Source organism: Methylobacillus glycogenes JCM 2850 (assembly GCF_000617925.1).
Lineage (GTDB): Bacteria > Pseudomonadota > Gammaproteobacteria > Burkholderiales > Methylophilaceae > Methylobacillus > Methylobacillus glycogenes.
The window spans coordinates 57,004-228,479 of sequence record NZ_BAMT01000003.1 but is presented as its reverse complement, the minus strand read 5'-3'; the positions used below and the strand labels follow the sequence as shown (position 1 = coordinate 228,479).

The following is a 171,476-nucleotide window of genomic DNA, read 5'->3' as shown; positions in this document are numbered from 1 at the left end:
GTAACCTGAATGCGCTTATCGTCATCTTCAGCTAATGACCTTAATACCTTCGCAAACGTTTGAGCTTGGATCGGATGCTGAAAGAGCTCTGGCTCTTCGATTGCCAAGCAGATAACTCCATCTGACGATGCTGCTCCAGATTGAGCTAGAAGCTGAAGCGCTGATATAAGAATTGTCCTTTGAAAACCATGTCCCTGTCGCTCTACTGCAGTTGCAGTTGTCCCATCAAGCACAGTAACTTCGAATGTGGTCTTCGGTGCTTTGAGTTCAACCTCTGCAGGAGAAACTACAACTGCCCTACCAGGAGAGTAGGATGCAACAACTGAATTAAGTTGAGTAGTCATTGCCTCCAGCTGAGTCTTGAATTTTTCCTCATACACTTTTTGTTGCTGCGATCGTGAATCCTCGACGATTTTCGCAATTTCTTCATCAGCTGCTGCCCGATCTACGGAACGCTCAAGGATGCGACCTATGATGCTTGCTTTGCCATCAATAGACTCCTCGCTTGCTCGAAGATCAGCAGTTACTAGGACAAAGTCAAAGAGGCCACTCATTTTCCCGCCACTGTTAAAGCCAAAAAAATTGGTCTGCAAAGACTCTAGCGCATCCTCAAGCAAATCTGTATGTGATGCTTCCCAAGCTGTAATTGCCTCATCAACGGCAGAGCCAGTTTTCGCGTCCGGCAACTTCAGTTCTGGATGGTCAGAAATGAGAATTCTATATAACTCCTTCTTAGCGGTTGCATTACTTGCAGCTTTAATTTCGTTAAAAGCCGGATACCCTTTAGCGTTAGCGGAAAGAAAATCTCCCCCTTCGGGTGATCTGCGTCTCCATGCAGTAAAAGTTGGTACACCATCCGGTACATACTTGCCTAGCGCTTCTCGATCTTTCTCAGTCAACTCGTCAAATGTAACTTGAACTTCGATATTTTCCTCAGCCACCCCAAAAGAACAGTCTTTCTCAGTAAGCGAGCCAGGTTTCCCGTTGAAGAACCAGTCTAGTGCCCGAAGCACGGTTGATTTCCCAGCTCCGTTAGGCCCGATGAATGTTGTAACAGAATCAAAAGGAATCTCTACGTTTTTTAACGCTCTAAAATTCTTGATATGTACAGTTTTAATTTTCATGTAAAAACTTCTCAACACATTGCTATTACTGAAATTTAAAAATTCAATCGTATCGCTCACTACCTTAGCGAAAGGATTTGTATACAGAAAACAAGGTATGGAAAAACAGACTACAAGCAATTTTATTTATCTGGGTCAAATACCTAAAACAATGAATAATTCGCAATAATAACTTGATCCAATGAATTTTAATCTAGATATGATAATAATGAACTAATTCAAAATATTATTTCTTGGAGTATGGCACACGGTTTTTAATTATATAAGCATTAAGACCATTTCCAGCACGTGCAAGAATTTTCATTCTTTCTATATGAGCAGACCCTGCGGAACCGTACGTGTAAATATAAGTAGCTCCACTTGTGAACCGAACTAATATTCCCTCATCACCGATTTGATAAGCTGAAATTCCTGAATCTCCATTTACATCTCTGTAAGCTTCCATGTTAAGTTTCCTTGCAATATTAGAAATTTAGTTAATGCATTGATTAGTGCCCTGCATGAGTTCAACTATATCAACATCCAGGACTAAAATTGAAGAAATATTAGATTAACTTAAACAGATAAAAAATTCGCTTTATCGCAGAATTATTAATTTATAACAAAACCACACTAAGTTAAATATCAATACTACTGAATTAAGAGAAAATAATCCTGATGTATTATTAGTTTTTTGGATTTACTGAACAACTTTCATTAGGTCTTTTAAGATATTAAAGCAGACCATATAACGACTGTTTGCTCTTTCGAAGTTGCAGATAGAGTCTAAGGTAGCACTGCCACAAATAATGTTTCTATTCCGTGAAATATAAGTATTAAGAAGAAAATACTGTGCCATCATAAAAGATTGCAACTTGGTGAGCTAAAGGCCGATGCCACCATGTTTCAATCAACAAGTCGTCGATGGTGTCTTCAGATTAGTGCACACAATGTGCAGGCAAACCCTGCTTGAAAGCACGTACGCGGGCAGCGGTATCGGGGTGGGAGGATAACAACTCCGCCACCATGCTAGCCTTGGACTGATTTTTGGTTTTTTCGTCGGCCTGACGTTGCAGCGCCTGCAAGATATCCACAAACGATTGCGTAGGCACGCAAGCATGTTGCAGGCTGTTGAGCGCGTAGGTATCTGCCTCGGTTTCCATGGCGCGCGAATACTGCATCTGTAACAGGATAGCGGGCAGGCCTGAGGCCAGGGTGTCAAAATCCCCGGTCAATGCCACGATCACCAGCCCGGAAAAGGTGGCTTGCAGGGTATGGCGCAGTGAGTGACGCTTGGCAACATGGCCAAGCTCATGCGCCAGCACTGCAATTACCTGATCATTATTGTGCTTGCTGAGTGCCACCAGCTCATCGGTGAGGACAATAATGCCGCCCGGCAAGGCCATGGCATTGGCCCCCACTACACCACCGTGGCGGAATTCCAATCTATAGGCTGGACACTGTGGCTGAGGTTGCCGTGCGCAGAACTGTTGCAGGCCAGTGCTGAGGGCCTGTTGCTGCTGCGCACTCAACGTGCTGGGCTTGAAGTAGCCATAGTCGTGATCCATGGCCTTGAGCACTTGTTCACCCAGTTTGATCTCGGTATCCGCAGGCACTACGTTTGCCACTTGCTCCGCCAGCACGGGCACGCCAAAACGGATCAGGCCCCAACTCATTGCCACAGTCAGCACCAGGGCAAAGATCACCCAGCCAGATGATTTTCGAGGAAATACAGCAGCCGCCAAAAACCAGACACCGCAGGCAGGCGCAGGCTGTCAAACGCCGCATGGTCATCGGTTTCTAGCCTGCCACCATCGGGCAGCTCTATGATGCGGCGCGCACTGCCCAGTGGTGCCTGTGGCCGCAGGGCCGCGAGCAGAAAAGTTTCATGCTGCTCGCCCAGGCTAAAACTCAGCCGCCCTTCATGCAGGCTGACCCTGACTGGCTGGGCCTTGGCGGTAATGCCATCGAAATAATCAGCCTCGAATGCCTGCATGCCCTGCTAGTCCTTTTGTTTGAGTGTGGTTAACCGAGTAGTTAACCCCGAAGTTAAGCGTGTGCTTAGCCGAACGCAACGTCGATATCGAACATCTCACCGATTTCTTCACCAGCCGCTTTTACCTCAGCTTTTTTCTCGCCAACAAACTGCTCAAAATCAGTAGCGCCTACCAGCGCCAGGCGCTCAGCATGGTAACGTGCGGTGCGCACATGAGCCCAGGGTGCCAACAGGCCCAGGCTGAATATCAGGGCAAGCAGATTGGTGACATATAGCCAGATCAAACCGCGGGCGCTGAGATTGGAATCAAAGCTGATCTGATCTATACGGCTACCCTTCCACACCAGGTTCAGCACGCGCGAACGCAGAAAAGCGGCAGCCATCGTGATGCTCAGCGTATAGCCGAGAATCAACGGCCATATGAAGGACGGATTATTGAAATCAATGTGCATGCCTGCCGCTGTCAACAATACGCTGCCCAGGCCCACCACGGTCAGCCCCACCAAAATCAAGATGGCCAATGCTTGCAGATACACTTTGTAGAAACTGCCTAGGCTGAAATCACTTTGCACCTGGCTAAGACCAAAACGGTGGCCTTGCATGATGAAGCGATTGCGACCATGGGCAATAAAGGGATAAAGCAAACCCAGGGTAAACACCAGCAATAAGGGAAGCAAGATGTAATAACGCCATGCATCCTTGATGCTGCCATTGAAATCAAAACGCAAGCCACGGTAGCTGGAGTTACGCGCATTGAAGGTGAGCGAGCGCACGATGATCCAGGGCAGGAAAATCGTCAGCAGCAGCGGGAACACCACGGAGAGGACAGGAGCAATCTGGCCACTGAGTGAATACAGGATAAACAAGGCCAGCGCCAGCATGCGGCCCTTGAGTATGGCGATGGGAGAAGCATGGTAATCAAACGCCACGCCATCAATAAAGGTGTGTTGATAGAAATACTTTTTGCGTCTTACCTTGGCCCAGGCGGAATAAACCCCCAGTGTGATGATGCTTAACAGCAGATTGACGATCCAGACGCCGAAATACTCGCTGGCTTTACCCGTGAAAACAACAGGCGTGACTTTGACTTCTTGCATGGTGCTCCTCCCTTAATAAAATCGCGCAATCATTTATTTTTTGAATTTTTTAACTTTTTGAGTTTTTAACCATGCCATGCATGGCGTCGTGAGCTTAGCGCAAAGCCTCAATGCTAGCCACAGGATTTTCTCCCACTCCAATCAGGTATGACGCAATGAGATAGTACGATTGGCCGCATCCAGCTTATTGCAGAGATGATGCTGCCAGAACCTTACGGCGGCAGACCTAGACCAGGCCCTGAATAATGCAACTTAGACCTTCTCAAGCTGCGCACACATCTGCGCCACAATGATGTGTTCTATGACTCCCAACAACAGTCCGTCCTGAGCCAAGCCCCAGGCAATGTCTTCACTGCACTGGGCATTTTCTTGCCTTATTTCCTCCCGCAGCTTGCTGACGGCAGCGGGGATTCTGGCAAGAAAATAATCCAGCCTTCGTACAGCAGTTGCCCTGGCCAGACCCAGCACACGGCCAGCAGCTATCATGACCTCGCGGGTGATTTGAGAAAAATTCTGCGTTGCCCCATCCAGCCTCAGCGCCACCTTGGTGTTAGGCCATTCTGCCAAATCTCCTGCTATCGGCTCTGTATCGTAAGCGGCGGTGCACAGCAGGTCGTAGCATGGGGCAATCACAATACGGTCAGGCGAGACCATGAAAGAGAGGTTTTTAAGGTGGTTATCGCCGTTGCCTATCAGCACATTGAACACTATCCAGTCATAAAGCCATTGACGCCCTGCTGCGGGCACCTGCAGATAATTGATCACCTCGGCCAAAGCTTCTACGCTAGCCGCGCTGTATTTGAATGCACGATCTTTGTTGAGCAACTGGCAGGCATCAATCACATGCAAGCGTTCAGTGACGCCATCATGGCTGGTGACGCGGTCAAACCTTGCGGTGAGAAATACTGGCTCTGGACAAAACAGCCGCTGCACCTGCGGCACATCCAAACCCAGGGCATGCGCCAGGCGCATGGTGAAATATTCATTGACTACACTTGCGGGGAATGAGGCTTTATCTGGGTGCTGCGGTTTGAGTATATGCGTGGATGCGGTCGGGCCATCGGGTTCAAACAGGGCATGATCTTGGTATATCAACGCTAGTTTATGCTGCGCCCCCGCCAGCGACATATGCTTGGGCGAAGCCGCACCTAGTGGAATTCTGGGCATGGCGCGGATGCGTGCAGACAGTTGCTCTAGCGGTAGTGGCCGCATCCCTGCCGCCACGGCTGCCTCGCCTTCTGGCAGCAAGACCAAGGAGCCAGCAGATTCGCGACCATAGTATGCCAACAAGCCAAAGGCATCACTTTCATCCACATCAGCCTGTTTGGCCAGCACGCTACGCAAGGCTTCTTCCGGCAGCAAGTTATCGAAGTACCATTGCACGGGTCTATCCGTGCTGCCATCGATATGCTGACTGGGCATCACTTTTCTTGCCCCCTCGCTCATGCCATCACGGCGTGGCAACGCTGGTGACAGGTCATAGCCATGTTCAGCTTCAGCCCAGGCCTTGGTGTAGTCAAAGCGCCAGATATTGTCTAGCGCGCTCAGGGTGCCAACGTGGAATTCGTTGATATAAGCCTGGAGCACGCGCTTCATTCATTGCTCCCAAGCTTGCGCTTGCTGGGGCGAACCAGCCCGCCTTGCTCACGAATCTTGTGCAGGTATGGCGTTGTTGCCTCAGGCACTTCTACTGTCAGCGTCAGGCCAAGCTCACGCAGCAGCTGCAATACAAGCCCCATTTGCACGGTTTCTTTGCCGTACTCGACGTCGCCGACAAACACCGGGCCAACGCCCGCCATCCCGGCAAAATCATCCAGCCTTAGATGATGGGCCTTGCGGGTAGCACGCAGTACTTCGCCCAGCTCTGCCATAGAAGTAATTTTTACCTGCATGAACTTCACCCCATAATATATTTGATCGAATATATTTTACCTATCCAGCCAAGTCAATAACTGAAATATATGCAATCAAAATATATTCAACCCAACCAACAACAAAATATCAATAAAATATATCCGAACAAATATATTTTATTTAAAGCATGTGCCTGTGCCAGTACTTTTTCCGCCTCAGGCCAGATGTGTGAACTAGCTCTATGTAATAGAAGCGTAAAGCTAGCCGCTAAAAGCGTTTTAGACTTTCGACCTTGACAGTCCGAGCGCCTGTGCCTACCGTGCCGCCTATGGCTGACCAGAAAAATTACATTACCCCCGAGGGCTATGCCCGCCTCAAGGACGAATTCGAGCAACTCTATAAAGTAGAGCGGCCCAAAGTGGTCAGCGATGTTTCCTGGGCGGCCAGCAATGGCGACCGCAGTGAAAATGGCGACTATATTTATGGCAAGAAACGTCTGCGCCAGATTGATTCACGCCTGCGCTTTTTGATGAAGCGCATGGATATTGCGGTGGTGGTAGACCCCAACACCCAGCAGGATCTGGAAAAAATCTACTTTGGTGCCTGGGTGGAGCTGTATGCGCTGGATAAAGATGAAAGCCTGCATTACCGCATTGTCGGCCAAGATGAACTGGAGCCGAGCAAAGGCTATATCAGCTGGATTTCGCCCCTGGCGCGCGCCATGCTCGGCAAACAGCCCGGCGACGTGGTGCGTGTGATCACCCCCGCAGGTGAAGAAAGCTTTGAGGTGGTAGACGTCAGCTACCATGCGCCAGATGCTTGATGAGCTAGGCGCATCATGAGCCAGGCGCAAGCCCCTGCGGCACAGGCGACAACTCCGCGCTGGGATATTTTCTGCAGTATTGTCGATAACTTTGGCGACATAGGCGTTTGCTGGCGCCTGGCCAGACAATTGGCGCATGAGCATGGCTTGCAAGTCCGGCTCTGGCTGGATAAACCCGAGGTGGCGCGTCAGCTTATCCCTAGCCTCAACCCGGCATTAACAAGACAAATCCCTGGGCAATATATAGCTCAGGTGGAGATTTGCCACTGGCAGCTTGCAGCAGATGCTGAAATCGCTGATGCTGAAATCGCTGATGCTGAAGTCGCTGATGCTGAAGTCGCTAATGTGGTGATAGAAGCCTTTGCCTGCGAATTACCCGCAGCCTATCTACAACATATGCAGGGCCGCCGCCCGGTGTGGATTAATCTCGAATACCTCAGCGCTGAAAGCTGGGTGGATGAATTTCATGCAGGCCGCTCCGTGCACCCCAGCACGGGCCTAAGCAAGCATTTCTTCTTCCCCGGCTTTAGTCATCACACGGGTGGCTTGTTACGTGAAAGCCGCTTGCTTGCTGAGCGCATGGCTTTTCAGCAAGACGCCCAGCTACAAGCCGAGTTCTGGCAGCAGCTAGGCGTGGCACCCAGCCTGTCAGAAAACGCAGTTAAAGTGTCTTTATTCTGTTACCCGCATGCGCCCCTGCATAGCATTTTGCAGGCCATGGCCGAGGGTGAGCAGGAAGTGGATCTTTTCATCCCCGCTGGCCATATTGCCGAACAAACTCAGGCCTGGGTAGCGCAGCAAGCAGCAGCTGGATTTACAGCTCACAAGCTCAAAACCCATATCATCCCCTTCCTCAGTCAGCCTCTATACGACAGGCTGCTGTGGGCGTGTGAGCTCAATTTTGTGCGGGGAGAAGATAGCTGGATACGCGCCATCTGGGCGGGCCGCCCCCTGATCTGGCAACCTTATTTCCAGCAAGAAGACACCCATCTGGAAAAACTGCAGGCATTTCTGCAGCGTTACCATGAAAAAAGCAGTGCAAGTCTGACTGCGGAAATCATGGCTGCACATCAGGCCTGGAACGCTGATGGCTTCAAGCTGATGGCATCAACGCCCAGCAATGGCAAGCCCTGTGCGCCATACTGCCGCAATGGCAGGCCCATGCGCAGGCTTATGCCAGCGAGCTGGCCGAGCAAGAAGATCTGGCCGCTAAGCTGGTGATTTACTGTAAGAATCTTTTCTGAAATTCGGGTATAATGCGCCCCTTTTTACCCCTTAACTTTTTCTCGAAATCATATTATGAAGACAGCTCAGGAACTTCGCGTAGGCAACGTAGTGATGATCGGCACTGACCCCATGGTTGTGCAAAAGACTGAATACAACAAATCCGGCCGTAACGCTGCCGTGGTCAAAATGAAGTTCAAGAACCTGCTGACCGAGGCCCCCAGCGAGTCCGTATACAAGGCTGACGACAAGTTTGATGTTGTAGTGCTGGAACGCAAGGATGTGACTTACTCCTACTTTGCAGACCCTATGTATGTATTCATGGACGCTGAATACAACCAGTACGAAGTTGAAGCCGACAACATGACAGACGCGCTCAACTTCCTTGAAGACGGCATGGAGTGTGAAGTGGTGTTCTACAACGGCAAGGCAATTTCTGTTGACCTGCCTAACTCTGTAGTCCGTGAAATCACTTACACAGAACCCGCAGTCAAGGGTGATACCTCCGGCAAGGTGATGAAGCCTGCCCGTATCTCCACTGGTTTTGAACTGCCAGTACCTTTGTTCTGTGGCACCGGTGACAAGATTGAAATTGACACCCGCACACTGGAATACAAGAACCGCGTCAAGTAAACCTGACACTGTTCAGCAAAAATGGGAACCCGAGGGTTCCCTTTTTTATTGCCATTAATTTGTTTGCGTGAACTTATTAGCGTGAGCCTATTGTTGCGCACTTACTGTTGTGAACTTTATTGTTGTGAACTGGGCATGCCTAGTCACAAGAGATCATGCACACTAAAGCTGCTGCCCTGCATTCTTGCCTGGGTAATATTAACCGCGCTGGCCAGGTGATGATCGGCCTTGACTGGCCCCAGCTGCTCGCACATGACCACATAAGCCTGATTGATCAAAGCCTGCAAAGGTTTAAGGGCATAGGCCTGACCCAGTGAGCTGGCTTGCGCAGAGGCACCTGCCTGAGCCTCGCTCATACCAGACAACCAGGCCCACATGGCTTGTTTTTGCAGCCTGGGCAAACCCAAAGACTCCAGGCCAGCCTGCAAGCGCTGACGTATCAGCTGTTGCAGCGCAGGCTCGCTCACCGCCAGCAAGGCCGTAATTAGCTGCATAAAGGCACGCGTCATTTCATCTGGCCCTGTGGCCTGGGATTTTGGCTGCTGCTTGATGTGCGATGTCATGCTGTGCGCCGTCATGGTTTGAACATCTGCGGAGCTGACAGCGATATCAGGCAGCAACTGATCGCTGGGCAAAGCCAGCGCTGCTATCAGTGCACGCAGCATGCTGCCACGTTGGGGTTTGAGTTCGGCTCGGGTGCAGCATTGTGCCACCAGTCCGCTCAAGGCAAACACGGGCTGGCTGGCATAATCCTGCTGCCACAACGCCAGCGCCGCCTGCAATTCGTCATCGCGCAGAAACGGCCTCAAACCTGTCAGTATCGCCCGGCGGCGTAGTTGAATATCCATGCTAGAGCCGCTTGAGCTTGTCTGTAGATTTGGCCTCGGCTATGGGTTTTAGCTGGGCAATATGCTCGCTCTGATAAGCGGCATCACGGTTGAATTCGGGGTAGCCCACTTCGCCATGCTCGGTGATATCCAGGCCGCGTTGCTCGTGCAGGGGGCTGACCCGCAGCCCCACCGTGCGCGCCAACAGCGCATACATCAATAAGGCGCTGAGGAAAACCCAGACAAACGCCACGCCCACGCCTATCAGTTGCACCAGCAACTGGGCGGGATCAAACAGATGCCCCTTGAGGAACAAGCCAGCAGCCAACGTGCCCCAGACACCGCTGAAGCCATGCACGGCAACCGCACCTACCACATCATCCAGCCTGAGCCATTCCAGCAGCTTGCTGCCAAAGATGGTGACCACGCCGCCTATCAGGCCCGTGAGTATGGCAAACGGCACCTCCATGGTGGCACAGCCTGCCGTCACCGCGACCAATCCGCCCAGGCTGCCATTGACCACGCTGGTCATCAGCACGGGCTGGCGCAGCATAAGACAACTGAGCAAGGCCCCCACGGCACCTGCTGCACCAGCCATGTGCGTGTTAAGCAGAATAGGCCCGATATCGGTGCCTGCCGCCAGCGTGCTGCCCCCATTGAAACCAAACCAGCCGAACCAGAGCAGAAAGCCACCCATGGCCACCAGGCTCAGGTTATGACCGGGTATCAGGTGCACGACCTGCCCTTGCTCAGACTGCGCACTTTCTCGCCCACGCTTGCCTGGCTGAGTGCGCGGCCCAAACCTGCCCAGGCGCGGCCCCAGCACGATAATGCCCGCCCAGTGCGCACCAGCCACCCACGGAATGCACGACTGTTGAACCGGCAAAATCAATAAAGCCCATTTGTTTGAGCCAGCCATGCGGGTTCCAGGCCCAGCTACCAAACACAGGGTAAATCACGGCCATGATGCCGCAAGCCCCTAAGAGATAAGGCAAAAACCGGGTACGCTCAGCCATGGCTCCGCTGACGATGGTGGCTGCGGTTGAGGCAAACATGACCTGGAAAAACAGCATGCTGGCGCTCCAATCACCCATTTCTGCAAGGGCAAAATGATCGGTGCCCAACCAGCCACTGGGGTTGTTGCCAAACATCAGGCCATAGCCCAGCAGCCAGAACAGCAGCGTGCCCACGGCCAGATCCATATAGTTTTTCATCATGACGTTAACCGCGTTCTTGGCCCTGGCCATGCCGCTTTCCAGCATGGCAAACCCGGCTTGCATCATGAATACCAGGGCACCGCAGATGGCCACCCATGCGGTATCAACCGCCTGAACACTCGCTATCTGGCCATCTGCCAGCTCAGCCGCCCACACATCCAGCGGCAGTGCCAGCAAGGCTAGCAGCCAGTACAGGGGAATAGATTTCAATGCAGCAAGGGATGAATTCAGCGTTCGGGTCATAGGATTTTTCTTATTGAACAAGCGTGTATTGGTGGAACAAGGCTGTGTGCATATGCACGGTTGGCAGATGAGGCAAAGCACAAAAAATGCCAGACAGACTTACTCATGCTCCTTTTGGAGTATGGACAAATGACCAAGACCAAGCTTAGGCACAATCCTTGCTCGTTTAACTATATCCCCCCTTAAGCATCAACACCGTTTTAGCATTTACCCTGTAAGGAATACCTGGCATGAGCGTCACTCCCGTCAAAACAGCCGTCAACTCAGCCTTGCGCAGTCACGATACCCCCGCCATGACCAAGCATATGAGCAGCCTTAACCGTTACCGCGAAGTCTTGCAGCAACTGCAAGGCACCTGGGACAATCTCTCACTGCTGAGCCAGCTTTCCGGCACTGGCACCGATATGAGCGAAACCCGCCACGCCTTTGGCCAGGTCACTACCGACGTGCTGGACAGCCTGGCAGCCGAAACCTTGAACAAGACCGTGACCGCCATCAGTGCCAAAGCCCAGGTGGCGGTGGATATTGTGGTGCGCAATCTGTTTGAGCGCACCGCCGATATCGGCTTTCTCGCCACGGATAACAAGCTCAGTGATTTTCTCGACAAGCATCTGGCGGGGCTGGCGGACGATGAAGACTGTTTGCTGCTGCAACAACGCTTTGCCGAATATGTGAAGAAATACTCGGTGTATTTCAATGTGATATTGCTGGATAGCAATGGCCATGTGCTGGTGCAACTGGATGACCATAACCCGGTGCAGGCTTCAGCCGACCCGCTGATCAAAGAAGCCCTGCACAGCAACGCGCCTTATATTGAAGTGTTCCGCCATAGCATCTGGTGCCCGATGCCGCCAGCAGCCTGATCTACGCCAGCAAGGTACATCATGACGATGCGGAAACTGCGCTGGGCGTACTCTGCCTGTGCTTCCGTTTTGAGAACGAGATGCAAGGCATATTTGAGCATTTGATCCGCAAGGAAGACTGGTGTGTGGGCCTGCTGCTGGATAGCGACAAGCGCGTCATCGCCAGCAGCGATCACTACCAGATTCCGCTCGGGGTTCAGCTAGAAACTGCGCAAATGCAAACCGCCACAGCGGACTCCGGCATGCAAGATCAAGACTGGATCATCACGCGTTTTGCCGGCAGGCTTTATCTGGCGGTGACACGCGCCACCAAAGGCTATCAGGCTATATGGGCCCAGGCTGGTGCGGCCATGTCATGGTGCCGCTGGACCATGCGTTTGACGATAATGTGGCCAGCATTATCGCTGGCATAGACGTCAAGCTGCTGGGCAAGGTGATGCGCAGCCCGCTGCTGTTCTCCCCCACCCTGCTTGGCATTCCCAGACAGGCCGCCACCATACAAAGCAAACTCAACCAATCGGTATGGAACGGCAATATTTGGCAAAAGCGCGACAGCAGCCATAACCCGCAGCAAAACAGCTTCTCCAAAATGCTGCTGTGGGAGATCAGCAATACCGGCTTCAAAACCCAGAATGTGATTGAGAAAACCGTGGCTGATCTTTACCAGACCGTGGTCAGCGTCATGCTGGAAAACTCGCGCTTCTTCGCCTCGCTGGCGGTGGATATCATGGATAGAAACCTTTACGAGCGCGCCAATGATTGCCGTTGGTGGGCCTTGACCGCCACCTTCCAGCAACTGCTGGCCAAACCTGTGCTGACCAGCCAGGATCAGGCGGCAATTACCAAGGTGCTGAGCTATATCAACCGCGCGTATACCGTCTATGACAATCTAGTGGTGTTTGACCGCAACGGCAGCATAGTGGCCACATCAAACCCGGCCTACCATGGGCTGATAGGCGAAACCATAGCCGCGGACTGGGCACGCGCTGCGCTCAACCTGCGTGATACCCAGGAGTATGTGGTATCCGCGTTTGAGCCTAGCCCGCTCTACCGCAACAAATCCACCTATATCTACGCGGCAGCCATACGCAATGATGAGCAAACCGTAGGCGGCATAGGCATAGTCTTTGACAGCACACCGCAATTCAGCGCCATGCTGGCCGATGCCCTGCCGCGCAATGCCGATAGCACAGCGGTGGCAGGCAGCTTTACGCTCTATGTAGACGACAAACTGCGCGTGATTTCCTCCACTTCGAGCGAGTTCAGCATAGGCAGCGAATTCACCCTGCAGCCTGAGCTATGCCAGCTACCCAAGGGCGGTGCCGCGTTTGATATCGTGCTTTACAACGGCAACTACTACGCAGTGGGTGCACGCGCCTCATCAGGCTATCGCGAATACAAGGATGCGCAGGACAGCTACCAGAACCATGTCACAGCGCTGATCTTTATTCCGCTAGGCAAAGCCGCCGAGATCAACGCCATGATGGAAACCGAGCGCCAGCTGCAACACAACCAGTTCAAGCCTGCCACTGCCCAGGCCCAGGCTCAAAACCCCGATGCCGAGGAATACGCCACTTTCTATATAGGTCAGCATTGGCTGGGCTTGCCTGCCGCGCAGATCATAGAGGCGATACAGGTGAACGACATCAAGTCCCTGCCCGATACCTCCTCCGTGCTGGAGGGCATGCTCAAGCATCAGGACAATGTGGTGCCCGTGCTCAACCTGGCCAAACTGACTGGGGTGGAGATACAGATACCGGAACGCGATAAGCAGGTGATCATCGTGCAAGCTGGCCCCAAACTGCCCAAGTTTGGCTTGCTGGTGAGTACCTTGGGGGAAATTCCGGCGATAGCGCCGGATGCGATAGAGTCCTTGTCTTCGCTGTTTGCTACGGTGAACATCCCGGCGGAAGGTATCGCCAAGGTCATGACCGAGCGGGGTGAAAACCTGTTGATATTGCTATCGGCTAATAACCTGATCACCCGTATCAGCGAGGCGGCGCAGCAACTTAATGCACAGCCAGTGAATACGGCTGTGAAAACCAGCGCGGCTTACCCTGGCAGCGAGATGCTGGAGCAGGCGGCTTGAAGTGAGAATGAGGAAGCAGCAATGTTAAGGCGCTGCTGGCAGGCTGGGAAACAAACTATTAGTGAAAGAGAGAACCTGTCAGTGAAACAGTGATAGAGGCGATCAATGCTCCATCGTAGAATTTGTTTATTTGAATGATGGATTATTGATCAACGAAAATCATCTTCACGCTGATGTCGGACTGCCAGTATCGTGACGATATTGTTTTCCTCAATCTCAAAAAGGGCAACGTAGCCACCAGCACCAAAGCTAATGACCAACTCTCTTAGAAATGGGGAGTTAGCCTGCGATTTCCTGCAAGTAAAAGGAAAGGTCTCAAGTAACTCGATGGCCTTGTTGATCACAGCAAGTGCATGCTCTGCCGCCTGAACATCTTGTGCAACTAGAATGCTATAAAGTCTTGTTAAATCTTCTTTTGCAGCCTTTGTGAAGCGTATTTGATAACTCAAGGCTTAGCCTACTTAGCTTTATTGAGTATTTCTGTTAATTCATTCATTACGCTGTTCGCTGAGTAGTACTCTTGTTTAGCTCTGGCTTCGTCACGTGAAGCCAGACCACGTGCTATGAAAGCTTGTTGATGTAAGCGACGCTCAATATTGTTTCTCAATGACTCTTCGAGAAAACTCGATAAAGTTTCACCTTCTAATAAGACATTTTCTGCTGCTTCGCGCAGTTTAGGCTCAACACGCAAGGCTGGAAGTGTTGCTGTTTTCATGACGAAACCCCATGTAATGCATTTGCATTACAAAAGAATAATTAAATAGCATGCTTAACTCAAGGATATTAACTAATGAAGTGGGCTTAGCTAACCTGCCTTCAGCGTACGCAGCTTGCTGGTTGCCAGCGCTGCCGCTGCGGTGCGGGTTTCCACGCCCAGTTTGGCAAACACATGCTCCATATGCTTGTTGACCGTGCGTGGGCTGGTGCCGAGGATATCGCCTATATCCTTATTGGTCTTGCCCTTGATCGCCCAATACAACACCTCAGACTCCCGCTGGGTCAGACCAAAGGTCTGCATCAGCGCCTCTATCTGCGCCGCATCGGATTCCTCCCGCAGGATGATGATCCATTGCTCTTCAGCGTTGAGATCCGCCGGAGAGAAGATCAAGCGCCCACTGCCTTGCACCACGGTCAGTGGTGGGCTGTCTATGCCGCCAGCGGCCAGGCTGCCCAGCCACTTCAGCAGCGGTAAAGGCGTCAAGGTATCGGCATGCAGTTCGCTCTCGGCAAAATAGCGCTGCATCCAGCCGCGTGCCAGCGGGGTTTGCCAGACAATGCGCCCGCTGCTGGGTAGCACGGCAATGGCTGCCTGACCAAAGGCATCCAGCGCGCCTCTGGCCTGGTGCATCTGGCGCGAGGCCTGCAAATGGGTGCTGATGCGTGCCAGCACCTCGGCCGTGCGTATCGGTTTGGTGACGTAATCGGTGCCGCCAACCGAGAAGCCAGCCACCACATGCTCGGATTCGGTCAGGCCTGTCATGAACACCACGGGAATATGGCGGGTGTTGAGATTGGCCTTGAGTCTGGCACAGACCTCAAAACCATCTATGCCAGGCATGATGGCATCCAGCAGAATAATATCCGGGCGTGCCTCCTCAGCGCGCGCCAGTGCGGCTTCACCGTTGTTGGCCACCAGCACCATATAGCCAGATTCATCCAGTGCATCGTGCAGTACGGCCAGGTTCTCCGGCACGTCATCAACGATGAGGACCACGGCGGTATCCTTGTTGCTCTCGGGCGCTAGCGGTTTTTTAGACACCATCATTCACTTCTTCCAGCATTTTCTGCATTGCATCCAGTTCAAACTGCTGCGATAGCTTGCGCATCGCAGCGACAAAGATTTCATACTGGCCATCCTCGCCTATCTCATCCAGCTTACGCGTAATGCCACGCACATAACCCACTTTGATCAAGGCCATTAATTCATCGCGCTCGGCCTTGGCGGGCAAGGTCAGGCTGGCGGCAGGTAATGCAGGTGCCTCTGTCGGTAACACGCCGCTAATCCACTCCAGCGACAGTTGCTCGCCTATCCAGGTCAGCAGCTCCATCACATTAACGGGTTTGACGATGAAATCACTGGCCGGAATGCCTGCGGTATTTTCCAGGCCTTTGTCGAAGGCATTGGCAGAGACGATGGCGATAGGCACATCGGACTGATGCACCTTGCGTATCATATAGCTCGCCTCCCAGCCATCCATCACCGGCATGGCCAAGTCCATCAAGATAATATCCGGCTTGAATTCGTTATAAACCTGCAGACACTCCTGGCCATTGGCCGCCTCAGCCATTTCAAAACCCAGCGGCTGCAAAATGTTCAGCAGTAGTTCGCGGTCAACCTGCTCATTATCGACCACCAGTATACGGCGGCGCTGCCCCTGATAAGCCACAGGCATGGGCATGGAGGCGGTTTCTATATCCTCGGCCACGCGCACCTGTGACAGGAACAGTCGTATACCAAACTTGCTGCCCTGCCCTGGCGTGCTGCTGACACTGAGCTGGCCGCCCATGAGTTCGGTGAGCATCTTGCTGATGGTCAGCCCCAGGCCAGTACCACCTATGCTGCTATTGGCGGCAGCCGAGCCACGCGCAAATGGCTCAAATATCTGCTCTATTTCAGCCTGCTCTATGCCGGGGCCAGTATCTTCTATGCTGATATTGAGCATCTCGCGCGCGTAGTGCACCTTGAAGCTCACCCCACCCTGGCGTGTGAATTTCACCGCATTGCCGAGAATATTGATCAGAATCTGGCTCAAGCGTTTTTGATCTATGCGCACTACCTTGGGCAGTTCGCCACGCAGTTCATAGCTAAAGCTGATGCCTTTGTTACGCGCTTGCAGCTCAAACATGCTCACCAATTGCTGGATAAATTCCGGGAAGCGCACCAGCTTGAGATCAAAAGTCAGCTTGCCACCCTCAATCCGCGCGATATCCAGCGTGCCTTCTATCAACGACAGCAAATGTTCGCCGCTGCGGCGTATCACGCGTATGGACTGATGACGGTTTTCCGGAATCGCCGGGTCGTTGTCCAGCAACTGGGCATAACCCAAGATACTGTTTAATGGCGTACGCAATTCATGGCTGATGCCAGTGATGTAGCGGCTCTTGGCCTGATTGGCCTGCTCCGCCACCTGGCGCGCACGTTGCAACTCGGCATCGGTCTGCCTGTGCAGCACAATTTCACGCTGCAATAGATTGGTCTGGCGGTTGGATTCCTCCTGCGCTACACGGCGGCTTTCCGAGGTCAGCACTATCCACCAGGCGATAATGCCGCTGGCAAAGGCCAGGGCGGCAAAAATCTTCAAATAGCCTAAGCGCAATTCCGGCAGCAAGGCCTCTTTGGCACCTGTCATGGTCAAGGACTCATGGAAGTAAATCAGCCAAACAAGGCACTAAGGAAAGCCAGGGTCACCGCCATCAGCAGCAGATAATGCCCCAGACCGCTCTGCATCACCTCTACCCAGGTTTCCGGCAATACCCGGCGCATGATGCGCTGCCATTGATCTTCAATACGCCCATGCGGCTTGCAGGCATCGTTGCAGCGCGCATCCAGCGAACAGCACAAGGAGCAGATGGCCCCCTGATAGGCCGGGCAATGCGCCATGTCATCCACTTCATATTCACGCTCGCAGATGCTGCAACGCTGCATGCCCGAGGGCGGGCTGTAGATAATGGCCGGACGCGCAATGTAATAACGCCCACGGGTGGCCCAGGCGATCAATGGTGAAGTCACCAAAGCCGTGCCCAGCGCAATAAAGGCCGAGAAAGCCTCACCCTCTATGCCAAATACACCTAAGAAAGCTGCCACCGACAAAATGGAGGCGATGACCATCGCACCCACCCCTACCGGTTGATATCGTAAAGATACGCGCGGCGGAACTCTATGCCCTTGGGGCTTAGCCCCAGTGGCTTGTTGATGACCAGATCGGCCACCACGGCGGTAATCCAGGAAATGGCGATATTGGAATACAGGCCCAGCACTTGTTCCAGCGCCTGAAACACATCAAGCTCCATCAGCATGATGGCGATCATGGCGTTGAAAATCACCCACACCACGCGGCCAGGGTGGCTATGCGTCAAGCGCGCAAAGAAGTTGGACCAGGCCAGTGAACCCGCATAGGCATTGGTCATATTGACCTTGAGCTGGGAAATGACGACAAAGAACACCGTCACCGCCAGTATGACTTCAGGGTGGGAAAACACCTGGCTAAAGCCAGCAAAATACATTTGCACCGGGTTGACCGCCTGCTCAAAAGACATGCTGGCCTCTATGGCCAGATAAGCCAGCAAGGCCCCGCCCAGCATTTTGAGCATGCCCAGTGATATCCAACCCGGCCCGGCCATCAACACCCCCAGATGCCAGCGGAAGCGGTTTTGCCTGGTTTTCTCCGGCATAAAGCGCAAAAAATCCACCTGCTCGCCTATCTGCGGAATCAGCGCCATGCCTATGGCCATGGCCGAGCCAAACATCAACAGATTAAAATCGGCGTCATAGCCAGAGCGGCCTGCAAACAGCATCAGCCTATCCACCACACCAGGGTCTTTGGCAATGATGAAGATGAAAGGCAAGGCCAGCAGCAATAGCCAGATAGGCTGGGTAATCATCTGTATGCGGCTGATCAGCGTTACCCCATGCGTTACCAGCGGCACTATCACCAGCGCGCTGACCAGATAACCCGCGTACAGCGGCAAATGGAAATACAGCTCCAGCGCGTAGGCCATGATGGCGGCCTCCAGCGCAAACAGAATGAAGGTGAAAGAGGCGTAGACGAATGACGAAATGGTGGAGCCTATATAGCCAAAACCCGCGCCACGCGTGAGCAAGTCCATATCCAGCCCGTATTTGGCCGCGTAATAGCTGATGGGCAAACCCGTGAGGAAAATCACCAGGCCAATGGCAAAGATAGCCCAGAAGGCATTGGTAAAACCGTAATTGACCGCCAGCGTGCCGCCTATGGCTCTAGCACCAGAAAGGAAATTGCGCCAAAAGCGGTGTTGGCGACGCGGAAGATAGACCACTTGCGGAAAGAGCGCGGCGTGAAACGCAGCGCGTAATCTTCCAGCGTCTCGTTGACTACCCAGGTGTTGTAGTCACGCCTGACCTTGACGATGCGCTGGGTAGGCTCTGGCGGTGGCAGCCCTGGCTCTGCGCCTGCGCCCAGTGTGGCTGCCTTGTATTGCAAGCCTTTGTGCTCTAACCCTGCCATGCGGCGCTACTCACAATATGTTTCATAGGGCGAAGGTTTTTCATCAGGCTGGGTGGCATACGACTGGGTTTCATAAGGGTTATAGGTAGCAAGTTTCAAGCCAGTGCGCACCGAAACAAGGCGGTGCGCATGGCTGGAAAAAACCCTGTGATATCAGGCTTAAACCTGCTGCCAGGCTCAAGCCGATTTCAAACTCAGGCCGCCATAATCCAGGCACCAAGCACCAGCATGGTGCAACCAAACAGCCTATGCACCAGCACAGGCAAAGCCAGCCTGCTTGATGCCAGCAGCAAACCCAGGCCATGCAGCAAGGCAGTCGCGAGCAACATGCCCGCCATCAGCTCAGCACCGCCTGTCAATTCACTGCCGTGGGCCAAGCCATGCAGCAAGGCAAACACCCCTACCAGGGCCAGCCTGGAGGCAGTGGACAAGCGCAAACTCAGCGCCAGCAATAGGCCTAGCGCCATTACGGTGGCAGCCACCAGCGTCTCCAGACCAGGCAGGCTAAAGCCTGCCATGCCCAATACCGCGCCCAGGCCCATGAGCAGCACAAAGGTCAGCGGCAATTGCCAGCGCGCGGCACCTCCTAATTTACCTGCCCACAAGCCCACTGCCAGCATCACCAGCAAGTGATCCAGCCCGGTAAGCGGGTGCATAAAGCCACTGGAAAAACTTAAGCCTTCATGGCCGGGATGCGCCAGGGCCAGCGGGGCCGCCAGCGATAAAGCCGTGGCAGTCATTAATCTAAGCATGCGTGTCATTAAAATAATCCTGTTCTGTAGTCACAAATCTGGGAAAGCAATTGCCGGGCCGCAGTGGAGGCAGGCTCTTATTGCATCAAGCCCTGCTTCTCAATAAAGCTCACTATTTCTTCCAGCCCCTGATTGGTCTTGAGGTTGGTGAAGATAAATGGACGTTCGCCACGCATCCTGCGCGCATCCCTGTCCATCACCTCTAGCGAAGCGCCTACCATGGGGGCCAGGTCTATCTTATTGATAATCAGCAGATCAGACTTGGTGATGCCAGGGCCACCCTTGCGTGGAATCTTCTCCCCTGCAGAAACATCAATCACGTAAAGCGTGAGATCAGAAAGCTCAGGCTAAATGTCGCCGCCAGGTTATCGCCGCCACTCTCAACAAAGACAATATCCAGCGGATTGAAACGCTCACTCAGCTGCGCCACCGCCTCCAGATTCATGGAAGCATCCTCGCGTATGGCGGTATGTGGGCAACCGCCAGTTTCCACCCCTATGATGCGCTCAGGCGCCAGCGCCTCATTACGCGTGAGAAACTCCGCATCTTCCGCGTATAGATATCGTTGGTCACCACCGCGATGTTATACACCTCGCGCAGGCGCTGACACAAAGCCAGCGTCAATGCCGTCTTGCCCGAGCCTACCGGGCCACCTATACCTACACGTAAGGGTTCTTCGATTTTCATAGCGCTTTCCATTTCAACAAATTCATACAAAATTCTTAGCGTTAACGCTTTCTTGATTACCTGCCAAGCATTAAATGCCTCAGGAACGGAACAACCTAGAATATTGGGTTTCGTGCCTACACCCTGCAATACTCAGGCCAGGATTGAAATTACTGATCTCCTCATCCTGCATCTGCAAGGCACGCGCCACCAGCGCAGGAATACCCTTGCCCACCTGCAGCAATATCTTCTGCCCAGCCACCTGCCCCAGCGGCACCGTTTTCATCGCCGCGCTGGCTGATTCTCCAGCCAAGACCAGACATAAGCCTGCAAGGCAGCCCCTGCCTCTATACCCCAGGCCAGACTCACTCCTGCATAAAGCAAAGGGAATGCCGGGGTTTCTATCTGCGCCAGCGTCTGCTGAACGGCCTGCGGCACTTCGTCCTGTAAATCCAGCAGCAGGCGCTTGAGCGAATAGCCCATCTGCCGACTTTCAAGCAAGGCCTCAGCGCTATCCCGCCCGGCCAGGTAAAACGCATTCCAATGCTGCAAGGCATCAACATCTGCGCTGTGCCAGGCCTGATAAAAACGCGTCAGCAAGGGCAGCTCATAGCCCCCTTGATAAATCTCCAGCACATCGCCTATCCAGGCTTGCGCGCTGGCCAGATCATGCACATCGCCAGACTCTATGGCCCACTCCAGCCCCTGGGAATAGCTATAGGCCCCCACTGGCAGCATGGGGCTAGCCAGTTGCAGCAGGCGAATCAGGGCATCAGCCATGCGATCTCAAACGGCCAGGCATACGGATAGACGGTGCATCATCGTCATCATGACCATGACGGTGACCACCACCATAAGCCCCCGCCTCAGGCTCAAACGGTGCCAGCTCACCCGTCACCGTCATGCCCAAGCCCAGCAACATATCCTGCAGCACATGATCTTGCTCCAACCTTAACCACCCATCACCCACCTGCAAAGGCACGTGGCGATTACCCAAGTGATAAGCCGCGCGCATCAAATTACGCGGCGTATCCGCCGTCACCAGCAGCACTGGCTGATCAGCCGCCACCACCTGGATCACGCGACCATCTTCAGCCTCCAGCAAATCACCACCACGCAGGATAGTGCCACGCTCCAGCAACAGCGCTGCCTCAGTCCCCGACGCCAACTCCACGCGCAGCCGACTCTTTTGCCTGCGGTCAAAGGGCAGCACCAGCTGGTCATCCACCTGGCTGGCGCTTTCAATTTTCTTGCTGATTCCTAACATGCGGTTTCCGGTTTTTTATTCAATTGAACGATAAATAATCTAAGCATCGGGCTTTATACAGCGGCCTCTCACTCCCCCACGCCCTCACTTGAGCGTGCAGCTAAGCGTTCCTGGCAAGACGCTTTACCGCAGCATCCCACATTCAGCCGCGCGATGCACAATGCTCAGCGTAGCGGTCCTGGCTAGGCGCCCTGCCGCAGACAGTACATATTGAGTACGGCAAGGCAGGGCAACAACGCCAGGAGAGCATTGTGCATCGCGTATCAGAATAGGAAGTAGCGTTGGGCCATGGGTAGTACTTCTGCCGGTTCGCAGCTTAGTACCATGCCATCGGCCCTAACTTCATACGTCTCCGGATCCACATCAATCTCCGGCATCCAGCGTTATGCACCATGTCAGATTTCTTCACGCTGCGCGTGGCTTTCACCGCCTCCAGCGGTTTCTGCAAGCCCAGCGCCGCCACTGCTGGATTGCTCAAGGCCGCTTGCGAAACAAAAGTCAGCGAGGTCTTGAGGCCACCGCCATATGAGCCAAACATGGGGCGGTAATGCACAGGCTGTGGCGTGGGGATGGAGGCATTGGGGTCGCCCATCACCGCCGCGGCGATCATGCCGCCCTTGAGTATGGTAGAAGGCTTGACGCCAAAGAATGCCGGACGCCACAGCACCAGATCAGCCAGCTTGCCGACTTCGATAGAGCCCACCACATGACTGATGCCATGCGACAAGGCCGGTTGATGGTGTATTTGGCGATATAGCGCTTGATACGGAAATTATCATTGCGCGCGCTATCCTCAGCCAGTGGCCCGCGCTGCACCTTCATCTTGTGCGCGGTTTGCCAGGTGCGGATGATCACCTCACCCACGCGGCCCATGGCCTGTGAATCTGAAGACATCATGGCAAAAGCGCCGAGATCATGCAGGATATCTTCCGCCGCGATAGTTTCACGACGAATACGGCTCTCGGCAAACGCCACATCCTCGGCAATGGCCGGGTCCAGATGGTGGCAGACCATGAGCATATCCAGATGCTCGTCTATGGTGTTGATGGTGTAAGGCCGCGTCGGGTTGGTGGAAGACGGCAACACATTGGGGTGGCCCGCCGCCTTGATAATGTCAGGCGCGTGACCGCCGCCCGCACCCTCGGTGTGGAAAGTGTGTATGGTACGGCCCTTGAACGCGCCCAGCGTGGTTTCAACAAAGCCAGATTCATTGAGCGTATCGGAGTGTATCGCCACCTGCACATCCATCTCCTCCGCCACGCTGAGGCAGGCATCAATTGCCGCTGGCGTAGTACCCCAGTCTTCATGCAACTTGAGACCGACCACACCCGCCTCTACCTGCTCGCGCAAAGGCCCAGGCAGGCTGGCATTACCCTTGCCAAGAAAACCCAGATTCATGGGGAAAGCATCCGCCGCCTGCAACATGCGGTGTATATGCCAGGGGCCAGGCGTACAAGTGGTAGCAAACGTCCCCGTGGCTGGCCCAGTACCGCCACCTATCATGGTGGTGACGCCAGACATCAGCGCTTCTTCTATCTGCTGTGGGCAGATAAAGTGAATATGCGTATCTATGCCCCCCGCAGTGACTATCATGCCCTCACCCGCAATCACCTCGGTGCCCGCACCTATGGCGATGCTCACCCCAGGTTGGATATCGGGATTACCCGCCTTGCCTATGGCGGCGATGCGCCCACCCTTGATGCCTATGTCAGCTTTGACTATGCCCCAGTGATCGACAATCAGCGCATTGGTGATGACGGTATCCACTACTTCATGGGAAAGCCCCTGGCCTTGGCCCATGCCATCGCGTATCACCTTGCCACCGCCGAACTTCACCTCCTCGCCATAGAGGGTGTAATCCTGCTCGACCTCAAGCCACAACTCGGTATCCGCCAACCGCACGCGGTCGCCCACCGTAGGGCCAAACATTTCGGCATAAGCCCGCTTATCTATTTTGACGCTCACAATGCCCCCATCACCTTGCCCGTGAATCCATACACCTTGCGCGCACCCGCCAAGGCCACCAGTTGCACCGTCCGCGTCTGCCCCGGCTCAAAGCGCACCGCCGTACCCGCCGCAATATCCAGACGGAAGCCATAAGCCTGCTGCCGCTCAAACACCAGCGCATCATTGGTCTCAAAAAAATGATAGTGCGAGCCCACCTGTATAGGCCTATCGCCACTATTCGCCACCTGCAGCGTCACCGTCTCTCGCCCAACGTTAAGCTCGATTTCGCCTGCTTCTATGTTCATTTCACCTGGGATCATCTGTTTTGCTCCAGTAAGACTTGGCCATTACTTTTATGAATTCGGTGTTTCCACATGAGTGATTCTTGCATCCGTCACTTGGCTCCAACACTCAGCATGGTGCTGTAAACGTGGAGGGCAAGGCACACCGACGAAGACAGTACATTTTGTACGGCGAGGAGGTGTAACGCCGCCATCCGCGTTTACAGCGCCATGCCTAAGGGATTGGTTGGTGGACGGTGACCAGCTTTGTTCCATCGGGGAACGTAGCTTCAATCTGTATCTCCGGTATCATCTCCGCCACCCCCTCCATCACATCATCGCGCGAAAGCAGCGTGGCGCCATACCCCATCAGATCAGCCACTGTCCTGCCATCACGTGCGCCCTCCATAATCGCCGCTGAAATAAAGGCGATGGATTCCGGGTAATTGAGCTTGAGGCCACGCGCCTTGCGTCTTTCGGCCAATAACGCTGCTGTAAAGATCAGCAGCTTGTCTTTTTCTCTAGGACTGAGTTCCATATGTGTTTTCCATGCTTGATGCTGAGGAGATTGGGCTATCGCATCAGGTGTTCCAGATACGCGGCCTGCTGGCAGCACGACCCGCATACCAGGGTCTGAGTAATTGCCACAGGCGCTCGAAATAATGCTTTGCGGCTTCTGAGGAGCGGCCAATATAACGTGCAGTGAAGATATCGGGCAAGGCGCTGACACCGACATGGGCACCCGCTTCGGCTTCTACCGCACGGCAGGCTTGCAGCACTTCGGCTGGCACCGCCCCGGCGGCCAGTACCAGACTGCCACTGATAGGCAAACCACGCAGCCCCGCCATGGATTGCATCACCCGGCTCTCTGGCTGCAAGTGTATGCGCTCATTCCACAGCAAGCGGCCTTCACGTCTGATTTCCAGCGCCTGCTGCGCACTGCCTGCAGTCCAGCTTTCACCGCGCGCCTGACGCCCCAGGCAAAGAATTTCCCAGCCACAGAACACCGCATCCGCAGCCAGATTAACCTCAGCAGCAAATCGCACCTGACTGCCGTCAAACAGTATGTTTTCCTGCGGCAACCACTCCAGGCAAGCGCCCTGCTCCAGGGTAAAGTTGAGCGCCTGGCTGGCTTGCAGTTGATTAGCCTTATACCACTTGCCCGCACCGGGAGTAGTTAACAGCACATGCGTACCAGTGGCGAGACTGGCCGTGATACTTAACTGATCACCCCCCGCCACCCCGCCCGGTGGGTGCACGATAATGCCATGGCACACCGCATCGCCTTCCGGGTAAAGCATTTTCTGCACCACCAGCGGCCCCTGATGCTGCCGCCGCAGCAAGGTGGTTCTAGACTGCCGTGCTCCAAACTCCAGCACCAGCGATGCACGCCAATGCTTGTCTGACCAGCCCTGCGCCACAGCCGCAATATTACTGGGGATAGTTCTATCGTCCATGGGCCCTATCCTGCCACAAAAGAGGCCGCATCATACTGGAATGCTGTTGTTGCCTGGGATATCCGATAAAACATTGTGAAAAGAAAGTCGCGCCATTGCAGATATCGCTACCCAGCATCTTTTTTTTTATTTTTGCTGTTAAAGCCATCCCGCCGAAAACAAACAAGAAAGCCAGTGAAACGGTGCTGGCAAGGCGCTGCGACGAAGACAATACATGGGGGCTGTTAACCTGAAATTGGCGGACTGCGTTGCAGCACCTAATGGTGTAAGGCAAGACGCGGAACGCTGGTAATGGTATTCCATTGCCGAGTCCCGCAACGCCGCATGGCGCCATTAGATGCTGCAACCCGTAGGGCCAGCATCATTTTTCGCATGTTGCTGCGTCATTCGTCGTTCATTTGGAATAACCAAACTTCTCTCCTCATTTCTTGCCCCACACGAAAAATGATACTGGCGCAGCCACCAATTTCAGGTTAACAGCCCCCCCGTATGGCGAGGAGCAGCAACGCCGCCAGCAGGCTTTGTTGTTTGTTTATTAGACCGACAAATAGCCCTTAATCTTCGCGGCGTCTACTTCGCTACGCTTATTTTCATGGATGAAGTTGCCCTTATCGATAACGATAATGCGATCCGCAATTTCCATGGTGAAGCTCAGCACCTGCTCGGAAACAATGATGGTGATTTCGCGCATTTTGCGGATTTCATTCAGCACCTTGGCAATGTCCTTGATAATGGAAGGCTGGATACCTTCGGTAGGCTCATCCAGCAGCAGCACCTTGGGGTTGGTGACCAGCGCGCGGGCGATGGCCAGCTGTTGCTGTTGACCTCCAGAGAGGTTGCCACCCTTGCGGCCGCGCATGTCATACAGCACGGGGAACAAGGCATAGATATCTTCGGGAATCTTGTTCGACGCCGATTTTTCCAGGCCAGTCTCTATATTCTCTTGCACCGTCATGGTGGGGAAGATCATACGGCCTTGTGGCACATAGGCCAGGCCGGAATTCACGCGCTGGTAGGTTTCACGGCCAGCAATGTCCTGGCCATCGACCAGGGCTTTTTTGCTCTTGCTGGGCAAGATGCCCATCAGGGATTTGAACAAGGTGGTTTTACCCATGCCGTTACGGCCCATGATGGCTAATGTTTCGTTTTTGGCGGCGCTGAAGCTGATGCGTGGATGACTTCACTTTGGCCGTAGCTGACTGTCAGGTCTTCAATTTCAATCATGTTGTTTCCTTTAATCGCAATATGGTCTGGGTGCGCGGCGGCTTGCCGCCGCGCCATGCTGGGCGTGGACTAGCCACGCCTGTGCTTAATGCCCCAGATAGACCTCAATCACTTTTTCATTGGCTTGCACTTTGTCCATCGCGCCTTCGGCCAATATCTTGCCCTGGTGCAGCACGGTGACCTTGTGTGCGATTTTCTTGACGAATTCCATGTCGTGTTCAATCACAATCACCGAGCGGTTCTGGCAAATGCGGTTGAGCAGTTCTGCGGTCTGATCGCGCTCCTTTGCGCTCATGCCCGCCACTGGCTCATCCAGCATCAAGAGCTCAGGGTCTTGCATCAGCAGCATGCCTATCTCCAACCATTGCTTCTGGCCGTGACTGAGCAAGGCGGCTTCCATGCCGAGAAAATCTTGCAGCATGATTTCACGTGCAATTTTGTGCACCTGTGCCACCACCGCATCGTTGCGCTTGAAGAACAAGCTGCCAAACACGCCCCTGCCCTTGGGGTAGGAGACTTCCAGGTTTTGGTAAACGCTGAGGTTCTCGTAGATGGAAGGGGTCTGGAACTTGCGCCCCACCCCGGCACGCACAATTTCGTGCTCGGAAAGCTTGGTCAATTCACGGTTTTTGAACTTGATGGAGCCTGCGGTGGATTTGGTCTTGCCGCAGATCAGGTCCAGCACCGTCGTCTTGCCCGCGCCATTGGGGCCTATCACCACACGTAGCTCGTTTTTGTCTATGTACATATTGAGCTTGTCGACTGCCTTGAATCCGTCAAAGGAAACGGTCAGGTCTTCGATAGCCAGTACGAAATCGGTATTACTCATGCTTGCACCCCTGCTTCCTTGGTATCAACTGGCGTGGCGGTCACTGGTGTGACTGGCACAGCGTCTGCCTGCTTTTCTTTCGGTGTTTCTGCAGCCAATTTGCGCAGGAAAGGCACGCGTTGGGCATATTTCTCGTAGAGACCAGCCAAACCGTTGGGGAAGAACATCACTACGGCGATAAACAGGCCACCCATGAGGAACAACCACAGTTCTGGGTAGGTTTCGGAGAACATGGTCTTGCCGAAGTTAACCAGCAAGGTGCCATACACCGCGCCTATCAGGGACATGCGGCCACCCACTGCAGCAAAGATCACCATTTCAATCGAAGGCACGATGCCGATGAAGGATGGCGACATAAAGCCGACCTGCAAGGTGAACATCGCACCACCTATGGCCGAGATCATGGCTGCCAGGCAGAAGATGAAGATCTTGAAGTTGGAGACGTCATAACCGGAGAAGCGCACGCGCTCTTCCTTGTCGCGCATCGCCAGCAGCAGCATGCCGAACTTGCTGGAGAGCACATAGCGCGACAGCAAGATGCAGCCTATCAGCAGCGCCGCATTGAGGTAGTACAGCACATACTTGGCGTTCTCGGTGCGGATATCCCAGCCCAGCACAGTCTTCAAGTCAGTGATGCCGTTGACGCCACCTGTGTAACCTTGTTGACCGATGATGAGGATGGAAAGAATCAGCGCAATTGCCTGGGTGATGATCGCAAAGTACACCCCACCCACTCTACGCTTGAACATGGCGTAACCGATGATGAAGGCAAACAGCGACGGAATCACGAGGATGGCGATGATGGTCAACGGCAAGCTCTTGAACGGCTCCCAGAACCATGGCAAGGCCGTGAGCTGGTTCCAGTCCATAAAGTCAGGAATACCAGGTGTGGACTGAATTGCGGTACTGACCGGGTCTGAAGCTTCGAGCTTGAGGAACATGGCCATGGCGTAGCCCCCCAGACCGAAGAAGATGCCCTGCCCCAGACTCAGGATGCCGCCATTACCCCACAGCAGCACCAGGCTGACTGCGACGAAGGCGTAGGTGAGATATTTGCCTATCAGGCCCAGACGGAAGGGATCCAGCCCTAGTGGCAGCACCACCAGGATAAAGGCGGCCAGGATGGCAAGGCCGATTGCGCCTTGTTTCCCGCCTAGTATTTTGTTGAGTGTATCGCTCATTGTGGTTCCCCTTACTTACGTACTTTGGATGCAAACAGGCCTTCAGGACGCATCATCAAGATGCCTACAATCACCATCAGGGTCGCGACCTTGCCCATGGAGCTGGTCATGAAGAACTGCAGGATGGATTGCGCCTGAGCAATGCCGAAGGCGGAGGCGATAGTACCGAGGATGCTGGCTGCACCACCGAACACGACCACCATAAAGCTATCGACGATATACAGCGAACCTGTGGTGGGGCCAGTGGAGGCAATGGTGGTGAAGGCAGCACCTGCCACACCGGCAATACCGCAGCCCAGCGCGAAGGTCACCCTATCCACTTTCTTGGTATTAATGCCCACTGCACCCGCCATTACGCGGTTTTGCACCGTGGCACGCACACGCAGACCCCAGCGTGAGCGGAACATAAAGATGAACACACCCAGCGTGACCACAGCGGCCAGCACCAGCACGAAGACGCCGTTGACCGGGATATCGATATCCGGTGTAGCTGGAAGGAACCCATGAGCCATTCTGGCAACACGGCGCTGACTTCCTTGGCGCCAAAGGTGGAACGGAAGATCTGCTGCATCACCAGGCTTAACCCCCAGGTGGCCAGCAGTGTATCGAGTGGCCGCTTGTACAAGTGCCGTATCAGCGCAAACTCGACCAGGTAGCCTATGATGAAGGCGATAATAAAGGCCGCGACAATCGCGAACAGGAAATAGTAATTAACAATGCCGTAAGTTTCGGCCACCTTGGAAAGAAACACCGTGGTGTAGGCACCAATCGCCATGAACTCACCATGGGCCATATTGATCACGCCCATCTGCCCAAAGATGATCGCGAGGCCAAGAGCCATCAGCAGAAGAACACTGAACAGGCTTAACCCCGAGAAAGCCTGCATGACAACGATATTGCCTATCTCTGCCATTGAATAATCAAACATAATCGGCCTCCAGCCTTTTACTTACAGATTTGAATGCTGTTGTTGCAACTACGCTGCTGCACACCACAACAACCCCAAGTGGGGCTGTCGTGGCGCTTGCATCTCACATCAAGCGCTTATGCTAACGCGCTGATTTGTAACGCTCTTATTGATAACCTTTTGGGAACGGATCTGGTTTGATCAGCTCAGACTCGTAAACCACTTCAGCCTGACCATCAGCACGCCACTTACCAACGCGCAGCTTGCTTTCCAAGTGGTGGTTAGGATCAACCTTGACGTAGCCTTCTGGTGCTTCCTTCAACTCGTAGCCTGGCAGTGCAGCAGCAGCCTTATCTACATCGAAGCTACCAGCACGCTCAACCGCAGCCTTCCACAGCCATGGGCCAAGGTAAGCAGCTTGAGTCACATCGCCAATCACAGACTTGGGGCACATCTTCTTGAACTCAGCAACGAACTTCTCGTTGTTGGCGTTCTTCAGGCTTTGGAAGTACTTCATTGCAGAGTAGAAGCCTTCCAGGTTCTCACCACCAATGCCCAGAACTTCGTCCTCAGTCACGGAGATGGTCAGCATGTTTTGCTTCTTGGAGTTGAGGCCAGCGGCGTTCAACTGCTTGAACCAGGCCACGTTACTACCACCCACCACAGCGGCGTAAATCACATCAGGCTTCTTCAGCTTGATCTTGTTGATCACAGAACCGAACTGGGTATCACCCAGGGCGATGTACTCTTCACCCACCACCTTGCCACCCAGATGCTGCTCAATGTGCTTACGAGCGATCTTCATGGATGTACGTGGCCAGATGTAGTCAGAGCCAATCAGGTAGAAAGTCTTGGCCTTCTTTTCCTTGGCAATCCAGTCCAGACCAGCAAGAATCTGTTGGGTAGCTTCTTGACCTGTGTAGAACACGTTCTTGGATTGCTCCAGACCTTCATAGAAAGTTGGGTAGAACAGCAGGCCATTGTCCTTCTCAAACACTGGCAGCACCGCCTTACGGGAAGCAGAAGTCCAGCAGCCGAATACGGTGGCTACCTTGTCTTTTTCCAGCAGCTTCTTGGATTTTTCAGCGAAAGTCGGCCAGTCACTGGCGCCGTCTTCTTGAATGATTTCAATCTTGCGACCCAGCACACCACCCATGGCATTGATCTGCGCAATCGCCAGCTTTTCAGCCTGGATAGAGCCAGTTTCACTGATGGCCATGGTGCCTGTGGATGAGTGCAGAATACCGACCTTAACCACTTTGTCTGTCACAGCCAGGCCAGTAGTGTTGACCTTGGCAGTTGAAGTGTCAGCAGCAAAGGCGCTACCAGAAATAATACCTGCTGCCAGCATGGCACCCATGAGGGCACCGGTCTTGGTAATGAACTGGCGTCTAGTCTTGTTACTCATCAGATTTCTCCTGAAAAAATCACTGCAAAAGATAAAAATTTGAAACGGTTTCCTAGCCAATCCTGGGATGCTCAGCATTGCCCTGGGATGTTCAGCATTACGTGAGGACAAGGCGCGCCGACGCAGACAGTACAAGTGGGTACGGCAAGGAGGCGCAACGCAGTCATCGCGTGATGCTGAATACCCCTAATGTCCAAGCATCCAGGGGCGGGCTGTTTTCTTGGTTTGCATCTGCAATAGGCTTCCTCCTCTTTGGCCTTACTTCCCTGAGCAGCTTTCTTTGAAGTGGCGGAAGAACCGCAGGTATGTCCCCCAGTGCAACCGCAGCTGGAGCGGCGGGCAGCACGGTTCATGGGCAGATTTCTCGTTGCGTTCATGCGCACTTCGTTGCGCCGTGCCCAGAATGGCCAGGCGTGGTGCGGAAAGAATGCGTTCGCTCAGTTCATTGCAATCCGGACATGCTGTCGGCTCGCTGGAGGTACTCATTTTTCCCATTGCGGCAAACACACCGCAGGCATCACATCTGTATTCATACATAGGCATGGCTATTCCCCTTTAAGCTTTTAAATCAAACACTCAGGAAGTCTTGGCAACATCAACATCGCCGGTGATGATCTTGACCGGGCCATTGGCATTCGGCTTGAGGTCGAAATCGAAGATCTCGGTTGGCAGCCAAAGAGTGGCGCAGGCGTTAGGAATATCGACCACACCGCTGATATGCGCTTCAACTGGCGCAGTACCGAGGATGGAAACTGCTTGTTCGCCGCTGTAACCAAACTTCTTCAGGTATTCAATGGCGTTGAGGCAGGCCTGACGGTAAGCCACTTGCACATCGAGGTAGTGCTGCTTGCCCTGCTCATCCACCGAGATACCTTCAAACACCAGGAAGTCACGGTAGTTAGGGGTCAATGGGCTAGGCTGGAACAAGGGGTTCTTGATGCCGTATTTCTTGACGCCGTCCTTGATCAGGGAAACCTTGATATCGAGGTAACCCGCCATTTCAATCGCACCGCAGAAGGTGATTTCGCCATCACCCTGGGAGAAGTGCAGGTCACCCATAGAGAGGCCACCGTCCTTGACGTAGACCGGGAAGAAAATCTTCGAACCCTTGGTGAGGTTCTTGATATCGCAGTTGCCACCGTGATCACGTGGCGGCACGGTACGTGCGCCTTCCTTGGCAGCAGCCACTGCTGCTTCACCCTGCAGGCGGCCCATGACGGCGGCTTTTTCATTAGGTGGCAAGGCCAGCGCTGGCACACGCTCAGGTCGGTGGCAATCAGGTCAGCTTCACGCTTGTTCCACTTATCTAGCAGTTCACGTGATGGCAGGCAGCCGATCAAACCGGGGTGCATGATGCCGGCGAACTTGACGTTAGGAACGTGGCGTGAAGAAGTGTAAATACCGTGGAAATCCCAGATGGTCTTGGAGGCTTCCGGATAGTGATCGGTAAGGAAACCGCCGCCATTGTTCTTGTCGAACAGGCCGTTGAAGCCCCATTGCTGATCTTGCAGGGTGCCAACATCCAGAATGTCCACCACCATCAGGTCACCTGGCTCGGCACCTTCTACGCCAATCGGGCCGCTCAGGTAATGCACCTGCAGCAGGTCTACGTCACGGATGTCATTGGCGCTGTCGTTGTTGCCAATCTGACCACCAGTCCAATCCATACACTCGACGCGGAACTCGTCACCGGGCTTGACCATGGCCACCATGGCAGATCAGGGTGCCAGCGGTTATGGATTTGACCGTCCTGTTCCCAGGCTGGCTTATCGAAATCCAGCTTAATCAATGTTTTCATCTATGCTTCTCCTATCACTAAATAACTTGCGATGGCCACCATGCAGAGATGGCGGCCATCCCCCTACTAGAACTGCAACTGCAAACCGACGGTGAACTTGTCGATATCGCTGATGCCTTCAGTCTTGGTCTTGGTGTAGACGGTGCTGATACGCGCGTTATGACCGTCGATGATGTAGTTCAGGCCCAGGTCGTACTCTTTAACATCAGGGTTGAACAAGGTGCCGCTATCCGCGCTGAACTTCTGGTAGCGTGCATACGGCTGGAACTTGCCCCAACCCACAACATCAGGGAACAGCCAGGAAACCAGGCCGAGGTAAGCCTTGCCGGACTTGGCGCCTGCGGCATCGGAGTTAACTGCGGTCTTGCTGAAGTCGTACTTGTAAGCAGCGCCTTCAACGTTGAGCACGCCAGCGGTGAATTTCTTCTCCAGCAGGGCATCAATGTTGTAAGCGAGGTAGTCATCGCTAGCACCAACCTGGCCTACAGCATCCTTCTGGTACATTCCGACCAGGGCGATAGAGAGCACATCCTTACCGTAGTAAGTGCTGCTGGTGTAGTAAGCGGGGTCGTTACCTGCATCCCAGAAGTCATACTGCACACGACCGCTGTACATCAGGTTGTCGGAACGATTGGGGTTGAGTGCGCTATTGCCATTGAAGGAAGAAGCACGGTTACCTTCGTAAGCACCGAAGGAGTAAACTAGGTGCTTGTCCAGCAACTTACCCCAGAGCGTCACGCCGATATCACGACCGACGAACTTGTTCTGGTAACGCGATACCACGCCAGGGTAAGACCAGGCATTCAGGTAGAACGGACCATCCAGATTGGCACGGTCGGTTGGAGGCAGCAATTGACCCATCCAGATATTGAATTCATCCATGAATTCAAATTGCAGATAGGCGTCCAGCGTGCGGATGCTGTCCTGGCCGTCAGCCGAGTTGGTGGTGGTAAAGGTATTGAACGTACCCTTGATGTATTTGTTGAATGAAGCGTTGATGTAGATACGCGCATCATCCACATCAAAATCCTTGGAGCGGGAGTTGCCATTTGGCGCTGCATCCTCGACACTGGTGAATGCAGTGCGTATGCCCAAGCCTATGCTCAGGGACTTATCTTCACCGAAGGTGATAGTGCCTGCGGCCTGTGTGCTCATGGATGGCAGCGCAGCAGAAGCTGCCAGCGCCACCAACACAGCACACTTCTTCATCTTGAATTTCATTTCCTTACCCCTTTATTTAAGTTTCACCAAAAACCGTGTAGTACCGACTGCAATCACTGGAACGCTGGAAACACCCTCGCTCTTTCGTGTTGCTAGATTAGCCACGGCAGGGCTAGGCTTAAATACGTCATATTGCGTACATGACATCTGGAGTTGGCGTGGTACTTTCGCCCTGTCCTCTGTATAGGCAGGCAAAGCCTGAAAGCTCAAAACCATGAAGAAAACCGCCGAAAAAACCCTATCTATAGTGCTGACCAGCAGCTTGTTACTGGCAGGCTGTGGTGGGGAATTTGCCTATAAACGTGGTGCCAGCGCGCGCGATCTGGAGCAAGCCAAACAGCAATGCCAGCACACATCTTCAGAAACGGCGCTGGGGCAATGCATGGAACAAAATGGCTGGATTTATCACAACCCGCAGGAGGCGCTGGATGATGAAGACCCGGTGATACAGGCCTCTTTCCAGCACGACTACAGAAGCGCAGGCAAGGCAGTGAGCGAAGACACGCCCGCCCCTGCCAGCAGCGTAAAGAACAGCTCAAATAGCAGCACTGTGAGTGTGACGGAGACTGGCAACCCTGGGACTGGCAACACTACCCCAGACAGTGCAGCACAGGCGAGAAAACCTGGAGAAAATTCAGCTAAAAATAAAGCAGAAAAGAAAGTGACAGACCCCATGGACATCTTCCTGGTGAGCTCCTGGTGGAAGATAGGCAAGGGAGCCGATGGTCTGAAAGCGGATATGGATCAATGCGTGGCCAAGCTAGGCCCAGCGCACGCACCAGATATGACAGGCAAGACCGCCAAGGCGACGCGCGGCCTGCTGCTGTGCATGAAGGATTTGGGCTGGAAGGCCTTACAGGCACGGGAATAACTGCGGAGCAGCAGGTCATCATGCCCTGGGGCGCTGGGCATGATGAAGTCTGCTTCAGACTATCATCCCGGGCCTGGCAGTGCCGGGATGATCTGAGGCAAAAGATGCCAGCTGCTTACACGCCAGGCTGGCTCATGCTTGATCAGTCTGCTTGCGCCGCGGCTTTATTGCAGATGCAGCGCACGGGCAATATCTTCCCAGGCCACCAGTTTGAAGTTCTGTGCCCCATCCGGCAGGCGCTTGTAGCCATCCTGCACGACCAGCATGCCCTGACGGTAAACTCCACCGAAATTGACCTGGCTGACTTCCAGGCCATCGGTGTCTGATACCCCATCTATGCCGGCCTCGGCATTGATGCCTATGCGGAATGCACCACGAAATGCATACGGCGCGTTGGCGTCCAGTACCACAAAGCTGCTATTGCCCTGACTGGAGGCAATCAGGTAACTGCCATTCTGACCGTGATACAGCCCCATGCCTTCCACATCTGCGACCAGGTGCTCGCCCACAGGCATGATCAATTGTGGTTCACTGGGCTGATCGGCACTGGCTGACATAGTCCAGATGCCCTGCTTTTCCTCACCATAGAACAGGCGTTGCTGCTGGTCATCTGCCACGCAGCCTTCAGGTTGCCCGGCGGTGCGGAAGGTACGCAACAGCTTGCCCATATAAGCCTGGCCACCCTGGGCCTGAGGCTCTACGCGGTAATGCTCAAAACGACCATCCTTGTCATTGGCAAATACTTCCAGGCCACCTGCGGGCGGCTGGTAGAGACAAGTGCCATAAATATCGCGCAAGCCAGTCTTGATCCGGCCCACATCGCGCAACTGCCCCTGCCCGTCCAGCGCAAACAGCGCCAGGGCAGCTTCATCACGTTGGGTGGCAATGGCCAGATCGCTGGGTTTGTGACCAGGCCAGCGGATATTTTGCCGCAGGTCTACATTGTTTAGCCGACCTGCGGCGACAAGTTGCACCTGTTTGCCCTGCAGATTGTAATTCAACAGGCCTTGTTTCTTGTTGGTGGCAATAATCCGCGAGCGCGCTGGCTGCGTGGGATGCACCCAGATAGCCGGGTCATCGGCCGCATCCCCGGCGCGGGCCACCGACTCGGTCTGGCCACGGGGCATGATCAGCGGCAATTGCCTAGAGACCGTTGCCGGATGCAGGCTGGCCTGGCCCAAACCTAGTGGCTGCAAGTCGTAAGCCTGCCAGCCCACATTATTCAGTACCAACAACGCATCCCCGGCCAGCGCCAAAGCCTGGGCATTGGGCACGCGCAAGTCATGCAGCGTGACCTGCGCTTGTGCATCCAGCAGATGAATACGGCCATCATCGGCATCAATCACTGCCAGACCTTGCGGCAGCACGGCCAAAGCCCCGACTTCCCCGGTGATTTCACCACGCGGCTGGCGGCCAGCGACCAGGGTGCGTTCGGGAATGCCCTCGCCATTGGCGGCATAGCGCCAGACGCCAAAACTGGCCTCGCTGACGTAGAGCGCCTGCTGCCTGTCATCGACACGGCAGGATTCCACCTCGGGTGGCAAGGCCAGATTGCGCAGTTTCACTGGTGTTTTTCCCGAGAGCAGCCACTGTTCGGCCTGCCCATCTTTGGCAATCATGAATAAATGACTGAGTTGCTGGGCATCGCGATACAGGCACTGGCTTTGCAGGGCAAAACTCACAGGGGTCAGCTTGCGGCTGATGCGTATCTGCTGCGGTTCTACTTGCAATATCCAGTTTTGCTGCTGGTCAGCGTCAAACACCACGGCTTGCACTTCCGCGCCAGCTTGGCTGTTGATCACACGGGTATCCAGATGCTCGGCGCGTACATCCAGGCTATGCAATGTCTTGCCCTCGGCATCCAGCAGTCGTAGCGCGTGCTTGTCCAGCACCAGCCAGCGGCCATCCGGCAAACTGGCTACTTCCTTGTACTGCTTGCCTAAAAAACCAATCCCGCGTGCGCTGGCAGGATGCGCCAGCATGGGTGCAAGCAGCAGCAAGAAAACCATTATTTGTTTGAATCGTGTATGCAACATCATGGGTAAAGCCCTATCAATTTGGGCGGCGGCCTATCAGTCCTGATCATCATGCACTGATCTACCGTCGCAAATAAAAATACCTGCCTGACACCTTCTCACGCAGTTTCCGGCCTTGAGCGGGCTAGAAAGTGGCAATCTTCATGCTGAGCCTGAACGTACGGCCATAGGATTCGTATTGCGAATTGAAGCTGCGGTTGCCGGTATAGACATAGTATTTTTCATTGGTGATATTCATCACCTCAAACGCCAGCTGGGTCTGCTTGCTCAGATTGTAGCGTGCGGAAAAATCATACTGGGTCTGGGCATCGACGTATTGATCGCCGCGCTCATCGGCAATATCGGTGACTTCCAGCAGATATTTCGATTTGTAGTTGGCCGCCAGACGCATATTCAGGGGGCCTTTTTCGTAACCTATGATCAGGTTCATGGTGCGATCCGACTGACTGGGCAGTACAATATTGCGACTGTTGAGCACACCATCACGGTAACCCTCAACCTTGGCTTTTGAGCTGACAAAGCTGGCATTGGCCGAAAGCAGCAAGCCATCCCAGGGTGCGGGCAGAATATTGCTGAAATTTTGCGAATAAGCCAATTCCAGACCCTTGACGCTGGCAGCATCGCCATTGGCAAAGGTATCGGCCTGGGCAAAATTCGTCCACATGCCCGTGCCTGCCATATCAGTACGATAGACAAAATGCTTGATGTCCTTGTGGAACAGATAGGCAGACAGCACCCCGGCATAGCCTATGCGTTGCTCTATACCCAGATCAAGGTTGCGTGCTTCCATGGGGTCAAGTTCAGGATTACCAAATGCGGCTTCATCACCATTGATGACCACACCAGGTGCCAACTGGCCGAAAGTGGGCCTGACCACGGCATGGGTCAGCGCAGCACGAATCGTGGTGTTGTCATCAAGGTCACGGCGGATGTGCAAGGCAGGCAGCCAGTGGTGATATTGATTCTTGGCGCTGACTGCACTGAAATCGCCATCGGTGGCCGAAGTGCCATTGGCGCTGAATTTGGTCTGTTCCAGACGCACGCCTGCCAAAATAAGCCACATGCCACTATTGAACGTGTTCTGGGCATACGCGGCATTGATATTTTCGCGCATGGTGAAATCGTTGATATTGGATTCTTCCTCATTGATGTAATCAGCAAGATTAACGCCGGAGAGGAAGTTCTTGACCGCCGAGCGACTGATGCCGGGGCCGAAGTTGCCAAACTGGTAATCCACATTGCTGCCGACAAAACCACTCAGGGCTGGATTACCAAAATCACCGCCATCCACTTCCCAGGCGGTTAGCTCATTGGTTTTCTTGCGTCGGCTGGCCTTGGCACCAAACTTGAGTTCGGAATCGAGGCCGAATATCGTCCACTTGTGGTCTATGTCCACCTTGAGATTACGCTCCTTATCCACGGCCTTTTGCATGCTAAGTTCTATGGAATCCAGCTCGTAATCGGCGGCATTATTGATGCTGGAATCACCTATCAGCCTGGGCACGCGGCCACTGGAGTAGCCAGAGTTATAGCTCTGACCAGACTCGAACTTGGCTGCGTCTATGGCATCTGGTGTGTCTTGGGTGGCACGGCTGGCCCCCAATGCCATTGCTACTTTCCAGTTCTTGCCTATCCAGCGCTCGCCCCCTAGCACCACCGAGGCAATATCCTGGGTTTCCTCGCGCGATTTCAACTCGCGTGAGGATTCAGAAACGCCAATTTCGCCTGCGCGTTGCGGGCTGTCAAAGGCTATGTCGTGGCGCTGGCGTACCTCGTTATCAGTAAAGCGGCTATAAAGCGTGCGCAGGTAATAGGACTCTTGGGCATTAGGACGGTAATCAAGGTTGAAAATACCGCCCTGGCGTTCGCGCGTGATGCTGTAATCACGGCGCTGAAACTCTTCCAATGCGGGTTGTGGGCCCGAGAAATCCCAGGCACCGCCAGTTTCGGCATTATCAGAACCGAATTTGCGTTTGGAGGCATTCACCCCTACCGCAATCCCCAGCTTGCCATCAAGAAAGCGATCACTCCAGGCGGCAGCAAAGTTGGGGCTTTCCTGATCCGTATTGCTGTCATGTGAAGCACCCGCTTCTAGCGAATAAAATTGCCCAGGGTGATCAAAAGCCGAGATGGTTTTGACCTCCACCGTACCCCCTATGGAGTTGGCATCCTGACTGGGCATCAAGGTCTTGGAAACCTCCAGTGAGCGAATCAGCCCTGCAGGCAGTACATCGAGAGACACCGCGCGTCTGTCGCTCTCAGGCGCAGGCACCAGGCTGCCGTTGATTGTCACCGTATTCAGGTCTGGGCCCAAACCACGGATACGCACATAGCGGCCTTCACCCTGGTCACGCTCTACCGAGATGCCGGGAATGCGTTGCAAGGCTTCGGCCGCGTTGTTGTCCGGCAACTGACCTATATCATCGGCGTGTACCACGCTGACAATATTGTCTGACATCTGCTGTACATCCAGTGCGCTATCCAGGCTGGCCGCCTGACCGACGACAGATACCACAGGCAGAGTCATTTCGGCGACCTGTGCGACTTGTGTTGCTTCTGCCACTTGCACCGGCCCGGCCTTGTCTGCTTTTCCCTGGCCCTGATTAAGCGTCCCGACTTCGGCAAGTGTGGTGCTGGCAGCCATGACACTCATAGGTGCCAGACCGCCCATGAGCGCAATGGCAGCGGCTATGCGCTTGAGAGGAAGGCCACAACGGGCCTTGCCAGGATTTACTTGATGTTTGTGCTGCACGACATTCCCCTTTGATGAATCTGTATCGAATGCCGCACACGCTAACCAGGCTTGATGTCAGTTGCGTGACACCTATTGCCACATCGCTATCAAAATCAGTGATTTACCCTGGATTGTACTGACTGCTGAGCTTTTAGGACTGTGAGCTAGCCATGCCATCCCCTTGATGAAAAAGGCAAATCGTGTCGCCATCCTGCTGAGTGTGCGTAGCAGCCCCAGCATCAGTGAGCCAATCGCACCCCCCCTGGCATTCAGGGCAGAAATCATCATCGTTCTGTCACAGCTGCGCCCTAGCATGGTCACAACTCGACACCGGACTCCCTCTTACCATGCATTTGCGCTCACGCAGCCTGCTGTTTATCTTCACCCTGCTCGTATCGACGGGCGCTTGTTACGCCAGCCTGGGCCAGGCACTCGCCTTCAGTGACTGGAACTGGATGGACATTATTAGCGAGGGCGGCACCGCCATCCTTGCTGCCCTCTGGGCGCTGCTCATCATCAACAGCCGTCCTGGGGGCAGAGTCACGCGTATGCTGGCAGGAGGCCTGCTTACACTAATGCTGGGGGCCTGGGCCGATTGCATGGATGAGTTCTATCACATCCCCGCCAGTCAATACTGGGATAACGCGCTTGAAGCCTTAATGCCGCTGGGCATGCTGATCGTCACCATAGGTCTTTACTACTGGCGCCAGGAGCAGGCCGTGCTGAACGAGCATATGCAGAAACGCGAACGCCTGTTCCGCGATCACCGCTCATTTGACCGTATCACCCAACTGGCCGATGCCAGCTATCTGCATGAACAGATCAGACTGGAACAGCAAGCAGGCGATGCCGGCATGCTGGTATTACTGGATATCAATAACTTCCAGCAGATCAACCGCGATCACGGACAGCAGGAAGGCGACCGCTTGCTGCAGGCGATCAGCCATCTGTTACTGCTTAACCTCAGGCCACAAGACCTGCTGTGTCGCTATGCAGGCGACAGGTTTGCCATTTTGTTGCCCGCCATGAATGCAAGCCAGGCCCATGCCACGGCAAGGCAATTGCAAACCGCCATTGCCTCGCTGGCGCATCATGTACGCGATGGTTCACAAGTCATTGCGCTGTCTGCGAGAAGCGTATGCGCCAGAGCCGATCAGAACCCGACACAACTGTTAGCGAGCATGAATGCTTCATTGGAAATTCCTGTGAGAACAGAGGCCCATGCGGGCGGTCACACTAGAGCTGATGGTGCAGAGCAGGCGGCCAGGCTGCCAGAACAAAACTCGCCTGACTTTTCAGCCATGCTGGCAAGCAAATTGCAGGCGTAATCACCCCCCATGTGTTACAGCGACAAATCCGGTGTCAATTACTATCTGCCTGGCAGCGCATTTATCCCGGCACGGCACCAGGCTGCCCTGTTGCTTGAATATGGCCGCAGTCGTGACATGGCGGCGCAGGACCTGTTGCATAAAACCTCGCTGACAGAGCTGAGCATACTGGCTCCCACCACCCTGATCAGCCTGTGGAATACTTGCAATTACTCAACAATCTGCAAAACAGCCTGGCGGCCAACGACACCAGCTTTATGCTGGGTCAGCAACTGCTGCCTGGCCATTATGGCGATCTCAGTCATGGCTTGCTGCATGCCTGCAACCTGCGCCAGGCCTTGCAAATACTGATAGATAGCCAGGCCAGGCTCAGCCCGCTGCTTGCGCCGCATCTGCTGGAGCACAAAGGCCAGGTGACCCTGCACTGGACCGAAAGCTATGTCACTCCGCGCTTGCGTGGATTTGTGGTGGAAATGATGATGACGGCAGTCACCAGCATGTGCCGCTGGCTGAGCGGTCAGAAGCTGCCCTGGCGCTATAGCTTCAACCGCACCCCGCCCGCCTATCAGGAGCAATATTTCGTGCACCTTGGGCAAGAGCTGCACTTCAATCAACAGATGGATGCCATGAGCCTGCCTGTGGAATATCTGACACAACCCTGGCCTAGAGGCAGTGATATCGCCGTATCGGCTGCGGTGGCGCACCAACAACAGCCCTTCATGAGCCTGTTGGCCAGGCTTTATGACTATCTGCTCAGGCATATCCGCAGCAGCCCGACCCTGGAGCAAACCAGCGCCGATTTTGGCGTGAGTCCCGCCACCTTCAAGCGTTACCTGGCATCACATCACACCAACTTCCAGGCCGAGCTGGATCAGGTACGCGTACATGTCACCCTGCAACTCATGCAGGGCCATGATTACAACAATGATCAGGTTGCGGCTTACCTGGGTTTCCACGATGCCAACAACTTCCGCCGCTCCTTCAAGCGCTGGACCGGGCTGACTCCTTCCATGCTGCGCATGCAGGTCAGCGGACAGGAGTCATGAGCTTGACATTGGCTCCAGTACTGAATCAGCGCTGTGTCTGACGTACACAAAATCTGTGCATAACCATGTGGGCAGACTGGGGAGCGCTGCTTTAAGTGGCTGATGGCAGAAAGAGAAATGACCCTGCCTTATTTTTAGGCAAACCATACTGGCGCTGCTCATCTTACGGTCTAATTTTAAGATAAAGGCTAGCCGTGACATGTACACGACCATGGGCGTGATGACCATAACCCTGCTTTCCCTACTGCAAGCTGAAAACAAACGCATAATATTAATATGGGGATAAATTGGTGCGTTTAGTATGGGAAAAACACAATAGCCACTCATGCACTGATTGATTTGCTTTTGTATGTGTAAGAAAATCAATTTTCATAAAAATAAATCATTATTAATTCTGATCATGCATGTAAAACACCATAACCCCCATGGTCTTAGCGCCAAAATAATCAGCACATTATTTGTATTATTTTCTTGCATTACTCCCTCGCGAGCCGCTGAAAATCCATTAAATCAGCAGACTCAATGGCATCTTATGTTGAAGTCTGCTATTGCTGGTGATTCGGGTGCGCAACTCCAAGTCGGTAAATCCTATCTATTTGGCAATGGTGTTTCAAAAGATGAAGATGCAGGCGTGGAATGGCTTACAAAATCTGCGACTAAAGGAAATATTCATGCACAGGAACTGCTGGGGGAACACTATCTTCTTGATGACTACAACCCTGATTATTTACTGGCCAGAGATTGGATTTATAACGCCATAGAACGTGGGTCTGCTTATGCAAAAGCTGACCTTGGTTATATGTATGAATATGGTTTGGGGGTTGAAATCAATACCCAACTGGCTTTCGCTCTCTACCAGGCTGCTGCCGAGAAAGGTGCTATCAACGGTCAACTAAGATTGGCAAGAATGCTGGTCGCAAAGAAGGAATATCAACAAGCCGCAAAGTTGTTACAAGTCCTTGCCGGTGCTGGCTACACATCAGCACAAAATGGTCTTGGGGTTTTATACCTCAATGGCTGGGGTATTAAGGAAAATGTGCATGAGGCCAATGAGCTGTTCAAACTAGCAGCTGAGCAAGGAATGGCGGCTGCCCAGACTAATCTAGCCGAGTCTTATTATTTTGGTAGAGGCATCACAACAGATACCAAAGAAGCCTATCGCCTTTATCAATTGGGTGCTGAAGGAGGCGATCCGCATGCACAGCAAATTTTGGGCTGGATGTACAGTTCTGGCAGAGGCGTTAAAACTGATTTACAGCTCGCCTTCAAATGGTATGCCATGGCGGCAGCACAAAATGATCTCAAGGCACAGGCCAGCATTGGCGAAGCGTATTTCTATGGACATGGCGTTCCCGTTAATCCTGAACTGGCGCTGAAGTGGCTTAAAAAAGCCGGAGTAAAGGGACAGCCTGATGCGCAAGAATTTCTCGGTGTTGCTTACCGGGATGGCTATGCATCGATCAAAACTAATAAGATCATTGCCTACGCATGGTTTGATCTAGCCTTTAGAAAAGGCCAGCAATCAGCAGCGAGATCCCGCGCGGATCTGGCTCATAGTATGACGATGGCTGAACAGGACACGGCTTACCAATTGGCGTCACAATGGAAAGCCGGAATGGATCTAGCCGACATTTACTCCGAATAAGCACGCAAGTACTGGGAGACAAAGCTCATTGAGAGAAAAATTAGAACAATATTCCAAGCATCAACCTGGTGAATATTGTGCCTATGAGCTTTTGCCCTATCATTCCCAGCGCTTTGAAAAGCTAGCCTTTTAGAAACTAGCTTTTCAACATGTCAGGCCGTTCAGTTGTATTTGCGGAACTGCCCTACCACCACGCCAAAAATCTCAAAATCGCCATTAGGGCGTATTACCGGGAAATCCTTATTGGCAGGGATCAGCACAAACTTGCCGTCTTCCTTGCCCAGGGTTTTGAGCGTGAACTCATTATTGAGAATGGCAACAACGATATCACCCAGATTAGCGAATGAGCGCTTTTCCACAATCACCGTATCCCCATTGAAAATGCCAGCATCTTTCATGGAATCACCACGCACGGTGATCAACACCGTTTGCGAGGGCTTCTCAATGAGAAAATCATCAATACCCATGCTATCGAGGCTGTCACCATAAGCCGGGGTAGCAAAACCAGCCTGTACGGTGCTTTCAGCAATGATGCGCTCAAAAAAACGCCTGCCGGGTTTGAGGCGCTTGTCAGGGGCATAATCGATATAACCCTGTAGCTTGAGCCGGGCAACAAAAGAAGTCACCGCGTTCTTGGATTTAAACCCAAGCAACTGCGCCACATGACTAAAAGTCGGCAGCGTCTTGTGCTCGGCGAAATAGTCCTGGATCTTGCCCAGGTACTCAAAGTCTCTGTCTTGTCCCATGTCTTGACTTTACTGTACGAACGTACATGGCGTCAATAGGGGGAATACAATTCATCAAAATACATCTCAACTAGTCGGTCAAAGGATGTGGAAGCTGGCGCTAAATCCCACATGCACTCAGGTTGAAATTGGCGTTTAGTTTGCAGGCACTAAATGTTGGGACTAGCTACGACAATGCGAACCGCCTGTAGGCTGGGTTGGTCTCGGTGCCATGGCTCACCGCCACGCTCAATCGCATATACGGTCATCATGCAAGAAAATCGCGTCTTGATATGCTCGAAATGCACGCACATGCAAGCAGATGACCCGCAATGTGTATCACCCCATGAGGGTGTAGATAAGCTGAATGTTGGCGTAAGGGTGCTAAGCGCATTTCACTCTCCTACAAGATGGTAGGAGAATGTTAGCGCAATTTAATTGACTATTTAATATTAAATAGTCAATTAAATCATTATAGTAAAATAGAAGCTAAGGTTATTTGCCTTTAAGCTGCTGATTTATCAGCAGTTTGCCCCGCAATCTGCGTCAGAAATTGCCCCACCTGCCCTGCACACTCCAGCGGAATCACTAGTTCTTGCTGGCGGATCTGCTCCATGGCGGCATCCATGCCCACTACAGTGATTTTCACTTCATGATATTCCGTGGTTTCCACAGAGATCATGGGTCTGTCGAGAATGACCATATTGTCTGGTTTGCGCTTTTCTGCCATGTGAACCCCCTTTTTTATTGAGGGCGGCATCTTATCAAAACTTGTCGCTGGCAGGGAATGCTTGCAGCTCAGACAATTCGGGATATAGCGGCATCGCTCGATTACTTTGAGGATGCAGCTTTACTAAGGCAGCGAGAACATCACACTTCATGGTAGTGAGGCATACACCAGGCCAACAAAGCTTAGGTCAGGAGCTGCACGAAAGCATGGAGCAACCCGCCTTGTGTCTGGCCCAATCCGGGCGCAGCCCAGCCAGATGCTCCTTGCCTGCTTGAACCTCATAAGGCTTGCGCAGTACCTGCAGTAACTCTTCCACCAGGCTGGTATCACCCTGATTGGCCAGGTCTATGGCCTGTTGCGCCAAATAATTACGCAGCACATAACGTGGGTTCACACGGTTCATGGCTAGCTTTCTTGCGGCATCGGTCTGCCCGCCTTGCTTGAGCCAGCCCGCATATTGCTGCAACCAAAGCTCAAACCTGGGCTTGAAGGTCTGCCACAAGGCCTCGCTGTAGAACGCGCTACGCAGGGTTTCCAGGTTGGGATTATCCTGCTCTATCTCAGCTAACTGACGGAAGAATTCTGTCATGTCCACCTCGGCGTGGAACATCAGGTCAAACACCTCGTTGACCAAAGCCTCATGTTCATCGCGCCACTGGCCCAGGCCAAACTTGGCCGCGAGTATGCCCGCCCATTGCCGATTATAGGTTTGGTCAAACAGCATCAGGCCTTCGTCGTAAATCTCGCGCTCGGGCTGCAAGGTATAAAGTGCCTGCGCCAGACGTTCCAGGTTCCAGCGCGCGATATCGGGCTGACGGCCAAAGCAGTAGCGGCGGCCAGCCGCGTCGGTGGTGTTGGGAGTCCAGGACGGATCAAAATTATCTACCCAGCCATAAGGGCCGTAGTCTATGGTCAGGCCGAGTATGGACATATTGTCGGTATTCATCACGCCATGCACAAAGCCCACGCGCATCCATTGCGCCACCAGATGCGCAGTACGGCTGCAAACAATCGCAAACCATTCGGCCAGGCGTTCTTGTTCAGGGTAATCGGCCAGTTCGGGGAAGTCGCGCCTGATAGTGAAATCCACCAATTGCTGCAAGGTGGCTTTGTCTTCGCGCATGGCAAAAATCTCAAAGTTGCCAAAACGCGTAAACGAAGGCGAAACCCGGCAGACTATCGCGCCTTTTTCTGCCTGCGGATTACCGTTGTAAAACATATCGCGGATAACAAAATCCCCGGTCTGCACCAGGCTCAGTGCGCGCGTGGTGGGAATGCCCAGATGATGCATGGCCTCGCTGCAGAGAAACTCACGCAGTGATGAGCGCAGCACCGCACGTCCATCAGCCATGCGCGAATAAGGCGTTACCCCCGCACCTTTGAGTTGCAATTCCCAACGCTGGCCCTGACGGTTAACCACTTCCCCCAGGCTGATGGCACGGCCATCGCCCAATTGCCCGGCCCAATGGCCAAACTGGTGTCCGCCATAACACATGGCATAAGGCTCCATGCCCGGCAACAGGCCATTACCTGACAAGGCATTCACCCACTCGGGCGACTGCAAGTCTGCTTCGCTTAAATCCAGCGCCTGGCGCATTTCATCCGACCAGGCTAATAGTTTGGGCGCAGAAACTGGCGTGGGCTTTACGCGTGACCAGCAGGCATGAAACACCTGACGCAGCTGGTTGCTGCTGTCCGGGTCTCCGGGGAGTTCCTTGAGGAATCGATTATCAAAGGTTAGCATGGCTTTTAAATGGTGACGTGTATGGAAAACACAAGCCTAAAATTCACAGACAATATTGCACAGCAGATGTTCGGTTGTGGCTGAAATTCTAAAGCTAGAACAGCCAACTTCCTGCCGCCAGGGCGGCTGGGCTGGCATCAACATCATTGCAACAGGAGAATAACATGCAGTTTCACAGAGGCAGATTGCTGGATCATGTGCATTTGCGGGTGGCTGATCTTGCGGCCAGCAAACGCTTTTATCAGGCAGTGCTGAGTGCGCTGGGGCATGCTGAGGTTTTGCAGGAAGGCCCAGGCTTTTTCTATGCCGATGAGTTGTTTGTGAATCAGGCCGATGACTACATTACCCGTATCCATCTGGCCCTACAGGCTGCGGACCAGGCCAGCGTGCAGGCATTTCACCGTGCGGCACTGGCAGCGGGAGGGCGCGATAACGGCGCGCCTGGAGAGCGGCCTTATCACCCGGGCTACTATGCTGCTTTTGTGCTGGACCCTGATGGCAATAATATTGAAGCGGTGTTTCATGGGCCTGCTAGCCGTAGCGCTGCTTCTGTGGTCATTAGCCCGGCCGCATCCTGAACGCAATATCACGGCAAGGCTCAAGCGGCAGTGGCTAGGGCGTTCTTCATTCCTGAGAACAATCCTGAGAACGACCTGACACTTTGATGGTCAGTGCTGCATCCCTTTATCTTTACTTGAAGTCCTCATCATGATTCCGTTTTCCGTGCTCGATCTATGCCCCATCGTCCAGGGCAGCACACCTGCCCAGGCTTTCAGCAACTCTGTCAGCCTGGCGCAGCAGGCCGAAAGCCTGGGTTACCAGCGTTACTGGCTAGCCGAGCATCACAATATGCCAGGCATTGCCAGTGCCGCTACCTCGGTGGTGATAGGCCATGTGGCCGCACAGACGCAGAAAATCCGCCTGGGCGCTGGCGGCATCATGCTGCCCAACCATGCGCCCTTGGCAATTGCAGAACAATTTGGCACCCTGGCCTCACTCTACCCCGGCCGTATAGACCTGGGCCTGGGCCGTGCGCCTGGCAGCGATATGGCGACCGCACGTGCTTTACGCCGCAACCTGGCAACCCATGGCGAGGATTTCCCCGAACTGGTGGCAGAGTTGCAGCACTTCCTGGCTGAAGCTGAGCCTGGGCAAGCCGTGCGCGCAGTGCCGGGTGCAGGTCTGGATATTCCCTTGTGGATACTGGCTCTAGCCTCTACGGTGCCCAGTTTGCTGCCGCCAATGGCCTGCCTTTTGCCTTTGCCTCGCACTTTGCGCCTACCTTTTTGCTGCAGGCACTGGATACTTACCGCAATCAGTTCCGGCCTTCGGCCCAGCTGCAAACACCTTATTTCATGGTGACGGTGAATATCCTGGTGGCTGATAGCGATGAGGAGGCCAGATACTGGTTTACCTCACAGCAGCAAGGCTTTACCAATCTGCACCGTGGCCACCCCGGGCAATTGCCGCCGCCTATCAAGGATATAGAGCAATATTGGGCACCCGCAGAAAAAATAGGAGTGGAGCGCATGCTGGCCTGTTCACTTGTAGGCTCCAGCGCGACTGTGGAAGCCGGGCTGCGCAAGCTGCTGGCAGAACTCGCGCCGGATGAGCTGATGGTGACCGGACATGTATTTGATCATGAGGTGAGGCTGCGCTCTTATCGTGAGGTGGCGGCGATACGCGCACGTCTTGCTCCCGACTTTTCTGCCTAACCTTGACCCCACACCAACGCTATTTTTGTAGCGATGTCATTACAACTCCAGCAATAGAAAGGCCAGGCATACTGCCTGGCCTTGATGAGGCTTGCTTTTCCCCCTGTTCAGCAAATCAGCACAAATTGTGCTGGCGCTGACGTCTGCCTAAATAGGCCATCACAGCTATCCCCAGGCCCAACATACCAAAGGTGCTAGGCTCTGGTACGGCAGTGACCACAACACCATCCAGGAATGAGCCATAGGATGGCGCATTCTGTGGCTCTATGGAGGTGAATTTGAGTGTGGTGGAATTGCTGGTGGCTAGCAGATTTGTGAAGTGGTATTCCACCCAGTCACTATGATAAGTCACTGAAGTTGACAGCAACTGCGTGCCACCCCAGTAAATCTCTAATGCACTATTGAGCTGGCCTGGAGTATCTGAACGGCCAGAATAGGCAAAGCTGAGATTGTAAAGCTGCCCTGTAGTAGTGCCCAGATCCTGCCAGATCGAGGTCAGGTTGGTGGAATTCAATTCCAGATATTGCTGCCCTTCATAGGCGGTATTGAATTGTGGCCAGCCACCAAAATCGCTGCCGCGCTGAATTTCAAACACCCCATCTGAGGTCCAACCAGTCACCGCCGCCAGTTGTTCATATGCGCCGGATATGGTGTCCGCTTCAAAGCCCCCATTCACCACCAGATTTGCAGCATTAACGCCACTGCTTGCAGCGAGCAGTGCCCCACACAAAATTACTTTAACGTTATTCATCATCGTTTCCTTTTACGTGTATACCTTCAGAAACATCTCCTCTCCCGACTATGAGCGCCGGGTGAAATGAGAATGCGCTTGGGCCTAAGCCCATACTGTGCGATAACCAACATAAGGTTCTGATTGATAGGAAAATATTGCGAAATTAGGCCGATCGGACTAATTTAAAGTCAGGTCTGGTTCACAGTTCAATAATGCGCATATACTGAGCTCTAGAACAAAGACATGACATCAGGTTAGCAGCGCGTATGGACATTCCATTCAGTCCGCAGAAAAACAGTTTGATCGGTGCTTTGAAGCCTGAGGATGCCTTTGATTTGATTCCCTGTTTAGAACCCGTGCTGATGCAGCTTGGCGATGTACTGTACGAGCCTGAGCAAACCCTCAAGTATGCTTATTTCCCGCTGAATGCCATTGTTTCCCTGCTCTATGTCATGACGAATGGAGCCAGTACCGAAATTGCCGTGATCGGCAACGAAGGTATGGTGGGTACCCCTATCATCCTCGGCAGTGCCTCTTCTACCTGTAGGGCCGTGGTGCAAAGCGCGGGCTATGGCTTTAGGCTCAAGGCTAGCACGCTACGTCAGTTATTCCATGCCAGCCCTACCCTGGCCACCAGGCTACTGCGCTATACCCATGCCTTGATTACGCAGATTACCCAGACGGCAGTATGCAACCGCCACTGCATGCTGGAGCAGCAGCTATGCCGCTGGCTGCTGCTAAGCCTGGACAGGCTGGAAACCGCCGAGGTGTTGATGACACAGGAACTGATTGCCAACATGCTGGGGGTGAGACGCGAGGGGGTGACGGAAGCCGCAGGCAGGCTGCAGCGCGAAGGCCTGATTCGCTACAGCCGTGGGCATATTGCCATCCTCGACCGTGACGGGCTGGAACTCAAGGCTTGCGAGTGTTATCAAGTGGTGCGGCGCGAATACGCCGCGCTGGCCAAGGCACATTAATCTAGTTCTTAGTCCAGTACTTAGCCAAGCATTCATACAAGTACTAAGCCGAGTACTAGACCAAAACCCTGCTTAAAAAATCGCTTCTGCCTGATTGTTGCGCTCTATGATTTCACGCATGGTGGTGCCCTGCTCTTGCTGGCAGGCAAAGCGGCATTCCTCATCGCGCATTTCCTGGCTGGTGCCACCCAGCAATGGGCAGTTACCAAACAGCTCGGCTATCCAGTCCACAAAAGCCCGTACCTTGGGTGAAAGATGGCGATTGTGCAGATAAACCACTGAGATAGGCTCGCTGGAAGGCTGCCATTGCGGCAGGACTTCACGCAGTTCGCCTGACTCCAGTTGCTTCAGCACCATGAAACGCGCGGTCTGAATCAGGCCAAAACCTTGCAGCGCCAATGCTACATAAGCCTCCGCATCATTCACTGCCACCGTGCCGGTCACTTCAACTTCACGCACCTCGCCATCCACCACAAAATCCCAGTCCATATTGCGCCCGGTGCGGCTGGAGAAGTAATGCACGGCATGATGTTGTTCCAGGTCTTCTATGCTTTGCGGCTCGCCATGCAGTTCCAGATAGCGCGGCGCGGCGCAGGTGACGATATCAAACGCGCCTATGCGTCTCGCCACCATGCTGGAATCCTGCAGGTCACCAACACGCACTACACAATCCACCGCCTCCTGCACCATGTCCACCGGGCGGTCACTCATGCCTATCACCAGCTCTACATCCGGATAGCGGCTATAGAAATCGCAGAGCTTGGGAATAATGATCAAACGGCCTATGGAGGGCGGCACATCGATGCGTAACTTGCCCTTGGGGCCACGCGTGACGTTGCTGAACAAGGCTTCGGTTTCTTCCACCTCTGCCAATATCCGCATACAGCGCTCGTAATAGGCCGCGCCATCAGGCGTGACACTAAGTCTGCGCGTGGTGCGGTTGAGCAGGCGTACCTGCAGCAGGCTCTCCAGCCCCTGTATGGTGGTGGTCACTGTGGTGCGCGGTAGCCCCAGGTTATCGGCGGCGCGCGTAAAGCTATTGGCATCAACTACGCCTGTGAATACCTTCATTGCCTGAAATCTGTCCATTGCACCATCCCCGCTGCTTGATTGTTTACAAAATAGCCAACAGTGCTGCAAAAGGCAATGGATTATTTACGAAGTACCAACTATTTAATAAAAATCTCGAGCTAAAACCTGGTGATTTCACATAGTGCACGTCAAATCCCCAAGGATTATTCATTCATAAAAATCAATGCTTTAAAAACAATCCCAAGTATTCACATAGCCATTGTTCATAGATACGGAATAGTGTTATCGATATCACGGGGATTATCTTTTATTTCAAACAGACCAGAATGCAGCCCATCGTCACTACCAATTAAGGGCTTGTCATCACTATGGTGAATCCCGCCACATCTGAATTCAAACGTGCATTCACCAGCGAAGAATTCATTATCCCCGGCCCCAGCGCCGCACTACCCGTGCGCCTGTACCGACCCGGCACCAGCAGCCACAAGCTGCCCTTGGTGCTGTATTTCCATGGCGGTGGCTTTAGTGGTGGCAGTCTGGATGATGCGGAATTTCCCGCACACTTTATTGCCAGCCATTGCCCGGCCCTGGTGTTATCTGTGGGTTACTCACTTGCCCCCATGCACCCTTTCCCGGCAGCGCCAGAAGAAGCCTATGCCGCAGCAATTTGGGCCAAACGCAATGCCAAAAAGCTGGGCGCAGCGCCTGAGCTTTTGATCGTGGCGGGCGATGATGCTGGCGGCAATATTGCCGCATGCCTGACGCTGATGGCGCGTGACCGTGGTGAAGTGGCATTGGGCGCACAAGTGCTGATAGGCCCCATGCTGGACCCAAGCATGACCAGGCTGGGCGATGCGCGCAAGTTGAACTCTGACCTCACCGAGCAGCAATGCGCGCAACGCTACAAGCAATATCTGCCGCAAAGCATGCAACGCATGCACCCTTACGCCGCGCCGCTGGAATGCATGCGCCTGGCGGGCCTGCCACCCGCCTTTATTGCCACCGCCGAGTGCGATGTTTTGCATATAGAGGCAGAGAAATACGCCGCGGCACTGATAGATGCCGGGGTTTCCACCCAAGTGGCCCGCTATTCCGGGGTGAAGCATGGCGAACTGCATACCCATGCGCCCTTGCTGCGTGAGGTCAATGACTTCCTGCGCCGCCAGGCCAAGCAATCCATCGCCGATTTTATAGAACCTCAAGACTCTTATTCTCAAATTTAAGGACCATCATGACTGAACCATTACGCAAGAAAAAAATTGTCGCCATGATCGCTGCCGCGTTGCTCATAGGGAGCGGCAGCATACTGGTGAGCCAGACCGGGCAACAACAGGCTCATGCCGAAGCTCCGGCCAGCGCCCCAGCTGCCAGTGTGGATGTGGCTGCGGTTGAAAGCCGTTTGGTGACGGATTGGCAGGATTATTCCGGCCGTCTTGAGGCCGTCAACCGCGTGGAGATACGCCCGCTGGTTTCTGGCACGCTGACGCGCATTCATTTCAAGGATGGCGATACCGTCAACAAGGGTGACACCTTGTTCACCATAGACCCACGTCCATTTGAAGCGGAAGTAGCCCGCAGCAAGGCGCTGGTCAGCAGCGCCGAAGCCAGGGTGGATTACACCAGCCATGATCTGGAACGTGCACAGCGCCTGATCGGTGACAACGCCATTGCACGCCGTGACTTTGAAGAAAAACGCAATGCCGCGCTGGAAGCCAAGGCCGCCCTGCTCGCCGCCCAGGCGCAGCTGCAAACCGCCAACCTCAATCTGGAATATAGCCGCATCACCGCCCCGGTCAGCGGCCGTATCTCGCGCGCAGAAGTTACGCTGGGCAATATTGTTTCTGCTGGTGCCAGCTCAGTACCACTGACTACATTGGTCTCCACCGCCAATATCTACGCCGCCATCGAAGTCGATGAACAAAGTTATCTCAAATTCATCAGCCCAACCCAGGGCAACAAGCAGCAAGGGCTCAAGGTCTTGCTGGGCCTGGCCAATGAAGAAGCTATAGCCGCCAGGGCCATATAGGCTCGGTGGATAACCGCCTGGATACTGCCTCCGGCACTATCCGTGTGCGTGCAGTATTTGATAACACCGATGGCAGCCTGTTGCCCGGTCTGTTTGCACGTGTACGCCTGGGCAGTGGCAGCCAGCATGAAGCCTTGCTGATAGACGAAAAAGCCGTGGGTACCGATCAAGACAAGCGCTATGTATTGGTGGTGGATGAAAAAGGCCAGGCCAATTACCGCGAGGTGAAGATAGGGGCGCAGCAAAGTGGCTTGCGCGTGGTGGAGTCCGGCCTCAAGGCAGGTGAGCGCATTGTGGTGAATGGCTTGCAACGCGTACGCCCCGGTCAGCAGGTCAACCCGCACCAGATCGCCATGCCAGGTAGCGAAGCGCTGGAGCAGGATAGCCAGTCCCAGCCGCATGCCAATGCCGAGTCCAACACTGAGACCAGCCCCAGCAAGCGTCAGGCGTCATTCCGCACCCAGCCTGGCAAGGTCAAGGGCATTCAGGCTTGAGTTTAGAAAGAAAGCCCACCAGGGAGTAAACACACAATGAATATCTCGAAATTTTTCATAGACCGCCCGATTTTTGCGGGCGTGCTATCCATGCTGATACTGCTGGGCGGCGCCTTGGCCATGTTCCAGCTGCCTATCTCCGAATACCCGGAAGTGGTGCCGCCTTCTGTGGTGGTGCGCGCGCAATATCCTGGCGCCAACCCCAAGGTGATTGCAGAAACCGTGGCCTCGCCGCTGGAGGAATCCATCAACGGCGTTGAGGACATGATTTACATGCAGTCGCAGGCCAATAGCGACGGCAACCTCACCATCACCGTTAACTTCAAGCTGGGTGTAGACCCAGACAAGGCGCAGCAACTGGTGCAGAACCGCGTTAATCAGGCTTTGCCGCGCTTACCGCCTGATGTACAACGCCTGGGCCTGACCACGCTCAAGAGCTCGCCCACGCTGACCATGGTGGTGCACTTATCCTCGCCGGATAACCGCTATGACATGACTTATCTGCGTAATTACGCCGTGATTAATGTCAAGGACAGGCTGGCGCGCATACAGGGCGTGGGTGAAGTCGGCCTGTTTGGCTCCGGCAACTACGCCATGCGTATCTGGCTGGACCCGCAAAAGGTCGCGCAGCGCAATATGACCGCCTCTGATGTGGTGCAGGCCATACGTGAGCAAAACGTGCAGGTGGCCGCCGGTATCATAGGCGCCTCGCCCAATGCCAAGAGCGTGCCGCTGCAACTTTCGGTCAATGCCCAGGGCAGACTCAAGACCGAGGAAGAGTTTGGCGCCATCATACTCAAGACCTCTAGCGATGGGGGTATTACCCGTTTATCCGATGTAGCACGCATAGAAATGGCGGCCTCGGAATATGGCTTGCGCTCGCTGCTGGACAACAAAGCTGCGGTTGCTATTCCTATCTTCCAGGCACCGGGTGCCAATGCGCTGGCGATTTCTGACGCCGTGCGCGAAGCCATGCAGGAACTCAAGGCTGATTTCCCGGAATCCGTCACCTACGACATCGTCTATGACCCTACGCAATTTGTGCGTTCCAGTATCCATGCGGTAGTCACCACGCTGCTGGAGGCCATAGGCCTGGTGGTGCTGGTGGTGATTCTGTTCCTGCAAACCTGGCGCGCTTCGATTATTCCACTGCTGGCAGTGCCAGTTTCCATTATCGGCACCTTTGCGCTGATGCTGGGCTTTGGCTACTCCATCAATGCACTGTCGCTGTTTGGCATGGTGCTGGCGATTGGTATCGTGGTCGATGACGCCATCGTTGTGGTCGAGAACGTGGAACGTAACATCAGTGCCGGCTTGACCCCACGTGATGCCACTTATCAGGCCATGCGTGAAGTGTCTGGCCCCATCATCGCCATTGCTTTAACCCTGATTGCGGTGTTTGTGCCACTGGCCTTTATGACTGGCCTCACCGGGCAGTTCTACAAGCAGTTCGCGATGACCATCGCGATTTCCACCGTCATCTCGGCCTTTAACTCCCTGACCCTGTCGCCAGCATTGTCCGCATTGCTGCTAAAAGGCCATCATGAGCCCAAGGACTGGCTGACACGCTTTATGGATAGATGGCTGGGCGGTTTCTTTGCCAGGTTCAACCGTTTATTCAGCCGTGCGTCTGATCAGTATGGCAAGGGGGTCAAAGGCATCATCAACCGCAAGGCTTCGGCCATGGGTGTCTATGCCGTGTTGCTGGGCCTGACGGTTGCTGTGTCGCTGGCAGTGCCGGGTGGCTTTGTGCCCGCGCAGGACAAGCAGTATCTGGTGGGCTTTGCCCAACTACCTGCGGGTGCATCGCTGGAACGCACCGAGGAAGTGATACGCCGCATGAGCGAGATTGCACTGCAACAACCGGGTGTGGAACATGCAGTGGCCTTCCCTGGGCTTTCCATCAATGGTTTTACCAACAGCTCCAGCGCTGGCATTGTCTTCACCCCGCTCAAGCCCTTTAACGAGCGCAAGACTGCCGAGCTTTCTGCGGGTGCGATAGCGGCTGAACTCAACAAGAAATTTGCCGAGATTCAGGATGCCTATATTGCCGTGTTCCCGCCACCCCCTGTGATGGGCCTGGGCACCATAGGCGGCTTTAAATTGCAGATTGAGGATAGAGGTGCGCTGGGTTATGCCGAGCTGAACACTGCCGCCAATGCCTTTATGCAAGAAGCGCAAAAATCGCCAGAGCTTGGCCCTATGTTCTCCAACTATCAGATCAACGTGCCGCAATTGAATGTGGATCTGGATAGAGCCAAGGCCAAGCAACTGGGTGTGCCAGTGACGGAAGTATTCGACACCATGCAGATTTATCTCGGCTCACTCTATATCAATGACTTTAACCGCTTTGGTCGTGTGTTCCAGGTACGTGCCCAGGCTGATGCGCCTTATCGCGCCAAGGCCGAGGACATTCTGCAACTGAAGACCCGTAACAATGCGGGTGACATGGTGCCGCTGTCCTCGCTGGTCAAGGTCAGCCCGACCTATGGCCCGGAAATGGTGGTGCGCTACAACGGCTATACCGCGGCTGATATCAACGGCGGCCCTGCCCCTGGCTATTCTTCTGGTCAGGCGCAGGCAGCCGTAGAAAAAGTGGCAGCCAAGACTTTGCCACCCGGCATCAAGTTCGAGTGGACCGACCTCACTTATCAGCAAATCATCGCGGGTAATGCAGGCATCTGGGTGTTCCCCATCAGCGTGCTGCTGGTGTTCCTGGTACTGGCGGCCCTTTATGAGAGCCTGACCTTGCCTCTGGCGGTGATTCTGATTGTGCCCATGAGCATATTGGCGGCATTGACCGGGGTCTGGCTGACCAAGGGTGATAACAATATCTTCACCCAGATTGGCCTCATGGTACTGGTGGGTCTGGCCTCCAAGAACGCCATTCTGATTGTGGAGTTTGCGCGTGAACTGGAACTACAGGGCACCAGCATCGTCAAGGCGGCGATTGAAGCCAGCCGCCTGCGTCTACGCCCCATCCTCATGACCTCGATCGCCTTTGTCATGGGTGTAGTGCACTGGTGACCTCCAGCGGTGCGGGGGCAGAAATGCGCCATGCCATGGGCATTGCGGTGTTCTTCGGCATGCTGGGTGTGACCTTGTTTGGCCTGTTCTTGACCCCGGTGTTCTATGTGCTGTTGCGCAAGCTCAGTGGTGGCCATCCGCTGCACTCGGCCACCGAGCACAAGCCCCATATCGAAGGCCCCACGGCCAGCCACTTGCTATAGGAATCATCATGAGAAAATATCAATTATTACCCTTACTCACGGCGACCCTGATTCTGGCGGCTTGCTCAGTAGCGCCACCATATGAAAAGCCACAGGTGTCTACACCGCAGCTGTTCAAGGAAGCCCGCGTAACCCTGACCGGGGAGCAAGGCAGCCAGTGGCAGACCGCCCAGCCTTCCGAGGCAGTGCAGCGCGGCCTCTGGTGGCAGGTGTTCAATGACGCCACTTTGAATGAACTGGAAGACCAGGCGCTGCTAGCCAACCAAAACCTGCAAGCCGCCGTGGCCCGTCTGGCGCAATCGCGTGCCCTGTTCAAGGATGAGCGGGCCAACCGCACACCGCAGATCAGTGCTGGCATCAGCCCCGGCCATCAGCGCGTTTCTCCGGATTCGCAGCGCACGGAAAATGGCAGCGAGCAAACCTTGTGGCGTGCCCAGGCCCAGGTCTCCTATGAGGCCGACTTATTTGGCCGTGTATCTTCACTGATCAATGCCGCCCAGGCTGATGCCGAACAAAGCGCTGCCCTGCTGCGCTCGGTACAGCTGTCGCTACAGGCGGATGTGGCGCAGCAGTACTTCAGCATCCGTGAATTGGATGCCGAGCAACGCATCATTCACCAGACCGTGGATTTGCGCGCACAGACCGTAAAGCTGACCCAGCACCGATTTGACGCTGGAGACATCAGCGAGCTGGAACTGTCCCGCGCCCAGACCGAGCTGGCAGCAGCAGAGTCAGAAGCGCTGGCGGTGACACGCAGACGTGCGGTGGCAGAACATGCCCTGGCCATTTTGCTGGGAAAAACCCCAGCAGAATTCAACCTGGCAGCCAGCCCTTTGCAGCGCATCAGCCTTAACGTCCCCGCAGGCCTACCCTCCAACCTGCTGGAGCGCAGGCCGGATATTGCCGCGGCTGAACGCGCCATGGCCGCCGCCAATGCACGTATAGGTGTGGCCAAGGCGGCTTACTTCCCCAGATTGAACATCACTGGGGCGCTGGGTTATGAATCCAACGAACTCGGCAGCCTGTTTGACTGGTCTAGTCGTACTTTCCTGCTAGGCCCGCTGATAGGCACCATGCTCTCCATGCCTATTCTGGATGGTGGCCGCAGAGACGCCGGGCTGGAACGCGCACGTGCGGTGTATGAAGAAGATGTAGCGCGCTATCGCCAGACCGTGCTCAGCGCTTTTGGTGAAGTTGAAGACAACCTCGCCAGCCTGCGCATACTGGACCAGCAAGCCGGGGTGCAGGACAAGGCCGTGACCTATTCCGAGCGTGCCAGCCATCTGGCGCAAAGCCGCTACCGTGAAGGCCTGGTGAGCTATCTGGAAGTCATAGATGCAGACCGCAGCCTGCTCACCCAGCGCCGCACCACCCTGCAACTGGACGCCGAACGCGCCCGCGCCACCGTACAACTGATACGAGCGCTGGGCGGTAGCTGGCAAGCTCCAGCGCAACTGGCAGAGGCTGCGCAATAAAGCGCTAGGCAAAATTTCAGGCTAGCGCACAAAAAAGTGACCATCTGGGAGGATGGTCACTTTTTTATTGCCTGTAATCTGCGATGCCAGGAGGCTAGCAAAGCCAGATGCTTAAGGATTTTAGTGAGAAGAATAGAAAAGTTAGTGCGCCCAATCTATAGCGGCAGAGTCACACTGGGTCAATGACGGCTCATCGGCCTGCAAGCAGGCTTACTACCTTATTCACTGCACTAACGCAGGCATTATACCCGTCCATTTACTTAGCTGATTTCTCATTGAATACATCTATTTGCTTGGAGGCTATAACAACTGTTTACCAAGCAGTTCAGCTGATTGCTGCTAGCAGGCATGAGCAGTAGGTGCTCCTAATTTGGTGCCAGCGCCAACAGGCAATAAAAAACCCGCCGGAGCGGGTTGTAGTTACGCTATCTTCTGAAGTTCGGTTTCTTTATCTACAGTATTGGTGGCCTCAATCATCTCTAATTCAATGCGCTTCTGCTCTAGGATATCGCGCATGATTAATTTTTTCTCACTCACGACAAATCTGTGAAGGATGTCTCTTACTAAAGGTTGATAACCAATCCCATGGGCTTTAGCAATGAACTTCAGATCCTCTATGAGGCCTTTTTGCAAACGGATTGATATGAGTTGCAGGTCGAGCGCATCCAAAACAGCTTGCGACTGTTCTTCTGAGGCTACTTGCGTATGGTCCACACTAGCGCCAAGCTCGCGAGAATCCCACTTTTCTGATTCTTCAATAAAGCGCTTATCTTCTGACATTTTGATCACCTTCGTTACGGTAACTTACTGATATATATGTTGAGCTCATCAATATTTGGCTCATAGGCCGTGCGAATGTAAATATCCTCACCCTTTTGGATAAAACAGACTTTTAGTAAGCGATCTTTGTTGGTTGGTGCAATAAACCACAGCGTTGGCGGGTCAGACCTATGAACTTCTCTGGTGTCTATCAAGAATGATCCAAAAACATTGTCGAAGCATTGTGCTACCTCTCTCACTGAGACACCATGTTTCTCAGTCAGTTTTTCTTGAATCTTCCTTGAAATTATTATCGGCATGATTCCGTTGAATTCAAGTGCGCGAAGGGATATTGTATATACAACATATATATAAGTAAATCCAAAATGGAATTAACCCATATGATTTGTTGTTACAAGTTTTGTGAACAACGCTATAGGCTATTCGGGGCTTCGCAGCCCCCTGACCATCTGCGAAATATACTCACCCTATACATATTTCGCACTTATCTCCTACACCCCGCTTACTTGCTTAATGTTTGGCTCTAGTGTTTGTCAGGCAGACCATACCCAGTTCAATTTGGCATACCCCGCTGGGTAACGGCCACCTGCATTGTGATGGTATCGCCGTCTACAACTTTGACAACGCTAACACTGATAGTCGCTAGATCAGCTTAACAGTGCCGGGAGTAGAACGTAGGCAAAAATCCTATTCAGTCTCTAACTCGCTCAAATACTTATCATATTTTCGCGAGGCCGATTCGCAGCCTTTAAGAAACTGTGCCCTATGAATGCCTAATCTTGCAGCTTCTGAATCAACGAATTTGTCTATGAACTCCTGACCACTCTTGAGCTGGGCAGTGCTTTGAAATCTTGCCATTTGTTGCACTGCACCACATAAACCAGTCATTTTTGCTACAGCCAGCTTTTCCAGCAACTCCTGATTCCCCTCTGCGAAGGATGGTAGGGCAATGAAGAGGCTCAAGCAGACAAACATTTTTTTGTGCATATGAATCGCAATTTTAGTTAAAGGAAATACATTGTAGCTGGCTCAGGGCAAGAGCTTAAGTTTCAGGTATCAGAGCGACATGCCTCACCCTTTGCTACAAACCATTTACTCTAGCTTGTTGCTGCTACTCTTGCGCTCGCTGGCATTCGCCTTGCTCTCTACCACAATGTCATTCTGCACCGACACCACGCCACTAACGCCGCGCGCCACCGTGGTGGCATGGCTGACTTCTGCGGGGCTGCTTGCCGTACCACTCAGGTGTACTGCCCCCAGATCATCGGACTGCACTTTGATATCCAGCGCACTGAGCATCTGGTCGCCTACCAAAGCAGACTTCACCTTGCTGGTGGTGGCAGCATCATCGGCGTACTGGCTCAAAGGGTCATTATCCTGCGCCATGCTGGCACCCGACATCAGCAAGGCCAGCCCCAGCAATGCTGAGCTTAGCCAGTGATTGCCTGCTTGAACAAACGCGGAATTATTACCAAGCTTGCTGCGCTGATTTGACGGCGCAGACTGCTGCTTGGCGTGAATAGACTGCACGGGTTTGAGTTGCATCATGGCTCCCGGGAAGATTTAGAGTAATGATTACCCTACCGTGCCGAATTGCACGAGACCAGACCAAGCATTCCTACGCAACTGTCAGAAAATGTTACTGATGAACCTAGTCTTTTCCCTGCGTTCTGATGCTTGAATTTTGCTGATGCAGACTACATTTTTATATGAGTTATCTGGGTTTTCATTCAGCGGAAAATTCACAGCAAGAGATTGTGTGACGAGTAATGACTTGGGATGTAAGATAAAGCTGTGAATCAGTCACCGTTTTGTCATCTGTGTGCAAAAAGGAAAAGCAATGCCTTCGCTCTACCCCAGCCGTGAAGAACGGGTTAAGGATGTGGTCAAAGCCTATATGAACGAGCAAGCCTCAGTGCGGCACTCGTTGACCTTTGGCGGCCAGTTTTTGCCCTATACCGAGAGTGAAAAAGCCTTGATGCGCGAAGAGCGCGCCTGGGCCCTGGCACGGCTGGCGATAGACAAGATCATGCGTTTGCCCCATATCAAGATTGTGCCTTTTTACGATGTTGACCTCGACAACACCTGATTCCGCGGTTTCATCTTTCTGTTGCCGCTTTCCTGGCGATTTCGCTTAGTTACAGGCCTTTACTACTGACTCACAGCCTTCAGGCAAGGCTAGGTCCTGCCGCAAATCTCCCCTGATTCATTGCTAAGTTTCAGCCTGATCAAACCGATCTCAGAGAACTAAGGCTTCAAAACCAGCAAACAGACTATAAGTTTACTATTGCTTATGTTTGCGAAATAATGCCTCTTATCTTTTGGCATGGCCGCTAGCCTGCCAACCAGCTCAGAGAGGTTGTCATGCCACGCTATTCTCCCTTCATGCTGTTTCGCACCCAGCCTAAAGCCCTGCCCACAGCAGCTGAAAATGAGGAATCCGGGTTTCAGCTCATGGTGCAATATCAGGCTTTCAACAAGCAACTGCCGTTGATGTATTGCATATTGCTGTGCAATACCTGGATATTGAGCTGTAATCACCTAGAGTCAGCCCCGCACTGGCTAACCCTGTATATCCCGCTCTTGTTAAGTCTGGTTTGCCTGAGTCGACTGGGCTTCTGGTTCAAGACGCGCCATCAGGCGCTGACGCCTGCCCTGGTGCAGCGCCGCATGCGTCAGACCAATCTGCTGGCGGCCCCGGTGACGCTGGCCTTTGCTGGCTGGGCCATCATGTTGTTCAACTATGGTGACACTTCCACCCGTTATCACATTGCGGGGTATCTTGCTCTCACCATGCTGTGCTCCCTGCTCTGCCTTATGCATATCCGCGTGGCGGCCATCATCGTCACCGTGATTGCCAACCTCAGTTTTGTCATTCTGATCTTTACCAGCGAGCAAGGACAAAGCTCGGTGCTGTTGATCACCATCAATATCGTGATTGTGCTCAGCGGCATGATGCTGATGTTGTATTTTTATTACCGGGATTTTGTGCAACTGATTCAGTCCCATATCCAGGCAGAAACCTTGAGCCGGGAAAACTTTGCACTCGCCAATCTCGACAGTCTCACGCAACTGCCCAATCGACGTAAATTCTTCCATGATCTTGAGCGTCACTGCGCCGATAACAGCAGCCAGCAGCAGCGCTTTGCCCTGGGCATACTCGATCTGGATGGCTTCAAGCCCGTGAATGATCTTTACGGCCATGGCACTGGCGATAAACTGCTGTATGCCGTCAGCCGCAGGCTGGAAAACATCTGTGCAGAACAAGCCAGTGTGGCGCGTATGGGTGGTGACGAGTTTGCCATCATCATCACCGCCAATATGGACGAAGCCGCTCTAATGGACTTTTGTACGCAGATAGGCAAAACCCTGCGCAACCCCTATGCCATCAACAATCACATGGTGCATATCTCAGCTTCTATCGGCCTGGCGATTTATCCCGATATGGCGCAGAACGCGCATGATCTCTACGAGTTTGCCGATTACGCGCTATACCACGGCAAACGCAATACCCGCTGCGATGTCACGCTATTTTCCAGTGATCACCGCAAGCTGATTGTGCGAGATGCCAATATTGAGCAAGCCTTGCGCCGTGCCGTGCTGGAGCAGGAGCTCAGCGTATTCTTCCAGCCAATTATTGCTTTATCCAGCGAGCGTACCGTGGCCTTTGAGGCGCTGGCACGCTGGCATAGCAGTGAATTGGGCATAGTCTCCCCTGCCGTGTTTATCCCGATTGCCGAGCAGGCAGGTCTGATCAGTGATATCACGCTGGCGCTGCTGGCCAAGGCTTTGCAGGTGGCACGTTCCTGGCCTGAGGATATCCGCCTGGCATTTAATCTATCTGCGCACGATATCAGCACGCGCCGTGTGGTGGAGCGCATTATGCTCATGCTGCAACAAAGTGGAGTGGACCCGCAGCGCGTGGAATTTGAGATTACTGAAACGGCGGGCCTGCAGGATTTGGCGCAGATCAAATGGTGTAGTGAGCAATTGCGGCAAATGGGCTGCGGCATCACGCTGGATGATTTTGGCACTGGTTTTTCCAGCTTTCGCCAGTTGCATGAATTACCGCTGACCAAGATCAAGATAGATCGCTGCTTTATACGCGATATTCACAGCAACCCGCTCAGCCGCAAGATTGTGCAATCGCTGATGACGTTAAGCTGCGATATGCAGATTCAATGCGTGCTGGAAGGGGTGGAAAATGCCGATGAACTGCAGTGCATACAGTCCATGGGGGCGGAACTGGCACAAGGGTATTATTTTTCCCAACCTGTGCCTGAAGTTATGAGCCACTCCCTGCTGGCCAAACAGGCTGACGCCAGCAGCAGCGAGAATACAATTCAAACGCCCGAAAACCACCTGGGCACCGTAGATATCACCTTCAAGCAGCGAGGTTAAGCGACGCTAGGTCAACCGACGCTAGGTCAAGGATGGCGAATGCTGCAACAGCATGCGGGTATACGCCGCTGCTGGCTGATCCAGCACCTGATCGACCTCACCCGCTTCCACCACCCGGCCATGCTGTAACACCACCACCTGATCCGCAATCGCCCTCACCACACCCAGGTCATGCGTCACAAACAGCATGGTCAGCCCCTCGTCCTGTAGTTGACGCAACAAGGCCAGGATGGAGGCCTGTACCGAGACATCCAGCGCCGAGGTAATTTCATCGCAAATCAACAAGCGCGGTTCGCACACCAAGGCTCTGGCAATGGCCACCCGCTGGCGCTCACCGCCAGAAAGGCTGCCAGGATAAAGATCCGCCAACGCCGCCGAGAGCGAGACGCGTTGTAAAGCCTGTTCTATGCGCTGGCGCAAGGCATCTCCCTTGAGGCCGAAGAAATGCACCAGCGGTGCAGCCAGGCTTTGCGCCACCGTCTGCCGGGGATTAAGCGCACGGTAAGGGTTCTGGAAGATGTACTGAATTTCATGGCGCAAAGCCGGGGCGCGCTGCTCTGTCTGCAAACTGAGTGCCTGCCCGGCATACAGCACCTGACCCTGGGCATTGCCGCCAAGCCCGGCCAAGGCACGAGCCAGGCTGGTCTTGCCGGAGCCGGATTCACCCACCAACGCCAAGCACTCCCCACGCTTGATCTGCAAGGAGACGTCAAACAGCACCTGTCTGTCATAGGCGATATTGAGTTGCTGTATATCCAGCAAGATTTCACGCTGGTCGGCATGCAAGGACTCGGCATGGCCAGGGGTAGATATTGCTGCCAATTGCAAGGCGTGATCTTCTGCTCGGAGTGGTGCGAGGCAAGCTACTTCATGCTCGTGATTAAGCGCACTCAGGTCTGGAATTGCCTCTCCACATGCCGCCTGCCGTTGGCTGCAACGAGGCGCAAAAGCGCAACCTTGTGGCCTGTGGCCTGGGGATGGCGCTTGGCCCATGATGGGCGACAAAGTACGCCGCTGCGCCACATCAGGAATTGCCGCCAACAAGCCGCTGGTATAAGGATGTGCCGCCTGCGAGAACAAACGCTCACGCTTGCGGTTTCCACAATACGGCCTGCATACATGACCATCACTCTATCTGCCAAGTCCTTGACCACCGCCAGGTCATGCGAGACATAAATGGCGGCCACACCCTGGCTTTTGCATAGTTGGCGCAGGGTTTGCAGAATATGCGCCTGAGTGGCCACATCCAGCGCAGTGGTCGGCTCATCCAGTACGATTAATTTAGGCCGCAGAATAAACGCCAGGGCTAGTAACACACGCTGCTGCTGACCACCGGATAATTGGTGGGCAAAGCGTTGCAAAAACTCAGGCTCTGCGGGCAGCCCGACATCACGCATGGTCTGCTGCAGGCGCTCTTGTTGTTGCGCTGGCGTCAGGCCAGCTTCATGCACCTGCAGGGTTTCGCGCAGCTGCATGCCTATGCGCAGCGCGGGGTTCAGGGCCATGGCCGGGTCTTGCGGCACATAGCCCACCACGCTGCCACGGGCACGGCGCAATGCCTCACCCGAGATACTGAGCAGGGAAATACCATCTACCAGCACCTGCCCGCCGCTGATCACCGCCCCTTTTCTGGCATGTGCCAGCAGCGCGGTGGCCAGGGTGGTTTTGCCAGAGCCGGACTCCCCTACCAGGCCCAGAATCTCGCCTTGCCTGAGATGAAAATTGATGCCGGAAATCACCTCATGCGTATTGCGTAACTCAACCCGCAGGTCTTGCACTTTCAACACCTGCGGCGCTGGCGCTATCTGCGTCAGCTGTGGTGCTTGTGTGTCTTGGCTGATCAGGGATATCACAGGTGCTGACTGCTCACTTCCCTGTTCCTGTTCCGTCTGTTGTGCCAATGCCTTACTCATGGGCGGCCCCTCCTACCCTGGCATGGCTGCGGCTGATACCTTCAGCGAGAATATTGGCGGCATAGGCGTACCAAGCCACCATCAAGGCTGGGGCCAGCACGGCCCAGGGTTGCACCAGCAAACCAGTGCGGTTTTCGTTAATCATCAAACCCCAATCCGCTGCAGGCGGCGCTACGCCATAACCGAGGAAACTCAAGCCCGCGAGCAACCCCACGGCCCAGGTCAGCATATTGCCGAAATGCACCAATAATGGCGTGAGGATATTGGGCAAAATCTCGCGCAAAATAATGTGCCGTTTGGAGAAGCCCATCATTTGCGCTACCTCAACAAACTCTTGCCCGGCCATGGCCACAGTGCTGCTGCGCGCCAGACGAATAACACTAGGAGTCAGGGTCAAGGCCACCAGGCTGACAATCAGCCAGGGCTCACGGCCAAACATGGCAATAATGAGCAAGACCAGAATAAAGTCAGGGAATGCCAGCGCCACATCTGCCAGCCAGGTAATGACTTGATCCAGACGTTGGCGCGAGAAGCCTGCCATGACACCCAGCAGGCTGCCCAGCATCAAAGCCAGCGCTGCCGAGGCAAAGGACATCCAGAGTATGGACCAGCCCCCGGCCAGCACGCGCGACAGCACGTCATGGCCGAGAAAATCATAGCCAAAGATAGCCAGGCCTTGCGGCATGCCATACACCGGGCCCACCATTTCTGCGGGCGCATGCGGTGCCAGCCACGGCCCTAATAACGACACCAGCAAGGCTGCCAGCAGCAGCCAGCTGCCGCGTCTGACCTGTGGGTTATGCCACCAGGCAGGAATGCTACGCTGAGTTTGCGCTGCCATCAGGAAGCCCTCGCCAGTCTGCGACGCCACCAGGCTGAATGCCACGCGTATTGCGCTGTATCATCACCTTGCGCGGCGCGGTGCGCAGCTTGGGCGTGAGCAACACGGTCAGCAGATCAGCCAGCAGATTGATGCCCACCACAGAGACCGTGGTCAAGAGCACGATGGCCTGTATCAAGGGCAAATCACGCATCTGGATGGCGGCATGCAAAGTCACCCCCATGCCGGGATAGCTGAAGATCACTTCTGCCAGCAGCGCCCCACCCACCAGGGTACGCAGCGTCAAGGCCAGCCCCTGCACAGCAGGCACCAGTGCATTGGGCAAAGTGTGCAGCCAGACAATGCGGCGCTCGGGAATGCCACGCAGGCGCGCAGCACCAACATAATCAGAATCCAGCGCTTCTATCATGGATGAGCGCACTAGCCTAGTGAGATAAGGCAAAGCTGCTAGCCCCAAGGTGAGCACGGGCAACACCAGGTATTGCCATTGGGCGAAGATGGAAAGTTCTGGGTCCAGAATTGCCACTGCCGGGAACAGATTGACCCCAGGCATGGAGAACAGCAACACCAGCCCTATGCCCAGCAGAAAACCCGGCACCGCCTTGAACAGAATCAACGCCGATAATACCGCTTGATCAAACCTGCTATCGCGCTTGAGCGCCAGTGCTACACCCAGCACCAGCGCCAGCGGCAGGACAAAAGCCACAACACCCGCCAGCAAGGCCAGGGTATTGGCAAAGCGTGGCCACAGCACTTCAGTGACCGCTAGTTGCGAGTCCAGCGAAACACCCCAATTGCCCTGGATAAAGCCAGCCAGCCAATGCACATATTGCACCAGCTTGGGCTGATCCAGCCCTAGCTGGTGCTGCAAGGTTTGCACACTCTCCAGCGGCGCATCTGGGCCGAGAATGATGCGGGCCGGGTCTGAAGGCAATACCAGGGTTGCCACAAACACAATCAGGCTGATCACCCACACCGTCAGCAGACCATAGGCCAGCCGCCCCAGGAACCAGCTCAGCCAGACTGGCAAGCGCCAGCGTGCATGTTGCTGTGCTCGCTTAGCCGCAGGATGACCTTCGCTGCTGGCGGACGCCGTTTGCAGCGATTTATGCATGTTTCAGCCAAAGATTATCAAAGCGCCAGGAGGCAAACGTTGTTTGTTCTGGCACCAGGCCACCCACACGGTTGGAAGCCGCATCAAGAATATCGCTGTAACCCCAGATCACCAGGCCGCCACGCTCATGCTGTATGCGCTGGGCTTCATGTATCAAGGCCTTGCGTGGCTCCAGTGCTGGCTGCGCCAGTGCCTGGTAATACAGTTCGTCAAAGCGTTTGTCATGGAAGTTGGTGCGGTTGTAAATCGCATCCGGCGCATCATTGTGCAAGGCGGTGGCGAGGAAGCCACGCGCAGGGGTAGAGGCTGGCGATACCAGCCAATTCTCCCGCTGCGGGCCATTGAATACCGAGCCATCGACCTGGGTGACCTTGATCTCTACGCCAGCCTTCTTCGCCTGCTGCGCATAGACCAGCGCTGCATTGGCACCTGCGCCCGGCGTGGTGGTCAATTCCAGTTGCAAGTTATCCTGGAAGCCTGCCTGACGCAGCAGCGAACGCGCTTGATCTACATCATGAGCACGCTGCGGAATATCGTGATTGAAAGTGGGGTCATGCGGGGAATACAAGTCATTGGCCACTCGGCCAAAGCCATTCAGCGCACGTTGTACCAGTTCTTCTCTATCGGTGAGCAGGCGCAAGGCCTGGCGTACACGCACATCCTGCAATGGTGGCTTGGCAAGATTAAGGTTAAAGCCAGTGAAAGAAGTGGTGGGTGATGCATACAGGCGCAGGCGCTCATCCGCCTTGAGCAAGGCGCTATGTTCAGCCTGCACCCAGCTGGCAAGGTCAATCTGCCCTGCGCGCAATGCCGCCACGCGTGACACCTGATCCTTGAACTCTATGATCTCCAGTTCATCCAGATAGGGCTTGCCTGCCTTGAAGTAGTTCTCAAAACGCGTATAGAGCGAACGCTGGCCGGGAATAAACTTCTTCAGCTTGTAAGGGCCAGCACCTACCGGGTTGGTGATGGGGTCATAATCCACAGGCACAATGCTGCCAAAACTGATCAGGGTTTCATCCAGCGGGAAGAAGCTGCGGCCCTGCTTGAAACGGATTTCTATGGTTCTGTCATCCAGCTTGCGCAGCGCATCACGATCTATGGCCCCCACCAGTCCGGCATAAGGCGAAGCCAGATTAGGGTCGGTCAGGCGTAGGATAGAAAACAGCAGGTCATCCGCGTCTATGGTTTTGCCGTGGTGGAACTCCAGCCCGGGCTGAATGCGGATAGTCCAGGCACTGGCATCGGCATTGGGCTCGGCAAATTCTGCCAGCGCCAGGCGCGTACCCACATGCTCATCCCACTCCCAGAACTTGCTGTACAGCGCCCAGCCCCGGATGATGCCGCCGCCTATAGGTTTGTGCGCATCCAGATTACCCGATTGATCGCCATCAATAATGCCAACGCGCAAGCGGCCACCATGTACAGGCTCAGCATTGGCGCTGCCTGCGGCCTTGGCACCAGCGGCATTGCTATCGGTATTGGAACCTGAGTTATTGCATCCACTTAAGAGGCTGCCGCCCAGAATCAGGCTACCGCCCAGGGCCAAACCATTGCCGAGAAACTTACGACGGGATAAATCATGCTTCATTGCGCTCAACTCCTGGGTTACTGCTTGCGGTCATGTGGATGAGGTGTGATTAATTAATACTGCAATCAGCTAGCAAAACTAGCCCCTATGCGGCCAGGCTTTTGCTGTCCCTGGACTGATCATCTGCTAGGGTTTTAGCCTTCACTGCCAGTTGCGGCAGCTCATAGCCATGGTCTATGTCTAGCAGGGGGAACAGCAGATCGGCCACGCGGTGCGCCTCTTCTATCAAGGGGAAGCCTGAAAGAATAAAGGCCGACGTGCCATGCGCTTCATACTCGCGTATACGCTCGGCCACCTGGGCAGCACTACCCACCAGATAGGTGCCTGCGGCCGGGCCGAGGATATTGAAGCCGAACAGACTGGGGCCTAACCAGACATTGGGATAGATTTCCAGATCGCGGGCCTTGGGCAGGCGGCCAGCGCGTATGGTGTCAAGATTGCGCTGTATCTGCGGGTCAGCGCTGACATAGGTTTCCAGCGTTTCACCTGGCGGCAGCTGGCGCTCTATGCTCTGACGGGCAGTTTGCAGCGAGGTACGTTGCAACAGGCGCTCGGCATGTTCCCAGGCCTCTTCCTCAGTCTCGCGTACGATAATCTGCAAGCGTGTGCCATAGGTCAGCGTGCGGCCTATCTTGGCTGCCTCGGCGGCAACCTTGGCAAACTTCTCCCCCAGCTTGGGTGGGGTATTGGCAAAGCTCAGGTACACATCAAGCAATTGCACCGAATGCGCCACGCCTGGGCCAGAGGTGCCCGCACCCCATAACGGAATACCCGCAGGCTGCACAGGCTGGTGCCAGCCACCCAGCGGGTGATTGGCGGCGGCAGCATGCCTGGGGGTCAGCTTGACGTACCGTCCATCGTAACCCTCGGTTTCACCCGCGTAATAGCCCTTGAAGGCACGCCAGTATTCCAGGCTGAAGTCATAACGTTCGTCATGCGGGTAATGCACGCCCACGGTAGCCAGGCCAGCATCGTTGCCATTGACCACATTGAATAGCAGCCTGCCATCGGAGAACTTATCAAAGGTCAAAGCCCATTTGGCCAGAATGGCAGGTGACACCTCACCGGGGTGCTGAGCCACCAAAAAGCGTAAACGCTTGGTGGCATCTATCAGTGCCGCAGAAACCGCCAGACTTTCATTGGGGCTAGAGCCCAGCAAAGAGCCGTAATAGCCCAGGCGGTCAGCCGTGACCGCAATCTGTTTCAGATGATCGAAATCCGTGTTCCAGCGTCCCTCCGCTTCCCAGGGGTAAGGGCCATCGGGGGTGGTGAGATACCAGAGAATCTTGACTGCCATGAGGTCGTCCTAGTGCATGCGTTATGGATACTTGCTTATAGCGCCGCAGCCAGCGCTTGAAGCGCGGCTGTGGGCTGGCAGTTTTCAGCAATACTCATGCCAGAGCGCGCTCCGCGTGCAAGCCCTTGAATACAGGGCTGTAGTGCCTGTTCACAGCCTTTTCAGTGGTGATTTAGCAACAGCAAGTGTTGGATTACTGCTTGCCTATCAACAGCCAATACGCCTCTTGTTTGCAGTGAAAAAACCAGCCCTCCCGCCAGCACTGGCTTGCCGGGCCACAAGCAGGCTTGGCAGCTGGTTGGCGCAAAATTTGCTCAAACCCAGCCACGCTACCCACAGGCATTCCACACGTCCGTTGAACAAAGGTTGAATTTATGAGTAAGGCCGAACTGAACATCGCCGAAAACACATTGCTATCCCAGGCAGATACGCACTCAGATACAAAAGTCATTCTGGGCAAAATCAAGACTGAAGCCGAAGCCATTGCCGTGGCCAAGGAAGTAGCCAAAGAGATCGCCAAGCTGGCAGCAGACCCTGCGCAGAATGATCAACTGCCGCGCCAGCAGGCAGAACTGCTGTCTTCCAGTGGCTTGACGGCCATAGGGGTAGCGCGTGAATTCGGTGGCCTGGGTGCCTCGGTCGCCACCATTGTGGAAACGGTACGTCTGGTATCTGTAGCCGATGGCGGCGTTGGGCAGTTATTGCAGATTCACAACGTGATGTTGCGCGGCCACTTTGCTGGTTACGCGCCTGAGGCACGCCAGCGTTTAATCTCCGATGTTCTCGCAGGCAAGCGCCTGGGTAACGCGCTGGCCGAAGTAGGCGGCAAGAACAAGTTCTCGCTGAAAACCCGTATTGAACGCCGTGAAGACGGCAAGTTGATTCTTAACGGCAGCAAGTTCTACTCCACAGGCTCTTATCTGGCTGAGTGGATTTCACTGACAGCCAGCTCTGATGAAGGCGGCGCAGGGGTATTGCTGCACCGTGACACTCCTGGCCTGACCCTGGTGGATGACTGGGCTGCCTTTGGTCAGCAGCATTCCGTCAGTGGCACCGTCATTTTCGACAATATCGAGCTGGATGAACATTATCTCGGACGTCGTCAGGGCCCGATGAAGCGCACTGGCCTCACTTTCCCGCAGATTTTGCATGCGGCGATTGATACCGGCATTGCCGCTGGTGCCCTGCAAGCTGCGGTGGAGTATCTAAACCAGCATGCTCGTGCCTGGGTGGAAAGCGGCGTGGAAAAAGCTACCGATGAACCACATATCATCAAGCGCATAGGCGAATACGCGGTGGAGATACGTGCGGCAGAAGCCCTGCTGCGCTATGGCGCAGAAGTGTTTGGTCAGCACGACAACGACCCGGACAACAAGGAATTGCAAGATGAACTGATTCTGGCTGTGGCCTCGGCACGTGCGCAATCTGACAAGGCCTCGCTATATATCTCCAGCGATATCTTCTCGCTGCTGGGTGCCAGCGCCTCCCTGACCAAGTGGAATCTGGATAGATTCTGGCGCAATGCACGCGTGCATACCACCCACGACCCGATACGCTGGCGTTTGCACCACGTAGGCAACTACTACCTCAACGGCGTGGACCCTGGCGAATATACCGCCATCCTCAATGCCAAGCAGGCTGAAGGGGTTGCCAACGCAAATGCCAATGGCAATGCCAGCCCAGCGGCTGCGGTGACCAGCATACAGCGCTAAAACAAAAGCCAGAGCTTAATAACAACAAGGAAAGACTAGCCTATGTTCCCCTCCTCCCCCCTGCGTTCACGACTGGGCATCTTCAGTGCCAGCCTGTTGCTACAGGCCAGTGTATTGCTGCCCGCCAATCTGGCCACTGCAGCCAACGCCCCGACATCTGCGCCCGCAGCCGCGCCTGAAGCGCTGACTGCGGTCAAGGCTGCGCATCTGCTGGATGTCAAATCCGGCAAGCTGATTGATCAGGCGGTGATCCTGATTGAAGGTGAAAAAATCAAGTCCGTAGGCAGCAAGCTGGCTATCCCCGCCCAGGCCCGCATTATCGACCTGGGTGACAGCACGCTGCTGCCTGGCTTGATAGATTCCCATGTGCATCTGGGTGGCTACGGCCCGCGCGTAGGTACAGCGCGGGGCGCACTGACCGGGGCCAAGCAGGCCAAGACAACGCTGGAGGCGGGGTTTACTGCACTACGCACCATGGGCGGCCGCGCCTTCACTGGTATTGCGCTACGTGATGCCATCAATGATGGCGATATTGTGGGCCCGCGTATCTATGACGCGGGCAGCCTACTCACCACCACTGGCGGCCATTGCTCGGGCCAGGGCACGGCCCCTGAAGATGACAAGGACGGCCCTGGCGTTGCCAATGGAGCTGAGGCTTTTGAGCAGAAGGTCAGGCAGCAATTTAAGTATGGCGCTGACTTTATCAAGGTCTGCATTACCGGCGGATTTATGAGTGGCACCGACCCCCGCGTGACGCAGTTCAGCGAGCAGGAATTACAAGCTGTGATCAGCACCGCGCATAGATACGGCAAGAAAGTAGCCGTGCATGCACATGGTGCCGATGGTATACGCCTGGCCGCCAAGCTGGGGGCAGACAGCATAGAGCACGCCTCACTGCTGGATGACGAAGGCCTCAAGCTGCTGAAGCAATATCAGGTGCATATCACGCCTACCCTGGCGATTGACAGCCTGGCGCGCGAGCATGCCGTAACAGCAGGGGCCAATGCCGCCACCCTCAAGACTCTGGAGCAGACCGCCAGCCTGCACAAGCAGAATATCGCCCGCGCCATCAAGGCTGGCGTGCCTGTGCTGTTTGGCACCGACGCCCCCATCACACCGCATGGCACCAATGCCATTGAGTTCCGCTTTTTGGTGGAAGCTGGCCTGACACCACTGCAAGCGATACAGGCGGCCACCCTCACCCCGGCGAAATGGCTGGGCGCTGAAGACAGCATAGGCAGCCTGGAGCCTGGGCACTATGCCGACATCATTGCCGTCAGCCAGAACCCCTTGAGCAATATCCGCACGCTGGAACAGGTGCAGTGGGTGATGAAAGGTGGCAAGGTGTATAAAGAAACACGCAAAGACTAGCGCTTTGAGCCCACAGGTAACAAGGCGCTTTGCAGGCCTTGTTACCTGTATCAAGCGCTGGATTATCCGCGCAGTATTATCCGCGCATCCCTAGCCATATTCCCGCTACTGCTGAGCTACAAACACCGACTGTTGTGCGCCACTCAGCAGGCTGCTGTTTAGTCAGCAGTCTGTCAGCACATCAATTCAGCGCCTGGCTAACCCTTAGCCACGCCATGATTTATTTTATTAAAAATCAATAACTTAACCTATAGCATTGCGTCCAAAATCCTGCCCCAGCGCTTGGCATACTAAGTGCTATTCCCCTGATCAGGCATGGCATCTTGCAGCGCTTGCATATGGCTCATACATAACAAGCTGCCGGGCCATGCGCTTCAAACTATTTAATCAGAGAGGCAATAATGAAACAGGGGAAGATGCAGCAACCGCGTCACCAATTAAAAGGCATCTGGCTGGCATTTGCGCTGGCCGGCATCAGCCAAATCGCATTCGCCGCTGACGAAGTCAGCGCCAATGCCAGCAATGAAAAAAGCAGCGAAAAAGATGCTTCAGTAAAAGACCCAGTCGCGCTTAAGGCTGTGACCGTGACCGCCCAGCGCCGCGTGGAAAACGCACAGAAAGCCGCAGTGGCAGTTTCTGTGGTCAACACGCAAACCATTACCGCTGACGGCGTACGTGCCATTGGTGATATCACCACCTTTGTCCCCAACGCTGCCGCCAAAAACCCGGATGGTGATGGCCGTCCACGTTGGTATATTCGCGGCCTGGGCACTGGTGATACTGGTGCGGCTACCGTCTACCCTGTTGGTATCTATGCCGATGACGTCTTCCTCAGCGCGCCTATCGCGGGCGGTGGCCCCTTATTTGACCTGGAGCGTATTGAAATCCTGCGTGGCCCACAAGGGACTTTATACGGCAAGAACACCACGGCTGGTGCGGTCAACATCATTTCCAAGAAGCCGACTTTTGATACCGAAGCCTATGCCACTGTAGGCATAGGTGAAAAAAGCGAGCGTATTGTCACTGGTGCTGTTGGTGGTGCGATCCTTGACGAACGCCTGGCTGGCCGTGTCTCGGTTTACTCTGAAGAGCGCGATGGTTTTGGCAAGAACCTGACCACTGGCAATAGCTATGGTGACGTCAACAAAAAGGCTATCCGTCTGCAATTGCTAGCCCAGCTGACCCCTAACCTCGATGCGTTGCTGAAGGTGCACGCGCGTGAATTCAAGGGTGATGGTAGCAATGGCTCCCTGCCTATCGGCACTTATAGCGGTTACACCCGCCCACGTGGCCGCAGCTTGGCACTCAACGTTGATGAAGACTACAAGCTGGAGCATGAAGGTACATCGCTGACCTTCAACTGGGACTTGTCCGGCTATAAGCTGACCTCGATCACCGCCTATGACTACATACGCAATCAGAACTTCACTGATGCCGATTACACGCCTTATGAGTCCAATGGCCGTACCGACAGCGACAATCGCTACCGTCAATACTCGCAGGAGTTCCGCCTGGCATCCCCGCAGGAAGACAAGCTGCGCTGGTTGCTGGGTACGCATTACTTCAAGGAAACCCTGGATAGCTCTGCCCTGCGCACCAAACTGCCTGGCCTGCTGGCCAACGGCACCAGCAATCAAACCGGGGCAACCAACGTGGTTTATCGTGACCTGAACTTCAATCATGAGACCGAAAGTATTGCTGCCTTTGGTAACGTCAAATACGACTTTACTGAGCAATTTACCCTGGGTGGTGGCTTACGCTGGACGCAGGAAAAGAAAGATATTGATCTTAACCTGGCACAACGCGTGAATAGTGGTGGTGTATTAGTACCGCTGGCAGGCGCTGACAACAATGGCTCCAGCAGCCGCGACAAAACCTGGGAAGCCTGGACTTGGGACCTGACACCGGAATACAAGATCAGCGAAAACGCGCTGGTGTTCTTCCGCTATGCCAAGGGCTTCCGCTCAGGTGGCTTCAACACTGGTTTGTCAGGTGGCTTATCTGGCCTGACCACGGTAGATCCGGAAAAGCTTGATTCCTATGAAGTTGGTGTTAAATCCAATTGGTTCAACAACCGTCTGACGGCCAATGCCAACGCCTTCTACTATGACTACAAGGATATCCAGGTCAACCTGCTGACCGTCAACAACGGCGTCCTGACTACCGCGCTCACCAATGGTGCCAAGGGTGAAGCCAAGGGTCTTGAACTGGAACTGGAAGCTCAGGCGACAGAACGTCTGCACTTGCGTGCGGCTTTGTCCTATCTTGATACCGAGTACAAGAACTTCAAGAACGTTAACCCAAACACTGGTGCAGTAACAGGTGATTACAGCGGCAATAGTTTTGTCCGCTCACCCAAGCATGTAGTGGCCCTGGGTGCTGACTATACTTTACCGTTCATCAACGGCACCAAGCTGATTGCCGCGGGTGACTTCAGCTACCGCAGCAAGGAATACTTCCTGGCTGACCGCCAATCTGAAGACACTTTGAGCCAGGATGCTTACACCATAGGTAACGCCAGACTGACCTGGGTAAACAGCAATGACAAGATCAGCCTGACCGCTTTCGTCAATAACTTCACTGACCGCAAGTATCAGGTACATGGTCGCCCGAATGGTGCACAGGCACTTGGGCAATACGTGGTGACTTATGGTAACCCGCGCTTTGCTGGTCTTAACCTGACCGTACGGTTCTAAACCTCAAACGCTGCAAGCACACAGCCACAGCTGCCTCTGGCAGTTTGTGGCTTTTTTTCGTCTAGGCACCGCAACAAACCACCTCCCTTTACCTGCCTGTCCATCAGGCATCAGCCATGTTTCATCTGACACAGCCCAAGTGACCGCAGCGCAACTTTTCAGCAGTATTTTTCTGTGTCTACCGTTTCAAAAACACTTAAAACTTCATTAAAAATCATACAGATAAAAACACCTCCTCTTTCCAGCCCAATCATTGGGGTTTTGGTATGCAGATTGCTGATTGCATAGCTCAGCAGTGTCACCAAGGGTCCACCCTGCACGCTGCGCGCAACAGCAAAACAATTCAAAAATATAAAAGGGGACCAATTTGAATTTCCAACGTACACCTTTGCAGCTGGCCATCAGCCTGGCTTGCATTTCCTTGTCGCTCCCGGTTTGGCTGAGGAAACACCTAAAGCCTCGGGCGAGAATCTGGATGCCGTGGTCATCATAGGCACCAACCGCAGTGACATCACCGCGCTTGAAAGCTCAGCCCCGGTGGATGTGCTGTCCAGCGAGCAATTACTCAACACGGGCGCCCAGGATTTATCCGGCGCATTGACCGCACTCTCGCCCTCCTTCAGCTATCCGCAATCCCCACAAGGGGCATTTGCTGGCTCCATCGCCCAGGGTGCATCCCTGCGCGGTCTGGCCTCTGACCAGGTGCTGGTGCTGATCAACGGCAAGCGCAGGCATACCAGCGCCAATGTCACACGCCAGGGCCTGGTCAATGGTCGAGGTGCGGCTGCAGTGGATTTGAGCCTGATTCCGCTCACCGCGATTCAGCGTGTGGAAATCCTGCGTGATGGTGCGGCTGCGCAATATGGCTCAGACGCGATTGCCGGGGTGATCAATATTGTGCTGAAACAAGCTGAAGATGGCGGCAATATAGGCTACCGCTTTGGTGGCTATGACAAGGGCGATGGCCTGCAGCGCAAGCTCAGTGGCTGGAAAGGTTTCAGCTTGCCCAATGATGGTTTCCTCACCCTGAGCTTTGATGCAGGCAGCCAGGACCCTGCCAGCGATACCAATCCGGACAATCGCTTGTTCTATCGTGGCTCTACCAGCATCAACACACCATTGGAACAAAACAACCCCAACCGCACCTGGCGCTGGGGTTCCGGCAATGTCTCGGATCAATACAACTTCTTTGCCAACTCTGAGTTTGGCATTACCTCCAGCCTGAGCGCCTATGGCTTTGCCAGCTATGGCCACAAGACCACCGATGCGGAAAGCTTCTTTGACCCGCCCACCGCTTTGTATAACACCTTTGGCAGTACAGCATTTGCGCGCTACCCGGATGGCCGTGTGCCTATCACGCGTTATGGCCTGGAAGACTACTCCGGAACTGGCGGCCTGCGCTTCGATGCCGATGATTGGGGAAAATTTGACCTGGCATTGAGCTATGGCAAGAACATCGTCAAATCCACAGACCTGAACGCGATCAACCCCAGTTACGGTGCAGCCAGCCCTTCCACTATCTATACCGGCAAGCGTGCGTTTGACCAGACCAACCTGACGCTGGACTGGACCAGGGATTTCGCCAAGGGCGTGTTCTACAAACCCGTGACCCTGTCTGCGGGCATCGCCTGGCGCAAGGAAAACTACAAACTCACCGAGGGTGAGCCCGCAGGCTGGCAAAACGGGCCTTTATACTTCACGACTGACCCGGTCACCGGGCGCCCGCTGCCGGGTTATTACTCCGGCATCACCAATGTAGATGCAGCCTCACTGGATAGACGCGTGCTGGCTGCCTTCCTTGATGCCGAAACCCATTTCACCGAGAAACTCAGCGGCGGTGCTGCCATCCGTACCGAGGACTATTCCGATGTGGGCAATGCCACCAACGGCAAGCTCTCGCTGCGCTTTGAGGCCACCCCAACCTTTGCCACCCGCGCCACCGCCAGCACTGGTTACCGTGCACCCTCGCTGGTGCAAAGTGGCTTTTCCTCATTCAGCGTGCAAGTGGTGGAACGCCCCACTGGCAGCGGTAATTGGGTAGAAGTGCCACAACGTACCCTGCGCGCAGATAGTCCAGAAGCCGCCTTGCTCGGTGGCAAGGCACTCAAGCCAGAGAAATCACTCAACTTGTCACTGGGCTTTGTCTGGAAACCGATAGAACGCGGCTCGGTAACACTGGATGTGTTCCAGATCGACATCGACGACCGTGTCACGCTCTCTGATCAACTGGCTGAGAACCTGGTCGCCCCGGTGTTTGCAGGCACGCAATATAGCGGTATCAGGAGCGCAGCTTTCTATACCAATGTTGCCGATACCCGCACACGCGGTTTCGAGCTGACCGGGCAATACCTATGGGAGCTGGAACGCTACGGCCGCATCAACTTCACGGGCGGCTTCAGCAAGATCTCAACCGACATCACCAAGCTGCGCGATGTGGGCAATATTCGCGGCTCACAAATCGTCGGCCGCGCCACGCAGGGGCTGATAGAGGATGGCACGCCGGAAAACAAGCTGGTGCTGGCCGCCAACTGGGTCTACGGCAATTGGAGCGTAAATATTGCCCAGCGTCGCTATGGCGAATGGACAGCGCGTAACGCCACCAATGCCGCGCTGGATCAGACCTTTAGCCCACAGTGGGTGACGGATCTGGATGCCTCGTATAAATTCAACAACAAGCTGCGCTTATCCATAGGTGCCATCAATCTGTTTGATACGCATCCGGACAAGCTCAAAGGCACGCAGTTGTACGGCGTGCCCAAGTACAGCATTACCTCGCCTGAAGGGGCACAGGGGGCGTTTTACTACACCAGCTTGAGCTACGATCTGTAGTCAGCAGCAGTTCTTAGACCCACATAAAAGCGCCGGCAGACACCGGCGCTTATTGTTTATATTGCTGGAGAGGATGCCGTTTATGAAGCAGCGGTGCCCTCTAAACCATAGGCGTGTGCAATCCGCTCAAGTATTTCATTGAGGAAAACCGACCCCAGGTTCAAGGCTTGAGGGTCAATGCTAATGTCTGCTGCCACCACCCGCAGAAACCTGCGCATGTCCTCTTTAATTGAATCTGCCAAGGGAATGCTGGTAGCTGCGGTGAACAGCTGTGACAAACGTAAAATATCGTTGACGTGTTTGCGGATACTCTTGGCATCAATATGCTCGCCTTGCTGCTTTCTATCCGTCATCTCCAGCCAGGCAACGGCCTTGAGCGGGATCAGTCTGTCCGCCCTCACCCAAGATAAGCCATCTGTGTTCTTAGCTCCATCCATGATGAAGGCATAATAAATATCATTAAGCAGAATGGCTGAAAGACTGGATACCGCATCCTCGAAAGGAATTGGTGTCAGGTGTCCGCTCGCAATGGGACGCAGAGCATCCGGTGCTCTAGCAAATAATTCAAGCATTACCGGAAAACGCTGATCAGCTGGCTTCTGAAATCGATAAAATGCTGGCTTCCCTGTCCCACTGACCTGCCTAACTTCATAAGCCCCAGCTTCGATGAACGCCCAGAAAGTCTGGCCAAAAGCGGGGGTCAAGGCCTCTACATGCAGCACGATATCCAGATCCTTGGTGGCCCGGAATTCGAGTGCATTTTCTTCCATGGTCAAGCTGGCAGCTGTTCCACCGATGAGCACATACTGATCGGCATACGCTGCAAACCATTCCCGGAATACATCCAGTCCTTTTACCATGGCAATTGCGCTTCCAGTTCATCCAGCGCACTTTGTACGCGCTCGTCAGAATTGTCCCGCAAGCTCAGGATCAGCGAAAGTGGATCTACAGTATCACTACCTGGAAGTAGTGCAGGTGCATAACTCCATAATTGCCATTCATATGCGCCAATCTGCGCTTCAGGCAACACATCCACCGCCGAATTCAAGGCGTTCCATACGCTAAGGCTGATAGCCTGCACAGGCACCCGGGGATCGTTCAACATGGATAGACTGGCAAGCGCTGTCAGCCCGGCCAGCCGTGTGCTGGGGCTTCCCGCAATTGGCCCATTGGTCCAGGCGACACGCTGAACAGGACTGCGCAAGCGCTGCAAAGCCTGATGCCAAATTTCCCTGGGCTGGCCCGGTATTTCCAATACTTGCACCCGGCCTTGCTTCTGTGTATTTACCAGTCCGGTGGCAGCCAGCTCGCGCATCGCACGTGAAAGCGTCATTGGCGTATAGCCAAGCCGTTGTGCGGTTTCTGCCGGATGCCATTCATGTGTCCATGTTGGTCGCAACAAAATTGTGATGAGAATGGCCTGGGCCGAAGGGCTTAGCTTTTCGGCATTAATTCGGGGGCGTTGACGAAAATACTCGCGCAAATCCAGCCCCAAGTCGGGTAGATAAAGTTGATTGCCGGGTACGACAAAGGCTACCTTCTGCTCAATCAGCCGCTTGCGCTCATAGGAGGTCAGCGCCTCGACAGCATAGATGACGGGCAATGCAGTGAGCTCTCGTATTTTCCCCAGCCTGATTCGTAAGTCGCTCAACGTTCCAGGCGTATGGTGATATTGGTCAAGCGCCAACAACACAGGCGCTCCATAAATATCCAATCTCCAAAACTCGAAGGCATCGCGCAGATAATAGAGTAAATCACGCACTTCCTCCGCCCGGCACCCCGTGGGGGGAATGCCTATGGTGGTGTGGAGATAATCTAGAACACGTTGAATTAGCAGGTTAGTGGCCATCTTCGACATTTAAATAACAATATATTTGCACGATAACACTACTGTTGTTATCGTGCAATTCATCGTTATTATGAGAGCCAAGGCGCAAAGATAATAGAAGAAGTCATGCAGGCGGTGGATAGCTGGCAGGATGTGGCACGCAAAACAGGGATATCCAGCGCAGAGATAGAACTGGGCGCAAGTGCCTTCTCAGCCCACGCGCAGTTTCGCGCACAGAATATATAAAGGTTAGAAGCGGGTTGGCTGTGGAATATTCACATGCTGACTGCATGCCATGACGCGCTGCTTGAGCAAACCAGACTGCGCTATGTAAGATCACCGCGCAGATAAACAAAAAGGGAGAAAACCGAAGTTTTCTCCCTTTTTAATTGGAGCGGGAAACGAGGCTCGAACTCGCGACCTCAACCTTGGCAAGGTTGCGCTCTACCAACTGAGCTATTCCCGCATTGCTTTGCAGCAAAACTATTTCACCTGGAGGCGCGAACCGGAGTCGAACCGGTCTAAATGGCTTTGCAGGCCACTGCATAACCGCTTTGCTATCGCGCCATAAGCACTATCAGAAACACTTTGGAGTATCTGATAAAAAAGGAAAGCGCGCTGTGCGCTTTCCTTTTTCTAATCTGGAGCGGGAAACGAGGCTCGAACTCGCGACCTCAACCTTGGCAAGGTTGCGCTCTACCAACTGAGCTATTCCCGCATCGAAAGAAGGCGCTATTCTAAGGATTTTGCGCCATGTGTCAAGCGTATTTCAGCGCCTTTAAGCAGCCTTCATACGCGGCCAGGCGGCCTTCAGATAGTAAGCCATTGACACCAATGTCAAAATTGCAGCGATGTAAATTAAGGCAATACCAAAATATCTTATATCGACTGGGCCCAAGGGGTCGTCGTAGAGCAAAAACAGGATGGCAGCCATCTGTACCGCGGTCTTGACCTTGCCTATATAAGCCACCGCCACACTGCCGCGCTCGCCTACGCCCGCCATCCATTCACGCAACGCGCTGATGGCTATTTCCCGGCCTATGATGATTAATGCCACTACCGCCCCTACCCTATCCAGCTCTATCAAAAGCACCAGCGCAGCCGCCACCATGAGTTTATCCGCCACTGGGTCGAGAAAGGCACCAAAGGCCGAGGTCTGGTTGAGCACACGTGCCAGATAACCGTCAAACCAATCAGTAATCGCGGCAAAGGCAAAGATAAAGGTGGCCAGCACGTTTTTGTCGTGTATGGGCAGGCTGCTCTCCGGAAGGTAGAAGATGCCGACAAACACCGGGATGGACAGGATACGCATCACGGTCAGGCTATTGGGTACATTCCAGAACATCAGTGCAACTCCTCATAAATTTTGACAGCCAGGGCATGGCTGATACCCTCGACCTTGGCGATTTCATCGACGCTGGCATTCTTGACCCCATCCAGGCCGCCAAATTGCGTCAGCAGGCTCTTGCGGCGCTTGGCGCCTATGCCGCTGATATCTTCCAGGCTGGAATGCATGCGTGCCTTACCGCGCTTGGCGCGGTGCCCGGTAATCGCAAAGCGGTGCGCCTCGTCGCGTATCTGCTGTAACAGATGCAGGCCGGGGTGATCTTTCTTCAGGCCTACCGGGGTATCGCGCTCGGGGAAAAACATCTGCTCCAGGCCGGGCTTGCGCTCCTCGCCCTTGGCAATACCCACCAGTTGGATATCCGCCAGGCCAACTTCGTTCATGACTTCGACAGCCACGCCCAGCTGACCCTTGCCGCCATCAATAAACACCAGGTCGGGGCGCTTGCCCTCGCCTGCTGCCACCTTGCGGTAGCGCCGTGTCAGTGCATCCCGCATGGCGGCATAGTCATCGCCCGGGGTAATGCCAGTGATATTGTAGCGGCGATATTCGGAGTTCTGCAGGTTGCCCTTGTCAAACACCACGCAGGAAGCCACGGTGGCCTCGCCCATGGTATGGCTGATATCAAAGCACTCTATGCGCTCTGTGGTTTCTGGCAGCGCCAGGGCTTCACGTAGCGATACCAGACGTGCGTTCTGGTTGGCCTGCTGTGCCGCACGCTGGCTTAAGGCCAGCTCGGCATTGGTATGCGCCATTTTGAGCCAGACGCGCTTGTCGCCTATGGGGTTGGTGTTGATCTTGATCTTGCGCCCCGCCTGCTCGCTGAAAACTTCCTCAAAGGTTGCGGTCTCTATTGCCACCCCCAGAATCAACAGCGGCGGAATACCACTGGCCACATAATGCTGCTCAATAAAGGCCTCCATGGTTGTTTCGGCATCCGCACCATCGGCATTACGCGGGAAGAAGCTCTTGTCTCCCAGGTGATGGCCACCGCGTATCATGACCAGGTTCACGCACCACTGCCCCTGTAGCTCGGCACAGGCAATCACATCAGCATCGCTGACATTGAAATCATTGACGAACTGCTTGGCCTGTACCTGGCGCAGGCTCTGGATGCGGTCGCGGTAAACGGCCGCGCGTTCGTATTCCATCTCCTCGGCGGCTGCATTCATCTTGTCGCCCAGTTCCTGCATCACCTGCTGCTCCTTGCCTTGCAAAAACAGGCTGGCATGCATGACATCGTGGCGGTAATCTTCCTCGCTGATAAAACCTACGCAGGGTGCGGTACAGCGCTCAATCTGATGTAACAAGCAAGGCCGGGAGCGGTTGGCAAATACGGTGTTTTCGCAGGTGCGCAGGCGGAACACCTTTTGCAGCAACTGTATGCTGTCGCGCACCGCCACTGCATTGGGGAATGGACCAAAGTACTGATTGCCCTTGCGTTGCGCACCACGGTGAAAAGCCAGCCTGGGATAGCTATCCCCAGTGAGCGAAATATAAGGGTAGGATTTATCGTCGCGGAACAAGACGTTGTAACGCGGCATATGGCTCTTAATCAGGTTATTCTCAAGCAGCAGCGCCTCGGCCTCGGAGCGGGTTACTGTGGTTTCTATACGGACGATATGCGACACCATCATGCGCGTGCGCGGTGACGGCAGGTTTTTCTGGAAGTACGAAGACACGCGCTTTTTCAAATCGCGCGCCTTGCCGACGTAAATCACCTGATCCTCAGCATTGATCATGCGATAGACGCCGGGCAGGTTGGCAGGTTTTTCAGTACTGGTTTTGGGTCAAACATAATGATCGCTGGCCATCAGCATGACCAGGCTTAATTTACTAGCGTAGGTTAAGGGCTTGAGAATGGATCAGTCGCTGTCTATCAGTTCGCCCGCCACCGCCCAGTTTTCACCTTCTATCTCGTCAAAAGTGATGTAGGTATAGGATTTGGGCTTTTTGGCGATACGTTCCAGCGTATCGGTAATTTCTGCAGCAATCTTGGATTTCTGCTCGCGGGTCAGGCTACCCGCCACCTTGATATTGACATAAGGCATTTCAGGCTCTCCTCATTTCTAGAGATTTAACTAACTCTGGGCAACGTTGCTGCACATCTAGTGCGCATGCTTATGACCATGCTGATGGCCGTCATGATGATGCTCGGCCTCATGGTCATGATCATCATGACCATGATTATGATCGGTATGGTTATGATGGTCATGATGCCCATCACCATGATGTTCCTGCGCCTTGCTGGTCAACCAGCAACCGCCCGCGGCATGTTCCTGCGCACTGGCCAATTCCGGCTGGAGGGTGACATGCTCGATATTGAACCTGTCATGCAGCATATGGCGTAAGCGCGTCAGCAAGGCATGCCAATCCTGCATATCTTCCAGCACCACATGCGCCGAAAGTGCGGTTTTTTCTGAGGATAAAGACCAGATATGCAGGTGATGAATGCCGCGTACCTGATCAGTGGCATTCATGGCCTGCTCTACCGCCTGGATATCCAGATGCAGCGGCACGCCTTCCATCAGCACGTGCAGCACTTCACCCAACAGGCGCAGGGTAGAAACCAAAATCAGGATGGAGATAAAAATGGAGAGCAAGGGATCAATCGGCATCCAGCCCGTGAAGTAGATCACAGCCCCGGCAATCACCGCCGCCACTGAGCCCAGCAAGTCACCCAGCACATGCAGCAAAGCAGCCCGGCTATTGAGACTGCTGTGGCCTTTGTGCAGTATCCAGGCCACTACGATATTCACCAGCATGCCGATGAAAGCGATCAGCATCACCTCGCCGCCCTTGACCAATTGCGGCTCGGCAATTCTTTGCACAGCCTCATAGACAATGCCGCCTATCACCACCAGCATCAGCAAGGCGTTGATCAGCGCCACAATCACCTCGGCGCGTACCAGACCAAAATTATGCTTGCGCGTAGCAGGCTTGCGCGCCACCCAGCTGCCCAGCCAGGCCAGTGCCAGTGCCAACGCGTCCGACACCATATGTCCGGCATCACCCAGCAGGGCCAATGAACCTGTCCACCAGCCGCCTATGGCCTCAACCAGGGCAAAGCCTGCAATCAGGATCAATGGCAACAGCATGGAGTTGTGGCCGCTGGCACTTGCCCCATGCGCAGCATGGCCATGTGCGCCATGATGATGCCCGTGATGATGATGAGTTCCCATAGGGGTGTAATGCTAGCAGGCATGAGCATAAGTCGCCATCTCAATATCAGCGCAGGCTAAGCCTACAACCCGATTGATACTCTGTTGTTCTGTCTGAGCACTGCCTACTGCCCAATACAAGCATGATCGCGATATGGAGCTATGATTTGGCTGACCGTCCCTTATAATGTCGGCCAACACCATCACCAATCCCGCCCTGCGGCAGTCACTTACCCCATGCTCAGCTATCGTCACGCCTTCCATGCCGGCAACCATGCCGATGTTCTCAAGCATTTTGTGCAGCATGCGGTGTTGGAGTATCACAACCAGAAAGACAAACCCTACTGGTATATCGATAGCCATGCAGGGGCTGGGCTGTACTCGCTGGATCAAGGCTATGCCGCGCAGAACGCCGAGTATGAGCAAGGTATTGCCAGGCTGTGGCAGGCTGACCCAGACACGCTGCCAGCCGCCTTGCAAGCGTTTGTCGCCAGCATACGCAGCCTTAACTCCGGCAACAGGCTAACGCGTTACCCAGGCTCACCAGCTGTGGCGGAGTTATTGTTGCGCCAGGTAGACCGTATGCGTTTGTTCGAGCTACACCCCAGCGATGCCAAACTATTGCAGCGGCATTTCAAAGAAGCAGGTCGTCAGGTAAGGATAGAACAGCAGGATGGCTTTGCTGGCCTGAAGTCAGTGCTGCCACCACCACCGCGCCGCGCGGTTGTGCTGATAGACCCGCCCTATGAAGAAAAGCGCGATTACCAGCGCGTGGTGGAAGCCCTGGCCGATAGCCTGCAACGCTTTGCCACTGGCACTTATATCCTCTGGTACCCACTGCTACAACGCCCCGAGATTGCACAGATGCAACAAAAATTGCATAAGCTGGGCGCCAGTAGCTGGCTGGATGTGACGTTCAGTGTGGCTTCGCCTCTGTCGATGGTTTTGGCATGCATGGCAGTGGCTTGTTTGTGATCAACCCACCCTGGACCTTGCCCGCGATTCTGGAAGAAAGCCTGCCAGTGCTAAGAGAACATCTAGCGCTGGATGATGGCGCGCGCTATACCCTGCAACACCATATTCCCTGATTGCCCATCAATTTCAGGCACAGCTCACTTTAATATTTCACTTCAATATTATCCCTTTGAAACTCCACCTTTGAACCAGACGAAGAACCCAGCATGAAAGGAAAGAAAATGCAGCCATCCCCCAACCCCACCAAAATGCGCCCGCTAAGCGCTATCCTGTTTGGCAGCCGCTGGCTGCAACTGCCACTGTATCTGGGCCTGATTGTGGCGCAACTGGTCTACGTGGTTCACTTCATGAAAGAGCTGGTGCACCTGATAGAGCGCCTGCCCAATCTGCATGAAGCCGACATCATGCTCATGGTGCTGGGCCTGATAGACGTGGTGATGATCTCCAACCTGCTGATCATGGTGATTATTGGCGGCTACGAAACCTTTGTCTCGCGCCTCAACCTGAACGGCCACCCCGACGAACCCGATTGGCTGTCCCACGTCAACGCCAACCTGCTCAAGGTCAAGCTGGCCATGTCCATCATCGGCATCTCCTCCATCCACCTGCTCAAGACCTTTATCAATGTGGAAAACCTTGATGTGACTACCTTGAAGTGGCAAACCATCATTCATATGGCCTTTATTGCCTCTGCGGTTTCCATTGCCTGGATAGACCGCATCATGGCGCACTCGGATCACCAGCCACCTCAGAATAAGCACTAATCAATCAGTGACCCATCCAAGCCCCTGCTGGTCAGGGGCTTTTTTATTGCGGCGGGCTGAAGCTGCGCCTTAACCAGTCATCCATCAAGGCTTTTTCATGCCGCACACTATCCATGCTGTTAGGGCTCAAGTTCATCAGGTAGTTAGGATTACTTAAGTGCGCTTCCCCGTCCTTGAGCACTTTCCCCTCGGCATCGCGCAGTTGATAGCGCAGCGCAATACGCGGCGGATAAATATGCTTGATCATGCGGATATCCTGCCCAGGCGTGTTCCAGGGTTCAAACGCCCCCGCCATATCAATATCCAGAATGGAGATAGTCAGGCTTTGCCCTGCGTTCAGATAGCTCAAGGCTTGCTTGGCAATATGCTTGCTAAGCTGATCCAGATAACTACTGTTGGGTGGGCCATACTGGCTGCTAGCAATATCGGTGAATTTCTCCGGCTGGATATATTCGACGATGACAGGTGGTCTGGGAGCCTGGCTAGGTGCCTGGCTGGAGGCTGGGGAGTCCTGGGATGTGATAGCACTAGTATTGTCAGGCGGCGGTTGCTTAATCTCCACAGCTGCCACTGCCTCCTGCAGGCAGACGACCAACCATAAAGCTAGAACAGCACGTCTGGACTGGTTTTTGATTTTCATTGTGACACTCCACCTAGATTTAGGCCTCAAGTGACGGCTCAGGCTTATATTGACCGCGAATATCTTGCAGAGTCTGGGATGGGCGGCTCGGTTCCCTCAGCCCTCAGTTCACGGCAATAAAAAACCCAGGCCTGCATGAAGCAGACCTGGGTTTTTAACAAATCAGAAAACTCGCAGCCAGCCTTAGCTTGCTACTTCCGCAATCGGAATCACCTTCTTGCCGCTGTACTCTGCCATTTGGTCAAAGTTGAGGTACTTATAAATATTCTCGGTGTTGCTGAGCTTGTCACCCACCGTCGCCAGGTATTCTTCTACCCCAGGGATGCGGCCCAGACGTGCGCACACCGCCGCCAGTTCTGCAGAACCCAGATAAACCCTGGCGTCCTTGCCCATGCGGTTATCGAAGTTACGCGTGCTGGTTGAGAACACTGTGGCCTTATCGGCTACGCGTGCCTGGTTACCCATGCACAAGGAGCAGCCAGGCACTTCGGTTCTGGCACCAGCCACACCAAATACGGAATACACGCCTTCGTCACGCAGTTGCGATTCATCCATGCGCGTAGGTGGTGCAATCCACAAACGGGTGGGGATATTGCCTGCGCCTTCCAGCACTTTGGCAGCCGCACGGTAGTGGCCAATATTGGTCATGCAGCTACCGATAAAGACTTCATCCACCTTGTCGCCGACCACGGCAGACAATGGCTTGATATCGTCAGGGTCATTCGGGCAAGCCACCAGCGGCTCCTTGATCTCGTTAAGATCAATTTCCAGCACGTAGGCATACTCCGCATCGGCATCCGGCTGCAACAGGCTTGGTGCTTCCAGCCAGGCTTCCATGGCGGCAATACGGCGCTGCAAGGTTCGTGCATCTTCATAGCCGTTATCTATCATGTTTTGCATCAGCACGATATTGGACCTGAGGAACTCAATCACCGGAGCCTCATTGAGGTGCACGGTACAACCATTGGCGGAGCGCTCAGCCGAGGCATCAGCAAACTCAAAGGCCTGCTCTACCTTGAGGTCAGGCAAACCTTCAATTTCCAGAATACGGCCGTTGAAGACATTCTTCTTGCCCTGCTTGCCCACGGTAAGGTCACCCTTCTGGATGGCAGCATAGGGAATGGCATTGACCAGATCACGCAAGGTAATACCAGGCTGCATTTCACCCTTGAAGCGCACCAGCACCGATTCCGGCATATCCAGCGGCATGGCACCCATAGCAGCAGCAAACGCTACCAGGCCAGAACCGCGGGGAAAGAAATACCGATAGGAAAGCGTGTATGTGAATCACCACCCGTGCCTACGGTGTCAGGCAGAATCAAGCGGTTAAGCCAGGAGTGAATCACACCATCACCAGGGCGCAGGCTGACGCCGCCACGGCTGGAAATAAATTCAGGCAGGCTGTGCTGCAATTTAATATCCACGGGCTTGGGGTAAGCCGCGGTGTGGCAGAAGCTTTGCATGACCAGGTCTGAAGAGAAGCCCAGGCAAGCCAGTTCCTTCAACTCGTCACGCGTCATCGCACCAGTAGTATCCTGCGAGCCTACGGTGGTGATCTTGGGTTCACAGTAAGTGCCGGGACGTACACCCTTGCCTTCTGGCAAACCACAGGCTCTACCCACCATCTTCTGTGCCAGGGTATAACCCTTGCCAGTGTCTTCAGGTGCCACAGGCTGAATAAAGAGATCTGAAGCAGGCAGTCCCAGCAGCTGGCGCGCGTTATTGGTCAGGCCACGGCCTATGATCAAGGGAATACGACCACCAGCACGGACTTCGTCCGGCATGGTCAGAGGCGCCAGCGTAAAGCTCGCCAGCTCATTGCCCTGCTCGTCAAGCACTTTGCCATCGTAAGGGCGTACGCTGATGACATCACCAGTCTTCAGGCTGGACACATCGCACTGGATAGGCAAGGCACCTGAGTCTTCCGCGGTATTGAAGAAGATAGGCGCAATCTTGCCACCCAGCACCACACCCGCAGTGCGCTTATTGGGGATATAGGGAATATCGTTACCCATATGCCACTGCACGGAGTTGATCGCAGATTTACGTGACGAGCCTGTACCCACGACATCGCCAACATACGCCAGCGGCAAGCCGCGCTGCTTGAGTGCTTCTATGGTCTGCAAGCCATCGGCCATCTTGTTGACCAGCATGGCCTTGCCATGCAATGGAATATCCGGGCGCGACCAGGCATCCTGCGCGGGTGAAAGATCGTCGGTATTGGTTTCGCCATCCACCTTGAATACCACCAGGCGTAATTCCTCTGCCAGCGCGGGACGGCTGGTAAACCACTCACCCGCAGCCCAGGATTCAATCAGCGCCTTGGCATGGGTATTACCCGCCTTCATTTTTTCCGCAACGTCATGGAAGGCATCAAACATCAAGATAGTCTGCGACAAGGCCTTGACCGCATGCTCAGCCAGGGAAGTGTCCAGCAAATCTACCAGCGCCTGCACGTTGTAACCACCCAGCATGGTGCCCAGCAGTTCAACCGCATGCTCAGGGCTCACCAGCGGAGATAGGGTCGCACCCTTGGTGATATCCGCGAGGAAAGCGGCTTTGACATAAGCTGCCTGGTCAACACCAGCGGGAATGCGGTTTTCCAGCAAGTCCACCAGCGTTGCGCCCTCACCTGCTGGTGGGTTTTTCAGCAACTCAACCAGGGCGGCGGTTTGTTCGGCATCCAGTGGCAAGGGCGGCAAGCCTTGAGCTGCGCGTTCTTCTACATGTTGGCGATAAGCGATAAGCATGGTTTTCCAATAATCTACAAAGTCAGTGGTCAGCAGCATCACCAGAGAGACCCCCTTAGCTAAAAAAGCAAAGCGGAGCCAGGCTAAGCGCGGGGAGATTCTGCATGACCGGGATGCGGCAATTATACAGCGTTGCGGCACGCTTATAAAACGCTAGCCAGCTAGAACATGCAATGAATATGCCTGTTTCACAAGGTTTTTATGGGAATGAATCTTGTTTCTTTTTACTCAGCTACCTTTTCGATCACATAAGGAACTGGACCCGCTCAAAGCCCCCTCTGGGCTGTGGCTGTTCAAAATGCCACGACGGCTTACACCCTGAGTCTGGCCTGGCAAGCTGATGGCACAAGCAAGCACTCTAACGCCAGCATTGCTTTTAAAGCGCAGGGATGGCCAAACCATGATTGAATCTGGCGATCCGGATCGATCGCCGATGATGCATGGGCTGGCACCTAGCCATCTCAGCCTTCTAGTTCTGAATATATTTGCCCTGCAAAAGTGCAGGCTGCACCTTGATTGAAACCAGCCTATGAAGCCCGCACACCATACAAAATGGGGAATGTAACCTTGCGACAGTGTGATCTTGGCATGCGGGGCAGAAGAAAGATGTCATCTTTTGGGAAATGACGGAGGCATGGACTCTATGACACGGCCGACGATGCAAACCGCTTGTGCATGCCCTGGATTTTCAGCGCAATGAAGAAGCAAAAAGCGCATCTGATACTGTCGTAAACTGATAGCCCTCCGCCTGCAGACGCTCAATCACCGCAGGGAGCTGCGCAACCGTCTGAGGATGTATCTCGTGCATCAGCACTATGCCACCCTGGCGCAGCTTGATGGCGTCCAACACATGGCCAACATAGTTGGCGCGATTATCGGCATGCACTTCGCAGATTTGTGCATCCTTGGGGCCAACTTCGCCTGTCGCCGCAAAAGCCCAATCGCAGGAATCCACATGCCAGCCAACAATGGCGTATTCCAGCTCATGTAATAAGGCATTAGATGAACATGTGGCGTTGCCATAGGGGTAACGGAAGAACTTTTTGCCAGTGGCAGCCATCGCGGGCGCCAACAGTTGGTCGGTACGACGTATCTCCTGGTCTTGGCGCGCAGCATCAATATCGTGAAAATTGGGGTGCGTCCAGGAGTGGCCACCTATCACTTCATGCCCAGCATCCAGCACTTTTTGCACCAGTTCAGGATGTGCAGCCGCATGCATGCCGATATTGAAAAAACTGGCTTTGATGCCGTATTTGGCCAGTTGCGCCAAAATAATTTCGGTCTGGGTGCTGGATGGGCCATCATCAAAGGTCAACGCCACCCATTTCTGCGGTGGCGCTGTGGCAATATCAGATTCATACCGACAATGCTGTTGCAGCTTTTCTGGCTCGGTATTGAGGCGCTCTTCCATCTGGCGCGTTCTAAAGGTACGCAAATTCGCGGTATGTTCAGCAGGGCTCATCTCCTCGTGCTGCTGATCAGCCAGATCATCCGCGGCCATGGCCTGGCCCATGAGCACACAAGCGGCACTCAACACGATGACCGTGCGAGTTGCCAAACGTACAATATTCAAAGCTGCAAACAGTTTCATGATCATATCCAGAGGTTGGAAAGTCATGAAGTTTATTACAATTTACAATTTTATTGACTATAAATTGACATAATCCATTTTGGCTTTGATGCTGGGGGCTTAGGGTTTCTTGGTTGCAGCCGCATGCTGATCTGTAATTTCCAGCAATTTATCCGTCAGGGCTGAAAAGGCTTAATAAAACGATTGGGCAAAGGGGGTAGCACAGCTTTTGCCCTTGGCAGAAGACTCGAGATCATCCATGACTTTTTGCTCATAGCCCTTGCCATGCCTGGCCTCGAGATAAGCCCGCAGTTCCAGCACGCTGACTTGACCATCGCCGTCCTGGTCCATGGCTTTGAGGTTTTCCTGCACACTGGCATAAGCTGGGGCTGGCGAAGTGTCTGCTGAAGTTGTTGCTAAAGGGTCGGCAGCCACACGCTGCGCTTGCAATAGGGCCAAGGCAGTGAGTGCCAGGATGCAGGCACTAGCAGTTTGCTTCAGCACGATGGAAATAAATGCAGGCATCACGAATCCTTGGTGACTAGTCGCATTATGCGCCGCCCATACGCCATGTGCACAATTTTGTGCAGAATCCAGCCAAGTCATTAAAATACCAGCCTGGCGAAAGCCTCAGCCCTAGACGCAGCTTAAAAATTCCAGACTAGTCCTTAAAAAACCAGACTTGCGATTTTGCCATTTGCAGATGTCAGGTAAAATCACGGCTTTCGATGCTTGGCCTGGCGGATTTCCGTTGTCCTTTCGCAGTTCGGCACTTCACACCCAGTTAAAAGGTTTTACTGATGGAGCTTACCTCTCTCAACGCACTTTCTCCCCTTGATGGCCGCTATCAATCCAAGCTAGACCCATTGCGCCCTTACTTCAGCGAATATGCGCTGATCCGTTTTCGCGCGCTGGTAGAGGTTGAATGGCTTAAAGCGCTGGCAGCAGAGCCTGCCCTTGGGGAGATTGCCCCTTTCAGCACTGCCACTGTGCATGAGCTGGATAAGGTGATTGCCGCATTTGGTGAGGTGGAAGCAGCCCAGGTCAAGGCGATAGAGGCGCGCACCAATCATGATGTCAAGGCGTTGGAATACTGGCTTAAAGAACATTTCGACGGCAATCATGAAATCCGCGCGGTCAGCGAATTTATCCATTTCGCCTGTACTTCCGAGGATATCAACAACCTTTCCCACGCTCTCATGCTCAAGCATGCGCGTGATGAAGTGATACTGCCTACCGTAGACAAGATCATTGCCCGCCTCACCGAACTGGCGCACGAACTGGCCGATCTGCCCATGTTGTCTCGTACTCATGGTCAGACCGCCTCCCCCACCACGCTGGGCAAGGAACTCGCCAATGTGGTGTATCGTTTGCGTCGTCAGCGTCAGCAATTGGCTGCCAACGACATTCTGGGCAAAATCAATGGCGCAGTGGGTAACTTCAACGCCCATCTGTCGGCCTACCCTGAATTTGACTGGGAAAGTTTCGCCCACAAGTTTGTTGAGCAACTGGGCTTGCAATACAACCCCTACACTATTCAGATCGAGCCGCATGACTATATGGCCGAGCTGTACGACACCATTGCCCGCATCAACACCATTCTGATCGACATAGACCGCGACATCTGGGGTTATATCTCCCAGGGTTACTTCAAGCAGAAGGTCAAGGAAGGCGAAGTCGGTTCTTCTACCATGCCTCACAAGGTCAACCCGATTGATTTCGAGAATTCCGAAGGCAATCTGGGCTTGGCTAATGCGGTGTTGCGCCATCTCGCAGAAAAGCTGCCTATCTCCCGTTGGCAGCGTGACCTCACCGATTCCACCGTGCTGCGCAATATGGGTGTGGCCCTGGGCTATGCCTTGCTTGGTTACGACTCCTGCCTCAAGGGTTTGGGCAAGCTGGAAGTCAACCAGCAACGTCTGCTGGAAGACCTGGACAACAACTGGGAAGTGCTGGCCGAACCTATACAGACCGTAATGCGTCGTTATGGCGTGGCCAACCCTTACGAGCAACTCAAGGCTCTGACCCGCGGCAAGGGTGGCATCAACAAGGACTCCCTGCATGCCTTCATCCAGGGCCTTGAGATTCCGGCACAGGCCAAGCAGGACTTGCTGGCGCTGACACCCGCCACTTACACAGGTAAAGCATCGGCACTTGCAAAAGCTATTTAGGCAAAAACTATCTAGAGAGCCCCTCTCACTCCCCGGCCTGCCTGCAGGCCTGTTGTTTCCCGCCAGCCGGGTCTTGCTTGCAGCGTCAGGCAAGGCCTGGCTAGCCGTTGTGCTACATACCTTGCTGCTGCATACCTTGCTGCTGCTTTCTGCCAGCACTACCGTCCAAGCCGAAACCCGTTACCGGTGGATATAGAAGCCCCCTCCTCGGTAGATGACTTACTCAAGCAACATCTGGAAATCATGCGCTGGCTCAACAGCCCACGCATGAACACTGCAGAATGGCACCGCATGCTGCAGGCAACACCACGTAATATCGAAGACCTGCTGGCAACAGAAGGCTATCTTTCGCCACAAATCACACAAAATGTCAGCACCAGTACTGAAGGCAACAATGGTCAGGACATCAGGCAACAAGCCACTTTCAGCGTAGACCCTGGCCCGCCTTCGGTGATCAAGGAGGTGGCGATCAACTTCACGGGCGAAATTACGCGCCAGGCCGCAGATATCAAGCCCACGCCTGAAAGTCTGCGCGAAAACTGGTCGCTCAAGCCCGGCATGCGCTTCAGCCAGGATAGATGGAACAGCGCCAAGCGTAGCCTGCTGGGTGGCCTGATTTTGCAACGCTACCCCGCAGCGCATATCAGCAAGAGCCTGGCCGAGATTGATGCCGCGAGCAATGAAGTGCGGCTGGAACTGGCGCTGGAAAGCGGGCAACCCTATCGTTTTGGCGAGGTTGAAGTTTATGGCCTGCAACGCTACCCGCGCAGCGTGGTAGATAACATCAACCCCATCAAGCCTGGCGAACCATACAGCCAGGCACGCTTGCTGTTTTTCAGTCTGAACTGCAGGCCACTGGCTATTTCAGCAATGTGGAAGTCAGCTCACGCGCGGAAGGGGTAGACCCGGAGGCTGCGCCTATTGTCGTTAATGTCACCGAGCTGCAAGCGGTGCAGGTAGGCATTGGTGTCGGTGCCAGCACCAACACTGGCGCGCGTACTACCCTGACCTACCAGGATCTCAACCTGTTCAACCGAGGCTGGCGCTTTACCAATACCTTCAAACTGGAGCAAAAAGCCCAGTCACTCAATTCGTTGATCCGCCTGCCCACCGACAAAAACGGCTATCGCGATAGCTTCAATGCCGATCTCAACCGCATTGATGTGGAGGGCCAGACCACCTCCACCCTGGGCACTGGCGTCAAGCGCTCTTGGGGCCCGCGCAGTTTTGAGCAAACCATAGGGGCGGCTTATCTGCTGGAACATGTGGCCGTGGCTGGCAGCGATTCACAGAACAACTATGCGGCTACCGTGTCGTATGGTGTGACTTTGCGGCGTATTGATAATGAACTCAACCCGACACGGGGCTATCTGTTCAATGCCTTGTTTACCAGCGCGCCTATAGACGTGATGGCCAATGGCAAATTCCTGCAAAGCTATGCCAAGGTGCAAGCCTATTACCCGCTGACGCGCAGCACACAATTCATAGGCCGCCTGGAAGGTGGTGTGGTGACTGGCGCCAGCAATGCCCCGGCTACCTATCTGTTCCGTGCCGGTGGTGACCAGTCGGTGCGTGGCTATGCCTACCAAAGCCTGGGTGTTGCCGATGGCGATGCGGTAATAGGCGGGCGTTACCTCGTTACTGGTAGCCTGGAAGTCATTCAGTGGCTGACCGAGCAATGGGGCGCTGCCGCCTTTGTTGACTTTGGTAATGCCGCCAACACCACGCGTGATCTCAAACCTGTTTACGGTTATGGCCTGGGTGCACGTTTCAAGAGCCCGGCTGGGCCTATAGGCATAGACGTGGCCCACGGTCAGGAAACCGGGGAATACCGTTTGCACTTCAACCTGGGGGTGACCTTCTGATGCTGAAGCGCATACTCAATCTGCTGTCATGGCCGCGTGTATTGCTACGGCATATGCCGCTTAAGTTTATGTCGCTCAAGCCCGTGCTGCTGGCCTGGCTATTGTGGTTGGGCTCCTGCATTGCCCCGGCCTATGCCTGATCGGGCTGGAATCCAGCCTGCGCGACCTGCATTACGATGCGGGCAGCATGGAGCTAGACCTATTGCAGTTTGATTCCAGCCTGCGCCTGTTGCCCACGCGCGAAGGCCGCCTGCTGGTAGATCATCTGCGCGCCGAGCGCCTGGTGATTCGCATGAAGCAGAGCCCGCAGCCAGAAACTCCTGATCAGCCTGCCCAGCCTATCACCCTGCCCGAGACCATTACCATCCCCTTCCCGCTGCATGTGCAGGAAGCCAGCATCAAGGAAATCGAGATTATCACCGGGCAAAAACGCCAGTTGCTGCGTAATGTCACTTTGCAAATGGACGCCGATAGCCAGCAAATACGCTTGCAGCTCTCACATGCCGAAACCCCATGGGGCGAAATCAATGCCGAGCTGAATATTGCCAATCGCAAGCCCTATGCCCTGGCAGGGGATATTCACGTACTCAATCATGGGCATCTGCATACCCGTCCGGAAACTGCCGCAAACACCGAAAGCCTGCCTTACACCCTGCACGCGCAGCTTTCCGGCAATCTGCAAGCCTTGCGCTTTGAGATGCACAACCAGTTTGTCATGCAGGATGGCAAGCCTGCTTTGCTCTCTGGCCCCGCCAACTCCAGCACTGAGCAGCTTGCCAGCAGCAGCGCTGATAGCAAAGTGGCCGGGCAGTTATCCATCGTCGGCGAGCTTGGTCTGGAAGCGGACATGCCGCTCAAACTCAAGCTTACCCTGGCTGACTTCAATCCCGATGCCTGGGGCCAAGATATCCGCGCCAAGCTTAATCTAGATATAGGGCTAGACGGTAGCCTGATGCCTGCGCCCAAACTCAAACTGACGCTAAATGCCCACGATAGCGAGTGGCGTGGCCAGCCTTTGCAAGCCCATGCAGAATTACAATTACTAGACCAGCTGCTTGAGGATGTTTCTGTGCAGGCATCACTGGGTAAAAACCAATTACAGGCACAAGGCAATCTGGGTGCTGCAAACAGCGAACTGCTGTGGAAAGCCAGCCTGCCCGCCCTCAACAGCCTGGGGGCGGCGTTTGGCGGCAAGCTGGAAGCCAGTGGTAGCCTCAAGGGTGAATTCGCTGCGCTGGAAACCGCATTCATCCTGCAAGGCGACAACCTGCGCCTGCCGGGCAATATCACGGCAAGAAGCCTGACGGGTCAGGGCAAACTACAAGCCATGGGCGAGCTGACCGCCAGTTTGACCACCCAGGGTTTGCGCCTGCAACAAGGCAGCTTTATTGATGGCCAATTAAGCTTGAGCGGCAACCGCCAACAACATCAGTTTAATGTAAATGCCAGTGGGACTGGCCTTAAGCTGGATGGCCAACTCAGCGGCGGCTTTGATGCCAGCGGTGCCTGGTCAGGCAGCCTGCAAGCCCTGAATTACCAAGGCGATACTCCAGTCACACTGGCAGCCCCCGCCCCCATCAGTCACGATGCAGAGCACGGCCTGCGCGTAGGACAGTTGGCACTGCAATTCAAGCAGGGACGCATCACCATGCGCAGCCTGCAACAAGGCCCGCAGGGCTTAAGTACCCAAGGCAACATTAGCAATCTGGCGCTGCGCGACATTCCGCCTGCGCTGCTGGCCTTGCCCGCCAATCTCAAGGGCAACCCAGTGTTTTCAGGCAGCTGGGATATCCAGGCACTGGAAACCCTGAATGGACATTTGCAATTACAACGCGAGTCCGGCGATCTCAGCGTGCTGCGGGAAGGCTTGCCCGAGTTGGCGCTGGGTTTGCAGCAAGTGGGCCTGCATCTGGATATGCAGGATAACCAAGTACAACTCAAGGCCGAGATACGCGGTGAAAAATTCGGCAGCGTCTTGGCCGAAGCCCGCACCGAAGTCAGTGGTGGTCAGGGGGCTTTCCTGCTTGCGGCCAATGCCCCTTTGCAAGCCAGCCTCAATGCAGATTTTGCCAACCTCAGCTGGCTACCTGTAGCGGATGTGCAGGCAGATGGCAGCCTCAAACTAGCGCTCAGTGCCAATGGCACCGTAGGCAGGCCCGGCCTGCAAGGCACCGTGACAGGCAGGCAACTGGCCCTGGCCCTGCCTGCCGAGGGCGTCAAGCTCAGCAATGGTCAACTGGATATCCATCTTGCCGATGACAGACTGATACTGGATACCCTGCGCTTCACTGGAGGTGCAGGCACCATCAGCGCCAGCGGTGACATGCGTCTGGAAGCTGGCAACCCTGCTGTGGCGGTGGACTGGGTGTTGGATAACTTTACTGCGGCGCAGCGTACCGACCGCCTCTTGGTATTGAATGGCACGGCCAGCACGCGTCTGCGCGATAAACAATTGGTGCTGGATGGTGACCTGCGCGTGATTCGCGGCCTGATTGAACTGGCAGGCGAAGGCGCGCCGCAACTCGGTGATGACGTAGTCATTATTGGCCGCGAGCGTGAAACCGAGGAAAGCCCGCTGCAAATCAATATTGGCAATCTCAAGATAGATCTGGGCGAAGAAGTCATAGGCATAGTCGACCCCAACAAGCAGTTTCTGCTGCGCGGCCGTGGGCTGGACGGTTACCTGACTGGCGTACTGACGCTGTCGGGCAACGTCCCTAACAACCTGCGCGCCGAAGGTTCCATCCGCGTCGGCGGTACTTATATGGCGTATGGCCAGATACTCAATATAGAAAAAGGCATCATCAACTTCAGCGGCCCCATAGACAACCCCGGCCTCAACCTCACTGCCATGCGCGATAACCAGACCGTCAAGGCCGGGGTGGAGATCACTGGCAATGTCATGATGCCCACGGTAAAGCTGGTGTCTACACCGAATGTGCCCGATAGCGACAAGCTTTCATGGCTGGTGCTGGGCCATGGCATGGATCAGGCGGGCAAGAATGAATTTGCCATGCTGTCGCTGGCGGCAGGTGCACTGCTGTCGCAAGGGCAATCTGTACCGTTGCAGACACGCATGGCACGCGCGGCAGGCCTGGATAGCTTCAGCATAGGTGGCAGCGATGTGCAAAGCTCCAGCGTCAACTTCGGCAAGCGGCTTTCGTCCAAGCTCTACCTCAGCTACGAAAAAAGCCTGACTGGCCTGCTGAATGTGGCCAAACTGACCTACACCATCAGCAAGCGCTGGTCTGTGGTGTCACAGGCAGGCTCGGAAAGCGCGGTAGATGTGCTGTATACCTTCCTCTTCAAGTAATTTTTACTTCTCAACTTAGGGACTTTAGGCATTGCATATGGCAGAAATACTGGTGCTTTATTATTCGCAAGGCGGTGCCGTGCGTGACATGGCCAAATTGATTGCACGCGGCGTGGAGAGCGTGCCTGGCGCCAGCGCCCGCTTGCGTACCGTACCCAAGGTGGTGACAGCGATAGACAACCCCGCGCCCAGCATTCCTGCAAGCGGCGACCCCTATGTGGAGCTGGCAGACCTGGAAAGCTGTGCCGGGCTTGCGCTAGGCAGCCCCACGCGCTTCGGTAATATGGCAGCCCCCATGAAATACTTTCTTGATGGCACCACCAGCCTATGGCTGAAAGGCGCGTTGATAGGCAAACCTGCCGCTGTCTTCACCTCTACTGGCTCCATGCATGGCGGCCAGGAAAGCACATTGTTAAGCATGATGTTGCCCTTGCTACATCACGGCATGCTGCTGTTGGGCCTACCCTATTCCGAACCCAGCCTGGCCGCGACCAGCACAGGCGGCACACCTTATGGTGCCAGCCATGTGGCGGGAGCGCTCAATGACAGGCCGATTAGCGCTGAGGAAAAGCAATTGTGCCTGGCCCTGGGCAAGCGCCTGGCAGAGACGGCATTGCGCCTGCAAACACCGCTTTAACTGGCATAGCAGCTCTACTTGTCAGAATCTCATTGGGCCTGTTTGATGACATGACAGAAATCACCTGCCAAGCAGTGAGAGAATTTTTACGCTTTGCTGGCTGGCGGGCAGCAACAGCGCCACATGACTCGGTTATAATAAAAAAATGCGTATTTTACTTTCCAATGACGATGGTTATTTTGCTCCTGGCCTCAACATCCTGGCCCAGCACCTCGCAAAAATCGCCGATATCGTGGTCGTGGCCCCTGAACGTGACCGTAGTGGTGCCAGCAATTCCCTCACTTTGGATAGACCCTTGTCAGTACACAAGGCCAGCAACGGCTTTTTCTACGTCAACGGCACACCCACTGACTGTGTGCACCTGGCAGTCACTGGTCTGCTCGATGAATTACCCGATATGGTGATCTCCGGCATCAACGACGGCGCCAATATGGGCGATGACACCATTTATTCTGGCACTGTGGCTGCGGCTACCGAAGGTTTCCTGCTGGGCATTCCCTCGTTTGCAGTGTCCATGTCGCGTCATGGTGTGCAGCACTTTGAAACCGCCGCGCGCTTTATGGTGGACTTGGTGCAACGTTATGAAAAAGACCGCTTTCCACCGCCGGTATTGCTCAATATCAATGTTCCCGACGTTCCCTTTGAGCAGTTGCAAGGCGTGGAAGTCACACGCCTGGGCAAGCGTCACAAGGCTGAACCCGTGATCCAGTCAACCACCCCACGTGGTCAGACCGTTTATTGGATAGGTGCGGCAGGCAGCGCCCAGGATGCCGGTGAAGGCACCGACTTCCATACCGTGAGCCAAAACCGCGTTTCCATCACCCCGCTGCAGATAGACTTGACGCAATACAGCCAGCGCGAGCAGGTCAAGAACTGGCTAAAACTATAGTATGAGCTCGGCGTTACGTGGCATAGGCATGACCTCCCAGCGCACGCGCGAGCGCATGCTGGGGCGTCTTAGCGAACAAGGCATCAAGGACGAAGTGACGCTGGCAGCATTAGGCAGTATTGCCCGCCATATCTTTGTCGACGAAGCGCTATCTTCGCGCGCCTATGAAGACGTTTCCCTACCCATAGGCTTTGGCCAGACCATATCCCAACCCTATATCGTCGCGCGCATGACCGAAATCCTGCGCAATGGCCGCCCACTGGAAAAAGTGCTGGAAATAGGCACAGGCTGCGGCTATCAAACCGCCGTGCTATCCAAGGTTGCCAAAGAGGTTTATTCGGTGGAGCGCATACGCCCGCTCTTGATGAAAGCCAGAGGGCATTTGCGCGAACTGCGCCTGTCCAATATCAAGCTTAAACATGCAGATGGCAGCATGGGCCTAGCCGAGGTTGCACCTTTTGACGGCATCATTGTCACAGCAGCAGCGCGGCATATCCCGGATGAGCTTCTGCAACAGCTCGCTGTCGGTGGCCGCATGGTAATCCCGGTGGGCACGGAAGAGCAGACGCTTTATCTGATAGAACACATCAAAACCGCCACCGGGTCAGAATTCAGACAAACCAAGCTGGAGGCAGTCAAGTTTGTCCCCTTGCTGGGCGGAACCAATTAATGCAACTCATGAATCACTCCTACAAATCCTTTCCACCTTTAGTGGCCTCCTTAGTGCTGGCCATGCTGGCAACCGCCTGTACCACCACTGAACATGCCCCTGTGATTGATAGAGCCCCTGCGGCCAATAAGCCTGCTGCAGCAAAACCGCAAGCCAAAGCTGCCAGCGGCCAGGATTGGCGTCCCAATACACATACAGTCAAGCGTGGAGATACCCTCTACAGCGTGGGTCTGGAATATGGCTTTGATTACAAGGAAATTGCCCAAGCCAACAATATCCAAGGCCCGGCTTATACCATCCACGTCGGTCAGCAACTCAAATTACCCGCACGCGCTAATGATGCTGCGCCATTGCCAAGTGCTGTGCCTGGCCAAGCCGCTCAGGTGGCGGATGGCGATGTGATCATCACCCCGCTTAACCTTGATGGCGGCGCGCCAGCGGCCACTGGCGGCCAGCCTGCAGCCAGTGCCAGCCCTGCCGCAGCCTCTGGCGTACCATTGTTGATTGTTGAGCCCAAGGCGTTGCGCGAACCCTATAGCCTGGCTGCCTTGAATGCGCCCGCAGCTACACCCAAGCCGCAGCTTGCAGCGGCACAGCCTACCGCTGCCGCCCCAGCAGCGTCTGCCGCAACTCCCAACAACACAGCGACCCCAGCCACACCTGCGCCAAATACGCCTGCCAGCAGTGCTACACCTGCTGCCAGTGCCGCCAGCAATAGCGAAGATGGTATTGAGTGGGCCTGGCCTACCAATGGCAAGGTGATTGCCGGGTTCAGTGAGTCGGGCAATGCCAAGGGTCTGGATATAGGCGGCACCGCAGGCCAGGCCGTCAATGCGTCTGCCCCCGGCAAGGTGATCTACAGCGGCTCTGATCTACGCGGTTACGGCAAGCTGGTGATCATCAAGCACAACAATACTTATCTCTCGGTATATGCCCACAACCGCAATATTCTGGTGAAGGAAGGCCAGCAGGTCACACGTGGCCAGAAGATTGCCGAAATGGGTGACAGTGATGCCGACAAGACCAAGCTGCATTTCGAGATTCGCCGCCAGGGCAAATCGGTAGACCCGGCCAAATATTTACCGGCAGCACCAGGCTAAGGTTTGCCGCTGTGCCTGGCGTCAGCTAGGTTACGCCGGGTTATATATTTGGCGCTTGATATCCAGATTCGAATAAGTAGACTCGAATAATTAAAGGGACGACATGAGCAAACAGCCACGCAAGCCTGACTCTTTACTGGATACCTTATTGGCGATAGGCAGGTTATTGCTGGCGTGCTTGGGCGTCATAGGCTTGGGCGTACATCTGTTCCGCGAAGATGGCTGGCTGCAGCAAGGCTTTGCCAAGTTATTCGAATCCACCACGACCATGCTGGCCATCCCGGTCATCATTCTGCTGATTTATATTGCCAATCGCTGGCTGACCGCGCCAGAACGTGGCGAACTCAGCAGCCGTGGCAATATCCCGCTTTATATCATGATGGCCATAGGCGGCTATTTCTTGTACACCCTGGCTACCACGGGCGATTTCTGAACCAGCACGCTGGATAGAAATTTAAGCGACGCGGAAATATCCCAGAATACTGGCTTGATTCAATACTGCGATCTGCACATGGGTCTTGGCTTTAAAACCAGATCCAGCAAATAGCTCGTCCCCTTCCTCAAAAACACCGTAAACCGTGTCATATGCAGCTTGATTGTGCAACTCACGCATCTCATGGAGCACTTTAATGGTGGCGCAATCCAGCTGGCGCTGCATGAAAATTCCATTCCTGCGAGTTTTATTCGTAGGCAGCTCGGTTTGGGTGGATGCAAAAGAGGTTTTAAGGACATCATATGCCTCTAACAAATCCTCATTCACGCCATAATCCGTCAGATTCAAGCACAAGCCAGGATGAATAAAGGCGCCGATCACCGCTGGATTTTTGATTTTGGAATATTGTCGCTGACTTTGCTCTGTAGCCCATTGCAGGCCACGTTCTTTACTATCCACCCAGAAGTAGATGCCTGGGCCTAACCAATCGTAATCATTTTCGCTGGGCTTAAGACCTTCAAGCCCTGCTAAGACTTTTTCAGCGATTTCTTGATCGCATCCGTGATACCCAATCACTGGACCTAGTGTATTTTTTGTTCTACTCAATCAGCGTATTCAGGGGCTAATTTCCCGGCTTCAATAATAAGCCCGGCTTTTTTGAGGAAGGCTTCAGCCTGTATTGGATCTCTAGCAATGGCCATGGCTTGCGCATAGGCTTCAGGAGCCACCTGCCCAGCATGTGGCTTGGCAGTAAAAGTAGCCCTAGTTTGCTGAACTTCCAGAGATGTGGATTTTTCGCTCATGACTTTGAGTATGAACCCGTTTTTTCGGATATTCAAGTTGCAGGCGCACAACAAAAAAGGACAAGCACCCTGCTTGTCCTTTTTCTATTGCAGATGACAGCGGCCTTTAGCCGCCTTACACCTAACGCTTATTTCGCTGCTGCAGCCTGCTGAGCATAATACTCACGCACTTGGGTCATATCATAAGCTCTGGCCCATTCGATGATTTTATCCAGCGCAGGCGCGCCTATCTCGCCTACCTGAGCATGTATACCGGCCTGTTCACGAATCACCAGTACGCAGGAATCTTGCTGACTTCAAAATACTCGCCAATTTCCGGGTCTTCTTCGGTATTGACCATGCCAAAGACGATATCAGGATTTTGCTCAGAGGCGGCCTCAAAGACAGGCGTGAATGCCACACAGGGCTGACACCAGGGTGCCCAGAAATCCACAATGACAAAATCATTGCTTTCTATGGTGCTTTTGAAATTGGCTTTGTTCAGCTGCAAGACCGGCATGATGACTTCCCGCTAATGGATGGAATTTTTCATTATAACAGACCTGTCTAGCCTGATTGCGGCCTACTGGCTGAGTTTATGCGGTGCGCATCATAGACAAATCAGTGACCCACTTACTCTCCAGCACAGATAGCACCAGAGAGTAAGCGACAGGCTAAATGATGGTCTTAAACCACAGGCTTGCCCCAGGCACCATCAAAGAACAGTTCACCCAGTTCGCGGCGGCTACGCGCTGCGGTTTCGCGTTCACGGGTTTCTGCATCCAGAGTGTCAGGGTCGGCGGGATGGCCTACTGAGATCATGGCAATGATCTCAATCTGCTCGGGAATCTCGAAAGCAGCACGCAGCTTATCGGCATCAAAACCTGCCATCTGGTGCGCCATCAGGCCCAAAGCGGTAGCTTGCAGGCAGATATTCTCGGCCGCAGCACCAGTGTCATAGGCTGCCCAGCGGTTGGGTTTGCCATTGTGGTTGAACTTGGTATCAGCGGCGATCAGGAACAGCAACGGTGCGTTCTTGACCCAGCCCTGGTTGAACTCAACCAAGGTATCAAACGCCTTTTGCCAGGCGGCCTTGTCCTTGTTGCTATCCCAGACAATAAAGCGCCAGGGTTGGTCGCCATAACAGGAAGGTGCCCAGCGGGCCGCTTCCAGCAAAGCGATGGTCTGATCGGCTGTCACAGACTTGGAAGCGTCATAGGCACGGCCACTCCAGCGCTGCGCAATGGTTTCATCAATCGCAACGCGGGTGGTAGCGGGTTTCTTCATTTTCTTATCCTTGCAAGGTTGGGTAATCGGTATAACCCTTGGCGTCACCACCATAGAAAGTGGCTTGGTCAGGGGTGTTCAGTGGCGCATCCTGGCGCAGGCGCTCCACCAGGTCAGGGTTGGCGATGTAAATAGCGCCATAGGCAATTGCATCGGCATGGCCGGAGGCAATGGCAGCATTGCCGCGCGCCTTGTCATAAGCGAGGTTGGCAATATAGCCGCCCTTGAATTGGCGACGCAAGTCCTCAAAATCAAAATCAGGTGTCGCCTCCCCGCCCATGCCACCTTCGACCACATGCAAATAAGCCAGGCCAAATGGGCTCAGGCTGCTGGCCACATGGTTGAACAGACGTTGCGGAGCGGAATCGCTGATGTCATTGAAGGGGTTGAGCGGCGAAATACGCACACCCACACGCTCGGCTCCTGCCACGTCCACTACGGCCTTGGTTACCTCCAGCAACAAGCGCGTGCGATTTTCCAGACTGCCACCGTATTCATCCTGACGCTGGTTGGTGCCATCGCGCAGGAACTGATCCAGCAAATAACCATTGGCGGCGTGGATTTCTACGCCATCAAAACCTGCGTCCAGCGCATTGCGGGTGGCACGCGCATAGTCAGCGACGATGCCGGGCAATTCTTCTATTGCCAGCGCGCGCGGTGTAACAAAATCCTGCAGACCTTCATAGGTAAAGGCCTGGCCTGCGGGTTTGATGGCAGAAGGTGCAACTGGCAAGGCATTGCCAGGCTGCAACGAGGGATGAGAGATACGGCCAACATGCCAGAGTTGCAGCACTATCTTGCCGCCCTTGGCATGCACGGCAGCGGTCACCTGCTTCCAGCCTTCTACCTGGGCCGCGTCATGGATACCTGGCGTGGCAGGATAACCATGCGCAGTAGCAGAAATAGGCGTGGCCTCAGTGATGATGAGGCCAGCAGAGGCGCGCTGGGCATAGTACTCGGCATTAATAGGCTGTGGCACATTGCCCTGGCCCGCACGGTTACGCGTCAATGGGGCCATGACAATACGATTGGCAAGCTGGATGCTGCCTAGCTTGGTGGGGCTGAACAAATCCTGGGACATGGTAAGACTCCTATGCATGAATGCATGCAGATAAGGCATGCAAAATTGCACAGCGTCCGCAAGTGCTTGGCCATTGCGGACGCTGTGCAATCAATTTCCAGATGGATGAATGCTGCTTACTTCTTGACGCCTTCGATCAGCAAGGTGACTTCAATGTCATCACCTACAGGCGCACCAGCCTTGGCGGCCCAGGTATAGCCGAAATCAGAGGCACGGATGATGGTCTTGGCTTCAATACCAGTGCGCAGGCCGCCCCAGGGATCTTTACCGAAGCCAAGTACTGCAAATGGGAAGGTCACTTCCTTGGTCACGCCATTGATAGTGAGCTTGCCAGTTACATTGCCCTGGCTAGCAGTAGTACCCACCACCTTGGTGCTGACAAAGTGAATCTCGCCGAACTTGCCAGCATTGAGATACTCTTCCTTCTTGATATGCTCGTCGCGCTTGGCATTGCTGGTATTAATGCTCAATACATTAATCTTGGCATCAACGCTGGAGTTGGCAAGGTTGTCTTTATCAATAGACAGCTTGCCCGTCACATCGCTAAAGGTGCCAGAAGTCTTGGCTACGACGTGGCGTATGGAGAAATTGGCAAAGCTATGCTTGTTGTCGATTTCGTAATGGTCTACCTCGGCCATGGCCAGGCTGCTTAAGCTAAAAAGTCCAGCGATCAGGCCGAGTTTGGCGATTGAATTCTTCATTGCATATCCTCTTTTGTGTTTTTAGGTTTATCAAGCTTGCAACTTACGAGCATGCGCTAGGCATGCAGTTTTTTAGTAATGAGCGCAACCCGCTCACCCAGGTGCTCTGCCGTCAGCAAATCACTCTGCAACGGCGCCACATCCGGCCCCTGGTCACTATTGGCCTGTGCCAGCGCCCCCAGGAAACCACCCAGGCGGTTCAAGTCATTGACTGAACCTGTGCTGCTATTGTTCCCCGGCAGTAAATCATTGCCTACCCAGATCATGCCATGCTGTGCGGCAAACACAGTGAGCTGAATCAGGGTGTTCAATTTGTCACCACTTTGGCTGGCCGAGGTGGTGAAACCAGCGGCTACCTTGTCTTTCCAGCCACGCTGATACCATATGCTGGAGCTTGCATCCATAAAGCCTTTGAACTGCGCCGAGGCTGAGCCCATATAGGTGGGGCTGCCGAAGATAATGGCGTCGGCAGCGTTGAGGGTGTCCCATTGCTGTTGCGCCTCTTCAACATTCAGCAGCTTGACCTCGCTACCCTCCACCTTGGCCGCGCCTCTGGCTACAGCCTTGGCCTGAACTTCGGTATGACCATAACCACTGTGATACACGACAACGATTTTGCTCATGATGCTTTCCTTTAATGTGATGGTAATGTGGAATGCGCAGGCAAGTCGAACAGTAAAATCTCGGCCTCCTCACCAGCGCTAATAACGATAGATAAGTGCTCATCAAGCTTGGCCGCGTCGACCTTGGCGGCATCTCCGGCTTCCAGCAAGCTGTCACCCAGTGTTGCACTGCCGCGGGCAATCTGAATATAGAGGCTGCGGCCTGGCTGTGCTGCATACTCCAGCTGTTGATTTTCAGCCAGCACTGTTGCATAGAGTGCAATGTCCTGATGCACACGCAACGAACCTTCGCGTCCGTCTCTGGAGGCAATCAGACACCAGCGGTTGTGCTTGTGCTCTGCTGCAAAATGCTTTTCCTCGTAGCCTGGCTCTATCCCATCACGTTCTGGCAGTAACCAGATCTGCAAGAGATGTGCCACCGTGGTCTTAGAGGCATTGAACTCACTGTGCACTATGCCAGTACCCGCGCTCATGCGCTGCACATCACCCGCCTTGATCACCGAGCCATTGCCCAGGCTATCCTCATGGCGTAATTCGCCCTTGACATATAGGTAATGATTTCCATATCCCGATGTGGATGCATGCCAAAACCCATGGCAGGGGCAATTACATCTTCATTGATCACGCGCAACACCGAATACTGCATATGCGCAGGGTCTTGATAACTGGAGAAGGAAAAGGAGTGGTAGCTATCCAGCCAACCATGATTGGCGTGACCGCGTTCCTGGGACTTTCTTAGCTGGATCATCATAAGCTCCTTATGTGGCAACAGGGCTGTGGGCATGCTGTTGCTGGGTATATTCAATATTCTTGAATGTATAAAATTACGATTTGCTTGCTGCCTGAATCAATGAAGCCCATGGTAGAGAAACGCCAGCGGTATTAATAGCAAAGAAATTTGTATATATTGTTCAAAAATTATGAACCCCTCGCCTACACCCACTAGCCAACTAGCTGGCCCGCAATATCTGCTGCAGGGCTTGAGCCTGATCTGGACACCAGGTTTGCGCCTGTTTGTCATCCTGCCGCTGCTGATCAACCTGCTGTTGTTCGGGCTGATGCTGTATTGGTCTGTGCAAGGTTTTGATGGCTGGCTGCACGCCATGCTTGCCACCCTGCCCAGCTGGCTGGATTTTCTGGCTTATGTGTTATGGCCTTTGTTTGTGCTGTTGCTGCTGATCATGATCTTCTTCAGCTTTACCCTGATTGCCAACCTGATTGCGGCCCCCTTCAATGGCTTGCTGGCAGAAAAAGTGGAAGTACTGATCCGCGGGCAAGATAACTTCCCGGCTTTCAGCATGGCAGAGCTGCTGGCATTGGTGCCGCGCACCCTGGGGCGCGAACTGCGCAAGTTGATATATTTTCTGCCACGCGCAACTGGCTTGCTGCTGCTGTCCTTGATTCCTGGTGTCAATCTGCTGGCCAGCCCTTTGTGGCTGCTTTGGGGCAGCTGGATGATGTGTGTGCAGTATCTCGACTACCCGGCAGACAATCACAAACTTGGTTGGCAGGACATGCTGAGCTGGTTGCGGGCACGACGCTGGAAAAGCCTGGGTTTCGGGGGTAGCGTTTACCTCGCGCTGTGGGTGCCCGGGCTTAATTTGATCATGATGCCAGCCGCCATTGCAGGGGCTACCTTGTTCTGGGTGCGCGAATATGACACGCCTGCCAGGGAGTTGAGTGCATGAGCATCAGGCTCTCTATAGAAGCACTGGAAGTGCTGGATGCCATAGACCGCGAAGGCAGTTTCTCCGCAGCGGCAGAAAGCCTGCATCGCGTACCTTCTGCCATTACCTATACCATACGCACGCTGGAAGACAGCCTGGATATCAAGCTGTTTGATCGCAGCGGCCACAAGGCCAGGCTTACCGATGCGGGCAATGAATTGCTGCGTGAGGGACGCCACCTGCTGAAAGCAGCAGGTGAACTGGAATGCCGCGTGCGGCGGGTAGCTACCGGGGTTGAAACCGACCTCAGCATCGCCATCAGCGATTTGCTAAGGCTGGAACCTTTGTACGAGATCATGACGCGCTTTTATGCGCAAGGATTCGGCACACGCTTACGCCTGTTGCGCGAGGTCTATGGTGGCACTTGGGATGCGCTGATCAGCAATAGAGCCGACATTGCCATAGGCGCACCGGGTGAAGGCCCACCTGGCGGTGGCTACACTACGCGGCTAATGGGCACGGTGGAATTTGTCTTTGCGGTGGCACCGCACCACCCGCTGGCGCAGTTGCCAGAACCGTTAAGCAATCAGGATATCCAGCAACACCGTTCGGTATCGGCTGCCGATAGCTCGCGCAGTCTACCACCCAAGACCTCGGGCATATTGGACGGCCAGGACACCCTGTCTGTGCCGGATATCCCCAGCAAGGCGCTAGCGCAGATCAAGGGCCTGGGTGTGGGCTATCTGCCACGTGGACTGGCTGAATACCATGCTGCCCGCGGTGAACTGCTTATCAGGCAAGTCGCCGAACCCAAGACCGACGTGGTTGGCTATACCGCCTGGCGCAGCAATGGCGGCAAGGCGCAGCAATGGTTGCTGCAGGAACTCATGGCGATACCGCTGCAGGATTTTCTGCCCGGCCCAACCTGAACCAGCAAGAGCACTAGCCCTGGCATCACGCAGTGTGATATCGGCATTGGCAAAATTTGAGTACACTGACAATCTGGTGCTTATGTCGTGGACAGCCGCACCAGATATGGCGCCAGCCGCAAGGGGAGCATTACGCAGGCAGGCAATAAACAATAGGCAACAATAACAACGATACAGGATCATCAGCGTTTCATGGCACAAAACCATTTTCCCAGGGAATTCAACGTCATCAACCGTTACACCATACGCGCCATGCTCTGGCTCAACGGTTTTGCCCACATCACGATAGGACTGGCCCTGGCAGTCTCGGTCATGATGTTCGCCTGGCTGTTCTTCCTTGATGTCAGGGTCGCGGTCTTTTCCAATAATCTGGTACACGGCTTCCTCAATGCCTTGGGCACTTTGATGCTGCTTTGGTCCATCTCAGCCCTGATCTCGGCGGAGATACGCTACCTCATGGGGGCCAAGCTGGAGGTGGAAACCTTTATCGAGGTGGCCATGGTGCTGGTGCTGCGCAAGCTCATCATCATGCCAGTGCAAGAAGTGGTGCCAGACCCGATGGAAGTGCTGCTCTGGGTAGGTGCCGGGCTGATGCTGGGTCTGACTTTTGTCCTGGTACGCTGGGGCCAGAAACAACGTGTAGAGTGATTCTTATCTTATGAGCAGCAGCCCCCCCGCAGTCATCGCCAACATCCTCATTAACACCAGCCGGGTCATACTGGGTAAAAACACCCAGATCAAACTGGCGCTGGCAACCCTGCTGGCACGGGGGCATCTGCTGATAGAAGACTTGCCCGGCATGGGCAAGACTACCCTCTCCTACACCTTGGCCCAAGTACTGGGCCTGGAATTCAACCGCGTACAGTTCACCAGTGACTTGTTGCCAGGCGATATTCTCGGTATTTCGGTTTATGACCGCAATGACGCCAGCTTCAAGTTTCACCCTGGGCCAGTGTTCACCCAAGTATTGCTGGCCGATGAGGTCAACCGTGCCTCACCCAAAACCCAGAGCGCCTTGCTAGAAGTCATGGAAGAAGGTCAGGTGACGCTGGAAGGCGAAACCCGCGCCCTGCCCAAGCCATTTTTTGTGATTGCCACGCAAAACCCCGGTCACCATATTGGCACTTTTGCACTGCCAGAGTCTCAGCTTGATCGCTTCTTGATGTGCATCAAGCTGGGTTATCCAGACCCACGTTCTGAACGTGCCCTGCTGCAAAACAATGGCGGCAGGCATGGCATACACAAGCCTGAGGCGGCCATAGATGCTGCGGGGCTGCTGGCTTTGCAGCAAGCCGTTGACGCTATTCATGTCTCTGACCCCTTGCTGGATTATTTGCAGGCGCTGTTGCAGCACAGCCGCGACTGCAAGCAATTTGTCGCTGGACTTTCACCTAGAGCAGGGCTGGGTTTGCGTCAATGCGCCCAGGCCTGGGCATTGATTCATGGTCGTGATTTCGTTGCGCCTGAAGATATACAGGCGGTATTGCCTGGCGTGGTTGGTCATAGATTACAGGCTGTTCCCGCCAGCGCTGGCAAACAGATACTCAATAGTGCGCAATACCTGCTGAATGCAGTTGCCATCCCTTAAGCTCCCTGCACGCTGGCGCCGTCAGCGCCCTCCCCCTACCCTACCTCTTGTTTTGGGGCCACACAGCATTTACATACTGCCCAGTCGCGCTGGCTGGGGTTTAGGCATCGTGTTGTTATGCATGTTGCTGGCCGCCATCAACTACAGTCTCAACCTGGGCTTTCTGCTGACGTTTGTTATTGTCGGCATGGCCTTGTCCAGCATGCTGCACACCTGGCGCAACCTGGCCTGGCTGCAAGTCAATGCCTCAGCTCCAGCCCCTGTGTTTGCCGGGCAGCATATCCAGCTGCAACTGGAGCTGAGTGATAAGCGACAACGTGCACGCTATGCCGTGGGCGCGGCCCTGGCGCTGGAAACAGCGGTTTATACCGATATTGCCGCTGGTCACTCGGCTACATTAACGCTGAGCCTGGCCAGCAAGCAACGGGGCTGGATGCAGGTGGAGCCTATTGCACTCTCCACCAGCTTCCCGGCTGGACTGTACCGGGTCTGGACCAGCTTTCCCAGCCCGCTGCGCTGCCTGATATACCCCGCCCCCGCCGAGCCCGGCCTGCCCCTGCCTGAAGGAGCCATTCCCGGCGGCAGCGAAGGTGAGACTTTACGCCGTGGTGACGATGATTTTTCCGGCCTGAGACCCTACCAGGCAGGCGATTCGCCACGACGCATAGACTGGAAAGCCTCCTCGCGCGAGCAAGGCTTATATAGCCGGGATTTTCATGCCGCTGCGCATGAGCAATGCTGGCTGGACCTGGCGCAAACTCCGGGCAAAAACCTGGAGCATAGACTCAGTCAGCTAACACGCTGGGTGATGGACGCCCATGAGCAATCCCTCAGCTATGGCTTGCAATTGCCCGGCATCACCCTGGAGTCAGCGCATGGTGAAGTCCATTACCATGCCTGTTTGCGCGCGCTGGCATTGCTGGGGCAAAGGTAAACCCAGCCTATGGCCACTCAAGACAAAAAAATAGGTGCAGCTTCCAGCACAGTTTTGGCACAGGCCCAGGCACTGCCCCCACCCAGCCTGAGCGAGCTGGTAATACTGTTGAGCGCCATGTTGCTGACCATGGCCATGCATTTCAGCTATTTTGCGCCCTGGGTCACAGGCTTGATTGTGCTGTTTGCCAGCTGGCGTTTGCTGCTCAACATCAAGGGCTGGTCCATGCCCAAGGTCTGGTTGCTCTGGGGTCTCAATCTGCTGGGCATAGGCTCTATCTATCTGCAACATGGCACTTTGTTTGGCCGTGATGCCAGTGTGGCCTTCCTCGCCCTCATGATTGCGCTCAAATTCATGGAAACCAATAGCCGCCGCGATTTTGTGGTGCTGATCTTTGCGGGCTATTTTTTCAGCATCACCACCTTTTTATTCAGCCAGTCCCTGCTGCTGGGCTTTTATCTGCTAGTGCCAGTATTTGTGCTGACTGCCAGCCTGGTGGGCAGCAGTTACCCCCAGGGCACCATGGCGCTTTCCCTGCGGCTGCGCACAACCACAGCCCTGTTATTGCACGGTCTGCCCATCATGCTGCTGCTGTTCTTGTTCTTCCCACGCGTTCCTGGGCCCTTGTGGGGTGTACCGCAGGATGCCTACAAAAGCATGAGTGGCTTATCCGATGAGATGGAGCCCGGCAGCATCAGTGAACTCAGCCTTTCGCCTGCCGTGGCATTCCGTGCCGAGTTCGAGCAAGGCATCCCTGCCGCTCATTTGCTTTACTGGCGCGGCCCGGTGCTGAATCAGTTTGATGGCAGGCGTTGGCAGCAGGCAGCCCCTGCCACTGAGCCAGAAGCACTGAGCGAGCGTACGCCAGAGCAAGCCAGCCAATTGAATTACAGTGTCACGCTTGAGCCCCACAACCGCCGCTGGCTGTTCATGCTGGATATGCCGCTGACGCTGCCCGACAATGCCAGATTCTCGCCATCTAGACAGGTGCTGGCGGACAAACCTGTGCGTACGCGCATGCGTTATGCCGCCACTTCGCAAACCCAATACCGACTAGCTGCGGAATTAAATCCACAAACGCGTGCCCTGACCTTGCAACTGCCAGCCAGCGGCAATCCGCGCAGCCGAGCTTTGGCACAGCAGTGGCAAGGACAAGCACCACAAGCTGTGATCAAAACCGCCTTGAACATGCTGCATGAACAAGGTTTTATCTATACCTTGTCGCCACCGCCATTGGGCAGCGATAGCTGGATGACTTTTTATTCAACAGCAAACGTGGTTTTTGCGAGCATTACGCCAGCAGCTTTGTCTTTCTGATGCGCGCGGCTGGCATTCCGGCGCGCGTGGTGCTGGGTTATCAAGGCGGCGAAATTAACCCGGTGGGGCGCTACCTTATCGTGCGGCAGTCTTCCGCCCATGCCTGGGCCGAGGTCTGGCTACAGGATCAAGGCTGGGTCAGAGTAGACCCCACTGCGGCGGTCTCGCCTACTCGCGTGGAACGCGGCCTGAATTTCGCTCTGCCAGATGAAGCCGTGCTGCCACTGATGGCCAGGCCTGAATTTCCGCTATTGCACAAGCTTTACCAGAACTGGGATGCAGTCAACAACGGCTGGAACCAATGGGTACTGGGCTATAACCAGCAACGCCAGCTTGAACTGTTCTCACGCCTTACTGGCAAGAAGGTAGACTGGAGCTGGCTGATCAGCAGCATGCTCATAGGCCTGTTCAGCATACTGGGCCTGCTTAGCCTGCTGCTATTCCGGCGTAGCCGCGGCAAGAGCACACCGCTGCAACGTCTATATCAGGATTATTTACGTCGATTGGCTAAACTGGGTATCCATAGCCACCCCAGTGAAAGCCCCACAGCTCTGGCCCAGCGCGCCAGCCAGCAATTGCCGCAACATGCGCAAACCCTGCAAGAGATTACCTCGCTCTACCTGGCGCTGCGTTATGGCATGCCAAGATCAGCCCAAACCGTGGCAGAATTTCGCCTATGGATAGAAAAGCTCAAGCCTTGAATGATGAAGATTACATGCGCCTGGCACTGGGATTGGCGCAGGAAGCCGCGCTGGCTGGGGAAGTGCCCGTAGGTGCTATTGTCGTCAAGGATGGCGTGGTCATAGGCCGTGGCAGCAATGCGCCTATCGCCGGGCATGACCCTACCGCTCATGCCGAAATCCGCGCCATGCGGGATGCTGCCAGGAATCTGGGTAATTACCGCCTGGTAGGCTGTACGCTGTATGTCACGCTGGAACCCTGCGCCATGTGTGCCGGAGCCATACAGCACGCGCGTATAGCCAGGCTGGTATTTGGCGCGCACGATAACAAAACCGGGGCCTGTGGCAGTGTCATCAATCTGATGGATGAGCCCAGGCTTAACCACCATACCAGTGTTGAAAGCGGCTTGCTGGCAGAGGATTGCAGCAGCACCTTGAGCCGATTTTTTCAGCATCGCAGGCAATTGCACAAAGCCGCAAAGTCCCAATCTGCCAAACTTGAAGAGGAGTCACCATGAGCTGGGAGCCCTATCTGGTGGTGTATTTTTTCTCGCTGGGTTTATGCCTGCTGTCTACCATCTACAAGACCGCCTGTTTCAAATCCATGCTCTGCAGGCAGATACTCGGTAGCGTGTTCTGGAGCCTGATTCCGGTCATGAATACCTTTAAGGGCTTGCTCTGGCTATTGTCGCTGGCAGTGATTGGGCTGGAAAAGCTCAGAGCCAGCGCCCCCCGCGACTAGGCAGAAGATTTACTGGCGCGATGGCAGGTTTTTGCCACGCTTGACCTCATCGGCCAGTGCCTGCGAGGCATCGCGCTTTTGCTTGGTGTATTGCAATATGCTTTCCAGCTTGGCGGCCGAAGGCAGGGCTGGGTCGTAAGGCAGTTGTTTCAGGGCCTCATAGCTTTCCTGATAGCGCTCAGAGATATCGTTCTCGATCTGCTCACCCAATTCCAGATAGGTCACATTGCCCTGCTTGCTTTCATGCATTATCTTGAGCCAGGAGCGGTTGATGGCCTGATCTTCACTCATAAAGGCATTAATCTGTTTTTGCAGCAGTAATTCATCGCCCCAGCGATAGCGCGGCACAGGCAGGTTGTTCAGCATCACCACAATGGCTGCCAGCAGTAGCCCAGCCCCGGCCAGTCTGGCAACTTTAGAGATGCTATGCTCAGCCCGCAGGCTGCGCATGCCGATCACACCCGTCAGCATGCCCGTGACAAAACCCCCTATATGCGCGGCATTGTCTATGGCCGGGATCATGAACCCTAGCGCAATAGTGGCCAGCGCAAATACGCAGGCACCGCCAAATAACCAGCGGAACTCGCGGTTTTCAAGATCGGCACGTTCATGCCAGAGAAACACAATCAGCGCACCATAGATACCGAAAATGGCCCCAGAAGCACCGCCCGATACAGCCTGATTCCCCTGCCACACCAATGACAGCAGATTGCCGCCCAAGCCACTGGCCAGATAGATCAGCAGATAACGCCAATGCCCATACATGCGCTCAACCAGCTGACCGCCATCCCAGAACGCCACCATGTTCAGTGTCAGATGCACTGTACCAAAATGCAGGAACAAAGCCGTGGCCAGACGCCACCACTCGCCATCCTGAGTCGCCGGGCCAAAATTGGCACCCCAGGCAAGTTGTACCTGATTGGGGGAATGCCAAAAGCCAGCGCCATTGAACAACATGAGCACAAACACCAGCAGATTGAGCGCAATCAGGCATTTGGTGATGGGTACACCGGGCGTACGCTGTTTAATGGCCGCACCCAGCGAGGGCCAACTGGCGGTGATATCTGACATGGATTAGTACATTACCAAGAGAAGAAAAGCATCTGGATGATACCAACAAAAAACCCGCCACAAGGACGGGTTTTTTGCAGTAGCTAAGAATTAATCACGCTCACCCATCAGCGCCATGAGCAAGTGCAACAAGTTAACAAACAGGTTGTAGATGTTCATGTACAAAGCCAGGGTTGCCATCACGTAGTTGGTTTCGCCACCACGTACGATGCGGTTAACATCAAACAGGATGAAACCAGAAAACAGCAACACAGCCACGGCAGAGATCGCCAGTGATGCAGCAGGCACCTGGAAGAACATATTTGCCAGGGAGGCAATGATCAGCAGCACCAGGCCTACCAGCAGGAAATTGCCCATGAAGCTGAAATCACGCTTGGTGCTGGCACCAATACCGGCCAGTGTCAGGAAGATCAAGCCAGTGCCGCCTGCAGCCAGACCGACGATTTGACCACCGTTACGCAGATTGAGCGCTACTTGCAGGATGGGGCCCAGCATCACACCCAGGAAGAAGGTCAGTGCCAGCAACAGCACCACACCGAAGGAGTTGTTGCGGTTGGCGGAGATGGCGAAGAACAGGCCAAACATCACGCCCAGCATGATCAGTGTGGACAGGATGGGGCTACCCGCCATCCAGGAGAAGTTCATGGTCATGCCGATGAATGCACCAATCACCGTTGGGATCATGGTCAGGCCCAGCATCATGTAAGTGTTGCGCAATACCTTGTGGGCGCTTGCGGGCAAGGCCTGGGTATTAGCGACTTGGTAATTCGTTTGCATATGTATTCCCCTATAAAAAACGCGATGCCTGGTTAATCAGCAATGAAGCTAAAAACAATTGCAGCCATCAATCAAGCACTGGTTAAACCAAGACTGGCAGTAAGACTAGCCAATTACCAGCAAAGTTTCAACCGTGGCGCTTAATTTATATGGATTATTCGCGCATTGTTAACACCCTGTTAACAATATTGCCGGGTTTGAGCATTCAGCCTAGCCAATTCCCGCAGGCTAAAGCCTAAATGCCTAAACAAAAGGAAGTTCACCATCAGCCTTGCCTACCATGCCTACCTGATGCACCGCACGCATAAAGTCAGGGTCTTCATGCAAAGCGACCATATCCGAGGGATGACGGCCACCATGCATGCGTGCCAATCTGGCCAGGCTCTGGGCCTGTACATCCCATTTGAGATTGGCCAGTAACTCATCGGCCTGTTCTGGCTGGTTGCACAGCAGCGCCATATCGCAACCAGCATTCAGCGCTGCCAATGCGCGCTGAGTGACATCCCCTGCCACGCCTGCACCTTCCATGGAAAGATCATCACTGAAGATCACGCCGTTAAAGCCCAGACGCTGGCGCAGCACTTTCTGCAGCCAGCGCTCGGAGAAGCCCGCTGGTTTGTCGTCTACCTTGGGATAGATCACATGCGCAGGCATGATGGCTTGTATGCCATCGTCTATCAGTTGGCGGAAGGTCTGCATGTCATGCTGGGCAATCTGGTCAAATTCGCGCTCATCCACCGGAATGGCGACATGGGAATCCGCCACGACATAACCATGACCGGGGAAATGCTTGCCCACCGCTGCCATGCCCCCGCGCTTGAGGCCTTGCAATAGCGAGAACGCCAGTTCATTAATAGCCTGGGCCTTGCCGTGGAAGGCTCTATCGCCTATGACCTGGCTCTCGCCATAGTCCATGTCCAGCACCGGGGTAAAGCTGAAATCTATGCCATGGGCACGCAGCTCACAGGCGATGATCCAGCCAGCATCTTCTGCCAACTGCCTGGCCTTGCGCGGATGTTCATCCCAGATTTTGCCAAATTCGCGCATGGGTGGAATGCGCGTGAATCCTTCACGAAAACGCTGCACCCGCCCCCCCTCATGGTCAACCGCAATCAACAGCGGTGGCTGGCGCACCGCGTGTATGCTCTCGGTCAGCGCCTTGAGCTGGCTTGGGGAGGCAAAATTGCGCGCAAACAGAATGACGCCACCGACCAGCGGATGTTGTATACGGCGAATATCGGCAGCGCTAAGCTCGGTGCCGACCACGTCTAGCATAATGGGACCTAGTGTCATGGCTAAAGTACGGTTTCCAGTGTGAAGGCCTTATTGCAGGCGGAAGGGATTGAAATTGGTGTCACGGTCATAATAGTCTTCGCGCTCGGCGTGCTTGAGCCAGGCTACCACGCGATAAGTGACTGGCGTTAATACTACCTCAACCCCGACTTTGGCGAGAAACTGCGCCAGCATCACCAGCGGCAACTTGTCATCAGGATGATGCCTGTGCCATAAAAGGCCAGCGGGTAAAACAGCAGAGAATCCACGCCCTCACCCACAATGGTGGAGCCTATGGTACGTGTCCAGAGCCAGCGCCCCTGGGTCCAGACTTTCATTTTGGCCAGCACCACGGAATTAACAAACTCACCGCAGGCAAACGCCAGCAAACCCGCGAGCGAGATACGCCAGGCGGAGCCAAAGGCAATTTCATAGGCGTGCTGGTTTTCCCAGAATGGCGCAGGTGGCAGGGCAACAATCACCCAGGCCATGGCCGAGGCAAACGCCAGCGCGGCAAAGCCAGTCCAGATCACGCGGCGTGAACGCGCATAACCGTAAACCTCAGTCAGCACATCACCAAATACGTAGGAGATAGGGAAAAACAATACCCCTGCGCCAAAGGTCAGCGTGCCTATCAAGGGCAAATCAAATTGTGAAATCTTGGCCGGGCCTATGAGGTTGGAGCAGACCAGCACCACCACAAACGCCACCATGACAAAATCATAGTAACGGTATTGGCGTTGTGTATTCGGCTGACGCTGCATATGCTCCCCTTTTATAATCGCCTGAGTTGAATAACCGTCTTATTAATCAATCAAAAATGACTGACTAATCACTGCCAGCGCGACGGATATCCCAGGCATCGCGCAATTGATCGCCCAGCACATTGATGGCCAGCACCACAGACATCAGACTCAAGCCCACCGCCAGCACATAATGCGGTGCCACCAGCAAATAGCGTACCCCATCCCTAAGCATGCTGCCCCAGGACGCATGTGGAGCCTGTATGCCCAGCCCCAGGAAGGACAGGCTGGCTTCGGCAATCACCAGACCAGCAATGCTGTAAGTGGCCTCGACCACCAACGGGGCTGCCAGTAGCGGCAGCATATGTTTGCGCATGATGCGCCAGGCAGGCGCACCCAGGGACTTGGCCGCCTGCACATGCTGGCGTTCACGCAGACTTAAGGCCTGAGCCCGCGTCAGCCTGGCGTAACCTACCCAGGAAGTCAGGCACAAAGCCAGCATCAGATTACCCAAGCCTGGGCCTAGCACGGCGGCAAACGCAATTGCCAGCAGTATGCCGGGAAACGCCAGGAAGATATCCGTCACCTGCATCAGCAGCCTATCTATCCAGCCGCCGTAATAACCCGCCAGCAAGCCCACAGTTGTGCCCGTCAACAGGGTCACCCCGGTCACCAGCACCGCCACCATCAACGATACACCAGCGCCAGCCGCCAAGCGTGCAGCGATGCTGCGGCCCAGGTCATCGGCCCCCAGCCAGGCAAGGCTACCCGGAGGTAAAAGCACATGCTCTAGCGAGATACGATCAGGTGCCAGATCTATCAAAACTGATAGACAGACCAGCACCAGCCAGAACGCCAGCACCCAGCGTGGCCAATAGCTGGTGAAATTGCGCAGCAGCTTCATGAGGCAAACCTCACGCGCGGGTCTAACCTGGCGTAGAGCAGATCGGTAGCCAGATTCACCAGCACATAGACCAGAGCGATGACCAGCACGCAAGCCTGCGTCACCGGGTAATCACGCTTTTCTATGGATTCGACCAGCAAGCGCCCCACGCCCTCCCAGCCGAAGATGGTCTCGGTGATCACTGCCCCGGCCAGCAAGCTGCCCAGTTGCAGGCCCAGCACGGTGACTAAGGGCAGCAAGGCGGCACGCAAGGCATGACGCAACACCACTTGCCGTTCACTTATGCCTTTGGCACGAGCCGTGCGGACAAAATCTTCACTGAGTATTTCCAGCATGCTGGCGCGTGTCATACGCATGAGTATGGCAGCCAGGCCAAAGCCCAGGGTCAGCGCAGGCAGAATAATCGAGGCTGGCTCGTTCATGCCGCTGACGGGCAACCAGCCCAGCCATACCGCCAGCAACAGCATCAGCAAAGGCCCCAGCCAGAAAGAAGGCATGGCAGCCAAGGTCAGGCTCAATAAGGTGGCGGCCTGGTCTGGCCAGCGTTGATGCTTGAGTGCCGCGAGTATGCCCAGCGGCAGGCCCAGGCTGATGGCTATCAATAAAGCCAGCAATGCCAGTTCTACCGTGGCAGGCAGGCGCGTGAGCAACATCTCGGTGATGGATTGATGGCTATGGATGGAGCGGCCCAGATCGCCATGACTGAGTGCCTGTAGATAATGCGCAAACTGCGTCAGCAGCGGCTGATCCAGACCCAGCTCTGCCCTTAGTTGGGCGCGGTCCGCCATGGGCGCAGATTCCCCCAGCATGACTTCCACAGGGTCGCCAGGCACCAGATGCACCAGCAAAAACGTCAGCAGCAGCACGCCAAACACCACGGGCAGCACTGCCAATAGCCGCTTTATGATCAAGCGAAGTCACCTTCCAGCAAAGTCACAGTGGTATGCACGGGCACCAAGTCAAATAGCTCGGCGATATCCGCATTGCGCAAACGTATGCAGCCATGCGAATGTGGCTCACCCATGGGCTCGCTATCTGGCGTGCCATGCAGATAGATATAGCGCTGCATGCTATCCACATTACCCAGGCGATTGAAACCGGGCTCGCAGCCTGACAACCAGAGTATGCGCGTCAATATCCAGTCGCGACCAGGCTGGGCGGCGTGCAACTCCGCATTCCAGATTTCACCTGTAGGCCTGCGCCCCTTGAACACCGTACCTAGAGGAGCGCCAGCGCCTATCTTGGCGCGTATCTGGTGGCGTCCGCGTGGCGTGCAATAACTGTTTTTTTGCTCACCCACGCCCTTGAGCGCAGTTGAAACCGGGTATTGCCGGATCAGCGCCCCATCATCCGCCAGCAAGCGCAACAACTGCTGGCTCAGTGAAATCACAATCTGCATCTAACTGCCCTCCACGCTGCTACGGCCTGGAAATACCGATTTGAGGCGCTTACGTTTGACTTGCTCCAGCCCATCCCAGCTGCCATCTGCGCGTAAGGTATAGCCCATCAATTCCTTGCGCATGGCGACAAACTGGCCTTCATACCAGAGCGGCAGATACGGCAGTTGTTCATGTATGCGCGCAGCAACACGCTGCCAGTCACTCACCGCTATCATGTCGTCGGTACTTCTATCTGCATAATGACCACGATTGGCGCCCTTGGGCGGTACAGATGTGGAATGGAATGCCAGATGATAGATTTCCGGGGTCTTGATCCCCACCCACATCATGCCGTAAAGCTGGAAATTGCCGCGCTTGATATCTTCAAAGAAAGTACCCCAGTCCAGGCTGCGTATCTCCAGTTCAACCCCGGCTTCACGCATCTGCGCCTGCATCATGGTGGCCAGTCGCACCCACTGCACCGTGGTCGAGCTTTTGTAAACCAGTTTGAGCGGCAGTTTGATGCCCGCCTGGGTCAGCAGTTGGCGCGCCTTGGCCGGGTCGTACTCATGCGGCTGCAAGTTGGCATTGCCTGCCCAGTGCTCAGGGGGCAGTATGGTTTCGGCCAGACGGCTACCGCCTACCAGCGCATGTTGGATAATCGCCCGTCTATCTATGGCATAAGCCAAGGCCTGACGCACCTCTGGCTTTTGCAGCAGGGGGTCCTGCATATTGAGGCCCAAATAGGCGAAATTGCTGCCCTGTGACTGTTCCACTGTCAGTCCAGGTTGTTTCTGCAGATAGCTCACCAATTCTGGCGGCAGCTCACCCTGCAAAATATCGGTTTCACCACGCACCAGCTTGAGTACCCGTACGGTAGGGTCACGGATTTCCTCGAACACCACATCCTGCTTATCGGCCACACGCTGTAGCTTGAGTGCTCTTTGCCACGAGACAAATTTAAAACTGCCGCTGCCTACAGGCTCACGAGAGAAGTCATGCCCCTTGGCAATCAATTCTGCGGGCAGGATGCCCACAATCAGGCGCGAGGGAAAGTTGCTATCGGCATCACGCAGGAAGAAATCCAGGGTGTTCTCGTCGCGCACTTCTATTTTGCTGATATTGGCAAACTCGGCCGAATGCGGCGAATCGGGCAGTTCCTGCAAAGACTGATAGGTAGCCGCAACATCTTCTGCCGTCAGGTAGCGGCCATCATGAAACTGGCGCCCCTGCTTACCCAGGGAAAAGCGGAACAATCGTGGCGAGAGTACGCGCCAGTTGGCCAGCGCTGGGCGCGGCTGGAGTGTTCATCAAAATCAACCAGTGAACGATAAAGCAGATGATTGACGCGGCTAGAAGCAGCATCGGTAGCATAGCGCGGGTCCAGCGTCTGCGGCAGCTGGCTGACTACGCTACGGATTTCCTGCCTGCCCTGGTCACGGCTGCAGGCATCCAGCAAAACCACGCTCAGCAGCATCAAGACGCCCAGGCCCGCTAGTTTCAGCAGCTGATAGCCCCCATGCCGGATGATGCTGACTGGCGGGCTAAGCTTTGCTGTCATGCGTGTCACCAGGATGGGCAAGGTTGTGGTCAGGGCTGGTCATAATGGCTCAGGCTCACACCCGCTCGAACAGCGCAATGGACTCAACGTGGGCGGTATGCGGGAACATATTGATGACCCCGCTCGCCAGCAGGCGGTAACCCTTGCTATGGACCAGAATGCCAGCGTCGCGCGCCAGCGTGGACGGGTTGCAGGACACATAGACAATGCGCTGTGGTGCATGCTTGCTAGGTGCATTTGCATCTGCGACATCGGGCAGGGATTTTATCAACTCCATCGCGCCATCACGTGGCGGATCTACCAGCCATTTATCGAAGTGTCCCAATGAAGCCAGCAATTCTGGCGTCATCTTGAACAAATCGGCCTCTTGGTATTCCACCTGCCCTTGCAAGCCATTAAGGGCTGCACTTTCGTGAGCACGTGCCACCAATGCTGCCGAACCTTCCATACCGAATACGCTGGCCCCGCTACGTGCGATAGGCAGCGTGAAATTGCCCAAGCCACAGAAGAAATCAGCAATGCGCTCCCCGGCTTGCGGTTGCAGCAACTGCATGGCACGCCGCAGCATCACACGATTGATATGCGGGTTGACCTGGGTGAATTCGGTGGGTTTAAAGGGGTAGCGCAGATCAAATTCTGGCAGGGAATAACTCAGCCCCGGCCCTTGCGGCGGGTAAAAAGGTTGCACGGTATCCGGGCCTTTGCTCTGGGTCCAGATCTCCACACCGTGGGTATCGGCGAAAGCCTTGATAGGCGCAGTATCACTGGCTTGCAGTGGCGCCAGTATGCGCAGCACCAGCACTGTACTAAGTTCGCCCACCGCCACTTCAATTTGCGGCAGTGACTCGCGCACGCTGAGCTTGCTACCAGCTCTTTCATGGCCGGGATCAATTGCGACACATGCGGCGGCAAAACCTTGCAGCTATCCATATCCGCAACAAAGCTGGTGGCTTTTTCGTTAAAGCCCACCAGCACCCCACCCTTCTTAGCCACATAGCGCACTCGCAATCTGGCTTTGTGCCTATAGCCCCACGATGGGCCATAGATGGCAGGCAGCATACGCTCGGGACGGGTTTTACCTATATGCCAGAAATTATCTTCCAGCATGCGTTGCTTGGCGGCCACCTGACCTGTGACATCCAGATGCTGGATGGCGCAGCCACCACAGACGCCGAAATGCTTGCACTCAGGTGTGGTGCGTAAATTAGAAAGCTTGAGCACTTTGCTGACTTCGGCAACCTCGTAATTGGCCTTGCGGCGCAAGGTGCGATAGGTCACCTGCTCACCGGGCAAGCCACCATCAATAAAGATGGTCTTGCCATCAACGCGTGCCACCCCGCGACCTTCATAGTCCAGGGATTCGATATGTGCGATTGGAGTATTCATGCAGATTTCAGTTAAAGCCAGATTTCAAAAGGTGCTGCCGCAATATACTCACTAGGCTTTAAACCTGGAGAGCATGGTGAGTTAGGCGCAATATCAATTAATACCGCGATAGATAAATTTAAGTGTCAGGCGCTCAAGCGTTAGATTGCCACTGCTGCAGGAACTCCTGCCAATGCTGGCCAGAGTAGCCGCTCAGGGTGTCGCGCACCAGTGCTATTTCACGTTCGTAACTGCTTTGATCCAGCACGCCGCGCATCAGTTGGAAGCGTAAAAACACCAGATAGGTATTGGCGACATCGGTTTCGCAATAATCACGTATCGCCTGCAATTCACCTCGCTGTAGGCATCCCAGACCTTGCTGCCGTCCATGCCCAGCTTGCCGGGGAAACCACATAACTGTGCCAGATCATCCAGCGGCGCATTGGCTCGGCCATTGAACATGGCGAGCAAATCCATCAAATCTAGATGACGCGTATGGTAACGGCTGATGTAATTGTTCCACTTGAACTCACGGTCATCATCGCCCATGTCCCAATAGCGCGGTGCAACTATGCCATGGACCAGGCCCCGGTAGTGCAGCACAGGCAGGTCAAAACCACCGCCATTCCATGACACCAGATTGGGGGTGTATTTTTCTATACCATCATAAAAACGCTGAATAATCTCGCGCTCATCCGCCTCTACACTGCCCAGCGTCCAGACACGGAAACCATCGCCCTCGCGCAACGCGCAGGAGATGGCCACCACGCGGTGCTGGTGCAAGGGCAAAAACTCGCTGCCGTTATGCTGACGGCGCTGGTGAAAAGCCACTCGCGCCACATCGTCATCGCTAGTGTCGGCAGGTAGGCTCAGTAATTTACGTAGCCCGGCCGTGTCAGGCACGGTCTCAATATCAAAAATCAGGGTGGGGGTCATCGTGATTTCAAGCGCTATTTCTTTACCCAGCCACTGCCATCCTGGTAATACCAGCCAGATTGCGCTTTTTGTATCCAGCGCTGTGCAAAGGTGCTGCGCACTTCTGCCTCCCACTCTGGGTGACTATTGGCGGTGGCAATCTCACGATAAAGCGCATTGCGGTCATTGTTCTCGGCGCTCACCAAGGCATTCACGCCTTGGCGCTGTGCCAGTGGCACGGCATTGGCATCACGCACAGCCACCAGACCATCGCGGGTAAAGCCCACCGCGCCGCTGGCATAAAAGCCTGACAATTGCGCATGACGAGTCTGCATACTGTTTTTGATGCCAGAAATGGCTGGGGTATTGATTTCCAGATCAGCGGCGGCCTGGGCTTGTGTCATCAGCAAAGCCGTTGCCAGCACCAGGCTGCTCAGTAGCACCAGATTGACGAAAAACTTTCTGGTATTGATGTGACTGGGCTTAATGGAACTGAGGTAAGTCATATTCATCCCTGCTTTCATTTGCTGTTTTCCTCTTGGCTAGCGGGTGCGGGCTTGTCCTTGAGCTGCCAGACATCGTCAATGATACGGTCAGCCGCTTTTTCCGCCGCCGCAGCGGGGAAATAAATATTGATGGTGACGCAGGCTGGCAAGGCCAACACCAGCAGCACAGCTGCGCCAGATAATAATTGCTTAAGCATGAATATTTCCTCTCAGGCCGCGTCTGGCCTGCATTTGTTCACAAGCGAAATTGTAACCCAGGATAAGGCCGCTGCGAGCTTAGTTGATACATGTGCTTACTTGATCGCCAACCCTCTGATGCCCGCCTCTGATGACTAGCTATTTGATCACTGGACTGCTATTACCCTCGGTCACGCGCTTGAGTCTGGTGATGAGGTCACTCCAGCCTACCTTGTGGTTGTAACCCATTACCGTGATGGCAGGCACACCGCTGCCCTTGACGATGACATAACCCGGCCCGCTATATTCCACACCGCTCATACTGCAGATATCGTTGCGTAACTGGCAACGCCAGCCGAGATCGGCATAATTAAACTCATCAAAGAAGCGCAGCACGCTGCGCTGTATGGCAGCCACAGCCCCCGCCCCACCGAGCGCACTGATGTTTTCCACCGCGCGCTGGGAGATTTTCTTGCGGTATTTACCCGGGCTGCTGTGGAAATCCGCATCAAAAGCCACAGGCTGCCAGTTGGACAATTCCAGATGATTGACTGCGCCATCGAGCTTGCCTTCTATGGCACCGAAGGAGAAGGTGCGCGTGAGATCGCCTAAATCCAGGCGCTGCATTTCCAGATTAGCCTGCAGCCTCGCAGCACTGCCCAGTGGCGTCTGCATGCGCAGGCCTTTGACCAGAATATTGCCGTTAAACATCTGAAACAGCAGATCACCATTGGTAGTGAGATTGCCCGCGCTATAAGTCACCATGGGGATGGCCGCTGCCACCTTACCCTCCATGCGCGGCCAACCCAGCGCATGACTGAGCGCAGGCATGGAGATAGGCACCAGATTGGCGCGCAAATGCCAGTGCCATTGCCCGCCAGCCTGGGTAGCAGAGACATCGGTGAGACTTAGTGCACCATCCAGTATGGGCAGATAGAGTTGCGGCGTGGTTAAGGAGTAACGATTAAGCTCCGCCAGCACGCTGGTTTCACCCAGCGGAATTTTCAGCAAATGCCCGCCCGCATAATTTAGCTGCACTTGCCTGGCGGCATCGTATTCCCAAGGAATGTGGGCATTGAGCTTATACAGCGCAAAGCGGCCCTGCTGATCTTCCATATCAACTTGTTTCAGGCTCAGCAAGGCCGAGACTGGCTCCCCATGTTCTATATGCAAGCTCAAACCCGCCTGCCCTGCCAATTCCAGCTTATTGAGCGCGCTATCTGCCAGCATGGGTTGCAACAGCAAGCTATACAGCGGCGCCAGCGCCAAATCCGGCGCATCCACATGCAAGGTCTGGATTTTGCCGCCCTGCCATAGGCCGCTGGCACTGGCCTGGCCCACCTTGTCCAGATTCAGAGCGGCCTGAGTCACACTGAGCGTGTCGCCCGCATAGTGCCCGCTGGCCTGCAATGTATGCCCGCCGCTGGCGATATACCAGGGTTGCCAATACAACTCACCTTGCTGCCAATCCAGCCCAAGCTGCCATTGCCAGCCCGGCCTTGCTTGCGCCTGGGCAGACTTAGCGGGTGCAGCCTTGGCTGGCGCTGCAACATCAGGCTTAAGGTTGAGTGTGGCCTGCAAATGCAAGTTTTCCGCAGCATGGCTGCCAGCAGCATCACTAAAGCTGGCGCCTTGTAATTGCAGCGCCAGTTGATACCCTGGATTTTGCTGTTGCAAACTCAGGCTGAAAGGCAGCTTGGCGCCTTGCAGGTTTAACAGCCCCTTGGCGCATTGCCATTCCTGCTGGCCTGCGGCCAAGTTCTTTTGCACTAGCGCTGCACAATCCAGGCTGGCTGCTTGCCAGCTGTGGCCTGCTTCAGACTTGACGTGGTCAGGGGCCGGAGCTTGGGATGAATCTGCCGCTGACTTGATCTCGCCTGCCAGATGCAACTGTAAATAATCCGCTGCTGGCAATTTCACTTCGGCGCGCAGATTGCGCAACTGGGTATCCGCAGTTTCTACCGTGGCGGCTTCTATGCTGATGCTGGAAAGGGCCAGCGCGGGATGAGCAAAGCTCAGGCAGAAAATGCCAGTGCAGAGGAGACGAGACAACAAGGTGAATCCGGCAGGCAGCAGAGGCCAGCCCGTTGTGTAAGAAGGTTGCCGCTTGCCCTAGGCAGGAAACACCCCGGTAGACAGATAGCGATCACCACGGTCGCAGACAATGGTAACAATCACGGCATTTTCTAGCTGCTTGGATAACTGCAAGGCAGCATACAAAGCACCGCCAGAGGATATGCCAGCAAAAATGCCTTCTTTTTCCGCGAGCTTGCGCGTGGTTTTCTCTGCGTCGCTCTGGCTCACGTAAATCAGCTCGTCCACGCGGCTAGGGTCATAGATGCTGGGCAGGTATTCCTCTGGCCACTTGCGTATGCCAGGAATCTGCGCGCCTTCTTCCGGCTGCACGCCTATGACCTTGATTGCCGGGTTTTGCTCCTTGAGATAACGCGAAGTACCCATGATGGTGCCCGTGGTGCCCATGCTGGAAACAAAGTGCGTAACCTTGCCTTCAGTGTCGCGCCAGATCTCAGGCCCTGTGCCTTCATAGTGCGCCAGCGGATTATCCTGATTGCCAAATTGATCAAGCACTATGCCTTCGCCTTCAGCCTGTAATTTCAGCGCAACATCACGCGCCAGTTCCATGCTGCCATCACGCGGCGTCAACACCAGCTCGGCCCCAAAAGCCTTCATGCTTTGCCTGCGCTCGACACTCTGATTATCTGGCATCACCAGCACCATTTTGTAGCCACGCATGGCAGCGGCCATGGCCAGGGCAATGCCAGTGTTACCGGAGGTAGCTTCTATCAGGGTATCGCCAGGTTTGATATCGCCACGCGCTTCAGCGCGCTTGATCATGGAAAGTGCAGGCCTGTCCTTGACCGAGCCCGCAGTTGTTGCCTTCCAGCTTAAGCAATATGGTGTTGCTGGTCTTGCCCGCCAGGCGTTGCAGCTTGACCAGCGGGGTATTGCCTATGAAATCGTCCAGTGTTTTGTACATATAACCTTGTGTGTTCTATCTTGCGGTCTTGCCGTGTTCTCATTGCGTGCTGCTGGAATATGAGCTTTGCAGGGATAGCCTGGCTAGCAGGCTAGTGTCTGTTATTAGCCCCAGGTTTTGCGCAGAAAAGGCATCACCAGCGCCAGCAGGGTCAGGCCTGCAAAGGCAATCAAGGACAATTGCGGCAGCGTCAGGCCGAGCAAAGTCCAATCAATGGCCGAGCACTCGCCTGTGCCCTTGAAGATCAAATCCAGCGCCTTTTTCAGGGGGAAGGACTCCATAATGTAGTCAAAGCCAGCGCCACACTCGGCCATTACCTTGTCGGGGTTGGCCTGAATCCAGATATGGCGGGCGGCGACGCCCATGCCTATGGCGGAGGCCACTATTTGCAGCAAGGCATAAATTTTGCGGCCAGCGTGACCAGGGTTATGCAAAAAGGCCAGCAGGAACAACAGGCCCAATGCCATAAAGATGATGCGCTGGGAAATACACAGCGGACAGGGTTCCAGGTTATAACGTTGCTGGACTATCAGTGCCACGCCCACCAAACCGAAACTGATGATGAATCCAAGTAGATAGCCACGACGGCCGCCAAACAGTTTGTTGAACATGTATAAAGTCCCAGCGCTTATAATGAAACCCTGCAATTGTAACGGATCGGCCTTGTTCGCACTATGCGTGCTTGCAAATTGCAACAGCGACAAGCGCTGGTGATAATGAGCCGTGCCATTGCAGGTATATACATAGCACGACATACATAGCACGGCCATACACAGCATTCATATCCTTCAACACAGCATTAATCCAACCGATTAATCCATTAGCCCATTAGCCTCATGACAGATCCTCAACGCGTCTTAAGCGTCAGTGAATTAAACCGCATGGCCAGAGAAGTTCTGGAACAGAGCTTTCCCCTGTTCTGGGTCAGCGGTGAAATTTCCAACCTCACGCGCGCGGCTTCCGGCCACTGGTATTTCTCGCTCAAGGATCAAGGCGCACAGGTACGCTGTGTGATGTTCCGCGGCCGTAATAGTTATCTGGACTGGATACCGCGTGAAGGTGACAAGGTAGAAGCCAGGGCAGTAGTGACGCTGTATGAAGCCAGGGGCGATTTCCAGCTCACTATAGAGTTTCTGCAACGCGCTGGCCTGGGCAGTTTGTTTGAAGCCTATGAGCAACTCAAGGCCAAGCTGGCGGCTGAGGGTTTGTTTGCCAGCGAGCACAAGCTGGCCATTCCAGCCCACCCCGCTACTGTAGGTGTGGTGACCTCTGCCGATGCCGCAGCACTGCGTGATGTGCTGACCACCTTGCGTAGACGTATGCTGCAGTGAAAGTGATCATCTACCCCACCCCGGTACAGGCAAAACCGCTGCGCCATTGATTGCACAGGCAATACGCCGCGCCGATGAACGAGCAGAATGTGATGTGCTGATTGTCTGCCGTGGCGGCGGCAGCATAGAAGACCTCTGGCCGTTCAATGAAGAAGTGGTAGCCCGTGCGATTCATGCCTGCCGCTTGCCCGTGATCAGTGCTGTCGGCCATGAGACCGATTTCACCATTGCTGATTTTGTTGCCGATCACAGAGCGGCAACCCCCACCGCGGCGGCAGAATTAACTTCACCTGACCGTCAGGCATTGCTGCGCTCCGTGCAGCAATCCGGCCTGCGCCTGCAGCGCGTGATGCAAAACCGTATACAGCAACGCCAACAGCAACTGGATTATCTCAACCGCCGCCTGCTCTCCCCCATGCAACAGCTTGCGCACAGGCGGCATCACCTTGAGCAGTTACAACTGCGTCTGCAACATGCCATGGCGCGCCAGTTGCAGCGTAGACAGCAACAATGGCAAGGCTTGCAGCAAAGTCTGGCTCATCTCAACCCACGTGCGGTGCTGCAACGCGGCTATGCCCTGGTAGAGAAAATCAATGGTGAGCTGGTACAGGACAGCACGCAATTGCAAGCAGGTGATCAGGTCAGGCTGACGCTGGGCAAGGGCAGCGCCGATGCGAGATTCGCAAGCTACAGCCATAGGTTTTTGGCCTAATGGCTGATGATGCATACGGGAGCACGCCAACATGAATGAGTTTGTGGAATATCTACACGAGTTATTGCATGACTTTGGCCCGATACAGGCCAAGAAGATGTTTGGCGGTTACGGCATTTACCATCAGGGCCTGATGTTTGGCCTGGTGGCTGACGATACGCTTTATCTCAAGTCAGACGATGAAAGCAGGCCGCAGTTTGAGGCTATGCAACTCCCGGCTTTCCGCTACCAGCGCCAGGGCAAGGAAATCACCATGTCTTTTCACCAGGCCCCGGCAGACATGCTGGAACAGGCTGACGAGGCCACGCACTGGGCCAGGCTGGCTTATGCGGCGGCATTGCGCAGCAAACAACGCAAATAGAGGCTGGATTGCTGCTTGATGCCATAGGGCTAGTGTCAATCTAGAGTTAAGACTTGTAAAATGGCCGCATATTTGTCCCTGAGCCAGCATTGATGTCTTCATCGAGTTCTGCCAAAACCTCCCTGCCACTATTGTCTCTCGCGGCCCTGGGCGTAGTGTTTGGCGATATAGGTACCAGCCCGCTTTACACCATGAAAGAAGTGTTTGCGGTCAGCCCGCACCCGGTACCGCTGACGCATGACAATGTGTTTGGCATTCTGGCGCTGATTTTGTGGTCGTTCATCATGGTGGTCTCGCTCAAATACACGATGTTTGTGATGCGCGCCGATAACAACGGCGAAGGCGGCATCATGGCCTTGCTGGCACTGGCGGGGCGCAACCTCAAGGGCAAGCATCAGCGCCTGGTAATGGCAGCGGGCATCATAGGTGCTTGTATGTTTTATGCCGACGGCATGATTACTCCGGCCATTTCAGTACTGTCTGCGGTTGAGGGGGTAGAAGTTGCGGCCCCGGCGCTGGATCAGTTTATTGTCCCCATCACCTTGTTTGTGCTGTTCATTCTGTTTTGGATGCAGAGCAAGGGCACGGCGGTCGCAGGTGCCCTGTTTGGCCCGGTAATGCTGGTGTGGTTTGCCACGCTGGCGGTGCTGGGCGTTATCAATATCGCGCATGAGCCGCGCGTGCTATATGCGCTTAACCCTTTCTATGCGCTGCAGTTTTTTCTGAATTCACCTTGGGTTGCCTTTGTTGCCTTAGGCTCTGTGGTGTTGGCCGTGACGGGCGTGGAAGCGCTCTATGCGATATGGGCCATTTTGGCCGCAAGCCCATCAAGCTGGCCTGGTTTGCTTTTGTGCTGCCAGCGCTGATTTTGAATTATTTTGGTCAGGGTGCGCTGGTGCTGCATGATGCAGCGGCGATCAAAAACCCCTTTTACCTGATGGCACCGGAATGGTTGCTCTACCCCTTGATAGGCTTAGCCACCCTGGCCACCGTGATTGCTTCTCAGGCGGTGATCTCCGGCGCATTCTCCATTTCCGCCCAGGCGCTGCAATTGGGCTTTTTGCCACGCATGCGCGTGCTGCATACCTCTGAGCAGCAAAAAGGCCAGATTTATATGCCTTATATCAACTGGAGCCTGATGCTGGCCGTCATGGCGCTGGTGATAGGCTTTGGCTCCTCGGGTGACCTGGCGGCGGCCTATGGCATTGCCGTCACGGGCAATATGCTGTTTACCACCTTGTTGGCAGGCATAGTGTTTCACGCCATCTGGCACTGGCGCTTGCCGCGCACCCTGGCGTTGGTGGCCTTGTTCTTGACCATAGACCTGGCCTTCTTCAGCGCCAATATCCTGAAAATTCCTGATGGTGGTTGGGTGCCTATTTTGATAGGTGTGGTGATTTTCACTTTGATGCTAACCTGGAAAAGCGGCCGCACCCTGTTGCTGAATAGGCTGAAAGAAGATGCCATGCTGCTGGAGCCTTTTATTGATGCCATAGGCGCCCACCCGCCGACTCGGGTTGAAGGTACTGGCATTTTTCTCACCCCCAACCCCCATGGCGTGCCGCATGCCATGTTGCATAACCTCAAGCATAATAAAATCCTGCATGAGCGCAATGTGCTGCTCACGGTGCATATTGCTGACGTGCCTTATATAGACCAGCGCAGCCGTTTGGGGCTGGAAAACTTGCGTCACGGTTTCTACCGCATAACGGTCAACTATGGCTTCAAGGATGACCCTGACCTGCCGCGTGACCTGGAGCTTGCCAGTGAGTTGGGCTTGCAGCTAGACACTATGGAAACCTCGTTCTTTATCGGCAAGGAAACGCTGTTTGCCAATGGCAGCAGCAAGCTGGGCTATTGGCGCGAGAAACTCTTTATTGGCATGTTCCGCAATGCGGACAGCATTACCCATCAGTTCAAGCTGCCACCTAACCGCGTGGTGGAGCTGGGCGCACAATTAACGCTTTAAACTCAACATCTAACAACGTCTCAACTATATAGTTTTATCAGGAGGAAGCATGAAAGCACCAATGATTCTCGCCGTGATCCTGGCCTGCAGCCAGTTGGCGGGTTGCGCTACCAGCAGTACCACCAAGAGCGGCAATGTTGGCGTGGAACGCCAGCAGTTTCTGAGCCTGGTGTCAGAAAAAGAGGCCGAAGAACAATCTACCCTGGCCTATCAACAGACTATCAAGGATGCACAAGCCAAGAAGCTGCTCAATACCGACAGCAAGGAAACCCAGCGCGTGCGTGCCATAGGCCAGCGCCTGATTGCGCAGGTGGGCGTGTTCCGCGCCGATGCGCTGAAGTGGGATTGGCAGATCAATGTGCAGGAGAGCAAAGAGGTTAACGCCTATTGCATGGCAGGCGGCAAGATCATGGTCTATACCGGGCTTATAGACCAGATCAAACCTACGGATGACGAACTGGCTGCCGTGATGGGCCATGAAATATCCCACGCCCTGCGCGAGCATGTACGTGAGCAGATGTCACGCGCCAAGGTGCAGCAGATGGGCTTGCTGGGCGCTGCGGCTTTGGTTGGGTTATCAACCAAGAGCGGTGACAATGCAGTCAAGACCCTGGCGCTGGGCGGGGCTGTTGCCACTGTGGCGCTGACCTTGCCTAACAGCCGTACCGCAGAACATGAAGCCGATGAAATAGGCCTAGAACTCGCTGCACGCGCAGGCTACAACCCTAATGCCGCCGTTACCCTATGGCAAAAAATGGGCGCACTGGGCGGCGAAAAACCACCTGAGTTCCTCAGCACCCACCCTTCTGATGCATCGCGTATTGCCGATATCCAGCGCCTGGTGCCCAAGGTCATGCCGCTTTACGAAGAAGCCACGCTCAAGCGCAAATAAGCTGGCAAGCAGGGGCTTAATCATCCGCCAATCCAGCCGTGACAAGCAGATGCTGCCATGGCTGGGTGTTTTACTGTGCTTTCGGGTAAAATAGCGCTTTTTTGCTATTCATCCGGGAACTGTCATGAGTCAATTACAAGCCATTATCGAAGACGCGTTTGAGCGTCGCGCCGAGATTACCCCAGCCACTGCCAGCGCAGAAATCAAAGATGCAGTATTCAGCGTTATCGCTGATCTGGACAGCGGCAAACTGCGCGTTGCCGAGCGTACCGACGGCCAGAACTGGGTGACTCATCAGTGGATCAAGAAGGCAGTGCTGCTGTCCTTCCGTCTGGAAGACAATGTGCTGCTGGATGACGGTGTTACCCGTTATTTCGACAAAGTACCTCCCAAGTTTGCCAACTACACTGAAGCTGATTTCAAGGCTGGCGGTTTCCGCGTAGTACCTAACGCCATCGTGCGTCGCGGCTCTTTCATTGCCAAAAATGCCGTGCTGATGCCTTCCTACGTCAACATCGGCGCTTATGTCGGTGAAGGCACCATGGTAGATACCTGGGCTACCGTAGGCTCCTGCGCCCAGATCGGCAAGAACGTTCACTTGTCTGGCGGTGTTGGTATTGGTGGCGTGCTGGAACCAGTTCAGGCTGGCCCTACCATCATTGGCGACAATTGCTTCATAGGCGCACGCTCTGAAGTGGTTGAAGGCGTTGTGGTTGAAGACAACTGCGTGATTTCCATGGGTGTGTATATCGGCCAAAGCACCAAGATCTACGACCGCGAAACTGGCGAAGTGACCTATGGCCGCGTGCCTTCCGGTTCTGTGGTGGTTTCCGGCAACCTGCCTTCCAAGGATGGTAGCTACAGCCTGTATTGCGCAGTGATTGTGAAGAAAGTGGACGAAAAGACCCTGGGCAAGGTTGGTATCAACGAACTGCTGCGTGGTATCTAAGCGCTAACCTGGTACGCTTTATAGTGCTCAAATATTTATAGTGCCCAAATAATAGTCCTCAAATAAAAACGCCCAGTTTCAACACTGGGCGTTTTTTATTGCCGTTTTAGCAAGGCAAATTCGGCATGCGCTTACTGCCAGTTGGCCGCAATTACTGGCGTCAAGGCATTGTGGTAATCAGCAGGCAAGGAGGTCTGGCCGGGTGCAGGCGGGGCAAATGCCGCCATGGCTTGAATCAGGCTATCTACTTGCTGGTTGATCAAGGCCTGGCCGCTGGATAACTGGAAGCGCTCTATCTGGAATTCGCTGCCAGCAAACCAGTTGCTGATGGTAGCCTTGTCGCTGCTGCCTATGATGCTGAGTTCCAGATCCATGCCTAGCTGTCTGAACCAGAGTTGATCGGCTGCAACGTCCGGCCCTATCAGCATTTGATCCTGATTGCCCGGAGTGGCGTCCTGATCACGGATCACATCCTCACCAGCACCATTACCAAAGATATAGGTGTCATTGCCAAGGCCACCATACAAAGTATCGTTACCTGTGCCTCCATCCAGAGTATCGTTACCCCCACCCGCCATAATCCAGTCATTGCCTGCGCCGCCATTGAGCACATCATTGCCAGTGCCCATGCTCTGCTTGTGCAGGGCAGAATCTGGATTGTTCAGGTCGGCCAGCACACGCTCATAAACAGAGTTATCTAAGGTTTCGGTGATCTGATCTGTATTGCCATTTTTGCCTGCTCCGCCGTCAGCTGCAGTACCCACACCCGCGCCTGCTCCACCTCTGTTAACGCCATTGTTGTATATCACATTGCCGCCAGCCGCCTCAGGCCCCAAGCTTGCGCCCTGGCCTGGGGTAGCAGCTGGCCCTTGACCGGTGCCGCCAGCACCGCCGCCTATGCTGGCAAAGGAATTACCTGAACCAGAGCCACCACCGCCATAGCCACCCGCACCACCACGGCCCAAGCCTGACAGTATCGTTATCTTTTCCACTTGGCGTAGAAACAACACTGCTACCTAATATAATTTCCCTGAGCACATCAAGTACTGTCTCGTACGAGTTATCCATGTTATTGCTAGCAGTTTTTATCAAACTATTCAACTTTGTAAAATCAAGATTTATATCAAGTTTTTCCAACATGGACCCTAACGCTAAGTAATCCGTAATTTTATACATAGAATGATTTTCAAAAGTACTAATTGGGTCAGAAGCTTCCTGAAACAATGGAACTCTATGACCATGTTGATCGAACCCCATAAACTCCCAATTATTGGTAGTAAAATTGATACCATTTTCTGCATAAAAGTTATTATAATTGTCCTTATCCGCGAAACTAGAAAGCCCTTTTTGTGTCCCAATAAGCTTAGAAATTATCGAAAAAGCCTCTTCAATATCGGACTTATCATCTTTACTGAAACCTGCACTATTAAATGTATTCAAGGATATCGGATTTTGCTGATTACCAAATAGCCTAACAAAGGCGGAAGCTAGGTATCCTCCTAGACTGTGTCCATTAACGGAATGAATGTTTCCAAGCCCATTAAGCCTACCTGTGCCTTGGCAGTCTCAGTAGCCCAAACTATCGTTTCAGGAACCCATGCCTGCCCCAATACTGGCAATCTTATTTGTTGGGCTGTCTCACCCGCTGGCGTTGTTTCTCGCAGCCACCAGTTCACCATGTCTACCAATTGGGAGTAAGGCAAACCCTTAGAGTAAAGATATCCATCCTCTACCCAGTCGCCAATTTCCAGTGTGCCTCGCATGGACACATACACTTGATTTTCATATGGAGTATCCGCTTTTCCAAGCCACACAGTTGCATGAAAACTTGATCCATAGCCACTTGCCTGACAAATAACAGAGAAGTTATCAGCAATATATTTAGCTAAAACAGGTGTCATCCGCTTGGATAATGCCAAAGATAAATCTTGAGGATATTGCTCTTCATCCCAAATATCCACATAAGAAGCATCTGACAATAAGGCATTTATGTAAGCATTATTAATTGCATTTTTCATGGAATTACCCCTAAAATATTACTTAGATTTATCAATAACATTAATAGACAACATCTTTACAAATTCTTTAGGACTAAATTTCGGACCACATGATCCTTTGAACAAAATGGGTGGCGATCCTTGAATAAACTCTAATGTAGTTGAAAGTTTTCCTCCAGAAGCGGTCAAAGTATCGTATTCAAAAGCATAATTACCTGTTTCAACATCATAGAAAACGTGACGATAAATCTGCATATCAACCACTTATTATTTATATAAACTGGGGATTCTTTACCTAAAAAAACAGTTATTCCTTTTTTTAGTTCTTTTGATACTTTAATATTTGAATAATCATTACATAAGTGCTCAAATTGATATTTTGCTACTATTTCATCAACTAACGGCAATGGGTATATAATACAAATCAATAAAATCACAAAAATAAATCTTTTATAACTATGTTCAATTAGATTTCTTGCAACAATACGTGATAAATACTCAACAAGTAAAAACCAAACAATCATTACGAATATAATTGCAAATCCAATCATTTATATATCCTAATTTTTCAGATTATTAATTTTATATTTACACATAAACCCACAGAATTAATGCTGAATTATATAAAAATATAAATTTATAGATATGAATAAAATAGAAGGGAATGAGACAATAATTATTGTTACCCTAATTAATAATCTACAATACCAAGATTTAAACCACTTTACTGCAACATATCTACCTAATGCATTAACAATCCCAAACAAAATAACTATAGATATAAAAGGCTGAAATCCATTCATTTAAATATCTTCCAGTTAATTATTAAAAACTTTTACATGGTCCTTTTGACGTTTTTCAACTTCATCTATTTTCTTGTGTTGATATTCTCTTCAGGACAAGGCTGTATTCCGGCTAACTCTTTTATTACTCAATACAGCCACTAATGTGGTTAATATCCAATACTCATAGATACACTTAAGTAACCGGAGGATAACCGCTAGCAAACTCCAATTACTATAATTTGTCAATATATTTGCTTATTTTGTTTATTATCCGTCTGCTTTCCATTTTTTGCTCACCCGCATTTCTCATTGCATACCGCAGATAAACCTCAAACATCAAAATCCTGATAGTGACGTCGAAGCCCCAATAAAACCTGATTACCAAAAGGTAATTTTCATTATGGCCACCCCTCTCACCTTGCCACATAAATTGATTACAAGTTACTGTTTAAAATTTATTAAACATCACGTCTGATTTTGTAAATTTTAAATCGGGGTATGCTGATAAGCCCGGCACAAAAGTGCGGTATCAACAATACTCAGGCTGAGTAGCTGATAGGGTCAGTAATGGGAATACAAAAAAACGCCTGTTGATGCCAGAGGTTTTTTATTACTGCTTTAGTAAGGGAAATTTGGCATGAATTTACTGCCAGCTCACCGCAATTACTGGGGTCAAGGCATTGTGGTAGTTAGCAGGAAAGGAAGTCTGTCCGGGTGCAGGCGGGGCAAAAGCCGCCATGGCTTGAATCAGGCTATCTACTTGCTAGTTGATCAAGGCCTGGCCACTAGATAACTGGAAGCGCTCTCTGGAATTCGCTGCCAGCAAACCAGTTGCTGATGGTGGCAATGTCGCTACTGCCTTTGATGTTGAGTTCTAGATCCATGCCTAGCTGCCTGAACCAGAGTTGATGGACTGCAACTTCCGGCCCTAACCACCAAGGCAGTGGCTATTACCAAAATTAGCATTAATAAAATCAGATAATATCCCCGCATCAATAACAGTAGGTGATGAAACAAAAATCCTTGTGTCAGGAAATAGTTCATCAAATATATTGACTTGTATCTGCGGAGCACTTTGATTAACAGGTGTGGTAATTCTTAACCACCAATTCACCATATCAGCCATTTGAATACTTGCGACACCTGTCACCGTCAATTCAAAATCCTGTGCAAGATCAAACCCACCCTGAGTTGCTCGCATCGAAACATAAACGTTGTCTGCATAAGGTGGCCACACCATGCCTCGCCAAACTGTTGCATTAAAACCTGTATCACCAGTGGAATCTACAATAATAAAGTCATCAGAAATGAACTTAGATAGAGGTAGACTCATTCGAATACATAACACATCGAATTAATTGCGCTCCGCTCATCTTTGACTGAAGACCATCGACGTAAACGACATCAGCCAATAGCGCATTAATACATGCATTATTTATTATTGTCATATGAATTCATAATCATGAAATTCTGATTATAATTTTCTACATTTTTACGCTCAATCTCAATAATTTCCAATTTCTCAAAAAAATCTGAAATGTTAATCTTTTCTCCAGCCTCACAACTTGCCTTATATACAAAGGTCCAACTCCAGATATTTTTGATATCCAACCTCCTTCCGCTGATAATCAGTCATACCTTACAATCTGCTCGTTAGTCTTTGCATCCAAAAATCGCCATATAGCCATGTTGATATTCACCCAGCTATCATCAATTTTTACATGTTCCGGATTTGCCAAATAGACAGTTCGCCCCCTGACAGTTTCTTGATCCACCCAGATCCTTGAATGCTCATGACAAAGTTTCTCAAACTGCCATTTTCCAAAAATCTCATCTATTAGTGGCAAAGTAAATATCAACAACAATGCAGTCCATCTAACAATTAAATTAACCCAATTATTTGAAATTTTATTGAACAAAAAATTTACAAAAAAACGAACAAAACAAAACCACAATCCTATAATAATAAGAAACAAAAAAACCAATCATATGACAAATTTCATAACAATTTCTCATCTAATGTGTCAGGATGATCAATGCGTGGCGTAGTATCTGGTGTTATTCCTAGAGAATTGTGTTTAGGAAAAATCGCCGCACTGCTTAACTCATCGACAACACGATCTGAAGGAATTGCAGAATCTAGAATATCCACATAAGACTAATCCTCAAGCAAAGAATTGATGTAAAAACTATTCATTTATATCATTCTTTATCTCCCAATTTTTTATATCAGAACGCTGTATATAATTAACCCCTAATAGTTTAAAATAATCATCCGAATCAGGCTGGAAAACTGGTCCGCAAAAACCGTAAAATATAAATGGACCATTACTGATAGAGGAAAGAAATGTTTTTGTAATCACACCCCCACTTGCTGAATAAACGTTGTAACTTATAATAATTTCTTTTGTTTTTACATCCACGTAATTCCAAGGTTGTTTTACAATTTTCACCCAGGCATTACTCACCATCTCAACATCATTATCTTGCAAATATATTGTTTTTCCTTCTACCTCCGCACTTATCCATGGGACAGAATTTTCCGTACATATTTTTTCAAATTGATAACTTGCAATAAATTCATCTAGGTACGGCAATAGATAAATGAACATTACAAGAACCAACGTTACAATAAATTTTACAAAATTATTTTTTATTTTGGATGTGATTTTTTTTACTAGAAATAACACCAAATAAAACCAAATTACTAGAATAATTAATATTAATAAACCTGTCATTATTAATCACTCCCATCTACAATATTGCAGTTATTTTTATATCATTTCTTATGATCTTTATTGGCGTTATCGAATAGTGTCGATAACGGCTAACGGCCTACTATAATCCTACGCCATGCACTTGAATTTTTAGACAACCCCAATATAATCATATATTTCGAATCCATACTCATTTCTAAAAGAAACTTAATTCCATTCATTTAAATTGCTTCGATTTAATTTTAGAAATCTTTTATATATTTTTATTTATCTACTTCATCTATTTGCTTGTTTTGATATTTTCTTCTGGACAGGGCTGCATTCCGGTTAGCCCCTTTATTGCTCAATACAGCCACTAATGTGGTTAATGTCTATTACTGATAGATACACTCACGTATCCGTGAGGATAACCGCTAGCAAACACCCATTACTATTAATTGTCAATATATTTGCTTATATTGCTTATTTACCTTTAGCCACTCCATTGCCTGCTCTCCCGCCTTCCCCATTTCAAACCGCAGATAAACCTCAAACGTCAAAATCCCGACAGTGGCGTCGAAGCCCCAACAAAACCTGCCAACCAAAAGGTATTTTTCCCTCGGGCCACCCCTATCAACTTGCTGCACATATTCATTACAAGTCACTGTTTAAAATGAATTAAACATCGCGTCAGAATTTGATGATTTTTAATGATGGATTGCTGACAAGCCGGGCACAAAAGTTGCGCTAGTACTGTTACCCCCCATCTGGGCAATCAAGGAAATATCATGGTTGGCAGTTACGATTACAGGCTGGTGCTTCTCTCTATATTCATTGCGCTGATTTCATCGCTGGCGGCGTTTGTGTTTGTTGGCCGCGTCTCGCGCAATAAGGCAATGATTGCCAAGGCGTGGTTGGTGCTAGGCGCCATTTCCATGGGCTCAGGCATCTGGGCCATGCACTTTATTAATATGCTGGCGTTCTCGCTGCCTACACCTACTGGTTATGGGCTGGACGATACTGTGCTGTCGTGGCTAATTGCGGTGAGTATTTCCTGGCTGGGTCTGGATATTGCCAGCCGCCCTGGGCTTAAGGTGCAGCGTCTGATGGCGGCGGGTGTGATCATGGGGCTGGGGGTGGCGGCCATGCATTACACAGGCATGCATGCCATGCAGATGTTCCCTGCTATTACTTACGACAAACCTTTGCTGCTGCTGTCCATTCTGGTTTCCATCGTCGCTGCGGTGATTGCTTTGTTCATGCTGTTCAAAACCAGCAATCAACCTGGCCAAAACACCTTACGTAATCGTTTGATTGCTGCCTGTGTGATGGCGGCTGGCATTTGCGGTACCCATTATTTGGGCATGGCGGCCGCCGAGTTCCACCCTTATGCGGTGTGCGCCACGGTTTCTGCACTGCCTGCCAGTCTGTTTGCCATCATCATTGCCTTGGGTTCTAGCGCGCTGATTTTGTTTGCCTCCATTCTGGCAATTATGGATACCCAGCAGGACGACCCTGCCAGCCGCCTGCTGGCAGATACTCAAGAGCGCCTCACCCGCATGAATATGCTGGATGTGATAACGCAATTGCCTAACCGTCAGTATTTTCTGCGTCACCTGGGCATAGGCATACGCCGCACTACCCGCCTGGGTAATGCTTTGGCGGTGGCCGTGATCAAGCTGGACAATCTGAAGGGGCTGGCATCAAGCTGGGTGAGCCTGTGCGTGAAGAAATTCTGCGCAAGGCGGGTAAGCGCCTGCAACAGACCATACGTGGCTGTGACATGGCGGCTTATCAGGATCATGACGAGTTTCTGGTGTTGTTTGAGGACATCAAGAATGAGCAGGACATTATGCCCGTGATGCAGCGCATTATTGATATCCTGCGCAGCAATATTGCCATTGAGCATCACGATATCAAATTGACTGTCAGGGCCGGGATTGCGCTTTACCCTGTGCATGGCGATGCCGACAGATTGTTGACCTACGCCCAGGCAGCCATGAACCGGATCAAACCCGGTGATGGCCCTGGCTATCGCCTGTTTGATGCCAGGCTGGAGCCTAGCTCTTATGATCTGCTGGAAACCCATCAAGACTTGCACAATGCCCTGGCACGCAATGAGATGGTGTTGTATTTCGAACCCAGGGCCACGATTTTCAACCAGACCATGACCAGCTTAGAGGTGCAATTACGCTGGCAGCACCCCACCAAGGGCATGATACCCTCTGCCACTTTTGCCCCCATGGCAGAAAGCCTGGGGCTGATGCAAGAAATCAGCAACTGGCTGCTGGAAGAAACCTGTGTGGCTATCAAGCAGTTGCGCAGCCAACATATTACTTTGCCAGTGTGCCTGCCGCTGATGGCCGCCCAATTGCGCCTGCCTGACCTGGCAGAGCGTATTGCTGGCCTGATGCAAAGCCATGACTTACCCAAGGAATCGCTGCTGCTGGAGCTGCCCGAATCTGCCTTTATGCAGCAGCCTGAGCAATATGCCGAACTAGTGAAACAACTGCCTGGCGCTGGCATCAGGCTCAGCCTGGAGAATTTTGGCACCCGTTACTCTTTCCTGCCTTATCTGCAAAACCTGCCCCTGCGCCAGCTCAAGCTCGATCAGCAGTTTACCGCTGACCTGGCAGCCAACCACAAATCGCGGGCGATTGCGGGTGCCATTATCGAACTGGCCCACGCGCATGGTGTCAAGGTGATTGCCGAGCATGTGAGTACGGCTGAAGAGCGCCAGATTCTGGGCAGTCTGGATTGTGATGAACTGCAAGGCTTTATTTATGCCAACCCAGCACCATTGGCGCAATTGCAGCCTTTGCTGAAACCAGTATTTCCCAACTCACCAAGTGATGTAGAAGGCAGCACTACCAGCAGCCAGGCCGCATGGGATGAAGCACCTGCCACATTGAGTGTCCTGCACAGCTAGCTCGCTGGTGTAAAATAGCCCATCTCACTGTTTAACGAAATGATGGTTTATGACGCTATACGGTATTCCCAATTGCAGCACGGTGAAGAAAGCCCGTGTTTGGCTTGAACAGCAAGGCATTGCCTACGATTTTCATGATTTCAAGAAATCCGGCATCAGTGCCGCCACGCTTGAAACTTGGCTACAACAAGTAGAATGGGAAAAGCTAGTAAACCGCGCAGGCATGACCTGGCGCGGCCTCAGTGAGCAGGACAAGGCCGCGGTTACTGATGCCGCTTCTGCCAGCACACTCATGCAATCCCACACTTCCGTCATCAAGCGCCCCATTCTGGTTAAGGATGGCGCAGTCATTGCCGTAGGTTACACCGAGCCAGCTTACGCCAAGCTGTTTCTATCATGAGTGCCACGCTAGACCTGGCGCTGGATTTGCTGGGGCGCAACTCGGTTACGCCTGAAGATGCGGGCTGCCAAGAACTCATGATTTCACGCCTGGAGCCTCTGGGTTTCAAGATAGAGCGCATGCGTTTTGGCGAGGTGGATAATTTCTACGCGCGCCGTGGTGACACAGGCCCGTTGCTGGTGTTTGCTGGCCATACCGATGTAGTACCAACTGGTCCGCTGGCGCAATGGCATACACCACCGTTTGAGCCTACCATCAAGGATGGCATGCTCTATGCCCGCGGTGCCGCCGATATGAAAACCTCGCTCGCCGCGTTTATTACCGCGATTGAGGCTTTTGTCGACCAGCATCCAGATCACCCCGGTTCTATTGGTCTCTTGATCACCTCAGATGAAGAAGGTGTGGCGGTCAACGGCACGGTCAAGGTGGTAGAAGCGCTCAAGGCGCGCAATGAGCGCATTGATTACTGTATTGTCGGCGAGCCTACTTCCAGCAAAGTAGTAGGCGATATGATCAAGAATGGCAGACGCGGCTCACTGTCTGGCAAGCTCATCGTCAAAGGCATACAAGGCCACATTGCCTACCCGCAACTGGTTAAAAACCCTATCCACATGGTGGCCCCGGCGATCAAGGACATGGTGGATACCGTCTGGGACGCGGGTAATGACTACTTCCCGCCCACCTCTTGGCAGATTTCCAACATCAATGGCGGCACAGGGGCCACCAATGTGGTGCCGGGGGAAGTGGAGATTCTGTTCAACTTCCGCTTTTCCACCGCCAGCACCGCCGAAAGCCTGCAACAACGCGTGCATGCCATCTTGGACAGCCACGACCTGGATTACAACCTGACCTGGGAATTATCGGGCAAACCTTTCCTCACACCGGAAGGCAGCCTGGTCAGCGCCATCTCAGGCGCTATTGAGCAAGCCTTTGGCGTCAAGCCTGAGCTATCCACCAGCGGTGGCACTTCCGATGGCCGCTTTATTGCCGACATCGCCGCACAAGTGGTTGAATTCGGCCCGCTCAACGCCACCATCCATAAAATCAATGAGTGTGTTGCCGTGGCCGATATAGAGCCGCTGCAACACGCCTACAAGCTCACACTGGAAGCCTTGTTAACATGATCAAATTTCCCGGCATTACCCAAGAACTTCACACCGTGCGTGACTGGCTAAGATTTGCCGTCAGCCGCTTTGAGGAATCCAGCATCTTTTTTGGTCATGGCACCGATAACGCCTATGACGAAGCCGTATGGCTGGTACTCTCCGCGCTGCATTTACCGCATGACACCCTGGACAATTTTCTTGATGCGCGCCTGCTAGAACCAGAACGCACCCGCCTCAAGGAATTAATCCGCCGCCGCATTACTGACCGCGTACCGACTGCCTATTTGGTCAACGAAGCCTGGCTCAAGGGTTATAAGTTTTACGTCGATGAGCGCGTCATCGTGCCACGCTCCTTCATTGCCGAACTGCTGGAAGACGGCCTCAGCCCCTGGATTGAATACCCCGAGATGATAGAAAGCGCTGCTGATATCTGCACTGGCAGTGGCTGTCTGGGCGTGTTGCTGGCAAATACCTTCCCCAATGCGGCAATTGATGTAGTGGATATCTCGCCCGATGCGCTGGCGGTAGCCAATATCAATATCCGCAACTACGGCCTGGAAGATCAGGTGACGCCTATAGAATCGGATATGTTCAGCAATCTTGAGGGCCGCAGTTACGACCTCATCATCAGCAACCCGCCTTATGTCGATGCGCCTTCCATGGCCTTGCTGCCACAGGAATACCGCAATGAGCCGCAGATTGCGCTGGGCAGTGGCTCTGCCGGACTGGACCATACCGCCACCCTGCTGCGCGAGGCGAAGAAGCACCTCAATGACAATGGCCTACTGGTGGTTGAAATTGGACATAACCGCGATGCGCTGCTCGAAGCCTACCCGCAACTGCCATTCACCTGGCTGGAAGTAGATTCCGGTAATGAGTTTGTCTTCCTGCTGACCAAGGAGCAACTGCCCTGAGGGGCAGTGCAGCAATAGATCACACCATGTCAGCTCAAGCAACTTCAGACCCCAGGGTATTCTTTGCCGCTGAGCGCACCCTGCTGGCCTGGCTGCGCTCTGGCCTGACCTTGATGGCACTGGGCTTTGTTGTCGCCAGGTTTGGCCTTTTCCTCACGCTGCTGGCACCGGGCGCGGTAGATCACTTGCTATCGCACCGCTGGGTTTCGGATTTGCTGGGGATTTTGCTGGTGTTGAGTGGCGTGGCGGTCATACTCTGCGCGCAATACAATCACCGTCGCTACATTGCCAGCCTGCCGCCAATTGATGTGCCGCGCATGGCCCTGCCCTGGTTGCCTACCGTGCTGTCTATCGCAGTGGCCTTGGCCGGACTGCTGCTGGCCATAGATTTAATGCTGTTTTAGCCTGTCCAGTGTCATGCAGCGTGCTGCATGACAAATGCAAAAACAAAACGCGTCATTTTGCAGATGACGCGTTTTTTGTTTTATGGCTGGCAGACTAGACATTGCCAGCACTTATTGCCAGCGATTAGCTTGCTCGCCTACGGCTTGCGGCGTTTAGCCGGGGTAGTTCCATCAGCAGTTCGTGGTGCGCTGCGTGGAGCTCTGGCGGCAGAAGTGCGCGCTGAGCCTGCGCGGCTTGCAGGGGTGCGCTTGGCAGCTGGCTTGCTCTCGGCTACATCCGCGTCCTGACGGATACGGCGTTTGACGGGCTTGCGTGTCATGCCTTCAACAGGTTTGCCACCTGCACCACGACGCGGAGAGGCAGCAGGTCTTTCTGGGCGCTCAAATTCACGGCTGACGCGTTCACGACCGCGCTCAGTACGGCTGTCGCCACGAGCAGCAGCACTATCTCGTCTGCCGCGAGCTTCACGAGCGGGCTCACCCTGCTCAGAGGCTTCGTCACGACGTGGCCTGCGGCCTTGTTGATCATATTCGCGCCTGATGCCTTCCTCGCGCGTCTTGGTCACGCGGCGTGGGCCACGGCTTTCCACAGGCGCACCGGGTTCATCAAAGCGTGAGCGTCTGGCTTTAGGGGTATACACCTTGCCAAACTTTTCTTTCTCGCGCGGGGAAAGTTGAGGCAGTGGGCCTTTGGGCACTTCTAGCTCTGCCCATTCCATCAAGCCCAATACCTCCTTGGCATCCAGATGCATCATCTGGCCACGCTTGAGGCGTGGTGGCAGGTTGATGGCACCAAAGCGTACGCGTATCAAACGGCTCACTGGCTTCTGGAAAGCTTCAAACAAGCGGCGCACTTCACGATTGCGGCCCTCGCGCAGCACCACTTCATACCAGTGGTTGGCACCCTCGCCGCCCTGGGCACGTATGCTGTCAAAATTGGCCGGGCCATCGTCCAGCTCTATGCCGTAGGTCAATTGCGCCATTTCGCCCTCGGTCAATTCACCGAAAATACGCACCGCATACTCACGCTCAACTTCATAGCGCGGGTGCATAAAGCGATTGGCCAATTCACCCGAGGTGGTGAAAATCAGCAAACCCGAGGTATTCATATCCAGACGGCCTATGGCTATCCATTTGCCACCGCGTACGCGCGGCAGCTTGTCGAATACCGAGCGCGGTTTTCCGGGTCGTCCTGGCTGACAATCTCGCCTTCAGGTTTGTGATAAAGCAGCACCTGCGGCAATTCAGCCTCAAACGGCAGATTGAGCGGACGGCTGTCCAGACGCACTACATCGCTCGCCACCACGCCAGCGCCAACTTCAGCTACCTTGCCATTGATGGTGATGCGGCCACTGGCAATCAGGGTTTCCATGTCACGGCGCGAACCCAGGCCAGCCAGCGCCAGCAGTTTGTGCAGCCGTTGCGGCGTGGCTTCGGGATCGACCGCTACCGGTTTGGCAAGGGGACTGCGGGTGTTGCGTTGTTGCTTGAAAGGACGAGCCATGGAGGTAACCTAGCGAGAGCTGCTTGAGAATATTGCCGCTATTATAAGCCAGCAACCCCCCTTACGCCCTGATGCATTTAGATTTCCCGCTCAGATTTCGATATCCAGCGGAATTTCCTGCTGCACAAAATGCTGGATGGGCGGCAGCTCAGACAAGGCACGCAGGCCCAGATCGTCCAGAAAAGTCTTAGTAGTGGCATACAGCGAGGGACGGCCAGGCACATCGCGCTGACCGACAATATCTATCCAGTTGCGCTCTAGGAATTGGCGCATGATATTGGGGTTGACCGCCACCCCGCGGATTTCTTCAATATCCCCGCGCGTAACGGGCTGCCTGTAGGCAATGATGGCCAGGATTTCCAGCGCCGCGCGTGAATACCGTGCCGGGCGCTCAGGGTTAAGCCTGGCGATAAACGGTGCCAAATCTGCCTGGCCTGGAAGCGCCAGCCACTGGCCACCTGGACCAGTTCCATGCTGCGGCCCTGCCAATCCTGTCTGAGTTCATCTAGCAACATGCGTAAGGTGGCACGCTCCATACGCCCGGCAAAAGGCCGTAGCAGACTATCCAGCGATAGTGGCTCGCCCGCTGTCAGCAGCACGGCTTCCAGCACCTGCTTCATTTCGGCAATGCCCTGCACCTCCCAAGCCGCAGTGGCGGGGGCAGGCGTGGCCTGATCAGCAGAGGCCTTGTTGTTGGAAGTATCGTTCATATTCATGAGTGCTTGTTTTTTGCGGTCAGCCCGGTCTAATGACTGCTAAGCAGCGGCGCATCTGCCGCCTGCAAATAAATCGGGCTGAAAGGCTGTTGCTGGGTAATACGCAACAAGCCCTCGCGTGCCAGTTCCAGAATCGCCAGAAAATACACCACCAGCTTGGGCAGGCCGTCATTCACCACATCAAATAACTGGCTGAACTCCAGCAGGGTTTCATGCTGTAGCCTGCGCAGCACCAGGCTCATGTGCTCACGCACGGATAACTCGGCACGCCCCACACGGTGATGCTGAAAATGACTGGCGCGCTTCAGCACCGCCTGCCAGGCTGACATCAACTCATCAAAGCTGACCTCGGGCCAGACGGTTTCTGCCACATGTTCGTAGTAAGCCCGCGCCACCTGAATTTCCTGCCCGGCCTGCGGCAGCTGGTCCAGACGTTCTGCTGCCAGTTTGATGGCTTCATATTCCATCAGGCGGCGTACCAGTTCAGCGCGTGGGTCTTCTTCATGCGCCATGGCTTCAGGCTTGGGCAACAGCATGCGTGACTTGATCTCGATCAGCATGGCCGACATCAATAGATAGTCGGCCGCCAGCTCCAGCCTGTCTTCGCGCATTTTTTCAACATAACCCATATATTGCAGCGTGAGTTCTGCCATGGGGATATCAAGAATATCGAGGTTGTGCTTGCGTATCAGGTAGAGCAGCAGGTCTAGCGGGCCTTCAAAGGCATCCAGATATACCTCTAGCGCGTCCGGCGGAATGTATAAATCCTGCGGGATAGTATCCAGCTGTTCGCCATAGATACGGACATCAATCGGCAACTGACTGCTCATGTCAGCGCCCCGCTAGGTGGCAGATAGCCAGGCTTATCCAAAAATGCCACCAAACACTCTCAGCAGCAGCTGGATAATAGGCAGCATGATGGTGGATAAGATGCCAGTGAACAGCAACACCAGCAAAATAATGAAGCCATAGCGTTCCAGCTGGGCAAACTTGTACGCCATCTGGTTAGGCAACAGGCTTACCGCAATACGACCGCCATCCAACGGTGGTAATGGCAGCAGGTTAAGCACCATCAGCACAATATTAATCAGAATCCCGGCCTGCCCCATCAAGCCCAAAGGCACACCCACTGTTGCGGGCAAGCTCATGGACAACTTATAGGCCAAAGCCCATAACACCGCCATCAGCAGGTTGGACAATGGGCCAGCCGCAGCCACCCAGCGCATATTGTGCTTGGGGTTTTGCAGGCGCGAATAATCCACCGGCACGGGCTTAGCCCAGCCAAACATAAAAGGGCTACCCACGGCTAGCAGCACTATGGGGAGGGCGATAGTACCGATAGGGTCAATATGCTTGAGCGGATTGAGCGTAATTCTGCCCAGGCTTTCCGCGGTGGTATCGCCAAAATACTTGGCCACATAGCCATGTGCTGCTTCGTGCACGGTAATGGCAAAAATCACAGGCAGGGCATAAATGGCAATCTGTTGTACCAGCGACAGCTCCATTACGCCTCCAGCCCAAAGGGTGCAGGGTCTCCCCCGCCAAGCCGGATCAAGGCTGGGCTTTCACCCGTCAGGTCTATCACCGTAGTGGCTTCAATGGCACAGGCTCCGGCATCAATCACCAAATCCAGCTGGTGCTCAAGTTCATCGCGGATTTCCCAACCTTCATTATGCGGAGCATCATGCCCAGGCAGTTGCAGCGTCATGCTGAGCATGGGCTCGTTCAACTCTTCAAGCAGGGCTAGAGTCACGGCATGTTGCGGCACACGCAGCCCCACAGTGCTGCGCTTGGGGTGTTGCAGCCTACGCGGCACTTCACGCGTGGCCTTGAGAATAAAGGTGTACTGCCCTGGGGTATTGGCCTTGAGCAGACGAAACTGGCTGTTATCCACCTGGGCATAGGTGGCCAGCTCGGCCAGATTGCGGCAGACCAGGGTGAAATGGTGGCTGTCATCCACGCCACGGATGGCGCGTATGCGGTCTTGCGCCTCTTTGTTGCCCAGCATGCAGCCCAGCGCATAGCTGGAGTCTGTGGGATAGGCAATTACGCCACCGTCACGCAGGATAGCCACCGCCTGATTTATGAGGCGGGACTGGGGATTATCTGGATGAATTACAAAATATTGCGCCAACTTGTGATGACCTCTGGTGATGAGCGATGGATAGAACTGCAAATATCTGAATCGACAGCGCTTGCATGGAAAAGCCAGTGCCTAAAAAACCAGCGCAGGCGATGGCAATATTTATGACAAGATATTAAATCATGAAGCCAGTGCTGTTGCCTGTGCATTCAAGCCTAGTGTTTCCGGCCAATCCTGCCATAGCGGTACACAGCCACGCGGCAACTCGGGCAAACGTCCCATCTCGATATACGCATGGCTAGCGCATGATAATCGGAACCTAATGAAGACTTGAGCCCAAACATCGCCGCCAGCTTGGCGTATTCCTGATACTGATCTACGGTATGACTGCCTGTCACCACTTCAATTGCCGCCCCGCCAAGATTGCGAAACTCTTCCAGCAGCAACAGCATATTGCTGCGCCCAAAGTCGTAACGTCCCGGGTGTGCAAGCACGGCTTCGCCGCCACTGCCCTTGATCCAGCCTATGACATCTTCCAGACTGGCCCATTCATGCTCGAAATAGCCAGGCTTGCCTTTGACCAGATAGCGCTTGAATATACTCTTGATATTGGAGGCATAACCTTTATCCATCAGGTAACGTGCAAAATGCGCGCGGCTGATGATGCCCTGCTGGGCATGGGCATAAGCCCCTTCCAGACTACCCTCAATGCCAAATTTGCTCAGGCTTGCGGCCATGCCGACTGCACGTAAATGACGTCCGGCACGGATTTTTTCAAGCCCGGCACGCAAAGGCTCGTAGTCAGGGTCCACACGCAACCCCACCACATGGATGGTACGTCTGCGCCAGGTGACCGAGATTTCCACGCCGTTGATGAATTGCATGTCGTGCTCGGCGGCCACTTTGGCTGCCACCGCCAGGCCAGCGGTATCATCATGATCGGTCAGGGCCAGCACCTTCACACCCTGAGCAGCCGCATGCGCTACCAATGCCTCGGGCGCAAGTAGGCCGTCAGATACGGTGGAATGGCTGTGCAGATCAATCAGGGCGGGCATGGAGTGGCTGGGTAATAACGGCTTGTTAGACTTGCGGAATCATAGCAAAATACCGCTTAACCTAAAACCTAACCTGGGTTCGCACTGCGGATCTGCCTCGGACAAGCGCATGAAGTTTCTTTACGACTTATTCCCCGTCATTCTTTTCTTTATCGTTTACAAGTTTTTCGGCATTTATGAAGCCACGGCCGCAGCCATGGTGGCCACCATCGCGCAGATCATCTGGGCCAAGGTCACCACAGGCAAGATCGATGTAACCCTCATCATCAGCGGCGTGATCATTGTGGTGTTTGGTGGTGCCACGCTCTGGCTGCATAACGAAAACTTCATCAAGTGGAAACCCACCGTGCTGTACTGGATTTTCACCGTGGCCCTGATAGGCAGCCAGTTGCTGTTCAAGCGCAACCTGATCCGCAGCCTGATGCAACAACAGATAGCCATGCCTGACCCTATCTGGGGCAGGCTCAATCTGGCTTGGGCCATCTTCTTCTTGTTGCTGGGCTTCCTTAATCTCTACGTGGCCTTCAATTACTCCACAGAAACCTGGTTGATTTCAAACTGTTTGGCACCATGGGCCTGATGTTTGTGTTTGTGATTGGCCAAACCTTGCTGCTCAACAAATACATCACCGCGCAAGACCCCAAATAAAGCCCTGGCAGTTACCGCCCAACCCAGCCATTTTCTGTTATTCAACAGCAAGTTACCCCTAGAGGAACCCCTAGCATGTGGTATGCCATCATTGCCGAAGATCACCCCAATAGCCTGGAAAAACGCCTGGCAGCCAGGCCTCCTCACCTTGAGCGCCTGCAAGCTTTGCAGCAGCAAGGTCGTTTGTTGCTGGCTGGCCCCTTCCCGGCGATTGATAGTGTAGACCCAGGGGCCGCTGGCTTTAGTGGCAGCCTGATTGTGGCTGAATTTGATTCCCTAGAATCCGCGCAGGAATGGGCGAATCTTGATCCTTTTGTGAACGCTGGCGTTTATGCCACTGTCACAGTCAAACCTTTTAGAAAAACCCTGCCTGTTTAACGCGCTGCAAATATGACGCTGATCGAAGAAATCCGTAGCAAGCTTGCCGTGCTGGAGCCAAGCCATATCGAGATTCGTGACGATAGCGCGCTACATAAAGGACATGCTGGTAATACTGGTGGTGGGCATTTTCAGCTGACCATCATCAGCGCACAATTTAAGGGATTATCCCAGGTGATGCGGCACAGGCAGATTTACTCGGCCTTAAGTGGCATGATACCCACACGCATCCATGCACTGAGTATTCAGGCTTACAGCAGTGACGAAACTAGTGAAGAAACCCCAGACTAGTTCTGATTTCATCAAATATTAGTTTCACAATAATAAGGAATAATAGCCTGCACACATATCCAGATGACCTACAAATGCCGTAGCATTCTGAATGAGTGGTTCAGCCCAGCTTGAAAAACTGGCACAAATATAATTACACACAGCGTTATTGCTTATTTATTTGCTTTTAAATTACTATAAAAATCTTCGTACTCCTTTTCCTAAAAAATCCGATTAAGGAACAAACATGAAACTCACCACTGGCGCATTGATCGCAACCCTGGCTTTTGGCCTGATCCAACCTGCATTTGCAGCTGGCAGCGCTGGCAATCTGGCCACTGTTAACGGCAAGCCCATCAAGCAATCCCTGTATGACTTCATCGCCAAGGAAGCATCAGCACGCGGCCAGACCGTTGATGACAACGTCAAGAATGTAATTATCAACAAGCTGATTGGCAGCGAGTTGGTGTACCAAGAAGCGCAACGCACTGGCCTGGACAAGCAGCCTGATTATCAAGCCAAGGAAGAACTGGCCCGCCGTGAGCTGCTGGTTAACAGCTTCCTGCAGGATTATGTCAAGAAGCACCCAGTCAGCGATGCCGACGTTAAGCTGGCTTACGAAAAGTACAAGCAAGAACTGGGTGACAAGGAATACAGCGCACGTCATATCCTGGTAGGCACAGAAGCTGAAGCCAAGGACATCATTGCTCAACTCGGCAAAGGTGGCGATTTTGCCAAGCTGGCCAAGGAAAAATCCAAGGACCCAGGTTCTCAGGAAAAAGGCGGTGATCTGGGCTGGTTTGCCCCCGCTGGCATGGTCAAGCCTTTCAGCGAAGCCGTTGCCAAGCTGCAAAAAGGCAAGTACACCACACTCCAGTACAAACCCAGTTTGGCTGGCACGTCATCAAGCTGGAAGATACCCGCGCTACTCAGCCACCAGCATTCGATGAAGTGAAGGAAGGCCTGCAAAAGCAACTGCAACAGCGTAACCTGGAAAAGCTGCTGACAGACCTGCGCGCCAAGGCCAAGATTGAAGGCCCAGCTGGCGCCGCTGCACCAGCCGCTGCCCCAGCTGCCAAGTAATCTGCTTTAAGCGTATCAAAAGCCTGTCTGATGCCAGGCTTTTCAATAAAAACCTGCTTAATCGCAGGTTTTTTACCATACAGCGGCTGGGGTATAGCCGCTGTAGCCTACCCAGCCTGCTAACATAAGCCTTTAACCTGACCTGATCGCCGCATGAAACCACACGCCATACACTACGAAGTGCGCATGGATGCGCCGCAATCTCATTTGTTTGCGGTGGATTGCCATATCGCTGACCCTGACCCACAAGGCCAGCAGCTCACCCTGCCCGCCTGGCTGCCTGGTAGTTATCTGGTGCGAGATTTTGCGCGGCATATCGTCAAGCTCAGCGCCAGCCAGGGCGGCCAAGCGCTGGCAGTACGCAAGCTGGACAAAAGTCGCTGGCAAGTGGAAGCGCTAGCCGGGGCAAACAGCAAGCAGCCGCTGATCATCAGTTACCAGGTTTATGCCTATGATTTGTCGGTACGCACTGCTTATCTTGATCACACGCGGGCCTATTTCAATGGCAGCAGCCTGTTTTTGCAGGTCGAGGGACAGCAAGAACAGCCCGTCAGCGTCACCCTGCACAAACCGGGCAAACCTTATGCCCACTGGCAAGTGGCCACCACCCTGCCTGCACGCAAGGTAGATAAGCAGGGATATGGACTTTATAGCGCTGAGAATTATCTGAGCCTGATTGATTTCCCGGTAGAGATAGGCGAGCTGGCGATTGCGGAATTCAAGGCCATGGGCGTGCCGCACAGGTTGATTGTGTCTGGTCGCCACCGTGCTGATCTCAAGACCATCAGCCGCGACCTCAAGCGCATTTGTGAGCATCACATCCGCTTCTTTGGTGAGGCACCATTTCAGCGTTATGATTTTCTGCTTTATGCAGCAGCCGATAATCAATACGGCGGGCTGGAACACTGCGACTCCACTAGCTTGATCTGCCCACGCAGTTGGTTACCTGTCAAAGGCGAACAGCACGACACCAGCAACTATCAGGACTTCTTGGGTTTATGCAGCCATGAGTATTTCCATGCCTGGCACGTCAAGCGCATACGCCCCAAGATATTTGGCCAGCCCGATTTAAGCCGTGAGGCTTATACGCGCCTGCTGTGGGTATTCGAGGGTTTCACCGCTTACTACGACACCCTGGCGCTGGTGCGTTGCGGCCTCATGAGCGAGCAGGAATACCTGGCGGCACTGGATAAAGACATCACGCGTTATCTACGCACGCCTGGACGCCAGATACAGCCATTGGAAGACTCCAGCTTTGATACCTGGATCAAGCTGTATAAACCCGACGAAAACACGCCCAACAGCCAGATCAGTTACTACCTCAAAGGCTCTCTGGTGGCGTTGGCGATGGATCTTAGCCTCAGGCTCAAGGGCAAATCGCTGGATATGGTCATGCACGCACTGTGGCAGCGCTACAGCAATTCCGGCCTGCTGGTAGAAGAAGACAGCATGCAGGCACTGATTGCCGAAGTCTGCGGCCAAAAACTGGCCACCCTGTTCCGTGATTGTGTACAAGGCGTAGGTGATCCACCGCTGAAAACCTTGCTGGCGAAATTTGGCCTTGAACTCAGCACACCCAAGCCCGGCGAGGCCGACCTGGTACGCCAGCAACTCGGGCTGCAACTGGCGGCAGATGATACCCGCATCAGCCACGTATTTAGTGGCAGTGCGGCGGAACAAGCCGGGCTGGCGGCGGGCGATGTCATTATTGCCCATGATGAACTCAAAGCCAGCGCCAAGAGCTTGAAGCAGCTCCTCAAGCGCCAGCCAGGCAAGATCAAGCTGCATTACTTCCGCAGGGATGAACTGCTCAGCACCACGCTGCAAGTGCGAGATCATGCGCTGGAAGGCAGCAAGCTCAGCATCAAGCAAGCAGCCAGCGCCAAGCAGCAGCAATTGCGCCAGCACTGGCTTGGTGCAAATTGATACAATAGCCATTCGCATTAAATGATGAGTTTCAAACCTAATATGATCAATTTCAGCCTGACCCGGCCAATTGCAGTGCCGCGTTCACCTCTCTCTTTGCGTATTCAGTCATGCATCAGCCTGCTGAGCAGCGTCCTGGCCTTATTGGCGATGCTGGGTAGCAGCGCAGCCTACGCGGTGACCGACGAGGAGAAAGCGCAAACCGCTGTGCATATGCTGGACTACGTCAGCGTTGATTACCCAGAGTTTGTGCAAAATGGCGAAGTGCTCAACCCCGAGGAATATGCCGAGCAACTGGAATTTGCCACCCACTCTGGCAGCCTGATCAAGGAACTGCCCGTAACACCAGAGCAAGGCCAGCTATTGCAGCAGGCCGCCAGCCTGCGCGAGCAGATCATTGCCAAGGCTGAGGGCAGCCAGGTTTCTGCGGCAGCCAATAGTCTGCGTCTTGCGGTGATCCAGGCTTACAAACTCACGGTAGCACCCAAGGAAACCCCAGACCTCAATCGCGGTGCCCAATTATTTGCCAGCACCTGCGCGGCCTGCCATGCAGCACTGGCCATGGAGATGGCCCACTGGCCAAGGGTTTAGAGCCTGAGCCTAGCAATTTCCATGAGCAAGAGCGCATGCGCATGCGTAGCGTCTATGGCCTCTACAACACCATCACGCTGGGCGTGAATGGCACGCCCATGCAGCCTTATTCTCAATTGCCGGAAGTTGACCGTTGGAGCCTGGCTTTTTATGTTGCCAGCCTGCGCTTGAGCGCTGAACAGAAACAACATGGTCAGACGCAATGGCAGCAAGGCCAAGGCAAAGAAGCCTTGGCTACGCTCAAGCAGTTGGTAATGCTCGCCCCTGCCGAAGCTGAACAAGCCAAGCTGAATGATGTGCAAGCCTATCTGCTGTCACAACCCGCCGCCTTGCAAACCCTGGCTGCCAACCCACTGGATACCGCCCGCAGCAAGCTGGCAGCCACGCTGGCAGCCTATCGTGCTGGCGATGTGGCTGGCGCACGCCAGCATGCCATCAGCGCCTATCTTGAAGGCTTTGAGCTGATAGAAAACGGCCTCAACAATGTGGATAAAGGCCTGCGTATAGAAGTTGAGCGCGAGATGATGGATTTGCGCAGCGCCATTGCATCACGTGCCAGCGTCGAACAGATAGAAAGCCGTATCACCAAGATCAATACCCTGCTGGATGATGCCGCAGAAAAACTGGTGGCAGGCAGCCTCAGTGGGGCTACCGCATTTGTCAGCTCGCTGCTTATCCTGCTGCGTGAAGGTCTGGAAGCCATTCTGGTACTGGCAGCACTCAGCGCATTTATCCGCAAGACTGGCCGCAGAGACGCCCTGCCCTACTTCCACCTGGGCTGGATTATTGCCGTGGTACTTGGCGCTATTACCTGGTTTGTTGCCAGCTATCTGCTGACTATTTCCGGAGCGGGTCGTGAAATGACAGAGGGTATTACCGCGCTGATTGCCTCGGTGATGCTGCTTTATGTCGGTTACTGGCTGCACAGCAAATCGCATGCGCATGCTTGGCAGCAATTCATCAGCAGCCAAGTCACCGCTGCGCTGGACAAGCGCACCTGGTGGGCCATCGCTGGCGTATCTTTCCTCGCGGTCTACCGTGAGTTGTTTGAGGTAATTCTGTTCTATGAAGCACTCTGGGCACAGGCTGGGCCTGAAGGCCAGGGGGCGGTCATCGGTGGTATTGTCGCCGCCATGGTATTACTGGCGATTTTGACCTGGGTCATCCTCAAGTACAGCGTACGCCTGCCGCTGGGCAAGTTCTTTGCTGCCACTGCGGGCCTGCTGGCCTTGCTGGCCGTGATCTTTGCTGGTAACGGCATTGCCGCACTGCAAGAAGCAGGCTTGATCACTGCAGACCGTATCAACTTCATCACCGTGCCACTGCTGGGTATCTTCCCCACCATACAGACCCTGGCGGCACAAGGCATAGCCTTGGCCTTGGTGATTGCGGGCATGCTGGCAAGCCGTAGCCAGGGCAAGCACTAAGCTCTTACACAAGGCTGGCAGTAGCAGCCATCTCAATGAAAAAAGCCTGGCGATGCCAGGCTTTTTTATTATCTTGAGAGCAATCTCCAATGCGCGCTTAGCGCTTACTTAACCGCAGAAAACTCCAGCGCATTACCATCGGGGTCACGGCAGAACACGGCTGCACGGCCAGACATGCTCATGGTGTATTCCACCCCGGCTGAATCCAGCGCGGCGGTGATAGGCAATACATCATCCACCGAGAACGCCACGTGATAATCACGGCCACCATGCGCGGGATGTACTACCTCGCTATAGGGATTGGGCACTACCATCAGGTGCAACTGGTTGATACCTATGTCATACCACACGCCTTCAAAACTCAGCGGCGGGCGCTTGTCGCTGGGGCTCAGGCCCAGTAGGCCTTCGTAAAAATCGCGTGAACGCTGCAGGTCGGCAACAATAATTCCGGTGTGCAGCATTTGATTGATCTTGATCATTGTTAACTCCATTTCAAGGCATAGCCCATGGGGGGAATGGCGTAGTCTGGTTAGAGGATGCCGTACACCAGGCAGCTAGCCCAGTGCTGGCGAGTCCGGCTTCAAGTGGCACGGAACATGAAATACACTGCGGCCACCAGGCACAGGCCAGCCCAAAGAAAATCAAGCTTGACTGGTTGTTGCATATAGAAAATGGCGAACGGCAGAAACACGCTGAGCGAGATGACTTCCTGCAATATCTTGAGCTGGGCCAGCGACAGCACTGTATAGCCTATGCGATTGGCGGGCACCTGGAACATATACTCCAGCAGCGCCACGCCCCAGCTCAGCAAGGCGGCGAGATACCAGGGTTTATCGTTGAGGTTTTTCAGGTGCGCATACCAGGCGAACGTCATGAAGACGTTGGAGACGCCTAATAGCAACACGGTTTTCCAGACCACTGGCATGGCTGGCCTTAAGCTCAGATAGCTGCGTCGTCGGTCTCACCGGTGCGGATGCGGATGATCTGCTCTACCGGGCTGACGAATATCTTGCCATCACCAATCTTGCCGGTGCGGGCGGCCTTGATCACGGCCTCAACGGCTGCATCAACCATCTCGTCCGTCACCACCAGCTCTACCTTGATCTTGGGCAGAAAATCCACCACATATTCGGCACCACGATAAAGTTCGGTATGGCCTTTCTGGCGACCGAAACCCTTGACCTCGGTCACGGTGAGGCCGTTGGCGCCAATCTCGGACAGTGCTTCACGCACTTCGTCGAGCTTGAATGGTTTGATAACGGCTTCGATTTTTTTCATGATGGTTTTCCTTCTCCTGTTGACTTAGCGTCTTACACACATTGGCAATGTGCCTTACGGCCCAACCAGCTGTCATGGTACAAACTTATTGGTCAGGGGGTAGCGTCTATCCTTGCCAAACCCCCGCTCGGTAATCCTGACGCCAACTGGTGCCTGGCGTCGTTTATATTCATTGCGGTCTATCAAGCTGGTGACCCTGTCTACGTCCTGCTCTCTATAGCCCAGATTAATAATCTCGCTACGGCTCATGTCATGTTCAACATAGGCTTCAAGTATGGCATCGAGCACGGCGTAATCCGGCAGGCTGTCCTGGTCTGTCTGATCATGGCGCAACTCAGCCGAGGGTGGGCGCAAAATAATGCGCTCAGGGATCACTGGCGAGAGTGTATTGCGATAGCGCGACAGTTGGTAGACCAGTGTCTTGGAAACATCCTTGAGCAGCGCAAAGCCTCCGGCCATGTCACCGTATAAAGTGCAATAGCCTACCGCAGTTTCGCTCTTGTTGCCCGTGGTAATGACCAGCTTGCCAAACTTGTTGGATAAGGCCATCAGCAAGGTGCCGCGTATGCGCGCCTGCAGGTTTTCTTCCGTGGTATCAAAGTCTGTCCCGGCAAAGGCGTCAGACAACGTGTGGCTAAAGCTATCAAACACGGGCGCTATCGCCAGCTCCTGATAGCGTACCTTAAGCCCTGCTGCCATGCTGCGGGCATCTTCCAGACTCATGCTGGCGGTGAATTCCGAAGGCATCATCACCGTTTCAACACGCTCTGCGCCCAGCGCATCCACGGCAATTGCCAGTGTCAGTGCTGAATCTATGCCGCCAGACAAACCCAGCAAGACACCGGGGAAGCCATTTTTCTCTATGTAATCGCGCAAGCCTAGCTTGAGCGCTGCGTATACCGCTGCTTCCAGCTTGGGAAAGCCAATAATCTCTGCGGACTGAGGGGCTACCTTGTTGGGTATGCCACTGATATTCACTATGCCCAGCGCTTCTTCAAAAGCGGGTAATTGCTGGGTCAGCGCCCCCTCGTCATTCATCACGAACGATGCGCCATCAAACACCAGTTCATCCTGCCCACCCACCAGGTTGGCATAAATCACTGCCAGCCCGGTTTCGCTGATGCGCTCACGCACGACCTTGTGGCGTTCTTCTTGTTTGTTGAGATGGTAAGGCGAGGCATTCAACACCAGCAGCAGTTCAGCCCCGGCGTCACGTGCCTGCTGTGCAGGCGCAGGGCCCCAGACATCGGCACAGATGACAATGCCCAGCTTGCAGCCTTGATGCTCTACCACCAGTGCACTGCTGCCCTCGCTGAAATGGCGCACTTCATCAAACACGCTATGATTGGGCAGCAATTGCTTGTGATAGGTATGCACAATGCTGCCACCCAGCAATACCGAGGCAGCATTGTATCTATGCCCCAGATGCTTGCGCGGATGACCGAGCACCACCAACAAGTCATGCGGCAGGCTTTGTGCCAGCGCATGCAAGGTCTTGTCGCAGCGCTCATTAAAATCATGGCGCAGCAGCAAATCCTCAGGCGAATATCCCGATAAAGCCAGCTCAGGACTCAGCATCACGCTGGCCCCTGCCGCCCGCGCCTGCTGGGCATAGGCCAGCAGCTTGGCGCTGTTGGCGGCCAAGTCACCTACGGTGGCGTTGATCTGGGCTATTGCAATTTTCATGCGGCGATTTTCATCAAGATGCAGATTCGAGGCTGTATTAAGAAAAGCAAGCTGGTAGCCAGCTTAATAGCTGCCACCCGCATCCTTGATAATCTGCACGATTTCCGGCTTTTTACCCTTAAGTGCATATACCAGCGCAGTAAGGCCGTACTGATCGCGCTTCTTCACATCCGCGCCACTGGCCAGCAGCAATTTGACCAGTTCCACATTGCCGTCACTCACCGCATATTGCAGCATGGGCGTGCCTTCAGAATCGGCATGGTTCACATCTGCACCACGCTCAATCAGCACCTTGGAAGCATCCGTCTGCGATTTTTTCACTGCCCAGGAAAGTGCTGTCCATTTGGTCTTGTCCTGATCATCCAGCTTGGCACCCTTGTCCAATAGCAGGCGCACAGCATCAACATTGCCCTCACGCGCAGCAAACATCAGTGCCGTAAGGCCAAAGCGGTCACGTGCGGAAACATCAGCGCCTTGTTCAATCAGCGTGGCAATGGTGGCGGTGTCACCATTCTTGGCGGCATACATCAGAATGCTCTTGCCATCATCACTCTTGCTGCTGGGGTCTATACCATGGCCCACCAGCATCCCCACCATTTCGCTATAACCCGAAGTAGCGGCCATGCCCAGTGCGCTCCAGCCAGATTCATCCTGACCTTGGCATCTGCACCGTGATCCAGCAACACCTTGGCGCTGGCAACAAAATTCTTCTTTGCCGCAAACATCAGCGCCGTCCAGCCGCCATTGTCCTTGGCATTTACATCGGCGCCCTTTTCCAGCAATGCCTTAACCACATCAGCCTTATCCTTGCGCGTAGCGTACATGAGGGCGGTAATGCCATCGGCATCGCGGGTGTTGGGGTTAACGCCGCTGTTGAGCAAGGATTTGACCGTGACCACATCACCCTTGGATGCCACCGTCAGCAGATAGGGCACTTGCTCCTGTGCCGCCAGTGCCGATAAGGGCGTGGCAATCAGGGCAGAGCAAAACAGCACAGCTATGAGATGACGCGACATACAATTCCCGCTAATGGTTGAGATGGCGATTGCTTGGTGTTTAAAGCTTAATCTTTTAAATAATGCTGAGGTTTTACGCTTAAGACTTTACGCTTAGGACTTTACGCTGAGTCTCAACGCTTGGCTTCAAGCGCAGCCTGAACCGCTTCGCCCAAGCCAGCCGGAGAGCTGGCTACAATCACGCCAGCCTGTTCCAGCGCACGTATCTTGTCTTCAGCCTTGCCGCTACCGCCAGAGATAATGGCACCCGCATGACCCATGCGCTTGCCCGCAGGCGCAGTTTGACCCGCGATATACCCTGCCACAGGCTTGCTGACGTATTGCTTGATGTATTCAGCCGCGGCTTCTTCGTCACTACCGCCTATCTCACCCACCATAATGATGGCTTCGGTTTCCGGATCTGCCTCAAACAATTCTAGCAATCAATGAAATTCATGCCACGGATAGGGTCACCACCTATGCCCACGCAAGTAGACTGGCCCAGGCCCAATGCTGTGGTCTGGTGCACGGCCTCATAGGTCAGTGTGCCTGAGCGTGAGACTATGCCTACCTTGCCGCGCAGATGAATACTGCCTGGCATGATGCCTATCTTGCACTCATCCGGCGTAATCACGCCTGGGCAGTTTGGCCCAACCAAGCGCGTGCCATTGGCCTTGAGTGCAGCCTTGACGTTCAGCATATCCAGCACTGGAATGCCTTCGGTAATACAGACCACCAGTTCTATGCCAGCATCGCTGGCTTCAAGGATGGAGTCTGCAGCAAATGCGGGCGGCACGTAGATCACGGAAGCATTGGCTCCGGTCTCACGTACGGCTTCGCGCATGGTGTTGAACACAGGTAGATCCAGATGGCGTTGACCGCCCTTGCCCGGTGTCACACCGCCCACCATCTTGGTGCCGTAGGCCAGTGCCTGTTCGGAGTGGAAAGTGCCCTGCTTGCCAGTAAAGCCCTGGCACAGCACCTTGGTATTCTTGTTAACCAGTATCGCCATCTTTACACCTTCACTGCTGCAACTGCCTGCTGGGCGGCATCGGTCAGGCCCAGGGCGGAAATAATCGACAAACCACTTTCGCTAAGCATCTTGCGGCCCAGCTCGACATTGGTGCCTTCCAGGCGCACGACTACCGGAATCTCAATACCGACTTCCTTCACCGCAGTGATAATGCCCTCGGCAATAATGTCGCAGCGCATGATGCCGCCAAAGATATTCACCAAAATCGCCTTGACGTTGCTATCGGCCAGAATGATCTTGAAGGCACGCGCCACGGTGGTCGCAGTTGCACCACCACCCACATCCAAGAAATTGGCAGGCGCGCCGCCATGCAGCTTGATCAGGTCCATGGTTGCCATGGCCAGGCCAGCGCCATTGACCATACAGCCAATATTGCCGTTAAGCGCAATATAGTTAAGCCCGGCGTTGTGCGCCTCGGCTTCCTTGACATCGTCCTGGCTCCAGTCACGCTGCTCTGCCAGCTCACGACGGCGATACAAGGCGTTGTCATCCACGCTCATCTTGCAATCCAGCGCTACCAGTGCACCGTCAGCGGTAATCACCAAGGGATTGATTTCCAGCAATGCCAGATCGTTTTCCTTGAACAGGCGGTAAAGCCCCTTGGCTATGCGGGTGAAAGCAGCAATCTGCTCGCCAGCCAGCCCCAGCGCAAAGGCAATATTGCGCGCCTGGTAGTCCACCAGACCGTTCAGCGGATCACAGACCTCCTGCAAAATCTGCTCAGGGTGATGCTGGGCAATTTCTTCAATATCCATGCCACCTGCGGCAGAGGCCACCAGCACGACTCGCTCCAAAGAGCGGTCTACCAGCATGGAAAGATAAAGCTCACGCGCAATCGGCAGGGTTTCTTCAACCAGCACCTTGCTGACAGGCTGACCATCGGGAGCATTCTGGTAAGTCACCAGGGATTTGCCCAGCAGGTTGGCGGCTACATCCTTGACTTCATCCAGACTGCGTACCAGCTTAACGCCACCAGCTTTGCCGCGGCCACCCGCATGCACCTGGGCCTTGACTACCCAGGCATCACCCTCAAGGGCGCGCGCGGCATCCACTGCCGCCAATGCGACTCTGCCACCTGGCTACGCGGCACGGTCAGACCATAACGCTGCAGCAAGGCCTTGGCCTGATACTCATGCAAATTCATGTTTTTACTTTTGGTAATGGGCTAATGCTGTATTTTCGCGCAAAACCCCGTCTTGCGCCAGCTTGGGCTGTGCTGGCTGCTCAGTCACAGTCATTAACCTGAGGCATATTTTGCGGCACCAGACCAGTCCGGGCTGGCTATGTATAATGGCGGCTTACTTTTTTCGTCTTCTGCAGCGACTCACACCTATGCGTATCGTCATCCAGGGTCTTGCCATCAGCTACCCGCAACTGACTCATATCCATCAACTCAGCAGTGCCAATCCGCACCAGCAGTTTATCCAGACCGCCGAGCATGCCTACATGCTGCCCAACCAGCATGAAATCACGCCAGAACTGCGCGCCTTCTGCCTGGAGCAAAACCTGGATATTGCCCTGGTAGACGACAAGCACAACCTCAACAACCTGGGCCTGGCGTCATGGACATGGATTCCACCCTGATCACCATAGAGTGCATAGACGAAATTGCCGATATGCAGGGCTTGAAACCGCAAGTGGCCGCCATCACCGAAAGCTCCATGCGCGGCGAAATTGAATTTGCCGAAAGCCTGCGTCAGCGCGTTGCCCTGCTAAAAGGGCTGGATGCCACGGCACTGCAACGTGTCATTGATGAGCGCCTGCAACTCACCCCGGGCGCGCAAGCCTGGATACAAGCCTGCAAGCAGCACAACATCAAAACCATGCTGGTTTCTGGCGGCTTTGACTTCTTTGCCGACCGCGTACAAGCCATGCTGGGCCTGGATGTCGCGCGCGCCAACACGCTGGAAATTATTGATGGCAAGCTCACCGGACGCCTGCTGGGCAATATCCTCGATGCGCAAGCCAAGGCCGATTATCTGGAGCGCTTCCGCCAAGAGCTGGGCCTGCGACAAGACCAAGTGGTAGCCATAGGCGATGGTGCCAACGACCTGCGCATGATGGCAGCCGCTGGTTGCGGCGTGGCCTATCACGCCAAGCCTGTGGTGCAGGCCGAAGCTAGCTATGCACTCAACCATGTCAACCTGGAGGGACTGGTGGCGTTGTTTACCCCATTAGTAGCCCACGCGGCCTCCCCCTCTGCAACAACCTGCCATTAAGGATAGAACATGACCAAGTCCCTACACCTTCCATTGTTGTTACTGGCCCTGCTCGGCCCCTTGCCCGCACTGGCGCAACCTTTGGCTGAGATACAGACCAATCAGGGCCTGATCATTGTCGACCTCAACAGCGAAAAAGCCCCTAACTCGGTGGCCAATTTCGTGCGTTATGCCAAGGAAGGCCATTACGCAGGCACCATCTTCCACCGCGTGATAGCGGGCTTCATGATCCAGGGGGGTGGTATGGATACCAATTACGAACTCAAGCCCACCCATGCGCCCATCCGCAATGAAGCCGACAACGGCCTCACCAACGCCACTGGCACCATCGCCATGGCGCGTACTGGTGATCCGCACTCGGCTTCTGATCAGTTCTTTATCAATGTGAACAACAATGCCTCGCTGAACTTCAGCGAGCGTTCGGAGACTGGTTGGGGTTATACCGTGTTTGGACGGGTGATCAAGGGTATGGACGTGGTGCAACGCATCGCGTTGACCCCCACAGATGGCGGCGATGCGCCTTATCAGAATATTATTATTGAGTCGGTGACGATCAAGGAAGACAGCCCAAAATAAAGGCTAGCCATAGCTGTATCAGTTGATTAGCATGGTGAGGTTTGCCAGTAGAGACGCCTGATGGATTCATCGGGCGTTTTTTGTTTTTGGGTTGCAGTGGTCTTGGCAGCTGATACTGTTAGCGAGAGATTTTGCTTCGCCTTGCCGGGAGAGTCCATTTCTTTTGCTTCGCCTCTATAGACCGGGGACATAGGTCTCCGGTATCTACACACTAAACCTGCACACCAGTCCTAGCCTTGCTCTGCAATAAACCTCCCCAAAGTCCGAAAAGCCTGCTCCACATCCGCATCTACAGGCTGACTGTAATTCAGCCTGATGCAATGTGCATATTGATGCCGCACCGAGAATATAGGCCCAGGCGCAATGCTGACGCCTTGCGCCAAAGCCTCGCGGAACAAGCGCAACACATCCACATGTTCTGGCAAGGCCACCCAAAGGAAATACCCGCCATGCGGTCGGGTAACGCAGGTGTCCGCCGGGAAATGCTGAGCCACCAGATGTAAATAGTGATGCTGCTGCAATTCAAATTGCGCGCGCAATTTGCGCAGATGCCTGTCATAGCCACCATGCTGGAGATAATCAGCGATGGCAGCCTGGGCGATGGTACTGGTCGATAGGGACGTAATCACCTTGAGTCGCTCAACTTCTTGCTCATACCGTCCCGGCAGGGTCCAACCTACACGGTAGCCGGGTGCCAGCGTCTTGGAGAACGAGCTGCAGTGCATGACATAGCCTTCACGGTCAAAGGCCTTGGCGGGCTGATGCTGTTGCGCACTGAAATGCAGTTCGCCATAGACGTCATCCTCTATCAGCGGTATCTGGTAACGCGTCACCAGTTCCACCAGCGCACGTTTGCGCTCTGTCGGCATGCTGGCACCTAGCGGGTTCTGCAGGCTGGTCATGCTCCAGCAAGCGCGTATTGGGCACTTTTCCAGCATTTGTTCCAGGTATTCGAGGTCCATGCCCAATACCGGGTCCACCGGGATTTCTACAGCCTTGAGTTGCAGTCTTTCCAAGGCCTGCAGGCAGCCATAGAAGGCGGGCGATTCTATCGCCACCAGGTCTCCAGGCTTGGTCACTGCTTCCAGACAGAGGTTGAGTGCTTCAAAAGCGCCGTTGGTGATGACGATGCGGTCTACATCGGCTTCTATGCCTTGCATCAGGTAGCGTTTGGCAATCTGGCGGCGCAGATCCTGATTGCCAGGCGGCAGGGATTCGACAATATCTGCCGCGCCCATATGTTTGGTCGCCCGTGCCAGCGAGCGCGACAAACGCTCCAGGGGGAACAGGGCTGGCCAGGGAAAGGCCGAGCCCAGCGGCACGGTCGCGGCATTTTTGATGGAGCTTAAGATGGAAAACACCAGATCGCTGACGTTGACCGCTGTGCTCTCCTGCTGGGTAACAGGCTTGCTGGGCGCAGGGATGGTCTTGATGGCGTGATGGCTGACATAGTAGCCAGACTTGGGCTGGGCGCGGATCAGGCCCAGGTTTTCCAGCTCGTAATAGGCCTTGAAGATGGTGGCAGGGCTGAGCTTGTGATTGAGGCAGGCCTGACGTACCGAGGGCAGTTTTTCGCCGGGGGCCAGTATGCCTGCACGTATGGCAGTGGCGATATCATGCACGAGTTTTTCGTAGAGTTTCATGCCGCTCCCAAAGCGCGCCATTCCCTGCCATAAGGCAGCTTAAGCACATGCAGAAAATTGAGTTCTTTCAAATCCCAGTGACAAAAAAAAACAGCCAATGCCAGTGAATAAAAAGGGGACAGAGGCAGTGACAAAAAAGGGGCCAGAGGCCCCTTTTGTATCACTCGCATTTGGTTCAAGCGAGATTCTTGCGCGAGAACACCAGTGTGGCATTGGTGCCGCCAAAGCCGAAGCTATTGGACAGCGCGGTTTGCACATTGGCATTGTCTATGCGTTGCCGGACGATGGGCAGGCCTTCCGCCGCCGGGTCAAGGTTCTCAATATTGGCTGAAGCGGCGATGAAATCACCTTCCATCATCAGCAGGGTGTAGATAGCTTCGTTCACCCCTGCTGCACCCAGCGCATGGCCAGAGAGGGATTTGGTAGAGGCAATAGCAGGCAGTTTGCCGTGCTTGCCGTCAGCAAATACTTCACGGATCGCTTCCAATTCCTTGGAATCACCTACCGGGGTGCTGGTGCCATGGGTATTGATGTAATCCACGTCACCCACGCCTTGCAGCGCCAGTTCCATGCAGCGCACTGCGCCTTCGCCACTAGGGGCAACCATGTCGTAACCGTCGGAAGTGGCACCATAGCCTACGACTTCGGCGTAGATCTTGGCACCACGCGCCTTGGCGTGCTCGTACTCTTCCAGCACCAGAATGCCGCCGCCACCAGAAATGACAAAGCCGTCTCTATCCTGATCGTAGGTACGTGAGGCTTTTTCTGGGGTGTCGTTATACTTGCTGGACATGGCACCCATGGCATCGAACAGATAGGACAGTGACCAGTGCTCTTCCTCGCCGCCGCCAGCAAAGACAATATCCTGCTTGCCGAGCTGAATCTGCTCTACCCCTGCGCCTATACAGTGGGCACTGGTAGAACAGGCAGAGCTGATGCTGTAATTAACGCCCTTGATTTTTGCGCCCGTTGCCAGGGTAGCGACAATGCCGCTACACATGGCCTTGGTCACCATATAGGGGCCAACACGACGTATGCCCTTCTCGGCCAGCACCGCATTGCTTTCTTCTATGCTCTCGGTAGAGGGGCCACCACCACCAACGATAATGCCGGTGCGCACATTGGAAACCAGGTCTTCGCCCAACTGGGCATCGGCAATCGCTTCCTGCAGTGCAATCCAGGCGTAGGCATGACCTTTGGCCATGAAACGCATGAGTTTGCGGTCTATCAGTGCTTGCACATCGAGCTTGACCGAGCCTGCCACATGCGAGCGCAGGCCGCGATCAGCGTATTCCTGATTGAAGGTAATGCCAGACTTGCCTGCACGCAGGCTATCTAGCACTTCTGACTTGTTGTTACCGAGACTGGAAACAATGCCCATCCCGGTGACCACGACACGACGCATTGCGTGTTCTCCTACATTGATTCATTGATGTCCGGGGCAAAAAACACCCATGCGGACTTGGCTACAAACGCTTGCTTAGAAATTGTCGGTACGAACAAACAAGCCTACGCGCAAATCGTTCGCAGCGTAAATCTCGCGACCGTCAATCTCCATGCGGGCATCAGCAATGCCCATGACCAGCTTGCGCATGATGACGCGCTTGAGGTCTATACGGTAAGTAATCTTGGTTCCGGTAGGCAACACCTGCCCGGTAAACTTCACTTCGCCTGCACCCAGGGCGCGGCCACGGCCCTTGCCACCCATCCAGCCCAGGTAAAAGCCCACCAGTTGCCACATGGCATCCAGACCCAGGCAGCCCGGCATTACCGGGTCACCCTCGAAGTGACAGCCGAAGAACCAGAGATCAGGCTTCACATCGAGTTCGGCAATGATTTCACCATTGCCATATTTACCGCCATCTTCAGTAATGGAGACGATACGGTCAAACATCAACATCGGCGGCAGCGGTAATTGCGCATTGCCTTCACCAAACATCTCGCCACGGCCGCAGCTGAGCAATTCTTCAAAGGTAAAACTATTCTGTTTTTGCATTTAGTTATTCTGTACTTTTCAATCCCGGTATTTTCGCCTGAAATGCAGTTTAACAAAAGCCCTAGACGATGAAAGTATTAAGATAAGACACAATATATCGCTCAAGCATGACAGCTAGGCTAGGCTTGCAACAGACACTTGTCGCCATTTTCGGCCTAGCTATACCGATCTGTTTACACCAGGAATTAAAACCCATACCATACGGGAAATTTTCCGCTTCACGATAAGCACCCCCGCAACCATCCTCTGTACTGGACATCCTAGATGAGTGACCGTCAACTGGCCGACTGGCGTAAAGAAGCCCTGCACCTGCAATCTGAAGTCAATCAAGTCGTCGTCGGTCAAGCTGACGCAGTGCGTTTGATTACCACCTCCATCTTTGCGCGCGGCCATGTGCTGCTCGAAGGCGATGTAGGCGTGGGCAAAACCACCTTGCTGCGCGCCTTCACGCGTGGCATAGGCGGTGGTTATCAGCGTATTGAAGGCACCATAGATTTGATGCCCAACGATCTGGTGTATCACACTTATCTCGGTGATGACGGCAGGCCGCACGTCAGCCCCGGCCCCCTGCTCTCGCATGGCACTGATCTCGCTGTGTTCTTCTTTAACGAAATCAACCGTGCGCGGCCACAGGTTCACTCACTGCTGCTGCGTGTGATGGCAGAACGCACTTTGTCTGCCTTCAATCGCGAGCACACTTTCCCGCATATGCTGGTGTTTGCCGACCGTAACCAGGTTGAAAAAGAAGAAACCTTCGAGATACCTTCTGCCGCACGTGACCGCTTCATGATGGAAATCCCCATCTTGGTGCCTGCCGATCTCGACATTATGGAATCACTGATTTTCGATACCCGTTACCATGATGTCGATGCCCTAGTGAACCAGGTCAAACCCGATATCCTGCAATTTGACCAGCTCAATCAAGTGGCGGCAGAGATTCAGTCCAGCATACAGGCTAGCCCCACCCTGCGCCGCTATGCCCTGGATTTGTGGCTGGCCACCCGCAGCCCGGCCGATTATGGCGTCAAGATTGAAGGTGTGGACAGCAAGCGCCTGGTGGTAGCGGGCGCCAGCCCGCGCGGTATCGCCATGATGATGCGCGCTGCACGCGTCAATGCCTGGCTCAATGACCGTGAAGCCGTAGTGCCCGAGGATATTCACGCGGTGTTCCATGAAACCGTGGCGCATCGTCTGGTGTTCAGCCCTATCTACGAAATGCGCCGTACCGAAATTGCGCGCGAGCTGTTGAGCCAGATCATACACGCCATCAGCGCGCCTTGATGCCATGGTGCCCGAGCTCGCCAAGGAATACACCTACCAGATCGGCTGGCGCTCACGCGGCCGCCATCCAGGCCGCCACGCCAGTTCGCAACGCGGCCTGGGTATGGATTTCATGGGCCATGCGCCGCTGATCTCCTACCCCGACCCGCGTCGCATAGATCTGCGCCTGACCCTGCGCGACCCCATGGAACAAGTCTATGTGCGCATCTACAACCAGCGTAGCGCCACGCCAGTGTTTGTTGCCTGCGATCTCTCAGGCTCCATGGGCTTTAGCGGCCATGTCAACAAAATGCGCATCGCCGCCGAAATCACCGCCTCCACCGCGCAATCCGCCTC

Annotated in this window: 148 protein-coding genes, 3 tRNA genes and 31 pseudogenes (1 of these 182 running past the window's edge); 70 read left to right on the top strand and 112 right to left on the bottom strand. The window is 54.0% G+C overall.

Translation table 11 applies throughout. From position 1 onward, the window contains the following. From JCM2850_RS07200 to JCM2850_RS07175, 7 genes are all read right to left on the bottom strand, one after another. Positions 1-1,184: AAA family ATPase (locus JCM2850_RS07200; RefSeq protein ID WP_234406147.1), on the bottom strand; the 1,184-nt coding region annotated here is incomplete at its 3' end. Between the two features lie 166 nt (positions 1,185-1,350). Then, the gene (locus JCM2850_RS20965; protein ID WP_081774989.1) at positions 1,351-1,569 is read right to left on the bottom strand and encodes a hypothetical protein; all 219 of its coding nucleotides are present in this window, start codon (positions 1,567-1,569) and stop codon (positions 1,351-1,353) included. 472 nt (positions 1,570-2,041) lie between these two features. After that, entirely contained in the window at positions 2,042-2,809 is a 768-nt protein-coding gene (locus JCM2850_RS07195; RefSeq protein ID WP_025870796.1) for a M48 family metallopeptidase, read from the bottom strand. Further along, the gene (locus JCM2850_RS07190) at positions 2,806-3,099 is read right to left on the bottom strand and encodes a DUF7092 domain-containing protein (protein ID WP_025870795.1); all 294 of its coding nucleotides are present in this window, start codon (positions 3,097-3,099) and stop codon (positions 2,806-2,808) included. The genes JCM2850_RS07195 and JCM2850_RS07190 overlap by 4 nt, the downstream gene beginning before the upstream one ends. A gap of 65 nt (positions 3,100-3,164) precedes the next feature. Further along, positions 3,165-4,196: a YjgN family protein gene (locus tag JCM2850_RS07185; protein WP_025870793.1), complete on the bottom strand. Its 1,032-nt coding sequence runs from the start codon at positions 4,194-4,196 to the stop codon at positions 3,165-3,167. A 252-nt stretch (positions 4,197-4,448) separates the two neighbouring features. Next, positions 4,449-5,792 carry a HipA domain-containing protein gene (locus JCM2850_RS07180; RefSeq protein WP_025870791.1) on the bottom strand — a complete coding sequence of 448 codons (1,344 nt, stop codon included), beginning with the start codon at positions 5,790-5,792 and terminating at the stop codon, positions 4,449-4,451. After that, positions 5,789-6,088, bottom strand: a complete 300-nt coding sequence (locus JCM2850_RS07175) for a helix-turn-helix domain-containing protein (RefSeq protein ID WP_025870788.1) — start codon at positions 6,086-6,088, stop codon at positions 5,789-5,791. Before JCM2850_RS07175 ends, JCM2850_RS07180 begins: the two co-directional genes overlap by 4 nt. 290 nt (positions 6,089-6,378) lie before the next feature. Here JCM2850_RS07175 and greB point away from each other — a divergent pair, with 290 nt between their 5' ends. From greB to efp, 4 genes and pseudogenes are all read left to right on the top strand, one after another. Continuing rightward, the gene (greB, locus tag JCM2850_RS07170) at positions 6,379-6,873 is read left to right on the top strand and encodes a transcription elongation factor GreB (protein ID WP_025870786.1); all 495 of its coding nucleotides are present in this window, start codon (positions 6,379-6,381) and stop codon (positions 6,871-6,873) included. A gap of 15 nt (positions 6,874-6,888) precedes the next feature. Then, positions 6,889-7,905: pseudogene (gene earP, locus JCM2850_RS17830) on the top strand (elongation factor P maturation arginine rhamnosyltransferase EarP); the annotation flags it as partial. Between the two features lie 74 nt (positions 7,906-7,979). Continuing rightward, complete coding sequence (locus tag JCM2850_RS23610) at positions 7,980-8,117, top strand: elongation factor P maturation arginine rhamnosyltransferase EarP (protein WP_369384854.1); 138 nt, start codon at positions 7,980-7,982, stop codon at positions 8,115-8,117. Positions 8,118-8,172: 55 nt separating this feature from the next. Beyond that, a complete protein-coding gene (gene efp, locus JCM2850_RS07160) occupies positions 8,173-8,730 on the top strand; it encodes an elongation factor P (RefSeq protein ID WP_025870784.1) in 558 nt (185 codons plus the stop codon). Between the two features lie 143 nt (positions 8,731-8,873). Here the strand turns inward: efp and JCM2850_RS07155 are convergent, their stop codons facing one another. Genes JCM2850_RS07155 through JCM2850_RS23375 form a run of 3 tightly spaced genes read right to left on the bottom strand, consistent with a single transcriptional unit; the run spans position 8,874 to position 11,017 of the window. Next, positions 8,874-9,578 (bottom strand): hypothetical protein, encoded by a 705-nt coding sequence (locus tag JCM2850_RS07155; protein ID WP_025870783.1) that lies wholly within the window; start codon positions 9,576-9,578, stop codon positions 8,874-8,876. A gap of 1 nt (position 9,579) precedes the next feature. Then, positions 9,580-10,413, bottom strand: coding sequence for an ammonium transporter (locus JCM2850_RS17825; RefSeq protein ID WP_267879249.1), 834 nt, complete (start codon positions 10,411-10,413; stop codon positions 9,580-9,582). Further along, on the bottom strand, positions 10,307-11,017 hold the full coding sequence (locus JCM2850_RS23375) for an ammonium transporter (RefSeq protein ID WP_267879248.1): 711 nt from the start codon (positions 11,015-11,017) through the stop codon (positions 10,307-10,309). The genes JCM2850_RS17825 and JCM2850_RS23375 overlap by 107 nt, the downstream gene beginning before the upstream one ends. Positions 11,018-11,247: 230 nt before the next feature. On the opposite strand from JCM2850_RS23375, the gene JCM2850_RS22590 reads away from it, so the two are divergent. Genes JCM2850_RS22590 through JCM2850_RS17820 form a run of 3 tightly spaced genes read left to right on the top strand, consistent with a single transcriptional unit; the run spans position 11,248 to position 13,969 of the window. After that, the gene (locus tag JCM2850_RS22590; protein WP_234406146.1) at positions 11,248-11,880 is read left to right on the top strand and encodes a hypothetical protein; all 633 of its coding nucleotides are present in this window, start codon (positions 11,248-11,250) and stop codon (positions 11,878-11,880) included. Then, on the top strand, positions 11,856-12,293 hold the full coding sequence (locus tag JCM2850_RS22585; RefSeq protein WP_234406145.1) for a hypothetical protein: 438 nt from the start codon (positions 11,856-11,858) through the stop codon (positions 12,291-12,293). The genes JCM2850_RS22590 and JCM2850_RS22585 overlap by 25 nt, the downstream gene beginning before the upstream one ends. Further along, the gene (locus JCM2850_RS17820; protein ID WP_234406144.1) at positions 12,236-13,969 is read left to right on the top strand and encodes a chemotaxis protein CheW; all 1,734 of its coding nucleotides are present in this window, start codon (positions 12,236-12,238) and stop codon (positions 13,967-13,969) included. Before JCM2850_RS22585 ends, JCM2850_RS17820 begins: the two co-directional genes overlap by 58 nt. 149 nt (positions 13,970-14,118) lie before the next feature. On the opposite strand, the gene JCM2850_RS07140 is transcribed toward JCM2850_RS17820, so the two are convergent. The 21 genes and pseudogenes from JCM2850_RS07140 to JCM2850_RS07045 form a co-directional block, all read right to left on the bottom strand. After that, the gene (locus tag JCM2850_RS07140) at positions 14,119-14,418 is read right to left on the bottom strand and encodes a type II toxin-antitoxin system RelE/ParE family toxin (protein WP_025870782.1); all 300 of its coding nucleotides are present in this window, start codon (positions 14,416-14,418) and stop codon (positions 14,119-14,121) included. Positions 14,419-14,426: 8 nt separating this feature from the next. Next, a complete protein-coding gene (locus JCM2850_RS17815) occupies positions 14,427-14,684 on the bottom strand; it encodes a YlcI/YnfO family protein (protein WP_036265697.1) in 258 nt (85 codons plus the stop codon). A 90-nt stretch (positions 14,685-14,774) separates the two neighbouring features. Further along, positions 14,775-15,734, bottom strand: coding sequence for a response regulator (locus tag JCM2850_RS07130; protein ID WP_234406143.1), 960 nt, complete (start codon positions 15,732-15,734; stop codon positions 14,775-14,777). Continuing rightward, positions 15,721-19,128 (bottom strand): annotated as a pseudogene (locus JCM2850_RS17810) (hybrid sensor histidine kinase/response regulator). Before JCM2850_RS17810 ends, JCM2850_RS07130 begins: the two are co-directional and overlap by 14 nt. A gap of 239 nt (positions 19,129-19,367) precedes the next feature. Continuing rightward, entirely contained in the window at positions 19,368-19,934 is a 567-nt protein-coding gene (locus JCM2850_RS07120; protein ID WP_025870778.1) for a HupE/UreJ family protein, read from the bottom strand. A gap of 68 nt (positions 19,935-20,002) precedes the next feature. Beyond that, positions 20,003-20,612, bottom strand: a pseudogene (gene ureG / locus JCM2850_RS17805) (urease accessory protein UreG). A gap of 79 nt (positions 20,613-20,691) precedes the next feature. Continuing rightward, entirely contained in the window at positions 20,692-20,877 is a 186-nt protein-coding gene (locus JCM2850_RS23895; protein WP_369384855.1) for an urease accessory protein UreF, read from the bottom strand. Between the two features lie 6 nt (positions 20,878-20,883). Then, a pseudogene (locus JCM2850_RS17800) lies at positions 20,884-21,329 on the bottom strand (urease accessory protein UreF); the annotation flags it as partial. Positions 21,330-21,363: 34 nt separating this feature from the next. Then, positions 21,364-21,858 (bottom strand): urease accessory protein UreE, encoded by a 495-nt coding sequence (gene ureE, locus JCM2850_RS07105; RefSeq protein ID WP_025870776.1) that lies wholly within the window; start codon positions 21,856-21,858, stop codon positions 21,364-21,366. 263 nt (positions 21,859-22,121) lie between these two features. Then, a pseudogene (ureC, locus tag JCM2850_RS17795) lies at positions 22,122-23,823 on the bottom strand (urease subunit alpha). Next, a complete protein-coding gene (locus JCM2850_RS07095; RefSeq protein WP_025870775.1) occupies positions 23,820-24,125 on the bottom strand; it encodes an urease subunit beta in 306 nt (101 codons plus the stop codon). Before JCM2850_RS07095 ends, ureC begins: the two are co-directional and overlap by 4 nt. Before the next feature lie 196 nt (positions 24,126-24,321). Beyond that, on the bottom strand, positions 24,322-24,624 hold the full coding sequence (gene ureA / locus JCM2850_RS07090; protein WP_025870774.1) for an urease subunit gamma: 303 nt from the start codon (positions 24,622-24,624) through the stop codon (positions 24,322-24,324). Between the two features lie 43 nt (positions 24,625-24,667). Beyond that, positions 24,668-25,543 (bottom strand): urease accessory protein UreD, encoded by an 876-nt coding sequence (locus tag JCM2850_RS07085; protein ID WP_025870773.1) that lies wholly within the window; start codon positions 25,541-25,543, stop codon positions 24,668-24,670. Positions 25,544-26,078: 535 nt separating this feature from the next. Next, positions 26,079-26,767, bottom strand: a pseudogene (gene urtE / locus JCM2850_RS17790) (urea ABC transporter ATP-binding subunit UrtE). A gap of 85 nt (positions 26,768-26,852) precedes the next feature. Then, positions 26,853-27,596 carry an urea ABC transporter ATP-binding protein UrtD gene (gene urtD / locus JCM2850_RS07075; RefSeq protein WP_025870772.1) on the bottom strand — a complete coding sequence of 248 codons (744 nt, stop codon included), beginning with the start codon at positions 27,594-27,596 and terminating at the stop codon, positions 26,853-26,855. Continuing rightward, positions 27,593-28,777, bottom strand: a complete 1,185-nt coding sequence (gene urtC / locus JCM2850_RS07070) for an urea ABC transporter permease subunit UrtC (protein WP_025870771.1) — start codon at positions 28,775-28,777, stop codon at positions 27,593-27,595. Before urtC ends, urtD begins: the two co-directional genes overlap by 4 nt. Before the next feature lie 11 nt (positions 28,778-28,788). Continuing rightward, positions 28,789-29,705 (bottom strand): annotated as a pseudogene (urtB, locus tag JCM2850_RS17785) (urea ABC transporter permease subunit UrtB). 145 nt (positions 29,706-29,850) lie between these two features. Further along, positions 29,851-31,092 (bottom strand): urea ABC transporter substrate-binding protein, encoded by a 1,242-nt coding sequence (gene urtA / locus JCM2850_RS07060; protein ID WP_025870770.1) that lies wholly within the window; start codon positions 31,090-31,092, stop codon positions 29,851-29,853. Positions 31,093-31,350: 258 nt separating this feature from the next. Beyond that, positions 31,351-31,629, bottom strand: coding sequence for an FmdB family zinc ribbon protein (locus JCM2850_RS20960; protein ID WP_267879250.1), 279 nt, complete (start codon positions 31,627-31,629; stop codon positions 31,351-31,353). 39 nt (positions 31,630-31,668) lie between these two features. Then, positions 31,669-32,890: pseudogene (gene fmdA, locus JCM2850_RS17775) on the bottom strand (formamidase). A 66-nt stretch (positions 32,891-32,956) separates the two neighbouring features. Next, the gene (locus JCM2850_RS07045) at positions 32,957-34,111 is read right to left on the bottom strand and encodes a putative porin (protein ID WP_025870769.1); all 1,155 of its coding nucleotides are present in this window, start codon (positions 34,109-34,111) and stop codon (positions 32,957-32,959) included. Between the two features lie 214 nt (positions 34,112-34,325). On the opposite strand from JCM2850_RS07045, the gene JCM2850_RS20415 reads away from it, so the two are divergent. Further along, the gene (locus JCM2850_RS20415; protein ID WP_025870768.1) at positions 34,326-34,982 is read left to right on the top strand and encodes a hypothetical protein; all 657 of its coding nucleotides are present in this window, start codon (positions 34,326-34,328) and stop codon (positions 34,980-34,982) included. A 164-nt stretch (positions 34,983-35,146) separates the two neighbouring features. Here the strand turns inward: JCM2850_RS20415 and JCM2850_RS07035 are convergent, their stop codons facing one another. Together JCM2850_RS07035 and JCM2850_RS07030 are read right to left on the bottom strand one after the other, a co-directional pair. Next, positions 35,147-36,991 (bottom strand): phytase, encoded by a 1,845-nt coding sequence (locus JCM2850_RS07035; protein WP_051525303.1) that lies wholly within the window; start codon positions 36,989-36,991, stop codon positions 35,147-35,149. Between the two features lie 151 nt (positions 36,992-37,142). Beyond that, complete coding sequence (locus tag JCM2850_RS07030) at positions 37,143-39,770, bottom strand: TonB-dependent receptor (RefSeq protein ID WP_025870766.1); 2,628 nt, start codon at positions 39,768-39,770, stop codon at positions 37,143-37,145. A 329-nt stretch (positions 39,771-40,099) separates the two neighbouring features. Between JCM2850_RS07030 and JCM2850_RS17765 the strand changes: the two genes are divergently transcribed. The 3 genes from JCM2850_RS17765 (at position 40,100) to JCM2850_RS07010 (ending at position 43,771) form a co-directional block, all read left to right on the top strand. Then, entirely contained in the window at positions 40,100-41,080 is a 981-nt protein-coding gene (locus tag JCM2850_RS17765; RefSeq protein ID WP_025870764.1) for a GGDEF domain-containing protein, read from the top strand. A gap of 194 nt (positions 41,081-41,274) precedes the next feature. Then, positions 41,275-42,126: an AraC family transcriptional regulator gene (locus tag JCM2850_RS17760; protein WP_148301212.1), complete on the top strand. Its 852-nt coding sequence runs from the start codon at positions 41,275-41,277 to the stop codon at positions 42,124-42,126. 349 nt (positions 42,127-42,475) lie between these two features. Next, positions 42,476-43,771: an SEL1-like repeat protein gene (locus JCM2850_RS07010; protein ID WP_081774988.1), complete on the top strand. Its 1,296-nt coding sequence runs from the start codon at positions 42,476-42,478 to the stop codon at positions 43,769-43,771. 161 nt (positions 43,772-43,932) lie between these two features. Here the strand turns inward: JCM2850_RS07010 and JCM2850_RS07005 are convergent, their stop codons facing one another. The 3 genes from JCM2850_RS07005 to JCM2850_RS06995 all read right to left on the bottom strand — a co-directional run bounded on the left by JCM2850_RS07005 (position 43,933) and on the right by JCM2850_RS06995 (position 46,970). Beyond that, positions 43,933-44,517, bottom strand: coding sequence for a LexA family protein (locus JCM2850_RS07005; RefSeq protein WP_025870762.1), 585 nt, complete (start codon positions 44,515-44,517; stop codon positions 43,933-43,935). 484 nt (positions 44,518-45,001) lie between these two features. Further along, the gene (locus JCM2850_RS07000) at positions 45,002-45,226 is read right to left on the bottom strand and encodes a hypothetical protein (RefSeq protein WP_025870761.1); all 225 of its coding nucleotides are present in this window, start codon (positions 45,224-45,226) and stop codon (positions 45,002-45,004) included. A 187-nt stretch (positions 45,227-45,413) separates the two neighbouring features. Then, positions 45,414-46,970 (bottom strand): protein adenylyltransferase SelO, encoded by a 1,557-nt coding sequence (locus JCM2850_RS06995; protein ID WP_025870760.1) that lies wholly within the window; start codon positions 46,968-46,970, stop codon positions 45,414-45,416. Between the two features lie 164 nt (positions 46,971-47,134). Here JCM2850_RS06995 and JCM2850_RS06990 point away from each other — a divergent pair, with 164 nt between their 5' ends. The 3 genes from JCM2850_RS06990 to JCM2850_RS24255 all read left to right on the top strand — a co-directional run bounded on the left by JCM2850_RS06990 (position 47,135) and on the right by JCM2850_RS24255 (position 48,685). Continuing rightward, positions 47,135-47,548, top strand: coding sequence for a VOC family protein (locus JCM2850_RS06990; RefSeq protein ID WP_025870759.1), 414 nt, complete (start codon positions 47,135-47,137; stop codon positions 47,546-47,548). A gap of 130 nt (positions 47,549-47,678) precedes the next feature. Next, on the top strand, positions 47,679-48,332 hold the full coding sequence (locus JCM2850_RS24260) for an MsnO8 family LLM class oxidoreductase (protein ID WP_439645851.1): 654 nt from the start codon (positions 47,679-47,681) through the stop codon (positions 48,330-48,332). Further along, positions 48,326-48,685, top strand: a complete 360-nt coding sequence (locus JCM2850_RS24255; RefSeq protein WP_439645850.1) for an LLM class oxidoreductase — start codon at positions 48,326-48,328, stop codon at positions 48,683-48,685. The genes JCM2850_RS24260 and JCM2850_RS24255 overlap by 7 nt, the downstream gene beginning before the upstream one ends. 115 nt (positions 48,686-48,800) lie before the next feature. Here JCM2850_RS24255 and JCM2850_RS06980 read toward each other — a convergent pair whose 3' ends face one another. After that, a complete protein-coding gene (locus JCM2850_RS06980; RefSeq protein ID WP_081774987.1) occupies positions 48,801-49,439 on the bottom strand; it encodes a DUF642 domain-containing protein in 639 nt (212 codons plus the stop codon). 245 nt (positions 49,440-49,684) lie between these two features. On the opposite strand from JCM2850_RS06980, the gene JCM2850_RS06975 reads away from it, so the two are divergent. Then, entirely contained in the window at positions 49,685-50,395 is a 711-nt protein-coding gene (locus tag JCM2850_RS06975; RefSeq protein WP_025870757.1) for a Crp/Fnr family transcriptional regulator, read from the top strand. A gap of 72 nt (positions 50,396-50,467) precedes the next feature. Here the strand turns inward: JCM2850_RS06975 and JCM2850_RS06970 are convergent, their stop codons facing one another. Further along, the gene (locus JCM2850_RS06970) at positions 50,468-51,484 is read right to left on the bottom strand and encodes a LysR family transcriptional regulator (protein WP_025870756.1); all 1,017 of its coding nucleotides are present in this window, start codon (positions 51,482-51,484) and stop codon (positions 50,468-50,470) included. Between the two features lie 311 nt (positions 51,485-51,795). On the opposite strand from JCM2850_RS06970, the gene JCM2850_RS06965 reads away from it, so the two are divergent. From JCM2850_RS06965 to JCM2850_RS06950, 5 genes and pseudogenes are all read left to right on the top strand, one after another. Then, the gene (locus JCM2850_RS06965) at positions 51,796-52,650 is read left to right on the top strand and encodes an alpha/beta hydrolase (protein WP_025870755.1); all 855 of its coding nucleotides are present in this window, start codon (positions 51,796-51,798) and stop codon (positions 52,648-52,650) included. A gap of 8 nt (positions 52,651-52,658) precedes the next feature. Next, on the top strand, positions 52,659-53,453 hold the full coding sequence (locus tag JCM2850_RS23370) for an efflux RND transporter periplasmic adaptor subunit (protein WP_267879247.1): 795 nt from the start codon (positions 52,659-52,661) through the stop codon (positions 53,451-53,453). A 5-nt stretch (positions 53,454-53,458) separates the two neighbouring features. Then, a complete protein-coding gene (locus JCM2850_RS23365) occupies positions 53,459-53,947 on the top strand; it encodes an efflux RND transporter periplasmic adaptor subunit (RefSeq protein WP_267879246.1) in 489 nt (162 codons plus the stop codon). A gap of 36 nt (positions 53,948-53,983) precedes the next feature. Next, positions 53,984-57,177 (top strand): annotated as a pseudogene (locus tag JCM2850_RS17745) (efflux RND transporter permease subunit). Positions 57,178-57,185: 8 nt separating this feature from the next. Continuing rightward, positions 57,186-58,652: an efflux transporter outer membrane subunit gene (locus JCM2850_RS06950; protein WP_036265691.1), complete on the top strand. Its 1,467-nt coding sequence runs from the start codon at positions 57,186-57,188 to the stop codon at positions 58,650-58,652. 420 nt (positions 58,653-59,072) lie between these two features. On the opposite strand, the gene JCM2850_RS06945 is transcribed toward JCM2850_RS06950, so the two are convergent. From JCM2850_RS06945 to JCM2850_RS20410, 3 genes are all read right to left on the bottom strand, one after another. Then, entirely contained in the window at positions 59,073-59,432 is a 360-nt protein-coding gene (locus JCM2850_RS06945) for a hypothetical protein (RefSeq protein ID WP_036265689.1), read from the bottom strand. A 687-nt stretch (positions 59,433-60,119) separates the two neighbouring features. Beyond that, positions 60,120-60,419, bottom strand: a complete 300-nt coding sequence (locus tag JCM2850_RS06935) for a hypothetical protein (protein WP_025870751.1) — start codon at positions 60,417-60,419, stop codon at positions 60,120-60,122. Positions 60,420-60,524: 105 nt separating this feature from the next. After that, entirely contained in the window at positions 60,525-60,980 is a 456-nt protein-coding gene (locus JCM2850_RS20410; protein ID WP_025870750.1) for a BON domain-containing protein, read from the bottom strand. A gap of 292 nt (positions 60,981-61,272) precedes the next feature. Between JCM2850_RS20410 and JCM2850_RS06925 the strand changes: the two genes are divergently transcribed. Continuing rightward, positions 61,273-61,521, top strand: a complete 249-nt coding sequence (locus JCM2850_RS06925; RefSeq protein WP_025870749.1) for a hypothetical protein — start codon at positions 61,273-61,275, stop codon at positions 61,519-61,521. Between the two features lie 275 nt (positions 61,522-61,796). Next, positions 61,797-63,833 (top strand): putative bifunctional diguanylate cyclase/phosphodiesterase, encoded by a 2,037-nt coding sequence (locus JCM2850_RS06920; RefSeq protein WP_025870747.1) that lies wholly within the window; start codon positions 61,797-61,799, stop codon positions 63,831-63,833. Between the two features lie 21 nt (positions 63,834-63,854). On the opposite strand, the gene JCM2850_RS22580 is transcribed toward JCM2850_RS06920, so the two are convergent. The 7 genes and pseudogenes from JCM2850_RS22580 to JCM2850_RS06895 all read right to left on the bottom strand — a co-directional run bounded on the left by JCM2850_RS22580 (position 63,855) and on the right by JCM2850_RS06895 (position 70,589). Next, complete coding sequence (locus tag JCM2850_RS22580) at positions 63,855-64,661, bottom strand: ABC transporter ATP-binding protein (protein ID WP_234406151.1); 807 nt, start codon at positions 64,659-64,661, stop codon at positions 63,855-63,857. 87 nt (positions 64,662-64,748) lie between these two features. Continuing rightward, positions 64,749-64,874: pseudogene (locus JCM2850_RS22575) on the bottom strand (ABC transporter ATP-binding protein); the annotation flags it as partial. A 167-nt stretch (positions 64,875-65,041) separates the two neighbouring features. Further along, a pseudogene (locus JCM2850_RS22570) lies at positions 65,042-65,746 on the bottom strand (ATP-binding cassette domain-containing protein); the annotation flags it as partial. Next, on the bottom strand, positions 65,739-66,587 hold the full coding sequence (locus tag JCM2850_RS06910) for an ABC transporter permease (RefSeq protein WP_025870745.1): 849 nt from the start codon (positions 66,585-66,587) through the stop codon (positions 65,739-65,741). The gene JCM2850_RS06910 and the pseudogene JCM2850_RS22570, both read right to left, overlap by 8 nt. Further along, complete coding sequence (locus JCM2850_RS06905; RefSeq protein WP_025870743.1) at positions 66,565-67,701, bottom strand: ABC transporter permease; 1,137 nt, start codon at positions 67,699-67,701, stop codon at positions 66,565-66,567. Before JCM2850_RS06905 ends, JCM2850_RS06910 begins: the two co-directional genes overlap by 23 nt. Continuing rightward, positions 67,694-69,292 carry an ABC transporter substrate-binding protein gene (locus JCM2850_RS06900; protein WP_025870741.1) on the bottom strand — a complete coding sequence of 533 codons (1,599 nt, stop codon included), beginning with the start codon at positions 69,290-69,292 and terminating at the stop codon, positions 67,694-67,696. Before JCM2850_RS06900 ends, JCM2850_RS06905 begins: the two co-directional genes overlap by 8 nt. Positions 69,293-69,377: 85 nt before the next feature. Continuing rightward, positions 69,378-70,589: an LLM class flavin-dependent oxidoreductase gene (locus tag JCM2850_RS06895; RefSeq protein ID WP_025870739.1), complete on the bottom strand. Its 1,212-nt coding sequence runs from the start codon at positions 70,587-70,589 to the stop codon at positions 69,378-69,380. 374 nt (positions 70,590-70,963) lie between these two features. On the opposite strand from JCM2850_RS06895, the gene JCM2850_RS06885 reads away from it, so the two are divergent. From JCM2850_RS06885 to JCM2850_RS06875, 3 genes are all read left to right on the top strand, one after another. After that, positions 70,964-72,301 carry an acyl-CoA dehydrogenase family protein gene (locus tag JCM2850_RS06885; protein WP_025870737.1) on the top strand — a complete coding sequence of 446 codons (1,338 nt, stop codon included), beginning with the start codon at positions 70,964-70,966 and terminating at the stop codon, positions 72,299-72,301. Positions 72,302-72,343: 42 nt separating this feature from the next. Next, the gene (locus tag JCM2850_RS06880; protein WP_025870735.1) at positions 72,344-73,672 is read left to right on the top strand and encodes a metal-dependent hydrolase family protein; all 1,329 of its coding nucleotides are present in this window, start codon (positions 72,344-72,346) and stop codon (positions 73,670-73,672) included. Positions 73,673-74,073: 401 nt separating this feature from the next. Next, the gene (locus tag JCM2850_RS06875) at positions 74,074-76,368 is read left to right on the top strand and encodes a TonB-dependent receptor (protein WP_081774986.1); all 2,295 of its coding nucleotides are present in this window, start codon (positions 74,074-74,076) and stop codon (positions 76,366-76,368) included. Positions 76,369-76,526: 158 nt separating this feature from the next. Here the strand turns inward: JCM2850_RS06875 and JCM2850_RS21600 are convergent, their stop codons facing one another. After that, positions 76,527-76,673 carry a hypothetical protein gene (locus JCM2850_RS21600; protein ID WP_159105134.1) on the bottom strand — a complete coding sequence of 49 codons (147 nt, stop codon included), beginning with the start codon at positions 76,671-76,673 and terminating at the stop codon, positions 76,527-76,529. Between the two features lie 106 nt (positions 76,674-76,779). Here JCM2850_RS21600 and JCM2850_RS17730 point away from each other — a divergent pair, with 106 nt between their 5' ends. Further along, positions 76,780-79,197, top strand: coding sequence for a TonB-dependent receptor plug domain-containing protein (locus JCM2850_RS17730; protein WP_148301211.1), 2,418 nt, complete (start codon positions 76,780-76,782; stop codon positions 79,195-79,197). Positions 79,198-79,277: 80 nt separating this feature from the next. Here JCM2850_RS17730 and JCM2850_RS06860 read toward each other — a convergent pair whose 3' ends face one another. The 9 genes and pseudogenes from JCM2850_RS06860 to JCM2850_RS06815 all read right to left on the bottom strand — a co-directional run bounded on the left by JCM2850_RS06860 (position 79,278) and on the right by JCM2850_RS06815 (position 85,552). Further along, positions 79,278-80,057, bottom strand: coding sequence for a hypothetical protein (locus tag JCM2850_RS06860; protein WP_036265687.1), 780 nt, complete (start codon positions 80,055-80,057; stop codon positions 79,278-79,280). Further along, on the bottom strand, positions 80,051-81,055 hold the full coding sequence (locus JCM2850_RS06855; protein WP_148301210.1) for a hypothetical protein: 1,005 nt from the start codon (positions 81,053-81,055) through the stop codon (positions 80,051-80,053). The genes JCM2850_RS06860 and JCM2850_RS06855 overlap by 7 nt, the downstream gene beginning before the upstream one ends. Positions 81,056-81,415: 360 nt before the next feature. Continuing rightward, positions 81,416-81,491, bottom strand: a tRNA-Gly gene (locus tag JCM2850_RS06845). 27 nt (positions 81,492-81,518) lie between these two features. Beyond that, positions 81,519-81,592, bottom strand: a tRNA-Cys gene (locus JCM2850_RS06840). A gap of 75 nt (positions 81,593-81,667) precedes the next feature. Further along, positions 81,668-81,743, bottom strand: a tRNA-Gly gene (locus tag JCM2850_RS06835). 60 nt (positions 81,744-81,803) lie between these two features. Next, entirely contained in the window at positions 81,804-82,370 is a 567-nt protein-coding gene (gene pgsA / locus JCM2850_RS17725; RefSeq protein WP_036265686.1) for a CDP-diacylglycerol--glycerol-3-phosphate 3-phosphatidyltransferase, read from the bottom strand. Beyond that, positions 82,370-84,168 (bottom strand): annotated as a pseudogene (gene uvrC, locus JCM2850_RS17720) (excinuclease ABC subunit UvrC). Before uvrC ends, pgsA begins: the two are co-directional and overlap by 1 nt. A gap of 67 nt (positions 84,169-84,235) precedes the next feature. Then, positions 84,236-84,421 (bottom strand): tautomerase family protein, encoded by a 186-nt coding sequence (locus JCM2850_RS06820; protein WP_025870725.1) that lies wholly within the window; start codon positions 84,419-84,421, stop codon positions 84,236-84,238. A gap of 57 nt (positions 84,422-84,478) precedes the next feature. Beyond that, positions 84,479-85,552 (bottom strand): cation diffusion facilitator family transporter, encoded by a 1,074-nt coding sequence (locus JCM2850_RS06815; protein ID WP_025870723.1) that lies wholly within the window; start codon positions 85,550-85,552, stop codon positions 84,479-84,481. A gap of 216 nt (positions 85,553-85,768) precedes the next feature. On the opposite strand from JCM2850_RS06815, the pseudogene JCM2850_RS17715 reads away from it, so the two are divergent. After that, positions 85,769-86,619 (top strand): annotated as a pseudogene (locus tag JCM2850_RS17715) (23S rRNA (adenine(2030)-N(6))-methyltransferase RlmJ). A 108-nt stretch (positions 86,620-86,727) separates the two neighbouring features. Beyond that, complete coding sequence (locus JCM2850_RS06805) at positions 86,728-87,270, top strand: TIGR00645 family protein (protein ID WP_036265684.1); 543 nt, start codon at positions 86,728-86,730, stop codon at positions 87,268-87,270. A 43-nt stretch (positions 87,271-87,313) separates the two neighbouring features. On the opposite strand, the gene JCM2850_RS06800 is transcribed toward JCM2850_RS06805, so the two are convergent. The 4 genes and pseudogenes from JCM2850_RS06800 to JCM2850_RS20405 all read right to left on the bottom strand — a co-directional run bounded on the left by JCM2850_RS06800 (position 87,314) and on the right by JCM2850_RS20405 (position 92,755). Next, entirely contained in the window at positions 87,314-87,910 is a 597-nt protein-coding gene (locus tag JCM2850_RS06800; protein ID WP_025870719.1) for a DUF3016 domain-containing protein, read from the bottom strand. Between the two features lie 183 nt (positions 87,911-88,093). Further along, positions 88,094-90,660, bottom strand: a pseudogene (gene acnB, locus JCM2850_RS17710) (bifunctional aconitate hydratase 2/2-methylisocitrate dehydratase). Between the two features lie 688 nt (positions 90,661-91,348). Then, positions 91,349-92,251: a polysaccharide deacetylase family protein gene (locus JCM2850_RS06785; protein ID WP_036265681.1), complete on the bottom strand. Its 903-nt coding sequence runs from the start codon at positions 92,249-92,251 to the stop codon at positions 91,349-91,351. Positions 92,252-92,422: 171 nt separating this feature from the next. Further along, positions 92,423-92,755, bottom strand: a complete 333-nt coding sequence (locus tag JCM2850_RS20405; protein WP_025870716.1) for an EF-hand domain-containing protein — start codon at positions 92,753-92,755, stop codon at positions 92,423-92,425. 275 nt (positions 92,756-93,030) lie between these two features. Here JCM2850_RS20405 and purB point away from each other — a divergent pair, with 275 nt between their 5' ends. The 11 genes from purB to JCM2850_RS06730 all read left to right on the top strand — a co-directional run bounded on the left by purB (position 93,031) and on the right by JCM2850_RS06730 (position 103,308). Further along, complete coding sequence (gene purB, locus JCM2850_RS06775) at positions 93,031-94,401, top strand: adenylosuccinate lyase (protein WP_025870715.1); 1,371 nt, start codon at positions 93,031-93,033, stop codon at positions 94,399-94,401. Beyond that, on the top strand, positions 94,385-94,597 hold the full coding sequence (locus tag JCM2850_RS21390; RefSeq protein WP_025870708.1) for a hypothetical protein: 213 nt from the start codon (positions 94,385-94,387) through the stop codon (positions 94,595-94,597). Before purB ends, JCM2850_RS21390 begins: the two co-directional genes overlap by 17 nt. Continuing rightward, positions 94,588-95,304 carry an autotransporter assembly complex protein TamA gene (locus tag JCM2850_RS22565; protein WP_051525302.1) on the top strand — a complete coding sequence of 239 codons (717 nt, stop codon included), beginning with the start codon at positions 94,588-94,590 and terminating at the stop codon, positions 95,302-95,304. The genes JCM2850_RS21390 and JCM2850_RS22565 overlap by 10 nt, the downstream gene beginning before the upstream one ends. Then, complete coding sequence (locus JCM2850_RS22560) at positions 95,274-96,266, top strand: autotransporter assembly complex protein TamA (RefSeq protein ID WP_051525301.1); 993 nt, start codon at positions 95,274-95,276, stop codon at positions 96,264-96,266. The genes JCM2850_RS22565 and JCM2850_RS22560 overlap by 31 nt, the downstream gene beginning before the upstream one ends. Continuing rightward, positions 96,266-96,406 (top strand): hypothetical protein, encoded by a 141-nt coding sequence (locus JCM2850_RS21595; RefSeq protein ID WP_159105133.1) that lies wholly within the window; start codon positions 96,266-96,268, stop codon positions 96,404-96,406. Before JCM2850_RS22560 ends, JCM2850_RS21595 begins: the two co-directional genes overlap by 1 nt. Next, positions 96,370-99,579: a translocation/assembly module TamB domain-containing protein gene (locus JCM2850_RS06755; RefSeq protein ID WP_025870707.1), complete on the top strand. Its 3,210-nt coding sequence runs from the start codon at positions 96,370-96,372 to the stop codon at positions 99,577-99,579. Before JCM2850_RS21595 ends, JCM2850_RS06755 begins: the two co-directional genes overlap by 37 nt. 37 nt (positions 99,580-99,616) lie before the next feature. Next, the gene (gene wrbA, locus JCM2850_RS06750; protein ID WP_025870705.1) at positions 99,617-100,216 is read left to right on the top strand and encodes an NAD(P)H:quinone oxidoreductase; all 600 of its coding nucleotides are present in this window, start codon (positions 99,617-99,619) and stop codon (positions 100,214-100,216) included. 145 nt (positions 100,217-100,361) lie between these two features. Continuing rightward, positions 100,362-101,105, top strand: coding sequence for a 5'/3'-nucleotidase SurE (surE, locus tag JCM2850_RS06745; RefSeq protein ID WP_025870702.1), 744 nt, complete (start codon positions 100,362-100,364; stop codon positions 101,103-101,105). Position 101,106: 1 nt separating this feature from the next. Further along, positions 101,107-101,775 carry a protein-L-isoaspartate(D-aspartate) O-methyltransferase gene (locus tag JCM2850_RS06740; RefSeq protein ID WP_025870701.1) on the top strand — a complete coding sequence of 223 codons (669 nt, stop codon included), beginning with the start codon at positions 101,107-101,109 and terminating at the stop codon, positions 101,773-101,775. Then, complete coding sequence (locus tag JCM2850_RS06735; protein ID WP_234406141.1) at positions 101,775-102,875, top strand: peptidoglycan DD-metalloendopeptidase family protein; 1,101 nt, start codon at positions 101,775-101,777, stop codon at positions 102,873-102,875. The genes JCM2850_RS06740 and JCM2850_RS06735 overlap by 1 nt, the downstream gene beginning before the upstream one ends. A gap of 103 nt (positions 102,876-102,978) precedes the next feature. Beyond that, complete coding sequence (locus tag JCM2850_RS06730) at positions 102,979-103,308, top strand: hypothetical protein (RefSeq protein ID WP_025870696.1); 330 nt, start codon at positions 102,979-102,981, stop codon at positions 103,306-103,308. Positions 103,309-103,329: 21 nt separating this feature from the next. Here the strand turns inward: JCM2850_RS06730 and JCM2850_RS17695 are convergent, their stop codons facing one another. The 9 genes and pseudogenes from JCM2850_RS17695 to JCM2850_RS23885 all read right to left on the bottom strand — a co-directional run. Next, a complete protein-coding gene (locus JCM2850_RS17695) occupies positions 103,330-103,914 on the bottom strand; it encodes a hypothetical protein (protein WP_036265679.1) in 585 nt (194 codons plus the stop codon). Next, complete coding sequence (locus JCM2850_RS06720) at positions 103,911-104,111, bottom strand: hypothetical protein (RefSeq protein ID WP_148301209.1); 201 nt, start codon at positions 104,109-104,111, stop codon at positions 103,911-103,913. The genes JCM2850_RS17695 and JCM2850_RS06720 overlap by 4 nt, the downstream gene beginning before the upstream one ends. A gap of 128 nt (positions 104,112-104,239) precedes the next feature. Then, positions 104,240-104,610, bottom strand: a pseudogene (locus tag JCM2850_RS17690) (thioredoxin family protein). Positions 104,611-104,777: 167 nt separating this feature from the next. Further along, entirely contained in the window at positions 104,778-105,377 is a 600-nt protein-coding gene (locus JCM2850_RS06710) for a nitroreductase family protein (RefSeq protein WP_025870692.1), read from the bottom strand. A 4-nt stretch (positions 105,378-105,381) separates the two neighbouring features. Further along, positions 105,382-106,458, bottom strand: a complete 1,077-nt coding sequence (locus JCM2850_RS06705; RefSeq protein ID WP_025870690.1) for an alkene reductase — start codon at positions 106,456-106,458, stop codon at positions 105,382-105,384. A 116-nt stretch (positions 106,459-106,574) separates the two neighbouring features. Beyond that, complete coding sequence (locus JCM2850_RS06700) at positions 106,575-107,159, bottom strand: YceI family protein (protein WP_025870689.1); 585 nt, start codon at positions 107,157-107,159, stop codon at positions 106,575-106,577. A 56-nt stretch (positions 107,160-107,215) separates the two neighbouring features. Then, entirely contained in the window at positions 107,216-107,782 is a 567-nt protein-coding gene (locus tag JCM2850_RS06695) for a flavodoxin family protein (protein ID WP_025870687.1), read from the bottom strand. A gap of 11 nt (positions 107,783-107,793) precedes the next feature. Then, positions 107,794-108,255, bottom strand: coding sequence for a pirin family protein (locus tag JCM2850_RS23890; RefSeq protein ID WP_369384853.1), 462 nt, complete (start codon positions 108,253-108,255; stop codon positions 107,794-107,796). Further along, positions 108,235-108,530, bottom strand: a pseudogene (locus JCM2850_RS23885) (pirin family protein); the annotation flags it as partial. The pseudogene JCM2850_RS23885 and the gene JCM2850_RS23890, both read right to left, overlap by 21 nt. A 172-nt stretch (positions 108,531-108,702) precedes the next feature. Between JCM2850_RS23885 and cysZ the strand changes: the two are divergent. The 9 genes from cysZ (at position 108,703) to JCM2850_RS06650 (ending at position 115,639) form a co-directional block, all read left to right on the top strand. Then, a complete protein-coding gene (gene cysZ, locus JCM2850_RS06685) occupies positions 108,703-109,470 on the top strand; it encodes a sulfate transporter CysZ (protein WP_025870685.1) in 768 nt (255 codons plus the stop codon). Continuing rightward, positions 109,467-110,378 carry a LysR family transcriptional regulator gene (locus JCM2850_RS06680; RefSeq protein WP_025870683.1) on the top strand — a complete coding sequence of 304 codons (912 nt, stop codon included), beginning with the start codon at positions 109,467-109,469 and terminating at the stop codon, positions 110,376-110,378. The genes cysZ and JCM2850_RS06680 overlap by 4 nt, the downstream gene beginning before the upstream one ends. A gap of 192 nt (positions 110,379-110,570) precedes the next feature. Continuing rightward, a complete protein-coding gene (locus JCM2850_RS06675) occupies positions 110,571-111,026 on the top strand; it encodes a phosphate-starvation-inducible PsiE family protein (RefSeq protein WP_025870681.1) in 456 nt (151 codons plus the stop codon). A gap of 10 nt (positions 111,027-111,036) precedes the next feature. Beyond that, a complete protein-coding gene (locus tag JCM2850_RS06670; RefSeq protein WP_025870679.1) occupies positions 111,037-111,966 on the top strand; it encodes an AAA family ATPase in 930 nt (309 codons plus the stop codon). Positions 111,967-112,075: 109 nt separating this feature from the next. Then, positions 112,076-112,900, top strand: coding sequence for a DUF58 domain-containing protein (locus tag JCM2850_RS06665; RefSeq protein WP_159105132.1), 825 nt, complete (start codon positions 112,076-112,078; stop codon positions 112,898-112,900). 9 nt (positions 112,901-112,909) lie between these two features. After that, the gene (locus JCM2850_RS17680; protein ID WP_234406140.1) at positions 112,910-114,217 is read left to right on the top strand and encodes a TgpA N-terminal domain-containing protein; all 1,308 of its coding nucleotides are present in this window, start codon (positions 112,910-112,912) and stop codon (positions 114,215-114,217) included. Beyond that, entirely contained in the window at positions 114,148-114,918 is a 771-nt protein-coding gene (locus JCM2850_RS22555; protein WP_234406150.1) for a DUF4129 domain-containing transglutaminase family protein, read from the top strand. Before JCM2850_RS17680 ends, JCM2850_RS22555 begins: the two co-directional genes overlap by 70 nt. Beyond that, entirely contained in the window at positions 114,894-115,415 is a 522-nt protein-coding gene (gene tadA, locus JCM2850_RS06655) for a tRNA adenosine(34) deaminase TadA (RefSeq protein ID WP_036265678.1), read from the top strand. The genes JCM2850_RS22555 and tadA overlap by 25 nt, the downstream gene beginning before the upstream one ends. Continuing rightward, a complete protein-coding gene (locus JCM2850_RS06650) occupies positions 115,412-115,639 on the top strand; it encodes a hypothetical protein (RefSeq protein WP_025870673.1) in 228 nt (75 codons plus the stop codon). Before tadA ends, JCM2850_RS06650 begins: the two co-directional genes overlap by 4 nt. Positions 115,640-115,648: 9 nt before the next feature. Here the strand turns inward: JCM2850_RS06650 and JCM2850_RS06645 are convergent, their stop codons facing one another. The 16 genes and pseudogenes from JCM2850_RS06645 to JCM2850_RS06570 form a co-directional block, all read right to left on the bottom strand. After that, positions 115,649-116,710, bottom strand: coding sequence for a rhomboid family intramembrane serine protease (locus tag JCM2850_RS06645; RefSeq protein WP_025870672.1), 1,062 nt, complete (start codon positions 116,708-116,710; stop codon positions 115,649-115,651). Between the two features lie 90 nt (positions 116,711-116,800). Beyond that, positions 116,801-117,487, bottom strand: coding sequence for a Bax inhibitor-1/YccA family protein (locus tag JCM2850_RS06640; protein WP_025870670.1), 687 nt, complete (start codon positions 117,485-117,487; stop codon positions 116,801-116,803). A gap of 243 nt (positions 117,488-117,730) precedes the next feature. Next, a complete protein-coding gene (gene nagZ / locus JCM2850_RS06635) occupies positions 117,731-118,780 on the bottom strand; it encodes a beta-N-acetylhexosaminidase (protein ID WP_025870668.1) in 1,050 nt (349 codons plus the stop codon). A 30-nt stretch (positions 118,781-118,810) separates the two neighbouring features. After that, positions 118,811-119,523 (bottom strand): annotated as a pseudogene (locus tag JCM2850_RS17675) (queuosine precursor transporter). A gap of 64 nt (positions 119,524-119,587) precedes the next feature. After that, positions 119,588-120,406: an ABC transporter permease gene (locus JCM2850_RS06625; RefSeq protein WP_051525297.1), complete on the bottom strand. Its 819-nt coding sequence runs from the start codon at positions 120,404-120,406 to the stop codon at positions 119,588-119,590. Further along, positions 120,403-121,314 carry a nickel ABC transporter permease gene (nikB, locus tag JCM2850_RS06620; RefSeq protein WP_025870664.1) on the bottom strand — a complete coding sequence of 304 codons (912 nt, stop codon included), beginning with the start codon at positions 121,312-121,314 and terminating at the stop codon, positions 120,403-120,405. The genes JCM2850_RS06625 and nikB overlap by 4 nt, the downstream gene beginning before the upstream one ends. Further along, complete coding sequence (locus JCM2850_RS06615; RefSeq protein WP_025870662.1) at positions 121,314-121,805, bottom strand: L,D-transpeptidase; 492 nt, start codon at positions 121,803-121,805, stop codon at positions 121,314-121,316. The genes nikB and JCM2850_RS06615 overlap by 1 nt, the downstream gene beginning before the upstream one ends. Next, positions 121,806-123,041, bottom strand: a complete 1,236-nt coding sequence (locus tag JCM2850_RS17670; RefSeq protein ID WP_234406139.1) for an ABC transporter substrate-binding protein — start codon at positions 123,039-123,041, stop codon at positions 121,806-121,808. It lies immediately after the preceding gene. Next, a complete protein-coding gene (locus JCM2850_RS22550) occupies positions 122,984-123,346 on the bottom strand; it encodes a hypothetical protein (protein WP_234406138.1) in 363 nt (120 codons plus the stop codon). Before JCM2850_RS22550 ends, JCM2850_RS17670 begins: the two co-directional genes overlap by 58 nt. Positions 123,347-123,401: 55 nt before the next feature. Further along, a pseudogene (rlmD, locus tag JCM2850_RS17665) lies at positions 123,402-124,732 on the bottom strand (23S rRNA (uracil(1939)-C(5))-methyltransferase RlmD). 133 nt (positions 124,733-124,865) lie between these two features. Then, positions 124,866-125,647 (bottom strand): annotated as a pseudogene (locus tag JCM2850_RS17660) (3'-5' exonuclease). Between the two features lie 14 nt (positions 125,648-125,661). Then, positions 125,662-126,030, bottom strand: a complete 369-nt coding sequence (locus tag JCM2850_RS06595; RefSeq protein ID WP_051525307.1) for a YdbL family probable chaperone protein — start codon at positions 126,028-126,030, stop codon at positions 125,662-125,664. Positions 126,031-126,146: 116 nt separating this feature from the next. Beyond that, positions 126,147-126,329, bottom strand: coding sequence for a hypothetical protein (locus tag JCM2850_RS06590; RefSeq protein ID WP_025870656.1), 183 nt, complete (start codon positions 126,327-126,329; stop codon positions 126,147-126,149). A 139-nt stretch (positions 126,330-126,468) separates the two neighbouring features. Then, positions 126,469-128,364, bottom strand: a complete 1,896-nt coding sequence (locus JCM2850_RS06580) for a translocation/assembly module TamB domain-containing protein (RefSeq protein ID WP_025870654.1) — start codon at positions 128,362-128,364, stop codon at positions 126,469-126,471. A 57-nt stretch (positions 128,365-128,421) separates the two neighbouring features. After that, positions 128,422-129,307, bottom strand: a pseudogene (cysM, locus tag JCM2850_RS17655) (cysteine synthase CysM). A 104-nt stretch (positions 129,308-129,411) separates the two neighbouring features. Beyond that, a complete protein-coding gene (locus JCM2850_RS06570) occupies positions 129,412-129,918 on the bottom strand; it encodes a disulfide bond formation protein B (protein WP_025870652.1) in 507 nt (168 codons plus the stop codon). A gap of 225 nt (positions 129,919-130,143) precedes the next feature. Between JCM2850_RS06570 and xseA the strand changes: the two are divergent. The 5 genes and pseudogenes from xseA (at position 130,144) to dapD (ending at position 135,521) form a co-directional block, all read left to right on the top strand. Further along, positions 130,144-131,350, top strand: a pseudogene (gene xseA, locus JCM2850_RS17650) (exodeoxyribonuclease VII large subunit). Between the two features lie 31 nt (positions 131,351-131,381). Then, positions 131,382-131,711 carry a TfoX/Sxy family protein gene (locus JCM2850_RS06560; protein WP_025870651.1) on the top strand — a complete coding sequence of 110 codons (330 nt, stop codon included), beginning with the start codon at positions 131,382-131,384 and terminating at the stop codon, positions 131,709-131,711. 92 nt (positions 131,712-131,803) lie between these two features. Next, positions 131,804-133,680: pseudogene (locus JCM2850_RS17645) on the top strand (potassium transporter Kup). Positions 133,681-133,729: 49 nt separating this feature from the next. Continuing rightward, positions 133,730-134,572, top strand: a complete 843-nt coding sequence (locus tag JCM2850_RS06550) for a M48 family metallopeptidase (protein WP_025870650.1) — start codon at positions 133,730-133,732, stop codon at positions 134,570-134,572. Positions 134,573-134,696: 124 nt separating this feature from the next. Beyond that, complete coding sequence (gene dapD, locus JCM2850_RS06545) at positions 134,697-135,521, top strand: 2,3,4,5-tetrahydropyridine-2,6-dicarboxylate N-succinyltransferase (RefSeq protein ID WP_025870649.1); 825 nt, start codon at positions 134,697-134,699, stop codon at positions 135,519-135,521. Between the two features lie 131 nt (positions 135,522-135,652). Here the strand turns inward: dapD and JCM2850_RS21825 are convergent, their stop codons facing one another. From JCM2850_RS21825 to JCM2850_RS06495, 8 genes are all read right to left on the bottom strand, one after another. Further along, positions 135,653-136,513: a calcium-binding protein gene (locus JCM2850_RS21825; protein WP_199898268.1), complete on the bottom strand. Its 861-nt coding sequence runs from the start codon at positions 136,511-136,513 to the stop codon at positions 135,653-135,655. Beyond that, positions 136,434-136,961, bottom strand: coding sequence for a hypothetical protein (locus tag JCM2850_RS20945; protein ID WP_081774982.1), 528 nt, complete (start codon positions 136,959-136,961; stop codon positions 136,434-136,436). Before JCM2850_RS20945 ends, JCM2850_RS21825 begins: the two co-directional genes overlap by 80 nt. A 59-nt stretch (positions 136,962-137,020) precedes the next feature. Continuing rightward, positions 137,021-137,539, bottom strand: coding sequence for a hypothetical protein (locus tag JCM2850_RS06530; protein ID WP_025870642.1), 519 nt, complete (start codon positions 137,537-137,539; stop codon positions 137,021-137,023). 164 nt (positions 137,540-137,703) lie between these two features. Continuing rightward, complete coding sequence (locus JCM2850_RS06525; RefSeq protein ID WP_025870640.1) at positions 137,704-138,069, bottom strand: hypothetical protein; 366 nt, start codon at positions 138,067-138,069, stop codon at positions 137,704-137,706. A 1,019-nt stretch (positions 138,070-139,088) separates the two neighbouring features. Beyond that, positions 139,089-139,187, bottom strand: coding sequence for a calcium-binding protein (locus JCM2850_RS20940; protein WP_081774981.1), 99 nt, complete (start codon positions 139,185-139,187; stop codon positions 139,089-139,091). A gap of 44 nt (positions 139,188-139,231) precedes the next feature. Continuing rightward, a complete protein-coding gene (locus JCM2850_RS06510; protein WP_148301208.1) occupies positions 139,232-139,636 on the bottom strand; it encodes a hypothetical protein in 405 nt (134 codons plus the stop codon). A 666-nt stretch (positions 139,637-140,302) separates the two neighbouring features. Then, positions 140,303-140,455, bottom strand: a complete 153-nt coding sequence (locus JCM2850_RS21590; RefSeq protein ID WP_159105131.1) for a hypothetical protein — start codon at positions 140,453-140,455, stop codon at positions 140,303-140,305. 37 nt (positions 140,456-140,492) lie between these two features. Next, positions 140,493-141,041 carry a hypothetical protein gene (locus tag JCM2850_RS06495; RefSeq protein ID WP_025870631.1) on the bottom strand — a complete coding sequence of 183 codons (549 nt, stop codon included), beginning with the start codon at positions 141,039-141,041 and terminating at the stop codon, positions 140,493-140,495. A gap of 746 nt (positions 141,042-141,787) precedes the next feature. Between JCM2850_RS06495 and JCM2850_RS22545 the strand changes: the two are divergent. The 6 genes and pseudogenes from JCM2850_RS22545 to JCM2850_RS06460 form a co-directional block, all read left to right on the top strand. Continuing rightward, a pseudogene (locus JCM2850_RS22545) lies at positions 141,788-142,956 on the top strand (MHYT domain-containing protein); the annotation flags it as partial. Positions 142,957-142,998: 42 nt separating this feature from the next. Continuing rightward, a complete protein-coding gene (locus tag JCM2850_RS06480) occupies positions 142,999-143,928 on the top strand; it encodes an EAL domain-containing protein (RefSeq protein ID WP_369384852.1) in 930 nt (309 codons plus the stop codon). A gap of 49 nt (positions 143,929-143,977) precedes the next feature. Then, on the top strand, positions 143,978-144,328 hold the full coding sequence (locus JCM2850_RS06475) for an ArsC family reductase (protein WP_025870623.1): 351 nt from the start codon (positions 143,978-143,980) through the stop codon (positions 144,326-144,328). Next, positions 144,325-145,452 carry a succinyl-diaminopimelate desuccinylase gene (dapE, locus tag JCM2850_RS06470; protein WP_025870621.1) on the top strand — a complete coding sequence of 376 codons (1,128 nt, stop codon included), beginning with the start codon at positions 144,325-144,327 and terminating at the stop codon, positions 145,450-145,452. The genes JCM2850_RS06475 and dapE overlap by 4 nt, the downstream gene beginning before the upstream one ends. Continuing rightward, positions 145,449-146,348, top strand: a complete 900-nt coding sequence (gene prmB / locus JCM2850_RS06465) for a 50S ribosomal protein L3 N(5)-glutamine methyltransferase (protein WP_025870619.1) — start codon at positions 145,449-145,451, stop codon at positions 146,346-146,348. The genes dapE and prmB overlap by 4 nt, the downstream gene beginning before the upstream one ends. A gap of 26 nt (positions 146,349-146,374) precedes the next feature. After that, positions 146,375-146,752, top strand: coding sequence for a YidH family protein (locus tag JCM2850_RS06460; protein ID WP_025870617.1), 378 nt, complete (start codon positions 146,375-146,377; stop codon positions 146,750-146,752). A gap of 616 nt (positions 146,753-147,368) precedes the next feature. Here the strand turns inward: JCM2850_RS06460 and rluB are convergent. The 6 genes and pseudogenes from rluB to JCM2850_RS17625 form a co-directional block, all read right to left on the bottom strand. Then, a pseudogene (gene rluB / locus JCM2850_RS17635) lies at positions 147,369-148,256 on the bottom strand (23S rRNA pseudouridine(2605) synthase RluB); the annotation flags it as partial. Between the two features lie 90 nt (positions 148,257-148,346). Then, positions 148,347-148,876 (bottom strand): annotated as a pseudogene (scpB, locus tag JCM2850_RS17630) (SMC-Scp complex subunit ScpB). Between the two features lie 125 nt (positions 148,877-149,001). Then, on the bottom strand, positions 149,002-149,802 hold the full coding sequence (locus JCM2850_RS06445; RefSeq protein ID WP_025870615.1) for a segregation and condensation protein A: 801 nt from the start codon (positions 149,800-149,802) through the stop codon (positions 149,002-149,004). Between the two features lie 33 nt (positions 149,803-149,835). Then, on the bottom strand, positions 149,836-150,477 hold the full coding sequence (locus JCM2850_RS06440; protein ID WP_025870613.1) for a site-2 protease family protein: 642 nt from the start codon (positions 150,475-150,477) through the stop codon (positions 149,836-149,838). Beyond that, complete coding sequence (locus tag JCM2850_RS06435; protein ID WP_025870611.1) at positions 150,477-151,106, bottom strand: L-threonylcarbamoyladenylate synthase; 630 nt, start codon at positions 151,104-151,106, stop codon at positions 150,477-150,479. The genes JCM2850_RS06440 and JCM2850_RS06435 overlap by 1 nt, the downstream gene beginning before the upstream one ends. A gap of 129 nt (positions 151,107-151,235) precedes the next feature. Next, positions 151,236-152,110, bottom strand: a pseudogene (locus JCM2850_RS17625) (3',5'-nucleoside bisphosphate phosphatase). Between the two features lie 109 nt (positions 152,111-152,219). On the opposite strand from JCM2850_RS17625, the pseudogene JCM2850_RS17620 reads away from it, so the two are divergent. The 7 genes and pseudogenes from JCM2850_RS17620 (at position 152,220) to JCM2850_RS17610 (ending at position 158,433) form a co-directional block, all read left to right on the top strand. Further along, positions 152,220-152,758 (top strand): annotated as a pseudogene (locus JCM2850_RS17620) (septation protein A). Between the two features lie 75 nt (positions 152,759-152,833). Further along, entirely contained in the window at positions 152,834-153,136 is a 303-nt protein-coding gene (locus tag JCM2850_RS06420; RefSeq protein WP_025870609.1) for a YciI family protein, read from the top strand. Positions 153,137-153,148: 12 nt separating this feature from the next. Next, on the top strand, positions 153,149-153,427 hold the full coding sequence (locus JCM2850_RS06415; RefSeq protein WP_025870607.1) for a BolA family protein: 279 nt from the start codon (positions 153,149-153,151) through the stop codon (positions 153,425-153,427). Between the two features lie 226 nt (positions 153,428-153,653). Further along, positions 153,654-154,489 (top strand): annotated as a pseudogene (locus JCM2850_RS17615) (peptidylprolyl isomerase). Positions 154,490-154,642: 153 nt separating this feature from the next. Next, positions 154,643-156,415 carry a M61 family metallopeptidase gene (locus JCM2850_RS06405; RefSeq protein WP_025870606.1) on the top strand — a complete coding sequence of 591 codons (1,773 nt, stop codon included), beginning with the start codon at positions 154,643-154,645 and terminating at the stop codon, positions 156,413-156,415. 42 nt (positions 156,416-156,457) lie between these two features. Further along, positions 156,458-157,006, top strand: a complete 549-nt coding sequence (locus tag JCM2850_RS22540) for a 4-helix bundle domain-containing protein (RefSeq protein WP_234406137.1) — start codon at positions 156,458-156,460, stop codon at positions 157,004-157,006. A 35-nt stretch (positions 157,007-157,041) separates the two neighbouring features. Continuing rightward, complete coding sequence (locus JCM2850_RS17610) at positions 157,042-158,433, top strand: FTR1 family iron permease (protein ID WP_234406136.1); 1,392 nt, start codon at positions 157,042-157,044, stop codon at positions 158,431-158,433. A gap of 104 nt (positions 158,434-158,537) precedes the next feature. Here the strand turns inward: JCM2850_RS17610 and JCM2850_RS06395 are convergent, their stop codons facing one another. The 8 genes and pseudogenes from JCM2850_RS06395 to sucC all read right to left on the bottom strand — a co-directional run bounded on the left by JCM2850_RS06395 (position 158,538) and on the right by sucC (position 164,569). Next, positions 158,538-158,912: a VOC family protein gene (locus JCM2850_RS06395; protein ID WP_025870605.1), complete on the bottom strand. Its 375-nt coding sequence runs from the start codon at positions 158,910-158,912 to the stop codon at positions 158,538-158,540. Between the two features lie 101 nt (positions 158,913-159,013). Next, positions 159,014-159,358 (bottom strand): DMT family protein, encoded by a 345-nt coding sequence (locus JCM2850_RS06390; protein ID WP_025870603.1) that lies wholly within the window; start codon positions 159,356-159,358, stop codon positions 159,014-159,016. 14 nt (positions 159,359-159,372) lie between these two features. Further along, a complete protein-coding gene (locus tag JCM2850_RS06385) occupies positions 159,373-159,711 on the bottom strand; it encodes a P-II family nitrogen regulator (RefSeq protein WP_025870601.1) in 339 nt (112 codons plus the stop codon). A gap of 72 nt (positions 159,712-159,783) precedes the next feature. After that, positions 159,784-161,397: an NAD+ synthase gene (locus JCM2850_RS06380; protein ID WP_025870598.1), complete on the bottom strand. Its 1,614-nt coding sequence runs from the start codon at positions 161,395-161,397 to the stop codon at positions 159,784-159,786. 63 nt (positions 161,398-161,460) lie between these two features. Then, positions 161,461-162,021: an ankyrin repeat domain-containing protein gene (locus JCM2850_RS23880; RefSeq protein ID WP_369384850.1), complete on the bottom strand. Its 561-nt coding sequence runs from the start codon at positions 162,019-162,021 to the stop codon at positions 161,461-161,463. After that, the gene (locus JCM2850_RS23875) at positions 161,964-162,413 is read right to left on the bottom strand and encodes an ankyrin repeat domain-containing protein (protein WP_369384849.1); all 450 of its coding nucleotides are present in this window, start codon (positions 162,411-162,413) and stop codon (positions 161,964-161,966) included. The genes JCM2850_RS23880 and JCM2850_RS23875 overlap by 58 nt, the downstream gene beginning before the upstream one ends. A 113-nt stretch (positions 162,414-162,526) precedes the next feature. Beyond that, positions 162,527-163,404, bottom strand: a pseudogene (gene sucD, locus JCM2850_RS17600) (succinate--CoA ligase subunit alpha). 2 nt (positions 163,405-163,406) lie between these two features. After that, positions 163,407-164,569, bottom strand: a pseudogene (gene sucC, locus JCM2850_RS17595) (ADP-forming succinate--CoA ligase subunit beta). Between the two features lie 188 nt (positions 164,570-164,757). On the opposite strand from sucC, the pseudogene serB reads away from it, so the two are divergent. After that, positions 164,758-165,644, top strand: a pseudogene (gene serB / locus JCM2850_RS17590) (phosphoserine phosphatase SerB). A 9-nt stretch (positions 165,645-165,653) separates the two neighbouring features. Continuing rightward, entirely contained in the window at positions 165,654-166,220 is a 567-nt protein-coding gene (locus JCM2850_RS06350; protein ID WP_025870597.1) for a peptidylprolyl isomerase, read from the top strand. A 230-nt stretch (positions 166,221-166,450) separates the two neighbouring features. On the opposite strand, the gene JCM2850_RS06345 is transcribed toward JCM2850_RS06350, so the two are convergent. The 3 genes from JCM2850_RS06345 to fabA all read right to left on the bottom strand — a co-directional run bounded on the left by JCM2850_RS06345 (position 166,451) and on the right by fabA (position 169,859). Then, positions 166,451-167,863 (bottom strand): aminotransferase-like domain-containing protein, encoded by a 1,413-nt coding sequence (locus JCM2850_RS06345; RefSeq protein ID WP_025870596.1) that lies wholly within the window; start codon positions 167,861-167,863, stop codon positions 166,451-166,453. 175 nt (positions 167,864-168,038) lie between these two features. Then, positions 168,039-169,268, bottom strand: coding sequence for a beta-ketoacyl-ACP synthase I (gene fabB, locus JCM2850_RS06335; protein WP_025870590.1), 1,230 nt, complete (start codon positions 169,266-169,268; stop codon positions 168,039-168,041). Between the two features lie 75 nt (positions 169,269-169,343). Next, positions 169,344-169,859: a 3-hydroxyacyl-[acyl-carrier-protein] dehydratase FabA gene (gene fabA / locus JCM2850_RS06330; protein ID WP_025870586.1), complete on the bottom strand. Its 516-nt coding sequence runs from the start codon at positions 169,857-169,859 to the stop codon at positions 169,344-169,346. 264 nt (positions 169,860-170,123) lie between these two features. On the opposite strand from fabA, the gene JCM2850_RS06325 reads away from it, so the two are divergent. Next, on the top strand, positions 170,124-171,140 hold the full coding sequence (locus JCM2850_RS06325) for an AAA family ATPase (protein WP_025870584.1): 1,017 nt from the start codon (positions 170,124-170,126) through the stop codon (positions 171,138-171,140). Positions 171,141-171,144: 4 nt separating this feature from the next. Next, positions 171,145-171,476, top strand: partial view of a DUF58 domain-containing protein gene (locus JCM2850_RS06320; protein ID WP_025870583.1) — the 5' portion only. 532 nt of this gene lie beyond the right edge of the window; 332 of the gene's 864 nt are visible here — the first part of the coding sequence; it begins with the start codon at positions 171,145-171,147; the stop codon falls past the right edge of the window.

What these genes read in the sequence shown, in the direction of transcription:
- JCM2850_RS20965 (WP_081774989.1), bottom strand. Translation starts at nt 1,569, where the DNA reads ATGGAAGCTTACAGAGATGTAAATGGAGATTCAGGAATTTCAGCTTAT.
- JCM2850_RS07190 (WP_025870795.1), bottom strand. Translation starts at nt 3,099, where the DNA reads ATGCAGGCATTCGAGGCTGATTATTTCGATGGCATTACCGCCAAGGCC.
- JCM2850_RS07185 (WP_025870793.1), bottom strand. Translation starts at nt 4,196, where the DNA reads ATGCAAGAAGTCAAAGTCACGCCTGTTGTTTTCACGGGTAAAGCCAGC.
- JCM2850_RS07180 (WP_025870791.1), bottom strand. Translation starts at nt 5,792, where the DNA reads ATGAAGCGCGTGCTCCAGGCTTATATCAACGAATTCCACGTTGGCACC.
- JCM2850_RS07175 (WP_025870788.1), bottom strand. Translation starts at nt 6,088, where the DNA reads ATGCAGGTAAAAATTACTTCTATGGCAGAGCTGGGCGAAGTACTGCGT.
- greB (WP_025870786.1), top strand. Translation starts at nt 6,379, where the DNA reads ATGGCTGACCAGAAAAATTACATTACCCCCGAGGGCTATGCCCGCCTC.
- efp (WP_025870784.1), top strand. Translation starts at nt 8,173, where the DNA reads ATGAAGACAGCTCAGGAACTTCGCGTAGGCAACGTAGTGATGATCGGC.
- JCM2850_RS07155 (WP_025870783.1), bottom strand. Translation starts at nt 9,578, where the DNA reads ATGGATATTCAACTACGCCGCCGGGCGATACTGACAGGTTTGAGGCCG.
- JCM2850_RS23375 (WP_267879248.1), bottom strand. Translation starts at nt 11,017, where the DNA reads ATGACCCGAACGCTGAATTCATCCCTTGCTGCATTGAAATCTATTCCC.
- JCM2850_RS22590 (WP_234406146.1), top strand. Translation starts at nt 11,248, where the DNA reads ATGAGCGTCACTCCCGTCAAAACAGCCGTCAACTCAGCCTTGCGCAGT.
- JCM2850_RS17820 (WP_234406144.1), top strand. Translation starts at nt 12,236, where the DNA reads ATGGTGCCGCTGGACCATGCGTTTGACGATAATGTGGCCAGCATTATC.
- JCM2850_RS17815 (WP_036265697.1), bottom strand. Translation starts at nt 14,684, where the DNA reads ATGAAAACAGCAACACTTCCAGCCTTGCGTGTTGAGCCTAAACTGCGC.
- JCM2850_RS07130 (WP_234406143.1), bottom strand. Translation starts at nt 15,734, where the DNA reads ATGATGGTGTCTAAAAAACCGCTAGCGCCCGAGAGCAACAAGGATACC.
- JCM2850_RS07120 (WP_025870778.1), bottom strand. Translation starts at nt 19,934, where the DNA reads ATGACACGCATGCTTAGATTAATGACTGCCACGGCTTTATCGCTGGCG.
- JCM2850_RS23895 (WP_369384855.1), bottom strand. Translation starts at nt 20,877, where the DNA reads ATGAAAACGGTGCCGCTGGGGCAGGTGGCTGGGCAGAAGATATTGCTG.
- ureE (WP_025870776.1), bottom strand. Translation starts at nt 21,858, where the DNA reads ATGTTAGGAATCAGCAAGAAAATTGAAAGCGCCAGCCAGGTGGATGAC.
- JCM2850_RS07095 (WP_025870775.1), bottom strand. Translation starts at nt 24,125, where the DNA reads ATGATCCCAGGTGAAATGAACATAGAAGCAGGCGAAATCGAGCTTAAC.
- ureA (WP_025870774.1), bottom strand. Translation starts at nt 24,624, where the DNA reads ATGGAACTCAGTCCTAGAGAAAAAGACAAGCTGCTGATCTTTACAGCA.
- JCM2850_RS07085 (WP_025870773.1), bottom strand. Translation starts at nt 25,543, where the DNA reads ATGGACGATAGAACTATCCCCAGTAATATTGCGGCTGTGGCGCAGGGC.
- urtD (WP_025870772.1), bottom strand. Translation starts at nt 27,596, where the DNA reads ATGAGTAATACCGATTTCGTACTGGCTATCGAAGACCTGACCGTTTCC.
- urtC (WP_025870771.1), bottom strand. Translation starts at nt 28,777, where the DNA reads ATGAGCGATACACTCAACAAAATACTAGGCGGGAAACAAGGCGCAATC.
- urtA (WP_025870770.1), bottom strand. Translation starts at nt 31,092, where the DNA reads ATGAGTAACAAGACTAGACGCCAGTTCATTACCAAGACCGGTGCCCTC.
- JCM2850_RS20960 (WP_267879250.1), bottom strand. Translation starts at nt 31,629, where the DNA reads ATGTATGAATACAGATGTGATGCCTGCGGTGTGTTTGCCGCAATGGGA.
- JCM2850_RS07045 (WP_025870769.1), bottom strand. Translation starts at nt 34,111, where the DNA reads ATGAAATTCAAGATGAAGAAGTGTGCTGTGTTGGTGGCGCTGGCAGCT.
- JCM2850_RS20415 (WP_025870768.1), top strand. Translation starts at nt 34,326, where the DNA reads ATGAAGAAAACCGCCGAAAAAACCCTATCTATAGTGCTGACCAGCAGC.
- JCM2850_RS07035 (WP_051525303.1), bottom strand. Translation starts at nt 36,991, where the DNA reads ATGGTTTTCTTGCTGCTGCTTGCACCCATGCTGGCGCATCCTGCCAGC.
- JCM2850_RS17765 (WP_025870764.1), top strand. Translation starts at nt 40,100, where the DNA reads ATGCATTTGCGCTCACGCAGCCTGCTGTTTATCTTCACCCTGCTCGTA.
- JCM2850_RS07010 (WP_081774988.1), top strand. Translation starts at nt 42,476, where the DNA reads ATGTGTAAGAAAATCAATTTTCATAAAAATAAATCATTATTAATTCTG.
- JCM2850_RS07005 (WP_025870762.1), bottom strand. Translation starts at nt 44,517, where the DNA reads ATGGGACAAGACAGAGACTTTGAGTACCTGGGCAAGATCCAGGACTAT.
- JCM2850_RS07000 (WP_025870761.1), bottom strand. Translation starts at nt 45,226, where the DNA reads ATGGCAGAAAAGCGCAAACCAGACAATATGGTCATTCTCGACAGACCC.
- JCM2850_RS06995 (WP_025870760.1), bottom strand. Translation starts at nt 46,970, where the DNA reads ATGCTAACCTTTGATAATCGATTCCTCAAGGAACTCCCCGGAGACCCG.
- JCM2850_RS06990 (WP_025870759.1), top strand. Translation starts at nt 47,135, where the DNA reads ATGCAGTTTCACAGAGGCAGATTGCTGGATCATGTGCATTTGCGGGTG.
- JCM2850_RS24260 (WP_439645851.1), top strand. Translation starts at nt 47,679, where the DNA reads ATGATTCCGTTTTCCGTGCTCGATCTATGCCCCATCGTCCAGGGCAGC.
- JCM2850_RS24255 (WP_439645850.1), top strand. Translation starts at nt 48,326, where the DNA reads ATGGTGACGGTGAATATCCTGGTGGCTGATAGCGATGAGGAGGCCAGA.
- JCM2850_RS06980 (WP_081774987.1), bottom strand. Translation starts at nt 49,439, where the DNA reads ATGATGAATAACGTTAAAGTAATTTTGTGTGGGGCACTGCTCGCTGCA.
- JCM2850_RS06975 (WP_025870757.1), top strand. Translation starts at nt 49,685, where the DNA reads ATGGACATTCCATTCAGTCCGCAGAAAAACAGTTTGATCGGTGCTTTG.
- JCM2850_RS06970 (WP_025870756.1), bottom strand. Translation starts at nt 51,484, where the DNA reads ATGGACAGATTTCAGGCAATGAAGGTATTCACAGGCGTAGTTGATGCC.
- JCM2850_RS06965 (WP_025870755.1), top strand. Translation starts at nt 51,796, where the DNA reads ATGGTGAATCCCGCCACATCTGAATTCAAACGTGCATTCACCAGCGAA.
- JCM2850_RS23370 (WP_267879247.1), top strand. Translation starts at nt 52,659, where the DNA reads ATGACTGAACCATTACGCAAGAAAAAAATTGTCGCCATGATCGCTGCC.
- JCM2850_RS06950 (WP_036265691.1), top strand. Translation starts at nt 57,186, where the DNA reads ATGAGAAAATATCAATTATTACCCTTACTCACGGCGACCCTGATTCTG.
- JCM2850_RS06945 (WP_036265689.1), bottom strand. Translation starts at nt 59,432, where the DNA reads ATGTCAGAAGATAAGCGCTTTATTGAAGAATCAGAAAAGTGGGATTCT.
- JCM2850_RS06935 (WP_025870751.1), bottom strand. Translation starts at nt 60,419, where the DNA reads ATGCACAAAAAAATGTTTGTCTGCTTGAGCCTCTTCATTGCCCTACCA.
- JCM2850_RS20410 (WP_025870750.1), bottom strand. Translation starts at nt 60,980, where the DNA reads ATGATGCAACTCAAACCCGTGCAGTCTATTCACGCCAAGCAGCAGTCT.
- JCM2850_RS06925 (WP_025870749.1), top strand. Translation starts at nt 61,273, where the DNA reads ATGCCTTCGCTCTACCCCAGCCGTGAAGAACGGGTTAAGGATGTGGTC.
- JCM2850_RS06920 (WP_025870747.1), top strand. Translation starts at nt 61,797, where the DNA reads ATGCCACGCTATTCTCCCTTCATGCTGTTTCGCACCCAGCCTAAAGCC.
- JCM2850_RS06910 (WP_025870745.1), bottom strand. Translation starts at nt 66,587, where the DNA reads ATGGCAGCGCAAACTCAGCGTAGCATTCCTGCCTGGTGGCATAACCCA.
- JCM2850_RS06905 (WP_025870743.1), bottom strand. Translation starts at nt 67,701, where the DNA reads ATGCATAAATCGCTGCAAACGGCGTCCGCCAGCAGCGAAGGTCATCCT.
- JCM2850_RS06900 (WP_025870741.1), bottom strand. Translation starts at nt 69,292, where the DNA reads ATGAAGCATGATTTATCCCGTCGTAAGTTTCTCGGCAATGGTTTGGCC.
- JCM2850_RS06895 (WP_025870739.1), bottom strand. Translation starts at nt 70,589, where the DNA reads ATGGCAGTCAAGATTCTCTGGTATCTCACCACCCCCGATGGCCCTTAC.
- JCM2850_RS06885 (WP_025870737.1), top strand. Translation starts at nt 70,964, where the DNA reads ATGAGTAAGGCCGAACTGAACATCGCCGAAAACACATTGCTATCCCAG.
- JCM2850_RS06880 (WP_025870735.1), top strand. Translation starts at nt 72,344, where the DNA reads ATGTTCCCCTCCTCCCCCCTGCGTTCACGACTGGGCATCTTCAGTGCC.
- JCM2850_RS06875 (WP_081774986.1), top strand. Translation starts at nt 74,074, where the DNA reads ATGAAACAGGGGAAGATGCAGCAACCGCGTCACCAATTAAAAGGCATC.
- JCM2850_RS06860 (WP_036265687.1), bottom strand. Translation starts at nt 80,057, where the DNA reads ATGGTAAAAGGACTGGATGTATTCCGGGAATGGTTTGCAGCGTATGCC.
- JCM2850_RS06855 (WP_148301210.1), bottom strand. Translation starts at nt 81,055, where the DNA reads ATGTCGAAGATGGCCACTAACCTGCTAATTCAACGTGTTCTAGATTAT.
- pgsA (WP_036265686.1), bottom strand. Translation starts at nt 82,370, where the DNA reads ATGTTCTGGAATGTACCCAATAGCCTGACCGTGATGCGTATCCTGTCC.
- JCM2850_RS06820 (WP_025870725.1), bottom strand. Translation starts at nt 84,421, where the DNA reads ATGCCTTATGTCAATATCAAGGTGGCGGGTAGCCTGACCCGCGAGCAG.
- JCM2850_RS06815 (WP_025870723.1), bottom strand. Translation starts at nt 85,552, where the DNA reads ATGGGAACTCATCATCATCACGGGCATCATCATGGCGCACATGGCCAT.
- JCM2850_RS06805 (WP_036265684.1), top strand. Translation starts at nt 86,728, where the DNA reads ATGCAGCCATCCCCCAACCCCACCAAAATGCGCCCGCTAAGCGCTATC.
- JCM2850_RS06800 (WP_025870719.1), bottom strand. Translation starts at nt 87,910, where the DNA reads ATGAAAATCAAAAACCAGTCCAGACGTGCTGTTCTAGCTTTATGGTTG.
- JCM2850_RS06785 (WP_036265681.1), bottom strand. Translation starts at nt 92,251, where the DNA reads ATGAAACTGTTTGCAGCTTTGAATATTGTACGTTTGGCAACTCGCACG.
- JCM2850_RS20405 (WP_025870716.1), bottom strand. Translation starts at nt 92,755, where the DNA reads ATGCCTGCATTTATTTCCATCGTGCTGAAGCAAACTGCTAGTGCCTGC.
- purB (WP_025870715.1), top strand. Translation starts at nt 93,031, where the DNA reads ATGGAGCTTACCTCTCTCAACGCACTTTCTCCCCTTGATGGCCGCTAT.
- JCM2850_RS21595 (WP_159105133.1), top strand. Translation starts at nt 96,266, where the DNA reads ATGCTGAAGCGCATACTCAATCTGCTGTCATGGCCGCGTGTATTGCTA.
- wrbA (WP_025870705.1), top strand. Translation starts at nt 99,617, where the DNA reads ATGGCAGAAATACTGGTGCTTTATTATTCGCAAGGCGGTGCCGTGCGT.
- surE (WP_025870702.1), top strand. Translation starts at nt 100,362, where the DNA reads ATGCGTATTTTACTTTCCAATGACGATGGTTATTTTGCTCCTGGCCTC.
- JCM2850_RS06740 (WP_025870701.1), top strand. Translation starts at nt 101,107, where the DNA reads ATGAGCTCGGCGTTACGTGGCATAGGCATGACCTCCCAGCGCACGCGC.
- JCM2850_RS06735 (WP_234406141.1), top strand. Translation starts at nt 101,775, where the DNA reads ATGCAACTCATGAATCACTCCTACAAATCCTTTCCACCTTTAGTGGCC.
- JCM2850_RS06730 (WP_025870696.1), top strand. Translation starts at nt 102,979, where the DNA reads ATGAGCAAACAGCCACGCAAGCCTGACTCTTTACTGGATACCTTATTG.
- JCM2850_RS06720 (WP_148301209.1), bottom strand. Translation starts at nt 104,111, where the DNA reads ATGAGCGAAAAATCCACATCTCTGGAAGTTCAGCAAACTAGGGCTACT.
- JCM2850_RS06710 (WP_025870692.1), bottom strand. Translation starts at nt 105,377, where the DNA reads ATGAAGAAACCCGCTACCACCCGCGTTGCGATTGATGAAACCATTGCG.
- JCM2850_RS06705 (WP_025870690.1), bottom strand. Translation starts at nt 106,458, where the DNA reads ATGTCCCAGGATTTGTTCAGCCCCACCAAGCTAGGCAGCATCCAGCTT.
- JCM2850_RS06700 (WP_025870689.1), bottom strand. Translation starts at nt 107,159, where the DNA reads ATGAAGAATTCAATCGCCAAACTCGGCCTGATCGCTGGACTTTTTAGC.
- JCM2850_RS06695 (WP_025870687.1), bottom strand. Translation starts at nt 107,782, where the DNA reads ATGAGCAAAATCGTTGTCGTGTATCACAGTGGTTATGGTCATACCGAA.
- JCM2850_RS23890 (WP_369384853.1), bottom strand. Translation starts at nt 108,255, where the DNA reads ATGAGCGCGGGTACTGGCATAGTGCACAGTGAGTTCAATGCCTCTAAG.
- cysZ (WP_025870685.1), top strand. Translation starts at nt 108,703, where the DNA reads ATGAACCCCTCGCCTACACCCACTAGCCAACTAGCTGGCCCGCAATAT.
- JCM2850_RS06680 (WP_025870683.1), top strand. Translation starts at nt 109,467, where the DNA reads ATGAGCATCAGGCTCTCTATAGAAGCACTGGAAGTGCTGGATGCCATA.
- JCM2850_RS06675 (WP_025870681.1), top strand. Translation starts at nt 110,571, where the DNA reads ATGGCACAAAACCATTTTCCCAGGGAATTCAACGTCATCAACCGTTAC.
- JCM2850_RS06670 (WP_025870679.1), top strand. Translation starts at nt 111,037, where the DNA reads ATGAGCAGCAGCCCCCCCGCAGTCATCGCCAACATCCTCATTAACACC.
- JCM2850_RS17680 (WP_234406140.1), top strand. Translation starts at nt 112,910, where the DNA reads ATGGCCACTCAAGACAAAAAAATAGGTGCAGCTTCCAGCACAGTTTTG.
- tadA (WP_036265678.1), top strand. Translation starts at nt 114,894, where the DNA reads ATGGATAGAAAAGCTCAAGCCTTGAATGATGAAGATTACATGCGCCTG.
- JCM2850_RS06650 (WP_025870673.1), top strand. Translation starts at nt 115,412, where the DNA reads ATGAGCTGGGAGCCCTATCTGGTGGTGTATTTTTTCTCGCTGGGTTTA.
- JCM2850_RS06645 (WP_025870672.1), bottom strand. Translation starts at nt 116,710, where the DNA reads ATGTCAGATATCACCGCCAGTTGGCCCTCGCTGGGTGCGGCCATTAAA.
- JCM2850_RS06640 (WP_025870670.1), bottom strand. Translation starts at nt 117,487, where the DNA reads ATGCAAACGAATTACCAAGTCGCTAATACCCAGGCCTTGCCCGCAAGC.
- nagZ (WP_025870668.1), bottom strand. Translation starts at nt 118,780, where the DNA reads ATGACACTAGGTCCCATTATGCTAGACGTGGTCGGCACCGAGCTTAGC.
- JCM2850_RS06625 (WP_051525297.1), bottom strand. Translation starts at nt 120,406, where the DNA reads ATGAAGCTGCTGCGCAATTTCACCAGCTATTGGCCACGCTGGGTGCTG.
- JCM2850_RS06615 (WP_025870662.1), bottom strand. Translation starts at nt 121,805, where the DNA reads ATGCAGATTGTGATTTCACTGAGCCAGCAGTTGTTGCGCTTGCTGGCG.
- JCM2850_RS22550 (WP_234406138.1), bottom strand. Translation starts at nt 123,346, where the DNA reads ATGACAGCAAAGCTTAGCCCGCCAGTCAGCATCATCCGGCATGGGGGC.
- JCM2850_RS06595 (WP_051525307.1), bottom strand. Translation starts at nt 126,030, where the DNA reads ATGACACAAGCCCAGGCCGCCGCTGATCTGGAAATCAATACCCCAGCC.
- JCM2850_RS06590 (WP_025870656.1), bottom strand. Translation starts at nt 126,329, where the DNA reads ATGCTTAAGCAATTATTATCTGGCGCAGCTGTGCTGCTGGTGTTGGCC.
- JCM2850_RS06570 (WP_025870652.1), bottom strand. Translation starts at nt 129,918, where the DNA reads ATGTTCAACAAACTGTTTGGCGGCCGTCGTGGCTATCTACTTGGATTC.
- JCM2850_RS06560 (WP_025870651.1), top strand. Translation starts at nt 131,382, where the DNA reads ATGAATGAGTTTGTGGAATATCTACACGAGTTATTGCATGACTTTGGC.
- JCM2850_RS06550 (WP_025870650.1), top strand. Translation starts at nt 133,730, where the DNA reads ATGAAAGCACCAATGATTCTCGCCGTGATCCTGGCCTGCAGCCAGTTG.
- dapD (WP_025870649.1), top strand. Translation starts at nt 134,697, where the DNA reads ATGAGTCAATTACAAGCCATTATCGAAGACGCGTTTGAGCGTCGCGCC.
- JCM2850_RS06530 (WP_025870642.1), bottom strand. Translation starts at nt 137,539, where the DNA reads ATGAAAAATGCAATTAATAATGCTTACATAAATGCCTTATTGTCAGAT.
- JCM2850_RS06525 (WP_025870640.1), bottom strand. Translation starts at nt 138,069, where the DNA reads ATGATTGGATTTGCAATTATATTCGTAATGATTGTTTGGTTTTTACTT.
- JCM2850_RS20940 (WP_081774981.1), bottom strand. Translation starts at nt 139,187, where the DNA reads ATGGATCTAGAACTCAACATCAAAGGCAGTAGCGACATTGCCACCATC.
- JCM2850_RS06510 (WP_148301208.1), bottom strand. Translation starts at nt 139,636, where the DNA reads ATGAGTCTACCTCTATCTAAGTTCATTTCTGATGACTTTATTATTGTA.
- JCM2850_RS06495 (WP_025870631.1), bottom strand. Translation starts at nt 141,041, where the DNA reads ATGACAGGTTTATTAATATTAATTATTCTAGTAATTTGGTTTTATTTG.
- JCM2850_RS06480 (WP_369384852.1), top strand. Translation starts at nt 142,999, where the DNA reads ATGAACCGGATCAAACCCGGTGATGGCCCTGGCTATCGCCTGTTTGAT.
- JCM2850_RS06475 (WP_025870623.1), top strand. Translation starts at nt 143,978, where the DNA reads ATGACGCTATACGGTATTCCCAATTGCAGCACGGTGAAGAAAGCCCGT.
- dapE (WP_025870621.1), top strand. Translation starts at nt 144,325, where the DNA reads ATGAGTGCCACGCTAGACCTGGCGCTGGATTTGCTGGGGCGCAACTCG.
- prmB (WP_025870619.1), top strand. Translation starts at nt 145,449, where the DNA reads ATGATCAAATTTCCCGGCATTACCCAAGAACTTCACACCGTGCGTGAC.
- JCM2850_RS06460 (WP_025870617.1), top strand. Translation starts at nt 146,375, where the DNA reads ATGTCAGCTCAAGCAACTTCAGACCCCAGGGTATTCTTTGCCGCTGAG.
- JCM2850_RS06445 (WP_025870615.1), bottom strand. Translation starts at nt 149,802, where the DNA reads ATGAGCAGTCAGTTGCCGATTGATGTCCGTATCTATGGCGAACAGCTG.
- JCM2850_RS06440 (WP_025870613.1), bottom strand. Translation starts at nt 150,477, where the DNA reads ATGGAGCTGTCGCTGGTACAACAGATTGCCATTTATGCCCTGCCTGTG.
- JCM2850_RS06420 (WP_025870609.1), top strand. Translation starts at nt 152,834, where the DNA reads ATGTGGTATGCCATCATTGCCGAAGATCACCCCAATAGCCTGGAAAAA.
- JCM2850_RS06415 (WP_025870607.1), top strand. Translation starts at nt 153,149, where the DNA reads ATGACGCTGATCGAAGAAATCCGTAGCAAGCTTGCCGTGCTGGAGCCA.
- JCM2850_RS06405 (WP_025870606.1), top strand. Translation starts at nt 154,643, where the DNA reads ATGAAACCACACGCCATACACTACGAAGTGCGCATGGATGCGCCGCAA.
- JCM2850_RS22540 (WP_234406137.1), top strand. Translation starts at nt 156,458, where the DNA reads ATGATCAATTTCAGCCTGACCCGGCCAATTGCAGTGCCGCGTTCACCT.
- JCM2850_RS17610 (WP_234406136.1), top strand. Translation starts at nt 157,042, where the DNA reads ATGCGCATGCGTAGCGTCTATGGCCTCTACAACACCATCACGCTGGGC.
- JCM2850_RS06395 (WP_025870605.1), bottom strand. Translation starts at nt 158,912, where the DNA reads ATGATCAAGATCAATCAAATGCTGCACACCGGAATTATTGTTGCCGAC.
- JCM2850_RS06390 (WP_025870603.1), bottom strand. Translation starts at nt 159,358, where the DNA reads ATGCCAGTGGTCTGGAAAACCGTGTTGCTATTAGGCGTCTCCAACGTC.
- JCM2850_RS06385 (WP_025870601.1), bottom strand. Translation starts at nt 159,711, where the DNA reads ATGAAAAAAATCGAAGCCGTTATCAAACCATTCAAGCTCGACGAAGTG.
- JCM2850_RS06380 (WP_025870598.1), bottom strand. Translation starts at nt 161,397, where the DNA reads ATGAAAATTGCAATAGCCCAGATCAACGCCACCGTAGGTGACTTGGCC.
- JCM2850_RS23880 (WP_369384850.1), bottom strand. Translation starts at nt 162,021, where the DNA reads ATGGCCGCTACTTCGGGTTATAGCGAAATGGTGGGGATGCTGGTGGGC.
- JCM2850_RS23875 (WP_369384849.1), bottom strand. Translation starts at nt 162,413, where the DNA reads ATGTCGCGTCATCTCATAGCTGTGCTGTTTTGCTCTGCCCTGATTGCC.
- JCM2850_RS06350 (WP_025870597.1), top strand. Translation starts at nt 165,654, where the DNA reads ATGACCAAGTCCCTACACCTTCCATTGTTGTTACTGGCCCTGCTCGGC.
- JCM2850_RS06345 (WP_025870596.1), bottom strand. Translation starts at nt 167,863, where the DNA reads ATGAAACTCTACGAAAAACTCGTGCATGATATCGCCACTGCCATACGT.
- fabB (WP_025870590.1), bottom strand. Translation starts at nt 169,268, where the DNA reads ATGCGTCGTGTCGTGGTCACCGGGATGGGCATTGTTTCCAGTCTCGGT.
- fabA (WP_025870586.1), bottom strand. Translation starts at nt 169,859, where the DNA reads ATGCAAAAACAGAATAGTTTTACCTTTGAAGAATTGCTCAGCTGCGGC.
- JCM2850_RS06325 (WP_025870584.1), top strand. Translation starts at nt 170,124, where the DNA reads ATGAGTGACCGTCAACTGGCCGACTGGCGTAAAGAAGCCCTGCACCTG.